This window comes from Pseudopedobacter beijingensis (assembly GCF_042678145.1).
In the GTDB taxonomy this organism is placed as follows: domain Bacteria; phylum Bacteroidota; class Bacteroidia; order Sphingobacteriales; family Sphingobacteriaceae; genus Pseudopedobacter; species Pseudopedobacter beijingensis.
In genome coordinates this window covers 1-230,686 of record NZ_JBHUDG010000051.1, presented here as the reverse complement: position 1 = coordinate 230,686, position 230,686 = coordinate 1, and the positions used below count along the sequence as shown (strand labels likewise).

General features: G+C 34.5%; 223 protein-coding genes, 2 tRNA genes, 2 pseudogenes and 3 riboswitches. Of the genes and pseudogenes, 106 read left to right on the top strand and 121 right to left on the bottom strand.

All coding sequences use genetic code 11. From position 1 onward, the window contains the following. The first annotated feature begins 492 nt into the window (after positions 1-492). The 5 genes from ACFSAH_RS19660 (at position 493) to ACFSAH_RS19640 (ending at position 7,679) form a co-directional block, all read left to right on the top strand. A complete protein-coding gene (locus ACFSAH_RS19660) occupies positions 493-2,460 on the top strand; it encodes an FG-GAP repeat domain-containing protein (protein WP_379664416.1) in 1,968 nt (655 codons plus the stop codon). A gap of 209 nt (positions 2,461-2,669) precedes the next feature. After that, on the top strand, positions 2,670-4,643 hold the full coding sequence (locus ACFSAH_RS19655) for an FG-GAP repeat domain-containing protein (protein WP_379664415.1): 1,974 nt from the start codon (positions 2,670-2,672) through the stop codon (positions 4,641-4,643). 153 nt (positions 4,644-4,796) lie between these two features. After that, a complete protein-coding gene (locus ACFSAH_RS19650; RefSeq protein WP_379664414.1) occupies positions 4,797-7,181 on the top strand; it encodes a heavy metal translocating P-type ATPase in 2,385 nt (794 codons plus the stop codon). Continuing rightward, entirely contained in the window at positions 7,178-7,339 is a 162-nt protein-coding gene (gene ccoS, locus ACFSAH_RS19645) for a cbb3-type cytochrome oxidase assembly protein CcoS (RefSeq protein WP_379664413.1), read from the top strand. The genes ACFSAH_RS19650 and ccoS overlap by 4 nt, the downstream gene beginning before the upstream one ends. A 163-nt stretch (positions 7,340-7,502) precedes the next feature. Beyond that, positions 7,503-7,679, top strand: a complete 177-nt coding sequence (locus tag ACFSAH_RS19640; RefSeq protein ID WP_379664412.1) for a histone H1 — start codon at positions 7,503-7,505, stop codon at positions 7,677-7,679. A gap of 358 nt (positions 7,680-8,037) precedes the next feature. Here the strand turns inward: ACFSAH_RS19640 and ACFSAH_RS19635 are convergent. After that, a pseudogene (locus ACFSAH_RS19635) lies at positions 8,038-8,175 on the bottom strand (tyrosine-protein phosphatase); the annotation flags it as partial. Positions 8,176-8,809: 634 nt separating this feature from the next. Between ACFSAH_RS19635 and ACFSAH_RS19630 the strand changes: the two are divergent. Together ACFSAH_RS19630 and ACFSAH_RS19625 are read left to right on the top strand one after the other, a co-directional pair. After that, on the top strand, positions 8,810-11,014 hold the full coding sequence (locus ACFSAH_RS19630) for an alpha-galactosidase (RefSeq protein ID WP_379664411.1): 2,205 nt from the start codon (positions 8,810-8,812) through the stop codon (positions 11,012-11,014). Positions 11,015-11,080: 66 nt separating this feature from the next. After that, positions 11,081-12,292, top strand: coding sequence for a purple acid phosphatase family protein (locus ACFSAH_RS19625; protein ID WP_379664410.1), 1,212 nt, complete (start codon positions 11,081-11,083; stop codon positions 12,290-12,292). Positions 12,293-12,383: 91 nt separating this feature from the next. Here ACFSAH_RS19625 and ACFSAH_RS19620 read toward each other — a convergent pair whose 3' ends face one another. Both ACFSAH_RS19620 and ACFSAH_RS19615 read right to left on the bottom strand, forming a co-directional pair. Beyond that, positions 12,384-13,616 (bottom strand): MFS transporter, encoded by a 1,233-nt coding sequence (locus tag ACFSAH_RS19620; RefSeq protein WP_379664409.1) that lies wholly within the window; start codon positions 13,614-13,616, stop codon positions 12,384-12,386. Positions 13,617-13,643: 27 nt separating this feature from the next. After that, positions 13,644-14,294, bottom strand: coding sequence for a FadR/GntR family transcriptional regulator (locus ACFSAH_RS19615; RefSeq protein ID WP_379664408.1), 651 nt, complete (start codon positions 14,292-14,294; stop codon positions 13,644-13,646). Positions 14,295-14,393: 99 nt separating this feature from the next. Between ACFSAH_RS19615 and ACFSAH_RS19610 the strand changes: the two genes are divergently transcribed. Beyond that, positions 14,394-14,930 (top strand): NADPH-dependent FMN reductase, encoded by a 537-nt coding sequence (locus tag ACFSAH_RS19610; RefSeq protein WP_379664407.1) that lies wholly within the window; start codon positions 14,394-14,396, stop codon positions 14,928-14,930. Here ACFSAH_RS19610 and ACFSAH_RS19605 read toward each other — a convergent pair. Next, positions 14,927-16,051: an aminotransferase class I/II-fold pyridoxal phosphate-dependent enzyme gene (locus ACFSAH_RS19605; protein WP_379664406.1), complete on the bottom strand. Its 1,125-nt coding sequence runs from the start codon at positions 16,049-16,051 to the stop codon at positions 14,927-14,929. The genes ACFSAH_RS19610 and ACFSAH_RS19605 overlap by 4 nt on opposite strands. A 3-nt stretch (positions 16,052-16,054) precedes the next feature. Beyond that, positions 16,055-16,828: an XRE family transcriptional regulator gene (locus ACFSAH_RS19600; RefSeq protein ID WP_379664405.1), complete on the bottom strand. Its 774-nt coding sequence runs from the start codon at positions 16,826-16,828 to the stop codon at positions 16,055-16,057. A gap of 107 nt (positions 16,829-16,935) precedes the next feature. Between ACFSAH_RS19600 and ACFSAH_RS19595 the strand changes: the two genes are divergently transcribed. Continuing rightward, entirely contained in the window at positions 16,936-17,280 is a 345-nt protein-coding gene (locus tag ACFSAH_RS19595; RefSeq protein WP_379664404.1) for a GIY-YIG nuclease family protein, read from the top strand. Here the strand turns inward: ACFSAH_RS19595 and ACFSAH_RS19590 are convergent. The 3 genes from ACFSAH_RS19590 to ACFSAH_RS19580 all read right to left on the bottom strand — a co-directional run bounded on the left by ACFSAH_RS19590 (position 17,277) and on the right by ACFSAH_RS19580 (position 21,228). Then, positions 17,277-18,167: an EamA family transporter gene (locus ACFSAH_RS19590; protein WP_379664403.1), complete on the bottom strand. Its 891-nt coding sequence runs from the start codon at positions 18,165-18,167 to the stop codon at positions 17,277-17,279. The genes ACFSAH_RS19595 and ACFSAH_RS19590 overlap by 4 nt on opposite strands. 451 nt (positions 18,168-18,618) lie before the next feature. Beyond that, positions 18,619-20,148: an OmpP1/FadL family transporter gene (locus ACFSAH_RS19585; RefSeq protein ID WP_379664402.1), complete on the bottom strand. Its 1,530-nt coding sequence runs from the start codon at positions 20,146-20,148 to the stop codon at positions 18,619-18,621. Positions 20,149-20,226: 78 nt separating this feature from the next. Further along, positions 20,227-21,228 carry a hypothetical protein gene (locus ACFSAH_RS19580; protein ID WP_379664401.1) on the bottom strand — a complete coding sequence of 334 codons (1,002 nt, stop codon included), beginning with the start codon at positions 21,226-21,228 and terminating at the stop codon, positions 20,227-20,229. A 206-nt stretch (positions 21,229-21,434) separates the two neighbouring features. Between ACFSAH_RS19580 and proS the strand changes: the two genes are divergently transcribed. From proS to ACFSAH_RS19565, 3 genes are all read left to right on the top strand, one after another. Further along, positions 21,435-22,907, top strand: coding sequence for a proline--tRNA ligase (proS, locus tag ACFSAH_RS19575; RefSeq protein WP_379664400.1), 1,473 nt, complete (start codon positions 21,435-21,437; stop codon positions 22,905-22,907). A gap of 89 nt (positions 22,908-22,996) precedes the next feature. Beyond that, complete coding sequence (locus tag ACFSAH_RS19570) at positions 22,997-24,136, top strand: cystathionine gamma-synthase (protein ID WP_379664399.1); 1,140 nt, start codon at positions 22,997-22,999, stop codon at positions 24,134-24,136. 330 nt (positions 24,137-24,466) lie between these two features. Then, complete coding sequence (locus ACFSAH_RS19565; protein ID WP_379664398.1) at positions 24,467-24,964, top strand: hypothetical protein; 498 nt, start codon at positions 24,467-24,469, stop codon at positions 24,962-24,964. Positions 24,965-25,015: 51 nt separating this feature from the next. Here ACFSAH_RS19565 and ACFSAH_RS19560 read toward each other — a convergent pair whose 3' ends face one another. Further along, on the bottom strand, positions 25,016-26,098 hold the full coding sequence (locus ACFSAH_RS19560) for an acyl-CoA dehydrogenase family protein (protein WP_379664397.1): 1,083 nt from the start codon (positions 26,096-26,098) through the stop codon (positions 25,016-25,018). Positions 26,099-26,101: 3 nt separating this feature from the next. Continuing rightward, a complete protein-coding gene (gene pnuC / locus ACFSAH_RS19555) occupies positions 26,102-26,731 on the bottom strand; it encodes a nicotinamide riboside transporter PnuC (RefSeq protein WP_379664396.1) in 630 nt (209 codons plus the stop codon). A gap of 208 nt (positions 26,732-26,939) precedes the next feature. Here pnuC and ACFSAH_RS19550 point away from each other — a divergent pair, with 208 nt between their 5' ends. Continuing rightward, entirely contained in the window at positions 26,940-27,806 is an 867-nt protein-coding gene (locus ACFSAH_RS19550) for a TIGR02757 family protein (protein ID WP_379664395.1), read from the top strand. Between the two features lie 6 nt (positions 27,807-27,812). Here ACFSAH_RS19550 and ACFSAH_RS19545 read toward each other — a convergent pair whose 3' ends face one another. After that, positions 27,813-28,268, bottom strand: a complete 456-nt coding sequence (locus ACFSAH_RS19545) for a DUF1801 domain-containing protein (protein WP_379664394.1) — start codon at positions 28,266-28,268, stop codon at positions 27,813-27,815. An 85-nt stretch (positions 28,269-28,353) separates the two neighbouring features. Between ACFSAH_RS19545 and ACFSAH_RS19540 the strand changes: the two genes are divergently transcribed. Beyond that, a complete protein-coding gene (locus ACFSAH_RS19540; protein WP_379664393.1) occupies positions 28,354-29,667 on the top strand; it encodes an MFS transporter in 1,314 nt (437 codons plus the stop codon). 85 nt (positions 29,668-29,752) lie between these two features. Continuing rightward, positions 29,753-30,490: a (Fe-S)-binding protein gene (locus ACFSAH_RS19535; protein WP_379664392.1), complete on the top strand. Its 738-nt coding sequence runs from the start codon at positions 29,753-29,755 to the stop codon at positions 30,488-30,490. A gap of 49 nt (positions 30,491-30,539) precedes the next feature. On the opposite strand, the gene ACFSAH_RS19530 is transcribed toward ACFSAH_RS19535, so the two are convergent. Beyond that, positions 30,540-33,170, bottom strand: a complete 2,631-nt coding sequence (locus ACFSAH_RS19530; protein ID WP_379664391.1) for a CHAT domain-containing protein — start codon at positions 33,168-33,170, stop codon at positions 30,540-30,542. A 63-nt stretch (positions 33,171-33,233) separates the two neighbouring features. Next, entirely contained in the window at positions 33,234-35,246 is a 2,013-nt protein-coding gene (locus tag ACFSAH_RS19525) for a PKD domain-containing protein (protein ID WP_379664390.1), read from the bottom strand. A gap of 435 nt (positions 35,247-35,681) precedes the next feature. Between ACFSAH_RS19525 and ACFSAH_RS19520 the strand changes: the two genes are divergently transcribed. The 7 genes from ACFSAH_RS19520 (at position 35,682) to ACFSAH_RS19490 (ending at position 41,062) form a co-directional block, all read left to right on the top strand. Continuing rightward, complete coding sequence (locus tag ACFSAH_RS19520) at positions 35,682-36,254, top strand: RNA polymerase sigma factor (RefSeq protein WP_379664389.1); 573 nt, start codon at positions 35,682-35,684, stop codon at positions 36,252-36,254. Next, complete coding sequence (locus tag ACFSAH_RS19515) at positions 36,241-36,975, top strand: hypothetical protein (protein WP_379664388.1); 735 nt, start codon at positions 36,241-36,243, stop codon at positions 36,973-36,975. Before ACFSAH_RS19520 ends, ACFSAH_RS19515 begins: the two co-directional genes overlap by 14 nt. A gap of 148 nt (positions 36,976-37,123) precedes the next feature. Next, positions 37,124-39,052 carry a threonine--tRNA ligase gene (gene thrS, locus ACFSAH_RS19510; RefSeq protein WP_379664387.1) on the top strand — a complete coding sequence of 643 codons (1,929 nt, stop codon included), beginning with the start codon at positions 37,124-37,126 and terminating at the stop codon, positions 39,050-39,052. Positions 39,053-39,082: 30 nt separating this feature from the next. Then, positions 39,083-39,628, top strand: coding sequence for a translation initiation factor IF-3 (gene infC / locus ACFSAH_RS19505; RefSeq protein ID WP_379664386.1), 546 nt, complete (start codon positions 39,083-39,085; stop codon positions 39,626-39,628). A gap of 27 nt (positions 39,629-39,655) precedes the next feature. Next, positions 39,656-39,856, top strand: coding sequence for a 50S ribosomal protein L35 (gene rpmI, locus ACFSAH_RS19500; RefSeq protein ID WP_379664385.1), 201 nt, complete (start codon positions 39,656-39,658; stop codon positions 39,854-39,856). Between the two features lie 70 nt (positions 39,857-39,926). After that, complete coding sequence (rplT, locus tag ACFSAH_RS19495) at positions 39,927-40,271, top strand: 50S ribosomal protein L20 (RefSeq protein WP_379664384.1); 345 nt, start codon at positions 39,927-39,929, stop codon at positions 40,269-40,271. Positions 40,272-40,429: 158 nt separating this feature from the next. After that, on the top strand, positions 40,430-41,062 hold the full coding sequence (locus ACFSAH_RS19490; protein ID WP_379664383.1) for a peroxiredoxin: 633 nt from the start codon (positions 40,430-40,432) through the stop codon (positions 41,060-41,062). Positions 41,063-41,184: 122 nt separating this feature from the next. On the opposite strand, the gene ACFSAH_RS19485 is transcribed toward ACFSAH_RS19490, so the two are convergent. After that, on the bottom strand, positions 41,185-42,252 hold the full coding sequence (locus ACFSAH_RS19485; RefSeq protein ID WP_379664382.1) for an AI-2E family transporter: 1,068 nt from the start codon (positions 42,250-42,252) through the stop codon (positions 41,185-41,187). Positions 42,253-42,303: 51 nt separating this feature from the next. Beyond that, on the bottom strand, positions 42,304-45,846 hold the full coding sequence (locus ACFSAH_RS19480) for a metallophosphoesterase (RefSeq protein WP_379664381.1): 3,543 nt from the start codon (positions 45,844-45,846) through the stop codon (positions 42,304-42,306). Positions 45,847-46,044: 198 nt separating this feature from the next. Here ACFSAH_RS19480 and ACFSAH_RS19475 point away from each other — a divergent pair, with 198 nt between their 5' ends. Beyond that, complete coding sequence (locus ACFSAH_RS19475) at positions 46,045-46,479, top strand: DUF2147 domain-containing protein (RefSeq protein ID WP_379664380.1); 435 nt, start codon at positions 46,045-46,047, stop codon at positions 46,477-46,479. Between the two features lie 117 nt (positions 46,480-46,596). Here the strand turns inward: ACFSAH_RS19475 and ACFSAH_RS19470 are convergent, their stop codons facing one another. After that, complete coding sequence (locus tag ACFSAH_RS19470; protein ID WP_013631522.1) at positions 46,597-47,457, bottom strand: sigma-70 family RNA polymerase sigma factor; 861 nt, start codon at positions 47,455-47,457, stop codon at positions 46,597-46,599. A 284-nt stretch (positions 47,458-47,741) separates the two neighbouring features. Next, complete coding sequence (locus tag ACFSAH_RS19465; protein WP_379664452.1) at positions 47,742-48,581, bottom strand: MBL fold metallo-hydrolase; 840 nt, start codon at positions 48,579-48,581, stop codon at positions 47,742-47,744. A 239-nt stretch (positions 48,582-48,820) separates the two neighbouring features. Here ACFSAH_RS19465 and ACFSAH_RS19460 point away from each other — a divergent pair, with 239 nt between their 5' ends. The 7 genes from ACFSAH_RS19460 to ACFSAH_RS19430 all read left to right on the top strand — a co-directional run bounded on the left by ACFSAH_RS19460 (position 48,821) and on the right by ACFSAH_RS19430 (position 55,888). Beyond that, on the top strand, positions 48,821-50,977 hold the full coding sequence (locus ACFSAH_RS19460) for an ATP-binding protein (RefSeq protein ID WP_379664379.1): 2,157 nt from the start codon (positions 48,821-48,823) through the stop codon (positions 50,975-50,977). 102 nt (positions 50,978-51,079) lie between these two features. Next, positions 51,080-51,481, top strand: coding sequence for a cytochrome c maturation protein CcmE domain-containing protein (locus ACFSAH_RS19455; protein WP_379664378.1), 402 nt, complete (start codon positions 51,080-51,082; stop codon positions 51,479-51,481). Positions 51,482-51,494: 13 nt separating this feature from the next. Next, entirely contained in the window at positions 51,495-53,930 is a 2,436-nt protein-coding gene (locus ACFSAH_RS19450; protein ID WP_379664377.1) for a heme lyase CcmF/NrfE family subunit, read from the top strand. 2 nt (positions 53,931-53,932) lie between these two features. Further along, on the top strand, positions 53,933-54,721 hold the full coding sequence (locus tag ACFSAH_RS19445; RefSeq protein WP_379664376.1) for a Rossmann-like and DUF2520 domain-containing protein: 789 nt from the start codon (positions 53,933-53,935) through the stop codon (positions 54,719-54,721). A gap of 24 nt (positions 54,722-54,745) precedes the next feature. Then, entirely contained in the window at positions 54,746-55,078 is a 333-nt protein-coding gene (locus ACFSAH_RS19440) for a 2Fe-2S iron-sulfur cluster-binding protein (protein ID WP_379664375.1), read from the top strand. A 15-nt stretch (positions 55,079-55,093) separates the two neighbouring features. Beyond that, the gene (gene iscX / locus ACFSAH_RS19435) at positions 55,094-55,336 is read left to right on the top strand and encodes a Fe-S cluster assembly protein IscX (RefSeq protein ID WP_379664374.1); all 243 of its coding nucleotides are present in this window, start codon (positions 55,094-55,096) and stop codon (positions 55,334-55,336) included. Between the two features lie 24 nt (positions 55,337-55,360). Further along, a complete protein-coding gene (locus tag ACFSAH_RS19430; RefSeq protein WP_379664373.1) occupies positions 55,361-55,888 on the top strand; it encodes a KdsC family phosphatase in 528 nt (175 codons plus the stop codon). On the opposite strand, the gene ACFSAH_RS19425 is transcribed toward ACFSAH_RS19430, so the two are convergent. Further along, positions 55,881-56,303: a cupin domain-containing protein gene (locus tag ACFSAH_RS19425; protein WP_379664372.1), complete on the bottom strand. Its 423-nt coding sequence runs from the start codon at positions 56,301-56,303 to the stop codon at positions 55,881-55,883. The two genes, ACFSAH_RS19430 and ACFSAH_RS19425, sit on opposite strands and share 8 nt — an antisense overlap. Before the next feature lie 5 nt (positions 56,304-56,308). Then, complete coding sequence (locus ACFSAH_RS19420; RefSeq protein ID WP_379664371.1) at positions 56,309-56,956, bottom strand: ankyrin repeat domain-containing protein; 648 nt, start codon at positions 56,954-56,956, stop codon at positions 56,309-56,311. 170 nt (positions 56,957-57,126) lie between these two features. On the opposite strand from ACFSAH_RS19420, the gene ACFSAH_RS19415 reads away from it, so the two are divergent. The 6 genes from ACFSAH_RS19415 (at position 57,127) to ACFSAH_RS19390 (ending at position 62,880) form a co-directional block, all read left to right on the top strand. Next, the gene (locus ACFSAH_RS19415; RefSeq protein ID WP_379664370.1) at positions 57,127-59,766 is read left to right on the top strand and encodes an FtsK/SpoIIIE family DNA translocase; all 2,640 of its coding nucleotides are present in this window, start codon (positions 57,127-57,129) and stop codon (positions 59,764-59,766) included. Positions 59,767-59,790: 24 nt separating this feature from the next. Next, positions 59,791-60,426: an outer membrane lipoprotein periplasmic chaperone LolA1 gene (gene lolA1 / locus ACFSAH_RS19410; protein WP_379664369.1), complete on the top strand. Its 636-nt coding sequence runs from the start codon at positions 59,791-59,793 to the stop codon at positions 60,424-60,426. 5 nt (positions 60,427-60,431) lie between these two features. Next, positions 60,432-60,710: a hypothetical protein gene (locus ACFSAH_RS19405; RefSeq protein WP_379664368.1), complete on the top strand. Its 279-nt coding sequence runs from the start codon at positions 60,432-60,434 to the stop codon at positions 60,708-60,710. Continuing rightward, positions 60,707-61,471, top strand: a complete 765-nt coding sequence (locus ACFSAH_RS19400) for an MBL fold metallo-hydrolase (protein WP_379664367.1) — start codon at positions 60,707-60,709, stop codon at positions 61,469-61,471. Before ACFSAH_RS19405 ends, ACFSAH_RS19400 begins: the two co-directional genes overlap by 4 nt. Positions 61,472-61,504: 33 nt before the next feature. Further along, positions 61,505-61,587, top strand: a tRNA-Leu gene (locus ACFSAH_RS19395). A 123-nt stretch (positions 61,588-61,710) separates the two neighbouring features. Beyond that, on the top strand, positions 61,711-62,880 hold the full coding sequence (locus ACFSAH_RS19390; RefSeq protein ID WP_379664366.1) for a tyrosine-type recombinase/integrase: 1,170 nt from the start codon (positions 61,711-61,713) through the stop codon (positions 62,878-62,880). A 136-nt stretch (positions 62,881-63,016) separates the two neighbouring features. Here ACFSAH_RS19390 and ACFSAH_RS19385 read toward each other — a convergent pair whose 3' ends face one another. The 26 genes from ACFSAH_RS19385 to ACFSAH_RS19260 all read right to left on the bottom strand — a co-directional run bounded on the left by ACFSAH_RS19385 (position 63,017) and on the right by ACFSAH_RS19260 (position 75,162). After that, positions 63,017-63,184 carry a hypothetical protein gene (locus tag ACFSAH_RS19385; RefSeq protein ID WP_379664365.1) on the bottom strand — a complete coding sequence of 56 codons (168 nt, stop codon included), beginning with the start codon at positions 63,182-63,184 and terminating at the stop codon, positions 63,017-63,019. A gap of 1 nt (position 63,185) precedes the next feature. Further along, positions 63,186-64,136, bottom strand: a complete 951-nt coding sequence (locus tag ACFSAH_RS19380) for an LPD1 domain-containing protein (protein ID WP_379664364.1) — start codon at positions 64,134-64,136, stop codon at positions 63,186-63,188. 56 nt (positions 64,137-64,192) lie between these two features. Next, positions 64,193-64,435 (bottom strand): hypothetical protein, encoded by a 243-nt coding sequence (locus tag ACFSAH_RS19375; protein WP_379664363.1) that lies wholly within the window; start codon positions 64,433-64,435, stop codon positions 64,193-64,195. Position 64,436: 1 nt separating this feature from the next. Beyond that, a complete protein-coding gene (locus tag ACFSAH_RS19370; RefSeq protein ID WP_379664362.1) occupies positions 64,437-66,272 on the bottom strand; it encodes a glycosyl hydrolase family 28-related protein in 1,836 nt (611 codons plus the stop codon). 32 nt (positions 66,273-66,304) lie between these two features. Continuing rightward, positions 66,305-66,544: a hypothetical protein gene (locus ACFSAH_RS19365; RefSeq protein ID WP_379664361.1), complete on the bottom strand. Its 240-nt coding sequence runs from the start codon at positions 66,542-66,544 to the stop codon at positions 66,305-66,307. Then, positions 66,544-66,927: a hypothetical protein gene (locus ACFSAH_RS19360; protein WP_379664360.1), complete on the bottom strand. Its 384-nt coding sequence runs from the start codon at positions 66,925-66,927 to the stop codon at positions 66,544-66,546. Before ACFSAH_RS19360 ends, ACFSAH_RS19365 begins: the two co-directional genes overlap by 1 nt. Before the next feature lie 5 nt (positions 66,928-66,932). Beyond that, complete coding sequence (locus tag ACFSAH_RS19355) at positions 66,933-67,517, bottom strand: glycoside hydrolase family 73 protein (RefSeq protein ID WP_379664359.1); 585 nt, start codon at positions 67,515-67,517, stop codon at positions 66,933-66,935. A gap of 6 nt (positions 67,518-67,523) precedes the next feature. Further along, positions 67,524-68,129, bottom strand: coding sequence for a hypothetical protein (locus ACFSAH_RS19350; protein WP_379664358.1), 606 nt, complete (start codon positions 68,127-68,129; stop codon positions 67,524-67,526). A gap of 5 nt (positions 68,130-68,134) precedes the next feature. Next, positions 68,135-68,302: a hypothetical protein gene (locus tag ACFSAH_RS19345; RefSeq protein ID WP_379664357.1), complete on the bottom strand. Its 168-nt coding sequence runs from the start codon at positions 68,300-68,302 to the stop codon at positions 68,135-68,137. 4 nt (positions 68,303-68,306) lie between these two features. After that, positions 68,307-68,762 carry a hypothetical protein gene (locus tag ACFSAH_RS19340; protein ID WP_379664356.1) on the bottom strand — a complete coding sequence of 152 codons (456 nt, stop codon included), beginning with the start codon at positions 68,760-68,762 and terminating at the stop codon, positions 68,307-68,309. A 1-nt stretch (position 68,763) separates the two neighbouring features. After that, the gene (locus tag ACFSAH_RS19335) at positions 68,764-68,862 is read right to left on the bottom strand and encodes an LPXTG cell wall anchor domain-containing protein (protein WP_379664355.1); all 99 of its coding nucleotides are present in this window, start codon (positions 68,860-68,862) and stop codon (positions 68,764-68,766) included. 12 nt (positions 68,863-68,874) lie between these two features. Next, complete coding sequence (locus tag ACFSAH_RS19330; protein ID WP_379664354.1) at positions 68,875-69,300, bottom strand: hypothetical protein; 426 nt, start codon at positions 69,298-69,300, stop codon at positions 68,875-68,877. Beyond that, the gene (locus ACFSAH_RS19325) at positions 69,300-70,418 is read right to left on the bottom strand and encodes a hypothetical protein (RefSeq protein WP_379664353.1); all 1,119 of its coding nucleotides are present in this window, start codon (positions 70,416-70,418) and stop codon (positions 69,300-69,302) included. The genes ACFSAH_RS19330 and ACFSAH_RS19325 overlap by 1 nt, the downstream gene beginning before the upstream one ends. Beyond that, the gene (locus tag ACFSAH_RS19320) at positions 70,415-70,795 is read right to left on the bottom strand and encodes a hypothetical protein (protein ID WP_379664352.1); all 381 of its coding nucleotides are present in this window, start codon (positions 70,793-70,795) and stop codon (positions 70,415-70,417) included. Before ACFSAH_RS19320 ends, ACFSAH_RS19325 begins: the two co-directional genes overlap by 4 nt. Next, positions 70,795-71,205: a hypothetical protein gene (locus tag ACFSAH_RS19315; RefSeq protein ID WP_379664351.1), complete on the bottom strand. Its 411-nt coding sequence runs from the start codon at positions 71,203-71,205 to the stop codon at positions 70,795-70,797. Before ACFSAH_RS19315 ends, ACFSAH_RS19320 begins: the two co-directional genes overlap by 1 nt. 17 nt (positions 71,206-71,222) lie before the next feature. Further along, positions 71,223-71,984 carry a hypothetical protein gene (locus ACFSAH_RS19310; RefSeq protein ID WP_379664350.1) on the bottom strand — a complete coding sequence of 254 codons (762 nt, stop codon included), beginning with the start codon at positions 71,982-71,984 and terminating at the stop codon, positions 71,223-71,225. Positions 71,985-72,023: 39 nt separating this feature from the next. Beyond that, a complete protein-coding gene (locus tag ACFSAH_RS19305) occupies positions 72,024-72,176 on the bottom strand; it encodes a hypothetical protein (RefSeq protein WP_379664349.1) in 153 nt (50 codons plus the stop codon). Positions 72,177-72,357: 181 nt separating this feature from the next. Then, the gene (locus ACFSAH_RS19300) at positions 72,358-72,537 is read right to left on the bottom strand and encodes a hypothetical protein (protein WP_379664348.1); all 180 of its coding nucleotides are present in this window, start codon (positions 72,535-72,537) and stop codon (positions 72,358-72,360) included. Beyond that, positions 72,534-72,719, bottom strand: a complete 186-nt coding sequence (locus tag ACFSAH_RS19295) for a hypothetical protein (protein ID WP_379664347.1) — start codon at positions 72,717-72,719, stop codon at positions 72,534-72,536. The genes ACFSAH_RS19300 and ACFSAH_RS19295 overlap by 4 nt, the downstream gene beginning before the upstream one ends. Positions 72,720-72,725: 6 nt before the next feature. Continuing rightward, entirely contained in the window at positions 72,726-73,298 is a 573-nt protein-coding gene (locus tag ACFSAH_RS19290; protein ID WP_379664346.1) for a hypothetical protein, read from the bottom strand. 2 nt (positions 73,299-73,300) lie between these two features. After that, positions 73,301-73,501 (bottom strand): hypothetical protein, encoded by a 201-nt coding sequence (locus tag ACFSAH_RS19285; protein WP_379664345.1) that lies wholly within the window; start codon positions 73,499-73,501, stop codon positions 73,301-73,303. Next, the gene (locus tag ACFSAH_RS19280) at positions 73,486-73,650 is read right to left on the bottom strand and encodes a hypothetical protein (protein WP_379664344.1); all 165 of its coding nucleotides are present in this window, start codon (positions 73,648-73,650) and stop codon (positions 73,486-73,488) included. Before ACFSAH_RS19280 ends, ACFSAH_RS19285 begins: the two co-directional genes overlap by 16 nt. 73 nt (positions 73,651-73,723) lie before the next feature. Further along, positions 73,724-74,320 (bottom strand): hypothetical protein, encoded by a 597-nt coding sequence (locus ACFSAH_RS19275; protein WP_379664343.1) that lies wholly within the window; start codon positions 74,318-74,320, stop codon positions 73,724-73,726. Beyond that, positions 74,295-74,663 carry a hypothetical protein gene (locus ACFSAH_RS19270; RefSeq protein WP_379664342.1) on the bottom strand — a complete coding sequence of 123 codons (369 nt, stop codon included), beginning with the start codon at positions 74,661-74,663 and terminating at the stop codon, positions 74,295-74,297. The genes ACFSAH_RS19275 and ACFSAH_RS19270 overlap by 26 nt, the downstream gene beginning before the upstream one ends. Positions 74,664-74,679: 16 nt before the next feature. Then, entirely contained in the window at positions 74,680-74,883 is a 204-nt protein-coding gene (locus tag ACFSAH_RS19265; protein ID WP_379664341.1) for a hypothetical protein, read from the bottom strand. Next, complete coding sequence (locus ACFSAH_RS19260) at positions 74,884-75,162, bottom strand: hypothetical protein (RefSeq protein ID WP_379664340.1); 279 nt, start codon at positions 75,160-75,162, stop codon at positions 74,884-74,886. It lies immediately after the preceding gene. A gap of 652 nt (positions 75,163-75,814) precedes the next feature. On the opposite strand from ACFSAH_RS19260, the gene ACFSAH_RS19255 reads away from it, so the two are divergent. Beyond that, positions 75,815-76,024, top strand: a complete 210-nt coding sequence (locus tag ACFSAH_RS19255; protein WP_379664339.1) for a YodC family protein — start codon at positions 75,815-75,817, stop codon at positions 76,022-76,024. Positions 76,025-76,035: 11 nt separating this feature from the next. Here ACFSAH_RS19255 and ACFSAH_RS19250 read toward each other — a convergent pair whose 3' ends face one another. From ACFSAH_RS19250 to ACFSAH_RS19210, 9 genes are read right to left on the bottom strand one after another with little or no spacing between them, the layout of a single operon-like run. Beyond that, positions 76,036-76,953 (bottom strand): phosphoadenosine phosphosulfate reductase domain-containing protein, encoded by a 918-nt coding sequence (locus ACFSAH_RS19250; RefSeq protein ID WP_379664338.1) that lies wholly within the window; start codon positions 76,951-76,953, stop codon positions 76,036-76,038. 2 nt (positions 76,954-76,955) lie between these two features. Continuing rightward, positions 76,956-79,310: a primase-helicase family protein gene (locus ACFSAH_RS19245; RefSeq protein WP_379664337.1), complete on the bottom strand. Its 2,355-nt coding sequence runs from the start codon at positions 79,308-79,310 to the stop codon at positions 76,956-76,958. Continuing rightward, the gene (locus ACFSAH_RS19240) at positions 79,303-79,509 is read right to left on the bottom strand and encodes a helix-turn-helix domain-containing protein (protein ID WP_379664336.1); all 207 of its coding nucleotides are present in this window, start codon (positions 79,507-79,509) and stop codon (positions 79,303-79,305) included. The genes ACFSAH_RS19245 and ACFSAH_RS19240 overlap by 8 nt, the downstream gene beginning before the upstream one ends. A gap of 41 nt (positions 79,510-79,550) precedes the next feature. Beyond that, entirely contained in the window at positions 79,551-80,525 is a 975-nt protein-coding gene (locus ACFSAH_RS19235) for a DUF6371 domain-containing protein (RefSeq protein WP_379664335.1), read from the bottom strand. Then, positions 80,526-80,723 (bottom strand): hypothetical protein, encoded by a 198-nt coding sequence (locus tag ACFSAH_RS19230; protein WP_379664334.1) that lies wholly within the window; start codon positions 80,721-80,723, stop codon positions 80,526-80,528. A gap of 2 nt (positions 80,724-80,725) precedes the next feature. Continuing rightward, positions 80,726-81,133, bottom strand: coding sequence for a hypothetical protein (locus tag ACFSAH_RS19225; RefSeq protein WP_379664333.1), 408 nt, complete (start codon positions 81,131-81,133; stop codon positions 80,726-80,728). Between the two features lie 19 nt (positions 81,134-81,152). Further along, positions 81,153-81,347 carry a hypothetical protein gene (locus tag ACFSAH_RS19220; protein WP_379664332.1) on the bottom strand — a complete coding sequence of 65 codons (195 nt, stop codon included), beginning with the start codon at positions 81,345-81,347 and terminating at the stop codon, positions 81,153-81,155. Then, positions 81,328-81,582 (bottom strand): hypothetical protein, encoded by a 255-nt coding sequence (locus ACFSAH_RS19215; protein WP_379664331.1) that lies wholly within the window; start codon positions 81,580-81,582, stop codon positions 81,328-81,330. The genes ACFSAH_RS19220 and ACFSAH_RS19215 overlap by 20 nt, the downstream gene beginning before the upstream one ends. Before the next feature lie 39 nt (positions 81,583-81,621). Continuing rightward, positions 81,622-81,858: a hypothetical protein gene (locus tag ACFSAH_RS19210; protein WP_379664330.1), complete on the bottom strand. Its 237-nt coding sequence runs from the start codon at positions 81,856-81,858 to the stop codon at positions 81,622-81,624. 119 nt (positions 81,859-81,977) lie between these two features. Between ACFSAH_RS19210 and ACFSAH_RS19205 the strand changes: the two genes are divergently transcribed. The 3 genes from ACFSAH_RS19205 to ACFSAH_RS19195 are packed head-to-tail and all read left to right on the top strand — an operon-like array spanning position 81,978 to position 83,168. Further along, positions 81,978-82,313 carry a helix-turn-helix domain-containing protein gene (locus ACFSAH_RS19205; RefSeq protein WP_379664329.1) on the top strand — a complete coding sequence of 112 codons (336 nt, stop codon included), beginning with the start codon at positions 81,978-81,980 and terminating at the stop codon, positions 82,311-82,313. Positions 82,314-82,316: 3 nt separating this feature from the next. Then, positions 82,317-82,751, top strand: a complete 435-nt coding sequence (locus ACFSAH_RS19200; protein ID WP_379664328.1) for a hypothetical protein — start codon at positions 82,317-82,319, stop codon at positions 82,749-82,751. A 15-nt stretch (positions 82,752-82,766) separates the two neighbouring features. Further along, the gene (locus tag ACFSAH_RS19195; protein WP_379664327.1) at positions 82,767-83,168 is read left to right on the top strand and encodes a PEGA domain-containing protein; all 402 of its coding nucleotides are present in this window, start codon (positions 82,767-82,769) and stop codon (positions 83,166-83,168) included. A 154-nt stretch (positions 83,169-83,322) separates the two neighbouring features. Here the strand turns inward: ACFSAH_RS19195 and ACFSAH_RS19190 are convergent, their stop codons facing one another. The 5 genes from ACFSAH_RS19190 to galK form a co-directional block, all read right to left on the bottom strand. Continuing rightward, a complete protein-coding gene (locus ACFSAH_RS19190) occupies positions 83,323-84,624 on the bottom strand; it encodes a PepSY-associated TM helix domain-containing protein (RefSeq protein WP_379664326.1) in 1,302 nt (433 codons plus the stop codon). A gap of 197 nt (positions 84,625-84,821) precedes the next feature. Next, positions 84,822-85,208 (bottom strand): OsmC family protein, encoded by a 387-nt coding sequence (locus ACFSAH_RS19185; RefSeq protein ID WP_379664325.1) that lies wholly within the window; start codon positions 85,206-85,208, stop codon positions 84,822-84,824. Between the two features lies 1 nt (position 85,209). Further along, positions 85,210-85,599 (bottom strand): SMU1112c/YaeR family gloxylase I-like metalloprotein, encoded by a 390-nt coding sequence (gene gloA2 / locus ACFSAH_RS19180; RefSeq protein WP_379664324.1) that lies wholly within the window; start codon positions 85,597-85,599, stop codon positions 85,210-85,212. A gap of 82 nt (positions 85,600-85,681) precedes the next feature. Beyond that, positions 85,682-86,722, bottom strand: a complete 1,041-nt coding sequence (locus ACFSAH_RS19175; protein ID WP_379664323.1) for a UDP-glucose--hexose-1-phosphate uridylyltransferase — start codon at positions 86,720-86,722, stop codon at positions 85,682-85,684. A gap of 2 nt (positions 86,723-86,724) precedes the next feature. After that, a complete protein-coding gene (galK, locus tag ACFSAH_RS19170) occupies positions 86,725-87,879 on the bottom strand; it encodes a galactokinase (protein ID WP_379664322.1) in 1,155 nt (384 codons plus the stop codon). A 149-nt stretch (positions 87,880-88,028) separates the two neighbouring features. Here galK and ACFSAH_RS19165 point away from each other — a divergent pair, with 149 nt between their 5' ends. Both ACFSAH_RS19165 and ACFSAH_RS19160 read left to right on the top strand, forming a co-directional pair. Continuing rightward, on the top strand, positions 88,029-88,913 hold the full coding sequence (locus ACFSAH_RS19165) for an AraC family transcriptional regulator (RefSeq protein ID WP_379664321.1): 885 nt from the start codon (positions 88,029-88,031) through the stop codon (positions 88,911-88,913). 291 nt (positions 88,914-89,204) lie between these two features. Next, positions 89,205-90,494: a citrate synthase gene (locus ACFSAH_RS19160; RefSeq protein WP_379664320.1), complete on the top strand. Its 1,290-nt coding sequence runs from the start codon at positions 89,205-89,207 to the stop codon at positions 90,492-90,494. A gap of 456 nt (positions 90,495-90,950) precedes the next feature. Here the strand turns inward: ACFSAH_RS19160 and ACFSAH_RS19155 are convergent, their stop codons facing one another. Next, positions 90,951-92,129 (bottom strand): AIR synthase related protein, encoded by a 1,179-nt coding sequence (locus ACFSAH_RS19155; RefSeq protein ID WP_379664319.1) that lies wholly within the window; start codon positions 92,127-92,129, stop codon positions 90,951-90,953. Positions 92,130-92,247: 118 nt separating this feature from the next. After that, the gene (locus ACFSAH_RS19150) at positions 92,248-94,425 is read right to left on the bottom strand and encodes a glutamine synthetase III family protein (RefSeq protein ID WP_379664318.1); all 2,178 of its coding nucleotides are present in this window, start codon (positions 94,423-94,425) and stop codon (positions 92,248-92,250) included. 528 nt (positions 94,426-94,953) lie between these two features. Here ACFSAH_RS19150 and ACFSAH_RS19145 point away from each other — a divergent pair. Further along, complete coding sequence (locus ACFSAH_RS19145) at positions 94,954-95,910, top strand: hypothetical protein (protein WP_379664317.1); 957 nt, start codon at positions 94,954-94,956, stop codon at positions 95,908-95,910. Between the two features lie 299 nt (positions 95,911-96,209). Here the strand turns inward: ACFSAH_RS19145 and porU2 are convergent, their stop codons facing one another. Next, positions 96,210-101,105, bottom strand: coding sequence for a putative type IX secretion system sortase PorU2 (porU2, locus tag ACFSAH_RS19140; RefSeq protein WP_379664316.1), 4,896 nt, complete (start codon positions 101,103-101,105; stop codon positions 96,210-96,212). 18 nt (positions 101,106-101,123) lie between these two features. On the opposite strand from porU2, the gene ACFSAH_RS19135 reads away from it, so the two are divergent. From ACFSAH_RS19135 to ACFSAH_RS19105, 7 genes are all read left to right on the top strand, one after another. Continuing rightward, positions 101,124-102,311, top strand: a complete 1,188-nt coding sequence (locus tag ACFSAH_RS19135; RefSeq protein WP_379664315.1) for a glycosyltransferase — start codon at positions 101,124-101,126, stop codon at positions 102,309-102,311. A 5-nt stretch (positions 102,312-102,316) separates the two neighbouring features. Beyond that, positions 102,317-103,492, top strand: a complete 1,176-nt coding sequence (locus ACFSAH_RS19130) for a lipopolysaccharide biosynthesis protein (protein ID WP_379664314.1) — start codon at positions 102,317-102,319, stop codon at positions 103,490-103,492. 13 nt (positions 103,493-103,505) lie between these two features. After that, positions 103,506-104,015, top strand: coding sequence for a C40 family peptidase (locus tag ACFSAH_RS19125; RefSeq protein ID WP_379664313.1), 510 nt, complete (start codon positions 103,506-103,508; stop codon positions 104,013-104,015). 2 nt (positions 104,016-104,017) lie between these two features. Continuing rightward, positions 104,018-104,497 (top strand): TlpA disulfide reductase family protein, encoded by a 480-nt coding sequence (locus tag ACFSAH_RS19120; RefSeq protein ID WP_379664312.1) that lies wholly within the window; start codon positions 104,018-104,020, stop codon positions 104,495-104,497. Between the two features lie 65 nt (positions 104,498-104,562). Further along, the gene (locus ACFSAH_RS19115) at positions 104,563-104,946 is read left to right on the top strand and encodes a redoxin domain-containing protein (RefSeq protein ID WP_379664311.1); all 384 of its coding nucleotides are present in this window, start codon (positions 104,563-104,565) and stop codon (positions 104,944-104,946) included. Positions 104,947-105,351: 405 nt separating this feature from the next. Further along, the gene (locus ACFSAH_RS19110; protein ID WP_379664310.1) at positions 105,352-106,290 is read left to right on the top strand and encodes an exonuclease domain-containing protein; all 939 of its coding nucleotides are present in this window, start codon (positions 105,352-105,354) and stop codon (positions 106,288-106,290) included. A 17-nt stretch (positions 106,291-106,307) separates the two neighbouring features. Further along, positions 106,308-107,177, top strand: a complete 870-nt coding sequence (locus tag ACFSAH_RS19105; protein WP_379664309.1) for an aldose 1-epimerase family protein — start codon at positions 106,308-106,310, stop codon at positions 107,175-107,177. 53 nt (positions 107,178-107,230) lie between these two features. On the opposite strand, the gene queG is transcribed toward ACFSAH_RS19105, so the two are convergent. The 8 genes from queG to ACFSAH_RS19065 form a co-directional block, all read right to left on the bottom strand. Beyond that, positions 107,231-108,145 carry a tRNA epoxyqueuosine(34) reductase QueG gene (gene queG / locus ACFSAH_RS19100; RefSeq protein ID WP_379664308.1) on the bottom strand — a complete coding sequence of 305 codons (915 nt, stop codon included), beginning with the start codon at positions 108,143-108,145 and terminating at the stop codon, positions 107,231-107,233. Positions 108,146-108,181: 36 nt separating this feature from the next. Then, positions 108,182-108,919 carry a DUF3307 domain-containing protein gene (locus tag ACFSAH_RS19095; protein ID WP_379664307.1) on the bottom strand — a complete coding sequence of 246 codons (738 nt, stop codon included), beginning with the start codon at positions 108,917-108,919 and terminating at the stop codon, positions 108,182-108,184. Beyond that, complete coding sequence (locus tag ACFSAH_RS19090; protein WP_379664306.1) at positions 108,913-109,512, bottom strand: SatD family protein; 600 nt, start codon at positions 109,510-109,512, stop codon at positions 108,913-108,915. Before ACFSAH_RS19090 ends, ACFSAH_RS19095 begins: the two co-directional genes overlap by 7 nt. Positions 109,513-109,629: 117 nt before the next feature. Then, positions 109,630-109,773 carry a hypothetical protein gene (locus ACFSAH_RS19085; RefSeq protein WP_379664305.1) on the bottom strand — a complete coding sequence of 48 codons (144 nt, stop codon included), beginning with the start codon at positions 109,771-109,773 and terminating at the stop codon, positions 109,630-109,632. A gap of 205 nt (positions 109,774-109,978) precedes the next feature. Then, the gene (locus ACFSAH_RS19080) at positions 109,979-111,382 is read right to left on the bottom strand and encodes an MBL fold metallo-hydrolase (protein WP_379664304.1); all 1,404 of its coding nucleotides are present in this window, start codon (positions 111,380-111,382) and stop codon (positions 109,979-109,981) included. Between the two features lie 102 nt (positions 111,383-111,484). After that, on the bottom strand, positions 111,485-113,311 hold the full coding sequence (locus ACFSAH_RS19075) for an ABC transporter ATP-binding protein (protein ID WP_379664303.1): 1,827 nt from the start codon (positions 113,309-113,311) through the stop codon (positions 111,485-111,487). A 58-nt stretch (positions 113,312-113,369) separates the two neighbouring features. Next, positions 113,370-113,891, bottom strand: coding sequence for a hypothetical protein (locus ACFSAH_RS19070; protein WP_379664302.1), 522 nt, complete (start codon positions 113,889-113,891; stop codon positions 113,370-113,372). Between the two features lie 674 nt (positions 113,892-114,565). Then, the gene (locus ACFSAH_RS19065) at positions 114,566-115,762 is read right to left on the bottom strand and encodes a pyridoxal phosphate-dependent aminotransferase (protein ID WP_379664301.1); all 1,197 of its coding nucleotides are present in this window, start codon (positions 115,760-115,762) and stop codon (positions 114,566-114,568) included. A gap of 89 nt (positions 115,763-115,851) precedes the next feature. Between ACFSAH_RS19065 and ACFSAH_RS19060 the strand changes: the two genes are divergently transcribed. From ACFSAH_RS19060 to ACFSAH_RS19040, 5 genes are all read left to right on the top strand, one after another. Continuing rightward, complete coding sequence (locus ACFSAH_RS19060; RefSeq protein WP_379664300.1) at positions 115,852-116,829, top strand: cation diffusion facilitator family transporter; 978 nt, start codon at positions 115,852-115,854, stop codon at positions 116,827-116,829. Positions 116,830-116,834: 5 nt separating this feature from the next. Further along, positions 116,835-117,281 carry an NUDIX domain-containing protein gene (locus tag ACFSAH_RS19055; protein WP_379664299.1) on the top strand — a complete coding sequence of 149 codons (447 nt, stop codon included), beginning with the start codon at positions 116,835-116,837 and terminating at the stop codon, positions 117,279-117,281. A gap of 65 nt (positions 117,282-117,346) precedes the next feature. After that, the gene (locus ACFSAH_RS19050) at positions 117,347-118,363 is read left to right on the top strand and encodes a bile acid:sodium symporter family protein (RefSeq protein ID WP_379664298.1); all 1,017 of its coding nucleotides are present in this window, start codon (positions 117,347-117,349) and stop codon (positions 118,361-118,363) included. 116 nt (positions 118,364-118,479) lie between these two features. Next, positions 118,480-119,511 carry a glutamate 5-kinase gene (gene proB, locus ACFSAH_RS19045; protein ID WP_379664297.1) on the top strand — a complete coding sequence of 344 codons (1,032 nt, stop codon included), beginning with the start codon at positions 118,480-118,482 and terminating at the stop codon, positions 119,509-119,511. A 9-nt stretch (positions 119,512-119,520) separates the two neighbouring features. Beyond that, complete coding sequence (locus ACFSAH_RS19040; RefSeq protein WP_379664296.1) at positions 119,521-120,768, top strand: glutamate-5-semialdehyde dehydrogenase; 1,248 nt, start codon at positions 119,521-119,523, stop codon at positions 120,766-120,768. A 78-nt stretch (positions 120,769-120,846) separates the two neighbouring features. On the opposite strand, the gene ACFSAH_RS19035 is transcribed toward ACFSAH_RS19040, so the two are convergent. The 9 genes from ACFSAH_RS19035 to ACFSAH_RS18995 all read right to left on the bottom strand — a co-directional run bounded on the left by ACFSAH_RS19035 (position 120,847) and on the right by ACFSAH_RS18995 (position 136,243). Next, positions 120,847-122,772 carry an ABC-F family ATP-binding cassette domain-containing protein gene (locus tag ACFSAH_RS19035; RefSeq protein ID WP_379664295.1) on the bottom strand — a complete coding sequence of 642 codons (1,926 nt, stop codon included), beginning with the start codon at positions 122,770-122,772 and terminating at the stop codon, positions 120,847-120,849. Between the two features lie 126 nt (positions 122,773-122,898). Beyond that, positions 122,899-125,205, bottom strand: coding sequence for a 5-methyltetrahydropteroyltriglutamate--homocysteine S-methyltransferase (gene metE, locus ACFSAH_RS19030; RefSeq protein ID WP_379664294.1), 2,307 nt, complete (start codon positions 125,203-125,205; stop codon positions 122,899-122,901). A 157-nt stretch (positions 125,206-125,362) separates the two neighbouring features. Further along, positions 125,363-125,552: riboswitch (cobalamin riboswitch) on the bottom strand. A 106-nt stretch (positions 125,553-125,658) separates the two neighbouring features. Next, a complete protein-coding gene (trpB, locus tag ACFSAH_RS19025) occupies positions 125,659-126,846 on the bottom strand; it encodes a tryptophan synthase subunit beta (protein WP_379664293.1) in 1,188 nt (395 codons plus the stop codon). Between the two features lie 237 nt (positions 126,847-127,083). Continuing rightward, the gene (locus ACFSAH_RS19020) at positions 127,084-128,058 is read right to left on the bottom strand and encodes a polyprenyl synthetase family protein (protein WP_379664292.1); all 975 of its coding nucleotides are present in this window, start codon (positions 128,056-128,058) and stop codon (positions 127,084-127,086) included. 42 nt (positions 128,059-128,100) lie between these two features. Further along, positions 128,101-130,221 carry a ribonuclease R gene (rnr, locus tag ACFSAH_RS19015; protein WP_379664291.1) on the bottom strand — a complete coding sequence of 707 codons (2,121 nt, stop codon included), beginning with the start codon at positions 130,219-130,221 and terminating at the stop codon, positions 128,101-128,103. Positions 130,222-130,322: 101 nt separating this feature from the next. Further along, the gene (gene murA / locus ACFSAH_RS19010; RefSeq protein WP_379664290.1) at positions 130,323-131,627 is read right to left on the bottom strand and encodes a UDP-N-acetylglucosamine 1-carboxyvinyltransferase; all 1,305 of its coding nucleotides are present in this window, start codon (positions 131,625-131,627) and stop codon (positions 130,323-130,325) included. A gap of 3 nt (positions 131,628-131,630) precedes the next feature. After that, positions 131,631-132,326: a DUF4290 domain-containing protein gene (locus tag ACFSAH_RS19005; RefSeq protein WP_379664289.1), complete on the bottom strand. Its 696-nt coding sequence runs from the start codon at positions 132,324-132,326 to the stop codon at positions 131,631-131,633. Positions 132,327-132,472: 146 nt separating this feature from the next. Next, entirely contained in the window at positions 132,473-134,779 is a 2,307-nt protein-coding gene (locus ACFSAH_RS19000) for an ATP-dependent helicase (RefSeq protein WP_379664288.1), read from the bottom strand. Positions 134,780-134,845: 66 nt separating this feature from the next. Beyond that, complete coding sequence (locus tag ACFSAH_RS18995) at positions 134,846-136,243, bottom strand: tetratricopeptide repeat protein (protein ID WP_379664287.1); 1,398 nt, start codon at positions 136,241-136,243, stop codon at positions 134,846-134,848. Positions 136,244-136,499: 256 nt separating this feature from the next. Between ACFSAH_RS18995 and ACFSAH_RS18990 the strand changes: the two genes are divergently transcribed. The 5 genes from ACFSAH_RS18990 (at position 136,500) to ACFSAH_RS18970 (ending at position 141,671) form a co-directional block, all read left to right on the top strand. After that, positions 136,500-136,640, top strand: a complete 141-nt coding sequence (locus ACFSAH_RS18990; protein WP_379664286.1) for a hypothetical protein — start codon at positions 136,500-136,502, stop codon at positions 136,638-136,640. 102 nt (positions 136,641-136,742) lie between these two features. Continuing rightward, complete coding sequence (locus tag ACFSAH_RS18985; RefSeq protein WP_379664285.1) at positions 136,743-138,113, top strand: dipeptidase; 1,371 nt, start codon at positions 136,743-136,745, stop codon at positions 138,111-138,113. A gap of 102 nt (positions 138,114-138,215) precedes the next feature. After that, positions 138,216-139,112, top strand: coding sequence for a glycoside hydrolase family 25 protein (locus tag ACFSAH_RS18980; RefSeq protein ID WP_379664284.1), 897 nt, complete (start codon positions 138,216-138,218; stop codon positions 139,110-139,112). Between the two features lie 16 nt (positions 139,113-139,128). Next, the gene (locus ACFSAH_RS18975; RefSeq protein ID WP_379664283.1) at positions 139,129-141,138 is read left to right on the top strand and encodes a thioredoxin domain-containing protein; all 2,010 of its coding nucleotides are present in this window, start codon (positions 139,129-139,131) and stop codon (positions 141,136-141,138) included. Positions 141,139-141,173: 35 nt separating this feature from the next. Further along, positions 141,174-141,671 (top strand): FKBP-type peptidyl-prolyl cis-trans isomerase, encoded by a 498-nt coding sequence (locus ACFSAH_RS18970; RefSeq protein WP_379664282.1) that lies wholly within the window; start codon positions 141,174-141,176, stop codon positions 141,669-141,671. Positions 141,672-141,738: 67 nt separating this feature from the next. Here the strand turns inward: ACFSAH_RS18970 and ACFSAH_RS18965 are convergent, their stop codons facing one another. From ACFSAH_RS18965 to ACFSAH_RS18955, 3 genes are all read right to left on the bottom strand, one after another. Further along, a complete protein-coding gene (locus tag ACFSAH_RS18965; protein ID WP_379664281.1) occupies positions 141,739-142,332 on the bottom strand; it encodes a hypothetical protein in 594 nt (197 codons plus the stop codon). After that, complete coding sequence (locus ACFSAH_RS18960; RefSeq protein WP_379664280.1) at positions 142,319-142,816, bottom strand: RNA polymerase sigma factor; 498 nt, start codon at positions 142,814-142,816, stop codon at positions 142,319-142,321. Before ACFSAH_RS18960 ends, ACFSAH_RS18965 begins: the two co-directional genes overlap by 14 nt. 61 nt (positions 142,817-142,877) lie before the next feature. Continuing rightward, positions 142,878-143,378: a hypothetical protein gene (locus ACFSAH_RS18955; RefSeq protein ID WP_379664279.1), complete on the bottom strand. Its 501-nt coding sequence runs from the start codon at positions 143,376-143,378 to the stop codon at positions 142,878-142,880. Positions 143,379-143,434: 56 nt separating this feature from the next. Here ACFSAH_RS18955 and ACFSAH_RS18950 point away from each other — a divergent pair, with 56 nt between their 5' ends. The 5 genes from ACFSAH_RS18950 to ACFSAH_RS18930 all read left to right on the top strand — a co-directional run bounded on the left by ACFSAH_RS18950 (position 143,435) and on the right by ACFSAH_RS18930 (position 146,985). Next, positions 143,435-144,811, top strand: a complete 1,377-nt coding sequence (locus tag ACFSAH_RS18950) for a dicarboxylate/amino acid:cation symporter (RefSeq protein WP_379664278.1) — start codon at positions 143,435-143,437, stop codon at positions 144,809-144,811. 80 nt (positions 144,812-144,891) lie between these two features. Beyond that, entirely contained in the window at positions 144,892-145,317 is a 426-nt protein-coding gene (locus tag ACFSAH_RS18945; protein WP_379664277.1) for a hypothetical protein, read from the top strand. 117 nt (positions 145,318-145,434) lie between these two features. Further along, the gene (rplU, locus tag ACFSAH_RS18940; protein ID WP_379664276.1) at positions 145,435-145,746 is read left to right on the top strand and encodes a 50S ribosomal protein L21; all 312 of its coding nucleotides are present in this window, start codon (positions 145,435-145,437) and stop codon (positions 145,744-145,746) included. 54 nt (positions 145,747-145,800) lie between these two features. Continuing rightward, complete coding sequence (gene rpmA / locus ACFSAH_RS18935; RefSeq protein WP_379664275.1) at positions 145,801-146,070, top strand: 50S ribosomal protein L27; 270 nt, start codon at positions 145,801-145,803, stop codon at positions 146,068-146,070. A 171-nt stretch (positions 146,071-146,241) separates the two neighbouring features. Further along, complete coding sequence (locus ACFSAH_RS18930; RefSeq protein ID WP_379664274.1) at positions 146,242-146,985, top strand: response regulator transcription factor; 744 nt, start codon at positions 146,242-146,244, stop codon at positions 146,983-146,985. A gap of 96 nt (positions 146,986-147,081) precedes the next feature. On the opposite strand, the gene ACFSAH_RS18925 is transcribed toward ACFSAH_RS18930, so the two are convergent. The 3 genes from ACFSAH_RS18925 to ACFSAH_RS18915 form a co-directional block, all read right to left on the bottom strand. Further along, positions 147,082-147,243 (bottom strand): spore protein, encoded by a 162-nt coding sequence (locus tag ACFSAH_RS18925; protein WP_379664273.1) that lies wholly within the window; start codon positions 147,241-147,243, stop codon positions 147,082-147,084. Between the two features lie 27 nt (positions 147,244-147,270). Further along, positions 147,271-147,341 (bottom strand) — tRNA-Cys (locus ACFSAH_RS18920). A gap of 53 nt (positions 147,342-147,394) precedes the next feature. After that, the gene (locus ACFSAH_RS18915; protein ID WP_379664272.1) at positions 147,395-148,138 is read right to left on the bottom strand and encodes a TrmH family RNA methyltransferase; all 744 of its coding nucleotides are present in this window, start codon (positions 148,136-148,138) and stop codon (positions 147,395-147,397) included. Between ACFSAH_RS18915 and tamL the strand changes: the two genes are divergently transcribed. Next, positions 148,129-150,462: a translocation and assembly module lipoprotein TamL gene (gene tamL / locus ACFSAH_RS18910; protein WP_465269675.1), complete on the top strand. Its 2,334-nt coding sequence runs from the start codon at positions 148,129-148,131 to the stop codon at positions 150,460-150,462. The genes ACFSAH_RS18915 and tamL overlap by 10 nt on opposite strands. On the opposite strand, the gene ACFSAH_RS18905 is transcribed toward tamL, so the two are convergent. The 5 genes from ACFSAH_RS18905 to ACFSAH_RS18885 form a co-directional block, all read right to left on the bottom strand. Beyond that, positions 150,459-150,986, bottom strand: a complete 528-nt coding sequence (locus ACFSAH_RS18905; protein WP_379664270.1) for a hypothetical protein — start codon at positions 150,984-150,986, stop codon at positions 150,459-150,461. The two genes, tamL and ACFSAH_RS18905, sit on opposite strands and share 4 nt — an antisense overlap. Continuing rightward, positions 150,983-153,298 (bottom strand): patatin-like phospholipase family protein, encoded by a 2,316-nt coding sequence (locus ACFSAH_RS18900; RefSeq protein WP_379664269.1) that lies wholly within the window; start codon positions 153,296-153,298, stop codon positions 150,983-150,985. The genes ACFSAH_RS18905 and ACFSAH_RS18900 overlap by 4 nt, the downstream gene beginning before the upstream one ends. Before the next feature lie 320 nt (positions 153,299-153,618). Beyond that, positions 153,619-153,945, bottom strand: a complete 327-nt coding sequence (locus tag ACFSAH_RS18895; RefSeq protein ID WP_379664268.1) for a HesB/IscA family protein — start codon at positions 153,943-153,945, stop codon at positions 153,619-153,621. 65 nt (positions 153,946-154,010) lie between these two features. Then, entirely contained in the window at positions 154,011-154,424 is a 414-nt protein-coding gene (gene iscU, locus ACFSAH_RS18890) for a Fe-S cluster assembly scaffold IscU (protein ID WP_379664267.1), read from the bottom strand. 115 nt (positions 154,425-154,539) lie between these two features. Then, complete coding sequence (locus tag ACFSAH_RS18885; RefSeq protein WP_379664266.1) at positions 154,540-155,754, bottom strand: IscS subfamily cysteine desulfurase; 1,215 nt, start codon at positions 155,752-155,754, stop codon at positions 154,540-154,542. Between the two features lie 261 nt (positions 155,755-156,015). Here ACFSAH_RS18885 and ACFSAH_RS18880 point away from each other — a divergent pair, with 261 nt between their 5' ends. From ACFSAH_RS18880 to ACFSAH_RS18855, 6 genes are all read left to right on the top strand, one after another. Next, on the top strand, positions 156,016-156,264 hold the full coding sequence (locus ACFSAH_RS18880) for a type B 50S ribosomal protein L31 (RefSeq protein WP_379664265.1): 249 nt from the start codon (positions 156,016-156,018) through the stop codon (positions 156,262-156,264). Positions 156,265-156,332: 68 nt separating this feature from the next. Continuing rightward, on the top strand, positions 156,333-157,517 hold the full coding sequence (locus ACFSAH_RS18875; protein ID WP_379664264.1) for a GlmU family protein: 1,185 nt from the start codon (positions 156,333-156,335) through the stop codon (positions 157,515-157,517). 1 nt (position 157,518) lies between these two features. After that, the gene (gene tpiA / locus ACFSAH_RS18870; protein WP_379664263.1) at positions 157,519-158,286 is read left to right on the top strand and encodes a triose-phosphate isomerase; all 768 of its coding nucleotides are present in this window, start codon (positions 157,519-157,521) and stop codon (positions 158,284-158,286) included. Between the two features lie 83 nt (positions 158,287-158,369). After that, positions 158,370-159,206: a 50S ribosomal protein L11 methyltransferase gene (prmA, locus tag ACFSAH_RS18865; RefSeq protein ID WP_379664262.1), complete on the top strand. Its 837-nt coding sequence runs from the start codon at positions 158,370-158,372 to the stop codon at positions 159,204-159,206. A 1-nt stretch (position 159,207) separates the two neighbouring features. Beyond that, entirely contained in the window at positions 159,208-160,584 is a 1,377-nt protein-coding gene (locus ACFSAH_RS18860; RefSeq protein WP_379664261.1) for a UDP-N-acetylmuramate--L-alanine ligase, read from the top strand. A 61-nt stretch (positions 160,585-160,645) separates the two neighbouring features. Next, the gene (locus ACFSAH_RS18855; RefSeq protein ID WP_379664260.1) at positions 160,646-160,987 is read left to right on the top strand and encodes a helix-turn-helix domain-containing protein; all 342 of its coding nucleotides are present in this window, start codon (positions 160,646-160,648) and stop codon (positions 160,985-160,987) included. 66 nt (positions 160,988-161,053) lie between these two features. On the opposite strand, the gene ACFSAH_RS18850 is transcribed toward ACFSAH_RS18855, so the two are convergent. The 3 genes from ACFSAH_RS18850 to pdxH are packed head-to-tail and all read right to left on the bottom strand — an operon-like array spanning position 161,054 to position 163,396. Continuing rightward, on the bottom strand, positions 161,054-162,238 hold the full coding sequence (locus ACFSAH_RS18850; RefSeq protein ID WP_379664259.1) for an NADH-quinone oxidoreductase subunit D: 1,185 nt from the start codon (positions 162,236-162,238) through the stop codon (positions 161,054-161,056). A gap of 7 nt (positions 162,239-162,245) precedes the next feature. Then, positions 162,246-162,746: an NADH-quinone oxidoreductase subunit C gene (locus tag ACFSAH_RS18845; protein WP_379664258.1), complete on the bottom strand. Its 501-nt coding sequence runs from the start codon at positions 162,744-162,746 to the stop codon at positions 162,246-162,248. Continuing rightward, complete coding sequence (gene pdxH / locus ACFSAH_RS18840; protein ID WP_379664257.1) at positions 162,743-163,396, bottom strand: pyridoxamine 5'-phosphate oxidase; 654 nt, start codon at positions 163,394-163,396, stop codon at positions 162,743-162,745. Before pdxH ends, ACFSAH_RS18845 begins: the two co-directional genes overlap by 4 nt. A 112-nt stretch (positions 163,397-163,508) precedes the next feature. Between pdxH and ACFSAH_RS18835 the strand changes: the two genes are divergently transcribed. Beyond that, positions 163,509-164,072: a YqgE/AlgH family protein gene (locus ACFSAH_RS18835; RefSeq protein ID WP_379664256.1), complete on the top strand. Its 564-nt coding sequence runs from the start codon at positions 163,509-163,511 to the stop codon at positions 164,070-164,072. A 152-nt stretch (positions 164,073-164,224) separates the two neighbouring features. Here ACFSAH_RS18835 and purE read toward each other — a convergent pair whose 3' ends face one another. The 4 genes from purE to ACFSAH_RS18815 form a co-directional block, all read right to left on the bottom strand. Then, positions 164,225-164,737 carry a 5-(carboxyamino)imidazole ribonucleotide mutase gene (gene purE / locus ACFSAH_RS18830; RefSeq protein WP_379664255.1) on the bottom strand — a complete coding sequence of 171 codons (513 nt, stop codon included), beginning with the start codon at positions 164,735-164,737 and terminating at the stop codon, positions 164,225-164,227. After that, positions 164,737-165,876: a 5-(carboxyamino)imidazole ribonucleotide synthase gene (locus ACFSAH_RS18825; RefSeq protein WP_379664254.1), complete on the bottom strand. Its 1,140-nt coding sequence runs from the start codon at positions 165,874-165,876 to the stop codon at positions 164,737-164,739. Before ACFSAH_RS18825 ends, purE begins: the two co-directional genes overlap by 1 nt. A gap of 81 nt (positions 165,877-165,957) precedes the next feature. Then, positions 165,958-166,443 (bottom strand): NADH-quinone oxidoreductase subunit B, encoded by a 486-nt coding sequence (locus ACFSAH_RS18820; protein ID WP_379664253.1) that lies wholly within the window; start codon positions 166,441-166,443, stop codon positions 165,958-165,960. Then, the gene (locus tag ACFSAH_RS18815) at positions 166,440-167,021 is read right to left on the bottom strand and encodes an NADH-quinone oxidoreductase subunit A (protein ID WP_379664252.1); all 582 of its coding nucleotides are present in this window, start codon (positions 167,019-167,021) and stop codon (positions 166,440-166,442) included. The genes ACFSAH_RS18820 and ACFSAH_RS18815 overlap by 4 nt, the downstream gene beginning before the upstream one ends. A gap of 607 nt (positions 167,022-167,628) precedes the next feature. Here ACFSAH_RS18815 and ACFSAH_RS18810 point away from each other — a divergent pair. Beyond that, on the top strand, positions 167,629-168,825 hold the full coding sequence (locus ACFSAH_RS18810; protein WP_379664251.1) for a BaiN/RdsA family NAD(P)/FAD-dependent oxidoreductase: 1,197 nt from the start codon (positions 167,629-167,631) through the stop codon (positions 168,823-168,825). 5 nt (positions 168,826-168,830) lie between these two features. Beyond that, positions 168,831-169,319 carry a TlpA family protein disulfide reductase gene (locus tag ACFSAH_RS18805; protein ID WP_379664250.1) on the top strand — a complete coding sequence of 163 codons (489 nt, stop codon included), beginning with the start codon at positions 168,831-168,833 and terminating at the stop codon, positions 169,317-169,319. Here ACFSAH_RS18805 and ACFSAH_RS18800 read toward each other — a convergent pair. Continuing rightward, the gene (locus ACFSAH_RS18800; RefSeq protein WP_379664249.1) at positions 169,310-169,678 is read right to left on the bottom strand and encodes a YchJ family protein; all 369 of its coding nucleotides are present in this window, start codon (positions 169,676-169,678) and stop codon (positions 169,310-169,312) included. The genes ACFSAH_RS18805 and ACFSAH_RS18800 overlap by 10 nt on opposite strands. Positions 169,679-169,724: 46 nt before the next feature. After that, positions 169,725-169,997: a hypothetical protein gene (locus ACFSAH_RS18795; protein WP_379664248.1), complete on the bottom strand. Its 273-nt coding sequence runs from the start codon at positions 169,995-169,997 to the stop codon at positions 169,725-169,727. A 113-nt stretch (positions 169,998-170,110) separates the two neighbouring features. After that, positions 170,111-170,316, top strand: a riboswitch (cobalamin riboswitch). A 106-nt stretch (positions 170,317-170,422) separates the two neighbouring features. On the opposite strand from ACFSAH_RS18795, the gene ACFSAH_RS18790 reads away from it, so the two are divergent. The 6 genes from ACFSAH_RS18790 to ACFSAH_RS18765 all read left to right on the top strand — a co-directional run bounded on the left by ACFSAH_RS18790 (position 170,423) and on the right by ACFSAH_RS18765 (position 177,350). Beyond that, the gene (locus ACFSAH_RS18790) at positions 170,423-172,483 is read left to right on the top strand and encodes a TonB-dependent receptor plug domain-containing protein (RefSeq protein WP_379664247.1); all 2,061 of its coding nucleotides are present in this window, start codon (positions 170,423-170,425) and stop codon (positions 172,481-172,483) included. Further along, positions 172,480-173,631 (top strand): YncE family protein, encoded by a 1,152-nt coding sequence (locus ACFSAH_RS18785; RefSeq protein ID WP_379664246.1) that lies wholly within the window; start codon positions 172,480-172,482, stop codon positions 173,629-173,631. The genes ACFSAH_RS18790 and ACFSAH_RS18785 overlap by 4 nt, the downstream gene beginning before the upstream one ends. A gap of 37 nt (positions 173,632-173,668) precedes the next feature. After that, positions 173,669-174,808, top strand: a complete 1,140-nt coding sequence (locus ACFSAH_RS18780; RefSeq protein ID WP_379664245.1) for a YncE family protein — start codon at positions 173,669-173,671, stop codon at positions 174,806-174,808. Between the two features lie 6 nt (positions 174,809-174,814). Next, on the top strand, positions 174,815-175,903 hold the full coding sequence (locus ACFSAH_RS18775) for a cell surface protein (RefSeq protein WP_379664244.1): 1,089 nt from the start codon (positions 174,815-174,817) through the stop codon (positions 175,901-175,903). Positions 175,904-176,001: 98 nt separating this feature from the next. After that, positions 176,002-176,568 carry a DUF6580 family putative transport protein gene (locus ACFSAH_RS18770; RefSeq protein WP_379664243.1) on the top strand — a complete coding sequence of 189 codons (567 nt, stop codon included), beginning with the start codon at positions 176,002-176,004 and terminating at the stop codon, positions 176,566-176,568. Between the two features lie 98 nt (positions 176,569-176,666). Then, positions 176,667-177,350, top strand: coding sequence for an SIR2 family NAD-dependent protein deacylase (locus ACFSAH_RS18765; RefSeq protein ID WP_379664242.1), 684 nt, complete (start codon positions 176,667-176,669; stop codon positions 177,348-177,350). An 81-nt stretch (positions 177,351-177,431) separates the two neighbouring features. Here the strand turns inward: ACFSAH_RS18765 and ACFSAH_RS18760 are convergent, their stop codons facing one another. The 4 genes from ACFSAH_RS18760 to ACFSAH_RS18745 form a co-directional block, all read right to left on the bottom strand. Next, the gene (locus ACFSAH_RS18760; protein ID WP_379664241.1) at positions 177,432-178,625 is read right to left on the bottom strand and encodes a homoserine dehydrogenase; all 1,194 of its coding nucleotides are present in this window, start codon (positions 178,623-178,625) and stop codon (positions 177,432-177,434) included. 4 nt (positions 178,626-178,629) lie between these two features. Beyond that, positions 178,630-179,685, bottom strand: a complete 1,056-nt coding sequence (locus ACFSAH_RS18755) for a homoserine O-acetyltransferase family protein (RefSeq protein WP_379664240.1) — start codon at positions 179,683-179,685, stop codon at positions 178,630-178,632. A 178-nt stretch (positions 179,686-179,863) separates the two neighbouring features. Then, on the bottom strand, positions 179,864-181,165 hold the full coding sequence (locus tag ACFSAH_RS18750; RefSeq protein WP_379664239.1) for an O-acetylhomoserine aminocarboxypropyltransferase/cysteine synthase family protein: 1,302 nt from the start codon (positions 181,163-181,165) through the stop codon (positions 179,864-179,866). A gap of 242 nt (positions 181,166-181,407) precedes the next feature. Next, a riboswitch (SAM riboswitch) is annotated at positions 181,408-181,511 on the bottom strand. A gap of 137 nt (positions 181,512-181,648) precedes the next feature. Further along, positions 181,649-182,761, bottom strand: coding sequence for a trans-sulfuration enzyme family protein (locus ACFSAH_RS18745; protein ID WP_379664238.1), 1,113 nt, complete (start codon positions 182,759-182,761; stop codon positions 181,649-181,651). Between the two features lie 106 nt (positions 182,762-182,867). On the opposite strand from ACFSAH_RS18745, the gene mqnE reads away from it, so the two are divergent. The 3 genes from mqnE to ACFSAH_RS18730 are packed head-to-tail and all read left to right on the top strand — an operon-like array spanning position 182,868 to position 185,470. After that, entirely contained in the window at positions 182,868-184,061 is a 1,194-nt protein-coding gene (gene mqnE, locus ACFSAH_RS18740) for an aminofutalosine synthase MqnE (protein ID WP_379664237.1), read from the top strand. A 2-nt stretch (positions 184,062-184,063) separates the two neighbouring features. After that, positions 184,064-184,699 (top strand): histidine phosphatase family protein, encoded by a 636-nt coding sequence (locus ACFSAH_RS18735; RefSeq protein WP_379664236.1) that lies wholly within the window; start codon positions 184,064-184,066, stop codon positions 184,697-184,699. A 33-nt stretch (positions 184,700-184,732) separates the two neighbouring features. Next, positions 184,733-185,470 carry a menaquinone biosynthetic enzyme MqnA/MqnD family protein gene (locus ACFSAH_RS18730; protein ID WP_379664235.1) on the top strand — a complete coding sequence of 246 codons (738 nt, stop codon included), beginning with the start codon at positions 184,733-184,735 and terminating at the stop codon, positions 185,468-185,470. Positions 185,471-185,555: 85 nt separating this feature from the next. Here the strand turns inward: ACFSAH_RS18730 and ACFSAH_RS18725 are convergent, their stop codons facing one another. From ACFSAH_RS18725 to ribD, 4 genes are read right to left on the bottom strand one after another with little or no spacing between them, the layout of a single operon-like run. Next, positions 185,556-186,416 carry a nucleoside phosphorylase gene (locus tag ACFSAH_RS18725; RefSeq protein ID WP_379664234.1) on the bottom strand — a complete coding sequence of 287 codons (861 nt, stop codon included), beginning with the start codon at positions 186,414-186,416 and terminating at the stop codon, positions 185,556-185,558. Between the two features lie 9 nt (positions 186,417-186,425). Further along, entirely contained in the window at positions 186,426-187,040 is a 615-nt protein-coding gene (locus tag ACFSAH_RS18720) for an IMPACT family protein (RefSeq protein ID WP_379664233.1), read from the bottom strand. Then, on the bottom strand, positions 187,040-187,888 hold the full coding sequence (locus ACFSAH_RS18715) for an EamA/RhaT family transporter (protein WP_379664232.1): 849 nt from the start codon (positions 187,886-187,888) through the stop codon (positions 187,040-187,042). The genes ACFSAH_RS18720 and ACFSAH_RS18715 overlap by 1 nt, the downstream gene beginning before the upstream one ends. Beyond that, positions 187,885-188,919, bottom strand: a complete 1,035-nt coding sequence (ribD, locus tag ACFSAH_RS18710) for a bifunctional diaminohydroxyphosphoribosylaminopyrimidine deaminase/5-amino-6-(5-phosphoribosylamino)uracil reductase RibD (RefSeq protein ID WP_379664231.1) — start codon at positions 188,917-188,919, stop codon at positions 187,885-187,887. Before ribD ends, ACFSAH_RS18715 begins: the two co-directional genes overlap by 4 nt. Positions 188,920-189,010: 91 nt before the next feature. On the opposite strand from ribD, the gene prmC reads away from it, so the two are divergent. Further along, entirely contained in the window at positions 189,011-189,853 is an 843-nt protein-coding gene (prmC, locus tag ACFSAH_RS18705; RefSeq protein ID WP_379664230.1) for a peptide chain release factor N(5)-glutamine methyltransferase, read from the top strand. Here prmC and xerD read toward each other — a convergent pair. Next, the gene (xerD, locus tag ACFSAH_RS18700; protein WP_379664229.1) at positions 189,838-190,737 is read right to left on the bottom strand and encodes a site-specific tyrosine recombinase XerD; all 900 of its coding nucleotides are present in this window, start codon (positions 190,735-190,737) and stop codon (positions 189,838-189,840) included. The two genes, prmC and xerD, sit on opposite strands and share 16 nt — an antisense overlap. A 38-nt stretch (positions 190,738-190,775) precedes the next feature. Here xerD and aroQ point away from each other — a divergent pair, with 38 nt between their 5' ends. Continuing rightward, positions 190,776-191,189 carry a type II 3-dehydroquinate dehydratase gene (aroQ, locus tag ACFSAH_RS18695; RefSeq protein WP_379664228.1) on the top strand — a complete coding sequence of 138 codons (414 nt, stop codon included), beginning with the start codon at positions 190,776-190,778 and terminating at the stop codon, positions 191,187-191,189. Positions 191,190-191,263: 74 nt separating this feature from the next. On the opposite strand, the gene ACFSAH_RS18690 is transcribed toward aroQ, so the two are convergent. Genes ACFSAH_RS18690 through ACFSAH_RS18680 form a run of 3 tightly spaced genes read right to left on the bottom strand, consistent with a single transcriptional unit; the run spans position 191,264 to position 194,374 of the window. Next, positions 191,264-192,457, bottom strand: a complete 1,194-nt coding sequence (locus ACFSAH_RS18690) for an MFS transporter (protein WP_379664227.1) — start codon at positions 192,455-192,457, stop codon at positions 191,264-191,266. 15 nt (positions 192,458-192,472) lie between these two features. Further along, positions 192,473-193,495, bottom strand: coding sequence for a glycosyltransferase family 2 protein (locus tag ACFSAH_RS18685; RefSeq protein ID WP_379664226.1), 1,023 nt, complete (start codon positions 193,493-193,495; stop codon positions 192,473-192,475). Continuing rightward, complete coding sequence (locus tag ACFSAH_RS18680) at positions 193,496-194,374, bottom strand: lysophospholipid acyltransferase family protein (RefSeq protein ID WP_379664225.1); 879 nt, start codon at positions 194,372-194,374, stop codon at positions 193,496-193,498. 38 nt (positions 194,375-194,412) lie between these two features. Between ACFSAH_RS18680 and ACFSAH_RS18675 the strand changes: the two genes are divergently transcribed. Together ACFSAH_RS18675 and corA are read left to right on the top strand one after the other, a co-directional pair. Continuing rightward, entirely contained in the window at positions 194,413-195,018 is a 606-nt protein-coding gene (locus ACFSAH_RS18675) for a WbqC family protein (protein ID WP_379664224.1), read from the top strand. Positions 195,019-195,020: 2 nt separating this feature from the next. Beyond that, the gene (corA, locus tag ACFSAH_RS18670) at positions 195,021-196,151 is read left to right on the top strand and encodes a magnesium/cobalt transporter CorA (protein ID WP_379664223.1); all 1,131 of its coding nucleotides are present in this window, start codon (positions 195,021-195,023) and stop codon (positions 196,149-196,151) included. Here the strand turns inward: corA and ACFSAH_RS18665 are convergent, their stop codons facing one another. The 4 genes from ACFSAH_RS18665 to nagB form a co-directional block, all read right to left on the bottom strand. After that, entirely contained in the window at positions 196,152-196,676 is a 525-nt protein-coding gene (locus ACFSAH_RS18665) for a DUF1648 domain-containing protein (protein ID WP_379664222.1), read from the bottom strand. A gap of 2 nt (positions 196,677-196,678) precedes the next feature. Beyond that, positions 196,679-197,260, bottom strand: coding sequence for a pentapeptide repeat-containing protein (locus ACFSAH_RS18660; RefSeq protein WP_379664221.1), 582 nt, complete (start codon positions 197,258-197,260; stop codon positions 196,679-196,681). Between the two features lie 152 nt (positions 197,261-197,412). Further along, complete coding sequence (locus tag ACFSAH_RS18655) at positions 197,413-198,684, bottom strand: sugar MFS transporter (RefSeq protein ID WP_379664220.1); 1,272 nt, start codon at positions 198,682-198,684, stop codon at positions 197,413-197,415. A 39-nt stretch (positions 198,685-198,723) separates the two neighbouring features. Further along, positions 198,724-200,661, bottom strand: coding sequence for a glucosamine-6-phosphate deaminase (gene nagB / locus ACFSAH_RS18650; protein ID WP_379664219.1), 1,938 nt, complete (start codon positions 200,659-200,661; stop codon positions 198,724-198,726). Positions 200,662-200,890: 229 nt separating this feature from the next. Between nagB and ACFSAH_RS18645 the strand changes: the two genes are divergently transcribed. Next, positions 200,891-202,030 (top strand): acyltransferase family protein, encoded by a 1,140-nt coding sequence (locus ACFSAH_RS18645; protein ID WP_379664218.1) that lies wholly within the window; start codon positions 200,891-200,893, stop codon positions 202,028-202,030. Between the two features lie 176 nt (positions 202,031-202,206). Here the strand turns inward: ACFSAH_RS18645 and ACFSAH_RS18640 are convergent, their stop codons facing one another. Then, complete coding sequence (locus ACFSAH_RS18640; protein ID WP_379664217.1) at positions 202,207-203,400, bottom strand: ROK family protein; 1,194 nt, start codon at positions 203,398-203,400, stop codon at positions 202,207-202,209. A 229-nt stretch (positions 203,401-203,629) separates the two neighbouring features. Between ACFSAH_RS18640 and ACFSAH_RS18635 the strand changes: the two genes are divergently transcribed. From ACFSAH_RS18635 to ACFSAH_RS18570, 14 genes are all read left to right on the top strand, one after another. After that, positions 203,630-204,478, top strand: a complete 849-nt coding sequence (locus ACFSAH_RS18635; protein ID WP_379664216.1) for an N-acetylglucosamine kinase — start codon at positions 203,630-203,632, stop codon at positions 204,476-204,478. A gap of 129 nt (positions 204,479-204,607) precedes the next feature. Next, entirely contained in the window at positions 204,608-205,183 is a 576-nt protein-coding gene (locus tag ACFSAH_RS18630) for an RNA polymerase sigma factor (RefSeq protein WP_379664215.1), read from the top strand. Between the two features lie 690 nt (positions 205,184-205,873). After that, the gene (locus ACFSAH_RS18625) at positions 205,874-206,941 is read left to right on the top strand and encodes a FecR family protein (RefSeq protein ID WP_379664214.1); all 1,068 of its coding nucleotides are present in this window, start codon (positions 205,874-205,876) and stop codon (positions 206,939-206,941) included. Between the two features lie 23 nt (positions 206,942-206,964). Then, complete coding sequence (locus ACFSAH_RS18620; RefSeq protein WP_379664213.1) at positions 206,965-210,453, top strand: SusC/RagA family TonB-linked outer membrane protein; 3,489 nt, start codon at positions 206,965-206,967, stop codon at positions 210,451-210,453. A 24-nt stretch (positions 210,454-210,477) separates the two neighbouring features. Then, positions 210,478-212,073: a SusD/RagB family nutrient-binding outer membrane lipoprotein gene (locus ACFSAH_RS18615; protein WP_379664212.1), complete on the top strand. Its 1,596-nt coding sequence runs from the start codon at positions 210,478-210,480 to the stop codon at positions 212,071-212,073. Positions 212,074-212,083: 10 nt separating this feature from the next. Beyond that, positions 212,084-213,079 (top strand): glycosyl hydrolase family 18 protein, encoded by a 996-nt coding sequence (locus ACFSAH_RS18610; protein WP_379664211.1) that lies wholly within the window; start codon positions 212,084-212,086, stop codon positions 213,077-213,079. Positions 213,080-213,114: 35 nt separating this feature from the next. Beyond that, a complete protein-coding gene (locus tag ACFSAH_RS18605; RefSeq protein ID WP_379664210.1) occupies positions 213,115-214,452 on the top strand; it encodes a glycosyl hydrolase family 18 protein in 1,338 nt (445 codons plus the stop codon). A gap of 91 nt (positions 214,453-214,543) precedes the next feature. Next, positions 214,544-215,338, top strand: a complete 795-nt coding sequence (locus tag ACFSAH_RS18600) for a glycoside hydrolase family 16 protein (RefSeq protein ID WP_379664209.1) — start codon at positions 214,544-214,546, stop codon at positions 215,336-215,338. Between the two features lie 53 nt (positions 215,339-215,391). Further along, positions 215,392-216,168, top strand: a complete 777-nt coding sequence (locus ACFSAH_RS18595; RefSeq protein ID WP_379664208.1) for a glycoside hydrolase family 16 protein — start codon at positions 215,392-215,394, stop codon at positions 216,166-216,168. A 46-nt stretch (positions 216,169-216,214) separates the two neighbouring features. Then, positions 216,215-217,174 (top strand): hypothetical protein, encoded by a 960-nt coding sequence (locus ACFSAH_RS18590; RefSeq protein WP_379664207.1) that lies wholly within the window; start codon positions 216,215-216,217, stop codon positions 217,172-217,174. A gap of 34 nt (positions 217,175-217,208) precedes the next feature. After that, positions 217,209-218,723, top strand: a complete 1,515-nt coding sequence (locus ACFSAH_RS18585) for a T9SS type A sorting domain-containing protein (protein ID WP_379664206.1) — start codon at positions 217,209-217,211, stop codon at positions 218,721-218,723. Positions 218,724-218,868: 145 nt separating this feature from the next. Next, entirely contained in the window at positions 218,869-220,062 is a 1,194-nt protein-coding gene (locus ACFSAH_RS18580) for a DUF5009 domain-containing protein (protein ID WP_379664205.1), read from the top strand. A gap of 16 nt (positions 220,063-220,078) precedes the next feature. Then, entirely contained in the window at positions 220,079-222,601 is a 2,523-nt protein-coding gene (locus ACFSAH_RS18575) for a family 20 glycosylhydrolase (protein ID WP_379664204.1), read from the top strand. Positions 222,602-222,703: 102 nt separating this feature from the next. After that, the gene (locus tag ACFSAH_RS18570) at positions 222,704-223,528 is read left to right on the top strand and encodes a glycoside hydrolase family 16 protein (protein WP_379664203.1); all 825 of its coding nucleotides are present in this window, start codon (positions 222,704-222,706) and stop codon (positions 223,526-223,528) included. Positions 223,529-223,557: 29 nt separating this feature from the next. Here the strand turns inward: ACFSAH_RS18570 and ACFSAH_RS18565 are convergent, their stop codons facing one another. From ACFSAH_RS18565 to ACFSAH_RS18545, 5 genes and pseudogenes are all read right to left on the bottom strand, one after another. Further along, the gene (locus ACFSAH_RS18565) at positions 223,558-224,133 is read right to left on the bottom strand and encodes a histidine phosphatase family protein (protein ID WP_379664202.1); all 576 of its coding nucleotides are present in this window, start codon (positions 224,131-224,133) and stop codon (positions 223,558-223,560) included. Between the two features lie 243 nt (positions 224,134-224,376). Further along, positions 224,377-224,562 (bottom strand): hypothetical protein, encoded by a 186-nt coding sequence (locus ACFSAH_RS18560; protein WP_379664201.1) that lies wholly within the window; start codon positions 224,560-224,562, stop codon positions 224,377-224,379. Between the two features lie 151 nt (positions 224,563-224,713). Beyond that, on the bottom strand, positions 224,714-226,885 hold the full coding sequence (locus tag ACFSAH_RS18555; RefSeq protein WP_379664200.1) for a S46 family peptidase: 2,172 nt from the start codon (positions 226,883-226,885) through the stop codon (positions 224,714-224,716). Positions 226,886-227,136: 251 nt separating this feature from the next. Next, positions 227,137-227,253: pseudogene (locus ACFSAH_RS18550) on the bottom strand (type II toxin-antitoxin system YoeB family toxin); the annotation flags it as partial. A gap of 143 nt (positions 227,254-227,396) precedes the next feature. Beyond that, the gene (locus ACFSAH_RS18545; RefSeq protein WP_379664199.1) at positions 227,397-227,612 is read right to left on the bottom strand and encodes a DUF2683 family protein; all 216 of its coding nucleotides are present in this window, start codon (positions 227,610-227,612) and stop codon (positions 227,397-227,399) included. 130 nt (positions 227,613-227,742) lie between these two features. On the opposite strand from ACFSAH_RS18545, the gene ACFSAH_RS18540 reads away from it, so the two are divergent. The 3 genes from ACFSAH_RS18540 to ACFSAH_RS18530 are packed head-to-tail and all read left to right on the top strand — an operon-like array spanning position 227,743 to position 230,236. After that, positions 227,743-228,210: a GAF domain-containing protein gene (locus ACFSAH_RS18540; RefSeq protein WP_379664198.1), complete on the top strand. Its 468-nt coding sequence runs from the start codon at positions 227,743-227,745 to the stop codon at positions 228,208-228,210. Positions 228,211-228,265: 55 nt separating this feature from the next. Further along, positions 228,266-229,171 carry a histone deacetylase family protein gene (locus tag ACFSAH_RS18535; RefSeq protein WP_379664197.1) on the top strand — a complete coding sequence of 302 codons (906 nt, stop codon included), beginning with the start codon at positions 228,266-228,268 and terminating at the stop codon, positions 229,169-229,171. A 3-nt stretch (positions 229,172-229,174) separates the two neighbouring features. Continuing rightward, positions 229,175-230,236 (top strand): nucleoid-associated protein, encoded by a 1,062-nt coding sequence (locus ACFSAH_RS18530; RefSeq protein WP_379664196.1) that lies wholly within the window; start codon positions 229,175-229,177, stop codon positions 230,234-230,236. The last annotated feature ends 450 nt before the right edge of the window (positions 230,237-230,686 follow it).

Here is a 230,686-nt window from a genome sequence, read left to right as displayed (position 1 = left end):
AGATAATTTAACTATAGTACTAGAGGTTTTTTCTTTTTTACACTTCATAAATAATATCAGTTTGGGATAACAGGTACTGATTTTAGCCCAATAAGCCTCTCAACTCATTCAGAAATATTTTAAGTCTATTTTATAATATAACCATTCCAATATCAAAGTTGTATAATTCATTTAGAATGAGTAAACTTGAATGTATAGCCATTTCGAAATTAATCCTTTAACCAGTATAGCTATAATAGGATAAGACACCTGATTTTATAACTCCACCTATTATCCACGTATAGTCCACCTTTACTCCACGTATTCTCCACTGTATCTGGCTTATACCCGGTGCTATTCTATAGTCATCTCCGTACTTACTCTATCTTATACAAACTTTAAAAACAATCAAACTGTTCGCTTTAGGTAATATAATACATAAGGAAGTGAATAGTAGTCAGATTTTGTTTTATCTGTTTTACTATTTTTAAATACTGAACTAATCTGGATAATATGAATCTGAATAGACATTTATTGTTTTTGATAGCTACATTGTTTAGCCTAAGCTTACATGCGCAGCATGAAACAGCACTAAAAAGCGGAGAACCCATTTTAAATGGAAACCCAAATGGAATAGGACGTTTATCTCCGGCTTTTTATAATGGTTATATCATGGGCATTATAGATATACCAGGTAAAGGAAAAAACAATCTGTTTTTACAAGGTACTGATGGGCATGGTAGAGGTACTTATTGGTACCCATTTAGGAAGCTGTCACCAGAAGGAATTCCTGTTTATAAAAAGCCGATACAGTTGACATTACCTTTTGAAGATAAAGGAAATAACAGAGGTGTGGTCATTAATGGTAACAACAATGAAATCATATTTGTATGGGGTTTTGGGAAAACATTGAAGTGGGCGTATTTTAATCTGCAGACACTAACTTTTTCTGCACTGAAAACAATTAAAATAGAAGGTTTACCACGAGGCTTTTCTGAGTTTGGTGTAAGTCAACAGAAAAATGGAAAATATACTTTGTTCTTTTCTATCAGAGAAGAAGGTGTATTTGGCAGTGGTCGACCATTTCCTCAAAAAATTACTTATACACCAGAAGGTTTCTGGCCTTACGATATTGCCAGATTAGGAATTTATGGTGCAACGATAGACGATTTGGAGGTAACACAAGCCAGTGCCAAACAGTTGACTCCTACAGACCAGGTTTATTACGCTTTTGACGGCTTTACTGTCTACAGAGAAGGCGCAAAGTCTACATTATTAGCAGGTACCAGATTAGGTAATATAGCCGCTTATACTTTAAATGAATCCAATCTGGAACTTGGACCAAAGAAATTTGCAACAGGGACAGATGGAATTATCCTTAGAAATCCAAATGTACACGCTTATGTAGCTTATTTTAATGATTCTGTCGAAAATCAAGGCGTAGTAACTATTGGTGAAGGAGGAATTTATTATTATCGTAACACCAGAAAATTTGATAAAAAAGGAAACCTTATACTCGAAAAACCACAGCATCTATTACAGGAAGAACCTAATTTATACGGTGGATCATTAGTGGTTCCCTGTGTGGTAGATTGGGATGGGGACGGTAAATTAGACATCATTTCAGGTACTTCTCCTGGATATATTTATTTTTTCAAGAATATAGGAACAAATCAACAACCCCAATATATAGATCCTGTTCCTTTAAAAGCTGCGGATGAGATTATTCAGGTACAACCAGGTTATAAAGAAGACATTCAGGGACCTGGAGAAGCCCGTTGGGGATATACCTGCCCAACAGTTATAGATTGGGATGGAGATGGTTTGCCGGATATATTAACAGGCGACAGCAGAGGGAAATTTATGGTTTACTTAAACAAAGGTACCAAAACCAATCCCGTATTGGAACGTGAACATACTTTATACCTGAATGGCATGGATATGTTTGGAACCTGGAGAGTTAAGCCCGGTGTAAGTAAAATTGGTGATAAAATGGCTTATATAACCACAGATAAGGATGATGAGTTTCATCTTTATTGGCAACTGGATAAGTATAACCTTACAGATGGTGGTAAGTTGAAAATAGGAGATACCCTGGCTATCAGAGGAAACAGATATGGAGGAGGGACAGTAGGGAGAAGTAAAATTGAAATTGTAGATTGGGATGAAGATGGTAAAAAAGATCTTTTGATAGGAACTTATGGCAAACAATCTATTCCGGATACAGTGTCAGGATTACCGCTGAATATGAAGCCTAAAAGAGGTTCTACAGTGCTGTTTATGAAAAACATAGGTACAGACGAAAAACCAGTTTATCAATACCCACGAGTTTTAAAATTTAAAGGAAAAAATATCAGTTTAGGTGGACACTCCTGCGCACCATCAACAGCAAGAATTGGAGAAGGCGGAAGGTTGAATTTAGTTGTAGGGATAGAAACTGGCATTTTTATGTTCTATGACCGAAAAGATTTAAGCTGGTAAGCTACGTTATACTTTGATACGAAATGATAATATAGTACATAAGGACGAAAAAAATAGTAATATAGACTTTCATAAGAAAGTCTATATTCGTTTTATAGAATAAAGCAGAGAATGGTGATAATCCACGTTCTTAAAAACTTAAATTAAAACAATAAGAATCTGTTTAATTTTTATTTTAAACCGGCTCTGAAATCTAAATATAAATAGCAATGAAGAAAACCGCTTTATGCCTGTGGGGGGCGTTAAGTTTATCCAGTATTACGTTTGCGCAGGCGTCTAAGGATAAAGATTTTAAGATCTTGAAATACAACAATCCCGGATTAAATGTTGATTTAGGTGTTGGGTTATGGGCCTGGCCGCTGCCAATGGATTATGACGATGATGGCGATATGGATTTGTTGGTTTCCAGTCAGGGAAAACCTTTTAATGGACTTTATCTGTACGAAAATAAAAGTGGAGCAAAAGTACCCGTATTCGAAAAGCAAAAAAGACTGTATAAATCAATCAAAGATATACAGGTTTCTTATATAGGCGGGCAACCAAGATTTACGATTCCGGGATTTGAGCTAACCGACTTCAAGAACAGCTACGACAAAGTAAAAACCCCGTTATTCCCTGTAGATTCTATCAAAAAGGATATGAAAGGCAGAATCAGGTTTAACCAATGGAAGTTGGTAGACTATGATAATGATGGCGATGTGGATATTGTTGTAGGTATAGACGATTGGGGGGATTACGGATGGGATAATGCTTATGACGCTAAAGGAAACTGGACAAATGGTCCATTACATGGTTATGTTTATCTGATAGAGAATGTAAATGGTAAATATGTAAATAGAGGTAAAATTAAGGCGGCAGGCAAAGATATAGACGTATTTGGAGCACCTACACCTAATTTTGCTGATTTTGATGGTGACGGAGACTTAGATCTGATTTGTGGAGAGTTTTTGGATAAGATGACTTATTTCGAAAACATAGGTACCCGTGAAAAACCGGTTTATGCCGAAGGAAGGCTTTTAGCTAACGAAAAAGGCATCATTAAAATGGATCTGGAAATGATTATTCCGGTAGCCGTAGACTGGAATAAGGATGGCCATGTAGATTTAATTGTAGGAGATGAAGATGGTAGAGTAGCTTTTATAGAAAATACGGGTAAAGTTAAAAACGGAATACCACAATTTAAAGATCCCGTTTATTTACAGCAAAAAGCAGATAATGTTAAGTTTGGAGCTTTGGCAACTCCTTATAGTGTAGACTGGGATAACGATGGCGATGAAGATATTATTGTTGGAAACTCTGCCGGATATATTGCACTTATAGAAAATTTGGGAGATCGTAATGGGATGCCGAAATGGGCAGCGCCAAAATTATTGGAAAGCGAAGGCAAGCCTATCAGAATAATGGCAGAAAGCAATGGATCAATCCAAGGGCCTGCAGAAGCAAAATGGGGATATACCACACTTTCTGTAGCAGATTGGGACGGAGACGGTTTAAAAGACATTATTGTTAACAGTATTTTTGGAAAAGTAATCTGGTATAAAAATATAGGTACAAAACAAGCTCCCAAGTTAGCCAAGCCACAATCAGTAAAAGTAGACTGGCAGACAAAAGAGATACCTAAACCATCGTGGAACTGGTGGAACCCAAAACCAAATGAATTGGTAACGCAATGGAGAACAACTCCTTTTGCCATGGATTGGAATAAGGATGGTTTAACAGACTTGATTATGCTGGATACAGGTGGATATTTGTCTTTGTATGAGAGAGTAAAAAAAGGAAACGATTTGCTGCTTAAGCAACCGAAAAGAATATTTTACGGAACAGATTTTTCTGGTTACAGACAAAATCATGCAGTAACAGATAGTGTGCCCGGATTTTTACAATTAAATTCAGGTAAATTCGGGCAAAGTGGAAGACGGAAATTCACCATAGCAGATTGGGATGGAGATGGCAAACCAGATGTTCTGGTAAATAGTTTAAATGTCACGGTGATGAAAAACCTGGGTGAGAAAAAAGGTATAATCCAGATTCAAAATCAAAAGCCAGTGGCTAAATTAGTTCTGGCAGGGCATGATACGAGTCCAACCATTGTAGATTGGAATAAAGATGGAATTCCGGATCTGTTGGTTGGGGCCGAAGATGGTCACTTCTACTATCTCGAAAATCCGAGAAGTAGCAAATAAGCTTTTATAAAGTGTTTTAGTATATAGGAGGTCCGTATGCCGAGAGGCTGCGGACTTTTTTCTTTACATAAATCCTATCATTATGATCTTGCTCACTTTTTAGTACCATTGACTGTCATTTGCATTATCGGCAGCGTTAAACATATTTGTGCTATGGCTACGATAACTAAAACAACCTGTTACCATTGCGGGAACGATTGTTATACCGACGAATTTCATCAGGAAAATAAAAACTTTTGTTGTAGCGGTTGTTTAAGTGTATATCAGATACTTACTAAAAGTAACCTGAATAATTACTATAAACTAAATCGGCATCCCGGCGAAACCAGGGCCTTGGTAGAAGATAAATATCTTTATTTAGATGAAGACGAATTTATCAACAAGCTAGTTGATTATAAAGACACCGAAAAGACTATTTTAACCTTCTATATTCCATCTATACATTGTAGCTCATGTATTTGGTTGTTGGAAAGATTAAATACCTTAAATGAAGGGATAATTGAAAATAGAGTAGATTTTCTGAAAAAACAGGTACATATCCAATTTAACCATCATAAAATTACCTTAAGGCAATTGGTAGAATTGCTGTCCAGTATAGGTTACGAACCTTTAATAAGCTTAAATGATGTAGTTAAAGAAAACAAAAGAATTAAGGACAATACCCCTACAAAAATTGCAGTAGCGGGCTTTTGTTTCGGAAATATCATGATGCTGAGCTTTCCATCTTATTTTGGCCTAAGTGCGGCCGAAGCTAAATATGGTCAGTTTTTTGGATTGGTTAATGTATTACTTTGTTTTCCCGTCTTTTTCTACTCAGGTAGAGACTATTTTATTAATGCTTATCATAACCTTAAAAATGGAGTTATAGATATTAATTTTCCTTTGGCATTAGGAATCCTGGTCATGTTTGTGAGGACATTGGCCGAATGGGGATTTGGTATAGGTGAGGGCTATGCAGATAGTTTGGCAGGTCTGGTGTTTTTCCTCAACGTAGGAAAATATATGCAAAACAAAACCTATTATCACCTCTCTTTCGAAAGAGATTACAGGTCGTTCTTTCCAGTGGCAGTACAAGTTATCAACGAAGATGGAAACGAAAAATCGACACCTTTAGAAGATCTTAAGAAAGGAGATAGGATAAGAGTTAAAAATCAGGAGATTATACCTGCGGATGCTATATTACTTAGAGGCGATGCTTTAATAGATTTTAGCTTTGTAACAGGCGAATCACGTCCTATAAGTAAAGTATTAGGTGAGATAATTTATGCAGGAGGCAGACAAACAGGGAGATCCTTAGAATTGGAAGTAGTAAAACCCGTTTCTCAAAGTTATCTGACAAGTTTATGGAACAATGAAGTATTTAACAAAGAGAACGAGAAAAAGATAAAAACATTTATCAGCGTTGTCAGTCATTATTTTAGTATTGTTCTGTTAATTATAGCTTTTGGGGCTTTACTATTTTGGTTACCCACAGATTGGAAAACAGCCGTATCGGCATTTACCGCAGTACTAATTATAGCTTGTCCTTGCGCATTAGCCTTAAGTACACCATTTACAATGTCTACAGCATTAAGCATTTTGGACAGGAATAAATTTTATCTTAAAAATACAGAAGTCGTAGAACAACTGGCAGCTATAGATACCGTTGTCTTCGATAAAACAGGGACGGTGAGTGTTGCAGATGTACAGGGGGTGGTATTTAAAGGGATTATGGACGAGAAGCAGCAGGAACTGATCTATAATGTTTGTAAGAACTCATCACATCCTCATAGCGTACGTATCGCATCTTTTTTAGGTAAAAGAAAAGAACAGGAAATAGAAAGCTACGAAGAAATACCCGGAAAAGGAATAAAAGCTATTATTGGAGGAGAGCAGGTGAAAATAGGAAGCAATTCTTTTGTTACCGGAATAGCACATGCCATCATAAATGTACCCGAAGTTCATATACAAATTGGGAAAAGTTATATAGGCTGCTTTCAGATTAAACAGCGGTTTAGAGAAGGTTTGGATAGCCTGTTACATCAGATGAGCGAAAGTTATGATACCTATCTGCTTTCCGGAGATACCAAACAGGATGCTGTTATTTTAAATAAATTCTTTAAGACCAAAGGCCATCTCAAATTTCAGCAGTCACCGCAGGATAAATTGAACTTTATAAAAGAAAAACAAGATCAGGGTGCCAGGGTGATGATGGTTGGCGATGGATTGAATGATTCAGGGGCGTTGAAACAGAGCGATGCAGGAATTGCAGTAACAGATAACATCAATAACTTTACGCCGGGGAGTGATGCTGTGCTGGATGGAAAGATGTTAGGTAAGCTTCCTGTGTTTATGAAATTTTCAAAAGCATCCGTAAAAGTAATACATAAATCTTTTTGTATATCTTTAGTATATAATATCTTCGGATTAAGCTTTGCAGTAGCAGGAAAATTATCTCCCTTGTTTGCTGCCATCTTGATGCCGTTGAGTACAATAACCATTATTTCATTTACAACTTTAGCTGTAAGGTATGCAGCTAAGAAACACAGATTGTTATGACAGCGATATTCTTTTTAATAGGTTGCAGCGTATTAGTCGCATTAATGTTTCTGATAGCTTTTCTTTGGGCACAAAAGAATGGACAGCATGATGATTTATATACTCCCTCCGTTAGAATGCTTTTTGACGATGAAATAGACGAAGAAAAAAAAGACTAAATAATTTTTCATAAAATTTGTGATTTTATGAAAAATAAATGTTTATTTGTCTAGGGAACTAGTGAAACGATCAAAAATCTACCTATTTATGGGTATATTCATTATTACCTATAGGTTTTAACAAAAATAAATTTTAATTTCAACAAAAAAACATTTGTTTATTATGGAAAAATTCGCAAAAGTAAAAGAACTAATCGCTTCTGCAGAAGTTGATGCAGAAAAATTCTACAGCAATGGTAATGGTGCAGCTGGTACTCGTTTGAGAAAAGCTTTACAAGAAATCAAAGGCTTAGCTCAAGAAATCCGTAACGAAGTTACAGAGATCAAAAATAAGGCATAGTAATAAGTTTTCAGAAAATAGGGGAAAAGGGCGATTTTATATAATCGCCCTTTTTTTGTTTAAGAAAATTCTTTTTATCTATAAAAAAAATCATGTAGTAACCATTGAGTACTTTTTTTAAAAACTTCATATATCTAATTTTAAGCGTCTACCAATATGGTTTCTGTATATATAATATATTTAAAAGCCTTGTTCGGGTGTGCTATATTTTAGATTAAGTCGGTTCAAGTTCGTATTACTAATATAGACTTCAAAGTTATTCTATTTCTGTTAAGAGAGTTTTTTAGAATTTTTCAAATTTTCCTTTTTGGGAGATAAGTAACTGCTTTAAAATATAAAGAAGATGTAACTACAATATCTATTTCTCCAGATATAGCTCTTTCATTTTATCTATATCCACATCCAGTTCATTCGTTAGAAAATGATGTATATTACCATAGTTTTTATTGATTTCATCAAATGCAGCATTCAAATATTCAGTTTTAACTCCCGTTACGTTTTTTAAATCCGAAGAGGTTAAATAGTGTGTAGGTTACATACATAGCTTATGAAAAATGTTTAGCTATTATTAACATAAATAAGGTTGTAACTTTTTTGATAATCGCTGAATATCCTGGGATTATTATACGGATTTTCTATAAATAGCAAAGGATATTTCCTTTTCTATAGCCTTCTGTAAGAAATTTCTTTCCAATTTATACTTGAACAAATTACTACACTCATCGTTGAAATAACAGTTCTTTTAGACCTTGTCCTGTATATGTTTTTTATAAAACTGCTGTCTTGTTTTTATAGGGACAGCAGAGTATTTAAGCATAGCTAATCGAAAGTGTTATTTGTATTGATATCACTATAAATATCGATATGGGTACTCTTGTTAAATTATTTGTTTTTGTTTATTTCTTTTGCTTTTTATTTTTTGTTTCTTTTTGTTTTTAAAAGTGATTAATATTGCAAGGCAGTATTGGAGTCAGAGGTGCTTAAGATAAAGACAGGGGAAGTAAATGGATGGGAATTGAAGAAAGTGTCTGTAGGTAATATCGGGTAATCTTATATGAAATGCTGTTTGAAATAGTTGGTATTAGTCAAAACCCATTATAATTTATTCGTTTAATAACCTAACCTATAATATGAAAAGAACGCTTATATCCATTGCGCTGTTGTTTGCATGTTTACCTCTTTTTAGTCAATCTAAAGGTATCCATATCGAAACCCGGAATCAATCTCTGATTATGACTGTAAGTCCTGAGGGTGAATTGTTGTTTCAGCATTTCGGAAAAAAAATAACAGATGTTTCACCTTTTTTAAAGAAACAATCTTACCGCCGGGCTGACCTGGGGACAGATCCACAGGTTTATTCAACAGCCGGAGGTCGTAATTTCAGGGAGCCTGCATTAAGGGTAACCCATTCGGATGGCGATTTAAATACGGAGCTTGTATATGTTTCTCACCATCAATCTGTATTGAAAGATGGTAATGTGCAGCAAACCATTATAACATTGAAAGATAAAAAACTTCCTTTGTTTGTAAACCTTGTTTTTAAAGCATTCCGCAAAGAAAATGTCATTACCCAAAGTGTGGAGATTAAAAACGAGGAGAAAAAAGATATTGTATTGCATAACTACTATTCCATGTATCTGCCACTGAAAGCAAATAGCTATTACCTCAATAGTTTTAACGGTGCATGGGCAAGAGAAATGCAACTGGAAGAAAGCCGGTTAACACATGGTATCAAATCTATAGAAAGCAGGAAGAACGTAAGGGCTACCCATACAGAAAACCCTTCTTTTTTATTATCGTTGAATGCACCTATGAACGAAAATTATGGGGAAGTAATAGCAGGGGCATTGGCATGGAGCGGTAACTATAAACTTAATTTTGAACTGGATGAGTTTAATGTGCTTAACATCTCTGCAGGTATAAACCCTTATGCATCAGAATATCATCTGAAATCGGGTAGCACTTTTTTTACGCCCGAGATGGTGTTAACCTATAGTGCCAGTGGTGCGGGCGGAGCCAGCCGTAACCTGCATGATTGGGCAAGAAATTACCAGGTGTACGATCCGGTTACTATAAGGCCTACTTTGCTGAATAGCTGGGAAGGTGCTTATTTTAAGTTTAATGAAAAGACCCTGACCGATATGATGGATGATGCTGCGGATATGGGACTGGAAATGTTTGTACTGGACGACGGCTGGTTTGGTAACAATTACCCAAGGAATAATGCAAATGCCGGCTTAGGCGACTGGCAGGTAAATAAAACGAAGCTGCCCAAGGGGATAGCCTACCTTGCAGATTATGCCGTAAACAAAGGGTTAAAGTTTGGTATCTGGATAGAACCCGAGATGGTAAACCCGGAAAGTGATTTAGCCAAAAAACATCCAGACTGGATAGTGAAAAGTAATGGGCGTGAAGCTACCACTATGCGGCAGCAATGGCTGCTGGATTTGTCTAATCCCAAAGTTCAGGATTTTGTGTTCAGCGTATTTGACGAGACCATGAAACTGTCACCGAATATTAGCTATATAAAATGGGATGCCAACCGGCATGTAGAGTCCGCCGGTTCAGCTTTTTTACCAGCGGATAAGCAATCTCATTTCTGGATAGATTATGTGCAGGGATTGTATAAGGTTTATGAGCGTATCAGGAAAAAATATCCGAAAGTTATTATTCAGGCCTGTGCCTCAGGAGGAGGAAGGGTAGAGTATGGCGCATTAAAATACCATCAGGAAGTATGGACGAGTGATAATACAGACGCCTTAAGCAGGGTGTTTATCCAATACGGTACTAATCTGATTTATCCGGCACTGGTTACAGGTTCGCATGTTTCTGCAGTGCCCAATCACCAGACCAATCTGACGGTTCCGTTAAAATTCCGTTTTGATATGGCCATGACAGGGCGTTTGGGAATGGAATTGCAGCCTAAAGCTATGCCTGAAAAGGATAAAGAATTTGCCAAAGGAGCGATAGCAACCTATAAACAAATAAGAGATCTTGTTATGTTTGGAGATCTTTACCGGATCAATTCGCCATACGATGGAACAGGATATTATTCTTTAATGTATGCCAGCAAGGATAAAAGCAGGGCCGTGGTGTTTGGCTTCTGTATAGATTATCAGGGAAGAACCTTGACACCGAAGTTTAGGATGAATGGTCTTGACCCTCATAAGAAATACAGGTTGAAGGAATTGAATGTAACAAAATCTAAATTCTGGGGTGATGGAGAAGTGTTTTCTGGAGAGTACCTGATGAATGAGGGAATAAATCCGCAGTTGCAAAAAGTATTTGATAGTGGTGTATACAGTCTGGAAGAGGTGAAAGATGGAAGTGGGTAAACAAATAAAGATGATGTTTGTGATGCAGCGAGTGATATTTGAATTTTCTTAGGATAAAAAAATACAATGGAAAACCTGAAACTTAAAAGACGTGGATTTATAGGAGGGCTTGCCGGAATAGCGGGTACTCTGGGTTTGGCGCATATTCCTTTGCAAGGGGAAGCTTATCAACAGGATGAACATACAGTTGCAGAACATAAATTTCTGACTAAACCTTATTTACAAAATCCATTACCGGGAGAGATTACAATCCGGTTTATTACCAATAAACCTACTTACAGCTGGGTCGAGTACGGAACGGATGAGCAGTTGGGACATAAAGCTGAAGCATTTAAATTAGGGTTAGTTGAAGCAAATAGCCGTATATATAGTATTGCTTTAAAAAATCTTGAACCCGGGAAGCGATACTATTATAAAGTGTTTTCGAAAGATTTTAAAAAATACGATCCCTATAAAATAGTTTATGGTGAAACGATAGAAACCGATATCTATAATTTTACTGCTCCTGATATAGAGAAGGATGACTTTTCTATGCTAGTTATGAATGATATTCATGACAGGCCAAAATCTATAGGACATTTGATAAAGCTAAATGGAAGCCGTCCATATGATCTGGTGTTTTTTAATGGAGATATGTTTAATTATCAGACAGATGAGACTCAGATTTTAAAAAACATGATTGAACCTTGTACAGAAGCTTTTGCAAGCAGAATTCCTTTTATGTACGTGAGGGGAAATCATGAAACCAGAGGGAAATTTGCAAGAAATCTGGCTGATTATTTTGAAAACAAGGAAAAGAGACAATATTTTTCTTTTAGAAGAGGGCAGGCCTTTTTTATTTGTTTAGATACGGGCGAAGATAAGATAGATGACCATAAAGAGTATTCTGGCTTAGCTGCTTTTGATGCTTATAGGGAGGAGCAGGCTGTTTGGTTAACGAATGAATTAAAGAGCAAGGCTTTTAAAAAAGCGAAATATAAGATTGTGTTGATGCATATTCCGCATTATAATTCTAAAGAGGCTCATGGAATGTTGCACTGCCGCAAATTGTTTGGAGAACTGCTGAATAAGCATAAGATTGATCTGATGTTGTGCGGGCATACCCATAGACACGGCTTGTATACTGCCAAAAAAGGTCAGCATGATTACCCGATGATCATAGGGGGAGGGCCCAAAGAGGGAGAGCGTACCCTGATTCGGTTGGAGGTAAACAGTACAAAACTAATGGTTCAGGTATTGGATGATAAAGGAACCCAACTGTATAATTTGAATGTGTAGGCTATAAAAAAAGAGGTTGTATCTGTGATGACTTTGTTTTTAGTTATCTGATACAACCTCTTTCCTTAATCAGGACATTGACTGATTGGTTTTATTTTTTCTCTTTTTTAGGTTCTATATTAGGTAAAAAACCTGTAACAATACCTAGTAGTGGTAAGAAAGAACATATTGTAAAGACATAAAATATGTCTGTTTCATCTGCTAACCAACCTAACAAGGCAGAGCCAATTCCGCCCATGCCAAAAGCGAAACCAAAGAATAATCCTGCAATCATTCCAACTTTTCCGGGTAAAAGATCAGTGGCGTATACCAGTATTGCCGAAAAAGCGGAAGCTATAATAACGCCGATGATTACGGATAGGGTAGCTGTCCAGAATAAATCTACATGGGGTAATAAAAGTGTAAATGGTGCTGCTCCCAATATAGATATCCATATAATGTATTTTCTTCCGAAACGATCTCCTAAAGGTCCACCAATAATGGTCCCCACTGCAATGGCTGCTAAGAACAGGAATAAATACATTTGTGACTGCTGAACAGTTACATGGAACTTTTCTATCAAAAAGAAAGTTAAATAGCTTGTTAAGCTGGCCATGTAAAAATACTTGGAGAAAATTAGTATCAATAGTATGGCTAAAGCAGATATAATTCTTCCTTTAGATAGTTTAACTGCACTGTGATGAGTAGCTGTGGAAGATTGTTTCTTCAGATAAAGATGATTTCCGTACCATTTACCTACTTTACCGAGAATAAGTAATCCCATCACCCCTAAAATGGTGAACCATAATATGTTAACCTGCCCGTAAGGGATAACTATGATAGCGGCTAGTAAAGGGCCTATGGCACTACCTGCATTTCCTCCTAATTGAAATATAGATTGTGCTAAACCTTTTTTACCTCCTGATGCCATGTGTGCCACTCTGGACGATTCGGGGTGAAATATGGACGAACCTATACCCACTAAGCTTACAGAAAGCAGAAGCTGTATGAAGGTAGATGAAAAAGCCAATGATATTAAGCCTATTGTAGTACAAAACATACCAATAACTAAAGAAAATGGTTTTGGCTTTTTGTCGGTATAACTTCCTACAAAGGGTTGTAATATAGAGGCTGTTAGTTGATAGGTTAAGGTTATTAGACCTATCTGAGCATAGGTAAGGTGAAAGTTCTCCTTAATTAACGGATAAAGGGATGGTATAACGGATTGAATTAAATCGTTAAGGAGATGAGTGAAACTAATGGTAAATAGAATAGTATAGACGGTTTTTTGCGCTATCTGACTAGCGTCTGCTTCTTGTTGGAGGTATTGTTCCTGAGCTTCCATAAAAAATATAATTGTTGTGTTTTGTGTTTAATGCCATTTAATAATTGCCTCGGCTATTGACCAGGCTTTTTCCGGGTTTTTAGCTATAATAGCTTTGAGTAAGTTTTCATGTAATTCATGGGTTTCTTCAAAAGATGAAGTGTCTGAATAGTAATGCGAAAACCATTTTTTTAAGTGCTTAGAGGCAATACTGTATAATTCTATTAGAATTTCGTTTTTAGAGGCTATAGCTATAGATATATGAAAATCTATATCGGCTATAATACAGTTTTCAAGATTTTTTTCTTTGATAAACTTTTTTCTCTTTTCCAGATTTTGCCTGATGATATTGATGTCTTTTTCTGTTCTGTTCAAGGCTGCCTTTTCAGCAATTTTCATTTCCATGAGTTTGCGTACTTCGTCTAAATCTTCCAGATTGGCTTTACTGAATTTGTTGTCCAGCGGATTTTCTGTTTTGTTAATGTCTTTAACAAAAGTACCCAAACCTTGTTGCACTCTTAAATATCCAGAATTATCCAATATTTTCACGGCTTCTCTTACGGTAGATCTTCCAACACCAAAATCTTTCATCAACTCTGGTTCTATGGGTAATTTATCGTCCGTTTGATAAAAACCGGAGATAATCTGGTGTTTAATTTTTTCGGCAACAGTTTCTGCCAGTGATTTTTTTATTATCATTTCTTATACATCATATCATCTGATGATTGCAAAAATAGATTATTATTTTAAAACTTAATAAAATCGATCAAAAAAAATTAAATTAGGGAAAAAACTATCATGAAAGGATTAGCGTTTGCAGGTAGCAATAGTATCGAGTCTATCAATAAACAATTGGTGAAATATACTTTGAGTTATTTTACAGGACATCAGGTAAATTTAATAGACCTGAATGATTACGAAATGCCATTATTTTCCGTTGATAGGGAAAGGGCAACTGGCCATCCGCAACTGGCTTATGACTTTGTATTTAATATAGAAATTGCCGATTTTTTGGTAATATCATTAGCAGAGCATAACAGATCTTATACTACTGCTTTTAAAAATTTATACGATTGGATTTCGAGGGTTGACAAAAAGTTTTTCAGAGAGAAGCCTATGCTGCTGATGTCTACTTCGCCGGGTGCTTACGGGGGTGGAAACGTGATGCATACTGCAAAAACCTTTTTTCCACAATTTGGGGCTAATATCATAGAGACGTTTTCTTTACCCTCATTTCATACTCACTTTAATCCTGAACAGGGTATTATTGAACCTGAGTTGAAAAAACAGCATGAAGAAACGGTAATAAGATTCCTTAATCAGCTAAAACCCTAATTTTGGGAAGCGATTGCAGTAGTTAGTGCAGTTATAAGTTGATCTATTTGCTCTGGTGTATTGTGAAGATGCAGACATATTCTGATACGTTCTTTTGAAACGGGGACTGTTGGGCTTAATATGGCCTTAACGGCAAATCCTGCATGTTGAATTTGGCTTGCTGTTTCGATACAATTCTGGTTGCCGGGGATAATTATGGATTGTATGCAGCTGTGACTTTCGATTAGCTTCTCTTCGAGGTGTTGGGCTGATTTTTTGAAATATTTGATGATGTGGCTGATAGCTGAGGGAAAGTCTTGTGAAGCAAGTTCTGCATAAGCAGCATTGATATGGGCGATGCTATGGGAGGGCAGCGCAGTAGAGTAAACAAAGGATCTGGCAAAATTGATAAGGTATGACTTTAATTTTTTGGAGCTTAGAATTGCTGCTCCATGGGCTCCCATAGCTTTTCCGTAGGTAACAATACGAGCAAATATTTCATGCTCAATACCTAGTTTATTGGCTATTCCTGAACCGTTTTTTCCATAAATCCCCAATGCATGGGCCTCGTCAACAATAAGGTGAGCTCCGTATTTTTTACTGAGTTTCAGAATGTCTTTTAAAGGGGTAGCATCGCCATCCATAGAAAAAATACTTTCTGTAACTATAAAGATGTTACCTTTTGCGTTTTTTAATTTTGACTCCAGGTTATTCAGGTCGTTATGCAGGTAGTTAAATTTATTAGCGAAACTTAGTTTAATGCCATCTATTAGGCTAGCATGTATAAGGCTGTCGCAAATAACGGTATCGCCTTTTTGGGGGACAGAAGAAAGTAAACCAATATTAGCATCATATCCTGAGTTAAACAGGAGGGCACTCTCCACATGGTGAAATTCAGCAATTTTATCTTCTGTCTGCTCTAATAGCAAGGAATTTCCGCTGATTAACCTGCTGCCGGTAGCCCCTAATGCATACTGTTGAGTTTCTAAATCATGAATGATTTTTTTTCTGATTTTTTCTGATCTGGCTAGACTTAAATAATCATTGGAATAGAAATCAATTAAATGATTCAAATTCCCTAATGATCTGAGGTTACCTTTGTGATCTCTTTCCTTAAGTTTTTTGTCCAGAAAATCGCTCACCTTTTACTTACCTTGTTGTAGTTGAACAATAGATTTTTGCATTTGCGTCATCATAGTTGTCAGACTTTCCATAGTTGGTTCAGGTGTAGGCTGAGGTAATTCGGTAGAAATAAATGCTTTTGCCTGCCATATTTCTAAAATATCCTCACTTTCTATACTGTAAGGTTCGTAAGCAGGATTATCGGAAGAAAGTTTTAGGCCTTTATCTAATCTGAATTTGCTGGAAATTCTTTTATAAACTACTCCGTCATTTTTACTAATAATAATTGCTGTCTCACCAATTTTCAGGTTGTTCCAGTTTTCTACATATTCTGCTATGATGATAGATCCGCTAGGCAAGGGGAGCATAGAGTCTCCTTTGATTTCAAATGCCCGGTAGGTGCCCTGATTAAACATAGGTAAGGAAAACTTAGGTAATTCTGCTACATATTCAGGGTCTCCATAACCGTTCATATAGCCTGCACTTGCCTTTACGTTTACAAATTCTATGTTCTCTTTGTCGTTATTATCTACCGTTATACTCAATACTCTCAGGTTGGCAGGATCTCCTTTAGGTTTGGGTGCCCATTTGTCATTTATTTTTTCATTAATAAAGTCATCAATGCTTAATTCAAAAAACTCTGCTATTTTTTTTAGTAAATCGTACTTTGGTTCTGCTCTGTCTTCTTCGTAAGCTCCAACCAGAGATCTTTTGATCTCCATAACATCAGCAAATTGCTGTTGTGTAAGCCCTTTTTTCTTTCTTAAATATTTTAAGTTGTCAGATATCTTTCCCATTGTTAAAAATAAATTTGTTATTACTAAAATTGTTAGTATTATTGTGCCAATAAAATTAGTAATAAAAATTGGTTTACTAAAAATAATATTAAAATAAACCCATAGACATGAAAAATATCGTTTTTATAATTACAGATGCGAACAGACAGACTTTACATGTTGGAATGAGCTCGGACTTGATTAAGACTATGAATTTTTACCGTCAGATGCCTAGTTTGTTATTTGATAATGGGAAAAAGTTAAGTAATCTGGTATATTTTGAGGAGTTTAGTTCTGAGGTTACTGCACAGAGAAGGTTTAAGGAGTTGAATGTTTTTACACGCCCTCAAAAGGAAAAATTAATACGCGAAGTCAATAACAACTGGCTTGATTTAACAATGGCTCTGACTTATGAACGTACTATGCAGCAAAACTTTAAAAGCATAGCACCTATTTTTACTTATGCAAGTTAATTTGTGCTTGTTTTAAGGCTTTTTGAATTGATAATAACTACTGATATCAATATAATTAAAACACCTATCCATTGAATAATATCTATTCTTTCGCCTAAGATAATATTTGCTGACAAGATAGATACGGGTATTTCTACTGCACCAAGTATACTACCTAAACCTACTCCGGTAATTGGCATTCCTTTGGTGAATAAAAGAGGAGGGATGATGGTTCCGAATAACGCGAGGAAAGTTCCCCATTTAAGCATGATGGCGAGGTCGAAATGCTGTATAATCTGAATGTTCCAGAATAGGATAATAGTTATTAATCCACCCAATACAAGATATTTGCTGCGCTGAATTGATGATAATTCTAAACTAACGCTGTTAGAGGCATACATAGATATGGTATAGCATATTGCGGCTAGTATTCCAAAACTTACTCCTTTTACATCAAGACTTATTTGGCTTTTGAAAATATTGGTTGCAAGGAGGGTCCCGGCTATTACTACAAATCCGCCAATAAGTTTGGTACGTTCTATTTTTGTTTTTCCAAGGATAGCCTCTAGTATAACGCCCATCCATATAGTTTGCATAAGTAGAATAATTCCGACTGATACAGGTATATATTGTATGGATATATAATAAAATATGCTGGTGAGCCCTAATGAGCTACCATAGATAATTAATCTCGATATACTTTTTTTAGCAAATGAAACTTGTTTTTGTTCAGATTTTTTCTCTTTTAGGCTTAATAAACTGAGGATAATGAAACCAATAAGAAACTGCGAAAAATTAAGTATGCTGGTATGAGTGCCAAAACCATAAACATATTTTACTATGGTGGCCAGTACTCCATAGCTACAAGCTCCGGCTCCGACTAAAAGTATCCCTGTTATCTTTCTCACTTATTATTTGTTATAAAATTGCTAGAATTTGTATGCGTAAAAATATCCCGTTTTCCTTCTTTACTGAGTATTTAAGGGGTAAGGTGAAAATAAAAAAACTCTGTTATTTCGACAAGCTAAGGGGATAACTCTATATGATTGTGTTTTCCTAATCTTCTGGAGGTTACAGGATTGAGCAGCGTATCTCTAAAATAGATTACTTATTCCTTTCACTAGTTTTGTATGAGAGGTTCAAGTCTATGCCAAAACATTCGGTAATCAGGAGGATAAACACTTTTGAACAGCCCCTTTAAATTTTAAGGGAGCTGTATCAATAAAAGAATCTTGTCATCCCAAGTTAAGGTGAGGGGTCTGTCTCAGGAGTGCTGAGGAAGAAGATTTCTCAGTACTATACCCATCCGAATGACTTTTGATACAGCTCCTTTTAAATATCTTTTCTAATGTTTCTTATCTAAAACCGAGCTCCAAAAGTAATAGAGAATCTAGTCGTTGTTTTAGATATATCTGCATAGGGCTGGTCTCCGGTAGAGAGCGTGTAGTTATTATAACCATCTTTAGAGTCGTAAACCATTACAGCAGCATCTATAGAGTAGGTCCCAACTTTGTAACCAAAACCACCAGAATATCTGTTTATAGCATTGTCATTGTTGCTGATTTTGGTGTTGTAAGGATCAGCTAAATATCTGTAACCTGCTCTTACTGCAAATTCGTTGCTTACTTTAAATTCTCCGCCTACTCCAAAGTTTACTACATCTTTATAGCTTTGTTGGATACCGTCGTTTACATTTCTGTCTGTTCCTTTTAAATTGGAAGAGAATTTTGCGGTTGAATAATCGCTGTAATTAATGTCGGCGCTTAAAAAGCCTTTATTTCCTATGATATAAGAAATACCACCGTTCAATTTTAGAGGGGTACGTAAGTTATAGGTCATCGGGAAGTTTTCTTCACGGTATATTCTTTCATTGTAAGGACTTACGTAAGAAAGGCTTTCGTAATAATTATCGGTTAAATCGTAATAGGTAGGAGATTCAAAAGAAAAGCCTATTCTAAACTCGTCTACTGGTTTTATAATAGCTCCTAATTTGAAATTAACTCCAGCACCTTCCGTGTCGTAATTTCTGTAAAAATTAGCATTATAGCTTCTTCTAGGGTTAAACTCGGGGTATTGCGGTTGACCTGCAGGTGGTGCAGGAGTGATGGGATTATCAATGTCGTATAAAAAATCTCCGTTATCCAGGAGTGTTTCTCTTGATTTATAGTTTACAGACGCTATACCTAATCCGGCCCCTATATATACCTGATTACTGAAGTTAAGACCAAAAGATAAATCTATATTGGATTGCCCGCCTTTGCGCATTACGTTAATAGATTGATCGCTATCTGTATAAGTATTGGGAACGTATGAATTGCCACTGCGGTCTATAAGAAAACCATGATATGCACCAAAAATAGTCTCAGAGCCTAACTTTGTGGGGTCTATAGCGCCATCCAGATTAGCCTGATCTGCAAAAAAATCACTTAAGCCATTGTTATCTGTTCTTCCTGCAAGATTCAGTTCATTTTTGAAGTAATTGTTTTTTTGATAACCAATACCGTAACTAACGGCTACCAAACCTTTTTTTGTATCGCCACTGTATTTGGAAACCGGTGAATGTAAAACAATTCCTATATTATTTATCGTTGGATTGAATACATTGTCTGTTCCGGTGTTGCCAAGAAAGGTATGGTTATTTTTATAGCTATTAAGACCAATAGAAAAACCAAATTCGGAACGGCTGAACATACCTAACCCAGCCGGATTTCCATAAATAGAGCTTAAATCTCCACCCATAGATGTTTGTTGCCCACCTAAGGCACTAAACCTTGCTGTAGTGCTAGTTTCTGTCCGGGAAAAATTGAAAGCATCCTCGGTGTATTGTGCAAATGCATGTTGGGTTAACCCTCCTATAAGGGCTATACTCAGTATTTTTTTGATATCCATAATATTTTCAATAGATGGTTGAGTAGAATGATCACCATTCCCTGTTTAACTCAAAATAAGGAATGGTGATATTATATTTTATCTTGATGGTCTTCCGCCACCACCACCGCTAGGGGTGCTGCTTCTTCCACCGCCGCCGTATCCGCCACCAGAAGATGGAGATGTGGAAGGAGGAGAGTATCTTTCCGGTCTGCTTTGAGGTTGTGGTCTTTGCGACTCCGTAGCAGGTCTTTCTGTTCTTTGTGGCGGAGCTTCATTTCTTGATGGTCTTGAAGCAGGCTCATTAGTTCTGGAAGGCCTTCCTTCGTAAGATGGTCTGCCAGATGTACCACCTGTAGGTCTGTCTATAGAAGGTCTGGTTCCCTGACTCACATCACCCCGACTAGGTCTGGTTGTAGGCATAGGAATACGACCATTGGAGGTGCTTCCGGTATTGTTTCTGTCAGGTCTGACGGTAGCCGCAGGACCTCTTGATGGTCTAGGTTTGTTCTGAACCACATTTCCAGACCATATACCACCGTAGTATCCTCCACCATAATATCCACCTCCCCAATAAACGGGGTTATATATAGAGTACATTCCCCAATAATTATATCGGTATGGTCTGTACCATGGATCATACATCCAGGGATTGTAGTAAGGGCTATTCCATCCGTAATAATAAGGATCGTACCAACCATTATTCCATCCAAAATGCCAACTGCTTCCGCCCCAACTATTCCACCCCAGGCCTACAGAAAATCCGGGACTGTACCAGTTATTGAAATAAGGGTTATAGTATGGATCGTATCGTAAATAGTTGTCATAGTAAGAGTCGCGCCAAGTGTAGGAATCTCTTCTATCTATGTCGATTCTGGAATCGTATCCTTCATTATATGTATTGTCGTCTCTGTTATAGGAATTGTTGGTAGAGTAATCTTCTACTTTTCTGGGAGTATACTCTATCTTTTTTGCTTCTACCCGAGAGGTGTAAACATCGTCATTAGAGGCATTTTGCAGAGTAGTTTTGCCGGTGCTGCAACTACCCAGCAATAAAGCTGCTCCTCCAACAATTATACCGTATATGTTTTTTGTTTTCATCGCCTTAAAAATTTAATCCCATTTAAATATAAACAACCTCTGTAGCTTAACCATACGTTTTACGTAAATATTACGCTACACAGATATTGACAACTTATATCTGAAAAGGTTTAAAATATTAACATCTTTATAAGTCTAATATTTATAACTTTGACATTCGTCAACAATATTAGAAATATACAATAAAAATTACGCCAACTTTTAATATGAGCAAAGGGTTAACAAGCAGATCAGAGGATTATTCTCAATGGTATAACGAATTAGTGGCAAAAGCCGATCTGGCCGAGCATTCGGCGGTAAGGGGCTGCATGGTAATTAAACCTTATGGTTACTCCATATGGGAAAAAATGCAGTCTGTTTTAGATCAGAAATTTAAAGATACTGGACACTCAAATGCTTATTTTCCATTGTTTATTCCAAAATCTTTCTTTTCTAAAGAGGCTTCCCATGTTGATGGTTTTGCTACTGAATGTGCAGTTGTTACTCATTACCGCCTTAAGAATGATGGTTCTGGAAACATTATTGTGGATGAGGAGGCTAAACTAGAGGAAGAACTGATTGTAAGACCTACTTCTGAAACTATTATATGGAATACGTATAAAGGGTGGATTCAATCTTACAGAGATTTACCTATTTTGGTTAATCAATGGGCCAATGTGGTACGTTGGGAAATGCGTACGCGTTTGTTTTTAAGGACAGCAGAATTTTTATGGCAGGAGGGGCATACGGCCCATGCGACCAGGGAAGAGGCTATAGAGGAAACAGAACGTATGCTGGAAGTGTATGCTGATTTTGCAGAAAACTGGCTTGCATTACCTGTACTGAGAGGAAAGAAAACAGAGAATGAACGTTTTGCAGGTGCACTGGATACTTATTGTATTGAGGCATTGATGCAGGATGGTAAAGCTTTGCAGGCAGGAACTTCGCATTTTTTAGGTCAAAACTTTGCCAAAGCCTTTGACGTTAAATTCACCAGTAAAGAGGGCAAACAGGAGTTTGTTTGGGCAACCTCTTGGGGTGTTTCTACCCGTTTAATGGGAGCCTTGATTATGGCGCATTCTGATGATGCGGGTCTGGTACTTCCTCCTAAATTAGCACCAATACAAGTGGTAATTGTACCTATCCATAAAGGAGATGAGGAACTGGCTAAAATATCTGAAGTGGCGGATGATATTATTTCTAAGCTGAAAGCAAAGGGTATTTCTGTGAAATATGATGACAGAGATACGCAACGTCCGGGATTTAAATTTGCAGAGTATGAAATGAAAGGAGTGCCTGTACGTCTGGCTTTAGGAGGCAGAGACTTGGATAACAACACTATTGAGGTTGCGAGAAGGGATACACGTACTAAAGAAACTCTTTCCAGAGATAATATTGCAGATGTAGTGGAGCAACTTTTAGAGGAGATTCAATCTAATATATACCAAAAAGCATTGGATTTTAGAACAGAAAATACGGTGAAAGCAGATACTTACGAAGATTTTAAACGTATACTGGACGAAAAACCTGGTTTTGTAATGGCACATTGGGATGGTACATCAGAAACTGAACAGAGAATTAAAGAGGAAACCAAAGCAACCATTCGTTGTATCCCTTTGAATAATGAACAAGAGGAAGGCATTTGTATTGTAACAGGAAAACCATCTAAACAAAGGGTTGCATTTGCAAGGGCATATTAAAAAGGTTTAGATTTACAATTTAGGATTTTAGATTTTATAAAAACGGACGCTAATTTTAGCGAATGTAAACAATCAATATTTGAGATAACATGAAATTCGGAACTAAAGCTATACATGCAGGTCAGCAACCTGACCCTACAACGGGAGCGGTAATGACCCCTATTTATCAGACATCTACTTATGCTCAGGCATCGCCGGGAGACCATAAAGGATATGAGTATTCGAGAGGTACCAATCCTACGAGAAAGGCATTGGAAGATTGTATTGCCGCGTTAGAGAACGGCCGTTTCGGATTGGCATTTTCAAGTGGTATGGGTGCTACAGATGCGATTATGAAATTGTTAAAACCGGGCGATGAAGTAATCACAGGAAATGATTTGTATGGAGGATCTTACAGAATCTTTACAAAGATTTTTTCTAACTATGGTATCAAGTTTCATTTTATAGATTTTAGTAATCCAGAGAATGTTCTTTCTTATATAAATGAGAATACGAAGCAGATCTGGATAGAAACACCTACCAATCCAACGATGCAGATTATTGATATTAAAGCAGTTTCTGCAATTGCTGAAAAACATAATTTGTTATTGACGGTGGATAACACATTTGCTTCTCCTTATCTGCAAAATCCTCTGGATTTAGGTGCCGATATTGTAATGCATTCTGTTACAAAATATATTGCTGGGCATTCGGACGTAGTGATGGGTGCTATTGTAGTGAATGATGAGGAATTATACAAAAAACTTTGGTTTATTTATAATGCATGCGGAGCTACTCCGGGGCCACAAGATGCTTTTTTGGCTTTAAGAGGAATTAAAACTTTGCATCTAAGAATGAAAGCGCATTGTGAAAACGGTGAAAAGATTGCTGCGTTCTTAAAAAATCATCCTAAGATTGATAAAATATATTGGCCAGGATTTACAGATCATCCTAACCATCAGGTAGCCAAAGAACAGATGAATGGTTTTGGCGGGATGATTTCTATTGTGTTGAAAGGTGCCGATTTGAAAGAGACATTTAAGGTAGCTTCTTCTTTTAAGGTATTTACTCTTGCAGAATCTTTAGGTGGTGTGGAGTCTTTAATTAATCATCCGGCTACAATGACGCATGGTTCTATTCCAAAGGAGGAGAGGGAGAAAGTAGGCGTTACGGATAACTTATTACGTTTAAGCGTAGGAGTCGAGGATATTGAGGATCTGTTGGTAGATTTGGAGCAGGCTTTAAAATAGTTTTTACAGCTTAGAAATAAATTATTTAAAGCGAATAACTGTTAAGTTATTCGCTTTTTTAGTTTTACAGATAATTATTCTGAGCGGAGTATGCGCCTTGTTTTTTAAAATATCAATACTGGAAAAGCAAGCTAAGCATTTTGGGAGCACTGATTGATTGTTCATGTTTCCAGATGCAATAGGGTGTGTTATTATCTCGTTTATTCCACCTTATAGATGTAGATTGATATTGGTATAGGTTTTGCTTTAATACCAAAAAAAATTAAGTTATTCAAACATTAATGTTTATTTGATGTTTAAAAGTTTAATAAAAATTAAAGACAAACTGTTATGAAAAAATTAGCTTTTTTAGCTGTAATAGCTGGAACATTAACCCTTGTATCTTGTGGTAATAATGGTAATAATGAAACTGCAGGTGAACAGGTAGACAATGCCATTGATTCTCTTGACCATAGTGCGGATAAAGCAGAGGTAGAGTTGAAGGAAAAAATGGATAAGGCCCAGAAAGATTTGGATGATGCAGTAGCACGTGGTGATAAAAATGCTGAAGAGGAGGCTCGTAAAGCATTAGATGATGCCAAATCTGCATGGGAACATACCAAAGAAGCTGTAAATAATGCAGCCGAAGATGTTAAAGAAGGTGTGAACAATACGGTGAGTGATGCCAAATCTGCAGCGGAAAATATAGCTGATAAAACTAAAGAAGCTACCAATAAGGCTGGAGAAGATATTAAATCTGCAGCTCAAGAGACAAAACAAGATATAAAAGATGCTGCTGATAAAGCAGATAAAAAAATAGAAAATGTAAAAGATGCTTTAAAAAAATAAGCTTTCAGACAGTTTCAAAGCTTTTTATAGGGTTTTGAAACTGTTTTTATTCTAAAACTCAAAAGTCAATAACGAATGCTGACTTGCCGTATGTAAATCCCGCCAAACTCTGTTTAATTCTGATTCTTTTTTTGCTGCTTCCAATCCACAATATGGGTATAAGGCATCCACAGTTTTTCTTGCCCTATGAGCTAAGGATCTGCTTTTTTTACTAACTTGTTTTAATAGATCATCATTAACTATTCCTGTTTCTTTGAACTGTTTCCATGAAGAATCGAAAGTATTATAGAAAGCTTTGCGTACTGCCTTAAAATTAGCTTTCAAATTATGGAGATCCTTTTCAAAGTAGGAGACCTGTTCTGGGGTATATCTTTTTAAACCTGAACGTTGATAAAAATACTCTTCAACCAATTCTATAAAATGTAATGCCATTCCTGAGTGATTTACCGCAAGCGTTGTTTCGGCTAAAGCCATAAAAGGGTAGTTGAGTAACGGACACTCTACATTTAGAGCACTGTTGATTTCAAATAGCCGATTTTTGCCAACGACGAGATCTTTAGTTTTGAAGGCATGACTGCCGGTAGCAGCTAATCCAATATACGACCACTCTGGAATAATTTCAACTTCTTCTCTTTTTAAAATGAAAGATTTAACTATTTCTTTCTCATCATTGTTGAGTAGCGGATTGCCATTTTTATCACAAAGGGTACAATTGGCTGTGAATATGGTAGCATGCAAGGCTCCACTAGCATATTTCCAAAAGCCATTGATAAGGTAGCCATTATCGGTTTCTATCGCTGTGCCTCCTGTGGCTCCGCTACCTGCAAAACAAACTTTTGAATCACTGAAAATATCTATAGCCAGTTGCGGGTCTAAAAAACCAGCAAACCAGGCAGCTCCACTACATAGTGTTACTGTCCACGCCAGACTGCCATCGGCTTTGGCTAAATTTTCTTCTAGTCTTAATATTTCAGAAAGTGGTTTTTCTAATCCTCCATATATTTTTGGGACGTACAGATTAAACCAATTCTGTTCATAAATTAAATTAAGTATTTCCGGATGTAATTTTCCTAAAGTTTCTGATTCGGCAGCGTATTTTCTAATCTTGGTAGTCCACGATTGTTCAAAAGACATATTTTACGGTTGAAGTTTGTTTTCTTTTTGGTATGCTTTTTTCCAGTCAAAAAAGCCAAATACAGCTACAGTAAACAGAAATAATGTTAAAAGTGCCATTAATGGCAGTTTTTTATGGATAAGTAAAGGGATAGCTATGATGTTGGAAATATTCAAAAATATCCAGTTTTCTATTTTTCTTTTGGCCAGTAACCACATTCCTGCCCAGGCCAGAGATGCAACAATTGCATCTTCTACAGGAACATCTGACCTCGTGAAACGACTTAGTATAAAATATAGAAAAAAGAAACCAATAATAGAGATAGCTATGGCTATGTTGAGTTCTTTCTCAGTTGTCCAGCTTATTTTTACGGTAGGTTTAGATTTTTTATTTACCCATAGATACCACCCGTAAATACTCATAAGTAAATAGTACAGATTGAGAAGAGCTTCTGCGTATAAATGAACATGAAAGAATAAATACATGGATAGCATAATAGAAACTATGCCTGTAGGATAAAGCCATATATTATTTCTTTTTGCCAGCAGTACTTCTGCTATGCCAAATAATACAGCAAACCACTCCACAATTCCGGTTTCTTTAAGTTGAGTTAAGAATAATACGAACCAATCTTTAATATCTACAAAAGCCACAGTTGTGAAATTTAAAATATAAAGGAGGAAAAAGAGATCGTGTGCCATTTTTACTACGCCAGTATTACCTGGTTCAGTTGTTTGTAAACTGTCTGAGAACAGTTTTTTGATGGGTATCATCTCAGCTGAACCTCTTAGCACCCCTTATATCGGACAAATATAATCTTTTTGGTGGATTTTAGTAATGACTAATAATTACCTTTGAACGATGAAAAATGGTTTCAATAGCGAAGAGGAGCTAAAAGAATTTTTAGATAAAAAAGTTATTCAATATAATCAACCTGGTTTTATAGAAAACGATCCTATTTGTATCCCTCATCTTTTTACTAAAAAACAGGATATCGAGATTATGGGATTTTGGTCTTCTATTCTGGCATGGGGACAAAGGGGTACCATTATCAAAAAATCTAAAGAGTTAATAGAATTAATGGACGGGGCTCCTCATGATTTTATAGTCAATCATGAAGAAGTGGATTTAAAACGTCTTGAAAATTTCAAACACCGTACTTTTAATTATACGGATACTTTATATTTTATTCAGTTTTTTAAACAGCACTATCAGCAGTTTGATAGCCTGGAAGATGCTTTTTTGCCTTTTAAACAATCAGAAATGAGAGAAGAGTATCTTTCAGATCAGTTTGCAGAGAACGAAGATATAGGAAATGTTTGTTATAACAGTCTACTCAATTTACCTCATATAGAGGGACATTTAAACTACTTCAGATCTTATTTCTTTTCATTGGAGGATTTTCCGAAGAGAACGGTTAAACATATTTCCTCACCTATGAAAAATGCGACTTGTAAACGGATTAATATGTTTTTGCGTTGGATGGTGAGAAAAGACCATTGTGGAGTGGATTTTGGGATCTGGAATCGCATTAAACCAGCACAGTTAATTTGCCCTTGTGATGTCCATGTAGATAGGGTTGCCAGGAAACTTGGAATGATTGACCGTAAGCAAACGGACTGGAAAACAGCTTTGGAGTTAACTGAAAACCTGAGGAAATTTGATGCTGAAGATCCGGTGAAGTATGATTTTGCATTGTTTGGTCTGGGAGTAGAGGAGAAGTTTTGATATTACTTATTTCTTAATCTTGGTTTTATATAGTTGTACCCATTGTTGAATATCTATTTGCTGAACCAGTTCACCTATTAATGAAAATGGAATCTGTTCTGGTTTTTTAAACCTGATACAGCTTTTTCCGATATCGGGCTTTGTATTGGTCTGTTTAGCATATTCTTCTTTAAACCAGTTTAGCAAATTTTCATCAGCATATAAAGCCATGTGGTATAAAGCAATATGGCTTTTTTGTGAGGCAATATTTATGAAAGGTAAAGGCAATTGAGGTGTTACATGATAACCATCAGGATAAATGCTGTGAGGTACAACATAACCAATCATTCCATAGCTTAATGTTTCTTCAAAACCTTCTGGCAGATTTTCTGTGATGATTTTTCTTAATTTTTGGAGAACCTCCTTTCTTTCGGCAGGAAGCTGCTCCATATACTCAGTAACTGTTTTTACCTCTTTTTCCATGAATGCATAAATTTCCGGGGAAATATAAGATAAAAAATATTTTTATGGTCTATAATTGTAAGTTTAGCTACTTTTACGCTGCATTATGATAGAAAAAGACAATAAAAAAGTAGTGAAGTCATGGGCTATGTTCGACTGGGCAAACTCGGCATATAATCTTGTCATTACTTCCACCATATTTCCGGCATATTATACAGCAATAACAACTACAGAGGAATTTAAAGATCGGGTTAGTTTCTTTGGATACGAATTTGTAAATACTGCTTTATCTAATTATACGCTGGCAGCTGCATATCTTATTATTGCATTAATGACTCCATTTCTGACATCTACAGCAGATTACCACGGTAATAAAAGATTTTTTCTGAAACTATTTACCTGGTTGGGGGCAATTTCCTGTATGGGACTTTACTTTTTTACAGGGGATACGCTGGAGATAAGCCTAATCTTTTTTGGCTTAGCGGCCATAGGCTATTGTGGGGGAGTTGTATTTATTAATTCTTATCTGCCCGAAATTTCATCTAAAGAACATCAGGATTCCGTAAGTGCCAAAGGTTTTGCTTATGGCTACGTAGGAAGTGTAATACTGCAATTGATATGTTTTGTTTTTGTGCTTAAACCGGAGTTGTTTGGTATTACGGATGCGACTTTTCCAGCCAGACTTTCTTTTCTGTTGGTAGGGGTATGGTGGATTGCTTTTGCTCAGATTCCGTTTAAGGTACTACCTAAAGGGAACCCTAATTTTGATAAAAAAGAGAAAAACAAGCTAACCAGTGGGTTTAACAATCTGGTGAAGGTATGGAAGGAAGTAGCTCAAATGAAATTGCTGAAAAAATATCTTATTTCTTTTTTCTTTAGCGCTATGGGAGTGCAAACTATTATGTTGGTGGCTGCCAGTTTTGGAGAGAAAATCCTGCATCTCGGCACTTCTAAGTTAATTATTACCATATTAATTATTCAGCTTGTAGCCATAGGTGGAGCAATTTTGATGTCGCGTTTATCTGAGAAGTACGGAAATATTAGAGTACTTATTTTTGTTATACTCATATGGATATGTGTGTGTTTGGGGGCTTACTTTATAGCTAACGAATACCAGTTTTATGTGTTGGCTGCTGTGGTTGGAACCATAATGGGAGGTATACAATCTCTTTCCAGATCTACTTTCTCCAAACTGATTCCTGAAAAAACAGCTGATACGGCATCTTACTTTAGTTTTTATGATGTCACTGAAAAATTAGCTATAGTCGCCGGATTATTCAGTTTTGGGATTATTGAAGAGAGTACTGGAAATATGCGTAATTCAGCGGCATTTTTAGCCATTTTCTTTTCGGTGGCTGTACTGGTATTGTTTTATGTGTTTGTAAAGCACCGTAAAGAATTAAAAAATTATCAGATATAGAACAGTGTAAGGAGATAATTTAAGGTATTTCTGATGATATACTTACTATAAATCTTAATTTTACGCTTTTAATCAGGTTTATTCAATGAATGTAGAACTATTTATTCCTTGCTTTATAGATCAGCTGTATGTTGAAACGGCTAAGAATACGGTGAAAATTTTGGAAAAAGCAGGATGTAAAGTCATCTATAATCCTGAACAAACTTGTTGTGGACAACCGGCATATAATGCAGGCTATTGGGATAAAGCCAAGCAGGTTGGGAATAAGTTTTTAAATGATTTTTCAGATCAGCATTATATCGTATCTCCATCAGCATCTTGTACTGGAATGGTTAAAAACTCTTATAACGACTTGTTCTTTAATACAGCTATACATAATAAGTGCCGGAGTATTCAAAATAATATTCATGAACTTTCTGATTTTCTGATTAACGTATTGAAGAAAGATTATTTTGGTGCCGAACTGGAAGGTGTTGCTGTTTATCACGACTCTTGCAGTGCATTAAGGGAATGTAAAATAAAAGAAGAACCGAGAAGATTATTAGAAAAGGTACATGGGCTGGAGCTGGTTGAAATGAAAGATCAGGAAGTGTGTTGTGGTTTTGGAGGTACTTTCTCTGTTAAATTTGAAGGTATTTCGGCCGCCATGGCCGAACAGAAAGTGCAAAATGCTTTAAATGCCGGTGCCGAATTTATTATTTCTACAGATGTTTCTTGTTTGATGCAATTACAGGGTTATATATATGCGCATCAGATACCTCTAAAAACCATGCATATTGCGGATGTATTAACTTCTGGCTGGATTGAGGAGCCTATTTTATAGTATGATTCTTTTTATCAAAATTCTATAGCTTTTCTGCCGCATCTGAAATTTAGATGGATTTATTGGTGGTATTGTTTGGTTGATTGTGGTTTTTAATTTTTTGTTTTATCAGGTTTCTTCTTAACAAATAACTGATTATTATGACAGTCACACAAGCCAGGATTAAAGTGTAAGGCATCCATCCGAAAGCTCTGTTTAAATTAACCTGTAGGTCTGAACCGGTATAAACCAGGCTGTCCCAATAATAAGGTAATGCCATTATTTTAGGGTTTTCCAGATTGTTTATCCATTCTAATTTTGCCAATCTTAATGATTGCTGTGGACTATTGTTTGTTTCTAAATGCTGATAAAAAGAGATCAGTACATTTGCTCCGGATTCATCATTTACGGGCCATAAACTGGAGATTACACCATGGGATCCGGTTGCAAGAAACGACCTTCCGAGACTTTCTACGCCTTCGCCATTGATATATTTACCATCAGCAGTTTGACAGGCATTCAGAATTACTAACGAAGGTATATGTGCAGATAAACCCGTTTCGAACATATAGAATTTGTCTTTAAACAACTCTAATACCGGTTCGTCTTTGTTTTCTCCAACATAAGCATGACTGCTGATATGGATAATATCACTCTCATTTAATGATTCTTTAAAATTTGTTAAGGTAGCCCGTTCATTTTTATAGAAATTTCCAGATATAATTTGTTTTAGTTTAGTGTATTCCAAATTAACTGAAGGAATTTCGATAGAACCGTTTTCTGTATTACTGAGAAAAAAACCTGAAAAACTTTTTACGGTTTTGTCCTGTGCCTCTGCAAACTGGAATAAAGAATATTTATAGGTGATGGATTTTTGTTTTATCAGAAATGGCCAGTTCCTTATTTGGTTGTTAAACTCTCCGGACATAATTAAACCATCAAAAGAGATGAAGTTTAAGATGCCATCTTTTACAATCCATAGCTGATGGTTATTATTTAGATTAAGGTCTTTAAAGATGGTTTGAGATAGTCTCTGGGATGCTGAATAGAAAGATTTTGGTGAATTAATCATGTTCTGTGGGCCATGAAAATAAAAGGAATCCAGAAAACCCAATGTTTCACTTTCAAATTGCGATGCGTTTGTTATAGTTTTTATCTGCTGTATTCCCTTGTTGGTAACATAACAGCAATAGATTTTCTTTTTTCCAACAAAAAAGATTATAACGTCAGTCTGATCCGGGATTTTGGAGATCATCTCCTGAGCCGAAATATCTAAACTATAGTTTGAAATGTTTTTATTCTTTTTTAAGGAAGATATCTGGAAGCGTAGGTCTTCTATTTTAGATTCTATTTCCTTATTGCTTTTTACTCTTTTTTGTTTTTCCAGATACGCCAGGTTTTTTTCCAGGTTAATGATATCGGCATATGTTTTATTGGAGGATGCTATTTTCTCCTGTCTGGCCATCAGATCATCTAACAATATTCTTCCTTTCGTTTTTTCTGATATTTCCAGAATAGTTTCGGAGTATATTTTTTTATTTGTTCTTTGCCAAAGAAGGTAGGAAGTCTCTATTATTTTTTCTGCAATATCTTTAGCTTCATCCTGTAGTTTTTTCTTGGAGGAGTTGTAGGTATAATCTGATCTGAGTTGTTCTGATGTTTCGAAAGCGAGTTTGTAGCCATTGAGTGCTTCTCCGTACCTTCCTAAATCGCTTAATACTGTCGCTTTTTGGTATAATGCCAATTGGAGTCTATTTTCCGGGTATAATTGTTGTTTTGTAGGGAAAGTGTTCGTGACTTTATATTCTTCTATAAGCAGAGAAAGTGCCTGGTCTACATCGTTTAAAGCAGATTTCGGATCATTTTTTAAGTTGTTGAGAATACTTTTTTGAGTATAGATGTAAGCCAATTCTCTTTTTCTGGAACTATGAATGTCTTTTTTTAATAAAACTACCGCTTTATCATAAAAAATGGACGCTTCCTTAAGCTTTTTTTGATGCAGATAAATGTTGGCCATGATGGTTTTAGCACTTGCCAGCCAATGTAATGTGTTCTGTTTTTTTTCAAGGGTATGAATAGCGACTTTAGCTGTTTTTAAGGCTTCATCTTCTTGCTGTAAATCAAAGAGGATATCTGTATAGGTAGCGTATAAAATTCCGTAAATACGGTTGTTAGGCTTACAATAGTTTAACCCTTGTTTTACACTAAAAAGAGCTTTATCCAGATTCTGTTGGGTTCTATATGAGATAGCCAGGTTATTGTAAATAGAAGCAGTAATGGTATCTCTTTTTTCATTCTTAGCCAATGCTAAGCTTTTATTCAGTATGAAAACAGCTCGTTCATAATCGCCAATGCGGGTGTAGTTATTACCTAAAGGTTTTAGAATAAATTCTTCAACATCTATATTTAGCTGATGTTTTAGAAAGTAATCGTAAGCTTCCTCGTATTTATTAATAGATTGCGTGATATTACTACTGTTTAGAAGATAATAAGCTTCATTTATTAGCAAATAAAGCCAGGCAGTTTGTTCTTCTGCGTTTTGGGGTTTTCGCCATAGCTGTTTCTCAGAATCCAGAAGAAAGTCAAGGTTTTTCTGAGGGTCTTTTATAGCATAAGTTATCCGTAAATCTATCCAGTCAATTAAATTGTCCTTTTTACGAAGCTTTTCGAGATCTTCATTAACAGAAGCTTTGCAAAACAAGCTTGCAAAAAGTAATAAAATTATAAAACAAGTATATGTATGTTTTCTGATAGCCAAACCAACTTATAGTTTGAAGCTAAGATAAGTAAATATACGTTGGTCTTTATGGGTTATGCCTTGCAAATATCTTATTCCAATAGCAGGACCTTTTCTTACTAAGCCAAATTGTAAATCAATAAACCCACTGGCGCTTAATAGAGAAAAACCTTTGGACTCTTCTCCAATATATCTTTCGTCAACAAAAATGGGAGATTCCTTTGCTTCCACAATGTTCATATAAGTACGTTGTATTTTTTTAGATTTTTCGTATAATGTGATAGAAGTAAAAGCTCCGGCTCCAATTCCTATATAATTATTGAAGTTATAACGTAGATGAACAGGAACTAAATCCATATTGAATTTTTTTGTTTCCTGATAATAGTCTCTATGTGTAATAGAAGCGTATCTGCCATTGTCGGTAAGTGCAGTGTCACGGGAGATTTTACCGGTAGTACTTAAAAAATCGTTACTATAATTATAATTATTCAGGAAAACTTCCGCTTGAAGATACTTTCTGAAAGGGGAATAGGGCGAAATACTGAAACCAATGGTGTAGTTTTTATCACCGTAGCCTTTGGCAGCTTGTGATGAACCTGCTTCAAAACCGTATCCAACTATTATTCCGGGAGAAATACCAGGTCTGAAAGTTCCTTTAGCCTTATTGGTATATATAGGCTCGTTTTTATCAAAAATAATGGCAGCAGAGCTACTGAAAGGTAGTTTTTTAGGTTTTTCTTTAAACCTGATCTGATATTCAATAAAGCCTTTTGTGGAATCTTTATCATTAACGCCTTGCTGTTGTACACCGGGTAAATAAATATTTCTGAATACGAAATTAATGCTGTCTTTCTTTTTAACGGTATCTAAACAGCTCTGACCTGAGTAGGCCGAGTCGCATAAGATAACTTTAGGACTTGAGTCAATAATTTTTAAAGTAGATAAATCCAGTGCATCAGGAATGTCTACACCAATATTTACCAATTTGGCGGGCCCTTTTCCTGTATTTTGGAATTTAACTTTATAAGTAAGTACTTTTTGTTTGCTCAAAAAACGGTAGTTCATCCATTTGTTCTTAACAATCATTTTATTGGGGTCATGAGAAGCAACAATCTGTAATTCTAATTTGAAAATATCAATATCAGCCAATGGATCGTCGGGAATAAGCATTGCAGATAGATTGACTACAGCATTGGTATCCTTAATCATTTCGGGTGTGGTTTGCAGACTAATAAATAGGAAACGTTCTTCATCGGTACTTAAATTATTGTATTTCCATGCTTCGGAATTCCTGAACAAGGCTTTTTGTTCCTGTATTAGTTTTGATGCAGTAGAGGAAGAAACTGAATTGTTATTTGGACCCCTATCAGCATAGTAATTATAGTTTTTGTTGTTGAGTGCGCCAATTTGTAATAATTGATCGATGTTTGTTTTTGTTTCGTTATGGTGCAGTCTGATATCTGCAACTTTGAAATTATCTTTTTCAAACTCCTTATCATTATAAAACAAGGCTATAGTACCACTTTTTGCTAAGGGCGAATTTCCTATATTGTTTTTATAACCTACAATTACCACCATTTCTTCCTGCGGCCTGGGCATACGGTTTGGTTTTAGGGATATACTATGTTTGTCTTTAAAAAAATCTGGATGATTTTGCTGAGCAATTAAAGTTCTTACGGTAGGTTTTGATTTGATTTTTAAGCTTCCCGGACGAGTAGGAGGAGGATTACCATCATCGTAATTATTTGTTGCGTATAATCTTGGACGGTATAAGCCGCTGTCAGTATAGGTATGCGTGGGTTTTTGCAGGAAGGAGAAGTTGCCATCTCCAAATTCCCAATAATAAGAATAAAAAGGAGTGGGTGCACCTGCAACCTGACGCAGTTCCCGTAATTCTGAATCGAATTTAACAGTGCCTCCTTCACTAATAAAATAGTTTAATCGGGCTGGTATCGTATCAGAAGCAAGTATTTGCTGTGCATTGGCTTCGTTTCCTAAAAGAGACCAAAGGCTTATAAGCAGAAGTAATGTTGTTCTCATCAGTGTTAAATCAGTCGTACTAAAAATAGACAAATACTTTTAAAACCATGAAAAACTGTAAGCTGTTTAATGAAGAATCAACAACTTACAGTTATCTACTTAAAAAAAACGGATCTATATTGGAAAAAATGCATTTCTTATTTATGTGGTCATTGACTGTATCAATAAAAACAGAGACAGTATCATCACTATGTTGATAAGCCATTTCATAACTATTTCTTGTGTTGTGTTCATGGTTATTCAATTTTGTTATTATACTGTATATATCAATGCATTGAAAAAAATGTTACCCCGGTTTGAAAAACTTTTGTCCTGAAAAGCGAATTTGGATAATATTTGTTTGAAACTTTAAAGTTGATTTGTCGTTTATAAGTAGAACTTAAATATGAGTTTATAAACGCTTTTTTTTACCTTCGGATTTTAAACAAATTGGTAGTGCAACACGAAGATCAATATTATATCATTGGGCTATTGGAGAATGACCATAAGGTTATCCAGAAAATATACTCTCGTTTTTCTGCCAAAGTAAAGAGATATGTGCTTAACAATAGCGGTACGGAAGATGATGCAGGAGATATATTTCAGGAGTCTTTAATAGATGTTTATAATCAGGCTAAATATAAAAATCTAGTTCTCACTTGTCCGTTCGAACCTTTTTTTCTGTTGATATGCAAGCGTAAGTGGTTAAACCATTTAAAGAAAAAATCAACTGTGCAGGTAACAAATAATGAAGAAGATTTATTATCAATTGGTGAGGATGTTTTCCAGTTGGCAGACAAGCTTTTAGAGGAAGAGGCCCAAAGTAAGCTTTATCTAAGCGTGTTTGAAAAGTTGTCGGAAAGATGTAAAGAGATTATTAATCTTGCATTGACCAATGAACATCAGGAAAAAATAGCTCAGCAATTAGGTGTCACTTATGGCTATCTCAGAAAGAAAAAATCTGAATGTATTGCCGGGTTGATACAAATGGTAAAATCTGAAATTAAAAAGAACGATGAACAGGTTTAGCATGGAAGACATCATCCGTTATGTTGAGAATGAAATGGATGATCAGGAAAAAAAAGATTTTGAATTGGCATTAGAAACTGATGCACAACTTTATGCTGATATGGAGCTCTACCAGAAAATAGGAAGCTCTTTAAAAGCTGAACTTAATCAGAATAGTGCTGCTGATACGGCTTTTAGAAATACCTTGAAAAGTTATAATCAGGAATATTTTTCTAAAAAAGCAGAAACACCTGTGTATAAAATCAGTTTCAGGAAATATTATTATGCTGCTGCGGTGGTTTTATTAGCACTATTTATTTGGGCACCATGGAATCAGTTTAATAATTATGATAAATATTTTGATGCTAAGATGGTTTCTGTAGAAGTGAGGGGAGAAGCTCAGGATAAATTATTGCTGGAGGCGACTAATGCCTTTAATGCCAAAGATTATGGAGTAGCCAAGTCAAAATTGCATAAATTATTGAATGAAGATGGTCAGAATGATATGCTGAAATTTTATTATGGTGTCTCATTAATTAATACCGGAGAGTTAAATGATGCTAAAAAAGCTTTGAATGAAGTATATGAAGGAGAGTCCTTATTTAAAGAAGAAGCGGCTTACTACATGGCATTGGTTTATATCAAAGAGAAAAATAAAGAGGAAGCTAAAAACTGGTTAAATAAAATAGGCCAGGAGTCGGATTTGTATTTAAAATCGCAAGAATTGATGAGGAAATTATAAAAAGCCTGATGATATCGTCAAGCTTTTTATAAATATTAGATTTACTTAACATGAAGTCTCGTTAAAACTGTTATTTTTGCGCAAAAGCACTTACTTGTATAAGTGTATCAAAAGCAAATAATATTTTTAAACTAAAATCATGTTGTAAATGATTAAAATTACACTTCCCGATGGTTCTGTAAGGGAATATGAAAAAGGAACCAACGCATATCAAATAGCCCTTTCCATATCGGAAGGTTTAGCCAGAAACGTATTAGCAGCAGAAGTTGACGGAGAAATATGGGATTCGTCAAGACCAATAGAGAAAGATGCTTCGGTTAAATTGTTGACCTGGAATGATGATAACGGAAAATCAACCTTCTGGCATTCATCAGCACACTTACTGGCGGAAGCCTTAGAAATACTTTATCCGAGAACCAAATTTGGTATTGGACCTGCTATTGAAACAGGATTTTACTACGATGTAGATTTTGGTGATCGTGAATTTTCATCTGATGATTTTAAGAAAATAGAGGATAAAATGCTTGAACTGGCGAAAACAAAAGAAGTTTTCGAAAGAAAAGCAGTTTCTAAATCAGATGCACTATCTTATTTTACAGATAAAGGCGACGAATATAAGCTGGATTTGATTAAAGATCTGGAGGATGGCAAAATTACCTTTTATACACAAGGTAGTTTTACCGATTTATGTCGTGGACCGCACATTCCGCATACAGGTTTTATAAAAGCTGTGAAATTGACTAATGTTGCTGGTGCCTATTGGAGAGGTGATGAGTCAAGAAAACAGCTGACACGTATTTATGGTGTAACTTACCCTAAGCAAAGTGAGCTTACAGAGTATCTTCAACGTATTGAAGAAGCTAAAAAGCGTGATCATAGGAAATTAGGGAAAGAGCTGGAATTGTTTACTTTTTCTGAGCGTGTAGGTTTAGGTTTACCACTTTGGTTACCTAAAGGAACCGCTTTGAGAGAGCGTTTGGTTAATTTTTTGCAAAAAGCACAACAGAAGGCTGGTTACGATCAGGTAATCACTCCACACATTGGCCATAAAAATTTATATATCACTTCAGGACATTACGATAAATACGGAGCAGATTCTTTTCAACCGATAAGAACTCCCCAAGAAGGTGAAGAGTTTTTCCTGAAACCGATGAACTGTCCGCACCATTGCGAAATCTATAAATCAAAACCAAGATCGTACAAAGATTTACCGGTAAGATTGGCAGAATTTGGTACCGTTTACCGCTATGAGCAAAGTGGAGAATTACATGGATTAACTCGTGTAAGAGGATTCACTCAGGACGATGCCCACTTGTTTTGTCGCCCTGATCAGGTGAAAGAAGAGTTTAAGAAAGTTATAGACCTAGTGTTATACGTATTTAAAGCTTTAGGTTTTGATGATTATATAGCGCAGGTATCATTAAGAGATCCGGAAAACAAAACAAAATATATTGGGTCTGATGAAAATTGGGCGTTAGCGGAGGCTGCTATAGTTGAAGCTGCTGCAGAAAAAGGCTTGCCGACTGTAGTAGAAACAGGCGAAGCCGCATTCTACGGGCCTAAATTAGACTTTATGGTGAAAGATGCCTTGGGACGTAAATGGCAATTGGGAACTATACAGGTAGATTACAATTTGCCGGAACGTTTTGAGTTGGAATATACAGGCAGTGACAACCAAAAACACAGGCCTGTAATGATACACAGAGCACCTTTTGGCTCATTAGAAAGGTTTGTTGCTGTATTGATAGAGCACTGTGGTGGTAACTTTCCGTTATGGCTTACACCAGAGCAATTTACGATCCTTCCTATTTCTGAAAAATTCGAGGAATATGGGAAAAAAGTTTTGGATTCGCTAAATAATTCCGATATTCGCGGCTTGATTGACTTACGTGACGAGAAAATCGGAAGAAAGATACGTGATGCCGAAATGAAAAAAATCCCTTATATGTTAATTATTGGGGAGAAAGAAATGCAAGATGGCATGGTTTCTGTACGTAAGCACGGCGAAGGAGATAAAGGTAGCATGACAATAGAAGAATTTAATGAATTTCTTCTAAACGAAATAAAGATTAAATAACAAGACTGGAGGAATATTATAAAACCAAAGTTGAATCCGAACAATAATAAAAGAAGAAGTACAGAGCCTGCTCATAATATCAACAGGAGAATTAGAGCTAAGGAAGTAAGGGTTGTAGGAGATGGAATAGAACAGGGTGTTTACCCTATCGAACAAGCGTTAGCTATGGCTGAAGAACAAGAATTGGATCTTGTAGAAATCTCTCCCAATGCTAATCCGCCTGTATGTAGGATTATTGATTATAACAAGTTTATTTACGAGCAGAAAAAGAAGCTTAAAGAAATTAAAGCGAATGCTAAACAAACTGTTATTAAGGAAATACGTTTTGGTCCAAATACCAGTGATCATGATTATCAGTTTAAGCTGAAACATGCGATAAGCTTTTTGGAAGCAGGTGAAAAGGTGAGAGCCTATGTGCATTTCAAAGGTAGAGCTATCGTATACAAAGAACAAGGTGAGATCTTGTTGTTGAAGTTTGCCCAAGCTTTGGAAGACTACGGTAAAGTAGAACTTTTACCAAAGTTAGAGGGAAAGAGAATGTTCTTAACAGTAGCTCCTAAAACAGTAAAAAAATAAATTCAGGTTAAATTAAAAAGCATAGTTATGCCAAAAATGAAAACCAATTCCAGTGCTAAAAAGCGTTTCTCGCTTACTGGAACAGGTAAAGTCAAAAGAAAAAGTGCTTACAAAAGCCACATTCTTACTAAGAAAACTACGAAACAAAAACGTAACTTAACTCATACTACTTACGTTCACGAAGCAGATATGGGTAACGTTAAGTTTATGCTTTGTTTAGGAAAGTAATCTATTAATTAACCAAGTACTCGGTTTAAAGAATCTGAAAAGGATCACCGCTTACTAAAAATTCAAAATTATGCCACGTTCGGTTAACGCAGTTGCGTCAAGAAGAAGAAGAAAAAAAATCCTTGATTTAGCTAAAGGCTACTGGGGATCAAGAAGCAAGGTTTATACTATTGCTAAAAATACTGTCGAAAAAGGTTTGCAATATGCATACAGAGACAGAAAAGTTAAGAAAAGAGAGTTTAGAGCATTATGGATACAACGTATCAATGCTGGTGCTCGTGAACATGGAATTTCTTATTCTCAGTTAATGGGTAAATTAGCTGCTAAAAACATTGATTTGAACAGAAAAGTATTGGCTGATTTAGCAATGAATCATCCAGAAGCTTTCAAAGCAATTGTTGATACAGTTAAATAAGATAAATTAACAATTTCCGTTTTAGGAGAAAAAAGGTCTGGTGAATTCCAGACCTTTTTGTTTTAATCTTGTCAAAACAAGATTTTTATTTTGAATTTAAGATAATGTCTACTAATTTAGTAGATAAACAATATTGTTTTACTTTAAATCATAAAACTATGTTAAGATTAGGTGATATAGCTCCAAATTTTAAAGCTCAGACTTCAGAAGGAGAAGTAGATTTCTACGAGTTTTTGGGAGATAGTTGGGGCGTTTTGTTTTCGCATCCAGCAGATTACACTCCAGTTTGTACTACAGAATTAGGTAGAACGGCTGCTTTGAGTGACGAGTTTAAAAAGAGAAACGTTAAAGTTTTAGCATTAAGTGTTGATTCTGCGGAATCTCATAGAGGTTGGATAAAAGATATTAATGAAACACAAAATGTAGAAGTGGACTTTCCTATTATTGCAGATGAGGACAAAAAAATCTCTGAAGCTTATGATATGATTCACCCTAATGCTTCTGCTACTTTCACTGTAAGATCTTTATTTATTATTGCGCCAGACAAAACTGTAAAATTGATTATTACTTATCCGGCTTCAACAGGAAGAAACTTTCAGGAAATCTTAAGAGTTATTGATTCTCTACAATTAACAGCAGAATATAGTGTAGCAACTCCGGTAGATTGGAAAGAGGGAGAGGATGTTGTTGTTGCTCCTGCGATTAAAACTGAGGATATTCCAGCAAAATTCCCTAAAGGTTTTAAAGAGATAAAACCATATTTAAGAATGACGCCTCAGCCTAATAAATAATAATATCTATTTAGTTAGATAAAAGTTATTTACTTGAGGTAAAGAGGAGGGAACCCGAAGGACTTTTATTGTTTGCTTAGAAAGCTGATAATATTGTAGCCTAATCGGATTCCCTCTTTTATTTATATCATATTTTCTCCGTCCTTTGGTCTTTCGTCTGCCAGTAATACACCCCAATGTTTTAATGTTTCTGTGCGATCAAAAATTATTTTAAAAACAGCTATCATGGGCAAAGCCAGAAACATTCCGGATATCCCGGCCACACTTCCGCCTATAACCACTCCAATAATTGCAGCAAAAGCGTTTATTTTTACTTTAGAACCTACAATTCTGGGCATGAGTATGTTATTATCCAAAAATTGAACGATGGCAATTACAATAAGTACCGTAAATACGGAAGATAATTCTTGAGAAGATGAGAGTGTAAGTAAAACACCAATGATATTTCCAAAGAGAGCCCCTATATAAGGGATTAAATTAAGTATTGCAAATATAACTCCAATAAGTAAAGCGTGTTTAATGCCTAAAATAAGTAGCAAACCACCCAGTAAGATAGTCATGTAGGTAATTTGTATGAGTAAACCTAATAGGTAACTTTTAATGATTTCTTCAGATTCCTTTAATCCTTCTTTTACCTTTTCGTGATCTTCTTTTCTAAACCAGGTGAAAATAAATTTTAGAAAAAGATTTTTGTAAAACAACATCAGGAAAATATAAATAGGTAATAAGCCAAAGAAAATGATAAAGTTAGAGAAAGACCCCATAGCACCTCCAAGAATATTTCCTAAAGAATTAAGTATGTTGTTACTTTGTTCGTTAATAAATTTGGTTTGTTCTGTTGCAGAGTAATTGAAACTACTTTCTATCCACTTACTCAATTTTTCTAAATGCATACCCACATTTTTTTTAATCTGATCAAATTCACTGATAAGTACACTTATCTGGGAAGAGAAAAACCAAACTAAAACTGCCAAAAACAAAGCTAAAAGCAATATAGGTAGTATAATGGACATGATTTCGGGTATTTTCCTTTTCCTGAAAAACCTATAAACAGGTAAAAGCATAATGCTTATAAAAAAGGAAAGAAGCACAGGCATAATAATACTGCTGCCTACATATAAAACTGTAATTAATAAAACCAGTCCTAGCAGTTCAATAGATCGGATAACGGTAATAGGTAGTGCTTTCATAAATATTTCAAGGTGTTTATATATTTAAATATAAAATTTTCTCAATTTGTTTTAAAATCTGAATTTTGTATCAAAAGAAAATACTTTATCATCTTTAGAGATACCGTAACCCAAAGTAAGGATGAGATTATCGAATAAGTTTACCCATATTCCAGGGCCATAAGCTTTATGCCAGGTGTTGTTTTCTGATTTTTGGTAGAATACTCTTCCCACATCATAAAAACTATAGAAACCCATATCACCAGCAATTAATCTGCTTCTCAATTTGGTAAGTTTAGACCTTAACTCTGCATTACTATACAGGGCAGCATCTCCTGAAAATCTTTCGGAGCGATATCCCCTGAGATAGGATATACTGCCCAGTGAATTTGCATGATAAAAATTATAATTTCCGAAATTTTTTGCCCCCCCTAACCTTATAGCTAATGTGACGGGAAGTTGTTCTAAAGGTGTTAAATAAGCCCTGAAATCTGATTTTATATTAACATGATTAGCTTGGTTTTGCCATGATTTAAAATAACTAATGCCGTTGCTCCAGATCCAACCATTTTTTGGAGAAAGATTATCGTCACTATAATCAAAATTAAAGTAAGAATCTAGCTTTAGAAACCAATCGTAAGATGGAGAACGCTGTACAGAAGAGTTAAGGTAATGTAGCGAATCTTGTTTAAGTATATTAAAATACTCGAAACCTGGACCAATACCAATAGATATATGATTATTTACCCTCTTTTGAAAGTAAGTATTAAAGAACGCTGTTTTTGATCTTATCTGGTAATATTTCATGTTTCCAGTGTTTTCTGTGTCATTACCTAAACCATAGAAATTAAAATCGTAGGCAGGACCCATATACCGACCGGCAAGTATGAGGTCGTAGTTATAGGAAAATAACGAATAGAATGAGGTTAAGTATTTTACTTCTAAGGCACCGCTTACTGGAGCGAGTAAAACACTTACAGTTTGGGCAAAAGCATATGGATATTTTCTAAAACCATGAAGTTTAATGTTGTGGGTAAAACCTGCGCTGGCAAAATCTCTCATATTATAGATCATGGCATTGGGTGAAAAACCCACTTTATTGTAAATGAAATCGTTTCTATTAAAATCATTTATCCAGGGCTGATTATTGAATATGAGTTTTGAATTTTTGTTGTTGGGAGAACGTGTTTTATCATCATCATAAAAAAGTACCCGTTTTTGATTACTGGAGTTTTCCAAATAATCATTTCCATTACCACCAACAAATCTTATTTTGATTGGTCTTGACTTTGTGTTTCCATTTATAAATAACGAATCGTTGCCGTCAAGTCCGTATAATGTTAAGCTTTTGGTTTCTTTATTTAAGAAGATTCTGTTAAAACTCTTGGTTTCTTTCTGAGTATCGATTAAATTTAGTTCGGTTCCTTTTGGAGTTCTAAAAGCCAGAAAAATGTCATCGTTTTTTGTTCCAATAACTCTTACATTTCTAGATAATATACGGTAATATTTGCGAGCAACCTGAGTTAAGCTATTTTTACGAATGATGAGTTTTTGGATAAGTTCTTCTCCGTCTATATCATAAGAGTTTTTAGGGACATTAGTTACCGCTTGTCTAATAATATCGTCTGTGAGGAGATTCTTTAAAGAGTCCGCAGTAGCAATCCATATTTCTTCCGAAAGCTGATTTAACAAGTTTCTGTCAAGGTTTCTGGCCATAATGGATAGATTTTTAGGCTTTTTTATTTTATTTCCAAAATGCCTGATTTCAGGAGCCAGATTTTTAAGCGCTAAAGGAATATAGCCATCTATTTTTGTGAAAAACTGCTTTCTGTATTTATTAACGGGATGATATATTGTTTTCTTTCCTTGTTTTTCAGCTTCCCATAACCATTCGTCTTCTCCGCGATTAAAATCACCTATTAAAAGATCGAATAAACGATGTTTTAGAAAAAGCTGTTGGTTAACGACGTTCTCCTGTGAGCTTTCGAGTTCGGTGTAAAGTTGGTGTGTACTTAAAAGTTTTGTGGAATCTATTTCATGCTGAAGGATACCTACTTTACCTCCAAAGTCAGATAAATATTCTCCTAAGATTTTGCTGGGTGGAAGATAAAAAACATGACTATCTAAAGAGTCTATTTTTGCTTTTTTGGAAAGATAGTCGACAATAATACTCCCAAAAGGGTAAGAAGTTGAAGCCTGGTCGTCCATAAGTTCTTTGACTATGGTAGCATCAAATCCAGAAGGAAGTAAATCATAAGGATTATTGTTGATAATACTAAATCTGAAGTTTTTTCCTTTTTCGTTTTGAAGTGTAAGCGTATTTTCTGAACGGTTTAGGGGTTTTAATCCGCCTTGTGCTCTGGTTAAATCTAAAAACGGAACTTCTACTGGAGTTACCCAGCTTTTTCTGTAATGTTTTCCCAAAAATTTGGCTTTGGATTTTGAGGCTTTGTATTTTTTACCAACGGCAATGATTTTTGTAGAATCGGCATAGTTGAATGCTTTTTCAATTTTTAGATCTACATTGTTTGTAGGGAGAGCATATAAGGCCTTTCTGTAGACCAACTCTGCCTTGTTTGTTTCTTTGGTAACAGTATAAAATTCGACCCAGCACTGTCCGTTTTCGTAATAATTTAACCTGGCATACCCATTAGCACCTATACCAAATAGGATATTTTTAGATGGGAATATTTTGCTTGTGTAAATACTACTTCCACTAACCACCTGATTTATTTTTCCTTTTTTTAAAAGCTGCAAAGCATGTTCGTGGCCACTGGTTACAACAATGTTTTGGTATTGTTTAATTTCGTTAATCAACGTTTTAGCAAAACCAGTATACTTAGGGTTATTTAAGTCCTGTGTAGATAAACCTTGTTGACGCAGTATGGGGTAAAACGAACCTAATAAAGGAAGTGGAATATAAAGATTTTTATAAATAGCTGTTAGCGGGAATATATGATCTTTTAAAGTGAAATATCCACCATGTGGTCCATTCGAATATAAAGGATGGTGTTGAGCAATAAGAATATGATGGTGTTTATATTGTTTAAATGTTTTCTGGAGCTCGGATGTTACGGTGTCAACTTTTTCTTTGGAGATTAAGGATTCGGAATCTAAAAAAAGAAGAAGCATGGTGTTGTCAATCTCTAACTGAGTAAAGTAAGTTTGAGGTTCAGGAAGAAAAGCTCCGTTGTTTAAATGATCGTTTATATAATCTCTTTGTAAATCAATGGATTTAAGGCCTTGTTTCCAGTCGTGATTACCTGGGATAAAAAATATTTTTCCTTTAAATTTTTCCTGAATTTGTATCTGAAAATCCATAACAGCTTCTTTTTCTTTTCTTTGTCTGCTATTTTGGTCAGGCATTCCCTTGGGATAGATATTGTCTCCCAGAAAAATTAAAATATCCTGTTTGTTACTGTTTATTAATAGCTTTTTTTTTAACGCAGTTAAAGTAGGGGAGGCATTATTTTCGTCCAGTTTTCCAGCATCTCCAATAAGGTATATACTTCGTAATATTTTTACACTATCGGGAATATTGTTGCTCGTCCATTCTTGTTCATTAGCTGCAAATACGGCTCTTTGCGAAAAGACTGCAGTAAATTGGGTAAGCAATATTGTACAGAGAGTAAAAAATCTATAAAAAAACATTCAAACTTATAAATGTAAAATGGCTATAACGGAAACAAAGATATCAGTATCTGCATCCAATTTTAAACAAGTCTGGCGTTTTTATGTTTTATAAAATATTTGTTGGAAATAATATTTTATGCAAGCATAATACTTATATTTATAATACATAAAAAATACGTTATGAAAAAGATAGCAATTTTATTGGTTTTTGTTTTCGTTAGTTGTTTGGCGTTTGCTCAAAAGGCTGACGATGCTGTTGGCATTTGGTATAACGCACAAAAAGATGCCAAAATTGAGATATTTAAGAAAGGTTCTAATTATTTCGGTAAGATTGTTTGGTTACAAAATCCAAGCGAAGATGGGAAACCCAAAAAAGATACGAAAAATCCATCTGAAAGCCTGAGAAATAGAGAAATTATAGGGCTCGAAATTTTAAATAATTTTAACGCTACAGGTAAAAATGTATTGGAAAACGGTACTATTTATGATCCCAAAAGTGGAAAAACCTATAGCTGTAAGATAACAGTAGAAACTGTAAATAAGCTAAATGTAAGAGGCTTTATAGGGGTGTCGCTGATAGGTAGAACAGATGTTTGGACCAGAGTATCAAAGTGATTTTCTACACTGATATCATTAACACTTCTTAAGTTATATACCATAATGATAAATATAAAAGTAAACAAAAAAGCCTGTTCCAAAAGAGCAGGCTTTTTTATTCTTTATTTTGAAGTTTTACCCTAAATAAGATTTTAAGATTTTACTTCTGGATGTGTGACGAAGTCTTTGTAAGGCTTTATCTTTAATCTGACGTACACGTTCTCTGGTTAAATTAAACTTTTCTCCAATTTCTTCTAAAGAAAGAGGATGATTAGAACCTAAACCGAAGAATAATACAATAATTTCTCTTTCTCTTTCTGTCAATGTAGACAATGAGCGTTTAATTTCTTCAGATAAAGATTCGTCAATCAACATACTATCAGTATTTGGATTATCATTTTCCAAAACATCTAACAGCGTGTTTTCTTCCCCTTGAACGAAAGGAGCGTCCATAGACACATGACGGCCTGAATTACTTAAGGTGTCAGAAATTTTATCAACTGTAGTCTCTAAAATATCTGCCAGCTCTTCAGGTGATGGCTCTCTTTCATATTCTTGCTCTAGTTTAGAGAACGCCTTACTAATCTTACTTAATGAACCTACTTGGTTTAATGGCAAACGTACGATACGAGATTGCTCTGCTATGGCTTGTAAGATAGATTGGCGTATCCACCAAACAGCATAAGAAATGAATTTGAAACCTTTAGTTTCATCAAATCTTTTTGCGGCTTTGATGAGGCCTAGATTACCTTCGTTGATTAAATCTCCTAAGGTTAATCCTTGATTTTGGTATTGTTTTGCTACGGAAACAACGAAACGTAAATTTGTTTTTGTTAAGCGTTCAAGGGCTGCTTGATCGCCTTCTCTGATTTTTTGTGCGAGGATAACTTCCTCTTCTGCTGTAATTAGATCAACTTTACCAATTTCGTGAAGATACTTATCTAACGATTGTGATTCACGGTTGGTGATTGATTGCGTAATCTTGAGTTGTCTCATCTATTTATAAAATATACTCCTGACGTATAAAGTTTGCAAAGCTAACTATTTTTAATGTATATAACGTTGAAAGATTGAAAATGTTGGCTTTTTTCTATAAAAATTTAAATTTAATTTTATTATATTGCAACAATAATCGTTCCATTGCAGAACTGTCAGTTTGTAGATAATTGTGGTTTTTGTCTATAATCTATTGTAGGATAGGTTTATAGTGTTTTTTGTATTGATTGTTAAAAAACGTTAATTGCATTGTAATTAAAAAAGCTGACTTTGTGTCGGTCTTGTCAGATTTCACTTAGTCTGAAAGTTTTATCCAATCTGATTCCTTTTTCGGTATTTTTTAATGTGCAGCATTCATTTTTTGGATCGTGTTCTAAGAAAAGCACATATTCGTTTTTTGTTGCTTCTTCTAAGATGCGTGTTTTTTCGTCCATTGTTTTCATAGGAAACACGTCGTAAGACATTACGTAGGGAATAGGAATATGACCTATAGAAGGAATAAGATCAGCCATATATAAAATTGTTTTTTCATTGAAAGTAATCTGAGGAAGCATCATAGCTTCCGTGTGTCCATATGCAAACCTGATTTTGATGTTTTCAGAAAAAGAGATTCCATCCTTTTCTTCTATAAATTTTAATTGTCCATTTTCTGTTAAGGGTAATATGTTCTCTTTCAAAAAAGAGGCTTTTTCTCTGGCGTTAGGTTTAATGGCCCAATTCCAATGTTTTTTATTACTCCAATAAATTGCGTTTTTAAAAGTAGGTTCTAGTTTGTTGCCGTTACGGATTACGGAGCCACCAACGTGATCAAAGTGCAAATGTGTAAGTATAACGTCAGTAATATCTTTTTCATGAAAACCAATTTTCCTTAAAGAAGAGGATAAACTATCGCTCCCATTTCTGTAGTAATGTTTAAAGAAGTTTTCGTCCTGTTTATCACCCAATCCTGTATCAATTAATATTAATCGGTTTTGTTCTTCAACTAACAGGCATCTTGTAGCCCAGTTGCAAAGATTGTTTTCATCGGCAGGATTGTTTTTGTTCCATATGGATTTTGGAACTACGCCAAACATAGCGCCGCCATCGAGTTTGAAATATCCAGCTTCAATTGCGTGTAATTTTATCATTTTCTAAAAGTAATAAATATCATCTTAAATTCTAATTCGGTAATTATTTAGGTATAAATGTTGCATGTTTTAGCATAAAAACATAAAACTTCTAAGAAACAGAGTTGAGATTTTGCTTCTATGGTGGTTTTATTAATTGTGGTGGTTTGCCTTTTGGGTTTTATTTTCCTCATTCATGTAGAAAATAGGGGAATAAATTCACGTTTTTGGTGATAATATTTGTAGGTTAAAAATATATGAAAAAACTTTCTTCTGTATATAGGTGGTTGCTTGTGATGATATTAACATTGATTCTGATATTCTTATTGGTGAGTTTGGCCAAGCGGAAAAATGCAGCTGCTAAGATTGAAGAGAATTTTGTAGAGTTGAAAAAAAACAATTCTTATGTTTCTTTAATAGACAGCAGTATATATAAGTTGTTAAGTATAGAGAATAACTTACAATTATATGCTGTAACTAGGGCAGATGTATATTATGAGAATTATCTCTTATCGTTAAATGAGCTTTCAGCTTTAATAGATTCTTTAGAAACTCATTTAAACTTAACAGAACAAAAGGATGGTGTAGGATTAGATCAGCTAGTGAAACAAAAGGTAGACAGGTCTAAGGTTTTTCTTTACTTAAGAACTGTAAATGATTCATTGATAGTATTCTCTTCCAGATTAAATGAGAATGTAAATCTCAGAGATATTAAATTGAGACTTTTGCCTGTAGAGATAAACAGGCTTGAATCTGTATATGTTACAACAAATACCAATTTTGTTCCAGTAAAAGAAAATAAAAAGCTTTTTGGCCGCCTTAAAGATGCTATTGTAAACAAAGATTTAACGTTTGATACGTTAAAAACTGTGGATAGTAAAAAAGAAAGTACTTCTACAGATAATATGGATGAGGTGAAGGAGAATAGATTGAAGAATGCAGAAAGGATAAAGCAATATAATGCAGTATTGAAAAGTGCTATCAGCAGATTGGTAAATATACACGAGGATTTAAAGAAGAAAGAAACAGAGCTATTTTTAACTAATAATACTTTATTAACGAAGCTAAAAGATGCATTTCAAGAGCTAAAAACATTAGAAGACCCGAATGTACAGACTACCAAGTTACATCAGGAAACTAAGAAGAGCTTATCAGTGATAGAAACTTTTTACGAATATGTTCTTATTATAAGTATTTTATTGGTGTTGATTATTTTTCTGAACATATGGTCGTTATTTAAAAATGAAAAGAAATTAAAGCAGGCAAAGGAATTTGCAGTAAGACAAACGAAGATAAAAACAGATTTTCTGGCGCAGATGAGTCACGAAATCAGGACGCCGTTAAATTCAATTCTGGGTTTTTCAGAACAATTAGAGAATAGCGAACTTTCTACCAATCAAAAAGACCATTTAGATTCAGTAAAGAAAGCTTCTCAGATATTGCTTTCTATTGTAAATGATATTTTGGATTTATCAAAAATAGAAACAGGTAAACTAAGTATCCAGTCGTTTCCATTTTTTCCCAGAAAAACAATAGACGATATTGTAGCCACGCTCAAAATTCACGCAGATAATAAAAAACTGGATTTGATTGTGAATTGTGATTTTGAAGAGGACGTAGAGTTAGAGGGAGATGAATACAGACTGAAACAGGTTATTATTAATCTGGTGAACAATGCAATCAAATTTACCAAAAAAGGATCTGTTACTTTAAATGTAGAATTAACAAAAGACTGCGTGTTAAAAGCAGAAGTGATAGATACCGGAATAGGCATTGATAAGCAGAATTTTGATATGGTGTTTAATGAGTTTACTCAAATTCTTAATAAGAACGACTTAAATCGACACAATGGAACAGGATTAGGTTTAGCAATATGTAAGAAAATTATAGAGTCTCAGAAAGGATTTATAGGTGTTGAGAGTGAAGTGGGTAAAGGATCGAGATTCTTTTTTGAAATACCCTATACGAATTGTATTAGAAAAGTAAGTCCAAAAGTTGTTAAAAAAAGTAAGAAATTGGATGCTATTGATGTTTCTTTATTGGCTGGAAAACGCTTGCTCGTTGCTGATGATAACAAGATGAACATTATGTTGCTGAAAGTTATTTTTGATAAATGGTCTGTATATTTTGATGAGGCGAAAGATGGATTAGAGGCATTAGAGCTGTTTAAAAACAATGACTATGATGTGCTTTTAACAGATATCCAGATGCCAAATTTGGACGGATTAGGTTTAACTGCCGAAATCAGGGCAATGGAAGACAGAAAGAAATCCCGAATTCCTATTATAGCTATAACAGCTAATGCAATGGAATCTAATGAGTTTTTATATCAAAAAGCTGGTATAGATGATTATATAGTGAAACCATTTAAAGAAGAAACACTTTATTATAAAATATTGAAGCATACGGTTTAGGTTATTTGGAATAATTCTAATTAACCTAACATTCTTGATATAATTACTCCATAGGCTTATCGTTTTGTATTTTTGTGAGAATTAAACTTTTAATACATAGATATGAAAAGGAGTTCGATTATTCTGATGGTTGTGATAGCCGTAGCTATGGGTGTAATAATAAGCACTTATGCAGATAGCAGTACGTACGGCACTTTCTCAGATGCTATTGAAACAAAAAAAGAATTACATGTTGTAGGTAAACTGCAACTGGATAAAGAAATGGTCTACAACCCAGAAGTAGACGCAAATTATTTTTCCTTTTTTCTGAAAGACAACGATGGGAAAGAATGTAAAGTTGTTTTTGCAGGAAGCAAACCACAAGATTTCGAACGTTCAGAACAGATTGTACTGACAGGACAAATGGTAGGCAATAGTTTCCAAGCAAACAAAATTCTAATGAAATGTCCTTCTAAATATACGGAGGATAAGATTGAGATAAAAGAGGTTAAAGCAACAAGTTAATTCTAAATTTTAAATGGATATACAATACGCAGGTGAACACCTGTTACCTGGAAAGTTAGGACAATTCTTTATAATACTTTCTTTCGGAGCATCTTTACTGGCTTTTTTAAGTTATTATTTTGCTACGGTAAATAAAGACGATTCATGGGCTAAAATAGGCCGTATAAGTTTCTTTGTTAATTTCGCAGCAATTATAGGTATAGGTTCATGTCTTTTTTATATTATTTATAATCACTATTTCGAATATCATTATGCCTGGGCGCATTCTTCTACGCAGCTTCCAGTGTATTATATTATATCAAGTTTTTGGGAAGGACAGGAAGGAAGTTTCTGGTTATGGACTTTTTGGCAGGCTTTATTAGGAATAGTTTTAATCTTTAGATCTAAAACCTGGGAACCATCTGTAATGACAGTTATTTCATTGTCTCAGGTTTTTATATGCTCAATGCTTTTGGGTGTAGAAATTTTTGGCGCCAAAATAGGATCATCTCCGTTTATTCTATTAAGAAATGCGATAGAAGCACCCATTTTTTCAAGACCAGATTATTTATCGCTAATAGCAGATGGCAATGGCTTAAATCCGCTTTTACAAAACTATTGGATGGTAATACATCCACCCACCTTGTTTTTAGGGTTTGCTGCAATGATAGTTCCTTTTGCTTATGCGATAGCAGGAGTTTGGCAAAAGCGTTACCAGAAATTAGTATCTTATGCATTACCTTGGGCTTTATTTGCGGTAGTTGTTTTAGGGGCGGGTATTATTATGGGCTCATTCTGGGCCTATGAAGCGCTTAATTTTGGTGGTTTCTGGGCGTGGGATCCTGTAGAAAATGCTTCAGTGATTCCGTGGCTGACTTTAATTGCTGGTGTTCACGTTTTAATCGCGTATAAAAATACAGGACATAGTTATTTTACTTCGTTATTTCTGATTGTTATCAGTTTTATTTTGGTGTTATATGCATCGTTCCTTACCAGAAGTGGGATCTTAGGAGAAACATCTGTACATGCATTTACATCTTTAGGGATGGATACACAACTGTTGATCTTTATGGCTGTGTTTACTCTTGTTCCAGTTTATCTTATTGTGAAAAATTGGAAAAACTTCCCAATCACTAAAAAAGATGAAGATACCTATTCTAGAGAGTTTTGGTTATTTATAGGAGCAATTGTACTTTCTGTATCCTGTATCCAAATTATAGCAACAACATCTATACCTGTTTTTAATAAAATATTTGGTACAGATATAGCTCCGCCCACAGATGTTATCCAGCATTATAATAAATGGCAATTGGCATTTTTTGTGGTAGTGGCTATTCTTTCTGCGTTTACGCAGTTTATGAAATATAAGAAAACAGACTCAAAGAAATTTTTTATTAGTATTACTGTTTCGTTGGTAATGTCTCTGTTGCTATCGGCCATTATCGTTTATTTTACCGATGTATATCATAACCTTGGATATATTTTATTGGTTTGGGCTGCTATGTTTTCTATATTGTGCAACGCTAAAGTGTTGGGCGAGGCTGTTAAAGGAAAGTGGAAACTGGCAGGGTCTTCAATAGCACATATAGGTTTTGGATTATTGTTGATAGGAGCTTTAATTGCAGCAGCAACTAACAATGTTATATCTGTGAATAATACGGGTATAGGCTTTGGAGATGAATTTGCAAAGAATAATAACCCCAGAGAAAATATTATCTTATATAAGAACGACCCTATAAAAATGGATAAGTATACAGTTACTTATTTGGGAGATTCGACATCAGGTGTAAATACATACTATAAGGTTAACTATAAGGTTTTTGATAAGGATGGTAAGGTAAAAGAGAATTTCAACCTTTACCCTAATGCGCAGCAAAATGCTAAAATGAGACAGATTATTGCTTCGCCAGATACCAGACATTATCTTTTTCATGATGTATATACACATGTAAGCAGTGTGCCGTTAAAAGAAGAAGAGCATGTTCATGACGAGCATAGCGACCATTCTGAAGATGATCACTATGAACAGCCTGTAGCTCATGAAGTTTCTGTGGGAGATACCATAAAATTGAGAGAATCCAGGGTTATTGTAAAAGCAATTAACAGAAATGCTACTATCCAAAACATCCCTTTAAATAAAGAAGATGTAGCGATTGGTATGAAGCTGGAAGTTGTTACAGGCTCTGAAACAATAGAAACCGAACCTATTTTCTTAATTAAAGGAAATTCGAAACTTGATTTTGGAAAAAGGGTTGACGAAGCTGGATTGAAGTTGAGATTTACTAATGTAATTCCTAAAAAAGACAAATTAGAATTAACCATTTATCAAAAACCAAAAGAGGATAAAAAAGATTGGATTGTTTTGAAAGCAGTTGTTTTTCCTTATATCAATTTGTTTTGGGGCGGTACTATCATTATGGTAATTGGATTCATAATTTCTATCTTTAGAAGGTCTAAAGAGCTCAAATAATTATGAATGTTGCAATATTAGGAGCGGGAAATGTAGCTTGGCACCTTTCTCGAGCATTTATTATGTCAGGTTATCCTGTAAGGCAAATTTGGAACAGAACGCCGGATAAAGCTGCTGATTTGTCTTTTGAAATAGGAGGAAACTCCATAAGTGATTTGTCTCAGATTAAAGATGAGATAGATTTAGTGGTAATAACGGTGAGCGACTCAGCTATAGAAAAGGTAGCCTCATTATTAAAGCTGAAAGAACACCAGATTCTGGTGCATACATCAGGATCAACTTCAATAGATATATTAAAACCCTACGCAAAAGACGTAGGTGTAATTTACCCATTACAAACTTTTACAAAAGGAATTGCTTTAGATTTTTCTACTATTCCTTTTTTTATAGAAGGAGTAGACAGTAGGCTAGAAGATAAGTTGCTGAGATTTATGGGAACAGTAGTACCCAAAGTAATAGCTGCAAATTCAGATCAGAGAATGAAATTACATATCTCGGCTGTATTTGCATGCAACTTTACCAATCACTTTTATAGTATAGCCGAAGAGGTTTTAAAAGAAGCTGGGCTGGAGTTTGAGCACCTTAAGCCTCTGATACTGGAAACGGCAAACAAGATATTAAAGACATATCCTAAAAATGCCCAGACGGGGCCTGCCAGACGTAATGATGTAAATACTATGGATAAGCATCTAGAGGTTCTTTCAACTCACCCTGATAAGGAAGAAATTTATGCTTCAATAAGTCAGCACATTGTTAAAATGTATCAGAAAAAGGCAGAGGACCTTAAATAAATTACTACTTTTGCCTCTGTAATTATGGATATCTACAAAGTAAAAATAAATTTCGAAGAAAAAGGTTTAGAACCTGTAGAACTTGATATAGCAGAAGGCGAATCTGTACTTGACGTTTGTTTAGAGAACGGTATAGAGCTTCAACATAATTGTGGAGGTGTTTGCGGATGCAGTACTTGTCACGTTTATGTGAATAAAGGTGAAGATAATGTACAGGAAATATCAGATAAAGAAGAAGATTTTATTGATAGAGCTGTAAATCCTAGAATCAATTCAAGATTAGGCTGTCAATGTGTAATGATTGATGGTAATATTGAAATTACTATTCCAGATCAGTCTCAGTTTTTGGGACATTAATTTAGATTAAACCAGATGAACGAAGAAAAGTTTGCATTGCCAATTCATTGGAATGACTATGAGGATATTGCAATGGGATTGTATGAGAAATTCGGTGATGATTTCAACGAATCAAAAATATACCGTATTAGATTTACAGATTTGATGAACTGGGTTCTTGAGATTCCATATTTTCAAGGAACTAAAGAAGAGTGTAACGAAGGGCATTTAGAGCAAATTCAATCTGCCTGGGTTTACGAGTGGAGAGATAATCAATAATCCATTAAAAAAATAAAGAATAATATGCTCCATCAACTGGCAAATATCAATACATTTATTTTCGATGTTGATGGAGTATTAACCAATGGCGAGGTTTTAGTAACCGAAAACGGAGAGCAATTACGTCAGTTTAATATTAAAGACGGTTATGCACTCCAATTAGCTGTCAAAAAAGGCTATCATGTAGCTGTCATTTCTGGTGCAAAATCTGCCGGAGTAGAGAAGCGTTTAATAGGATTAGGCATTAAGGATATCTTTTTAGGTGTTTCCGATAAAATTTCTGTATTCAGAAAGTTAATGCAACAATATAAACTCATTCCCGAATCTTTGGTTTATGTAGGTGATGATATACCGGATTTACAAGTAATGAAATTAGTAGCATTACCTGTGTGTCCCAAAGATGCTGTTGATGAAATTAAAGAGGTAAGTTTATATATATCTCCTAAAAAGGGAGGAGAAGGCGTTGCTCGTGATATTATTGAAAAAGTGATGAAAGTACAGGATAAATGGTTTGACGAAAGTCCAAGTGCCCATGACGGGACTTCTATTTAACCATTTTCTCGTAAACAATAATTAAAACCAAATCTTCTTTTCCAATATTTTTTATTCCATGAGAACTACCTGTTCTGGTTAAAATAGCATCACCGGATTTTACATTATAAAGTTTACCATTTAAGGTCATTTGCCCATTCCCGCTAACAACATAATACACCTCATCTTCTTTTTGTGTATGATAACCAATTGCTGAGTTGGATTTTAAAATACGCTTTCTGAATACATTGTTGAAATCTTTAACATTATTGAAAAAGCTATATCCAATAGATTCGCCTCCTCCATTATGCGGTCCGGATTGTGTCTTTCCGATATCTTTTTCACTTTCAATGATGTACTTGTTAGGATCAAATTCCTGAGCACTGAGTTTATATCCTAAGAAGAGTATCCCTGTAATAATAAGCAGTTTTTTCATTACAACTAAGATAGAATTTCTGCGATTTCAAGATGTCCATTTTCCTGAGCCATTGTAGAAGGCGTTTTCCCTTCTTCCGTTTTAGCCTCAACACTGGCACCATTCTCAAGCAAAGTGATGATCAATTCTATATTTCCGTTTTTGGCAGCTATATGTAAGGGTGTAATACCTCCCGCTTGCTGGATATTAGCATTTGCACCCTCTTTTAATAGCGTAGCAGTCAATGAGGTAAAGTTGCCTATAACCGCAGAGTATAAAGGGAAAGTCCGATATTCATTATCTGAAGGTATATTTACGTTAGCCCCTTTAAGAATAAGATATTTTGCAATTTCTTCATGTCCAAAATAACAGGCCAATCCTAGTCCTGTATAACCATTATCATAAAAAACGTTTACAATATCATGATTTTGGTAAATATGATGAGCCACAATATCAAATTTGTTAGCAGCACAGGCTTCAAAAAAGTCTATCTTTTCATCCAGACTGAATAATAGTTCAGTAATTCTGTTCTTTTGATAAAAGCAACTTAATACAATAGGAGAAACATTAAAACTTGTTTTTGATTTTAATGATCCCGGATGAGATAAAACGTATTCTCTTATCATGTTCTCATCGGCTTGGGCTATGAGTTCCTCTAAGTTGTCGTTTCGCATTTTTTTGAATTAAAAAATAATATTAAGGCATTAATTGTTAACTTCCAACAAATAAATGAGAATTGGCTATTATAATATGCGGTTTAACAAATTTAAATGGTGAATAAAGTAGAAATGCTGCGTTAGAAATAGCCAAATATGATAAATTTGCGGAGGGAAAAATTCATTATATGCTCATAAGAGGAAATCAGATAAAGACAAATACATTTAGGGAGCCCACGAAGGCAGAAAAAGCTGCTCCAGTAAAGAATGAAGGGAAGAAGGAGAGGAGAGAACTTTTTCCTAAACTCAATTTTAGTAATGACAAAGCTGTAAAAATAATAGGGCTGTTTTTGCTATTATTGGCCATTTATTTTTTTGTAGCCTTTACTTCTTACCTGTTTACATGGGAAGAGGATCAAAGTTATGTGATAGATGCCAATGGCGGATGGAGTAACTTATTTAAAACCTCAGAAGAACTGAAATCGAATGGTGTATTAAATCCTGATATACAAAACTGGGCAGGAAAGCTTGGTGCGTTATTTTCTCATCAGTTTATTTATAAATGGTTTGGTATTTCGTCCTTTGTTTTTGTATTTATATTTACTGTTTTAGGATATCGTCTGTTATTTAAGGTTAAGTTATTTCCTGTAGTAAAAACATTATCATACAGTTTCTTTCTATTGATATTTGGATCGCTATTTATAGCTTATTTTCATAGTTTTATAGGAGAATATCCTCATTTTTTAGAAGGCGAGTTTGGGTTTTACTTAAACAGGTTACTGGTAGCGCAGATAGGATCTGCAGGAGTTGCTGGTATATTGGCGTTTTCTGCATTAACCACTTTAGTTATAGCTTACAATATTGATTTTAAGCTCCCGGAAAGAAAAAGAAAACAGGATAGCATTAATCATATAGACGATGATGAAGATATTGAAGTAGAAGAACCTGTTTATCAAAGAAATCCTATACGAAGAACAGAATCTGTTGTAGAGGATGAACTGGGAAGTGAGGAAATATCTATAGCCCAGATAGAAAGAACGCCGTTTCAGGAAGTCGTTCCTCAATCACAAAATATCCCTGTAGAGGAAATAATTAAAGAGCAAGAGAATCCCATAGTAGAAACCGAATTTGAGATTCCGATTAATCGACCTCCTGCTAATAAGCAGAATAGACAAAGAGAGGATTTACCGTTGGAAACAATTGTTCCAGATCCTGAACCAGAACAAAATAGTGCCCAAGAGGCAGCAGAGCCTGAGTTTACTGTACAGCTTTCAGAAGAAGAAGCTAAAGCTAAAGAGTTAGTAGACCAGTTTGGGACGTATGATCCTAAGTTAGATTTATCGTCTTATACATCGCCAACAATAGATTTATTGCAAAATTATGGTGTAAATAAAATTGCAGTAGATGCTGACGAATTGGAGGCAAATAAGAACAAGATTGTAGAAACGCTGAATAATTATAATATAGAGATTGATAAAATAAAAGCAACCATAGGGCCTACGGTAACTCTTTATGAAATTATTCCTGCGCCTGGTGTCCGAATCTCGAAGATTAAAAACCTGGAAGATGATATTGCCTTAAGTTTAGCTGCTTTAGGGATACGTATTATTGCACCTATGCCGGGAAAAGGAACTATTGGTATAGAAGTTCCAAACCGACATCCAGAAATGGTGCCTATGCGTTCTATTATTACTACAGAAAAATTCCAGAAAACAGAGATGGATTTACCTATTGCGTTAGGAAAAACCATTTCTAATGAGGTTTTTATAGCCGATTTGGCAAAAATGCCCCACATGTTGGTTGCAGGAGCAACCGGACAAGGAAAGTCTGTAGGTATTAATACTATTCTGGTATCGCTACTTTACAAAAAACATCCATCACAATTAAAGTTTGTACTGGTAGATCCTAAAAAGGTAGAACTTACTTTATTTAAGAAAATAGAGAGGCACTTTTTAGCTAAGCTTCCGGGAGAAGAAGATGCAATTATAACAGATACAAAGAAAGTAATCAATACTTTAAACTCTTTGTGTATAGAAATGGATCAACGTTATGATCTGTTAAAGGATGCAGGAGTAAGGAATTTGAAAGAATATAACGAGAAATTTGTTAATAGAAAACTTAATCCAAACAATGGACATCGTTATTTGCCGTTTATAGTATTGGTGGTAGACGAATTTGCAGATTTAATGATGACGGCGGGTAAAGAGGTAGAAACTCCAATTGCCAGATTAGCACAATTAGCCAGAGCAATTGGAATACATTTGATTATTGCTACTCAACGTCCATCTGTTAACATCATTACAGGTACAATTAAAGCGAATTTCCCAGCCCGTTTAGCGTTCCGGGTTACTTCTAAAATTGACTCAAGAACAATTTTAGATACAGGAGGAGCAGATCAGCTGATAGGTAAAGGGGATATGCTACTTTCTACAGGTAGTGATCTGATACGTTTACAATGCGCATTTGTTGATACCCCGGAAGTAGATCAGGTATGTGAATTTATAGGAGGGCAACGTGGTTATCCATCTGCATTTATGTTGCCTGAATATGTTGGAGATGAAGGTGAAGGCGGGGGTTCCAAAGATTTTGATCCGGATGACAGAGATTCATTATTTGAGGATGCTGCAAGATTAATAGTCATGCATCAGCAAGGATCAACATCTTTAATACAACGAAAATTGAAATTGGGATATAATAGAGCTGGGCGGATAATAGACCAGTTGGAAGCAGCCGGAGTAGTGGGGCCATTTGAAGGTAGCAAAGCAAGAGAGGTATTGATACCTGATGATTATGCTTTGGAACAGTTTTTGGAAAATTTAGGGAAATAGTAAGATATGTTGAGAGTTTATAAAATGTTGACCCTGCTTTTATTGATGGTGGGAGCATTAAATACAAGTGCCCAAAATGATCCTAAGGCAAAACCTATTTTAGCAGATGTAAGTAAAAAGTTTAGAAGTTATGATATTGTTAAATGCGATTTCTCTTTCACTTTTACAAACAGGCAGGCTAATGAACAGCAAAGTTATTCGGGAGTATTATATGTTCAGTCCAAATTAAATAAATATAAAGTTACATTACCTAATCAAGAAATAATTTCTGATGGTAAAAGTCAATGGACTTATCTGAAAGAAGACAATGAAGTACAAATTAGTGAAATAGATAACAGTGCCGATGCTATTAACCCTGCTCAAATTTTTACGCTTTACGAGAAAGGTTTTAAATATTTATATGTAGGTGATAGTAAATCAAACGGGAAAAATTATCATAACCTGGAACTGGTGCCATTAACAAGTAAATCTTTTTCTAAGATTAAACTGGTGGTAGATAAGTCTACAAAGCTTATTAGTTCTTTTTCTGTTTATGATAAGAATGGAAATATCTACACCTACATTATCAAAAACTTTGTGCCTAATGTTAAAGTAGCTCCTTCTATATTTACTTTTGATAAATCGAAATATCCGGGGGTAGAAATTGTTGATTTACGTTAATAATCATGTCTTTACCTATAACAAATCATACATTAGATAAATTAGAGAACCTTTTAAAAGAACTGGGGTATAAGGTTAGATATGAAAAGGGAAATTTTAAAACAGGTTCATGTGTTTTAGAAACGAGTAAAATGGTAATTGTTAATAAGTTTTCTAATTTGGAGAGCAAAATATCGTCTTTGGTTGAAATGGTAAAAAGTTTAGATATTGATGATGATAGTAGGCTTCCTGATAAGCAAAAGCAATTCTATTACTCACTTAAACAAACAACCTTACGCTTTTGAGAGTAACATTTTTAGGAACGGGAACCTCGCAGGGTGTGCCGGTAATAGCCTGCAATTGCTCAGTTTGTCTTTCGGATAATAAAAAAGACAAAAGATTGAGGAGTAGCATTCTTATAGAATCTGAAACTACTACTGTTATTATTGATACGGGGCCAGATTTTAGGTATCAGATGCTACGGGCTAATGTACAGAATTTAGATGCCGTTGTTTTTACGCATGAACATAAAGACCATATAGCAGGGTTAGATGATGTAAGAGCATTTAATTACAAACAGCAATCGGCAATGGAGATTTATGCTAATGAAAGCGTTCAAACAGCACTAAAGCGAGAATTTTTTTATGTTTTTTTGGACTTTAAATATCCGGGAATTCCTTTGTTGAATTTGCATACAATAGATAAAAATCAACCTTTTACCATAGGAGATATAACTTTTACTCCTATAGAAGCTCTGCATTATAAACTACCTATACTCGGATTTAGAATTAATGATTTTGTGTATTTGACTGATGTTAAAACCATAGCTGAGGAGGAATTAGTAAAGCTTTCAGGAGCAAAATATTTAGTTTTGAATGCATTACAAAAAGAAAACCATCTTTCGCATTTGACTTTTCAGGAAGCTATAGACTTAGCTGAGGAAGTTGGGGCCGAGCATACCTTTTTTACACATATAAGCCATAGATTAGGAAAATATATAGATGTGACCAAAGAACTTCCCTCTGATATTTCCTTAGCTTACGACGGATTGCAAATAAATATTTAATTTATCCAGATAAAATATATATTTGCCCAAAATACCCGGGTGGCGAAATTGGTAGACGCACCATCTTGAGGGGGTGGCGCCTTACGGGCGTGGCAGTTCGAATCTGCTCTCGGGTACATTACATATAAAAAACCGTCTTTACGTTAAGTTTAGACGGTTTTTTGTTTTCAAATTGTTTTCAAGTTCATTTTTTTATCATTTTTTGAGCGGTTTGTTTTCAAATCGCTGGAGGATTTATTATGCAAAGAATTTCGTATGCCATCAGATTTTTTGAACATGTTAAGAAAAATGGAAAAGCCGGTCTTTATCTACAATTAACAATAGACCGTATACCCAGGAGGATTTCTTTAGAACTCGAGTTTTATCCTCAACTTTTTGATAAGGATAAGGAACAGTTTAAATACGATGGGGTGAATGATGAAGAAATAACAGATCTCAATCTCCTAATTAACAAGGAGAAAGGGAAAGCTAATGAATTATTGAGGCGTTATCGTTTAGCAGATAGAGAAGTAACACATCAAAGTTTTAAGCTTGATTTTCTTAACTATGCTTCCCGTGATAATTTTGTCAGTTGGGCTAAAGCAAAATTAGAAGCAGCTAATATGGCAGATACTATAAAGCTACAGACCTATAAGAATAAAAAGAATCGGTTAAAACATTTTGAAACCTTTACTAAAGGAAACGTATTGTTTAGCGAAATAGATCCCGAATTGATAGCGAAATTTGATAAGTATCTGAGAAGTAATATTAAATTAAGACACAATTCTATACAGGCAGTACACGTAACTATCAATTCTTTTTTGAAAGAAGCCATCAGAAATAAAATAAATGTAGAAAACCCATACGAACAGTTTAAAATAAAAGCGTTTAAAAAAGGCAAAAGAGATCCTTTGGAAATTGGAGATCTTAAAAAGCTGAAACAATTGTATAGATCTAAAAGACTGGAGAGCTTTCCACAGGAAATTTTAAGGAAATTTTTGTTTAGTTGCGAAACTGGTTTGAGAATATCTGATAATAATGCCTTGGATTACGAAGATATAGAAAATAGGGTTTTGACAGTCAGTACAATTAAAGGAGAAAGATTTGGAGTTGTGGTTTCTGTGCCGTTAACTAAATACGCACTAACATTAATAGATCCGACAAAAAGGAGAGGGGCTATATTTAAAAATATATGTGACCAGGTTGTAAATAGAAATTTAAAAGTTATTGCCGCCAAAGCGGAAATAAATAGAAGTCTTACATTCCATTGCTCCAGAGATACTTTTGCTACCAACTTTATAGATGCCGGGGGAAATGCAGAAACGTTAATGAGCTTATTAGGTCATGCTGAGATTAAAACCACTATGATTTATATAAAGATTAGTGAAGCCAGGAAGAAAAAATTAATCATGAACCTAGACAGCCTTTAAGAAGAAAATAAAACACAACCTATGTTTTTTTAAATTTCTGAAAATATTCTGTGACAGCGTAATTCTGTGACAAACCTGTTTTAAAAGCAATTGACATTGTTTTTTGTGTTACAGAATGCCACATATTTTAATTTTGTCACAAAAATAGAACTAATTGAGAGTTTTTGCCTTTACCAAAAGCATATACTATTTTAGTGCCTTTAGTAGTTTTTTTACTCTTTACAGATCCGCCACGTTTACGGATACGGGCAACGTGGTTTGTTAATGCTTTTTTATTGCTGTGGGTTCTGGTGTAAGTTTTCATATTACTTCATTTTAGCATACTTAGCCATTGCCTTAATAAGGGTATCCATAGGTTTGACAATGGCTTTTAATTCTGTTGGAGACATATAAACAGCCGTGTCGTATTTAACCTGAGAAAGAAACGGATCTTTCAAGCGTTTTTGTTTGAGTTTGTACAAAATATATTGCTCGAAAGCCCTGGCGAAAATCTCGTTATTACGCAACCAGTATTCGTCCAATGCAAAAAGGGTACGCAGCTTTTTGTAATACAGCGTCATGGAGTTACGTTCGTAAATTACACCGTTTTTTTCCAGTTTGGGTTTGCCTGGCTTCCACATAATAGTATCCATTACGTTAAACATTAAATAGCGTAATGATCCGGATTTATAATTGTTCTCTATAACCGGCCGCACAGATCTACCATTGCTTAAAGATGGTGAACTTTTATCCTGGTGTATATACTTTCCAAAGAAGTAGTCTAAGAAGTGGCCGTATTCATGTGCGTAGGAACCAAAGCCGCCGGATAGCGTAAACATGACTTCTTTTAAAGCATCTGGAGTACCTTTTTTATACCGTGTCAAATTGATAACATCTGTATGAGGCTCGTAATGTGCCAAAGCCTGACCTTTTCCTCTGGCACCAAAAGAAACTGTTAAGGTGTTTTGCAGACCAATATTATTACCAAAATCTAAAACTTTGTTGAGGTTATTGAGACTGATAGAAAGTTGCTTGAGATAATTCCAACGATCCTCAATGGTTACCCAATTACCAAACTCAATACCTTTTAATTTGAATTTAGACAGCACAGCTGTACCAGGATTGAAATTGGTTTTTACCGGAGCATTGATAAAAGTACGGATCCCTTTTTGACTCCAGTACCTTTCTGCCATGCTACCCGCAGGAGTAAACGCTCCCTGATCTCCTATTTTTTTGTTTTGGATTGGTTTTTTGGTTGCTTTCTTACTGGCCGCCATACTAAAGTTTTTTCTTTACTGCTAAGTTTAGCAATTGGTTTTTTTATATTCATAGGTCACGCTTTTGCAGCTTCTTTAGCCGCTTTTTTCTCTTTGCGTTTTTCGCTCCACTTATCTATCAGCTTAAGAGCAATCTGTAATAATGCAGATACTATTGCGCCTTTAAGGTAAGTGTTGGGATCTTGCAAAGCAGGCTGTACGTGTTGTACGGCTTCCGCTGCGATATTAGCTGTTGATTCGGCTACCGTACCAACAAAACCGGTTGTACCGGCTAATATTGAAAATAGTGTTTTGTGCATGTTAAACGATAAATATGTTGGAATTTAAAAACTCCTTAGCTTCCGACTCTGTCCCAAATTTTACGGCTTGAAAATTTGACAACCTGAAAATATTTTCAGACGGACTTGAAAAATCCATATAAATATCACCATTCTCTGTAACCTTACCTAAAAAACCAACTGTAAACCATTTATTGAATGTTTTTGGCATCTCTATTTCAGCAGCTTTTAAACTACTTCGGTTCCAAAATTTTATATTGAGAGATCCTGATATCAGTTTCACTCCGCATGTCATAACAATCCATTCATTTACATTAACTGTAATTTCAGATCCTAATAGTCTTAGTAATTGAGATGAATTGGAAAAATCTACCAAATACTCATTACATAAATCATTTAATATTCCGTCTGAAACAAGCGTACCGTTGGAATTAAAAGAACCAGCACCTAAATTCGTTACAACATTTAGAGGTTTAGATATTTTAGGATAATTTAACGATTGCGAAATAAGTCTGTTCTTTATCACTAACCCTCGAGCTATTGAGGAGCGTACATTCCCATTAATATCTTTTAAACTGGTATTAGGATTTATTAATGTAATGTTATTACCTATAGGGAACCCTGCATAGGATACACAGTTTTCGAATATTATCTCAGAAGTAATATCAACATCTGAAGGAGCAGCACCGACTCCGGAATATCTTTCTGCTTGAGAACCATTAATTAAAACCTGGCTATTTAGTGCTGTAACTAAGATATCTGAAATTGTTCCTCCGTAAAAAGTATAGTTTGAGTTGTATCCTTCAAACATAAACGACCTCGGCAAAACATTTACTTGTGTTCTTAGGTTACCGTCCCAGTTATCAATACTGACTGGATCAGTAAAAGCAACAGATCCGCTACCCTCATTCCAAATATTCATAAATGATACAGGCCCAGCATAGGTATTCGTTGAGTAACAATAAAAATTAATCTTATTGTATTCTAAAATAGTATCTGTAATAGAAAAACCACCGAATCCAATTGCTGTGTTATGAATATAGACACCTACATCACAACTATCTATTTGACCACCATAAAAATATTTATTACCGGCATGCATTATTGCACCAAATTTATTACTGACACAATACACACCATATTTACAAAGAGTCCACCCACAACTATAGAATTCAGTCCCAATGTTTCCGTATGTAAATTGCACTCCTTTTTCTAATCCAAGAAACCTACATCCATAAAATTTAACATTATTAGAATATTCATCTCCTATCTCGTAATCGGAAAAATTGGTTTTTGAAAACGCAAATCCAACCCCAGTTTTATTTTCTGATGCAAAGGAAACATTTCTAATTTCAGAATGGTAAGTCCAATAAGGACCTTTCGATGTGTAGGTAATTATAGCTTTAGTAATATCAAAAGGTTTTAATATAGTTCTTTCGCTCCCTTCGCCACAGATGACTATTTTTTGATTAAAAGATGCATTAAATACGTAAGTCCCCGCAGTAAAATATAGTTCGCCCCCATATTTAGATGCATTTTGAACAGCAAGACTATCATCCGTGACCCCATCCCCCTTAGCACCAAACCACTTAACATTTACCGGCCCTGTAAAATTCCTTTTAAAATACTCACTCCCTAATTTCCTATAAATGACACCATCACATTTGGCATCATTCATAGCGGAGCCATCAGCGTATTTTGTAACCTTTGAAAAAGTTACATATTCGTTGGTGTGGCTGTCCAGTAGTTCTATTAAAGTATCGTTAACCCTTTTCATATATTTGATTTCTGGTTCTTGTTTTTTTGGCGGATTAAAAAATCCTAAGACTGTAGAAGCTAAAAACTGTAATCTGTTCATTATTTAAGGGTTTTATATACCCAAAAATAACGTTATATATCAAAACTATCGTCTGTAAAAGTTGGATCTGGTACTACAGCTTCGCTAACATCATTCTTTTTAAAATACTCGTAGCCAACCTTTATATAAATATCTCCATCTACTTTGCTGTCGTTCATGGGAGTACCGTCTAAATGGTTAGCGCATTGAGTATAAAGCGCAATATTACCATCGGCTCCCCTGGCTTCAACGGTGCGTACACCTATGCGGTTAAATTCTGTAAATGTTGCCATTAGGAGAAGTATTGGATCTGTAAAGTATGTGCCAGACTATTAACACTTATCAGTCGTAAATTGACAATGTTAGCATAACCTTTGATTTCAAAAAACTGGTTAGCCTTTAAAGGGAAGCCCTCATCTGTAGTTGGCGCAGAGCCATCCTGCCAATATCTGGCTATTACGGTGTTTTCGGCAGATCCCGGAGCGGCTTCAATAAATATTAAAGCGGTAACGGTATTACCTGTAACATTTGGCAATGCACCTGCACCAGAGGTAGTCAGGTCAATGGTTAAATGGCCAATAGCTCGGCTTTGTATACCACTTTGTATACTTCCTGTTGGCGGCACATAAGGCGGTGTAGGCGGTACAGGCTTTAATTCTGGTCTCTCTCCTGGCATAATAATTAAGCAAAAATGTTATGTAAAGCTTTGGTTATTCCGTCCTGTTCGTGGAAAGCCAAATTGTTATCGTTAATATTTCTTTCGTAAGCGATTAACTCACGATCGTATTTTTCTAAGCCTAAATTGTTTATCATAGCTGCAATTTTTCCGGCATAGACATTTTTGTCCGGTCCCACGTTATAGCCTGCGTCTTGCAAAGCATTCAATTGCGCTAAAGGCGTTTTCTTTAAAGCGACACCTTTTATTTTGTATTTACCTTGCTGCAAGTTGGCTATATGGGCTTTTATGCCATCGTAAAGGGTAGGGTAAACACGCCAGTAAGCTGCACCTTTTTTGGTGCTTAAACGTACACCGTCACCGCTCCAGTTAGATAAAGCCATGTGACCAAAAGGATTATTATAAACAAAGGCTTTATAATCGTTACCCGCTCCACTTTCTTTAATAGCCTGCCCAATTACTACAGACGGCAAAATACCGGTATTGGCACATGCCCGGATAACTGCACTCGCAATTTTAGCGGTGTAGCTTTGAGGTGTGTTTTTTCCCGGAGTTTGAACTCCTGTATATTGAAATCTTTTACCTGCCATTATTTTCTAATTAGAAAGTACCAAATCAATAGCGCAGCCACAATTAGGGCAATTACAATGGGTAGATTTTTTTTTAGTCCCTAATGCTATTAGAGTGTTTATAGGGAGTTTAGACATAGCAAACTTTCTAAATTCACCTTTAGATACAATGCCATCTTTATTCCCGAAATAAGTATCGATACCGATATTTGCTTTTGAAGCCGAAATAGTCATTTGCGCTGTATCTGCCATCTTTAACCAAGTCGGATAGAACACCAGAGTATACACGTCAAAAAAATCTTTAGGTTTGCCAAATGCATTTATTTGATTCTTAAAGTATTTCTCTACGTAGGTCAACTGCTCTATATTAGACATTGCCCGCAATTGTGTCGTTGTGGTACCTAAACCTTTTGCAGTAGCTTCCATAAATTGGATTAAACCGCTTGCAGAAGAATTTGGATTTTTGATTTTAGGATCAAAGGTTTTTCCAGTTTCAATCCACATCACGGATGCAACATCATCGATAGTCACACCTAAACGGTTACACATTTCTGAGAGTTTTTGGAAGAAAAGATCCGCATTTCCAGATACTTTCTGAACGGCATCGTAATAGCTTTGTCTTACTTGTAACATTTGCTTTAAATTTTAGATAGGATATACTTATTCAGGAAAGCCAATAAGACAGCAACTATAATAGCGGCAAAAGCCAGGTCTATAATAGTTTCTTTAGTTAGTCCTATTTCTACATTAACAGTTGGCAATTCGCCATCGTTAAAAAGTGTTTTTAAAACATTCGGAGGCTCCATAATTTTAATATCCTAAATCCCTTAATTTTCTTAATAACATGGGCAGTATCTCTGTAGTGTCAACCATCATTGTTGAGAATATAGACGAACGGGTAACTTTTTGTTTAGTGGCGTTTTGCCAGTATTCGACTACATTTCTTAATAAGGCATCCGGAAGGTGTTGTAACGTAATAGCATTGTCTAACATGGTTCCTGTAGGTTCCTTGGCATTCATTGCTTTTAATACATTAGCTTCACTTTCTAACAGATCAAACTTGGTTGCCAGGTTCTTTACTTCAGAATCTGTGAGTTTGCCCAAAGAATTGCTATAACCCTCCTGGATCTTTTGCCCTACAGTAGGAGCGGAGCTTTTTTGTACGGGATCTCCTTGCTTGTTCTGTTTAGATTTTTTGACCAGAAACCAAACCAGTACAGCTAAAGCGATTACAATACCTATGAGTGCAATTCTTTCTGTTTTCATTTTAAGCTACCTTTTTTACCAGTTTATACTTTTTCCAAAGAAAAAATCCTATCCCTGCAACTGCCAGGGCAATAAGGATGTATTTTGTGTTGTTTGTCATGATGTAATTGATTTATGTTAGTCTTAATGATTTCAATCGTTGTAATACCTTTGTTTTTATGCCGCTTGCAAAGTCGTAGTAGTATTCATCGTTAATCCAATTGGTTAATGACCCTTTGCCCAAGCTTCCATATTTAGAATTAAAAGTATTATAGACGGCCACTACCATATCATTAGTGGGCAGGTCTAATAGTTTTCGCCAGGTTTTATCTTTAGTACCCGATAAAGTAAATAGCCCACTCATAACGCTATGCAGCTCATCGGCTAAAACATTAGGGTTAAATCCGGCAGGTATTCCTTGAGTGCCGTCTGGATAAGGTGCATCTGGAATATTAATTGCTCCCGACTTTTTACCCTTGTAATAAATAAACATCATTACCCCAATGGTTAAAATGGCAATGATTAAAAGGGCTTTATATTCTTTTAAAAACTTTTCCATTACTTTTTAAATTTTAGGATAAAAAGCCCTCCAATAACCAATACAGCTATGGCAATTGCTATAATTAAATTGGTGTTTGATTTTGCTTGAGTTATAGGGGTTCCTTCTGGAGCATTAGCATAAACAATTTGCCCGTTTTCGTCTTGGTAGTAATCTCCATTTTCATAAGGCATAAAACCAGGAGCTGACTGGGTATCTATGGCTGCTGTTTGTTGAGACCAATCTAAAGGACTTTCATAAGGACTAGCTTCTTGCTGTCCATTACCAAAGTTTTTAGCGTACCAGTCTGCACCTTTTTCAATGGTTTTACCAACAGCCTTAACCGCATTACCAACCCCTTTAATTGCCCCCTTTACACCTTTAGCCACCCCTTTACCAACAGCTTTACCTGCTTTTCCGACCGCTTGAGTAGCTTTTTTAACTCCTTTACCAACAGCTTGTACCGCCTTTTTAACGCCTTTACCAATCGCTTTGAAAGCTTTTCCTATAAATTCGGCTTCCATTGGATCTGATCCAATAAAATACTCTACCTCATCATAACCATCAAAGGAAGCAGAACCTTTTATTCTTTTTCTGAATAGCCCAAATTTGCCTGGTAGATTTTTAGCAATGTTTTTTAGATTTTTAGTGAAGTTTTTAAATGCTTTACCAAAAAATTCTGAATATTCTCCATTTCCATAGGCTTGAAAGCTTGCTAGTTCTTCTGGTTCAAGCTCAATATTATCTCCCAGATAACCCAAAAATTCGTACTCTTCGCCTTTATGGAAAATAATATCTCCAAACTTTGGAATGTAAGCTATCGGGCGAACTTTATTCGGTGTCATAATACCGGACTTCCGTCTTTTAAAAAGGTTAGGATCTGATTTATTCAGCCCTCCGGTTTCAAAAATATTATTGTCGTTATATAAGAAACCATGAGTATCGGGATCGTCCCTGCCTTCCAGTTCATCAATATCATTAACTATTTGTAAAGTAGCTGCTATTGACGATGCAGGAAGTGCCACACCGCCTGGATTTACCGCAGGCAAATTCATAGGGCTTTGGTCTGGACCAGCTGCTATGGTTTGGGATACAGTTCCGGGCGTTGCACCTCTTGATGGTCTGGGTGTATTACTCATCTTGCAAATTTTAAATTCCCGTTAAACTCCAAGTCGTATTGTTCAGCTCTTTTAAGAGATAAATACATTCTCCAGTTATGTTCCGGGTTTTTGTCGTTTAAAACTTTTGTTAGTGCTTTTACAGATTCTTTTAACGAATAACCCATATCAGCATATTTTTTAAATGCGTAGGCATCGGCTTTGACCTCGTCTGTTGTTTGTAGTTCTACGTGTGCCTGCTCGTGGAGCATTACGAAGAGCCGATGCGCTACAGGCATATTTCTCATGTGCCTGACACTTATTTCCATGACACCGGTACGGCGGTTAACCCTTGCTGGTGTCATGCCAAGATCAGGCACCTTTATTATTTTTGTAATCCCTTTAGCCCAAATTTCCATTAGCTTTTTTTAAACAGGATAATACCTACTGCTAAAACCGTTAATCCAGCAAGTACCAAGAAAATAGTTCGGTTAATTCCGAATATTCGAGGCGTAGCCAAAGGATCTTGAGTATTGCTTGTATTGGTGCCTACTGCTAATGTACCGGGAACCGAAACCGCACTTTTTTTTAAACTTTTGGAAACATTGTTTAGCCCGTTTGCGATATTTAAAATTTTGTCGAAAAGGGTGGGTTTTGGTTGTCCTGAGTCGTTACCAGTAACATTATTGTAAGGCAAAGGAGCGTTACCATAAACTTTGACCAAGTTGTTTAAATTTCTTTCGTTTGGTTCTGCCTTTACGCCATAGGCTTCCAATAATTCAGCAACGGCATCTGGCCGCTGCTGAACAATTTGTCTAATAGCATCCATTTGCCAGATGCTATGGGTTATCCTATATATTGACTACGAACGGCAGCAGCTCCAACCTGAGCAATAGTTTGTTTTGCTCTTTGTGTTTTTTCTCGCAAAGCTTTAGCAACGTTCAAGCTTGTGCCTACCATTAGGGTTACAGTCACCGAAGTAGACGGCAATACCGTGTATTCTATAACTGTTTGTGCATCCATAAAGAACGGACGGGGAACAGTTAATATTTTGGTATTGAAGTTTCCCTCGCTGGCATAGGTACCGGTAGCAATTACCAAAGAACTATGCTGCTTAAATGGAGATTGTTTAACAATAGTAAACGATTGATCCATTTGCGCAACGCTATCCGATGCAATTTTGAAACCGCTTATTAGGGATGGGAACTCACGAATAAAGGCATTAAACATCTCAATTGAACCAGGAGACCCGGAAGACCCAGATAGACCCGCCTGATTTGATTTGTCGTTGAAAGCACCTGTTTTCATTAGCCCGATGGCGTTGACAATTAAACCCGGACACATTAGTGCTGTTCTGGCTTCGGTAGCCGATGTGTTGGTTAAGGTAATAATGAACGGTTTAGCTTCGCTTTGCGCATCTGCAAATGATGCGGCATTGCCCGAAAACTCTAAAAAGTCATCGCCATGTCCTACATAGCCCAATCCTCCACCGAAATTGCTTAATTCGTTTGCTTCGTTTTCAAGCTCTTCAGCTGTTAAATAACGCTTACTTACAAACTTCGGAGATAATGCTCTGTTGAAAGAGCGTCCTAAAAATACTTTTTTCATCTGTTTGTTGATTAAATGAGATAATTACGGTTTGGTAGATTAAGCGAAACCAACGGATTCGTGACCTACATAATTGGACTCTGTACCGTCTGCTTTCTTGACTCTTTTAGTAAACCACTTTCTAAGGAAGAAAGCAGCAACCAATATCAAAACTCCGGTAACAAATACTTTTTTGTCGAAGAGATTATTCATTGCTTTTCTTTTGGATTATTGAAAACCCAAACATGCAAGCCTTTAGGGAAAGAAGTACGATATAGGGAAATGAAAGACAATGAAAGGCGTTCAAAGGCAATGATATTAAACGAAAGCATATAAAAAAAGCCTGGCGTTTCACAACGGCAGGCTGAGTGGATGGTAACAAATGGATAATGTTTTATTTTATTGCTTTTAAATATTTAAGTGGAACCGGTATAATTTCATCACCTATAACGACAAGACCGCAGATACCTACAAATTCATTGTGAATGTAACCATCTATGTAACCTTTTTTGCCTATAAACTCTTCCAGTCTGTCTAATTTACCGCCACGGACGATTTCTACCAGTGTTTTCATGGTTTCCCTAAATGATCTACTATTTTTTGTACCTGGTTAGGCGTAAATTTCTTACCGGTGTATTCGCCCAGATCTGGAATTTTGGCAATCCAGTTTTTAAATGTTTTCCATGACACGCCATAATGAGCTATAATCTCTTTAAAGCTGTATGCCTGAATAATAAATGCTTTCGTTTCACTCATAATGGTTTAAATCATGGTTTCAACTGTAATTTTATGCCTTTGATCTGCATGCGCATTTACTTTTTTGTATGCCTTAAGCATGTTTTCAAAGTTTGGGATACGGTTTCGGTTTGCTCCGGTATCAAAGGTCTCTAATGTTTTAAAAAGTGTCACATAAGCTGTCATTTCCCAGAAGAAAGGCGGGACACGCTTTAGCGAATGGAAAGTAAATATCAAATCACATCCGTACATCCGGTGATCCACCAAAAAAGTTTTAATTTCCGGCCGAGGATTGCCCTCAATGTATTTGGTACAATCTTCGAAAACGATTAATCCATTTCTAAAATCCTGTGAAATCTTTATCAAAGTATCTTTATCCGGTGTACCTATCAGTTTAACTATGCCACTTTTTAGATTACGGATCTGATCTACTGTAATTTGCTGAAAACAATTGTAGGCCGGGGATCCGTTAACGTCAATAATTAATACCTTACTGCCTTTTGGGTATTTTTTAGCTACAGATGCCAGATAGGTACTTTTGCCAACACCTTTACGGCCAACGACTAAAGAACTGTAATGTAAATCACGCGTTTTCGCCATTATCAGAAAGATCTTGTTTTAAATCTGGAAGCATATAAATGAATAGTGTCTCCAGTTTTTTTAAACTTAAACCTAGCTGTCTGATGACCTGCTTTTTTCCAATTTTCGGCAGTCGCATTTATTGCAACTACGTTTTCGCATGATAATGCCAAAATGTACTCTTTGCCAAATATTGTTCTACTGTTTGCTATTGTTGCTGACATGACCTTTGTTTTTGATATTTCGATCCTTTGGCTTCTCCAAACTCTTTGGGTGGAAATGACTGATCTAACTTTGTTTTCGCAGTACCATTAGTATAGCTGTTATATGGTCTATGCTCTTCGCCCAGATCGGCAGATTGTTCTTTCTTCATTAACATTTTAAGAGAAAGAACCGCTATAACCACGAAACCAAGCAATACCAGGCAATTGATAAATATTTCCATATTATTCAGTAAATAGTTTGACACGATTGATAACCACCTCGCTATAGGCCATAATTAGTCCCTGAAATGGTGTAACCTGCATATTTGTTGTAGCAGCATATCTTGCAGTAGCTTGTTTTAGCCTCCGGGATTCGCCATCGCTAAACGGAACTTCTTTTATTACGTCTAAATGGCGTTTCCATTTTTGCAGGACATAAAATTCCCGTGAATTGGCATCATATACGGCACTATGATCTATCTTTTGCAAAAGCTCCAGTTCCTTTTCGGTAAATAGGTTTTTTTTGCGCAGGTAGGGTATGGCACTACTTTGCAAACCATCTAACAGGTTAACTATGTTTTCAGCAATATCCGTAGGAGACATAAATATTTCTCCCGGTTCCTGATAGCCTGGATCTGCATCCTGGTATTGATGTTGTGAATTGTTTTCATCATCATCAATAATGGTTTCCGTTTCAATCTCTTCAAATATGGCTTCTTGTACGGGTTCGTCATGGGTAATTACAACGGGTGGAACATCTACCTTAACTTCCCGACTTAGAACATCGGTTAAGTCTACCACAGTAGCATCCTGATTAACTGTTTTCGTTTTCTTTGCCATATTTTTCTAGGATTGGAGCCAAGGTTTTGAACTGGTCTATGATTTTGGGATCGTTGATGAGTTTGGGGATTTGAGCCGCTATAGAAAGCAAATTGGTTTTACCAGAAAACAGACCTGAAAACTGTAGTAATACCGAAACCATAGTTACGAGATCACTTTCATAAGTTCGCAGCTTTTCAATTAATTGGTTTAATTGCTCTTTTGGCAATTTTATCATTTCTATTTCGACACCTTCAATAGGTTTTTCTATAGTAGGAAATTCAATTTCTTTACCGTTTTCGGTATTATTATTGCTATTTTGTTCCATATTTTGAATTAATTCACCGGGGGGTGTGTTATTCATTTTATACTAAGCCTGGTTACCGCCGGGCTTTTTTATTTGGTTTCTTAGTTAAAACGAACATTCTTTTTTCAAGTAAAGCAAAAGGATCTTTTATTCTATTTTGACCTACGCAATCGGCACAACCTGGGCACTTTTTTCCGTCTGGAAATACCTTGTACCCACTACATAATGAGCGCCTTTTACCTGGTTTCTTGGTTTTATAGACAATCTTCTTTGCCATCTACTTTACTTTAAAGCTTGAAAAAATATCATTATTGATATGCTTAATCATATCCAGAGCTAAGCGAACTATATCATAACCACCGTTTTCGATTAATCCCAACTGTTTTTTTCTAGCAGCAATGGTCCGGTTTATTGTCTCGGCTTCGCTCTCTGTAGCCCGACCGGTAAACTGATGTTTTTTAGGATCGGCAGATTTTAAATGTTGGTTTCGGGGTTTAAGTGCTGTTTTCGGTTCGTTTTCTTCGGGAACCGGATTTTCTTCAATCTCTGTACTCATGTGAAAACATATATATCACATACAAAGTAGATTAATTGAAAACAGATAAGCTTTAGCTTTTACCGTAACTTTTTACCGTAATTTTTTACCGAAAGAATAGGAGGGGGATTGTGGAAGTGTCACACCCCGTCACAACAAAAAATATTTTGTGACAACTTTTGTGACAGCATATAAAATGCGTAACTCTCTCTTTTATATCTTTTTATATTTCTTAAATATTAAAAAAATAAAGAAAGTCACAAAGTCACAAAATATATTAAGTTTATTGCTTTTAAGTTAGGTTTTGGGTTTTTCGCCTTATTCCTAAAGGCTTAAAAAAATTAAAAAGCCGCCCTCTCCGGCAAGGGCAAAAGGCGTTTTAAAATTGAAAATATTTTGCTGTTTGGGCTGTAAGAGCCGTTTTTGTGGTAAATTAGTGTTGTAATTGGCGGTGTTGTTTGCCGTAGAAAAAACAGCAAATAGGCAAAGAGTTACCACCAAAACGGGCTAGAAAAGGCATTCATTGCGCTACGCTCCATTCATTTTATCATTCACCGCTATAACCAAATAAAGCCCTTGTTTCGGGCTTTATTTGTTTTGCGTTGCCTGGTAGGCGAGCCGTTAGGGATAAAGGGAGAATAATCTTATATTCGAGAAACTAAATTATAAATGTATGGCACAAAAATTTAAAATCGGAGATGTTGTGACTTTAAAATCTGGAGGACCATCAATGACAGTAGATGGTTATGAAAGTTATATTGAATCTTTAGAGGGATCTATCAGAGAAAGTGAAATACAGGTTTTAACTTCGTGGTTCAAAGACAAAGAACGTATAAATGGTTCATTCCATCAAGATACATTAGAACTTGATGACGAAGATTAAAAAAAACCGGTTTAAATCGGCTTTTTTAGATCAAGTGAAAGTTGTCTTGATTTACAACCCACACACATTGGCATAAATTCATTCAGTTTTGAAGCTTCTGCCTTTATTCTCAACAAAGTTTCCTTTTTGGGATTCTGATTAATATCCCATCCAAATGTTTTAATACAATATCTTCTAATATCCAACAACCATTTACCCCAAATAGGATCAAAATCGGATGCTGCTTGTCTATCAGTATCGCTCTGCATTGTCCCGCAGTTACATTCGCCAGAACGACCTAATGATACAGATACAGGATTTCTTTCAAAATTATTGCTTTCTAGAAGCTGTAAACATTGTCTTTTTGTCCACCAGTGAATAATATTTACCCAAATATCTGAACCGTATATCCTATACGGATTGTCTCCAAAATTATCCGCTCTATTTTCACTTTCTTCGACTCTAACTCCATTTAGCAGTAAAATTTTTCTTCCTGAAATACCTTTTCTAATATATTTTGAAATGACACGATTAAAGGGATTTACTTTCAATAAGTGATAACTAAATGTGTGTGCATCTTTTCCCTTACCAAAAAATCCCTTCCTTTTCACATAATCTTCAAATGTTGTGCCTGCATCCGCTTCGATAATTTTAATCTTCAACAATTCCGCAACTTTATGTACATATTTTCTTACTGCGGGCAAGCCAGTTCCGGTTACACCATGAATAATAAAATCAATTCTTACACCTAACATAATAGCTACATGTAAAGCTGTGATTGAATCATCTCCACCCGATAACATTAAAACACACGAATATGGATTATAATCTATAATAGCCTTTTGTACAATTTCGCCACTTTCTTTAATCATGTCCTCCAAACCATGGGTAACACATGGTATTTTTAAAATATGAGGTTCTCTAAAAAAGTCAAGTTGTATTCCTTTCATAATTAAAATGGTATATCATCATTACCTAAATGCCTATAATCAGGCTGTAAATCCAAAGCCCCTTGTGAAGGGAATGGATTATCACTTTCTTCTTTTAAAGGTTCGTAAACCTTTGGTGAGCCATATTCCCTGAACTCATTTATTTGTTCGATGCTGAAATAGGTAAACTCGTTTTCCAGTTTTTCGGGGCTTAAAAAGTCTTCTACCCGAAACTCGAAACAACGGCCTTTCTTTTCCGATGTTTTTAACTGGTAAACATCACCTGGTTTATTAGGTTGCTGAAAACGCCCGTTTTTACTTTCTAAGCCAAATTTATCCTCCAGTTGCTTTTTAATATCCGCTTTTCTAAACTTCACGGCACTTTCTCCACCGTTTACCATGTGGCTCAATTCGCTAATGGTAAAATAAAGGGTGTGGTATTCGTACGTAAAAAACAGATCTTCCATAATGGCAATGAGTTCTTTCTCAAACCATCCCCGGGAGCTTTCTTTCAGTTTGGTTAAAGCATCATTATGTAGTAAGGAATGTTCGAACCAATGGCGTGATACACGTGGGTGCAATATCTCCCGGTTACGCAGAAAGTGTAGAAATGCAGGGATCTCTTTAGCCATTTTCTCTACCAACAAAGGATCGTCTTTTTTAATAACCGGTACTTTGTTTACCCAGAAACGAGTTTCGTCTTTATCAATGGAGATAAAATTGTCTTCATCATTGGAAGTGATGACGAATTTACCAAAGAAGCCAATTTCGCTGCGGCCTTTGTACATGCCACGCAGTTTAATAAACTTACTGGTAGACATAGATTTCAGGCGTTCTATTACCGTTTTCTTATCAATAAAACCCTCGTCTACGCCTATAACCAAACGAGCTGCCCAGTCATCATTTAAGTGATCTTTTAGTTCTTCGTTACCAATAAAAGTACAGTTCTCTCTAAAAATCTCTTTCATCAGCCAAAGCATCGTACTTTTTCCGGTGTTCTTTTCCCGGTTAACTAAACACATAATAGGTAAAGCCTGCGTAGGCGTAGTGTAGAGCAGGGTGAAGTAATCTAAAGCCAGATCGTAATTGGTGTGGCCGCTTGCAAGTTCTTTATCTCCGAAAACATGCTTCAGGTACATTTCTATAGATGTCCATTCGCCAGATATAATTTCATGGTCAAGCTCAAAATAAAGATTAAGACAGTTGCCAATGGTTGGTTGGTACTCTTCTGTATTGTCTGGGATATTACAAAAATCATCGTATTTGGGTATTTCGTCAAAGAAATTTTTAAAACCTTTGTCTACATAATCCCGTTTGAGTTCTACGGTACTCCATTCGGTCATTTTCTTATCGAAAACACCCTTTTTATGAGCGTTTGGTACTTCTATGTTTTTGTAATACTTGCAGCCTACACGCACAAACAAATCGTTATCCTTATGTTTCAGGATCTTTAAACCGTCCTGGGCATCTACTACGTATTGTACACCCTGAAAATAGAATGGATAATCTTTAATGATATGCGCAAACTTGCTTTGGAATGCCCCGGGTTTGTTTTGATACTTATTTAAGTAAAAGAAACTATTTATTTTGCTTGGAGTTTCGGCAGTTAAGTTTATCCCACTAAAATAATTTTTAGCCACGTGTAAACGGTTCAAATCGTTGCATATATAATCGCCTTCGCCTTTACGGTAAAAAAGCAGATCGTCTAATCCTTTAATGGTTTCGCTTAAAAACTCGGGTTGCAAATGCATAAAGTAAACCGACTTTATGTGTTGTATGGCCTGTGCTTTGTAGTTTTTTACAGAACGGGCAAAGGCGAAAAAACGTAAGCTTAAATCCTTTTCGGTTTCGGTTTCGGGGTTCCAGTCCAAAACCATAGTATCAGCCCCTAAGAGTAAAACAATACTTTTGATATTACAGGTATGTACCAGGCGTACTATATCCGGGTGTAAAGTAGCTTCCGAATCATTAAAAACATCTTTGCTGTACACCGAAATCATATCAAAACCGGCATTGGTTCCGGCAATGGCTTTAAATTCGCCATCTACCAAATAAAGCGTTTCTATTTCTTCTTTTTCTTGAAACTTTTTAATGAGCTGTAAGGGGAAAAATATACGGTTTCCGGCTTTTTCGTCCCGGTAATATTTATAGTCTTTTTCCTGATCTGGATTTACCCGGACACGGAAAAATGTTTTTATAGCATTACCCTCGCTGTAGCATTCGGCACCGCCATACAGGGATGGGTAGTTTATTTGGATAGCCCCGTCTTTAATCTCCTTAAAAACCGGAATTATTTTGCTATCGTGTTCGAAAGAATAAGCTTTGGGATCTGTAAAGATCTGGCTTAACCTGGTAGTAAAATAATTTTGTTTAGCCATCGTATCTGTTTATTAATTCGTCTGGTGTACAGTTAAAAAATTCAGCGATTTTGTAGGCCTTGTCTATGGGGATGGATGATTTACATTCTATGGTGTATTTCATCCAGTTGTCCAATGTGCGGACAGAAATGTCTACATGTACGCAAAGCAAATAATAATTGTCACGATAGACACCTGGCATTTGCTTAAGTTTTTGCATAATGCTGTATTTTTTCGGGGGGTCTGTTAATACTTTTTGCATTATTTGAAATGGTTTAGGTCGTCAATAATATAATCGCAGAGATCATAGCCTTTTTGAGTATAACCGGAAAGGGTTTTGTCAACAGCAAAATGAGTATCGGGCATAACCTGGTTAAGATATTCCGCTTTTTCTTCCCAGGCAGGAAATGCACCGACATCAGGGAAAAGAATTATTTCACGGCCTTTTAAAACTTCGCAACGTTCGGCAGTAAGATTTACCAGAGATCCCGAAGCCAACCAAACCTGATCAGGATAAACAATACTTGCTACAATGGCGGTTTTTTCGCTTTCTACAATGCAGACACGTTTTTTATTGCCGTTTAGCAGATGTTCGCCAAAGAAGCATTGTTTAAGGTTGAAATTCACAAGGTCTAAAACTTTGTGTACCCAATTAATGTGATTGTAAGGTTCTTTTACACGTTTGCCGGTTTCTGGATCGTAAAGCATGATTTTGCCGGAACGGACATTGCTTTCAGTATCTACTTGCCAAAAAACTACAGCTCCCGGCCAATGTTTGGAAGTACCTACATTGTAGGTAGCTAACGCCATAGCTGCTTTACGGTCTCCAAAATGTTTGCGTAACCAAGTTGAGAAATTGTTAATGTTGGACTTTTCTCTACAGGCTATCATTAATTCTGATTTTATATAACTCACCGGCAATTCCTTTACCGGCTCCGGTACAAAATCTTTGGCCTGATCTTTAAAATCTCCGATACGGCAAAAATCTGCGATCCAGTTAAAAGCTTCTTTGTAAGTGATGTTTTTGTACCTCATAACAAAGTCTATAACATCGCCAGAGGCACCACAACCAAAGCATTTGAAAATCTGTTTTTTACCGTCTACTTTCAGCGAACCCGATTTTTCTGTATGAAACGGGCATTGTGCATATCCTTTAGCCGTTAAGGGAATAAGCGATTTTACTACCTGAAGTATATCTGCTTTTTCTTTGATGTATTTGAGTTGGGAGGATTGCATTTAGAAGACTTGAAAGGGTACAATCTCAAATTGGTTCGGACTAAGATTTTTTTCCTGCATCCAACGGCCTGCGAATTTAGCAGCGATGAAATAATTAGCGGTACTTGGTTTAACACAGTAGGTAATAGTGCCCTTACCATTTACCCAACTTATATATTTTCCGGTATCAATATTTTTAATTATATATCTAATTTCCATGACTAAGCTTGTTTAGAAGTTGATGCCTTGTAAGTAATCGTCTTAGGTGCATTTGCAATACTTTTATCAACCTGTATGCGCCTAAATAGTAAAAGAGAAAGCTGCTGTGTATTCCAATCAGTAACTATGTTTTTGTACATGGTTTGTAGCATTTTAACGGTTTCTTCCCGGTTATAGCCGGTGTCTATCATAGCCATGAAATCGTTAATTTGGTGTATGTACAAATGCCTGACATCGCATAGAATAGCTTCGCCTGCATTAAATGGATTTTTTCCGGGCTTGTTTAAGATGATTTGAAAAGTAGTGCCGTTTTGGTACTTCTTATCATTGCGCAGGCGCAGGGAGGTAAAACAGGTACAGAACAGTTTACCATTCCAATTATGGTTAAATGTAATCCGGGGGGTGGACATAGTTTTTATTTTTTAGTTGTCAGTTTTTAGTGGTTGCCGCTATCAATTTTTCGTATATCACCGTTTTTTCGTGATGGAAAGCCCGGTAATCTAACCTTAACAGTTTTACCGCTTCCGGATCGTTGCAGGTTTTTATCTGACAGGCAAGCGTATCGCATTTGTCTGTTAGTTCGTTGTACTTATCTGCAAGTAGTTTATATTCTGGTTTTTTCATGACTTTGTGTGTTTTGCGGTTTGGTAATAAATAATGCAAACTCCAAGCTTTCTTCTAACTGATCGCACAGTTTAGAAATAGCGGTAAAGTGTTTTACCAGTAGTTTTTGATACCGGACTTTTTTATCGGTATCGCTTTCGGGAATGTTCCTGTAGTTATTTATCAGGAAATCGCCTGTCATGATTTTGCCGTCCAGATCATGTTCCAGAGCGGCAATTGTTTTTTTTGTTTCCATAATTCCGGGGGGTGTGATTTATGATTAAAAAATTTTGAGTTATTTGTCTTTTGGATCTATCAAACCATCTATAGGAATGTTTAACCAATTGGAAAAACCAATCAATTCACCGGCCGTAACATCGACCTTATTATCAGCTATTTTATTGAAGCGATGTAGTGTAATGCCTATGCTGTTTAATACGGCTTCTGTAGGCGTAACAGTTTTGAAGCCTTTAGAATTAAGAACCTCCTTAATCCTGTTTTTAACCGTTAATTTTGATGCTTTAGTGTTCATATTTTGAATTTTAATTGTTAAATGTATTTGAATATAGAATAAAATATATTGTTATATCAAATAAATTATTCGATTAAAGTATAAGTAATTGCAAATCAACGACATATTTTTATTCTGTTATGGATATATCTATTCGATTAAAGAATATAAGGGAAAATAAGAACTTAAGTCAAGAATACGTGGGGAATGCGTTAGGTATCGGCCAATCTGGTTATAATAAAATAGAGAATCAGAAACGGGAAGTTACTGTTAAGGAGCTTATGAAACTTGCTGAAATATTCGATATAAGCATAGATAGTATTCTTAAAGATAATCCTTATGATTTTAAGTTAGAAGATAATTCAGCCGAATATAGAACTAGAAAAGATAAGGGTTACGAAATATCTATAACCATCAAGATTACAGATCCGGCAAAGGAAGGGGAGATCCTGGAGTTAATTAAAAACCTAAAATAAAAAATGGTTAAAAACCTACCTAATGAAGATATAGTAAACTCTATAGATTCAAACAGACTTATTTTGACAAACAAAAGGTTGATGTATTATGATAATATCAACTATCAGTCGATAAGAGTTAAGGACGTTCGCTTTATTTCTTATGGAGTTAAGAGATTCCCTAAAATTATATACTATACATTTATTATTTGTTCTCTTTTACTGCTTTTTATTGGCTTAGATAATTCTACCAAGGGATATAGCAATGATGATGACTTATTTTTTGTTGTGGTAGTTTTTATAGTAGGCCTTTTCATCTATTTATTTTATACCAGAAAAACTTTAAAGGTTGGTACAGCTGGAGGTTTTATTAACGTAAATTTACAGGGAATAGGAAGAGGATACGTAGAGGAATTTATTGGACAAATTGAAAATGAAATTGATAAACATAATTACTAGACTAAATATAATTGTATGAACAAACCTTTACTAGCAATCGCAATTTGCGGTATATTTTTATTACAAAGCTGCGCTACTATATTAAGTGGATCTGGAGATAGGGTAGAGGTAAAGAGCGGAAACCCGGCTGGAGCCAAAGTTTACCTAGATGGTAATTTCGTTGGAAATGCACCCAATAAAATTAAAGTGTCTAAAAACTCGCTGAGAGACGGAGCAATAATATCCATAAATGCTCCAGGACATCAGGACAGACAAATAAAAGTAACACGTAAGGTAATGGTAGGTTATGTGTTACTGGATCTTTGTTTAGGGCTTGTACCTTTAGGTGTAGATTTCCTTACAGGCGCTATATATAAAGCTAATCCGAAAGAGATTAATTATGATTTAAATTCAGGTAATTTATCTGCAAATCTATAATGTTTGTTTTCAAATTTCATAGAGGGTGTTTTTGTAATTTGTTGTTTATCAGTGTGATATATGCTTTGGTTTCATTATGCTCTCGGGTACTAAAAAAGCTCTTAATGATAAATTAAGAGCTTTTTTGTTTAGAGGTAAAGGATAGTAGCAATTACTAAATAGTTGAAGAAGCTACTTCTTTCTGTTCTTTCTTTTTTCCTTTGGGTTTTTTCTTTATTTTATTAATCCAGATTAATACTCCTGTAACAGGTAAACTAGTTGCAATTAAACAGGCAATAAAGTATAGGATTTTAGAAAAAGTACCATAAATATCTCCCAGATGCAGTGCTTTAATAGAAAGAGAAACTCTTTCATTAAAAGGTTTTTGTTTAAATATATCTTTTTCCAAAACCTGACCTGAATATTGATCTAATGTGAGTTTATCTCCAGCGGCAGGAGCGAAAAAGCCTATTTTTGTTTTAGTTATCTGCACCACATCAACAGAATCATTAGGGAAAGTTAGATTGTAGTCTCCCTTATAATTAAGTTCTTTATCTGCTATAGCCAGAAAATCTTCGTAATTTAGAGTTTTAGCATCTATAGTATAAACAGATTTCAAGGGAGTTGGTTTTGGAGTATCCGGAGCTTCGTATGTTCCCAGAAATTTACGAAGGCCATTTCTGTACCACTCAAAAGACCATTGCGGACCTGTTATACCCATAAAAAATAATAGTATGCAAGAATAAAAACCAAGAGTATTGTGTAAATCGTGATTAGTTCTTTTCCAGTTACCAGAAAATTTGATTCTCAAGCCTTGTTTCCAGCTTTTTATACGAGCAGGCACCCAGATAATAATTCCTGAAATTACACCTAGTGTAAATAATATGGTAGCAGTTCCAGTAATATAGCTACCTAATTTTCTGTTTTCAAGGTTTTCGAAAATAGGTTCTTCAATTTTATCCAATAAAAGCCATCTATGCAAACTGAACATCTTTTGCATAAACTCAGTCGTAGTCGTTTTAGTTCCTTGTAAGTCTCCTAAAACCTCGCCATTATAGGGGTTTATAAAGTACGGATTACCTCTTTGTGGACCTTTAGGCGGTCCTTCGCCAGCCTTTTCTTTTTTACCAGAAGCTTTTTGATGTTTTTTGTCTGCTTCTTTAGCTTTTTCTTCTTTCTTTTTAACGATAAAAGAATAACTTTTTCCAGTGTCGTATGGAACTTTTACACTACTGATATTGCCATTACTTTTTTCTTGTACAATATTGTACATCTCTGTAATGCTCTTTTTTTCATTTCCTATACTAACCTTATATAGATTTGGAGTAGATGATTCCCTTATTTCCTGATTGAACACATAAACTGTCCCTGTAAAGCAGACTATTAGAACAATAATACCACTTATAAGTCCTGCCCAAAGATGGATGTCGTTTAAAAATTTCCTGATCTTAGGCCATACAGAACTTTGCTTTTTCATACCTGTATTTATATTTAGATTGATTCGCAAAAGAACGAAAAATATTTAGATAAAGTCTAAATAAAGGGAAAATAGATTAAGGATATATGTAAGAGATTATTTTTTTTAGAGTCTGCGAAAAATCAGATTATGAAAAAAGTAAACTAAATATATAGCTCGTATTGAGTTATCATTAGTTGCTATTAATAGTCAACTGTTTATATAGAAACTATTTCTATCTGATTAGACAAAATTTGATTAACAGGGCATTTTTCGGCAATTTCTCGTAGTCTTGACAATTGACTTTCATCAAGATCACCAATAAAATCCATTGTTTTTTCAAATCTTGTAGTTTGCTTTTGTTCATCTCTCTCAAAAGAAACGGTTACTATAAACTCATTCAGCGGCCACTTCTTTCTATCAGCGTACATTCTAACAGTTATACAAGTACAGCTTGCCAAAGAAGAAGCTAATAATTCTGTTGGAGATAATCCCTGTTCCGTTCCTCCAACTGTTTTGGGTTCATCAGCAATAATTTGGTTGCTATTTCCAATGATAGTTGTTTTGTAATGATCCTGAGCTATATATGCAGTTATTTTCGACATATTAAATTTGGTATATTTCTAAAGGTAAATGATCTGGATCGTTAAAGAAAACGAATTTTTTATTTGTTAACTTGTCAGTACGTATTTCTTCTGTTTGTATACCTTGTTTGTCTAAGTATTCTACAGCTTCATAAATATCTTGCACAGCAAAAGCCAGGTGTCTTAATCCGCAAGCTTCAGGGAATGATAGGCGTTTTGGAGAGTTTGGAAATGAAAATAATTCAATAGCATATTCTCCATTAACAGAGAGGTCTAATTTATAAGATTGTCTATGCTCACGGTAAGTTTCTGCAATAATATCAAATCCTAAAATTTTTGTGTAAAAATGTTTTGATTTTTGGTAATCTGAGCAAATAATAGCTATATGATGAATTTTTTTAAGCTTTAACATATCTATAAAACTAAAACTTTAACCCAATGTTTTCGGGTTAAAGTTATTAGTTTTAAAAAATGGTTTGGCTATTCTTTTTAATCTATTTTTCTAAATAATGTATTTCGCTAAGTTCTCTAAGCATTTTGGCAGCTTGTTCAGCGGTAATGTCTCTTTGTGGATTTGCCAACATCTCGTATCCTACCATAAACTTCTTAACCGTTGCAGATCTTAAAAGCGGGGGATAAAAATGCATATGCCAATGCCATTCAGGATGATCTCCTGAATTTACAGGAGCCTGGTGCATACCAGCTGAGTAGGGGAAAGAGGTTTCAAATAAGTTATCGTATTTGGTAGTTAACTTCTTTAGAATATCGGCCAAAGCATTTTTCTCGTCTTCAGAAAAATCCAGAATATTGGTTACATGTCTTTTGTTTACTAACAAAATTTCGTAAGGCCAAACAGCCCAGAAAGGTACCAATGCTATAAAATGTTCGTTTTCTACAACTATTCTTTCTTTTCTTTCTATTTCTTGCGTTAAATACGCACTGAGTAAGCTTTGTCCGTTTTTTTTATAATAATCTAAAAACTGTTTACCTTCCTTTTCCGGTTCTACCGGAACAGTGCTTTGCGCCCATATTTGACCATGAGGATGCGGATTGCTGCAACCCATAATTTCTCCTTTGTTTTCAAAAATCTGGATGTACTTGATCCATTCATTTTTAGACAATTCAGAAAATTCATCTTGCCAGAGAGAAATAACATCAACAATCTCCTCATTGCTCATTTGTGGTAGTGTAAGATCGTGACGTGGAGAGAAACAAATTACCCTACAAATACCTTTCTCACTTTTAGCTTGCAATAAATTGTCATCCAGATTTCCTTTAGGAGTGTCATCCAGTAAAGCCGAAAAATCATTGGTAAATGCAAATGGTTTTGTGTATACCGGATTTACGGCACCTTCAGATCTTTTATTTCCAGGACATAAATAACATTTTTCATCATAAGAAGGTCTTATGGCATTCGGTAAGTCTTCAACTTTTCCCTGCCAGGGGCGTTTTGTACGGTGTGGAGAAACCAAAACCCATTCCCCCGTTAATATGTTCAGTCGCTTATGCGGATGCTCTTCAAAATTAAAACTCATAATTACAATATTCTGGTACCATCCTCAATTTGTGTGATATACACGTTCATACCTTTATTCAATTTTTGAAAGTAATGGTCTTTCATTCTTTTAATTACCGAGTCAATTTCAGACTCTTTGACTAAAGCAATTACACAACCTCCAAAACCACCACCCATCATTCTGGCACCTAAAATAGCTTCTTCTTTTTTTGCGGCAGCGGCAATAAAGTCAAGTTCAGGACAGCTTACTTCATAAAGTTGGCTAAGTCCATCATGTGTTTCATACATTTTTTGTCCAAAACTCTCAATATCTCCTTTTTTCAGATCCTCACAGGCATTTATGAGTCTGTCATTTTCTTCTACCACATATTTGCAACGGTTGTAGATATCAACACTTGAATTAGAAAGACATTCTTCAACGATTTCTATAGTAGCATCTCTTAACGTTTTTACTTCAGGATATTTGTTTTGAATAATAGAAATACCTTCCTCGCACTGGCTTCTTCTTACATTATATTCAGAAGAAGCTAAGGAATGTTTAACCATAGAATCAAACAAAACTATTTTTATACCTTCAAGATTGAAAGGGACGTATTCATAATCTAACGACCGACAATCCAATTTAATAACATGATCTTTTTTGCCAAATACACTGGCAAATTGATCCATGATTCCACATTGCAGTCCTACAAACTGATTTTCTGCATTTTGCGCAATTTTAACAAGAGTAAGTTTATCTAATCCCAGATTAAATAAATGATTTAATGAATAGGTCACAGCGCATTCCATTGCTGCAGAAGACGACATTCCGGCGCCTAAAGGTACATCGCCAGATATAACAGCATTAAACCCTCCAATTTCATTCCCTGATTTAATCAATTGGTCAACAACACCCAATACAAAATTAGGCCAGTTATCATCAGAGTACTTGTAGCTATCTATATCTGTTTCATGTTTTTTGTTTAAATCTTCGGCAATTAAAGATATTTTATTATCGTTACGCTTATTAATGGCGATATATATGGCTTTATTAATAGCTGCAGGCAATACAAAGCCCATATTATAGTCCGTATGTTCACCAATCAGATTAACCCGTCCAGGCGAACATATTATAACAGGCTCCTCCTCAAAATTCTCTTTATACCTTTTTATAATATTTTGCTTTATATTCTTCATTTTATTCAACTTGCTGATAAATAATTTGTTATGATATCTTTTCTGAGAATGATAACTCTATAAAAATACTCATTTAATTTTTTCTGAAATTATATGAAACAAAAAGTATATAATTGGATTATATTGTCTATTTATTGGATTATATTATTATGAAAAAGAAAAGAAAGGGATTTTCAGGAGAACGTATTATAGATTTATTGAAAAACAGTTTTGCAAAAGATAAAAGAGAATTAGGAATGCCACTTTCTTTTTCGAAAATTGGTTTTTTTCCTGATGCAAAGTTCCAGTACAATGATGAAAATAATGACGAAGATTATATTTTGATTTATTGTGTAGACGGCAGGGGATACTCGGAAATAAATAATAAGGTTTATGATTTAGGAGCAGGCGAATTTGTTATAATACCCAAAGGATTAAATACAAAATATTATGCAGATGGAGATAATCCTTGGAGTTTTTATTGGTTTTATTTTAAGGATAATGATGAGATTATAAAACAGATACTTGCTTTCTTTTATAAATTTAATAAGAATTACAAAGGTTTTTTAGAATACGGAACCGAAAGAATGGCCTTGTTTAATACTGTCTTCGATAGATTAAATAAAGGTTATAGTGATGATAATTTGATAATGCTGAATATATGCCTGATGAATTTTCTGACGTCGCTTTCTTTCATAATAACAGAGGGTGAGACATCTTTCCATAAAGGTCAGGGAAGGATATCCCAATCTATAGAAAAGATGAACAAGCATTTAGAAACATCTATTTCTCTGGAAACTTTAGCCAAAGACATCAATCTTTCGGTATCACAATTTTCGCTTTTGTTCAAGAATAGGACAGGAGTGTCTCCTATAGATTATTTTAATCAACTAAAAATCCAAAATGCGTGTAAATACCTCGATAATACAAGCATGCAGATAAAGGAAATAGCCTATAAAATAGGCATACATGATGCGGCTTATTTTTCCCGACTTTTTAAAAAAATAAAGGGTGTTTCGCCAGCAGATTACCGTAAAAGATTACCTTATACTTAGAGCTATTATCTATAAGGAAATAGCTTTGATTGATTCTTTTTTAGAAGTATAGAATATAAGAGTGTTTTTTGTGAATTTATCCCGTGTTTTGTGTTAATTTTGTGTTTTTTGTAAAAAAGTGGTTTTTATGAGATTAATTTTTATTAAAATGTGATTTTTAGTGAATTAAGTCTTATACTTGGCGCTTGTTAATAAAAGTGGAATAATTTTTACATTTTGCAGATATTAAAAGCAATATATAATTGAGTTTAATTATAATGATTTTTAAATTTGTTGCACAATCCAATTTATATGTCAGAAACAGCAGAAATTAGATTAGGTGGAAACACCTACCAGTTGCCAGTAATTGAAGGAACGGAAAACGAAAAGGCTATAGATATATCTAAACTTAGAGATCAGAGTGGTTATATAACATTAGATAGTGGTTTTAAGAATACCGGTGCTACAAAAAGTGCAATAACTTTTTTAGATGGTGAGAGAGGTATTTTAAAATACAGAGGTTATCCGATTGAAGAGCTGGCAGAAAAGGCTTCTTTTTTGGAAGTAGCCTACCTACTTATTTATGGAGAGTTACCTACGCAGGAGCAAGTAGATAAATTTCAGTATCAAATAAGCAGACATACGTTGGTACATGAAGATATGAAGAAGTTTTTTGATGGTTTTCCATCTAAATCTCATCCAATGGGACAACTTTCTTCTTTAGTATGTTCTTTGTCTGCATTTTATCCGGAATCTTTAGACCCAAATCCAAGTAAAGAAGATCAGGAGTTAACAATTATTAAGTTGTTGGCTAAGATGACTACAATAGTTTCCTGGATTTATAAAAAGTCTTTAGGGCATCCGGTAAATTATCCTCAAAATAAATTGGATTATGTAACCAACTTTATGTCTATGACATTTAGTTATATTACAGAAGATTATGAGGTAGATCCAATTGTAATTGATGCAATGAATAAATTGTTGATTTTACACGCAGATCACGAACAAAACTGTTCTACTTCCACAGTTAGAATAGTAGGTTCTTCTGATTGTAATTTATATGCATCTATTTCTGCGGGAATTTCGGCACTTTGGGGACCTCTGCATGGAGGTGCGAACCAAGCAGTGATTGAAATGCTGGAAAAAATAAAAAATGATGGTGGTGATGTTGATAAGTGGGTTGCAAAAGCAAAAGATAAAAATGATCCTTTCCGTTTGATGGGATTTGGACACAGGGTATATAAAAATTTCGATCCAAGAGCGAAAATCATTAAAAAAGCTTGTGATGATATATTAGCGAAACTGGGCATTGATGATCCTGTTTTAGAGATAGCTAAGAAATTAGAGGAAGTAGCTTTGAATGATCCTTATTTTATCGAAAGAAAGCTTTATCCTAACGTGGATTTTTACTCAGGAATTATCTACAGAGCTTTAGGTTTCCCTACAGAAATGTTTACTGTTTTATTTGCATTGGGACGTTTGCCGGGATGGGTTGCTCAGTGGAAAGAGATGAAAGAAAATAAAGAACCTATTGGAAGACCTCGTCAGGTTTATACAGGTGAAACAAACAGGTCTTTTGTTGCTCTAAAAGATAGAAAATAACGAGAAAAAAATCGATATAAAACAAAAGAGGCTCTAAATATTTAGAGCCTCTTTTGTTTTAATCAATACTCTACTTTACTATTGTTATTGATGTTGTTCTTACTTGCTATAACAAGTGTTAAAGAAGTGTTGGAGAAGTACTAAAGAAGTGTTAGAGGTCTGTTAGAGATCTTCTCTTCTACGCATAGAAGTTAGGTTTGATTTTGAAGTAGTTTTATTAATTGTCGGGAATTAGATCTATTTAACTTTTTGTTAGTAGATATTCCGAAAAATTATATATAAGAGCTTTGTTTTGCTCTTAATGCAGGTGGAGTAAAAAAGGTTGTATCGTGAGAGTTTTTTCAGTATGCCCGTAGCGGACTAAAAAGACTTTGACTCACATTTTGTACCGAATTTGCCGAAATACTAATTCTGGCAAGGGTACCACTTTTTGATACAACCCTTTTTAAAATTTATTTAGTGGTATTCGAAAGTACCGTGTTGACTTTTTATGGTTACTTTTTTTACCTCACTATCTTCAACTCTTCCAACAATTTTTGCATCTATACCAAAAGATTGTGAAATGTTAATAATGTCTTGTGCAATCTCAGGATTTACATAAAGTTCCATTCTATGTCCCATATTAAAAACTTTGTACATTTCTTTCCAATCAGTTTGGGATTGTTCTTGTATAAGTTTAAATAAAACCGGAGTTTCAAATAAGTTGTCTTTAATGATGTGTAAATTGTCTATAAAATGAAGTACTTTGGTTTGGGCTCCGCCACTACAATGTACCATTCCATCAATTTGAGCCCTATATTTATCTAATATTGACTTAATTACCGGAGCGTAAGTTCTGGTAGGAGATAATACCAGTTTTCCGGCGTCTATTGCATTACCATTATCAAGTGTGATTTTGTCTGTAAGGTGTTTTTGACCAGAAAATATCAATTCATATGGAACTGCCGGGTCATAGCTTTCAGGATATTTTTCTGCAATATATTTATGAAAAACGTCATGTCTGGCAGAAGTTAAACCATTAGAGCCCATACCTCCGTTGTAAAAACTCTCATAGTTAGCCTGTCCATCAGAAGCTAAAGCAACAATAACATTTCCGGCTTTAATATTGTGATTAGAGATTATATCAGACCTTTTCATTCTACAAGTTACAGTAGAATCTACAATAATTGTTCTGACAATATCGCCAACATCGGCAGTTTCGCCTCCAGTAGAATAAATGTTTATTCCCATAGATCTCAGATCTGCAAGAATTTCTTCCGTTCCATTTATAATTTCAGCGATTACTTCTCCCGGAATCAAATTCTTGTTTCTGCCAATGGTAGAAGATAATAATATTTTATCAGTAGCTCCTACGCAAAGCAGATCATCCAGATTCATGATGATGGCATCCTGCGCAATTCCTTTCCATACAGAAATATCTCCTGTTTCTTTCCAGTAAACATAAGCAAGAGAAGATTTTGTTCCGGCACCGTCGGCATGCATAATATTACAAAAAGTATCATCGCCACCTAAAATATCGGGGATAATCTTACAGAATGCTTTTGGGAAAATCCCTTTGTCAATATTCTTTATGGCATTATGGACATCTTCTTTACCTGCAGAAACGCCTCTTTGATTGTATCTGTTATCACTCATGGTGTGCAAAGATATTAAAAACCTTATTCTTTAAATATGAAAAGCTTATAAAAAAGGATAAATAGCAGAGGCTGCCAGTATAAAACCAACAGCCTCTTTAATATGATAATTTGTTATGTTATTTAACAAACAGTAATTCTCTGAATTTTGGTAAAGGCCAAATCTGATCGTCAACCAATAATTCCAGTTTGTCAACATGGTATCTGATGGGTTCGAAGAAAGATTTTACCGTTTCATCGTAAGCGATAGACTTTTCTCTTATATCTTGTAATTTATTAGCTACTTTTCTGGCTTCGACCATTTCGTGAACGTTGGTTTTGATGAAGTTTAAATGAGTAGCTAATTCTTCAAGAATATAAGTTTGCGCCTGAAACATATCAGAGCCATAACCTAAATCTTTTAATAACTTAATGTTCTCGGCAACTTGAGTTTGGTATTTAATAGCAGCAGGGATTACAAGATTAGTTACCAAATCACCGATAACTCTGGCCTCTATCTGAAGTTTTTTGAAATATTCTTCCAGTAAAATTTCATGTCTGGCATGAGTTTCACGCTTGGTAAACACTCCATTTGTTTCAAAAAGAGTTTCCGATTTCTCAGAAGCTAGTGCATCTAAAGCTTTAGGCGTTGTTTTAATATTGCTTAATCCACGTTTAGCTGCTTCTTCTGCCCATTCATCGCTATATCCATTTCCTTCGAAACGGATATCTTTAGACTCCTTTATGTATTTTTTAATAACTGTTAAAATAGCAACATCCTTTTTGTCACCTTTTTTGATCAGTTTATCAACCTCAATTTTGAACTTATTCAGCTGGTCTGCAACAATGGTATTTAAAACGGTCATTGCGTTGGCAGAGTTTGCTGATGAACCTACCGCCCGTAACTCGAATTTATTTCCAGTAAATGCAAAAGGAGAGGTTCTGTTTCTGTCTGTGTTGTCTAAAAGGATTTGGGGAATTTTAGGTATTCCAAACCAAAGATTTGGATCTTCTTTTACCTTTTTGAATATCGCTTTTGATGACTCAATTTCGTCTAAAACATCGTTGAGTTGAGTCCCCAGGAAAATTGATATTATTGCCGGAGGTGCTTCGTTGGCTCCTAAGCGATGATCGTTGCTTACAGAAGCAATAGATGCTCTCAGTAAATCTGCATGTTCATGTACGGCTTTAATCGTATTAACGAAGAAAGTTAAGAACATGAGATTGTTTTTTGGCGTTTTGCCCGGAGAAAGTAAGTTTTTTCCGGTATTGGTAATTAAAGACCAATTGTTGTGTTTTCCAGAACCGTTGATTCCAGCGTAAGGCTTTTCGTGTAGTAATACCTTAAAATTATGTCTTTTAGCTACTTTGTCCATTAAGTCCATCAACAATTGGTTGTGGTCTATGGCTAAGTTCATCTCTTCGTAAAGAGGCGCACACTCAAATTGAGAGGGTGCAACTTCATTATGACGGGTTTTTAGAGGTATACCTAATAATAATGCTTCGGTTTCAAAGTCACGCATGTAGGCGTATACTCTTTCCGGAATTGAACCAAAATAATGGTCTTCTAATTGTTGACCTTTTGCAGAAGCATGACCAAAAAGAGTTCTTCCGGTTATAGAAAGATCTGGTCTGGCGTTAAACAATGCAAGGTCTACTAAAAAATATTCTTGTTCTATTCCAAGAGAAGGAATTACTTTCTCAATTCCTTTATCAAAGTATTGACAAACCTCTGTTGCTGCTTTGTCAATGGCAGCTATAGCTTTTAATAAAGGTGCTTTATAATCCAGAGATTCTCCTGTATAAGAAACAAATACAGTAGGGATACAAAGCGTTTTGTTGAAGATAAATGCAGGTGAAGAAGGATCCCAAGCAGTATAACCACGAGCTTCAAATGTACTTCTAATGCCTCCATTAGGGAAACTTGAAGCATCTGGCTCTTGTTGTACTAAAGCACTTCCTGAAAATTTTTCAATTGCTTTTCCATCAGAATCTGGTTCAAAAAACGAGTCGTGTTTTTCTGCAGTTGTACCGGTTAAAGGCTGAAACCAATGGGTGTAATGTGTTACATCATTGCTCATTGCCCAAGCTTTCATCGCAGATGAAACTTGTTCTGCAATTTCTCTGTCAATAGTGGAGCCGCTTTCAATAGAATTTAATACTGCTTTAAAAGTGTCTTTTGGAAGATACTCTTGCATTTTGTGTTTATCAAAAACATTTTCTCCGAAATAATCAGAAATTTTACTCGATGGTCTTTTAACTTCAGGCGTTGTCCTGGTAAGAACTGTTTCTAAAGCTTTAAATCTTAAAGTTGACATATTTTTTAGATTTTTAATGCTTTTTTTGAAATTTTATGTAAAAATAACTGATGTTTTTTAGAAAACATAGAAAATAAATGTGTGATATGTGATTTTTTTAATGTTTTTATTGAATAATGTGTGATTTTTTGTTTTTTGTAAAATAGAGTTACAAAATTTAGTGGTTTTTATGAGATTTTTAATGTTGGTTTTTAGGAAATTTGTTTTGTCTTTTATGTCTTATAATTTTTTTGGATAATAAGTCTTTTATAACAAAAGAAAATGATACTATAAAAAATAATATATTAGACCTATTATTTTTATAGATGATAAAATCCATAAAGTCAAATTTTATAGAGACTGTACTTGATGTACTTCCGGATTCTTTTTATGTTAGACTAAAGAAAAAGCATCCGATAGTTTCCTTTTTATACCATACTGTTTCTAATGAAGAGTTACCTCATATAAAAAACTTATATAGGTATAAAAATGAAAGGGAATTTGAGAATGATTATTAAATCTGAATGTTTATAACCTAAGGCTATTGGTGTGTTAAAAGAAGTTACAAAATTTGAATGGAATGAGATTGTAAAAAATCAAGTAGTTTCTATTTTTAATGATTCAGAGTATTTAGAACTAATTTCCAGAATGCATAAAACCGAACTTAAATTTTGGGTCATATACAATCAGAAAAATAAGCCTATTATTGGTTTTGCGACACATATTAGACGCAGGTCTATTATTGTTCCAGATCATTTTGGTTATTCAAGCTTTTGGAAAGACACTAATTTAGGAGGTTTTAGTTTTTTTGATTATTTAGACAAAGCTTTGAATGATCTAAAGAAAATGTTTAATCTGATTGAATTTAGATTACCACCTGATATTATGGATATTAGGGCATTCAATCATAATGGATTTACTTGCAGTACAAATTTCACCTATTTAAACCAAACCGCTGAAGCTGGTAATTATAGAAATGATATTTTAAAAAAACTTAAGTCTTCATATAAAGAAAGTTTTACTTTTTTGTATAACGAAAATTATGAAGAAGTACTTAGACAACAACTAAATGATTTTAAATACTTTGGATACAGTAAATCGAAGATAGATTTTTATAGAACCTATTTTCAAAAGTTGATAGATTATGATATAATGAAAAGCTTTTGTGTTTATAAGAATAATGAACTAATTGCTTCTGCCTTGGTGATTATTGATTTCGATATAAAAATAGCATATAATATTTTATTATCGAGTTCTAAAACTTATAGTAGTGGAGTAAGTGTTTTTTTATACGATAATATAATGAAAAAGTTAAAGGAGTTAAGTATTGAAACAATCGATTTATATGGGGCAAACATGAAGACAATTGCTAATTTTAAGTCAGGGTTTAATGGAGAACTTAAGCTCAGTTTTAAAACTTCGTATGATAAACTTTTAAATGGTAATAATAAAATACTTTCTATTATGTACCAAATTAGGCGTTATATCTTATATAACGTGTTATAAATTGGCGTTTTTTGAAAATATATTCATAGTAAGGAGAGAGGGGAGGTTGTTGATCTTATTAGTTAATGTGAGTTCTAGTTAAGAAAATATAGATGAAATTTTCGATAGCTTAGAATATTTGTAATATTCAAAATCTATAGTCTACCTCAAAATTGGATATATGGAGGGATAGATTATGAAATCCGAATTGTTGGAATTGTAAATAGTTGAATTATCCCGGACTTAGGTTCCTTATGCTTATAGGACATATAAGATTACAATGTCCCTAAAGAAAATATTACTTTAGATCTCATTGAGATTTATTTTAATAAATATATTTTGCCAATGTTGTTTTTAAAATTTGAGTCACCTTTAGTATACCGGTGTTTGAATTTTTCTGAACTATCTTCTATGAGTACCCTGTAAAAATATATACCATTGGCTAAACGGTCACCAAACTGATCTTTACAATCCCATACAAAATCAGAAATGTTATTTCCAATTTTTAAATTACCCAATTCTTCTTTTAATACTTCTCTTACAATTCTTCCAGTCTGGGTCATTATTTGAATTTTTATTTTATCTGGTACTTTTTCTCCGGTAAGAGTAAAAACAAATTTCATTTTGTCTATAACGGGATTAGGATAAGGGTAGAAATTGGTGAGAGTTGATTCGTTAATAACTTCAAAATCTAAAAGAAAGTCATTTGAAGACTTATTTCCTAAATAGTCTTTAGAAATAACTTTTAATGTATAATTACCATCAATTAATTTTTCAGGGGTAAACTGTATAATTAGATTATTGTTTTCAGCTGTTCCTGTTTGTTGTATTTTTAGCAGCCCTTGTGAGTAATAATACCTTTGATAAGTATTATTGGAGGAATGCTTTATGTAAACTTCTACTAGTGAAGTGTCTGATTGTAACAAGTGTTTATTATTGTCGGAAGAAGAAATAGTGAATATAGGGGCAGGGCTAACGATTTCTCCATTGATAATTCTTCTTCCGTCTACAAGTATATCAATATTTGGTGCAGAATTATCGGCTAGTATATTAGTATTATAAGTAATTCCGTTATTAAAACTATAATTATCTCCATAGTTTTTGTTTTTAAGAGATAATTGTAAATTGGTTTCGCCCTTAAGTGAATTAGTAGGGTAGCTGAATTGTAAAGTATCATTGCTAAATGGAGAAATTGGTTTTAAAGAAAACTCTTTGGTATACGAAGAATAAGTTGCGTCGGTCAGTTTGATGTTGATTTGTAAGGAATCGGATTTGAAAGGGCTAATATTGCTCAGTCCTAAACTTAATTTGAGAGAGTCTCCCTGAGACAATTTTTCCGCATTAAAATATTGTAAATAAGACGGGTTGAATGTGATTTCTGTTAAAGGTTCATAAAATATTTTCCAATGATTTAATTTAGGTAGTGTTCTATAGGTTTTATTCTCAATGTACACCTTAAATTTTAGATATGGTATATCTTTTGCCGAAATAAACGACAGGTCTATATTATTGGGAGATAAGTTAGAAGATAAGATATATTCTTGATTATTTTTGTCAACGGCATATATATCTATTTTTTGTACATCACCCTCCCTTTGTTGATACGAGAAATCTGCCGATTTCCATTTTTTAGCTGGGCCGAATTTATCTGTGATGAAATATCCACTAGATACTGAATATTCTAAATCATGTGAATAAGAAAAGTATTGTTCTCTGGCAGGGATACCAGAATCATAATCGGCAGTATATTCAATAGCTTCCCCACTAGCAGCTCCTTTGATTCCCCAAAACATATAAGGTTCTCCTAAACCTACCTTTTCAAATTCTTTCAGACCGATACTCCTAAAGGCCTGCTTCACGTATTCTGGCATATCTTTGAAGTTGCAGTTGTAATTGTTTACGCCTAGTACGTAAGATCCTTTCGGTAATTGATTGATGTAACTAACCAGAGAATCCAGAGCTACGGAATTGGTAGTATCCCAATAATACTGACCTGTATATCCATTGATTGGGAATGGGCCATCTATTGAATTGTAAGGACTGGGATAACTGATGATTTTGTTCTTGATTTCTTTGTCATAGCTAACCATAGTCATTCCGGGGTTTATTTCTACAGGACTATAAGAGATAGCATTTAAGGGGTTGCTTCTGATTCTTCTTTCTTGCTGAGATACCGGAATGTCGTCTCCTCTGCTTGAAATAGTTGTGCTAAATAAGTCTTTTTGAAATTTGAAACCATTTGATTCTTTATTCAAAACAATGTCATTTGTTGTATAGGCAGATGATATTATCTGATTGAAATGGCTTATATTTTGACCATAAATATTTTCATTCAGATATGTAAAAGAACCTGTGTCCCATCGTTTTTCTTGATCATCAATAGCAATTCTCCAAAAGTACACTACATTTTCTTTGAAATTTACTGAGGGAACCCAAGTAGGAAGTATGTCAGCTATAAGTGATCCTGAGGTAGCTTTTAAAGGACTGTCAAAGGTGTTTACTGTATCTATTTCAAAAATGTATTTTTCATTTTTAGTAAATAGGTTATCTGGTTGTCCCATTAAAGTTACTTCTCCAAAAACAATACTATTTTTTAATGGATATATGGCATGTACACCATTTCCAGGCAAAAAGAATGTTTGAGCAGCTTTGTTGTTAAGTTTGTTGATTTCATTAAATTTAGCATTTGGATCTAATTCAATAGTGATAAGATTTATTCCCGATACGTTTAAATCTGTATTGGGTAAGCTAAATGAGAATGTATCGGTATTTAAAATAGGTTTTATAGTTTGGAAATATGTTTTTTCAATGTTTTGTTCTTCTATTTTCCTGGTAATTTTTATGTTTAAACTGTCTTTTTGGACTTTTCCAATATTTTCAATAATAAAATTAAAGTTGAAATTATCTTGAGCGGCATTTTGGCTTCGGTCAGAAAGATATATTTTTTCTGCATTAATACGATAATCGGGTAATGAAGGGTTAAAAAAAGTGATATTGGGATCTCCAAAGAAAATGTATTGCCTCGAATGTGCCATATTAAGTCTATCACTAGAGTTTGTTTGGTCATTTATTCCTAATCTAAAACCTTCTGCAATAGACTTATCGTAACTATTAACGAACCAGTGATTATAAAATTTATTTGAAAAGCTCGATAAGTAAGAGCCTACACCTTCACTTGTTGTACCTATCCAGGAAATTGCTCCAGTTCTTGCCAAAATCATATTTTCAGCATAAGAAGAGGAGCCACTAAAGGCATTTCCTGTACTACAACCATTGATAAGATAATTAGTTGGTTTGTCTGAATTGTTTAGACTAGGAGGAGTACCCAACGATACAGCAGTAAGAGAAGCACTACCATGACCTAGAAAAGTAATTAGATTAGTGCCATTATTAGTTTGAGAGATAATACCCGAAGTAAGATTTTCGGTAACAGCTTCTGAAACTGTTTTGTCAAAGTTTACAGTATACGATCCTAAGTTTCCATTAAATGCAATATTACTTAAGTTTTTTAAGTATGATTTGAATTGTAAATATTCAGTTTCGGTTCTGCCTCCGGTTACATTCACTATTTTTTTTCTCCATATTTCATTTGGGAGATTTTCATATATCTTTAGTTTATTCAGATAAATATCGATATCATCATTTGTTTTGGCAGGAACTCTCCCTATTGCAATAGAAGAGGCTTTGGCATTATTGAAAATACCCAACATATTATCCGATGCAGGATAACCATAGGTAGGGACTAAATCTGCGGATAAGTTATTCTTTGGTGTGGTTAGACCTGCTCCTAATAATAAAAGTGATTGAGGTAGATTATTACTTTTATCTATACTCCATTTAATAAAATTATTTAGGGCTAATGGATGATGGAAACCATAATAAAACTCATTGTAAATATCATCTGTATATGTTAGTAATGTGGGGATATTCCGAATTTGTTGGTTATGATTCAGGTAGTTTTCAGCACCGATAGAAAGGTTTTTGTTTGATATAATGATAGCCTTTTTTATATCAGCAACATTAAAACCTTTAAATGTTATTTTTTGGTAAGTGGCAGATATGGAGTTGTTTAAATCGAAAATATAGAAGTCGGAATTGTTATTGTAAATATTTGGTATACTTAGAGTATTGTTATTATTTATTATATTATAAGTATAGTTGTTTTTGATATCGATAAGGATTGGATTTGAGCTAGAACCAGAAAAATTGAGATTGGCTGAAATATATTGAGAAGGTATGTTAAATCTCAATGCAGTATTGTTGGTTAATGTTAAGTTTCTTGGATATAAAATCTCTAAATAGCTTATTGCTTGATAATCAGTGTGTTGGGAATTAGGGTCGGAAGATAAATCATCAACAATATGAAAGTTTAGTGTAGTTATTTCTCCAGTTAAGTTTATGTTCTTTGTTTTACGTATTGTTTTATATCCATTAAATATGGTATCGCAGATTATTGTATTTTCATGACTGATCTGAAAATGATGGTTATTAGAAGAACCCGCAACAGTAGAGTTCGATCTCCCTGCCACATAAAAACTAAGCATTGGTGACACCCCTGGTGTATTTATAAATCCTGAAGTATTAATGTTATATGAGCTAGACTCTCTTCTACCAAGTAGGGGACTCATATATCCTTCTCCATTTATGTATTCAGATAAACTCATGGTTTCTAAAATATAATCGCCAGGATAATATGATGTTTTAAAATCTAATCTAGACTTTGTTAGTATGTAATTGATGTTTATTGGTGAAATAGTATTTGAAGGTGTGCTATATCTTAGTCCCTCTTTTTCGTTATTATAAGTTAAAAAATAATAATTGTCATCTTCAAACAAATTGATGTTTGTATTAGGAATATACTCTATATCGGAATACATCTTTTTGTCGAGATCGGCATTGTTAGGATACCCGTAGAAATAAATATTGTCTTGATGGTCAAAAGAATTGTCATCAGATCCTGAAATATACAGTGCAGCTTCTTTTCCTTTATTAAACATTTGAAAATATTTAGGATCGATTTGGGTCGACCCGTCTGTAATTCCTGAAGCTATGATATCACTAAAAGTCAGATGATAAATACTTTCTGCAGATACTTTTATTTTTATATACTTTTTTGAAAAATTTATCCATTCATTCCCATAATTTATTTGTGATAATGAAGTACTATAATTTATGATTAATAAAAATAGTATTAAAAGTAATCGTAATTTAGACATCTTTAATAGAAAAAAATAATGTTTAAAAATAAGAAATTAGATATTAAAAGTGATATTAAAAATTCATATATACTGGTTCTGCCTAGCTGGTACCCTTCTTCGGTAAATCAGTTTAATGGAGACTTTAATGAACGCTTTGTTGTGGCTACTTCAAAGTTTAATAAACAAATAGTTCTATATGTGGTAATTAATGAAAATATAAGGGAAAAGAGCGTTGAAACACAAGAAAATGATAATGTATTAACATATATGGCTTATTTACCATATTCTGACTCAGGAATTAAAAGAATATATACGTATTTTAAAATGTATGATTTTTTATTGAAAGAAATATTCCATAAATATGGGATACCTAAAATAGTACATACTTACGTTTTTTTTCCAGCAGGTATAGTTTCATATTATCTCAAATATCGATATGGTGTTAAAACATTATTAACAGAGAATTGGACTGTTTTTTATAAAGAAAGGTTAGATTATATAAAAAGACAATCTTTTTTTAAAAGGATTTTATATAAAAAAATATTAAATTCTTTTGATGTAGTTATTTCTGTAGCATATAGGTTACAGAGTGGTTTGAAAGATTGGATATCTCCTAATAGTAAGAAGATTGTTGTTCCTAATGTTGTTAATACAGATTTCTTTAATTTTGAAGGAATATGCTTAAAAAAGACAGAAACCTTTAATTTTTTTCATGCTTCTACTTTAGGTTACCAAAAGAATATTACTGGAATTTTAAACGTTTTTGAAAAGCTTTTGAGAAATAATGTTAAAATTACGTTAACAATAGCAGGGACAAGGAATAAAGAGTTTGAGGCAGTTATTCATCGATCAGATCTTTTAAAGAAACATATAAACTATATAGGAGAATTAACTAATAAAGATGTAGCTATGGAAATGAAAAAGGCTAATGCTTTTCTATTATTTAGTCGCTATGAAAATATGCCATGCGTCTTATTAGAATCTTTATGTTGTGGATTACCTGTTATATCCTCTAACGCAGGAGGGGTTTCAGAGATTATAAGTTCTGATAACGGGATTATAGTAGAAAATGAAAATGAACAACAATTAGAGGAGGCTATCTTGCATATGATCGATAATTACAACAATTACGATAGAGTTAAAATTTCTAACGAAGCAATATCTGAGTTTAGTTATGAGGTGATAGGGCAAAAAATTAGTAAGTTATACAAAGAATTAGAATAATTTGAATGTATAAGAATGCCCTACTCAATACTTTATCAGCAATAATTTCATTACTACTTAATCTATTGGTTCTATCGCTTACATCCAGAATATTAGGAGCTGAAGGGAGGGGTTTTTATACTTATTTTTTATCTTATTCGGCTTTAGTACAGTTGTTTACTGGTATTGTAGGGAATTCAGTAATGGTTTATATGCTCAATAGGATTGATGAAAAATCTGTATTAACTTTAACTTTTTTTTGGAGTATAGTCGTATCTTTATTTTCGACTGTATTATTACCTTGCATAGACACATTTTTTGAAGGTAAATTGTTGCTGTTTGCTTGTGTGACAATATTTCAAGTTTTACATATAAATTATATGAACTATTTGGCATATACACTTTGTTTTAGAAAGGTGTTGATTTTTAGATTAACTCAACCATTGATTCTTGTTTCTTTAGTGAGTTGTTTTAAATCAGTAAATGATCCAGAAATAGTGTTGTTTTTTTTAGGAATTTCTTACCTTCCAAGCTTTTTTTCGTATCTGAGGATTAATATAAGATCTGTATGTACTGTAGATTTATCAAGACTTAAATCAGATTTTATCTATTATTTTAAGTTGGGAGGATTAAATCAAATTAATAACATTATGCAATTTGCATGTTACAGACTAGTAATTTGGTTGTTGTTTTTTTACACGTCAATGGATAGTGTTGGGGTATTTGGGATATGGTTAAGTTTAGTTGAGGCATTGTGGTTGATACCTGTAAATATAGCATATGTAAATCACGCTTATATTGCTAAAGGAGAAAAGTCTTTTAATATATTATATGTTTCAATAATATCTTCATCCATAGTCATTTTTTGTATAATAATAGCATTAATAACTCCAGATAGTTTATATATAAATATTTTAGGAAAAGACTTTGGAGAAATTAAAAAATTAATTTTTGTTAGTTCTTCTGGAATTGTAATGTTTTCTTTTGGAAAGATACTATCTTCTTTTTTTTCAGCAAAAGGAGATATAAAATATAATACTATTGGATCAGCAGCGGGCTTATTTGTGACACTAATTTTTGGATTTTATTTTGTACGTATTTACGGACTAAAAGGAGCAGTGCTTACTAATACAATTTCATATATCGTTACTACATTAACTTTGGTGTATTTATATAACTTAAAATCCAGAACTCAAGATTAAATATTAATTTATTATGAAGGGATATAACTCATTCATGTTTTTTACTATCTTATTAATGGTATCGGTCTCCTGCTCTTCCCATAAAACACTTACAAAAGAAAATATCTCTGTAAAAAAGAAATATGCAAAAATAATGGAGGTATCTCCAAATAAGCTACATAATACAGCATTGTATAATTTTATTAACGAGTGGGAGGGGACAAGGTATAGATTAGGTGGATTAAACAAGAATGGAATAGATTGTTCAGGGTTAGTTTATTTGTTATATAAAGACGTGTATAATAAACAAATTCCCAGGAGCACATCACAACAGGTAACTGTAATTAAAAGAAAATATGAGAGAAATTTAAAAGAAGGAGATCTGGTTTTCTTTGATTACGATAATAAGAAGTATAGTCATGTTGGGGTGTTTTTACAAAATGGATATTATGTTCATGCCAGTACCAAAAGAGGAGTGATGGTACAAAAATTGAAAGATCCCTATAGCTATAAATACTTTTCGAGAGGAGGGAGTGTGAAATAATTATGTTGAAACGAGTTTTTTATGTGATCCTTTTTATCTTTTCCTGGTCAGGTATTTATGCACAGGATGTAAAAGTGACCAGGTTTGAAGAATTACAAAAACGTATTCAAACATCTTCAGATACGGTATATGTGGTTAATTTTTGGGCAACATGGTGTGTACCATGTGTAAAAGAGTTACCGTATTTTGAGAAGTTAGCAACAAAGTATAAAGATCAGCCTTTGAAAGTGATACTGTATAGTTTAGATTTTAAATCAAAAATACAGAAAGATGTTTTACCATTTCTAAGGAAATACAAAGTTGAATTAGAAGTTGTTGTAAATGAGTGTAATAACGAAAAATTTATTAATTTGGTAGATAAGAATTGGTCAGGGGCTATTCCGGCCACTTTAGTAGTGAATACTAAAAAAGGAATCCGGAAATTTTACGAACAGGAATTTACAGAAAAAGAATTGGAACAGGTTTATATAAGTTCCAGATAAAATGTGATATTGTGTTTACTATTGACCGTTGGAGTTTGAATATCTATAACTTTAAAAATAAGCCAATGAAAAAGAGAATTTGGTTACTATCTTTCTTCCTTTTGTTTTTAACAGTAGTAAAAGCACAGGGCTATAAACCAGGAGACGAAGCAATAGACTTTAAGCTTAAAAATGTTGATGGTAAATTGGTTTCCCTTTCAGATTATAAACAAGCAAAAGGCTTTATAGTGATTTTTATATGTAATCCTTGTCCGTATGTGAAATTATATGAACAGAGAATATTAGAGCTCAATAATAAATATGCTCCATTGGGTTATCCGGTTATTGCAATAAATCCAAACGATGCAGAATTATCAAAAGCAGATGCCTTTGATAAAATGCAGGAAAGAGCTAGAGAAAGAAAATATACCTTTCCATATTTGGTAGATGAAACGCAGGAAATAGCATAAGCCTATGGAGCCAAAGCTACTCCACATACTTATGTTCTTAAAAAACAGGACGGAAAATTAATAGTAGAGTATGTTGGGGCTATAGACAATGATACCGAAAACACAAATACAGCTAAAATAAAATATGTAGAAAACGCTGTATCAGCAATTCAAAAAGGGCAGAAACCTGATGTGACCATCACAAAAGCAATAGGTTGTGGTATTAAATGGAAAAAAGCTTAAACTGATATTGTCCTTAAAAGATAAAATTCACACTTTTGCCAGATACATATTTGAAATTCATGAAAAAAAAGGAAGAAGATTATTCATTTTGGTCAAAGTATAAACATTTTGCAAAAAACGAAATTATGCTTTACCTTATTATGGTAGTTGGTATTCTTTTAGGCATCCTTATCTTTAGTTAAAATGAAACTTAATCTCAAACGTCCCCTAGCTTTTTTTGATATAGAGGCTACAGGCGTTAACCTTGCTACAGATCGAATAGTAGAAATTTCTATCTTAAAAGTTCATCCTGACGGAACCGAACTAACCAAAACTTATAAGATAAACCCAACTATTCCCATTCCTTACGAAACATCTATCATTCATGGTATTTACGATAAGGATATAGAAAATGCACCTACTTTTGCTCAGGTAGCCAAAGAAATAGCAGATTTTATGGAAGATGCTGATTTAGCAGGTTATAATTCTAATAAATTTGATATTCCTATGCTCATGGAAGAGTTTTTGAGGGCAGGAGTTAGTTTTGATTTGGATAACAGGCATTTTGTAGATGTTCAGAATGTTTTCCACCAAATGGAACAAAGAACTTTAAAAGCAGCGTATAGGTTTTATTGTGGAAAAGAAATTCTGAATGCGCATACAGCAGAGGCAGATACAAGAGCTACTTATGAAGTTTTATTAGCCCAGGTAGAAAAATATAAAAATGTAGATTGGGAGGATAAAGAAGGTAATGTAAGTCAGCCTGTTGTTAATGATGTAGAAGGCTTGCATAACTTCACCAATTTGAATAAACCCGTAGATTTTGCGGGCCGTATGGTTTATAATAATGATAATATTCCGTGTTTTAACTTTGGAAAACATAAAGGAAAAACAGTTGTTCAGGTATTTGAAGAAGAACCTAGTTATTATGGATGGATGATGAATGGCGATTTTCCGTTGTATACCAAAAATAGATTGGAGAAAATATGGAACGAACATAGAGCACAAAAATATGAAGCCAGAAGACAGGCAAAACCAGCAGCTCCCAAATCAGAACCCGGTAGAAAGCCAACGGTAGATAATTCAAAGCCGGCAGATACAGATATGCTGAAAATGCTTGCTGATAAATTTAAAAAGCATTGATATAAAATAGATTAAGGATGGTAGTTTTAGAAAACGATAAGTTACAGGTTACGATAAAGTTGAAAGGTGCCGAACTGAGTTCTATAAAGGATAAAGTTTCTGGAAAAGAATATATATGGCAAGGAAACCCAGATGTTTGGGGATACCATGCTCCAAATCTGTTTCCGATAGTAGGTGGGCTAAAAGATAACAAGATTACTATTTCTGGTAATGATTACAATCTTAGCAGGCATGGTTTTGCAAGAACCAGTATGTTCAGAAGAATAGAATCAACACCTAATCATGCGGTTTTTTCTCTTTCTTACGATGATGAAACCTTAAAAATATATCCTTATAAGTTTGAATTTGAGGTTGCTTATAGTCTGTCAGGAAATTCGTTAACTATTTTATATAAAGTAATCAATAAAGACGATAAAAAGATATATTTTTCTGTAGGGGCGCATCCGGCTTTTAATATACCTTTAGAAGAGAGCGAAGTATATGAAGACTACTTTATTGAATTTGAAAAAGAAGAGACTTTGGTATCATCCAAGCTGTCAACCACAGGATTATTTAATGGACAATATAAAGAGTTTGGTCAGAATACAATTCTAGATCTAACTGCAGATTTATTTAATGAAGATGCATTGGTTTTTAAAAATCTGAATTCAAGAGTAGTTTATCTGAAAAACAGAAAAAACACACAATCCATAAAAGTTGATTTTAATCAATTTAATGAGTTAGGTATTTGGGCTAAACCTGGTGCACCGTTCGTTTGTATAGAGCCTTGGTTAGGTTATGCGGATAATGAGTTAGGACAAAAAGATATTTCTGAAAAACCAGGCATTCAGACATTAGATCATGGCCATGTTTTTGAATCAAATTATACCATCAGTATAGAAAAATAGTATAAACATTTAAGGCATTTTAGTGATTCTATCCGCTAAAATGCTTTGTTTTTTTATATGTTTTTGTCTATTTTAATAAAGCTTATATTCCTCTTTAATCCAGTTAATTTTGTTCTTTTAACAGCAGATTTTTTAAAAATCTTACCAAATACTTCTTCTGTTATTCCTTCCCAGTCTTTTTTATTCATTTCCAACAAATCCGGATGAGGGTTAAAAGCTTCTTCCTGATGGATTACAGAAAAACGATTCCATGGACACACATCCTGGCATACATCGCAACCAAACATCCAACCATCCATTTTATCTTTAAAACTTAGGGGAATTTCTTCTTTTAGTTCTATGGTAAGATAGGATATACATTTACTGCCATTTACAACGTAAGGAGAAATTATGGCTTCTGTAGGGCAGGCATCAATACATCTGGTGCAGGTGCCGCAATGGTCGGCGTTGAAAGGATTATCATATTCCAGCTCCAGATCAACAATTAATTCGCCTAAAAAGAAAAAGGAACCTGTTTTGTTGTTTATCAGATTGGAGTTTTTTCCAATCCACCCGAACCCACCCTTTTTAGCCCAAGCTTTATCTAAAACAGGAGCGGAGTCTACAAAAGCGCGCCCACTAACACTTCCTATATTTTCTTCTATAAATTGATGCAGAGCCTTTAATTTATCTTTAATAACGAAATGATAGTCTTTGCCATAAGCATATTTAGAAATCTTAGGAGCTTCTTTATCTTTTTGTTTTTCGTCGGTATAATAATTAAGGGCAATGGATATAACAGACTTTGCATCGTCTACTAATAATCTGGGATCAAGGCGTTTGTCGAAATGGTTATTCATATAGGCCATCTCTCCATTATAATTGTTGTTGAGCCACTTTTCTAACCTGGGAGCTTCATCTTCTAAAAACTCGGCTTTAGAGATACCGCAAAATAAGAACCCTAATTTTTGAGCTTCATCTTTAATCATTTTACTGTATTTCTGTTTCAGAAGCGAAGTCACTTTTTATATCAGTTTTAATAATTCTCTTAAACAAAGTCCCGTAATAATGGCTATGCAAAAGCTTATAAGAGTTCCTAAAAGAATATATTCTGTTAGCTTTTTATCTCTGGATCTTGTAAGGTCGCCAAATCTGAAAATAGATTTTGCGGCTAAAAGATAGCCAATACCCTCAAAAAATCCCATATTAATGAATATTACAATTAATACCCTTTCTAATATTCCAATATATTTTCCGGCATCTTTTAAAGAATCTGTATCCAGAGATTTATCGTTCTTTTTTAAGGAATCATACCATTTTGCAAAAAATAGTTTTAAAAAAATAGGGGAAACAGAGACTATTATTAAAAAAGCGATTAAGTAACAAAGGGTTGTTACTGAGAATAAGTAAGCTGTAATTATATGACTGAAATAGAGATCTGCGACAAAAATCAGAACAAATAAATGTAATAGCTGATCTGTAATAAACAGTTTTAATTGACTGGTTTTATAATAACGGTCTAAGTATACCTTCAATAGATCAATAATAAAATGAGATATTGTAATGGTTAATATACCTATCCAATAAGAGCTTAAGTCGTTATATAATAAAATAATAAGTAATAACAGATGAACAACTACATGGAAATATAAGGATACTGACTTGATTCCATGCTGTTTTCTGTTTGTGACCCATTTTTCTGGCTGAAGAAAAAAGTCGCCCAAGATATGTGCGAGCAATAGTTTGAGCGAAAATATCAACATTTTTCAGATAATGTTTTTTGGCAGTAGTTTATGGTTCGTAAAATATATTCGTACCCTGCCCGTTTCAGGTCTCTGCTAATTTGGCTTTGTTTTTTATTTAATTTTTCGGCCAGCTCTACCTGTGCAAGATCTTGATGAGTTAATGCCTGATTTATTAACCATGAAAGATTATGATTCCAATCATTCATAATAAAAGAGATTAACTCTAGTATAACATTAAGCTGTTCGTTTACTTCTTCCCAAGGTGTTTGTATGGCAAGGGTTTCCTTTTTGAGTGCATCAAAAACTTTTCCTGAAAACACCAGAGCTTGTCCATTTGATTTAGTAAGTGATTTATTGGTGTAATCTTTTTCTCCTACTCCAATGCCCATTCTTACATCTATAGGGGGAATACTTTTTATAGCTGTTTTAATACCAATAAGTGCATTAAATAAATTATTGACTGGGATTTCTGCTTGAAAACTATCGCCTCTGTATATTTCCCAGTTATCTTTTCCTGCATATTGATTTAAGGTAGATTCAAGTGCAATTACCCATTTTTCTGGTTTTGCTTTTTGGGAATTGACGATGTCGCCCGTAATAATAGCAATCATATAAACTTAGTTTATGAAATATTGAATATAACTAAATTCTGTTATAAATTGATATATAACTCAAATGTGTTATAATTTTGTGTATAATCTTATTTTGTTATAATGAGCCTGAGTTGTTTAATCCAAGCTTTTTAAAAGTACCCAATATCTATAACCGGTAATAGCTTGCTCTAGTTTAGTAAGCTTAGACGGATCTTTTTTGTATAAGCTAGGTAATACTTTCTTATTTACCGTATTTAAGAGTTTAAAAAAGCTTTTCATAAACTAAAAATATATAGCTAAATATACGAACTTAATTATAAGAGCTTGTTTAAAATTCGCCTAATAATTTTTTATGTCTCTTTTTAGATGTTCTTTCGTTATCTTTTTCAAGATATGTTTCCTGCTATCTCTTCAAAATTTACCTTTGTTACTTCAAAAATAGCTTACAAAGAATTTTACAATATAAATTTAAACGGACTCTAAATTATAGAATAAATACATTGCCTTTGTGAGCTATATTAACTTGACAACCAAAAGATTCTATGTCTTTTTTTAGAGCTTCCATACCAATAGGTTCTCCGTGTACAAGAAAAACTTGTTTTGGAAGACCATCAATAAGACGAATATATTCAAGTAATCCGTTATGGTCTGCATGGCCACTAAAAAGGTCTGTTTTGGTAATTTTAGCAAATACGGACATTTCTTTACCTTTTAATCTCACCGTATTATCGCCACGTAATAATCTGTGACCTAAAGTTCCCTCCGCACAGTAGCCAATAAATAAAATAGTAGCATAAACGTTCTGGATATTTCTATATAAATGATCCTGGATACGGCCGCCTTCCAACATGCCTGCAGAAGAGATAATAATGCAGGGCTCAAAATGGTTTGCTATTTCCTTACTTTCTTTTAATTGTTTTACGTATGAGAGGTTTTCAAACTCAAATTTGTCACCGTGTGTCCTGTAAAACTCCTGAACTTCATCATTCAGGATATGTTTGTATTTTCTATGGATGTCTGTAGCTAAATTAGCCAATGGACTATCTACAAAAACAGGAATTGGTTTTAAAAGCTTTTTACTGAATATTTTGTTCAGTATATAAACTAAAGATTGAGTTCTGCCAACCGAAAACGCAGGTATTATTAATCTGCCAGGTTGGTCTATACAGTTTTTTTGGATGCTGTCTATCAGAAAATCTTCTATATTTTGCTGATTAGTATGTAATTTGCCTCCATAAGTTGATTCGGATACCAGAAAGTCAGTTTTGGGTAAAGCTACCGGGTCTACAAGTATTGGTGTTTGTTTTCTGCCAATATCTCCTGTAAAAGCAATAGTTTTTGTGGCTCCGTTATCCTGTACTGTAAAATGTGCTGCTGCGGCACCCAGTAAATGTCCGGTAGGATAGAGCTCTAAGACAATATTACTGTTTATCTGAAAAGGTTTTTGGAATGGAATGGTTACAAACCGGTCTATTGTATCTAAAACATGTTTGTGAAGGTATAGAGGTGCTTTTTCGGTGGTTTCCTGAAACTGTTTTCCTTTGAACCTTTTTTTCTTTTTAACATTATTATTGTTTCCTAGAAACAGGTTTACTGAATCGCTGAGTAATATTTGAGCAAGTTCTGCTGTTGCTGCGGTACATAAAATTTGGCCTGTATAACCTTCTTTTATAAGTGTAGGGAGATTACCTGAATGATCTATATGAGCATGGGTTAACACAACCAGATCTATATCAGAAGGGGAGAAAGGGAACTGGCTGTTATGTGTAAGGTTTTTGCCTTTCTCATAATCTAAACCGCAGTCAATTAATATTTTATAATTATTTATTTCAAGAAGGTGCATGCTCCTAGTTACCTGTTTTGCTGCACCCCATATAGTTAAATTCATAAATACTTGTTTATCGGGTATATGCCGATTTTATAGATGAAAAACATTTAGGATTAATTTCCATGAATTAATCTTTCAAAAGCCTAAGAAAAATAGTGCTTTTTATTGTATTTCGAACTGTAATGAACTCAAATGTTTGTATATACCTTCTTCTTTTTGTATAAGCTGGGCGTGAGTCCCAACTTCAGCAATTTGCCCTTTATCCAGTACAATAATCTTATCAGCTTCTCTGATGGTTGAAAGTCTGTGAGCGATGATGATAGAGGTTCTACCTTTCATCAGGGTTTCCAGTGCTTCCTGAACAAGACGTTCTGACTCTGAGTCTAAAGAAGATGTGGCTTCGTCAAGAATAAGTATAGCCGGATCTTTTAATAAAGCTCTGGCAATAGCAATACGTTGTCTTTGTCCTCCAGATAATTTAACACCTCTTTCTCCAACAACAGTATCATAACCTTCTGGGAAGCTCATAATAAAATTGTGGGCATTTGCTTGTTGTGCGGCTTTAATAATTTCTTCTTTGTTAGCATCCAGCTTTCCGTAAGCGATATTTTCAAGAATGGTACCTCCAAAAAGTATCACATCCTGCGGAACTATAGCTATTTGGTTTCTGATATCTGTTAGAGCATAATCATCAGCAGACTTTCCATCGAACAGTATTTTCCCTTTTTGAATATCGTAGAACTTAAGAATTAAGCCGGCAATAGTTGATTTACCTGCGCCGGAAGAGCCTACAATAGCTACTTTTTCACCCGCATTGGCTTCAAAAGAAACATCATTTAAAACAATTATCTCTTTTCGGGAAGGGTAAGAGAATTCTACATGTTCAAAAGCGAGATTACCTTCAATTTTTTCTTTGATCTTGTTGTTTTCCGGATGGATGGATATGTTCTCGGTTTTCTCTTCTAAAATTTCCAATACTCTTTCTGAGGCACCTACAGCTTTTTGTACATTCGCATAAATCTCGGGGAAAGTTCCCATAGCTGCGCCCACAAAAACAGAATAAAGCATATAGGCCAGCAAATCAGAAACATTCAGCATTCCTTGTTCTACCAAATAAGATCCATACCACATTACGCCCATGATTGCACCAAACAGACAGAAAATAATAAATGAAGCAAAGCCGCCACGGTAAGTAGCGCCTTTTAAGGCTATTTGTACTACTTGTCTTAAGCTTTTATCATATCTGTTAGCTTCATAAGCTTCATTAACAAATGCTTTTACATTAGATATACCTTGTAATGTTTCTTCAACGATGGTATTAGAATCAGCCAGCTGATCTTGTGCTTTTCTGGATATATTTCTGATAGCTTTACCAAATACCACACCGGCAACAACAATAATAGGTAATATGGCCAGGTTAAATAAGGTGAGTTTTGTAGATATAATAATAAGAAATGTAACTCCACCTATAAGCATAATTATCTGTCTGATCATTTCTGCAATACTGGTGGTTAAGGTATCTTGTATTTGCGATAAATCTGCAGATAGCCTACTGTTCAATTCTCCCACACGTCTATTGGCGAAAAATCCCATAGGTAAGGTTATCATTTTGAAATAAGTATCTCGCCTGATATCTGCAAGGGCTTTTTCAGATACTTCTACAAATAACCTGATCCTGAAAAAAGAAACAAAGGCCTGTATGAAAAGAATAAAGAAAGCAATGCCTCCAATTCCTGAAACGGTACCGGGAAGTCCATATTCAGAAGGATTTCCCTGAGCAACCTCAACCATTACTTTTACCAGTGCGGGAAAAAGTAATCCTGTTAAACTGGAGAGGAGTAAAAATAAAAAACCTATAATAAACTTCCACTTGTAAGGCTGTAGATAGCTTAAAAGTGCTGATATTTTTTGTAAGCTCTGTTTGTTGATCTTCGCCTTGGGTAACTCGGCATCCTGTTTCGATCCGCTGTTAAATCTGTTTCTTGCCATTTATATGAAATGCCTTTTAAATCGGTCAAGAGGCAAAAATAAGCTAACAATTCTTTTTTTAGCTCTTTTTACTGTAAAAATTACGGAAGAAAAACAAAGCGGTGAATAAAACGGTGATAATCAGGAGTACAATAAATGTACTTATAGAACCTTTTGCTTTTCTTTTATTCTCGATATGTGTTTTAAGCTTATCGTTTTCCTGCTGCAATTTGTTGATGGTGTGCATATAGGAAAGATTTCTGTCTGTATTATCTTTTGAATCAGAGATGATTTTTTCATTTTCATCATTCTTATAATCCAAAAGTACCTTGGTTTCTTTCAGAATGGCGTTATCTGTACGTATAATCTCTAATAGTATATCTATACTTTTTTGCATGTCCTTTTTGGTTTTAAATCCAAATATTCCTGTTTTAGAATTTAAACTTTCGGAATATAAACCAAATTTGTTACTGCGCTCCGTTAGCATAGCGTTAATTTTACTCCTTTGAGCCTCGTAAGCTAAACTATCATTATTAACGGCAAAAGAGCTTCTTCCTAAAAAGAATACAAAAAAGATAAAAGCGGCTAGAGTCTTATTCATTAATGGTGTTTGTTAAAAAGAAACGATATTCGTTTCAGTTTAGTATAAAATAATACAAAGACAGACTCTGTTAGGTCCATATGGTTTAATCTAGTAGAAAATATTTTTGAAAAATATAAAGAGGAGAGGTGTAACGGGGTTAAATACAGGAAGATTAAAAAAAGTTATATCAAAACTATGTTTGTTCCGGGGTTTAAACGCTTTAAGAAAAGGGGGGGCTAGGATTAAAATTGTGGAACATGTATCTGATTATAGGATAACTTATTCCTATGCATTTATTCGTGAAAAGGGATGAGTTACCTGGTTTGAGTTTAGCGTAGCTTAGTGTATTTCTTTGGTGAAAAAGCTGTATTTGCCCCCCTGTTTAAACGCAGGAAATGCAGTTTTTAGATAAGGTTTTCTAGTGCATGGCTATAGTATAGCTCCATCATAGCTCCAATCAAACTATAAGTAAGAGGGCTTAGTGTATTTTTGAGATGAATGGTGTCGTGTGTTTTAGCTGTTGGTAGAGGTCTTAACTTAAAAGAGCTGTATCTAAAATAGAAACATTGTCCTTTCAATGAGCAATAAGGATAAATCTCCTTTTTAAGTACTCCTGAAACAAATCCTGAGCGAACTCGAAGGATGACAAGGTTCTCTGATACAGCTCCTTTTTTATAATAAAAAGCTTAGGGTTATTTTAATTGTCCTAAAGCTTCTTTTATTCTTCTTAATGCCTCTACTAAACTTTCATCAGAAGCAGCGTAAGATAAACGAATATAATTGTCGTTACCAAAGCTATCGCCACCTACGGTAGCAACATGTCCAACATTGAGTAAGTAAAGAGCAAGATCAGAAGAATTGCTGATTACGTTACCATTTTCATCTTTTTTACCGAAGAAAGAACTGATCTCAGGAAAAAAGTAAAACGCACCTTCTGGTAAATTCGTTTTAACTCCCGGAATGTCTTTTAATAAATCGTATACCAATTGACGACGACGGGCAAAAGCCTCTTTCATTTCATTAACAGAATCTAAGCCTTGTTCGTAAGCTACTATACCAGCTCTTTGAGCAATAGAGCAAGTGCCAGAAGTAGTTTGACCTTGTAATTTGTCGTTTGCAGCTGCAATTTCTTTGTTAGCCGCAAGGTATCCTAAACGCCAGCCAGTCATGGCAAATGCTTTAGAGAAACCGTTTATGATAATTACGCGATCTTTGATGCTTGGAAATTGAGCTATAGATTCGTGTTTGTCTACAAAGTTAATATGTTCGTAAATTTCATCTGAAAGGATGAAAATATTAGGGTGCTTTTCAAATACTTTTGCCAAAGCAGCTAATTCTTCTTTACTATAAACTGTACCTGTAGGGTTGTTAGGTGAAGAAAACATAAACAACTTACTTTTTGGAGTAATAGCTGCTTCTAGTTGTTCTGGCGTAATTTTGAAATCACTTTCTATAGTTGTATCAATGAAAACAGATTTACCCTCGGCAAGTGTTACCATTTCTGAGTATGAAACCCAATAAGGCGTAGGAATAATTACTTCGTCTCCTGGATTAATCAAAGTCAAAATTACGTTAGATAACGATTGTTTTGCTCCTGTAGAAACTACAATTTGCGATACATCGTAATCCAGATTATTCTCTGTCTTTAGTTTGTTTACAATAGCTTGACGAAGGTCAGGATATCCAGGTACCGGAGAGTAACGTGTGTAGTTATCATCCAATGCTTTTTTTGCAGCTTCTTTAACATGATTTGGTGTGTTAAAGTCTGGTTCTCCTACACTTAGACTAATTACATTAATGCCTTTTGATGCTAATTCTCGACCTAATTTGGTCATTTTTAGCGTGGCTGATTCTGATAGGTTATTTATTCTGTCTGATAAAATACTCATGATTTTAGCTTTGGGAGGCAAATATAATGAATAGTTTTTTGTCTGTAGTAATTTCTATTTTTAAGTTTGCATTCAAATTACAATAAAAAGTGAAGAAGAAAAAACAGATAGTTCTGGTATCATTAAGTGTAGGTGTTTTGCTGATGTTGGTGAAATTTACTGCGTTTTTCTTAACCAATTCAAATGCGATATTAACAGATGCGGCAGAAAGCATAGTTAATGTAATAGCTAGTTCTTTTGCTTTTTTTAGTATTTATTTTGCATCACTTCCTAAAGATCAAAACCACCCATACGGACATGGAAAGGTTGAATTTTTTTCAGCTTTTTTAGAAGGTGTACTTATAATTATTGCAGGTATTATTATTATATCTAAAACAACTTATAATGTTTTTTATCCCGAACCCATTAAAGAATTGCTGCAAGGTGCTTTTCTGATAGGGATAACCGGGATAGTTAACGGTGTTTTGAGCTGGTATATGGTTAAAGAAGGGAAGAAAATGAACTCTTTAACGATTGTTGCTGATGGTAAGCATTTAGGTACAGATGCGGTAAGCTCATTTGGATTAATTATTGGTTTAGTACTGATTTACTTAACTAATTTATCATGGATAGATAGTTTAATTTCCTTTGCTTTAGGTTTTTATATCATTTATAATGGGTATAAGCTTACACGTATTTCTATTGGAGGGTTAATGGATGAATCCGATATAGAGTTTGTGAAAAACCTTTTAAAGCATTTTAATACTTACAGACGTGATGAGTGGATTGATGTGCATAACCTAAGAGTGCAGAAATATGGAGAAACTTACCACATAGATTGTCACGTAACGCTTCCGTACTATTTTGATTTGGTGAAAGTGCATCAGGAGGTTTCTGATATTGATAAAGCAATGAATTCTGGAGATTATAAAGCAGAACTATTTGTACATGCAGATCCTTGTTTACCAGAATGTTGTCATTATTGTAATATGAAAGAGTGTCCTGTAAGAAAAGAGCCTCAAACTATAAATATAGAATGGCATATTGGTAATGTTACTAAAAATCAAAAGCATTTTGATAAAGATTAATAGTGATGGATAAATTTAACGTTAGGGTTTATGGTTTGTTGATTAATGAAGCCGGAGAGATTTTACTCACAGACGAAGAAATAAAAGGCTACAAATTTACAAAGTTTCCCGGAGGAGGATTAGAATTGGGAGAGGGAACTATTGACGGATTAAAAAGAGAGTTTTTAGAAGAATGTCAATTAAATATAGAAGTTATTGAGCATTATTATACGACAGATTTTTTTGTGAAATCTTTATTTTCTGATGAACAATTACTTTCTATTTACTATAAGGTTAAACCTGCAGAATCCTTAAATATAAAAATAGCTATCCAGCCTTTTGATTTTGAAGGCCAACAAACTGAAAATAAGCAAAGCTTTAGATGGTGTGGTGTAAATTCTTTAAGTACAAATGATTTAACCTTTCCGGTGGATAAATATGTATTGGAGTTACTGAAAGAAAGTGGAAGATAACTTTGCAGCAAAACTGCTTGAATGAATAATATAATTCCCAAATCAGAACATTATTTGTCGCTATTATGAGTGTACTTAGTAGATTAACAAAAAAAGCCTCATCTTACGGGTTTGACGGTTTTTTATTAGGAATAGCCATTGCTATTTTGTTAGCCTATATATTTCCATCAGTAGGGGCAAAAGAAAGTCCTATTCCATTAGCAGAAATAGCCAATTTTTGTGTGTCTCTTATTTTCTTTTTCTATGGATTGAAATTGAGTCCCAAAAAACTGAAAGAAGGATTAGCCAATTGGAAGTTGCATGTTTTGGTGCATGCATCAACCTTTATTCTTTTTCCGTTACTTGTTATTCTATTACATAAAATAATTCCATCATTTCAATCAGACGTTTTTTGGACAGGTTTATTTTATTTAGCTGCGCTTCCATCAACAGTTTCTTCGTCTGTAGTAATGGTTTCTATAGCAAGAGGAAATATGCCGGCAGCCATATTTAATGCCAGCATATCTAGTTTACTGGGAGTTTTTATAACACCAATATGGATGGAATTCTGGATGTCTGAAAAAGCAACAAATGATTTTGATCTGAGTAGTGTCATCATAAAATTACTCATCCAAGTAGTTGTTCCTGTTCTGTTGGGACTTCTATTGCATAGAAAATACGCATGGTTTGCAGAAAAATATAATAAAAGATTAAAGCAATTTGACCAGTCTATTATCCTTTTAATCATATTTACCGCATTTTGCGAATCGTTTAGCGAAAACGTGTTTGCATTAATAGGAGTGAAAGATTTACTGCAATTGTTACTATCAACAGTGGCATTATTCTTTTTAGTATTAGAACTTACTAACTTGTTGAGTAAACTATTAGGATTTAATAGCGAAGATAGGATAACCCTGATATTCTGCGGATCTAAAAAATCATTGGTGCATGGTACTGTCATGTCTAAAATACTTTTTCCAACATCAGATCAAATGGGGTTGATACTATTACCTTTAATGATTTATCATACTGCCCAGCTGATTATTGCAAGTATTATAGCTAATAAATTTGCAGGTGATTCTACGAAAAACATAGCCCCGTAAAAATTAAAAGAATACGGTTTAATAGTTTTTTTTAGCCTCGCAATTTTATAGCTTTACAAGCTTAAATAAAGAGAACCTGTAAAGCTGGTTTTTGTGTACTTTCAGCTTAAAAATATATGAAGAAGCCAATCGTTGTTATAAAATTTGGATCAGCGTCTATTACCACAAATGGAGAACTGGACGAGCAGGTGGTTAGCGAAATAGCCAGACAGGTTGCTGTTTTACATAACGATTATAACATTGTTTTAGTTTCGTCTGGAGCTGTTGCCGCAGGTAAAAAATATATTAAGGGTTATAAAGGAACCTTAATTCAACGAAAAGCAGCAGCAGCTATAGGAAATCCCTTATTGCTGCAGATATATTCGAAGTATTTTGAACCCTATAAATTAGCCATTGCACAGAGCTTATGCGAAAGAGGTCATTTTTCTAACCGCGATCAGTTTTTGCAGTTGAAAAAAACTTACGAAGAGCTTTGGAAAAGCGATATTATACCTGTTGCCAACGAAAATGATGTGGTGAGTAATCTGGAATTGAAATTTTCGGATAATGATGAGCTTGCTACATTAATAGCTGTTGGTTTTGGTGCCGAGCAAGTATTGTTTAGTACATCTGTTCCCGGAGTATTAGACGCAGAAGGAAATGTAGTGCCAGAATTAAAAGTTATTGATAAAGAAGCTTTATCTTTAGCTCGTACAGATAAATCTTCTGTAGGTTTAGGGGGAATGACATCTAAGCTTAATTTTGCCCGTTTGGCTACACAGATGGGAATAAAAGCGGTTATTTTTGGTGTAAGAACAGAAGATGGGATATTAAAAAGTATTAAGGGCGAAACCGGAACAGTTTGTCATCCGCAAGCGAAGAAAATATCGTCCAGAAATAAATGGCTAGCGAGTGGAAGCTTAATCAGCGGAGCGGTAACGGTTGATGAAGGGGCCGAAAAAGCTTTGGAAAAAAGGCGAAGCTTATTGGCGGTGGGAGTAAAGTCTGTTATCCGTGATTTTGAGCCCGGAGAAGTTTTTCAGATTTTAAATGAAAAAAATCTGGTTGTGGCGATAGCTAAAGCGAAAATAGATTCAAAAACGTTGAAACTTACAGAAAGTAAACAAAACCTGGAATTGGCACATGCCGATGATATTGTTTTGGTATAAATAATAAGAATGGAAACTATAAGTCATATATTAAAATCAGCATCTGAAGCTACCAGAGTAGTAAAGAATCTTTCTTCGGTGCAGAAGGAGGAGATATTGAAGGATTTGGCAGATGAACTAGTGAAAAACACCGACCTGATTATAGCAGAAAATGCTAAAGATTTGGTTAAGATGGATGATAGTGACCCTAAAAAAGACAGATTGTTACTGAATGCCGAACGTATTAACGGATTGGCAGAAAGTATCAGAGAAGTAGCTGTTTTGGAAGATCCGACTTTACAGGTGCTTTCTGAAAAAACGTTGAAAAATGGGTTAAAAGTGCAAAAGAAATCAGTTCCGTTAGGAGTGGTTGGTGTAATATATGAATCAAGACCTAATGTAACTATAGACGTAGCTTCTTTATGTATAAGGTCTGGGAATGTTTGTGTGCTTAGAGGTGGTTCTGATGCTTTTTATACTAATATTTGTTTGGTCAACATAATCAAGGAAGTGCTGAAAAAGCATGGAGTTAGCGAAGAAATTGTACAGTTATTACCTGTTGACAGAGCTTTCGTGGGTGAGCTGCTTACCGCTACCAAATATGTAGATATTATTATTCCAAGAGGTTCCCAGCAATTGATTGATTTTGTGCGAAGTAACGCTAAAGTTCCTGTTATTGAGACAGGAGCGGGGGTTTGCCATACTTATGTGGAGGAAACCGCAGATTTGGATAGTGCTGCAGATATTATTACTAATGCTAAAGTTACAAGACCATCAGTATGTAATTCGTTAGATACTATTTTGGTAGACAGAAAAGTAGCTGCAGATTTACTAAACAAAGTAGCTCCTAAATTAGCTGAATTTGAGGTAGAGATTTTTGCTGATGAAGAAGCTTATAAGATATTGAATAAAGAAGGGTATAAACTTTTGCAAAAAGCAGCAGAAGATGATTTTGGCCGTGAATTTTTGTCTTTAAAATGCTCGGTAAAGGTGGTTGATGGTGTGGATGAAGCTATAGAACATATTACGGAACATTCTTCAAAACATTCAGAAGCCATTATATCTAAAGATGCAGCCAAAATAGAGAAGTTTATGAATGATATTGATGCTGCTGCAGTTTATTCAAATGCTTCTACCAGATTTACTGATGGAGGAGAGTTTGGATTAGGTGCAGAGATAGGTATTTCTACACAGAAACTTCACGCCAGAGGTCCTTTTGCATTGGAAAAACTGGTTACCGAGAAATGGTTTGTTACTGGCGACGGGCAAATAAGATAAATAAAATAGGTTTTAATAAACCTTTTGATATATGACTCCGGAATACTGAATTTTTATAGTATTCCGGAGTTTTTTTTGTTAGAGGCTTTCTTCCAGAATTAAGATTTCTTCGGCCATTTTTTCCCATTTTTGCTGAAGTTTTTCCAAATCCATTTTTGCTATGCTATAATTGTCATTCACAGATTTTAGTTTTTCAGCATCGCTATATATTGCCTCGTTACCCAATTCGCTTTCCAATTTTTGGACAGATAAGTTTTGAGCTTCAATTTCCTCTTCCAGTTTCTGTAACTGATTATTTAGTTTTTTAAGCTGTTTGCTTGTATCATCGGAAACAGATTTAGTTACTTCCTCTTTTTTTGCTTTTTCTTTCTTAGGTTCTTTATTTACCTCAACAGGCTTGCTGTTTTTGTCACGGGTAACCTGCCACTCTTCATATTCTTCGTAAGTTCCCGGATATTCCTTGATTTTTTTATCTTCTATAAACCAAATTTTGTTGGCTACATTGTCCAGAAAATAACGATCGTGGGATACGGTAATAAAAGTACCTTCGTATTGTTGTAACGCTTGTATAAGGATATTTACGGATTGAATATCAAGGTGGTTGGTAGGCTCATCCAGAATAAGAAAGTTAGAATCGGTAGTTAACGATTTGGCAAGTGCAACTCTGGATTTTTCTCCCCCGGATAAAACCTTGATTTTCTTAAATACATCATCTCCGGTAAATAAAAAACAACCTAGTAAAGAACGTAGCTCCGTATCTGTGTGTTTTGGAGCAAAAGATTGTAATTCCTCTAATATGGAGTTTTCCAGATGTAATGATTCCAACTGATGCTGAGCAAAAAATGTTTCAGTAACATTATGTCCCGTTTCACATTTTCCCTCAAAAGGTTCAGTCCCTGCTATAATTCTGAGTAAAGTAGATTTACCTTTACCATTTGCCCCAATTAATGCAATTTTATCACCTTTTTCGATAATTGCATCAGCATTTTCCAGAATGTCTATAGCCGGATAACTTTTGTAGGCGTTCTCTATCCGGATAACATGTCGTCCCGAAGCTTTGGTGAATTTGAAACTGAAATTTACGGTAGGATTATCATCATCAACATCTTCTACACGTTCCATTTTTTCCAGCGCTTTCATTCTGGACTGAGCCATTTTTGCTTTAGAAGCCTTGGCTCTGAAACGTTCGATAAGACGTTCTTCCTGTTTTATTTTTGCTTGCTGATTTTTAAATTCCCCACGTTGTATTTCAGATCTTAACTCTTTCTCTTCCAGGTAATAAGTGTAATTACCTGAATAAGAAGTTAATTTCCCTTTTCGGGATTCCACAATTCTATTCACTATTTTATCCAGAAAATAACGGTCGTGAGATACAATTACAATGGCGCCTTCAAATCCCATAAGATAATTTTCTAACCATTTAATAGAAGGTAAGTCCATGTGGTTAGTGGGCTCATCCAGTAGTAATATATCCGGATCCTGCAAAAGAATTTTAGCTAGCATTACGCGCATACGCCAACCTCCTGAAAAGGTATTTAATGCCCTGTGCTGATCTTCTTCGCTAAAACCCAGACCCGCCAAAATTTGGTTAGCTCTGTATTCTATGTTATAGCCGTCTAAAGCCGCAAACTCTTCTTGTCTATTGCTCAGTTTACGAAGTGTATCTTCAGAGTAATCAGTTTCTATCTTTTTTAGCAGCTCTTCTATTTCATGGTGCAATTGGTTCTGGCGTTCAAAAGCTTCCATGGCTACATGCAAAATGCTATTGTGAGATTCATAAGATAATAAATCCTGATTAAGATAGCCTATCTTTAATTCTTTTGACATGGAAATACTACCTGATGTTGGAGTGTATTCTCCCACAATCAATTTTAGTAGAGTTGATTTTCCTGTTCCATTTGCACCAATTAATCCTACGCGGTCACCAGGTTTTATATGCCAGTTAGCCTCGTTATACAAAGCCCTGGATCCAATTAGAAATGTTAAGTCGTTAATCGCAATCATGAGGGCGCAAAGGTAAGTAAATTTGCTGTTTTATAAATGACTGAGTATTTGAATAAAGTAAAAATTCTTAGGAAGAAGGGAGAAACAAAAAGAGTGCAGTATATTACAATACCGCACTCTTAACTTTTAAGCTAAAGCAGATTCACTGATTTTAGCTCTCAGTTGTTCACCAGCTTTAACCATATTTTCCAAAGCTTGTTTTGTTTCAGGCCATTTTCTGGTTTTTAAACCACAATCTGGATTAATCCAGATATTTCTGGCAGGCAATAAAGCAATAGCTTTTTCTAAAAGTGATACCATTTCTTCTACAGACGGTATACGTGGAGAGTGGATATCATAAACCCCAGGACCAATTTCGTTTGGATATTTAAAGTCTGAGAAAGCAGACAATAATTCCATATCAGATCTGGACGTTTCAATGGTAATAACATCAGCGTCCATAGCCGCAATGTGACGTATAATGTCGTTGAATTCGCTATAACACATATGGGTATGTATTTGCGTTTCGTCATTTACTCCGCTGGCAGAAATTCTGAAAGCTTTAATAGCCCAGTCCAGATAAGCATCCCAATCTTTTTTACGTAGAGGTAAACCTTCGCGTATAGCCGGTTCGTCAATCTGGATAACTTTAATGTTTGCACTTTCTAGTGCAACTACTTCATCCCTAATAGCTAATGCTATTTGATTTGTAGTTTTGCTTCTAGGTTGGTCATCTCTTACAAAAGACCATTGTAAAATGGTCACCGGTCCGGTTAACATTCCCTTCATTAGCTTTTGGGTTTGTTGCTGAGCAAAAGCAGTCCATTTAACAGTCATGTCTGCAGGTCTGCTAACATCACCATAAATTACCGGAGGTTTTACACAACGGCTACCATAACTTTGTACCCATCCGTTTTTGGAGAATAAAAAACCATCTAAACGCTCTCCAAAATATTCAACCATGTCATTACGTTCAAACTCTCCATGTACCAAAACATCTATTCCGGTTGTTTCCTGCCATTTAATAGCTTCGATGGTTTCTGTAGCAATTTGTTGATCGTATTGTTCCTGAGTAATATTTCCTTTTTTAAGATCAGCTCTTAGTTTTCTAATTTCATCTGTTTGAGGAAAAGAACCTATGGTTGTGGTAGGGAATAAAGGTAAATTGAAAACTTCTTGTTGAATTTTTTGTCTGGTTGCGAAATTGCTTCTTCTTTGCGCATCATTTTCAGTAATGGCCTCTGTACGCTGTTTTATCACAGGTTTGTGTATTTTAGAAGATCTTTTTCTATTATTGATTGCTTCCTGGTTTTTTGCCAGGAAATCTGTGTTTCCATCTATTATTTCGGCTAACTCTGCTATTTCAACCAGTTTTTCCTGAGCATAAGCCATCCAGTTTTTAATTTCAGGATCTATTTCTGTTTCCTGACTCAAATCTATAGGCGTATGTAAAAGAGAGCTGGATGGAGCTATTAACACCATGTCTTTTCCTAGCTTGTCAATGGCTTGTTGAATAAGATTAATTGATTTTGAATAATCATTTTTCCAAATGTTTCTGCCATCCACAACACCTAAAGACAACAATTGGTGAGGTTTTAAGGATGCTAAAACAGTAGTAAGTTGTTGCGGAGCCCTAACCAGATCTATATGTAAGGCATCAACAGGTAAAGAAGTTGCCAATTCGGTATTATCTCCCAGTTCCCCAAAATAGGTAGTTAATAAAAATTTAATTCCTTTGGTTTTTCTTCTCAAATAATTATAAGCTTCCAGATAAGCTTGTTTTTGTTTTTCGTTAAGATCTAAAACCAAAAATGGTTCGTCAAACTGTATCCATTCTGCGCCTAAGGCAGATAATTTATTCAGTATTTCTTCATAAACGGGTAATAGTTTGGGTAATAAATCCAATTTGTCGAAACCTTCTTCTTTTTCTTTCCCTAAAAGCAGATAGGTTAAAGGTCCTATAAGAACTGTTTTCGGAGCTTTTTTTAAAAAACGATGTCCTTCTGTAAACTCATTGAATATTTTATCAGAGAACAATTGGAATTTTTGATCTTTATAAAACTCAGGTACAATGTAATGGTAGTTAGTATCAAACCATTTGGTCATTTCCATCGCTTTAATATCTAATCCATCCTTTTGGTGACCTCTGGCCATGGCAAAATAAAGATCCAGTTCTGTGTTGTTTTTGTTTTGAACAACTACCGGATTATACCTTGTAGGAATATTGCCTAATACTAAAGATAAGTCTAAAACCTGATCGTAAAAGCTAAAATCGTTTGCAGGGATTAAGTCTATTCCTGCTTTTTGTTGTTGCTCCCAGTTTTTTTCTTTTAGCGTTTTTGCGGTGTTAAACAACTCTTGTCTGGTTATTTTTCCGGACCAGTACTGTTCGTTCGCTTTTTTCAATTCTCTTTTGACACCAATTCGCGGGTATCCCAGATTGTTTTTTTGCATTTTTTTGAAATAATTAAATATTAAACAATTAATGTTCAGGTAGTTATTTAGGAAAGTGCAATCTTGAAAATGGGCAAAAAAAGGACATAACGAGGCGTAAATCATCCACCTGATTTTTTAAATAAACCCTGATCAATTACTTCTTATCGCGAAAGCACAAACCTTATCATAATCAGCAAGTCTCCTGGCTTATAACATTGTAACCGTCCTTCTCATTCTTTAATAGAACAATGGACAACAAGGGTTACAACTTTGATGTTATTTACAGTTGCGCGACAGCTCGTGATTTACACACGATTCCTTTTTAAGGGTAATCTTCATTACCCACTAATTATGAGGATGATAATACCTACAAGAACGTTTCAGGCAACGAAGGTAAGGAATCAAAAACAAATACTACTAATGTAGTAGTATTTGTTTTTGATTGGAAGGAACGAAAGTTTTTATAGAGAATTACATTTCTCTCTCTACATCTTTATCTCCTCGTCCAGAGACGTTTATTACTGCCAGTTCTCCTTTATCTTTAAGCAGTTTAATAGCTAATGCTACTGCATGTGATGATTCTATGGCGGGAGTAATACCTTCTAATTTGGATAAAAGCTTGTAAGCATCAACTGCTTCTTTATCTGTTATTGGATAATAATTTGCCCTTCCGGTGTCTTTTAATTGGGCATGCTGTGGAGATATTCCCGGGTAATCTAAACCTGCGGCAATAGATTTGGAAGGAATTGGATTTCCATCTTCGTCTACCAGGCAGTAGGACATGGTACCCTGGAAAACGGCAGGTTTACCAAAAGATAATGTAGCAGCTGTATTTGGATAAGTACCTTCTCCGCCACCTTCTGCGCCATGAATTTCTACTTCATTATCTGCTAAAAATCCTGAAAAAAGACCAATAGCATTAGATCCGCCGCCAACGGCAGCAAAAATATGTTTAGGTAATCTTCCTTCTTCAGCAAGAATTTGTTGTTTTGCTTCGTTTCCGATTACTGATTGAAAGTAACCTACCATTTTAGGGTATGGGTGTGGTCCTACGTGTGATCCTAAAAGGTAAAAAGACGAAGGATTTTCTATATAGTACCCCAAAGCGGCGTCAACTGCATCTTTTAATGTACGACTTCCCAGATTGGTGGTAACTACTTCTGCGCCCAATAAACGCATACGGCGTACATTTAATGCTTGACGTTCTGCATCAATTTCTCCCATAAATACTTTGCAAGGGATGCCTAATATTGCAGCGGCAGTAGCTGTTGCTACACCATGTTGTCCGGCACCGGTTTCTGCTATAACTTCTTGTGCGCCCATTTTTTTTGCCAACAAGATTTGTCCTATGCAGTTATTGATTTTATGAGATCCGGTATGGTTGAGGTCCTCTCTTTTAAGATATATTTTAGAACCTACGTAATCACTTAGGTTTTTTGCGTAGTATAAAGGTGAGGGGCGACCTACATATTGTTTCAATATGGTAATGAATTCTTTTCTAAAGTCGTCTTTTAATACTTCCTGATCGAAGAAATCTGCCAGTTTAGTTAATTGTCCCTCTAAAACTGGTGGAATATAAGCACCACCATAAGGTCCGTAAGTGCCGTTATGTGCTAACATGCTTTCTAAAGGACCTACTTTTATTGTTACCTCGTTCATAAATTATTGTTTAGGAATTTTGTTGTATATAAATAACTAATATATCATAAATATGCTTTATTTAATAGCATATCTATGAAATTTAGAGGTATTTTAAAATAAGTATTAGAATAGCTTTAAAAGTTTTCTGGGATGAGTTTGAGTGGATATCAAAAACACAAAATTATTATCGTGATACCTCGTTCAGTTCAATATAGACATTCAGCGATAATCCCTAAAGCATTTTAGGCTCAGTTTTTAATGTTCTCTCTGGATAAGTTGTGTGGCAAAATCTTTTAGAACAGATTTTTTATCTTCAGGAATTGCTATCGCATTTAAAGATTCTATAGCTCGGTTTGCAAAATCTAACATAGCCTCTTCTGCTATATTTTTTATAGAAAGTTTATCGTATAGATTTGTTACCTGTTCTACTTTGCTTTCTGCTTTAATAGACTTGTTTTCTAATAGACTAATTAACAGGTTTTGATCGGATCCTTTAGCCAGTTCCAAAGCTTTTATTAGCAAAAATGTTTTTTTGTTGGAAATAATATCACCGCCTATCTGTTTTCCAAACTTTTCGGGATCGCCATAAACATCTAATATATCGTCTTGTAATTGAAAAGCTATTCCCAGGTTGACACCAAAATTATAGATCAAATTTTGGTTTGATGTGCTTGCGTGTGCAATTAATGCTCCTGTTTTTAATGCTCCTCCTAGTAATACTGCAGTTTTAAGCCTTATCATATTCAGATAATTAGCAATACTGACACTAGCTTCTTTTTCAAAGTTCATATCAAATTGCTGTCCTTCGCAAACTTCTTGTGCAGTAGTGTTAAACAGACTTAAAACTTGGGGTAAGATAGACGCTTCAACTTGTGAAATTAGTTTATAAGCATCTATCAACATTATATCGCCGGATAAAATAGCTACAGCGTCATTCCATTTTGCATGTACGGTAGGTTTACCTCTTCTAAGAGGAGCTTTATCCATGATATCATCATGCATTAACGTGAAATTATGGAAAAACTCTATAGCTAAGGCAGGTTTGGTAGCCTGTAATACATTACCTCCAAATGCGTCTACAGCCATCAATAATAAAGCGGGTCTTAATCTTTTTCCGCCCAAGCCTAATAAGTATGATACAGGTTCATATAATTCCTGTGGTTGGTTTGGGTATTGATAGCTTGTAACTGCTTTATCTAAGATTTGCTGCAATTCTGGTATACTGTACATCTCGGGCTAAAAATAAAACGGCGAATTTATAAACAATAAAGCTTAATCAGTAATTAAAGTGAAATCAATCTGTCTTTTACTTAAATCTACTCGCTTTACTTTTATTTTTACTTCGTCACCCAGTTGGTATATCTTTTTCTTCCGTTGTCCAATAATACAATAGTTTTTCTCATCCAGTGTATAGAAATCATCAGCAATATCTCTTAGTCTTATCATTCCTTCGCATTTGTTTTCTTCAATTTCTACATACATTCCCCATTCTGTAACACCGGAAACAATACCAATATAAACCTGACCAATATTGTCCTGAAGGTATTCGGCTTGTTTATATTTAATGGAAGTTCGTTCAGCATCAGCAGCTTTTTTCTCCATTTGGGAGGCATGAACGGCCATTTTTTCGTAATGCTCTGCATTGGCATTGTCTCCGCCATGTATATAATGTTCAAGTAACCTGTGCACCATAACATCCGGATAACGACGGATAGGAGAGGTGAAGTGGGTGTAGAAATCAAATGCTAAACCATAATGGCTGCTGCTTTTAGTCGTGTAAATGGCTTTTGCCATTGATCTTATCGCTAATTGAGTAAGTACATTTTGTTCTTTTTTACCTTCAACCTCACTCATTAACTTATTCATGGAACGGGCAATGTCTCTATCGGATTTTGTTGATATTTTATAACCAAATCTGGATGCAAACTGAGAAAAAGCATTCAGGGTTTCTAGATTTGGAGAGTCGTGGGCGCGGTATATAAATGTTAATTTATGTTTTCCTTTTCCTTTTTTTGAAATAAACTCGGCAACTTTTCTGTTGGCCAGCAACATAAAGTCTTCAATAAGTTTATGTGCATCTTTTCTTTCTTTTACATAAACGCCAATAGGCTTTCCCGTTTCGTCTAGTTTAAATTTTACTTCTGTAGATTCGAAATTAATGGCACCCTGTTTAAACTTCCTGTCTCTTAGAATATATGCCAGATCGTTTATTTTAAGTATTTCATCTGCATATTCACCACTTTTTGCTTCTATAATTTCCTGTACCTCTTCATAGGCAAAACGTCGGTTAGATTCTATTACTGTTTTGCCAAACCATTCGGTTATAATTTGTGCATCGTCATTCATTTCAAAAACGGCTGAAAAACAAAGTTTTTCTTCGTTAGGACGTAACGAACATAAATTGTTAGATAATCGTTCGGGTAACATTGGAATTACCCTGTCTACTAAATAAACAGAAGTACCACGTTCGTAAGCTTCTTTATCCAGAGGTGTATCGGGAGTAACGTAATGGGATACATCTGCAATATGAACACCTATTTCGTAGTTGCCGTTTTCCAGTTTTCTAAAAGAAATAGCATCATCAAAATCTTTTGCATCAAAAGGGTCTATGGTGAAGGTTAAAATATCCCTGAAATCTCGTCTTTTTTTGATTTCTTCGGCGGGTATTTTGTCGGAAATAGCATTTGCTTCTTCTTCTACTTCATCAGGAAATTTTAATGGGAAACCATATTCAGCCAATATGGCGTTCATTTCTGTATCATTTTCTCCTTCTTTACCCAGAACGCTTTTAATAATACCTACCGGGTTTTTAGCTCCTTCGGGCCAATCTGTTATTCTTGCTAATGCTTTTACACCGTTTTTTGCACCATTAAGATCTTCCAGTGGAATAAAAATATCGTAAAGCATTTTCCGGTCATCCGGTATAAAAAAAGCGTAATGCTGAGATACTTTTACAATACCGGTAAATTCGTATTTGGCTCTTTTAAGGATTTCGACAACTTCTCCTTCTTTTCTTTTACCTTTTTTACTGGCGTAAACGTAAATTTTGACATGGTCTCCATGTAATGCTCTGCGTAGTTTTCTCGGAGCTATATAAATATCTTTTTCTTCAGTTTCATCATCAGCCACCAAATAAGCGGATCCGTCATTTGCCAGATCTATGATACCGGTCTGGAATGTTTTGACTTCTTTTAGCTGATATTTGCCCTGTTCAGATTCTTTAAATATTCCTGTTTTTGAGTCTTCTTTTAAAATGGCAAGTATTGTTTTCTTAGACTCAGGGTCGATAATATTCAGTTTTGCTGATACTTGCTTGTAATTTAGAGACTTATTACCATTGTTCTCAAATATGTTAATGATAAGATCTCTTAGTATATGCTTGATGTTTGACATAAATACGTTTTTAAGGTTAAACTGAAAATCTAAATTTAGGTTTTCTAATGAAGATAAATGTGACAATAAACAAAAAACTCTCCGGGTAGGAGAGTTTCTTGTTATATTCTTCTGATATCTGCACCCAGCGCTTTTAAACGGGTGTCTATATCCTGATATCCTCTTTCTATTTGTTCTATATTGTAAATGGTTGATTTTCCGGTTGCTGATAATGCAGCGATGAGGAGAGAAACTCCTGCTCTGATATCAGGAGAGGTCATCTCTATACCTTTTAATTTATATTTTTTATCTAAGCCAATTACTGTTGCTCTATGCGGATCGCAAAGGATAATCTGCGCGCCCATGTCTATCAGTTTATCCACAAAGAAAAGTCGGCTTTCGAACATTTTCTGATGAATAAGTACCGACCCTTTTGCTTGTGTAGCAACTACCAGTACAATAGAAAGTAAGTCAGGTGTAAAACCGGGCCACGGAGCATCTGCTACGGTAAGGATAGATCCGTCAATAAAAGTATCTATTTCGTAATGTTCTTGAGCAGGTATATAGATATCATCTCCTTTTAATTCCATTTTAATCCCCAGACGACTAAAAACAGAAGGGATAATGCCTAACTCTTTGTAACAAACATCTTTAATGGTGATTTCAGATCCGGTCATGGCAGCTAAACCAATAAAAGATCCTATTTCTATCATATCTGGCAATAGACGGTGTTCTGTACCGCGTAAATAATCTACCCCTTCAATGGTTAATAGGTTAGAACCAATACCGCTGATTTTGGCTCCCATTCTATTCAGCATTTTGCAAAGCTGTTGTAGATAAGGTTCGCAGGCCGCGTTATAAATAGTTGTGGTACCTTTGGCTAAAACTGCAGCCATCACAATATTTGCAGTTCCTGTAACCGAAGCTTCGTCTAAAAGAATATAAGTTCCTTTAAGGCCGGTAGCATCTACATTAAAGAAATTGGTTTCCGGATTGTATACAAATTTGGCACCTAATTTTTCAAAACCAAGAAAATGGGTGTCTAAACGTCTTCTTCCGATTTTATCGCCACCTGGTTTAGGGATGGCTGCTTTACCAAAACGGGCAAGTAACGGACCAACAATCATGATAGAGCCTCTGAGACTTCCTCCTTTTGCTTTGAACGTTTGCGATTGAAAGAATTCGAGATTGATATTTGCTGCCGTAAATTCGTACGTATCTTTGTTTAACCTGTTTACTTCTACACCTAAATCGCCAAGAAGCTCTATTAATTTGTTGACATCTTTGATGTCTGGAATATTACTTATCGTAACCTTTTCAGGGGTAAGTAAAACCGCAGAAAGTATTTGTAATGCTTCGTTTTTGGCTCCTTGTGGGATAATTTCTCCTTTTAAAGGTTTCCCTCCACGAATTTCAAATGCGTTCATATATTAATTTCTTTTCCCTCCGTTCTGATTTTTTTGACGGTTCTTGTTATGGTTATTATTATTGTTGTTGTTTTGTCTGAAGTTTTTTACAGACTTCTTCATTCCACCATTACTTGACGGATTGTTGGCAGGCTTTAAATCTACTTTTTGTAAAGTAACATTGGATAAATCAAGTTCATTATTAGAAAGATGTCTTAGGTCGGAAAGAATCTGTTCGTCATTTACATAATCTTTATTCCATAGTACGTAAGCTACTTTCATGAAGTTAGCAATGGAGCTTACCATAGCCTGTTTTTTCTCAGGATCGTTTACTTCTTTTGCTTTTTTGATCATCATTTCTACGGTATGACCGTAATGTTTATACCTGATTCTGCTTTGTGGATATTCTAAGCGTTCTGGTTTAAAGTTGATGTTTTCCTTTGCAGTAATAGGGTAGGGTGAGTCTACGTCTATTTTAAATCCTGAAATAATATGCAGGTGATCCCAAAGTTTATGTTTAAAATCAGGTACATCACGTAAATGAGGATTTAGAAAACCCATCATATCTATAACTACCTGAGCGTATTTGTTTCTTTCTTCTTTTGTAGGAAGCGTACAGATATATTCTACCATATTTTGTACGTTTCTACCATATTCAGCAAGAATTAATTTTTTTCTTGAAGTATTGTAATCAAAAACTTCGGCGTTTGTATTATTCATTTTAAACTGCTTAAAAGCAAAGGTTTTACGCTTTTTTATAAATATTTTCCTGTTGGTGATACCACCACGTTTTTCAAAGGTTCAACAAAAATAAGCAAAGCAACTATAAATCTACTATCCGTTACCTTTTTTTTACTAAATAATCTTTATCTCACTATGCGCAATTTAGCAAATTTTAATAATAGTTGTTTTTGACCTATATCTTTAAAGAAAATGGTTGCTTTAATATCTGGTTTATTTCCTTCCAGGTTTAATACTTTACCAAAACCAAATCTTTCATGTTCTACCTGTTGCCCTACCTGTAAAGAAGAGGTGTCTTCTGGTTTGAAATCAGGAGAGGGAACATGCGCTTTTGAAAGTAAAGCTGTGGTTTTTACCTTTTGAGCAGATGCTGGTTTGGGTTTTGAAAAAACATCATTTGTTTTGCTTTCTCCTCCTGTAGTGCTTTTCCATAATGTTCGTTCGTTATCGAAGGATGATTTTTCGTTACTTACGAAGGCAGACTTTTTAGGAAGATCTATTTCTAGATATTTAGGATCTATTTCATCTAAAAATCTAGAAGGTTCGCAATTAACCAGAGTACCAAATTTAAACCTGGATGTGGCGTAACTTAAATGCAGTTTATTTTCTGCGCGGGTAACCGCTACATAAAAAAGTCTTCTTTCTTCTTCTAAATCGGCTCTTGAATTTAAAGACATTTGACTTGGGAAAAGATTTTCTTCTAAACCAACAACATACACCTGGTTAAATTCCAGACCTTTAGAAGAGTGTATGGTCATTAAAGAAACAGTGTCTTTATCTTCTGCTTTTTCGTTGTCATCGTTGGTCAGTAACGCTACATCTTCCATAAAAACGCTCAGGTTTCTATCTTCTATATCCTCTCTTTCAGAAAACTCTTTGATACCGTTTAATAGTTCCTGTATGTTTTCATATCTGGCCAAACCTTCTACGGACTTATCGTCGTAAAGGTCTTTTAACAAGGTAGAATGTTGGGCAATATGAAGTGCTGCATCGTAAGCTGTACTGGTTTTAGCTACGGCAGCAAAGCTTTGTATCATGGTTGCAAAGTTGCCTACAGCGGTAGCAGCTCTGTTATCCAGAAACTGAGGGGCATTTAATGCAATTTCAAATAATGATTTACCGTATTGATCGGCAGCAACGATCATTCGGTCTATTGTGGTTTTGCCGATACCTCTTGCCGGATAATTGATAACTCTCTTAAAGGCTTCTTCATCATTGTTATTAAAAGTGAGACGAAAATAGGCAATCAGATCCTTGATTTCCTTTCTTTGGTAGAACGACATACCTCCATGTATTTTATAAGGTACACCAAGTTTTCTAAGGCCTTCCTCCATAGAACGGGATTGGGCATTGGTTCTGTATAATACAGCAAATTCGTTCCAATCCAGAGATTTAGTACTTCTCTCCTGAATAATAGACTCGGCAACACTTTTGCCTTCTTCGTTATCCGAGTAAGATCTGGTTATTCTTACTTTATCGCCCTCATCGTTATCCGAGAAAACATTTTTCTCCAATTGATTCTCATTGTTTTTAATGATGCTGTTGGCAACATTCACAATATTTTGGGTAGAACGGTAGTTTTGTTCCAGTTTAAATACTTTTACATCCGGATAATCTTTTTGGAAATTAAGAATGTTTTGAATGTTAGCTCCCCTAAATCCGTAAATACTCTGCGCATCGTCTCCAACCACGCAAAGATTGTAATTTACAGCAGCTAGTTTTTTAACTATCAGGTATTGAGAAAAGTTAGTATCCTGATACTCATCTACCATCAAATACTTGAATTTATGTTGGTATTTATGCAATACTTCTGGATGGTCTCTTAATAAAACGTTGGTTTTAAAAAGTAAATCATCAAAATCCATAGCGCCGGCTTTAAAGCAGCGGGCGGTGTAAGTGGCGTAAACTTGTCCCAGTTGCCCTCTTCCTGTAGAAAAATCGTCAGCTTGTATCTGATCATTTTTTAGATATTCGGCGGCAGAAATCAGGTTGTTTTTTGCCATGGAGATACGACCGTATACAAAGTTTGGATTGTATAGCTTATCATCCAAGCTCATTTCTTTTAAAATGGCTTTTAATAAGCTTTTACTGTCATCAGTATCGTATATGGTAAAGTTATTTGGATAACCTATTTTTTCGGCTTCAACTCTTAGTATTTTAGCAAATACGGAGTGGAATGTTCCCATCCAGATATTTTTAGCTTCGGAACCAACTACTTTCATAATACGCTCACGCATTTCCTTTGCTGCTTTGTTGGTAAAAGTCAAAACTAATATGTTAAAAGGATCTATTCCTTTTTGTATTAAATGCGCTACTCTATATGTAATTACCCTGGTTTTTCCAGAGCCTGCACCAGCAACTATCATTACCGGGCCTTCGGTTTGTTCTACGGCTTGTCTTTGAGATGGGTTTAACCCTTTTAAATAATCCAAATCAGTTTGTTTTTTTAAAATGCAAAATTAAGAATGATTCAGCAATATTCTAAAGTTATGTGTGCATTACTTTTTACTTAGACCTTTTCGGGTAGGATCGTGTAGTGCAATGTTTATATCCATAATTTGTTCGTCAATATCTTCAACACATTTTTTCATTTGCTGGATACATTCTTTTTCCCCCATTAAATCATCTTCCGAAAGCATAATTAATCCTTTAAGCGTAGCTATTGGACCTCTTATTTGATGTGAGAGATGGGAGGAATATTCTGAAAGTTTTTGGTTTTTATTAATTAAATCCTTGGTTCTTTCAGCTATAATATCTTCCAATTTCTGATTCATCACATTTAAATTCTCTTTTTGAATAGAGATCTCTTCATTTAGTTTTTTTAACCGGATATTGCTTTTTTCTGCCTTTTTCTTGTTTTTATGGAGGATTAATATAAGGATTAATGAAAGGATAGATACAATAATTGCAGCAACCATGATAATCCAGTTTTTTTCCTGTTTAGCAAGGGCTATTTCGTATTCTTTTTGTTTTTGTAATGTTTGTTGCTGTTCTTCATGTAAGTTAAGGATGTTTGAAACATTCTCTGTATGATTTATACTATCCTTTGAATGGATTTTTTCTAGATTTTCTAAAGCAGCTTTATAGTTTCCTTGTTTTTTTTCTAACTCATATGCTGCAATAGTAAAGTCGTAAATTAATTTTTCATCATAAAGTTCTTTAGCAAGATTTAAGCCTTCGTTTATATGTTCTTTTGCTTTATCGTATTGATGTGTAGCAATATTGATGTCAGATAAAGTCAGATTTATACCAGATAGAGAGTTTTTAAAATTTAGTTCTTTTGCTAATTTATATGCTTTGTTTAGGTTTAGTTTTGCATCATCGAACTGGTTTAAGTAGAATTGGTTTGTTCCTATGTTTTGAAAACTAATTAATTCTCCTTTTTTATCTTTTATGTTTTTAAAGATTGATAAGGCTTTATAATATTCATGAGAGGCTATCTCATAGGTTTTATTATAAGTGTATATTGTTCCTATGCTTAAATGAGCAGATGCTATTAAATTATATAGTGATTCATCTTCAGCTAATTTTATTGTTTTTCTAAAGTAGGCGAATGCTTTTTCATTATTAAAGTATTTATAAGAATTTCCGAGATTATTGTAAACCTTGGCAATGCCCTTCTTGTCTTTAGTTTTAGTATAGATAGTTAATGATTTTAAGTAGTAATTTATGGCACTATCTCTTTTGTTAACATTATGGTAATTAACTCCTAATATTCTTAAGCTTTCAGCTATATAACGTTGGTCTTTGTTTTTTGTAGATAAAGTGAGGGCTAAATTTCCTGCCTCAATTCCCTCAATGAAATTAACTCTTGACAAAGCAAGGCTTTTATCAAGGAGTGAGTCTATCTTTTTTTGATCCTTATCAGCTTCAGCGTATGAAGATGATAACATCATAAGCGGTAATAACGTAATATAAATTACTAGTTGTTTGAAGTGTATCATTACTTCTACTAAAGTACCTTTATATGTGTTAAAAAAACACATAAATTTAATTTAATGATTAATTAATTTTAAGTTAAGATTATTGTTTTTATTTGTGTTTATATTTATTTTATTATTTAAAATAATTTCTTTTTTGTTTTTATGTTTAATATACTTGTGTTGTGATATTTAAAAATAAATAACCATAAAAATCAAAAATATGAAAAAAATGTTACTAGGTTTAATCGTATTGGGTACGGTTTTATCCACATCATGTTCTAAAGAATCAGAAGTTACACCTGAGAAAAAAGAAGTATTGCCACATACTATACAGTATGGGCCAAAGAAAAATTTGGGTGATTACGATTAATCATAAAAAATAAAAAACAGCGAATGTAACAATTCGCTGTTTTTTTTATGAAAAAATATTCCTCCTCGTATAAATACTATATTTGTGTAAATACAGAAAACTATGCAATCCATCAAAAATTATATCGAGGAAAATAAAACCAGATTTTTAGACGAGCTGATTGAACTTTTAAAATACCCATCTGTTAGTGCAGACCCTGTGCATGAAAATGATGTTTTAGCTACAGCAGAATTTGTAGCTCAAAAGCTGAAGGACGCCGGAGCGGATAAAGTAGAAGTTTGTCCTACAGCTGGGTATCCAATCGTGTACGGAGAGAAAATTATTGATCCCGCCTTACCTACAGTTTTAGTTTATGGACATTATGATGTACAACCCGCAGATCCATTAGAGCTTTGGAAAACCCCACCTTTTGAACCAACCATAAAAGATGGTAAAATTTATGCAAGAGGAGCCTGTGATGATAAAGGACAGTTTTACATGCATGTAAAAGCTTTTGAGCTGATGATGCAAAACAATTTATTGTTATGCAATATCAAATTCATGATTGAAGGTGAAGAAGAAGTAGGTTCAGATAATTTAGGGAAGTTTGTAGCATCTAATAAAGAACGACTAAAAGCAGATGTGGTCTTAATATCAGACACTTCTATGATTAGTATGGAAACACCTTCTTTAGAAACAGGTCTAAGAGGTTTGTCTTACATGGAAGTAGAGGTTGTGGGGCCAAACAGAGATTTACATTCGGGAGTGTACGGTGGGGCTGTAGCTAATCCGGTGAATATTTTGTGTCAGATGATAGCTTCGTTGCATGACGAAAATAACCATATCACCATTCCCGGTTTTTATGATGGGGTATTGGAACTTTCTGAGGAAGAGCAAAAAGAATTGAATTCTGCACCTTTTGATCTGGAAGAGTATAAGAAAGATTTGGACGTAGAAGAGGTCTGGGGAGAAAAAGGATATTCTACCATAGAAAGAACAGGAACAAGACCAACTTTAGATGTCAATGGAATTTGGGGCGGATACACAGGGGTTGGAGCAAAAACCGTTTTACCGTCTAAAGCAAATGCAAAAATATCAATGAGATTGGTTCCCGGACAAGATTGGGAGAAAATTTCAGATTTGTTTACAAAACATTTTGAAAGTATAGCTCCAAAATCAGTAAAAGTAAAAGTAACAAAACACCACGGTGGTGCACCTTATGTTACGCCGACAGATTCAGTAGCTTACCAGGCCGCATATAAAGCGATAGAAGAATCCTTCGGAAAAGCACCTGTACCAACCAGAGGCGGTGGTTCAATTCCTATTGTAGCATTGTTTGAAGAAGAATTAGAAGTAAAAACCGTTTTAATGGGCTTTGGATTAGATAGTGACAATCTTCACTCGCCTAATGAAAAATATGATTTGTATAACTATTATAAAGGCATAGAAACCATTCCTTTGTTTTATAAATACTTTGCACAACTTAATAAATAACAAAAGGAGCGGTTTTCAAACCGCTCCTTTTGTTATTTCATTCAACAGATCTACTTCCGGGCAGTAAAAGTTTTGTTAATTTTGTCTGTTCAAAAGCTAATAATGTCCGTATCCTCAAAGCAATCCAGATCAGTTAAGAAAAAAGTAGTAAGTAAGCAGGTTCGAAAGGTATCTCCGAAGCGAAAAAAAAAGACATTTACTGAAAAATATAAGTATAAATTTATTCTTCTGATACTTGTATTGCTTATTCTTTCGCCATTTTATTATGGTAAAATAATCAGGACAACAGTTTCTACTACAAGGTGGATAAAAGATCTGTTTATATTTAATGAATATCCGCATTACGAAAAATTTAATGTGAAAATCCCCAGAAGATATTATGTGCATGGAATAGACGTATCCTCATACCAGCAAAAAATAAAGTGGAACCTGGTAGACTCAATGAGTGATGAAGGTGTTAAAATAAACTTTGCTTTTATAAAAGCAACAGAGGGAGTAACGTTGGTAGATCCATATTTTCAGAGAAATTGGCGAGAGAGTAAAGAAAATGGAATTATAAGAGGCGCTTATCATTATTTTAAACCCAAAAAATCAGGACAGTGGCAAGCCCATTTTTTCCTGCAAACAGCTAAATTTGAAATGGGCGATTTACCTCCGGTTTTAGATATTGAGGAGATAGGTAATCTTTCTAAAAAAGAACTGCAGGAAAATGTTCAGGCATTCTTAGATGAAGTTGAACGGAAAGTAAGGGTGAAACCAATAATTTACACGGGATATAAGTTTTATGTAGATTATTTGAAAGGGAAATTTGATGATTATCCTTTATGGGTAGCACATTATTACCAACCCAAATTGAAGTTGGATAATACGCAATGGAAATTCTGGCAGCATGCAGATAATGCTACAGTAGATGGCATAAGAGGTAAAACAGATCTGAATGTTTTCAATGGAGATGAGGAAGATTTAAGCGCTTTATTGATACAACATCATTTGTACTAATCATAAAAAAAGAGAAATGGCAAATAGATTAATAAATTCATCGTCACCTTATTTGTTGCAACATGCTAACAATCCGGTAGACTGGTATCCGTGGGGAGAAGAGGCTTTAAATAAAGCCAGAGAAGAAAATAAATTGATTTTGGTGAGTATAGGATATTCAGCATGCCATTGGTGTCATGTAATGGAGCATGAAAGTTTTGAGGATGAAGACATTGCCGTGATAATGAACAAGTTTTTTGTTTGTATAAAAGTAGACAGAGAAGAACGACCGGATATTGATCAGATTTATATGAATGCTGTTCAATTAATGACGGGAAGAGGGGGGTGGCCTTTAAATTGTTTCTGTTTGCCGGATCAACGTCCTATTTATGGAGGAACTTATTTTCGCAAAGAAGATTGGAGGAATTTGTTATTGAATTTGGCTCAGTTCTATCAAAATACACCTAAAGAAGCAGAAGAATATGCAGTAAGGCTAACTGAAGGAATTAGACAGTCAGAAAAGCTGACTTTTGTAAATACAGAAAGAATCTATAAACCAAAAGATATTCAGGGAATTCTAAAACCCTGGAAAATGCTTTTTGATTTTTCGGAAGGTGGACACAATAAAGCACCTAAATTTCCCATGCCTGATAATTGGGCTTTTTTAATGAAAGTAGCACATCTGGAAAAAGACGATGCCGCCAGGGTAATTGTAAAGCTTACATTGGATAAAATGGCGGCAGGTGGAATATACGATCATTTGGGAGGAGGTTTTGCCAGATACTCTGTAGATCATCAGTGGCATATTCCTCACTTTGAAAAAATGCTGTATGATAACGGTCAATTGATGAGTTTATATGCTGATGCCTATAAGTTTTATAAAGATGAACATTATAAAGAAGTGGTTTACGAAACCTTTTCCTGGCTGTTAAGAGAAATGATCTCACCAGAAAGTGGCTTTTATTCAGCTTTAGATGCAGATAGTGAAGGTGTAGAAGGTAAATTTTATACTTGGGATAAAGCAGAAATAAATAAAGTTTTAGACAGTAAAACTGCCGAGATATTTAATGACTACTATGAGATTACCGAAGACGGAAATTGGGAAGAAGAGCAAATCAATAATCCATGGATAAGAAAAACTAAAGAAGAGGTAGCAAATAAATTCAGTATATCAGAAGAGAAACTCAATAATCTATTATCTGAAGCAAAAGAGAAATTGCTGGAGCATAGAAACAAAAGGGTACATCCGGGCCTGGATGATAAAATATTGACCTCATGGAATGCATTAATGCTCAAAGGGCTTTGCGATGCTTACAAAGCTTTCAACGATAATCAGTTTCTGGAATTAGCTAATAAAAATGCAGTATTTATTTTGAATAATATGCTGGCTGAAAACGGAAAACTTTTTAGAAACTATAAAGGGAGTAAAGCGTCTATATCCGCTTTTTTAGACGATTATGCTTTGTTAATTCAAGCGTTCATAAGTCTGTACGAGGTGACTTTTGACGAAAAATGGATATTTAGCGCAGATAAATTAACCGAATTTGTTTTAACGCATTTTAAAGATTCAGAATCAGGATTGTTCTTTTATACATCAGATTTAGACAAGGAGCTGATAGCCCGTAAATGCGAAGTTATGGATAATGTAATACCCTCTTCAAATTCAGTAATGGCTCATAACCTGAAAAAATTAGGATTGTTGCTGGATAAAGAATCTTATCTGGATTATTACCAGGGAATGTTGCGTACAGTAGCGCCGCATATTGCATCATACGGATCTGCCTATTCTAATTGGGCCTCATTATTGCTTGATGAAGTGTACGGACTTTATGAAATTGCAATAACGGGTGAAAATGTAGAGGAAAAAAGAATAGCACTCGAAAAATTTTATATTCCCAACAAGATTATTTTGGGTGGTAAATCAGGAACATTACCTTTGTTGGCAGACAAGTTTATTGGTGAAACTAAAATTTTTGTTTGTGAAAACAAAACTTGCCAGTTGCCGGTGAGCGAAGTAAAGCAAGCAATAGAACAAATATATAATTAACAGAAATACCGGCGGTGTTTCATAAACAACAAATAATGAAGATTGACAACAAACATGTAGTCTCCGTAACTTACGACTTGTATATTAGCGAAGATGGCGAAAAAAAACACGTAGAAAGTGCAACTATCGAGCAACCATTGGTTTTTTTATACGGTGTAGGTATGATGCTTCCTAAATTTGAGGAGCATTTAAAAGGTTTGACTATCGGAGATAATTATTCATTTTCTCTTCCTGCAGCTGATGCTTATGGAGAGTTTGATGAAGCAGCAGTAGTAAACTTGCCAAAATCTATGTTCGAAAGTCAAGGAGGTTTACCAGAGGCAGGAACTGTTCTTCCATTGCAAGATAATCAAGGAAATCAGTTCCAGGGAAGAGTAGTTTCTATAGTAGAAGATGCAGTATTGGTAGACTTAAATCATCCAATGGCGGGGCATGAGCTTCACTTCAATGGAACAATACAAGATGTTAGAGAAGCAACAGCTGAAGAATTAGATCATGGTCACGTACATGGACCAGGTGGACATCACCACTAAATAAAAATAGAAAAACCGGAGTAAAATTGATTCCGGTTTTTTGTTTTAATAGTGAATTGGTCAATAACTAATCTAAAAGTTGTTGTTTTAATCTTTCCAATTCAGTAATCATATCGTTAAACTTCTTTTCCTCTTTTCTGATGTATACATTCCTCCAGAATACACTGGTAAGTATAAACCAGGCAGCAACACATATCATGATGACAATACTTAAAATAATATCCAGATAATCAAAAAACTCTATAAAATAGAGCATTAAAGCGATACTTATTCCTGTGAAATATAAAAAGTAATGAACAGTATGCTGTTTGTATCTTTCTTTTTGGAAACGTTTTACAAACTCAATATGTAGTTCCGGTTTATCCAGAATGGCATCCTCTTTTAGGTACTTCAGATTTTTGATCTGTCTGGTAATATAAAATATACAACATAGTTCAATTATAAAGAAAGAAAGGTGAGTGGTAAGGTAATCAAAACTAGTTATGTACCAAACGATCGAAACAAACACAGTTGCTAAGCACATCAGCGTTAGCTCTAGAATAATTTTTGTCTTAAAAGTATGAGTAGATTTTTTATAATTAGCAATCACCTCCTTATAATCTACACTTGGTTCAGAGCTTTGTCCGCTCCATATATCCAATAATGAATCAAAGTCTTTCATATCTATTATATAATTCGGTCAGCTTATTTTTAATTCTGTGAATTTTAACTCTAAGGTTTCCTTCAGAGATACCAGAAATTTCTGCAATTTCATTGTAAGGGAGTTCATCTAAAACCATGGTTATAATTAATCGGTCCGTTTCTTCCAATTGAGCAATACATTTATACAAGGTTTTAATCTGTTCCTGTTTTTCAGAAATTTCTTCTTTATGTTCGGCTATAATACTTGGAGTTAATTCGTCTTTTGCTTGCCTGTTTTCTTTTCTGAGATGAGTAAGGCAAGTGTTTACTGCAATACGATATATCCAGGTAGAAATCATAGCCTGGTTTCTGAACTTATCAAGATTTTGCCAAACTTTGATAAATGTTTCCTGCAAAAGATCGTTTGCACTTTCTTCGTCGTTAGTGTATCCGTAACATAAATGATAGATTTTCTTAGAATTTTTCTGGAAAATCTCTTTAAATACATGTTCTTGATCCGTCATTATAAACTAAATACTGACTTTGTTATTAAGACAATCAAAAATGTTTTTTGTTACAATGGCTTTATAGGAAAATACTCTCTTTTTGGGCATGAGTTAATAGTAATTCTATTTCAATGTTATAATCGAATTTAAGATCTTCATCTAACTTTTCTGTTAGTTTTTGAGCTTTTATGATTTGACGTAAAAATATATTCTGGAGTGCTTTAAGCCTAGTTTTTAATAATTTATTCTCTATAAATAAATTGCAGAAAAAAATACTCATTTCAACATCATATCTTTTAATGGCAACAAATTTTAAATGCTTGTTTAATAGCCTTACGACTTTCCGTAATTTTTTTAATTTTTGATAGTCTGCACCATTTAAATCATTAAAAGAATCGGTGATAAGAGTTTTTAGTTCTTCAATATAAACTTCCGGTTGATCTTGATAAAATAAAAGGTAGTTAAGAAACTCTTTATTTTCTGTTTTAAATTTAGATATTTTTAATATAATCTCACTTAATTCATTGTATTCTAAATGAATGAGTTCTTTTTTGATTATAGAGAGCTTGGGAGTTTCCATAAAGTGATTTTGACAACAGCTTAAAATAATTAATTTTGCGGACCAACTATATCTAAATGAAACAAAACAAAGGTACAATTTTTACCATAGCAACGGTAACGTTAGCGGCTGCCATTTCTTTTTTAAATCATTATAACTGGGTTAATATACCAGATTATATTGCTATAGCAACCCGTTGGCTAGCCATTATAGGATTAATACTGTATGGCCTTAAGAAAAAAACACTTACCGCATGGATTTTAATATCTATGGTGATAGGTATCGAATTAGGGCATGATTATCCGGATATAGCCGTTCAGTTACAGGTTTTAAGTAAGATTTTCTTAAAGATGATAAAAACCGTAGTGGCACCATTACTTTTTGGTACGTTAGTCTATGGTATTGCAGGGCATTCAGATATTAAGCAGGTAGGACGCATGGGATGGAAGTCATTGGTGTATTTTGAAATAGTAACTACAATGGCATTATTTGTTGGATTGGCGGCTATAAATATTACAAAAGCAGGCGAAGGAATGAAACAGCCCCCTGTAGTAGAAAAGCTACCGGAAGTTCCGGCTCAATCGGTATCGGATGTTATTTTACATGCTTTTCCAGAAAATATAGCAAAATCTGTTGCAGATGGAGAAGTATTGCAAATCGTGATTTTTAGTATCATTTTTGGAGTAGCTCTGGTTCTGGTTCCAGAAAACAAGCGTATGCCAATGGTTAAATTTACAGAAAGCCTGTCAGAGGTTATGTTTAAGTTTACCAATATTATCATGTATTTTGCACCTATTGGTGTTGGTGCGGCCATAGCTTATACGGTGGGACATATGGGAGTAGGTGTACTGGTTAATTTATTTCACTTATTAATTACATTATATTTTGCGCTCATTGCATTTATTCTTCTAATTTTGCTGCCGATTGCATTATTTGTAGGGGTGCCTATAAAGAAGTTTATGAAAGCAGTGGCAGAGCCTATATCGATAGCCTTTGCTACAACGAGTTCGGAAGCCGCTTTACCCAGAGCTATGGAGGCTATGGAAAGTATAGGGGTGCCTAGAAAAATTGTAGCTTTTGTTATCCCAACAGGATATAGTTTCAATTTAGATGGAACGACTTTATATCTTTCATTAGCAGCTATCTTTGTTTCGCAAGCGGCAGGGATGAATTTAAGCTTTTGGCATCAGGTGTTAATTGTTTTTACTCTGATGTTAACCAGTAAAGGTGTGGCGGGGATACCTCGAGCATCATTGGTGATACTATTAGGAACGGCAGCTTCGTTTAATATGCCGGTGTGGCCCATATTAATTATAGTTGGTATTGATGAGTTAATGGATATGGCAAGAACAGCAGTAAACGTATTAGGAAATTGCTTAGCAACGGTGGTAATTGCAAAATGGGAAGGCGAATTTGATCCTAATGCAGGGAATACTGAAATAGAAAAAATATGAGTAATAGAGGTAAGAAAATTTTTTTAGCAACTACGATTATTATCCCGTTTTTGTTGTACTGTTTTTATTATTATGGCAAAATGATAAAAAATGCGCCATATAAATTTGTGGAATTTGAGTACATCGTATTAAAATCAGGTGAAAATGGGAGGTATACCCAAACATACAATTCAAAAACTCAGGATTACGAATACCTCGATGCTCAAGACTCCCTCGTTCACAAGAAAGTGAAGTTAGGTAAAGATGATTTATTATTTCTACATAGAAAGGCCGCAGAATTAGGTTTTTGGGATTGGCCAACAAATATGGTGAGTGATAAGACTGGAAAGGCTCCTAAATATTATTTGGAATATGTTTATGAGCGTAAAACAAAAGTTATTGAATTAGATGCTGCTTATAACGAAAATCCAAAATTAAAAGATGCTGCAATTCAATTAATTAAAACAGTAGAGAAAACTATAACAGAATCAGAAGCAAGGTATCGGATAGGTGAAAAATCAAAATAGCCGAAACAAATAAATTAAGTGCATTTCCAAAAGAATGTTTTTGAGCTTTAATTTTGGATTTTTATATTATATACATATATTTGCACCTCAAATTTTAATTAAATAAATTTATTAACAATGTACGCAATAGTAAATATAGCAGGACAGCAATTTAAAGTTGCTAAAGACCAACATCTTTTTGTACACAGATTACAAGGTGATGAAGGCGCTACTGTTGAATTTGACAATGTATTGTTAGTTGAGAATGAAGGTAAATTTACAGTAGGTGCTCCTGCGGTAAACGGTGCTAAAGTTTCTGCTAAAATCGTGTCTCATTTAAAAGGTGATAAAGTAATCGTTTTTCACAAGAAAAGAAGAAAAGGTTACAAAAAGAAAAATGGTCACCGTCAATGTTTTACAAAAATTCAGATTGAGAATATCTCAATATAATTAATCTAAAATTGTTCACTCATTAAACTTTTGTTTAATAAAAAGATATAAACAATGGCACATAAGAAAGGGGCGGGTAGCTCTAACAACGGTAGAGAATCACATAGCAAACGTTTAGGCGTTAAAATTTTTGGTGGTCAATCTGCAATAGCAGGAAATATCATTGTACGTCAAAGAGGTACTTTGCATCATCCAGATAAAAACGTAGGTATTGGTAAAGACCATACTTTATTTGCTCTTGTAGACGGTAAAGTTGTTTTTAAGAAAAAAGCAGATAACAAATCTTATGTTTCTGTAGTTCCTGCTGAGGAAGCAAAAGCATAACTTTTTAGTTATATAAGATTAATAAAAGCCACCTTGAATAGGGTGGCTTTTTTGTTTACTTATTTTAAAATACTCTATTTAAAGAAACTGATTTGTCTGTTTTAACCTCTTTTTTGTTTATCCTGTTTTTTAATGCATATATTTGGGGTACCATTTGTAAATTCACACCCTATGAAGAATTCTCAAATTAGTAAACTTTCAGATAAAGAGCTGGTGGATATTCATGATCAACATCTTTATCAAATAGATAAATCTATTTTTGGAAATAAATATACAATAGAAGAAATAGGTGATATTATTCCAGGAGTGGTTATGTTGCATAATGTGTCATTAGAAACACAATCACTAGCTTATATGAATAGTGCAGGAAGGGAAAACCTAGGGTATACCATGCAGGAATTAAGAGATATGGGGCAGGATTATTATTTTAATTTTTTTCCGTCTGGACAGGCTGATATTCTTTTGGAAGGATTAAGTAGTATTCTTGTTAATAATGCTTACCAAAGTAGTTATTCTTTCTATCAGCAAGTTAAAACGGGAAATGAAGATAGTTATGAATGGTATTACACAAACTGTAAATTACTAAAAAAAACAGATTGTAATAGTGAAGGCAATCTATTGATGATTTCCAATGCAGTGAAAGGAATGGGGTATTTAGTAGGTAAAGTTAATAAAGCCTTAGAGCAGAATAGCTATATTCTGAGAAACTACAAGAAATTTGCCTCACTTACCAAAAGAGAATTAGAGATTATACAGTTGTTAGTTGATGGGAAATCTTCGGCAGAAATTGCTGATGAGCTCTTTATTTCAAAGCATACGGTAAACACCCATCGTAAAAATATTGTACAAAAGCTGGAAGTGAAATCTTTTGCAGAGTTGTTGCAATTTGCTTTGGCCTTTGATCTGACGACCTGACTTGTCTAGAGTAGATAAGAAAAGGTGGGAATAAAAAAAGCTTCACTTACCGGCCGATAAATGAAGCTTTAAATATTTTTATAAAAACCTAAATTTTTATAGAGAAGCTAAAACTTCGTTGTTTTTAACAACTTGGCTTTTTCCTTCTTGAGAACGACTTCCGTTTTCAATATTTCTTCCTAACTTCAAGAATTGAACCTCTAAGCGGGAAGTAGTTTTGTTTCTTCTGTCTTTTCTTTTTAAACGCGTTACTGCCATGACAATATATATTTATAAATATTTAAGAGGTCGAGAGCGGATTCGAACCGCTGTACAAGGTTTTGCAGACCTCTGCCTAGCCACTCGGCCACCCGACCTTATTTCCCGTTTAAGGGAATGCAAAAATAGCAAAAAATTAATATATGTCAACTTATTTTAAAGAATTTCTTCGAATTTCTGAACAACAAATAGCTGCTGCTATGCCTACATTTAAAGATTCTGATAAGCCAAGTTTTGGGATGGTTATAGAATGATCTAATAATGAGATGATTTCGTCCGAAATGCCATTGCCTTCACTGCCTAAAACTAGAAAACCTGCCCCTGGCCATTCTTGTGCATAAATGTTATTTCCGTTCAATAAAGTTCCAAACTTGGGAAGTTTATGATCTTTAAGGAAATCAAATAGGTCAACATAAAACAAAGAAACACGGGATAAGGCTCCCATGGTTGCCTGAACAACTTTGGGATTATAGGCATCAACAGTATTTTTAGAACAGACGATTTTCTCAAAACCAAACCAATCTGCCGTTCTAATAATAGTGCCAAGGTTTCCCGGATCTTGAATACCGTCCAAAACCAAAACTATTTCATCTGTTATTTGTAAGTTATTTAATGAATACGGAATTTCTATTATAGCTAAAGCTTGTTGGGGAGCCTGTAATGAACTTATTTTACCTAATTCTGCTTCACTAATCTCAAAAATCTTTATTTTTTCAGATAAATTAGGCAACTTTGAAAGTTCTGTATCCAGGCAATATATTGAATGAACTTTATACTTTGAAGCTAAAAATTCAGTTATAGATTTTAACCCTTCAACAATAAAAAGGTTATGTTCTTTGCGGAATTTTTTTTGCTGGAGAGATTTTATGAAACTTATTTGAGACTTTGAAAGCATATATTAAACAATCATTTATCATATTGCTACTTTTTACCTTGGTGTTGACAGCATGTCGATCAACAAAAAGGTTAAAAGAAAACGAATCTTTGGTTACAAAGTTAGAAATAAAAGGTATTGATAATACTTTTTCTGATCAAGCATATTCTTACGTCTCTTTAGATATAAGACCTAATGCCCCCATAAACTTATGGATATATAATACTTTTAATAAAAAAGGTAATAAAAATTTGGGTGAAGCACCCCGTCTTTTAGATAGTTCGTTAATAGATGTATCCCGTTTGCAATTACAAAAGTTTTTGAAAACAAAAGGTTTTTTAAATGCAACGGTAACCAATGAGGTAGAAATTGTAAACAAGAAAGCTAAAATAATTTTTAACGCCAAGCAGGGAGAAGAGTTTGTAATAAGAAATATTGAATTTGCTATTAAAGACCCTCAGATTTCAAATCTATACCTCAGTAACAGGGATAAATTTACGAAATTAAAGCCAGGACATAGATTGGATGAAGATAGTATATCTTATGAGCGGGATCAGATTTATGGGGTGATGAAGAAAAATGGCTATTACGATTTTGTGAGACAATATGTAAGGGCCAAAATAGATACCAATCTGAATAGTAATAGGGCAGATATAGAGTTGGAGATTTTAAATCCAGGAGATAGTACACATCAGAAGTATAAGCTAGATAATACTTATATTCGGATTCAGCCCACTAACGCTATTCTAACGGGATTAAAGCCAGATACATTAAGGATAGACAGTCAGTATAAGTTTTTTGATTACTCCAGATTCTTTAAACCCCAAAAGATATCTAATTATATATTCCTAAAGAATGGAAGTCTTTATAATCTGGAAGATGTAGAGTTAACCACTCAACGACTTTTTGATTTAAACGTTTTTAAAAGTGTAACGGTTGATTTTGCTAAAAAAAAGGATGAACCTAATACATTGATAGGTTTAGTAGATATGATTCCGCTCAAGAGGAAATCCAATCGTTTAGATGGCGAATACAACTTTAATTCGAGTATTTCGGGAGTAAATGCTGGTTTAACATATCAAAATAAAAATATGTTTGGCGGAGCCGAAATATTTGAGGTGAAATTAAGAGGCGGTTTTCAATTTGATAAAAATATAAAAGGAAGTATTAGTGAAAGATTGCTAAGCAGTGATTATCAGATAGGAGCCAGTCTTAACTTTCCAAGATTAATTACGCCATTTAGAACGTCTTTTGTGGGTCGAAGTGGTATTCCTAGAACTCGTATAGGTGTAAATTATCAGATTTATAATCTTAAAGAGTCATATTTAAGACGTGTACTAGGAACTAATTTAACATACGATTGGACGGAAACGAAATATAAAATACATTCGTTTACACCGCTTAATATACAATATGTACAGGGAAGGATTAGTAAAGAATTACAAGATTATCTGGAGGGGCAAGGGAATAGCTTTTTTCTGTCAACCCTTAGGTCTCAGCTAGTATCCAGTATGATTTATAACTATACTTATAACCTAACAAGACTCAATACGTTAAGTAACTTTACTTTCTTTAATGGTATTTTGGAAGTAGGCGGAAATGCAGCTGCTTTAGCTTCTAACCTTTTTGATAGAAGTAATCCGGATAAAACAAACAGAACAATTTTAGGTGTGCCATATTATCAGTTTGTTAGGGTAGAAACTGATGCACGCTTTTATAAAAGCTTAGGCGGAGATCAGCAACTAATAGCGCGGTTAAACCCAGGCATGGGGTATTATTATGGTAATGTAGCAGCTTTGCCTTTTGATAAGCAGTTTTTTGCTGGTGGATCTAGCGGTATAAGAGCCTGGCAAGCCCGTACTCTGGGACCAGGAAATTACAATAGAGCTTCTTTACCCGATTCAGCAGCCAGGTTAAAATTAAGAAACCTTGACCAGTTGGGAGATGTAAAATTAGAAGGAAATTTAGAATATAGATTTAAGATATTAGACGATTTTTTTGGTTCTAAATTAAAAGGAGCTACATTTGTTGATTTCGGAAATACCTGGCGTATAAAGGAAGATCCACAGTTTCCAGGCTCACAGTTTCAACTAAAAAAACTTTGGGATCAAGTAGCTATAGGAACGGGAGTGGGTTTAAGATTTGATGTTTCTTTCTTTGTATTTAGGTTAGATGCAGGTATAAAAGTTAAAGACCCACAATTTAACGGGAAAAACCAATGGATTACCAGGTACTATTTTAATGATAATTTGAAAAAGCAATTCAAGGCTAATTATGCAGAAACCAATAAGCCAGACGTATATTCTATAACTCAAATACAGTTTGGTATAGGGATGCCATTTTAGAATAAATTTCTTAAACCATCAAAGGCAGATTCTAAAAAGGTACCCAAAGATAGGCCTTTGCTGTAAGTGAAGTAAAAGTAACCGATGAGAACAACAATAATTAATTTGATTATACGTCTGAACATATACCCGATAAAAATAAGAAAGGCGGGAATTGCCAACAGAATATACCAGCTTATAGATATTGGATTTAGCCTTTGTCCGGTTTTTAATACATAATATAATTTAGACGGAGAGGTTTCGTTAAGATGTTTGATATACAAAAAGATAGATTTATCTATAATCAAGCTACTTTCAGCTATACCATTTCTAAAATGAAGTACTTCGTTAAAGCCATTTACAGAAAATTTGTAAGTACCATTAATGTCATCATTCACATTTTCTAAACTATCTTTAGCAATGATCATAAATTTTTCTGTTCTTCCAACAGATTGAGAAATATCAAAATCTTTAATTTCTAAAGCAGCTAAAGAGGTATTAATAAAAAGAAAAAATATAATAAATCCTGTAAAAAACAACTTCATAGTTCTATTGCCCGTTTATTGTATAATAGATAACCAATATGGAACAAAAATCCGAATTTTTTAGGAGTATTATCATAATAATTTAGGTTAAAGGCAATAGGTCCAATTGGAGAATGATAAACCAAACTGGAGCCAGCTATAAACGTTCTGTCAGAAAATAAATCTCCAAATTTGGTGTGCTGGAGGTCTTTGAGTTCTATGTCTTGTAGTGGTTGGAAAAGATATCCTTCTAAGCGTATATCTGCTTTTTTCATAACAGAGTAAACAATTTTTCCCCCAGCGGCAAGATAGCTGTCTGCTCTCAGTTTAGGATTAAATTGTGAGCGGGAATCCTGAAGTGGGTAAAAAGCTGTAGACGTTAAAAGATTGTTTGTGTAAGTAAGAAAGCTTGGTCTGTTACTAAAAGAAGCATCAGCCATATAACCAAACTTATATTTTTTGGATGAGGGGATGTATTCCTCTAAAGTCGCTTTTGCCCGTATCCACCATTTGTCTTTCTGACCGGTAGCAATAGATAAATAAGACGGAGAGTTCATTAAAATATTGCCGGGTTGGTACTTTTCTATACCTTGTGTATAGCTAACACTAATATCAAATAGTTTGCCTGCTGAGGCATACTGTTTTCTATTTAAGCTGTTTTTATTGTAATTAATGCCTGTTATATAGCCTTCAAATGTTGCTAAATCCAATATGTCTCCAGTTTTAAAAGTATTGTTAGGGCTATAGTTGTCTCTATTTTTAAAAGTGAAAAAGAATGTATTCAATACTGCATTTTTTCCGCCATAAAAACCAGCCTTAACTCCTAGTCTTTTATCTGATTGATCTATATAGTCGGGGTCGCTATTCTTAGACAAAAGCTCCCCGGGATTGTAGTAATTCCATCGGTTATAAACAAATTGGGTCTCAATAAAAAAGGGTTTTTTAAAAGGAAAATCCATTCTAAAAGCTCCTAATCCAGACTCATAGAACCTTCCTGTATATATATTGGCGTTAAAGGTGTATACAAACCTATCCAAAAAACTATACTGTAAACCAAAATAAGCGTTACTGATAGGACGACTGGATATATTGCCACCAAAATCAAATTTGAAGTTAGCATCAGAATGTATGTTAATTCCAAAATTGTATTTGTCATCCACAGGGTTATAAGTTAACCCCGGATAAATTGTCTCAAAATTATCGTCTCCCAATAATTTATAATATCCTTTTTTGATATCCTTCATGCTTAAACTCCTGTTTTCATAATTGAAGATGTTTTTTACATAAAGTGTTTTTTTAGAGTTTAAGCCAGTAACGTTGATTCCGTCAAAAGTTAGTTCTGGATTTTTATTTAAAAATAATGCTCTGCGTTCATCAACTTTTTCTATGGATACCCGCGAGCTAATTGTTTTTAGTATTTTAGGCATATCAGCAAGGGTAGCCCGGTATCCAATATCTATGAGCTCTTGTACCGGATTAAAATTAGTAGAAGAGTAATTTTTAAGATTAGGTTCTATGTATACACCGTTTTTACCAATTTGTGTAGAATCAGAATTACTCAGAAACATATAAAGTAAAAAGCGGTTTATCAATTTGTCGTCTTTTTCGCTAGGGTAGGAGATAAAGTTCTTAGAGGAAACATTTACTCCGATCAAAAAATCAGGAGAAAATTCCTCTTTCATGACATCAACCGGAAAGTTATTGTATAGACCTCCATCAAAAACGAACTTATTATCTACTTTTATTGGTCGATAAACTAAGGGAACGCTCATACTACCTCTCACAGCCTCGGCTAAACTACCTCCCTTTACAATAATTATTTTTTCAGATAGTACATCAGAAACTACACACCTGAAGGGGATAAATAAATTATCGAAGTTATCTTTTGCATGAGCAGAGGCTTTGGAAAGTAATTCTAATAAAGCGTAGTTAAGAGGGACATCATTAATAATGTTAGATCTGAATTTGAAGGAGAAGCTAGTATCTATTTGTGCTTTTGCACTAAAAAAAGAAGGGTTTATGGGTTTTTTATCGTAAAATTTGCCGAAATCACTTTCATACCTGCCAGATACCCAGTTTTGAAAATCGTTACTTAAGGCAATTTTTTCTATTTCTTGTGGCGAATAGCCAGCCGAATACATGGCTCCAACAATAGCCCCCATGGAGGTTCCGGAGATATAGTCTATAGGGATATTGTTTTCTTCTAAAGCTTTGAGTACTCCAATATGAGCTAGTCCTTTTGCTCCACCGCCACTAAATACCAAACCAACTTTTTGCCCTAAAGTTGTGAAACTGTAGAGTATTAGTACCAAACCTGCTAAAAAGAACCTCATAAAGTGAAAATACTTAATTTACTTTCAATATGCTAAATTATTGAAAGTGTTTTGTTTATTAAGATTAACGATTATAAGGTGTGGTTTGTTACGAGTTAATTATCTAAATAACAATTTTAAAAATCTAAGTTTGGAATTTTATTTGTTATTGCCCGTATACAATCCGTAATTTCTGATTAGAGTTGTATCAAAATTACCTTTCCTTTGTTTGGTGAGAAAATATCCTGTAATTAACAAGAAGTGTGTAGGGGCCAAGTAAATAAAAAGGGGAATTTTGTTTTTTAACAAAATTCCCCTTTTTATATCATCTTCAGTGGTGTTTATACAGAGAAACTCTCACCACATCCGCAAGTTCTGCTTGCATTAGGATTGATGAAATTAAAACCTTTTCCATTTAGTCCGTCAGAATAATCCAATTCTGTTCCGGCCAAATAAAGAAAAGATTTCATGTCAAGGACAATCTTTATTCCATTATCCTCAAAATTTTGATCACCTGTATGGGGTTCGTTGTCAAAATCCATGTTATAGGATAGTCCGGAACAACCACCACCTTTTACAGATACCCTTAAAAAGTATGAATTATCAAGATTTGCATCTTTCATTAATTCACCTATTTTTGTTTTTGCTTTCTCTGTAATTGTAACCATTTTTTTAGATTTTAATACCTAGATATTATTAGATACGATTTTGTTTATCCTATCTGAAAAATATACTAGTGATGTGATTTTTCCAACTCTAAAGCTGGTAATCCATTTTTTACGCGAAAATCGTTAATTGCAGATTTAATAGCATCTTCTGCTAAAACCGAGCAGTGGATTTTTACAGGTGGTAAAGCTAATTCTTCTACAATATCCATATTGTCAATTGAAACAGCTTCATCTATGGTTTTTCCTTTTAACCATTCTGTAGCTAAAGAAGAAGAAGCGATTGCAGAGCCACAGCCAAAAGTTTTAAATTTAGCATCTGTAATAACGTTGTTGTCGTCAACTTCAATTTGTAAACGCATAACGTCACCACACTCTGGTGCACCTACCAGTCCGGTACCTACATTTTTTTTGCTTTTATCTAAAGTACCCACATTTCTTGGGTTGCTGTAATGATCGATTACTTTATCTGAATAAGCCATTTTGTTCTGAATTTAGATTTTAGACTTACGATTTTCTAAAATCGGTTATCAAATTATTTTTACGATAGTGAGCTTCCTAATCGTAATTTGTAAACTCACTATTTCTAATTTTATCTTAGTGTTCTGCCCACTCTATAGAATCAAGATCTATGCCTTCTTTAAACATTTCCCACAAAGGTGACAATTCTCTGAGGTGATTTACTGCCTTTTTAGTGTTTTCGATAGCAAAATCAACTTCTTCTGCTGTGGTAAATCTGCCTAAGCCAAAACGAATAGAAGAATGTGCTAAATCGTCAGACAACCCTAGGTTCTTTAGTACATAAGAAGGCTCTAAAGAAGCAGAAGTACAAGCAGATCCTGAAGAAACAGCCATATCTTTCATCGCCATCATTAAACCTTCACCTTCAACATATTTAAAGGAAATATTTGTTACATGCGGAAGTCTGTGTTCTGTACTTCCATTAACATAAGACTCTTCTAGTTCTAAAAGACTTTTTTCTAACTTATCACGTAAAGCAGATAGTCTGATCGCTTCAGATTCCATTTCTAAACGGCATAGTTCGCAAGCTTTTCCTAAACCTACAATACTTGGTACATTTAATGTTCCAGAGCGCATGCCTCTTTCGTGACCACCGCCATCCATTTGTGACGTAACTTTCACTCTTGGACCTTTTCTCCTTACATATAAAGCACCCACACCTTTAGGACCGTACATTTTATGTGCAGAAAGCGCTAATAAATCTATACCATCTTTATTTACATCAACAGGGATTTTACCTACAGCCTGAGTAGCATCTGTAAAGAATAAAGCTCCATGTTTATGTGCTATAGCAGATATTTCTTTGATAGGTTGGATTACACCTATTTCATTGTTTCCGTACATTACAGCAACTAAAATTGTTTTTGGTGTCATTGCTGCTTCAAGTTTTTGCAGATCTAAAAGACCATTGCTTTCTACTTCAAGATAGGTAACTTCTGCACCAAATTTCTCTAGATGTTTACAAGGATCCAGAACAGCTTTGTGCTCTGTGTTTACTGTAATAATATGGTTTCCCTTTTCTTTATACATCTCAAAAACACCTTTTAGTGCAAGGTTGTCTGATTCTGTAGCACCAGAGGTAAAGATAATTTCTTTTTCACTAGCACCAATAAGTAGGGCAACTTGTTCTCTGGCATAATCCACAGCTTCTTCTGCAGCCCAGCCAAATGCATGGTTTCTACTTGCTGCATTACCAAATTTGTCGGTAAAATAAGGTAACATAGCCTCCAATACTCTCGGGTCCATTGGAGTTGTAGCGTTATTGTCTAAATATATCGGGGTTTTTAACATCTTAATATTAACTAATAATCTTTACAAAGATAAGAAAAATAGTATTGAAAGGATATATATATAATCTATATAGATATAGGTTTACCGTCATTCTAAAGCAATTTTACTGTGTTTTAGATAGGTGTTTTTATGCTGTCTGGATAGTGAATTATTAAGTATTTGAGTTTATTGCATAAAATAATTTTAGATTTTTGGAAAGAAAGATAAATATTTGATATATTTGCGCCTCTAAAAACAGAGATTGAAAGTAACAGGAATATAATGAAAAAAGATTTGCACCCATCAAACTATAGACTAGTTGTTTTTAAAGACTTATCAAACGAGTATGCTTTTATAACAAAGTCTTGTATTGAAACAAAAGAAACAATTAAATGGGAGGATGGCAACGAGTATCCTCTGGTTAAGTTAGAGATTTCTCATACTTCACACCCATTTTACACTGGTAAGATGAAATTGGTTGATACTGCAGGACGTATTGACAAATTCAGAAACCGTTACGCAAAAAAATAAGTATAATAAAGAAAGATATTTTTTAAGTCCCGACTTGCAAGTCGGGACTTTTTTTGTTTTTTTGCACTATGAATGTCATTCTTTTTGATGATGAATCCCGTTATACCTTATTTCCGCTGACTTTAACCAGGCCAACGGCTGACATTAGAATAGGTATATTAAAAATATCTGAAAAATGGGAAGCCTATTTTGAAGGAAATACAGGTTTTAAGACTGAGTCTTATTTGCAGAAAAAATATCCATATACAATAGCAGAACAGAATTTGTTTATTAATGGTAGTCTTTTGCCTAACGAGCAATTGCTTGCTGTAATAAATAGTTTGGAAGATGGTGATTTTTTAACCAAAGAAGGGGTGTTACTGGCTGCAAAGTTAAGCCAGGCCAATGCGGCATTATTTAATGGAGAAATTTTGAAAGATGCTAAAACGGTTGATTATACAGGAGAACTTAATAAACTTACTTTTCCGGAGGATATATTTTCGAAAAACCATCAACAAATAGAAACCGATTTTGAATTGTTGACGAAAGGCAGGCAATCGGCTAAGTTAAGTAATACTAATACGCTTATTGGTGACCGTATTTTTATTGAAGAAGGGGTGGAGGCGGAATGCTCTAACTTTAATACTAAAAACGGACCTATTTATTTAGGCAAAAACGCTCAGGTATGGGAGGGGAGTAATCTGCGTGGAGGAATAGCCCTGTGTCATGATTCTCAGGTGAAAATGGGGACTCGCGTATATGGAGGAACAACCATAGGACCTATGTCAAGAGTTGGAGGAGAGATTAACAATGCGGTTATTTTTGGATATTCTTCTAAAGGGCATGATGGATATTTGGGAAATGCGGTGGTGGGAGAGTGGTGTAATTTTGGTGCAGATTCCAATAATTCAAATATGAAGAACAATTATGCCGAAGTGAAAATTTGGGATTACACTAAAGAAAGATTCAGAAAAACGGGACTTCAATTTTGTGGACTTATTATGGGGGACCATTCTAAGTGTGGAATTAATACTATGTTTAATACAGGTACTGTGGTGGGTGTAAGTGCTAATATTTTTGGAGCTGGTTTCCCCAGAGTGTTTATACCTGATTTTGCCTGGGGAGGTGCACACGGATTTGAACATTATGCGTTAAATAAAGCTATAGAAACAGCAAAATTAGCGTATGAAAGAAAAGGAAGGCTGTTTGATGACGTAGAAAAAGATATATTTGCTTATATATATAATTATACAGAAAAATTAAGAAGGTTTTAAAATGAGAAAAAAAATCGTAGCAGGAAACTGGAAAATGAATAAAAACTATAACGATGGTTTAAGTTTGTTTTCTGAAGTATTAAATATGGTTAAAGATGAAGTTAGAGGCGAACAAATTGTTGTAGTTTGTGCTCCGTACATTCATCTCAACAGTTTATCTGCTTTAGCTAAAGACGCTAAGCAAGTTTTTGTAGGTGCACAAAATGCACACCAGGAAGCTGCAGGAGCGTATACAGGCGAAATATCTTCTGAAATGTTGAGCTCGGTAGGTGTTAGGTATGTTATTCTTGGACATTCTGAAAGACGTCAGTATTTTGGAGAAAATAATGCTTTATTAGCTAAAAAAACAGATGCTGTTCTTCAGAATAATTTAAAGCCTATTTTTTGTATTGGAGAAACTTTAGAAGAAAGAGAGTCTGGAAAATATTTTGAAGTTATTAAATCTCAGATAGAAGAAGGTGTTTTTCATTTGTCAGCGGATGATTTTTCTAAATTAGTGTTAGCTTATGAACCAGTTTGGGCTATTGGTACAGGTGTTACTGCATCCTCAGAGCAGGCTCAGGAAATTCACGCATTTATAAGAACCGAAATAGCAAAAAAATATGGATCCGATGTAGCTGAAAACACAACTATACTTTACGGTGGTAGCTGTAATCCTAAAAATGCAGCAGAGTTATTTGCTCAGAAAGATATTGATGGTGGGCTTATTGGAGGTGCATCGTTAAAATCAAGAGATTTTGTAGATATTGTTAAAACATTCAATAATTAATTATTATATTTATTATAAAATCAAAAACTTACGATTGGTTAGATACTGATCGTAAGTTTTTTTTTGCTTTCGTTTTTTAAACCATGAACTATTACGAGTTAAAATTTCGGCTAAATACAACAGAAGATTTTCATCAGGATTTATTAATAAATGCACTGGCAGAAATTGGATTTGATACATTTGAGGAAACACAGGGTGGATTTAATGCATTCATATCAGAACAGGTATATAAGCCCAATGAAATAGAAGAAGGTGTTGCTGTATTTAGAGAGATGTTCGAGTTTGTTTATGAGGAAGAATTTATTCCTCAAAAGAACTGGAATGAGGTGTGGGAAAGTAATTTTGATCCATTAGATATTAAAGGAAAAGTATATATAAGAGCCACTTTTCATCCCCATAAATCTGGCTACCAACATGAAATAGTGATTGATCCGAAAATGGCATTTGGTACGGGTCATCATCAGACAACAACCTTAATGTTAGAATGGCTTCTGGAAACAGAAGTTAACCAAAAGGAAGTTTTAGATATGGGCTGTGGTACCGCTATATTAGGAATTCTGGCTTCTAAATTAGGTGCAAAAGAAGTTGATGCTATAGATTATGATGATGTTTGCTACTTGAGTGCAAAGGAAAATGCCTTACTAAATAATATTAGTAATTTAAATGCTTTTTGTGGGTCAAAAGAAGCAATACCAGAAAAGCTGTATGATATTATTTTAGCCAACATTAATAGAAATATACTTTTAGATCAGATAGATAGGTATGCAGAAGTATTAAAAAAAGGAGGACAACTGTTTTTAAGTGGTTTTTATGAGGCTGATCTGGATATTTTAATTGCCGGGGCAGAAAAGTATGGGCTATCTTATATAAGTCATAAGCAACTAAATGATGATTGGGTATCTGCTAAATTTATAAAATAAGATGAGAGTACATTTTATTGCTATTGGAGGTGCAGCAATGCATAATCTGGCTATTGCACTAAAATTAAAAGGTTTTAAGGTGTCAGGGTCTGATGACGGGATATATGAACCTTCCCGGTCCCGGTTGCAGGCGCAGGGTTTACTTCCTGATGATGAAGGATGGTTTCCAGAAAAAATAACCCAAGAGCTGGATGCTATTATTTTAGGTATGCATGCTAAAGCAGATAATCCAGAGCTTTTAAAAGCGCAAGAACTTGGTATACCTGTTTTTTCTTACCCGGAATATGTTTATCAACAATCCAAAAATAAAAAGAGGGTAGTTGTTGGCGGAAGTCATGGGAAAACTAGTATTACCTCTATGATAATGCATGTACTTAATTATCACCAGTTGGATTTCGATTATTTGGTAGGTGCCCAGTTAGAAGGTTTTTCCAATATGGTGAAGCTATCAGAGGCACCTGTAATTATTATAGAAGGAGATGAGTATTTAGCTTCGCCCATTGATAGAAGACCAAAGTTTCATTTATACAAAGCAAATATAGGTGTCATCAGTGGTGTGGCTTGGGATCATATTAATGTGTTTCCAACATTTGATATTTATAAAGAGCAATTCTCTAAGTTTATAGATACTATTGAGGAAGATGGAACGTTGATTTTTTGTGCTGAAGATAATACGTTGACAGAAATAATAAAAAGTCAAAAAAATCGCAACAAAATTAAAATTTTGCCGTATAAAGCTTTAAGCTCTGAGGTAATTGCCGGAGTCACCTATTTAAATTATAATAGTGAAAATCTAAAAATAAATGTTTTTGGACATCATAATTTAATGAATCTTAATGCTGCGAGGTTAGTATGTTTGGAGCTTGGTTTATCTGATACTCAGTTTTACGAAGCTATAGGGATCTTTAAAGGAGCAGCAAAAAGATTGGAGAAGCTGGCGGAGAATGATTGTAGTATTGTCTTTAAAGACTTTGCGCACTCTCCCTCTAAACTTAAGGCTACTATAGATGCAGTAAAGAGCCAATATGCAGACAGAAAATTGGTAGCATGTTTGGAACTGCATACGTACAGTAGTGTAAATAAAGCATTTTTGAAAGAATATAAAGATAGCATGAGTAATTGCGATGTTCCAATAGTGTTTGTTGATGAAAGTAATTTAGTTAAAAAGAAAGTTGAGCGTATTTCTGAAAATGAGATTAAGGAGGCTTTTAATAATAATGATATAATTTTCTTTAACGATGCAACGAAGTTGGAGCGATATTTGTTAACAAATAATAAGCTTTGCAATAATGTATTATTAATGAGTTCTGGAAATTTTGGTGGTATCGATTTGGTTACATTATCAAAAAAAATATTAAATAATGAAATAAATCGTTAATTTTATAAAACGTTAACTGTTGACGTAAAAAAACACATTGAAAATTTAGTATTGGTTAAAAATGAAATTACTAGGTAAAAAAATTAGATTATTGAGGCATCAGAGAGGATGGAGCCAAGAAGATGTGTCTAAACAACTTGACATTTCTATTCCTGCTTTTTCAAAAATTGAAACAGGAATTACAGATGTGAACCTTTCGAGATTGGAACAAATCTCCGCTTTGTTTGACATGTCTGTAGTTGAGCTTTTGACTTACAATGATCCCGAGCAAGAAGTGAAATATGCTTCTGATTTGGAAGTTGCTACTAAAAAGCTCCAAGAAAGAGATTCAGAAGTAATTGACCTTCAAAAGAAAGTTATTGAACTTTACGAAGAAATCAGGAGTATGAAAACCTACGTATAGGTTTCTAAATATAAAAGCCGGTCTTTTTTAGATCGGCTTTTGTATTTTTCTGTTCGTCTTTTTAAATTATCTGTCAACTTCGCCTAAAACGATGTCGATAGAGCCTATGATTGCGACTAAGTCAGCGATCATAATGCCCTTTGATATTTCGGGAAGTACAGATAAGTTATTAAAGCTTGGACCTCTGGATTTAATTCTAAAAGGTTTGTCAGATCTGCCATCTGCAATAAAGTAAAAACCTAATTCACCTTTTGGGTTTTCTGCTCTAATGTAGAAGTCTTGTGCTTTAGGCGTTGTTTTCTTTGGAGCTTTAGCGCGTGGATCAAAGTCAGCACTTCTCTTATATTCTTTTGTTAACTTTTCAAGACATTGCTCTACAATTTTTAATGATTCGGCAATTTCATCAACCCTTACTTTGTATCTATTCCAGCAATCTCCAATAGTTCCAATTTCCCCTTTAGAATAAGGAATATCAAAATCAATCTCCGGGTATACAGAATACTCATCTTCACGTCTCAAATCGTATTTTAGCCCCGAACCTCTTAATACCGGACCAGAACAGCCAAAGTTAATAGCAACATCTAGCGGTAGTACACCAACATTAGTGGTTCTGGCAATAAATATTTCATTGTGCGTTAATAATTCATTTAGCTCCTTCATTTTAGGTTTAAAGTGGGTTACAAATTCTTTGCATCTTTCTTCAAAACCTACAGGCAAATCATAGAATAATCCCCCAACCCAAATATAATTATATAACATTCGCGCTCCAGAAGCCCATTCTAACATATTCATAATATGTTCTCTGTCTCTAAAACACCAAAGAAAAGGAGTAAATGCACCAATGTCTATACCATAAGTGCCAATAGCAATCAGGTGAGACGCTATTCTGTTTAATTCACAAACCAGAACTCTGATATATTCAACTCGTTTAGGAATATCATTTTCTATACCCAGCATCTTTTCAACTCCCATTACAAAAGCATGGTTGTTATTCATAGACGCCAGATAATCCAGTCGGTCCGTATATGGAATTATTTGGTTATAGCTTAAAGCTTCACCATGTTTTTCAAAACAACGATGGAGATATCCTAAATGAGGGATAACTTCTTTAACAATTTCTCCGTCTGTAATTAGTTCCAGGCGGAGAACTCCGTGGGTACTGGGATGTTGAGGACCCAGATTAAGAACCATTTCTTCGGAAGAAACCGATTTTATTTTGTGCTGATACCTTTCTAATGCTTCTGTATACATATTTGCCTTAAAAATCGATTTTAATGTTATGGTAGGTTTCGGCATTTTTATAATCCTTTCTTAATGGATAGCCTTCCCAATCATCAGGTAATAAGATACGCCTTAAATCGGGGTGTCCTTCAAAATATATTCCAAGAAGATCAAAAGCTTCACGCTCATGCCAATCAGCAGTTTTCCATACAGAACTCACGCTCTTAAAAACAGGAAGGTTTTGTTCGTCTCGGTTATTCTGTTGTTGTACTTTTAAGACAATGGTATGCTTTTTTATAATGGAAGAAAGGTGATAAACTACCCCAAATTTCTGTTCTTCTACACCGTAATCTATACCACTAAGGCACGATAAAAAATCAAACCAGGTATCGGGATTATCTCGTAGTTCGAGACAAATATCAATTATTTTATCCGGCGATATAATTAAAGCGGGTTGCAAACCTTGGTTTTCCTCGCCAATTATAACCTCGTTACCAAATTTATCCGCAATTACTTTTTTTATTTCTTCAAAAATCATGGAGCCAGTCTTTCTATTTTCCAACTTGCGTCAGCATTTTTTGTATATAAAATCCGATCGTGTAAACGATTCGATCTTCCCTGCCAGAATTCTATTTTAACAGGTTTTACTAAATATCCTCCCCAATGCAAAGGTTTAGGGATTTCTTTCTGATTATATTCTAGTTCTAAATTTTTTAATTCTTTTTCCAGAAATTCTCTGTTAGGAATGACCTGACTCTGAGGAGATGCATGGGCACCTAATTGGCTGCCATGAGGTCTGGAATGAAAATAATCTTCAGAATCTTTTTCGGTCAGTTTTTCTGCAGTTCCGTATATTCTTACCTGTCGTTCCAGTTCAACCCAAAAAAACAGCAAGCTAACATTGGGGTTAAAGGATATATTTTGTCCTTTAGCACTATTATAGTTCGTGAAAAAAACGAAACCATTTTGGTTAAATTCTTTAAGAAGCACAATTCTGGCATTTGGAAAACCAGAGCTATCTACCGTAGCTAAAGTCATGGCATTTGGTTCCAGTATTTTTACATCTAAAGCATGTTTGAACCATTTGTCGAACTGTTTTATCGGATCAGTTTCTATAGCTGTTTCCAATAAAAATGATGATTTGTAATCTTGACGCAGATTTCTGATATTAATGTTTTCATCGCTCATAGCATTACAAACTTACAAAATGATCAAGAATAAAAATCAAAACTCAAAGTTTATTTATGTTATTTTAGCATCATAAAAATGGTTATCTTGAAACTAACTTAGAAGAGAAGATATGTTGAGTCAAATTACACCCGAGAACGGAAATATTCTGATAGCAGAGCCTTTTATGTTAGATGATAATTTTAAACGCTCTGTAGTGTTGTTGGTTGCTAATGATGAAGGGGGACGAGTAGGGTATATTTTAAATCAGAAAAGTGGTTTATTGGTTAAAGACTTAATGCCTAATTGTCCCGATTGTGATTTTCAGATTTATGTTGGCGGTCCGGTATCTCCGGATACTTTACACTTTTTACATAGCTGCCCCGAAAAAATAACGGGAGGAGAAGAGGTTAGGGAAAATATTTATTGGGGCGGAAGTTTCGAAATGTTGGTTGATCACCTGGTAAAAGGTGATTTAAGTGAAAACGAAATAAAATTGTTTATGGGCTATTCGGGATGGAATAACGAACAATTACAAGATGAATTGGAAATTAATAGCTGGATTGTCTCCGACAAGATAGATGCCGATATGGTATTTGATTCTTTGGATATAGATATTTGGAAAGAATCTATTATTGGTTTGGGACAAAAATTTGCGCATGTGGCTAATTTCCCTCAAAGGCCTGAGTGGAATTAAAAAGGGGGGTGTCAAAAATAAAAACGTTGTCATTGGGATGAGTACAGCGAAGAGAAATCTCTTTCCCTAAGTACTTCTGAAAGAGATCCCTCGACTGCGCTCGGGATGACAAGATCCTTTTAATAAACCCCTTCTTATAAAGTTTTTATTATTTAAAAACTACAGGGAAAACCTTCACTTTTTAAGCTTTCAGCAGCTTCTTCAACTTTTGATTTTAACTCTTTCTTAAAAGCTTCAACTCTGGTAAATACTTCTTTATCTGCAGATCCTATAATTTGCGCAGCAAGTATACCTGCATTTTTTGCAGCATTTAAAGCTACCGTTGCAACGGGAATACCATTAGGCATTTGAAGAATTGAAAGTACAGAGTCCCAACCGTCAATAGAATTACTTGATTTTACGGGAACTCCAATAACAGGTAAAGAGGTTAATGAAGCTACCATGCCGGGTAAATGGGCAGCTCCGCCAGCTCCGGCAATAATTACCTTAAGTCCACGTTCTGCTGCACTGGTTGCATATTCAAACATTCTTTCTGGTGTGCGATGAGCTGACACAACAGTAAGTTCAAAATCTATATTTAATTCTTCTAAAAAATCAGAGGCATCTTTCATGATGGGTAAATCAGATTTGCTGCCCATGATTATACCTACTAAAGGCTTGTTCATTATGCTATTACTTTTAAAGTTTCTTTTACAAATTTTGCTTTTTCAATGGCTTTGTCCCTATCGTTATCTATGATAGTAACATGTCCCATTTTTCTAAAAGGCTTGGTGAATTTTTTACCATATAAATGGATATAAACTCCTTCTTTTTTCAATACTTCTTTCAGGCCTTTATATAAAGCGGGGCCATCATAGTCTTTTTCTCCTAATAAATTAATCATTATGGCATTAGAAACAGCATCTGTATTGCCTAAAGGGAGGTTTAGTATCGCTCTGATGTGCTGCATAAACTGTGAAGTCATGTTGCCTTCAATTGTTTGATGTCCGCTGTTATGAGGACGTGGAGCTACTTCATTAACCAGTATCTTTCCATCGGTAGTCAAAAACATTTCTACTGCTAGTAACCCTACTATATTAAGGTTTACAGCAACGTTTTTTGCAATTTCTTCTGCCTGTTGTTGTATTTCAAAAGGGTAAGTTGAAGGACTAATGAGGTATTCCACCAGGTTGGCTTCGGGATTGAAGTCCATTTCTACCATAGGGAATGTCTTAATCTGACCTTTTTCGTTTCTGGCTACAATAACAGATATTTCTTTTTCAAAGTCTACCAGTTTTTCAACTATAGAAGGTTCATCAAAAGCTTTTTCGTAATCTTCTTCGGATGAAATTTTCACAACGCCTTTGCCATCGTATCCATCTCTTCTGAGTTTTTGGATAAACGGCATAGCAATTTTTTCATTTTTTAATTGATCTTTATCTGCAATGAGCTGAAAATCTGCGGTAGGAATATCATTTTCTTTAAAAAAATGCTTTTGCAACCCTTTGTCCTGAATTAGTCTTATAATCCTTGATTGAGGATAAACAATTACTCCTTCTTTTTCCAGGGCTTCTAAAGCATCTACATTGACTTTTTCAATCTCAATGGTCAGCAGGTCTACTTTTTTTCCAAAGTTATAGACAGTTTCATAATCAGATAAAGCACCTACTTCAAAATAATCGCATATTTTTTTACATGGTGCATCTGTGTCAGGATCTAATATAGATACCGATAGATTAAAATTAATAGCTTCCTGGATAAGCATTCTACCCAGTTGCCCTCCACCTAAAATCCCTAATCTTGTTTGTGTGATATTGGTTTTCATTTTTGTTTTTTTACAATCGACCTTTGTAATACAGGTTTTGTTGTAAAGAGTTATAAAAAATTTGAATGTGTATGATTGAGTTTATACTGTAGTGAGTAATGATTCGCCTTCTACCTTTTTTTGAAGCTCCAGAACCGCACCTATCAAAGCTTCTGGGCGAGGTGGACACCCCTGAACATAAACATCTACAGGAATAATTCTGTCGACGCCTTTTACTACGTGATAACCGTGTTCCCAGTATGGGCCACCACAATTAGAGCATGAGCCCATAGAAATTACGTATTTTGGTTCAGGCATTTGTTCATAAAGGCGTTTAATCCTTTCTGCCATTTTAAAAGTTACCGTTCCGGCAATAATAATAACGTCAGCCTGTCTGGGGCTGGGTCTTGGAAAAACTCCTAATCTGTCGAAATCGAAATTTGCAGAATAAGATCCCATCATTTCTATGGCACAACAAGCTAAACCAAAACTTAATGGCCATAAAGACGAAAGTCGGGCCCAATTTAATAAATCATCGAGTTTGGTTACGATCAGGCCATTGTTCTCTAATTGTTTCTCTAAACTCATGGTGATGTTTTCTTGAATCTTGGGACAAATTTGGGTTTATCTGTGGTATTATTTGTCTTTATTATATCATTTGTTATGTCTGAAGTCTCTTTTTTGCCTGGAGTGTATATGCTATTATTAATGGCAGAATAGGCATCCAAAGGTATGGCAGTAGCAACAGTGGGAGTGGGTACAGACGGTCTTATCCAGCGTAAATCTTTCTTACGCCAAACATAAACAAGCCCAATTAGTAATATACCTATAAAAATAAGCATTTCTATAAAGGCGAGCCAGCCCCATCTGTTATCAATAGAAATAAGTTCCTGATTGCTAAATACTGTAGCCCAGGGAAAAACAAATATCATTTCTACATCAAACAATAAAAAAACTAATGCTATCACATAAAATCTGCTGTTAAACTGAATCCACGAGCTTCCGGTTACTTCTTCGCCACATTCATAAGAACTGTTTTTGATAGGATTAGGTCTTTTTACGGAAACAATTTTGTTAAGAAAAATTGTGGCACATACGAAAAGAGTTCCTAAAACAAGGAAAATTAATACTTTGCCAAATTCTGATATTTGTGAATATTCATCCATTTTATGCACTACAAAATTAGTATAAATTTATTAAATTAACGTGAGTTTGGGGTAAAAGGTTTTTGATTTATGGTTAGGTACTTTCTTAAAACTCATTCTGGAATTCTTCAAAACCATTTTATAGGTATTAAGCTTATGTATCGAAATATAAAAACAGCTTGTTCCGGACTTCCCGAATTGAGTTTAGAAAAGTTTGATTGGAAAATATAGCTATTAAAAGCTATTCCATCTTTTTTAAGACTGCTTTTAAGGCTGTTCTTAGCCATATTAACAGACTTGGGAGCAATTCTAACGAAACTACTTCCTTTTCTGTAGATGCCAATTTCCAGAATAAGAATTAAATTCGGTTTGATCAGCTATTCTTTTAAAGAATTATTATATTTATGGATATACAAAAAAGCAATCCAATAATTTCTGACTCTATAACTTCACCTATTCTCCACCTATAGTCCACCTTTTATCCACCTATTCTCCACTATATCTGGTATCTTCCTGTAGTTATTCCCGTACCACTCCGGTTTTCTACAGGTTATTCACTACTAAGTACTTTCTCTGCTATCATTACTTTGTATTTCCGAATTTTTAGATAAAAGCCCATTTTTGCAGAATGTTATTTGAGTTTGATGCAGTTATAGTAGGTGGTGGTGCCTGTGGTTTAATGTGCGCCGTTCAGGCTGGTTTTTTTGGAAAGAAAGTTTTAGTGTTGGAGCGAAATGATAAAGTAGGTGCCAAAATATTAATTTCGGGAGGTGGACGTTGTAATTATACTAATATATATACCAGTGAAGAAAATTTTGTTACAGAAAACTCCCATTTTCTTAAATCAGCTTTAGCACAATGGACGGTTGATGATACAATTTCTTTTTTTGAAACTTATGGTATAGTAGGAAAAGAAAAAACATTAGGTCAACTGTTTCCCGAAAGTGATAAAGCAAAAGATATTGTGAGATTATTTGAAACACTTTGTGAGGAATTGGGACAAGAGATCTGGTTAAAAGCTAATGTTGTATCTGTAAGTAAGCAAACTGATTTTTTTGAATTGATTTATGAACGAGAGGGAAAGGTAGGTAAGATAAAATCGCCAAAAGTGGTGATTACAAGTGGTGGTTTACCTGTTGCTAAATTAGGGGCTTCTGATTTTGCGCTTAAACTGGCTGCCGGATTTGGGTTGAAAATAGAGGAAACAGCTCCGGCATTGGTACCTTTGACTATAACCGGTAAATTACAACCTTGGTTTGCAAACCTATCAGGCAATTCGATTTTTGCAGAAGTAAGCAATGATCAAATCAGTTTTAGGGAAAATATCTTATTTACCCATTGGGGGTTAAGTGGACCTGCTATACTACAAATATCTTCTTATTGGCGTAAAGGTAAATGTATTTGGATAAATCTTCTGCCGGATTTTAACATTCTGGATTTAATAGAGGAGGAACGGGCTGTAAATGGAAAAAAACATTTATCTAATTTTTTATTGCGTTTTTATACTCGAAAGTTTGTAGATGCGTTAAAAGATATATTGCCTATAGATAAGAATTTGGCATCCCTGAATAAAGCGGATTATACAAAGATATATGATTTTATTCATAGATTTGAAGTAAAGCCTGCTGGCGATAAAGGTTATGATAAGGCTGAAGTTATGAGGGGAGGAGTGAGTACGAATGAACTTTCTTCTAAAACACTGGAGTCTAAAAAAATACAAGGATTATATTTTGGTGGTGAATGTGTAGATATTACTGGATGGTTGGGAGGATATAATTTTCAATGGGCATGGGCTAGTGGATTTGTTATGGCACAAAATATTTAGTTTTTATGAGATCATTATCCGTTTTTTTATTTGTATTATTTCTGAATGTTCCACTTTTTGGACAAGAACCTCCAACTAAGCTGCCCGATTTTGAGTTTATGAAATACGATTCATCTACTTTTAGCCAGAAGCAGTTAAATCCTAAAAAACAGACGTTAATTATATTTTTTGATGCTACATGCGGACACTGTCAGGAAGCTATGAAAAAGGTTAATGCCCGATACGACGAGCTGAAACAACTCAACCTGCTTTTAATTTCTATGGATGTAGAGAAATCTGTAAAAATGTTTCTTACAGCATATGGGCCTAAAATGCTTAATAACGATAAAGTAACTGTTTTAATGGATTCTAAATATGAGTTTGTTCCTCTGTTTCATCCTAAACAATACCCTTCGTTGTACCTTTACGGGAAGAATAAAGACTTGTTAATGTATGCCAATAACGACGAGAAAATTAACGATTTATTTAATCTGATAGCAAAGAATCAAAAATAGATGGCATCTAGATAATACCACTTATTGTTAAGTTGCTCAAATCTGGATCTTTCGTGATGTACCTCTAATTGCATTTTATTGTTAAAATAATAAGCCTTAAATTCCACAGTATTAATATTATGGGATATTATTTCCAGCTTTAACCACTTATTAGCTTTAGCCCAGTTCAATATGTCCTTTTTATGATGCAAGTGTACTTTATTTGGATGAGTGGTATTTAGAATATAATCAGCATTAGCGTATACGTATGCAGAATATCTGGATTTCATTAAGGTTAATGCATCTGTAATAGGTAATTGATGTTTATGGAAAAGTTCGCAGCAACGACTATATTCTATTTGATTTCCGCAAGGACACATGGATCAGTAATATTAAAAAACTAATCCAAAAATATAAATATCTGATTTAAATTTTAGTGTATTTAAAAATCAGGACATTTACTGATAAAACCATAGCGCCAAACAGAAATTGCAGAGTATCTCCAAAAGGGAGCATTTTAAGAGAAATCATCCATAAAACAATACTTGTGATTGAAAAGAAGTAAAGCAGATTAGTTTTTATTCTGTTTTTGTCTATTCTTTTGCTAACTCTATTTTTTACCTCTTCAATTTCTCTGTTTAATTTAGCACCGCTACCTTTTCCAGCGCCAGCTAATCCCGTTCTTTGTAGTGTTTTCATATCGACAAATATTTACGTCCTACATTTCAGTTAGAATACATCCTATAATTATGCCAGAATATAAAATAGTTTGTCATAAAAGAATATTTTTTGAAATGCTTAGCTTAAAACTATACATTTGCACTTTCTAAGGTTTTAAAAGCTTTTATAAAAGTTTTTAGATTAAAAGGGAATTTGGTGAAAATCCAAAACTGTCCCGCAGCTGTAAGTTCTTTTAAACTTTTTTCTATTCTTTAAAGTCACTGTTCCTCTGTTTTGGGATGGGAAGGCGAGAAAAAAGGGAATGAGTCAGAATACCTGCCTTAGTATAATATTCATAGCTTTCGTGGATTGAAGCTTTTGAATGAAAGTACTCTTGTCTTTTAGGCGTATTTCCATTTATTAAGTAATTCCGCTGTTGCTATTTTGCAATTTTTGCTATTGTTATGTTATTTGAAAAACAAAACAGACGGTTTACCATAAAAGATTCGAAAGCATCTCTGCTGTTTTTGACTATTTCTTTTTTGTATAAACCTGTTATCGCACAAACATCAGCAAACACAGTATTCCGTACTGATACATTAAAATCACAATTTCTTAAAGAGGTTATTGTAAATACCAGTAAACATTTGCAGCTTTTGTCGCCAGCACCTGTTCAGATCTTAAAAGGAGAAGAGTTAGAAAGGTTAAACAGTATTTCGGTAGCTGATGCGATAAAGCATTTTTCAGGAGTGCAGCTGAAAGATTACGGTGGTATAGGTGGGTTGAAAACCATCAATGTCAGAAGTATGGGAACACAGCACACTGCCGTTTTTTACGATGGTGTACAGCTGGGAAATGCACAAAACGGACAGGTTGATTTGGGAAGATTTTCTTTGGAGAATCTGGAAGAAATAGCTTTATATAATGGACAAAAGAGTGAGATTTTGCAGTCGGCAGGAAGCTTTGCATCTGCCAGTTCAATATTCTTAAAAAGTAAGACCCCTCAGTTTATAGAAGGAAAAAAACTGAATACACAATTTAATGTAAAAGCAGGTTCTTTTGGATTGATAAATCCGTCGCTGTTACTGCAATATAAATTGAGTGATAATATTGCAATGCATTTGAATACCTCTTTCTCAAGTGCAAATGGGAAATATAAATTCCGGTATACTAACGGGACTTATGATACAACAGCTGTTAGAAGCAATGGAGATATTAATAGTTTGCGCATAGAGACCGGATTGCATGGTCGTTTCAAAAACGAGGGGGAATGGAATGTGAAACTTTATGCTTACGATTCGGAAAGGGGGCTTCCAGGGGCCGTAGTGAGTAATAAATTTGATTATTCTCAACGTTTATGGGATAAAAACCTGTTTGTACAATCGGCACTTACTTATCATATCAATAAAAGATACAGCATTTTGTTAAATGCAAAATATGCTGACGATTATATGAGGTACCTTGATCCGGAGATAACCAAAGATGATGGTTTTTTGCAAAATGTTTATAAAGAAAAGGAGGCATACCTTTCATTCGCCAATCGTTATAGGCTTCGTCCTTTTTGGGATATAGCCTTTTCTATGGACTATAGATACAATACCATGAATGCTAATTTGGTGAATTTTCCCTACCCGGATAGGTATAGTATATTAGCAGCTGTTGCTACCCAATTTAAATTTAGTCAATTAGATATCCAGTTAAATGCATTGAATACGTGGATAAAAGACGAAGTAGAAACAGGAGCAAAACCAGGGGAAAAACAGAAAATTACACCTGCTTTAATGTTTTCGTGGCAACCGTTCCAACAAATAGATTTTCGATTAAGAAGTTTTTATAAATCTATCTTCAGACTGCCAACTTTTAATGATTTATATTTTACGCAAATAGGTTATAGGCTACTAAAACCGGAATATACCGAGCAGTATGATATGGGATTTGCATTTTTTAAAAATTATTTCGAAAGCAGTTTATCTGGTATAGAAATACAGACAGATGCCTATTACAATAAAGTGAAAAATAAAATAATTGCCCAACCCAGAAATAGTAGTGGTTTATGGAGTATGAGAAACTTAGGTCTGGTAGATATAAGAGGATTGGAAGTTAATCTTAAAACCTACTGGAAATTAAATCCAAAACTGTCTTTAACAAATGGTTTGGCTTATACTTACCAGAAAGCTACAGATATCACAGATAAGAGCAGTAAGTATTATGACAATCAGATTCCGTATATACCACTACATAGTGGAACATGTACAATAGGGATAGATTATCTTAAATCTGGTGGTATAAATTACAGTTTTATATATACAGGAGAGCGTTATAATCAGGAAGCATCTATACCTGTAAATTATGTAGAACCCTGGTATACCCATGATTTTTCTGCTTTTTATAAAATGAGGTTATCAAATAAAGAACTGAAATTAACGGCCGAACTGAATAATTTGTTTAACCAGTATTATGATGTTGTAGCTAATTTTCCAATGCCAGGAAGAAACTATCGATTCACACTAAGTTGTAAGTTATGAGAAATTATTTTAGATATCTGTGTTTTTTTAGTGCCATAGCAACTGTATTATCAGTAGCATCTTGTAGAAAAGATCCAAAAATATTACCCTCAGAAGAAGAGCAGGTAACACCGGAAGATCCTTCCTCTTCTTTAATAGGCTTTTACCTTTTAAATGAAGGAAACATGTACATGAATAAAGCTTCGCTGGATTATTTTGATTTTACAACGGGGAAATACAGCAGGAATATTTACGAAGAAGCAAATCCTACCATAACTAAAGGATTGGGAGATGTGGGTAATGATATTGGTATTTATGGTTCTAAATTATATGTAGTAGTAAATAACTCTAATAAGGTAGAAGTATTGGATGCTAAAACAAGAAAAAGCCTGGCGCAAATAGAATTGGTAAATTGTAGATATATAACCTTCTATAAAGGTAAAGCTTATGCGAGTGCTTATCTGGCTGAAATAGGGAACCCAAATGCTTCGGAGGGTAGTGTTTCTGAAATAGACACTACTACTTTAAAAATTTCAAGAAAAGTTACTGTAGGAAGACAGCCAGAAGAACTGACTGTAGTAAATAATCTTTTATATGTAGCTAATTCAGGTGGGTATAGTCCTGAAAATTACGAAACAACCGTTTCTGTGGTAGATTTGACTTCATTTAAAGAAATTAAAAGAATAGAGGTTGCACCTAATCTTCATCGCTTAAAAAAAGATAAATATGGAGATATTTACGTCACTTCGAGAGGAGATTATGATGCTATTCCTTCTAAATTATTCGTAATAGATACCCAAACCGATCAGGTTAAAAAAACATTTGATATAGGCGTCAGTAACCTTTGGATAGACAATGATTCTGATGTTGCTTATCTATATGCTTCAGAGTTTAATTATAACACACACGAAACAGTAATGAGTTATAAAACTTTAAATGTTAAAACAGAGGAACTAAATCAAAAATCTTTTATTACAGACGGAACAGATGCAGAAATAAAGATTCCATACGGAATATCGATTAATCCGTTTACGAAAGAAGTTTATCTTACCGATGCAGGTAATTATACTACTCCGGGTACTTTATACTGTTTCAACAAAGAAGGAAAAAAGAAATGGACTGTAACCACCGGAGACATTCCGGCACATATGGCTTTTGTATATAAATAATAATATTACACACATCAATTAATTTAATAAATAAGTTATGGAAACTAGATTTCTACGTATAAGAAAAATAACCTCATATACGTTTTTAAGTATTGCATTATTTTTTAGTTCATGTAAAAAGGATAATGAAGAACCAGTAATACAGATACAGCCTCTTACAGAACATGAAGCTATAGGTGTTTATGTTTTAAACGAAGGTGTATATAGTTCAGAGATTGGTGCTTCTGAAAGCAGTATCACTTTTTATAGTATTAAAGATAATTTAACAGAGCAAGACTATTATAAAAAAGTTAATGGACAATCCTTGGGTGTAAATGCCAATTATCTTAAATCTTATGGAAGTAAGTTGTATTGTGTGGTAACAGGAACAGAAGGAGACCAAAATTCTTATGTAGATGTAATGGATTTGAATACAGGTAAATCTATCAAAAGAATAGTTTTTTATGTAGCATCGAGTTCTAAAATGCCAAGATATATAACCTTTGATAAAGGGAAAGCTTATGTTTCTGCTTATGATGGTTCGGTAAGTAAAATAGATACTTCTTCTCTTAATATAGAAGCTTCTGTTCAGTTAAGCAAAGGATTAGAGCAATTGGTTATTGCTAAAAATAAATTATATGTAGCGAATTCCAAACATCCATTTTATGAAGGAAAAGCAAATGTGGTTTCAGTGGTTGATTTGAATACATTCACAAAAGTTAGAGACATAGAAGTAGATACAAACCCAACTGGTTTAACGTTAAGCTCTACAGGTGATTTGTTTGTTTCTAGTCAGGGAACTTATTCAGATACCTGGGAGTTTCAAAATAATGCATCCGTAACCCGTATAGATGTAAATACAGATACAAAAAAAGATATCTATAAATACAATTCAGGAAAACAAGCTGTTTCTTTGACTTCTCATAATGGTTTAACTTATGCTTATGGAGAGGGTGTGTTAAAAGTATTCTCAGTATTTGATGGATCTTTAGGAGTCGATTTTGTTAAAGATAATACCTCAATAGGTTATACCAATGAGTTAACTATAGAAGCATTAAGTAACAATGTTTACATTTCTGATAGTGGGGACTTTTCTGCAGGTAAAGTAATCTGTTTTGAAAAAAATGGTAAGAAAAAATTCGATTTTATAGCTCAGGCTTTTCCTAAATCAGTTGCATTTAAATATTTATACAAATAAACTATTATGAATATCAAGAATATAATTTGTCTATTATCTATAGTATCTCTATTGTGGGCATGTGATAAAAATGAAACGGATATGGTTCAATTACCATTAAAGGTACAGATGTCTGTAAATGAAGATCGTATTGTGATAAATTCAGGTGATACTTTAACCATCACCGCTGTAACACAAAATGAAGGAGAGTTTAAAAGTGAATGGAAATTAAACGATAAAGTAGTAAGCGAGGAAAGAAGTTATTCTTTTAGTTCTAAAGATAAAGGACCTCATACTTTAGAGTATAGAGCCTACACTACAAAAGAAGAGTTTAAAACAGTGTATATTATAACTGTTTCTTATGATTTTAATAATCCTTATGTAACTCAATTATTTGAATACAGACCGGCTCCAGGTCAGTTTATCAATAAATCTCCAGGTAATTTGGCTAGTGCGCAAGGTATTTTAGGGCAAAAAGGAATGGTTACTTTAGGAGCTTATGGAGGCTATATTGTATTGGGGTTTGATCATACTGTGAAAAATGGAGAAGGCAATGATATCATTATCTATAATAATGCCTCGAATGTTTTCTCTGAACCAGGGGTTATCTGGGTAATGAGTGATGATAATGGAAATGGTTTACCAGATGATACCTGGTATGAGCTGGCAGGAAGTGAGTTTAATAAAACGGGGTATGAGAGAAATTATAGTGTTACCTATTATAAACCTAATTCCGTTACAGATAAGGTAAGGTGGACAGATAGTAAGGATAGGGAAGGGTATGTAGAAAGAAATACCTTTCATACGCAATCTTATTATCCGGAATGGGAAGGTGATACTTATACACTTACCGGTTCTGTTTTACCTTCAACAAATATTGATTATACGATACCTACTAATATAAAAAGTTATCCTTTTGATTTTGGATATGCAGATAATACGTCTGGTGGAGATAAAATAGATATCGGTAATGCAGTAGATAAAGATGGTAAAAAAGTAATCCTGAAAGGAATAAACTTTATAAAAGTACAGACAGCGGTACAGGCGAATATGGGGTGGTTAGGTGAGCTTTCTACAGAAGTATTAGGGATTGCTGATTTGAGTTTGGTGAAATAATCCGGTTGTAGATAATTTAGCTATAGAAATAAATTTAGATTTTCCAGTCAAATAATAAAATTTGTACCTTTATAGCCAGATAAAAAAATAGAATAATCATGTCAATTAATAAAATACAAGTTCAGAATGGCTTATTGTTGCTTATTATCTTGATAGCTGTATCTTTCAGGTTTGTGGATATGGGAGAGAATTATGCATGGGCAAATTTCACTCCGGTAGGAGCTATAGCTTTATTTGCAGGTACCTATTTTAAAGATAAGCGTAAGAGTTTTATAGTACCCTTAGCAGTTCTGTTATTAAGTGATGTTTTATTAATGCACAAGTATACAGGTTCTTTTAATCCATATTATTCAGGAATAGAATTGGTTTATTTGAGCTTTGCAGTGATGGTATATCTAGGTAGCCGTATAAAAAAGGTTAATGTATTAAATGTGTTCCTGGTGTCGGTTCTGAGTGTGTTGGTACACTGGTTACTGACGGATATTCATCCATGGTTGAGTGGACCTTATACAAAAGATTTTTCAGGTTATATCGCTGCACTTGTGGCAGCAATACCATTTGAGAAAAATCTTCTATTTGGTAATCTTGTATTCTCATTGTTAATGTATGGAGGGTATGAGGTGGTGAAACATAAGTTTATAGCTTCAAAAGAAGTTTATGCCTAATAGTACAGGCATCTAACATAATGGTAAAACACAAAACGCTGGTATAATTATCAGCGTTTTGTGTTTTTAATAAAATCTGACATACACAGCTTATTTTTATGAAAAAGATAATTGTATTAACAGGTGCGGGAATTAGTGCAGAGAGTGGGCTAAAAACTTTCAGAGGAAACGATGGCTTGTGGGAGGGATATGATATTTATGAGGTAGCAACGCCAGAGGCCTGGCATAAGAATTCGGAACTGGTTCAGCAATTTTATAATGACAGACGGAAAAGTGTTATTGAAGCATTGCCCAATGCAGCGCATTTAGCGTTGAAACAGCTTGAAGAAAAATTTAATGTGTTGATTATTACGCAAAATATAGACGATTTACATGAACGGGCCGGAAGTACAGATGTGATGCATTTGCATGGTGAGATAAGATATGCTCAATCGTCTAAAAATCCTGCATTATTATATCCTATAGACGGATATGAAATTAAGATGGGCGAAAAATGCCGATTGGGAAGTCAGTTGAGACCACATGTGGTTTGGTTTGGAGAAGCGGTTCCTATGATGACCAAAGCTATTCATGAAATGCCAACAGCAGATATTGTTATTCTTGTAGGAAGTTCTTTGGCTGTGTATCCTGCAAATACCTTGTTTGATTATTTAAATCCTTTAGCCGAAGTGTATATTGTAGATCCCGAAAGGCCAGATGTCCGGATAAATAATAAAGTTACTTTTTTACAAGGCACAGCTGCGGAGAATGTACCTCAGTTAGTAGGAAAATTGTTAAGATAAGTTAATAGAATAAGGGAAATAACGCAGTTTTTTATTGAAGCTGCGTTATTTTTATATAATTAAAATGCAGGAACGATAATCCTATTTTAATTCAGTATTGGTTTCGGCAATAAAGGCACCATCTTCTAAAATCAGGTCTTTCTTTTTAAATATCTCATCAACAGTAATGGTACCTACAACATAACGGTAATTTTTAGAGATATAATTTTCAGAAATATCTACAAAATTAATTTTATCTAATAATTCAGGCGAGTTAAACCGTAAATAAACCTCTATAACTTTGTTATTGTTTAGGGTTAAGTTTAACCTTTGTTTCGCTTTTTTGTATTCATATCTGTAATCATACCTTAAGGCAGATATATCTGAAAAAACAGCAGCTCCGGTAGGATGGCCACCAGCACCTTTACCAAAAAAGAATTGTTGATCTGCAAATGCAGCTTGTACACTAACGCCATTATACTCATTCTCTACATTGAAAAGAAAATTGTCTTTGGAAATTAGTTTAGGCAGAACATAAATACCAATATGTTCATCATTTATCTTTTTAGCAATAGGAACCAATTTAATCTTTTGTCCTTTTTCTTTGGCATACTTTAAATCCATATCGTTCAGATTCTGGATTCCAATATTCAATACTTCATCAGGATTTACAAAAACACCGTAAGCATGTGCAGCCGCAATAACGACTTTGTATTTAGCATCATATCCGCCTACATCAAGAATAGGGTTGGTTTCTGCGAAACCCAGTTCCTGGGCTTTTTTTAGAGCAGCATCGTACGATTGATTTTCATTAAATACTTTAGAAAGTATATAATTTGATGATCCATTGAAAATACCACTGATAGCAAATAACAGCTCGTTATCGTAATATTCTTCCAGATTACGGATAATAGGAATACTGCCGCATACAGAGCCTTCATAAAGTAAGGAAGCACCGTATGTATGCTGAAGCTCTACCAACTCATTAAGATGGATGGCAATCATTTTTTTGTTTGCTGAGACTACATTTTTCCCTCTTTTAAGTGCTTCGGTAACAATTTCATAAGCTGCATCGGCATCGTTTATTAACTCAACTATTGTGTTTATATCCGGATCATTCAGAATTTCCCACCTGTCGGTAGTGAAAAGACTTTCAGCTAATGTTCTTTTTTTTGAAGAATCTTTTATTGCAATTTTTTTGAATTCGAAATTTAGATTCTTAGATATAGAAATGTCGTACAAACCTTGTCCTACAACACCAAAACCAAAAAGGCCTATATTTAATTTATTTGCCATTTGTTTATGCTATTTGTAAATTTTTATGATCAGTTTCCAATGTAGTCGCTTTTATGAAATTGGAGATAATACTGTTCAGTTGTTTTATTTCTAACAGGAAACCATCATGTCCATACAGAGACTCAATTTCATGGTATTCGGCATTATGGATATATTTTGCGATATACTGTTGTTCATCGGGCGGAAAAAGTATATCAGATGCAATACCAATTACTAAAGTATTCGCTTTTATTGTATTTAATGCATCTGTTATGCTATCCCGATTTCGGCCCAAATTATGACTGTCCATGGCTTTGGTAAGATAATAATAGCTGTAAGCATTAAATCTTTTAACTAGTTTATCGCCTTGATAATTTTGATAGGAAGATGCTCTGAAATTATCTACTTTATTTAAATCTTGTTCAGATTGTGTTTTGTTATAGCTGGATGCCGTTCTATAAGAAAGAAGAGCTATGCTTCTGGCTGTTTTAAGTCCTTTAAGCCCACCATTAATTTGATTAGAGAAAAAGGAGGGATCGGTTTCAATGGCTAATCTTTGCGATTCGTTAAAAGCTATTCCCCACGGAGAATGAACCGCATTGGTAGCCATAACAATCAGGTTTTTTATCTTCTGAGGTTCCATAACTGCCCATTCCAGAGCTTGTTGTCCACCTAACGAACCGCCAATCAAGATATCTATATTATGAATACCCAGTTGCTGGGCTAAAATTTGATGTGCATTTACCATATCTCTTATAGAAAACTGAGGAAATACTAAAAAGTAAGGCAGATCGGTATTTTTGCTAATGCTTAGCGGATTGCTGCTGCCGTAAGGAGAGCCAATAATATTGGCACAAACTATAAAAAAATCTTTGGGATTGAAAAAATCTGTTTGTCCAAAAAGTCCTTTCCACCAATCAAAAACATCTGAGTTGGCAGTAAGCGCATGACATACCCAAACAACGTTGTTTTTTTCTTTATTTAACTCCCCGTAAGTGTGGTATGCTATTTCAAGGTCGGCGATACCTTTCCCATTCTCCAGTTCAAATACTCCTTTATGTTGATATGTCTTAAAATTCATCGTCCAAAAAATGCGTTTTCAAAAGTATAGAAGAGAAAAAGTAGCTAAAAAATCTAAAAATGCCGATTTATAAGTAAACAGTATCTTTAGAAGGATATCCATATTCCGAAAACTTTCGGAATATGGATAATGGTGACTTTTTTCAAAGACCTTCCTTTTTTATATAGAAAATTTAGTTTTAGATAGCAGCCAAAGCTTGTTCAAAATCAGCTTTGATATCGTCAATATGCTCAATTCCAACAGAAACCCTTAAAGCAGCCGGTTGTACACCTGCAGCTATTTGTGCTTCTTCACTTAATTGCTGGTGCGTAGTTGCAGAAGGTTGAATGATTAAAGTTTTAGCATCACCAACATTGGCCAGGTTACTGGTTAATTTTAGCGAGTTAATTACTTTAGTTGCATTTTCTTTATCGCCAATTACTTCAAAAGATAATACACCACCAAATCCGTTTTTCAGATATTTTTTAGCCAGTGTATGGTATGGAGAAGATTCCAATCCAGGGTAATTTACAGATTTTACTTTTGGATGTGACTCTAACCATTTAGCTAATGCCAAAGTGTTATCTACGTGTCTTTGAACTCTTAAAGAAAGAGTTTCTAAACCTTGTATTAATAAGAAAGAGTTGAAAGGAGATTGAGAGCAACCGTAATCTCTAAGACCTTCTACTCTTGCTCTTATAATAAACTGGATATTTCCAAAAGGACCATTAACACCAAAAACATCAGAGAAAACCAAGCCATGGTAACCTTCTGAAGGTTCAGAAAATTGAGGGAATTTTCCGTTACCCCAGTTATAGTTTCCAGCGTCTACAATTACCCCACCAATACTGGTACCATGACCGCCTATCCATTTTGTTGCAGCTTCAACTACAATATTTGCACCGTGGTCTATAGGTCTGAAAAGGTAACCACCAGCACCAAATGTATTATCTACTATAAAAGGTATATCGTGTTTTTTGGATACAGCAGCAATAGCATCAAAATCAGGAATGTTTAATTCCGGGTTTCCAATGGTTTCAACATATAAAGCTTTTGTATTTTCGTCAATTAATTCTTCGTAAGATTGCGGATTATCATTTTTAGCAAACCTGGCTTCTATGCCTAAACGTTTGAATTGTACTTTAAATTGGTTATAAGTACCTCCGTATAAACGACCTGTGGTTACGAAATTATCACCTGCCTGAAGAATGTTGGTGATGGCAAGAAATTGTGCAGCCTGACCAGAAGATGTAGCTAAGGCACCAACACCACCTTCTAAAGCAGCAACCCTTTTTTCAAATACATCAGTTGTAGGGTTCATGATGCGGGTATATATATTACCGAATTCTTTTAAAGCAAAAAGATTGGCTCCGTGTTCGTTGTTTTTAAACACGTATGATGTTGTTTGATATAAAGGAACAGCTCTTGAACCTGTTGTAGGATCTACTTCTTGTCCCGCATGAACTTGTAAAGTTTCGAATTTTAAATTTTGAGTTGACATTTTTTATGGATTTTTAAGTTATTATAAATAAATTTTGATTTAAAAAATTTTAAGAGATTCACTAAACCGTTGGCTAAAATAGTAAAGTGATAGGGTAGTGCAAAATGGGAAAATTAGCACATACACATACAACAACATATACAGTAATCAGAAATGTAATTACCAATATTTATATGTTGGGATTTCCCTTGTTGTAGTTTTTTGAAATTTTCTAATGTAGTAGCTTTTTTCATGTCTTTTAAAATTTATATTTCCCTCTCGGGTCAGGATTTGGCACCTTTTCCTTTTTTAAGGGAGGTTGCCAGTGGGTCTTAGAGCCTGTTCTCTTACCACTTCTTTATAAATCAAGACCTTTTCTAGGAATTGATCTTGGTATTTCAACCAATGTTGCTGCAAATATAAGGAAATAAAATACAATTAACCAAATTTTATTTGGAATTATTGGGTTTTTGTTTTTTTATTTTAGATGAAAATCGAAAAAACTTAAAGGTTCAAGTTGATATCATTTATTAAATCTTCAATATTTTCTAATCCAACAGAAATTCTGACCAGGTTTTTAGGTGTTGTAGAATCTGGTCCTTCAGTGGAATAGCGGTGTTCTACCAAACTTTCTACGCCTCCCAGACTTGTAGCTTGAGTAAATACTTTAACTCCATTTACAAATTTATGAGCAGCAGATTCTCCGTTTTTGAGACAAAAAGATAACATCCCTCCAAAAGAGTTCATTTGTTCTTTAGCTAATTGATGCTGCGGATGAGAAGGCAATCCAGGATAATAAACAGACTCTACAGCAGGGTGGGCTTCCAGAAAACCAGCCAGTTTCATAGCGTTTTCTGCATGACCTTTCATTCTATAAGCCAATGTTTTTATACCGCGAGTTACCAGATAGCAATCGAATGGGGAAGGAACGGCACCACCTACAACCTGTACGGTTTTTAATTGTTCGTAAAAATCATCCTCTTCCTTTAAAATAATAATACCACCACAAACATCTCCATGCCCGTTTAAAAATTTAGTTGTAGAATGCATTACAATATCGGCACCCAGACTAATAGGGAGCTGTCCGTAAGGTGTAGCAAAGGTATTGTCAACAGCTAGTTTGATTTCATTATTTTTGGAAATAGCGGCTAATTTTTTGATGTCAACTAATTTTAATAAGGGATTAGAAGGGCTTTCTACCCAAATTAATCGGGTGTTTTTTTTGATTGTTTTCTGTAGCAGATCCAAATCAGAAAGATCTATGAAATCAACTTCAAGTATATCTTTAAAAAGAGTTTTTAATTGACTACGTATGCCGTAATACATATCATCAGGGCATATTATATGGCTTCCTGCGGGTAAACATTGAAAAACAGACATGGCAGCGGTATTTCCGGTAGCAAATGCACAGGAAACTTTGCCTCCTTCTAATTTTGCCATTACATTTTCTAACGACTTTCTGTTGGGGTTATCCTTTCTGATGTACATATAGCCAGATGGGTAACCGCCGTCTTCGGCTCGTTCAAAAGTGGTAGAAAGTACGATGGGTTGAACAACAGCTTTACTGTCTTCGTCTTTTTTGTTACCCTCGTGGATAGAGATGGTTTCAAATTTCATGATATAATTGTTTATAGTAAGGGATGTTACGTTAAAGCAGCCTATCTTTTACAATTAAGTAACCAAATACCGGGCTTTAATTACTATTTTTGAAAAAAAACGTCCGATGAATTTCAACAATCAAATTGAAATAATTCTTACAGATACTACTTTAGATCCAAATCTAAAAAGCATTGCGCAAAAAGTAAAAAATAATCAAAGAATAAATTTTGATGAGGGAGTTTATTTGTACGAACATGGCAGTTTATCTTATCTGGGAGTTCTTGCAAATTACATCCGAAATAAAAAACATGGAGATTTAACTTATTTTAATAGAAATTTCCATATAGAACCTACCAATGTATGTGTGTACGATTGTAAGTTTTGTTCTTATTCAAGACTGATTAAAGAACGTGAGCAGGGATGGGAAATGGATGTAGACGGGATGATGGAGATTGTTAAGAAATATGACGATGAACCTGTTACCGAAGTACATATTACGGGAGGTGTGGTACCTAAACAGAATCTGGATTTTTATGCGGATTTTTTTAGAAAATGTAAAGCTCACCGACCAGATTTACATATTAAAGGACTAACTCCTGTAGAATACTATTATATTTTTAAGAAAGCGAAACTTTCTCATTATGATGGGCTTAAGTTTTTACAGGAATGTGGATTGGATTCTATGCCAGGTGGTGGGGCAGAAATATTCCACCCGGAGGTAAGAGAAAAGATTGCACATGATAAATGTACGGCAGAACAATGGCTGGATATACATGAACAAGCGCACAAGCTGGGAATGCGTACCAATGCTACTATGTTATACGGACATATTGAAGAGTTTAGGCATAGGGTAGACCACATGGAAAGATTGAGATTGCTACAAGATAAAACCTTTGGTTTCCAGACATTTATTCCATTGAAGTTTAGAAATAAGGAAAATCAAATGTCTGATGTTCCGGAAGTGAGTGTGATAGAAGACTTAAGAAATTATGCAGTTGCCCGTATATATCTGGATAACTTTGACCATATCAAAGCATATTGGGCCATGATTAGCAGGAATACGGCACAACTTTCTTTAAACTTTGGTGTTGATGATATAGATGGTACACTGGATGATACCACAAAAATATATTCGATGGCGGGTGCCGAAGAGCAAAATCCAGCTATGAGTACCAAAGAACTAGTGAAATTGATTAAAGAAGTTGGAAGAAAACCTATAGAAAGAGATACTTTGTATAATGTAATAAATGATTATACAGATTTTGTTTTTGAAGAAGACGAGAAGCCTAAGTTTTATAATTTACCAGTAATTAATTAATAATGAGCGATTCAGTAGCAAAGAAAATTTATATTATACGTCACGGAGAAACCGATTATAACAAAGCAGGAGTTGTACAGGGAAGAGGGATTAATGCAGATTTAAATGAAACTGGAAAAGCACAGGGTATCGCTTTTTACGAGATGTATAAAGATGTACCTTTTGATAAATTATATACTTCTACATTAAAGAGAACACACCAAACTACCCAAAAATTTATTGATGCCGGATTACCATGGGAGCAATTATCTGGTTTGGATGAGATGGCGTGGGGTAAACAGGAAGGGAAAATTATTTCTACTGAAGTTAGGGCTGAATTTAAGCATTTGATTGACGCGTGGAATAATGGGGAGTATGATGAAAAACCCGATGGTGGAGAAAGTCCTAACGAAGTTTGTGCGAGACAAAAAGAAGCCATGGACTATATTGTATCTAAATCTAACGAGCAAACAATTTTGATTTGTATGCATGGGAGAGCAATGCGGTTATTACTTTCGCAATTAACCGGAAGGCCTTTAAGTGATATGGATCATTTTCCGCATCAAAATACATCTTTATATATTTTAGAATATGCTGACGGAAAGTTTGAAATTGATACTTTTAATAGTTTAGAGCATCTGGAAAACCTTAAAAAATAATTATTAGCTGCTTATTTTCTTTCGTTGTTGTTTATGATTCGCATTTCGGCGGTTAGTTATACTAATACCAAACCATTCCTTTTTGGTTTAGAACATTCTCAGTTTAAAAATCAGATAGATTTAACAATAGATTATCCGGCTTTATGTGCGCAAAAGTTGATAGAAGATAAAGTTGATATCGGTTTGGTGCCTGTTGCCGCAATTCTAAAACTAAAAGAATATCATATTCTATCAGATTATTGTATTGGCGCTTCCGGTAAGGTAAATTCTGTTTTTATTTTCAGTAATTGCCCTATAGAAGAAGCAGATTATATTCAATTAGACCCTCAGTCCCGCTCTTCAAATAATTTAGCACTGGTATTATTGAAGAATTTCTGGAAGGTTAACCCTATAAAGATACTGGAGGCTGATGATTATGGACAGTCTACTGATTCTAAAACAGCTTTTGTACAAATTGGAGACAGAACTTTTGGCAAAAAAAATGACTACCCTTATGTTTACGATCTGGCAGAAGAGTGGTATAAATTTACCGGCTTACCTTTCGTTTTTGCAGCCTGGGTAAGTAATAAAAAACTCTCGGAAGAGTTTGTAGAAGAGTTGAACGCAGCTTTAAAGTTAGGTTTGGACAGTAGGGAAGAGGTATTGAAAATACTACCTCAGTATGCCAACTTTGATCTGAGAAATTATTTATATTCCGATCTGGATTTTGTGCTCAACGATTCTAAAAAAGAAGCTTTGGAGCTTTTTCTTCAATATATAAAGGAGCTATAAATCAATTTAAGGATAAATTTTAATCCATCAAACAAGAAGGAATATCTCTTTATAATTAAAGTTGATCAATAATTATTCCTTGTATTTACAGCCTTTCTAAAACGCTAGTTATCATCTTTTGAATGACTGCATCCGGATCCTTTGCAAACTCAAATTTTAGCCTGTTAGCTACAATTGCATTAATGGATACCGCTTTATGTCCAAAAACATTTGCCAGGGCGTATATTCCCGCTGTTTCCATTTCAAGGTTAGTAATAATGTGTCCTTCGAAGCTATATTTGCTTAATTTATCTATTAAGTTTGGAAGGCTGCCTTTGGCTCTTACATTTCTTCCTTGTGGGGCATAAAATCCTGGAGCAGTAACTGTAATTCCTCTCTCAAAACCCGCACTTATTTTATCCAGTAACTTGCCATTAGCGGCTGTAATATAAGGGACAAGATCATCATGCTCAAAGTAACAGTTTAAGTTGTTTTCTAATAAAAGCTCATCGCCTGTTAGCTTTCTATTGTAGAAATTCATTAAGGAATCTAGCCCCAGTCCGTGTGTAGAGGCAAGAATAGATCCGGTAGGAATATCTTCTCTAATAGTTCCTGAGGTGCCCAGCCTGATGATCTCGAGCTGCTTAATTTCATCCTTTACTATACGGTTTTCAAAATCAATATTTACAAGCGCATCCAGCTCATTGAGTACAATGTCAATATTATCTGTTCCTATACCTGTAGAAACTACGCTAATTCTTTTGCTGTTCAGATAACCAGTATGTGTAACAAATTCTCTTTTAGATTTTCTGACCTCAACGTTATCAAAATGTTTACTTACTTCTGCAACACGCTCAGGATCTCCAACTGTAATAATGGTATCGGCAATATCTTCTGGTAATAAATTTAAATGGTAAACGCTTCCGTCTGGATTAATTATTAAATCGGATTCGGCTATTTTGCTCATTGTTTTGCGTTAAATGGTTTTTAGGTATTTGGCTTTTACACCATCTATTTTTTCAATTTTTCCGATTACTTTATCCAGCTCCGATTTTCTTACTGAAATATCTAAGCTGCATTGTAAATCAAAAAGCTGGTTTTCGGGTATTAGTTCCTCTTCTTTAATTACTTTCATAACATCATTCATCTGTAAATAATCAAAAGAGAGCCTGTATATATCGTTTACGGTTTTTTCTATAATTTCTGCATGTGTCAATGCTTCTTCCGTAGCTGTTTTATAGGCATTAATTAAACCGGGAACGCCTAATAATGTACCACCAAAGTATCTTACCACAACAACTAATATATTGGTTACGTCATGTGACAATAAGGTGTTAAGAATAGGACGACCAGCGGTTCCCGATGGTTCACCATCGTCGTTTATCCTGAATACACTTCGGTCTGTAGTTAAACGCCAGGCGTAACAATGGTGTCTGGCTTTGGGATGTTCCTTTTTAACCTCTGTGATGATGTCTTTCAGTGTGTTTTCATCCGTAAACGGATAAGCATAGGCAATAAATTTACTGCCTTTGTCTCTAAAAATACCTTCAGAATTACGTTGGATAGTTTTATAAGTATCTTCAAATAACATCAGGCAAATGTAAGAATACAAATAGCTATAATGGCTAAAAACAGCCCCACTTTATTTATTTTACTCAGTTTTTCTTTAAACAGCATAAAACCAACAACGGAGCCTAATGCAATTACTCCTATATCCATAGCCGAGAAAACAACAGAAGGTTTGTCGTGTTCTATTTTTAATGCTTTGATGTAAAAATAAATAGATCCGAAATTAAACACTCCGAGTAAAAGTCCTGCAAATACGGCTCTCCATTGAAAACCCAGTCTGTTGGTGATTTTTAGATAAATCAAACTTAAAAATCCTAATATAGCAGCGATTGAAAATATATAAAACAAGCAATCTGTAAAGCTGAGATTGGAAAATTTGGTAATATGGTTGAAAAAAATATCCAGAATACCGGTTCCTGAAAAAACGATAACGGGATACCAAAAATTAATGTTTTTACTGCCGAATTTTCCGCTTGGTACAGAAAAGTAAATTGCTAGAAATCCAATAATAAGACCAATAAATTTTAATAAGGTGAATGTTTCATCGAACAGAAGAAAAGCGGCTATAACCGGAATAATTAACGAAAGTCTTTGACTGATAGCGGTAATAACAATGCCAGATGTTTGTATACTTTTACTTATAAAATAGAAAATAGAAAGCATCATTAACGCTGTTACAAAAAACAAAGTCCATTGATTGGTTGCGGGTATTGCTTGTAAATTAGGTCTGAAAAAGAAATAAGATAACGCTAATGCCGATGGGTAATTGAAGACAATAGCCTGATAAGAATCTGTATAATATCTTCTTAAAAGTTTAAGGTTAACACTTACAGTAACACTAAGGATAATAGCTATAATCAGATAAATCATAAAGAGTTAATGTTTTTTAAAATGTGTAAAGTATCGTTACCCAGATTTTGTGTACTGATGGTTTTACCATCTATTTTGGGTGCAGGTATACCGTTTTCCCACTCATTTGAAGAAGTAAACACTCTGGCTTCGTCCCACAAATTATTATCTATAAACATAGCCAATGTTTTTGCTCCGCCCTCTATAATTACCGACTGGATGTCTTGTAAATGCAATTGTAATAAAATGTATTGTGGTAAGAAATAGTCGAAATCTTCAATAGCTATGTATTTTGTGTTGTGCTCTATAGCTGTTTTAAATTTATTGAAAACAAATGTCTCCGTACTATTATCAAATAAATGCAGGTTCTGAGGTAAATCAAGATTACGGTCTATAACTGCTCTTTTGGGGTTTCTTCCTTTAACTAATCTTACATTAAGTTGCGGATTATCTGCTAAGGCGGTGTTTTTACCAACAAGCACACAATCTTCTTCTGTTCTCCATTGATGTACTAATAATTTAGCCTCTTTACCTGTAATCCAAAGCTGCTGATTGTTTACAGGTGCAAAAAAATGATTTTTAGTTTGTGCCCACTTTAAAATTACATAAGGTCGTTGGTGTTTAACCCTTGTAAAAAAACGCTTGTTTAATTCCTGACATTCTTTTTCCAATACTCCACTTATAACCTCTATGCCTGCATTTTTTAGTTTTTCTATTCCTTTCCCGTTTACGGACTCAAAGGGGTCAACACTACCTATTACTACTTTTGGGATTTTATGCCGGATAATAAGATCGGAACATGGAGGCGTTTTTCCATGATGGGAGCAGGGTTCTAACGTAACATATAGAGTCGATTTACGCAATAATTCGCTTCCATTTTTATGGTTTTCTAATACAGATTGAATAGCATTAACTTCGGCATGGGCTTCTCCATATTTTTGGTGGTACCCTTCTCCAATTATTTTATTGTCAAAAACAATAACACTTCCAACCATAGGGTTCGGACTTACGCTGCCAATTCCCAATAAAGCGAGATCGACAGCCCTTTTCATATATATATCTTCGGCTAGCACAAGCCAAATTTAACTATTTGCCCTTATTGTATTTATTAAAATAATTACTTTAGCGATTTATTAGATTTTGATGATGAAACAATTGTCTGCCATTAAAAACGATTTTTTATCCAGATTACAGTTTTTGTATGACGAAAGTGAAATAACAGCGATCTTGAAATTGCTGATAGATGATCTGAGTACGGCAAATATGTTATCTGTCAGAGAGTTTTCTGATGAGGATGCAGAGATACTTTATAGCCAGTTAATTAAACTGGAAACAGGTATGCCGGTACAGTATGTGTTAGGAAAAGCTCATTTTTATCATTTAGAATTTAAGGTAAATGAGCATGTGCTGATTCCTCGTCCCGAAACTGAAGAATTAGTTTACCATATTGTACAAAAATATTTGGGTAACAGTAAACTAAAGGTGATAGATATTGGGACAGGAAGTGGCTGTATTGCAATTGCACTGAAGAAAAATTTAGATACCGCAGAGGTAACTGCAATGGATATTTCTGAAGAAGCTTTGTTGATAGCGAAGGAAAATGCTGATGATAATGAGGTGGAGATTGAGTTTATAAAGGCAGATGCGTTATCATTAAATAGTACACACTACCCAAAGTTTGATGTGATAGTGAGTAATCCTCCATATATTAAGATGGATGAGAAAGAAAATATGCATCAAAATGTACTGGCTTTTGAACCGCATAGAGCTTTATTTGTGGAAAATGACAGAGCTTTAATTTTTTACGAGAAAATAAGTGATTTTGCTCTTTCTAATCTAAAGGAGAAAGGGGTTTTGTTTTTTGAGATTAACCAAAATCTGTCATCAGAAACTAAGGATATGTTGGAAAATAAAGGTTTTGAAGCTGTTTTGATAAAAGATCTTAATGATAATTTTAGGTTTATTGAGGCTCAACTCCGTGGGTGAAATTGAGTAATAGTTTGCTTGAGGAAATCCCGGTCTAAATGGGTGTATATTTCTGTAGTGGTAATGCTTTCATGTCCCAGCATTTCCTGTATAGCCCTTAAGTCTGCACCGCCCTCTATCAAATGCGTAGCAAAAGAATGTCTGAATGTATGCGGACTGATGTTTTTATGTATACCTACGGAAATAGCTAAATCTTTAATAATCATAAAAATCATTACCCTTGACAGCTTAGCACCGCGTTTGTTTAAAAAAATAAAATCTTCGTGGCCTTTCTGAATATTGATATGGTTACGTATGGTATCTAAATAAATGTTCAGATGTTTTAATGCAGAGGAGCCTACCGGAACCAATCGTTCTTTATTCCCTTTTCCTTTGACTTTTATAAATTCCAGTTCGGGATACAAATCAGATAATTTTAAATCTGTTAATTCACTAACCCTTAATCCAGAACTGTACATTATTTCAAGCATAGCTTTATTTCGTATGTTTTCTGGTTTAGATAAATCAAATCCATCTAAAAGTTTATTTACTTCTTCTATAGATAGTACTTCGGGTAGCTTTCTGCGTATTCTGGGAGTTTCTATTAATTCTGCGGGATCTTTAATGATAATATCTTCTAAAATAAGGTATTTATAAAATGCTTTGATACCACTGATAATCCTGCTTTGTGTGGATGCTACCAATCCAAACTCGTTTATCCATTTCAAAAAATCGCGTATATCTTGTGTGTTAACCAGGGTTAAAGGTTTATTTGGAGATGATATTTCCAAAAATTGTGCTAGTTTGTCTACGTCAGCTAAATAAGCCTGAATAGAATGTTTTGATAGCGAACGTTCTAATTTTAAATAGGCTTCAAATCCTTTTCTTTCCCTTGACCAATTCACACTTTAACTTTTGAAATATTTGTAATAAGTTTGAGGTGATGAATATACAAATAATCAACGGACCAAATTTAAATTTACTTGGCAAACGTGAACCCGGGATTTACGGAAGCGAAGGTTTTGATAGTTTTTTAGAAATATTGAAGACTAAGTATCCATCGGTTAACTTTCATTATTACCAAAGTAATATAGAAGGCGAGTTGATTGATAAGATTCATGAAGTGGGTTTTGATTTCGATGCTATTATATTAAATGCAGGAGCTTATACGCATACTTCTATAGCTATTGCTGATGCAATTGCTGCAGTAACAACTCCTGTTGTTGAGGTACATATTTCCAATGTACATGCAAGGGAAACTTTTAGACATCATAGTATGATTGCCAGCAACTGTAAAGGAGTAATTGCAGGGTTTGGGTTAAAGTCTTATGAACTGGCAGTTCAAGTGTTTTTATAAAACCATGTTTTCTCTATTTCAGTAGGTTATTCTTTCTAGAAAGTTTTCTGATATTATTAGAAAGGCGAGCATATTTAAAAAGTGTGTTCGCCTTTTTTTATTTTATCTATATTTTTAGTGTTTAGCTTATAAAAAATAAGTGCTAATACTAAAATTACAATGGTACCCATGCATGCAAACTTCCATCCACCTAAAGTCCATAAATAAATTCCAAGTGCAGAACCGCCGGCGGTACCAATAAAACTGGCTGTCATAAAAACTGTGTTTAAACGATTTCTGGAGTATGCATCCAATGCGTAAATTCTGGTTTGATTGCTTACATGTACAGATTGGTGCCCTAGTTCAAGAATGATGATGCCCAGTATAAATAGGTATAGGTTGTTCCCGAATAAATAGAAAGTAACCTGACTGATTAATAGAATAATCAGTCCGTAGCCCACTACAGCTCTGGAGTCTGTTTTATCGCTTAGTTTTCCTACAATAGGGGCAAGGAGTGCTCCTGTGGCTCCTACTAAACCAAATAAGCCTATCTGGTCACTTTTGTATTGATAAATATCTGATCCTAAAAATAAAACCATTGTGGTCCAGAAAGTTCCAAAAACACTAAAAACAATAAAATTAAGAAAAGACGCTTCTCTTAGAATGGAATATTTGGCTGTTAACTCTTTCAGTGATTTTAATAAATCAAAGTAACTGCCCCGGTAACTGGCTTCACTTTTAGGCAATTTTAAGTACATGATAAATGTAAGTACAAAACAGATAGCACTCGCTATCCAAAACATGCTGCGCCACCCCAGGTATTCACCAATAAAACCACTTAAAGTTCTGGATAAAAGTATGCCTACCAACAAACCGCTCATTACTATTCCAACTAATTTTCCCCGCTCTTCTGGTTTTGAAAGGTTAGCAACCATTGGTAAGATTAATTGAGGGGTGATAGAACTAAAACCTATACCAAAGCAAGCAATCTGTAGGATTAAAAAGTTTTTGCTTACAGCTGCAATAATAAGGAATATACAAGAGGTAAAAGTAACAATGCTAATTTGTTTCTTACGCTCGTATTTGTCGCCTAGAGGGACTAAAAACAACAAACCAAGGGCGTATCCCAACTGTGTAAGGTAAATGGTTCTGCCGGCAATACTTTCTTCAATTCCAAAATCTTCTCCAATAAGGTGTATTAAAGGCTGGCAGTAATATAAATTAGCCACAATAAGCCCCGTGGCACATGCCATAATAGCAATGTCCGATTTCTTTAAATATTCATGCATGTAGATAATATACTTTTAGATATCCAGATCGTTGAAATGTTTTTTACCCGAAATGAAATAGTCCCAGACTATACTTTTTTTGTACAAACCAGTTTTATTAGGAGTACTGATAACATCTTTATTATACTTGATTTTGCCCGAAAATAATGCAACGCATATGGCTCGGTGAGCTCTGGAAATGGCAGCAGCATTTTTGAATTTCCTTTGAAAAGCAAAACGTAAGAGTGCTAAAAAGTCAAGACAAAATCTTAATGGAATTAAAAATGAAGATCTTGAAGGTTTTATGTTCTTTTTTAGCAGGTAACAATTATTTCTAAAGTTAAGATAGGTTTTGTAAGGACTTTCTATATCTAAGGTACCGCCACCAACATGGTAAACTTCAGATTTACCGCAGTACATTACTTTATATCCCAGGTTTTTAGCCCGCCAACATAGGTCTATTTCTTCCATGTGCGCAAAAAAATCAGCATCAAATCCTCCTAGTCTTTTCCAGGCCGCACTTTTAATAAATAAGGCACAACCACTTGCCCAAAAAATTTCTTTGGTATCGTTATACTGACCTTTGTCTTTTTCTAAGGTATCAAATATACGTCCCCTACAAAATGGATAGCCATATTTATCTATAAATCCGCCGGCTGCACCTGCATATTCGAATTGATCTCTGCAGAAGTAAGACTTTACTTTTGGTTGTGCAATGGCTATGTTTTTATCACTTTCCATCATATTAATGACGGGAGTTATCCAATATGGCGTTACTTCTACATCAGAGTTTAATAAAATGAAATAGTCTGCATCTACCTGTTTCAATATTTCATTGTAACCACCGGCAAAACCCAGGTTTTCTGAGTTTTGAATAATTTTGATACAAGGGAAATTGGTTTTTACAAAAGCAATGGAATCATCTGTAGAAGCGTTATCTCCTACAACTATTTCCAAATTCTCGTACTGGCTATTGTAAACAGATGGCAGAAATGTTTCGAGGTGCTGTTTACCGTTCCAATTTAATATAACTACAGAGACTTTTGGAAGATGATTCATTTATATTTCTCCTGGTTTAATTTTCCATCTTTTATGAGACCACAACCAGTATTCCGGTGTTTGAGTGATTTTTTCTTCTAGTAAGCGAATATAACTATTTGTAATCTCTAAATCTTCGGTAGCTTGTGGATTATCGGTTATTAAACGAAATTCTGCTTGGTAATAACCTCTTTTGGGTACCGATACATCACAATAAACAACCGGATAATTGGTCGATTTAGCTATTTTTTCTATTCCTGTAAAAACAGGTGTAGGTTGATTTAGAAATGGCATCCACACATAAGAACCGCGGGCTGTTGGGCGTTGGTCTCCTGCAAAAACAGTGAAATTTAGCTCGTTTTTGTAGGCAACTATTTTTCTGTAGGTATTAGCCATTTCAACCATTTCAGATCCCGATTTTTCTCTGGTTTTTTTGAAAATGGCATCAAATGTTTTGTTTTGTAACGATTTATAGATTATTAATGGTTTTGCTGTGGTAATCATACCTGTAACAATAGCACACCATTCCCAATTGCCATAATGGCCTACAGCTACCAAAAAGTTTTGGTTTTTTTGCTCAAATTCTCTGAATAATTCAAGGTTTATAAATTTAAATCGTTTATAGATGTATTTGGGTGATGCTGATAACATTTTAATTGTTTCAAATACCAAATCGGTTAGGTATTGATAAAATTTCTTTTCAACAGCTCTAAGTTCTTCTTCAGATTTATCCGGAAAAGAATTTTTAATATTTAAAAACACTACATGTCTGCGGTATTTAAATACATGGAAAACTAAAAAATAGGCGGCATCCGAAAAGAGATACAATACGCTTAACGGTAATAAAGAAATAAGGTATAAAAAAAATGCTGCAGCATTAGAAAGCCACTTATTTATCATTATTTTCGCTTGTTTAATGCAAACATAAAAAAATAGAAATGGAAAATGATGTAATATTTCCTTTGTTTTACTTACCGCCGACAGAGTTTTTTAAACAATTGGTTGATAATAAGGGAGAAAGGGTGTGGATAGAAAAAAATGAACATTTCCCAAAACAGACTTTTAGAAACAGAACCAGCATTTACGGGCCAAATGGGAAGCTTAATTTGATTATACCTGTGGTAAAAGGAGCAAAGGCACATACAAAGGTGAAGGATGTAAAGATAAGTTATGAGGAAGATTGGCAAAGATTGCATTGGCTAAGTATGCAAACTTCTTACCGTAGCTCGGCATATTTTGAGTTTTACGAGGACGATTATGCTCCTTTTTATGAAAAGCGCCATACCTTCCTATTCGACTTTAATCAGGAGCTTTTAGAAATACTTTTTAAGCAACTAAAGCTTAAGGTAAACATCAAGTATACAGAATCGTATAAAACGGATTACAGTTTAGATTTCAGAGAAAATATTCATCCCAAAAAGGAAAACGGTTACATAGCCAAGCCATATTATCAGGTTTTTGAAGATAAATACGGATTTCTTCCTAACTTAAGCATCATAGATTTGTTATTTAATCAAGGTCCGCAAGCATTAAAGCATTTATAGATATGAAGAAAGCAAATGTTCCCACCTATAAAAATTTACGTAAGCGTAAAAAAAGGATACCAGGAGAAAGTCCGGGAACATTTGTAGTATTGGATAATGCATTACCCTCAAAACTGCGTATCTATGCCTATGACGAGGAAAATATTGCTGAACTAGAAACTAGTTCCATAGAAAAAGCACTTGCCTTTGTTAATTCTCATCCTGAAAAATTTTATTGGTTAGATATACAGGGGCTAGGTAGTCAGGAGGTATTAAATAGCGTTCAGCAAAAATTCAATATCAATGCTTTGGTGATGGAAGATATTGTTAATAACCACCAGAGACCGAAATATGAGGAGTTTAGTAATTGTATTTTTGTGGTTTCCAGAGTCTTGGAACTGGACGAAAATATAAACCTGAAGAATGAGCAGCTTTCGTTAATAGTCAATCACAACTTTCTGATTACTTTTCAGGAAGATTATGAAGACATTTTAAACCCTATAAGACAAAGACTTGTTCATAAAAAATTGGGTAATATAAGAACTTTAGGACCTTCTTACCTTTTATATGCCATTATGGATGTGGCAACAGACCATAATTTTAACCTTATTAACAGGTTGGGGGACGAGTTGGAAATAATAGAAGGTATTTTATATGATAAGCCACAGAAGTCTATTATGTATCGGATACAGGGTGTTAAAAAGATAATGCTGACTATGCGTAGAATAGCATGGCCCGAACGGGATAAATTAAACGATTTGTATAAAAGCAGTTCGATATTTATCCATCCGGATGTAAAAGTGTTTTTAAGGGATGTTGCAGACCATAATGTTCAGATTATTGATTTACTGGAAACTTATAGGGAGACTTCTACGACAATGATGGATATCTATTTGTCTATGATAAATAACAGAATGAATGAGGTTATGAAAATCCTGACTGTTATTTCAGCTATTTTTATCCCACTTACTTTTATTGCCGGAGTGTATGGGATGAATTTTGCGGTTGAGGATCCCGTCTCTGGTAAGATTATGAAAAATAATATGCCCGAATTATATTGGGAAAATGGTTATTTTTTTGTTTGGGTATTGATGATTGTGATTACTGTTTTACAAATCATTTATTTTATTAAAAAAGGTTGGTTTAGAGATTAATTAGTTGTTTGCAGACAGGATTTTCTTAGATTTCATCACAAATATACCTACTACAAAAGCTAAAATTAACAATACAACGGGAAGAAACCATCTACCGATACTGTCAGTTTGATGCCCACTTTCTGTGGTCAGTAAGGTCGTTTTATAAGCTATAACAGCGAAAAGAGTCAATAATATGAGTTTAACATAACTAAGCATACGAACAGCTATAGTGTATTGTGTTTTTGCATTTTCCTTAGTTATTTTTACGGGGTAGTTGAATTTGTGAGGAAAATGGTTTAATATAGAAATCCCAACATACAATAGGGTACCTAAGACAGGAATTAAAAATACAGCATTTTTTGAACTGTATAAATCTGCTTTCCCTTGATAATTATAATGAACAGGTACGTTATCAGGAATGGTCTTTAAATTGACTAAGATGATGATCCACATAAATAATACTAATAGCAGACATAATAGTCCAATAACTTTGTCTTTACCATTTCTAGCTATTATTATTTTAGGCTGGTCTATCTTTTTCATCCTTATTGTACAATTTTTATTTGATACTTATGAAGTAACCCAGGCAAGCCATGTAATGAAAACTTAGCTTGTTTAATACTATTTTTATCCGGGTCGATAGCATAATTGATAGATGAGCTTAAATCCGCTTTTTCTAAGATGGTATTATCAAATACAGCCGAATCTAAATCACAATTTAAGAATAGGGAAGAAGTAAGATCTGATTGAACAAAATCTACACCTTTTAACTGGCAATTTTTAAATTCTGTCTTTTTTAGTTTCAACTGAAAAAAAGAGGAGTCATTTAAAATACAATGTTCAAAACCAACTTCCAGTGCAAATAGGTTACATTCATCAAAACGTACTCCCAATATTTTACAGTTAGTAAATTTTATATTTCTGAAAGCGGTATCTCTTGTTTTGCAAAGACTAAGGTTACAATCTTTAAAATGACAATCTAAAAATGTAGCATTTGAAATGTTTACAGATGAAAAATCGCAAGCTAAAAATGTACAGTTTTCAAATTGACATTCATTAATAAATAGCCTGGTGTCAAAATTATTATTGTCTATTGTTTTGTCTTCTATGTATTGTTTTGCAGCCATTCTAATTAAAAAATAAATATAGACAAAATTAGTAGATTATGGCTTATTTGCAGCTATGCATAAAAAATAGAGCCCTTAAAATTTTAAGGGCTCTATTTCTTTTTCGTAGATAGATAAGATATCTATATATCTACCAATACTGTGCCAAAATATTATTTCTTTAATCCAATTTTATGTCCCGGACCTGCATAGTATAAAATAAACAGGTAGCAAGGTAAACATATCCAGTAGGCCATGTGCGGACTTGTATGATGTGCGATTTGGCCGTAAAGCAAAGGTATAACCGCACCACCCGCAATACCCATAACCAATAGACCTGAAGCAGCACTTGTAAATTTACCTACTCCTTTTAGAGCAAGAGGCCATATTGCCGGCCATATTAATGAGTTTGCCAAGCCTAAAAGTGCTACGAAATACAAAGATGTCATTCCATTAGTAAACACGATACCAAAAGTGAAAAGGATTCCCAATATGGCACATAGCTTTAATGCATTGTGTTGTTGTATATAATTAGGAATAGAAATAATGCCAATAATGTATCCTACAACCATGGCAACCATGGTTAAGCCGGTGAAAAACTTAGCATCATCAAGGGCAATACCTTGAGAAACGCCGTAAGCAATAATGGTATCTCCTGCAATAACCTCAACACCTACATATAAAAATAAGGTAACAAAGCCTAAAATTACATGAGGAAAATTCCATACACTTTTTTTGTCTTCAGACACATTGTGATGATCAGCAGTTTCTTCTTCATCTCCCTGTACTTCGGGAAGGTTAGCTCTGGAGATCCATACAGACAATAAGAGTAAAACTACAACAATTCCAATATATGGGTTAACAACCTGTAATGCAATTTTATCCAGTGCCGCAGAATATTCATCTGGCGACATAGAGCTCATTTGTTGCTTTATTTTATCTGCTTCGCTCAGGTTTAAAAACATGCCCAGAATAATAGGGGCGGCAGCACCTGCGAATTTGTTACAGATACCCATAATACTAATACGACGCGCAGCAGTTTCTACAGGGCCAATAATAGTAATGTACGGATTAGATGCAGTTTGTAGAATTGCCAAACCACCACCCATCACAAATAAACCTAAAAGGAAAAGTACATAGGTTCTGGTTAATGCAGCAGGAATAAACAATAAAGCACCAATAGCCATTATGCCCAAAGAAATGGACATCCCTTTTTTAAAGCCATATTTGTTTAAAACCCAGGTAGAAACCGGAGCCATAACCAAATAAGCAATATAAAAGGCAAAAGTTACAAAATAGGATTGTACTTCTGTAAGCTCACATGCAATTCTTAAATAAGGAATTAGTAATGAGTTTAACCAGGTTGCAAAACCAAAGATAAAAAAGAGAGCCCCAATGATAATCATTGGCCCTACAGTTGATTGATTTGAAGTTTTATTCTCCATAAATTGGTTATGTTTAAGTTTAGATTCTTTTATTCTAATTTAGAAATCCCATCTTATAAAAGCTTCGATAGCTTCGTAGTTTGCCAACCCTAAAGCATCATAGGCTCTTGCCGTTTCACTAGTTCTTTCTTCTGCTCTTACCCAGAATTCCCTTGCATCGTCCCCCGGGAATACAGGAAGATCTTTTTGCGATTGATGTTTAAAGATAGCCAAACGTTTTCTGGTTACCTCTTGTGGAGATAGAGGAACAGCCATTTCTATTTCATGAATCTCAAACTCATGCCATGCACCTCTGTACAACCATAACCAACAATCTTTAATCCACTCATCACCTTCAGCTTTAATTCTTTTCAAAGCCTGATAAATAATATCAAAACAAACTTTGTGGGTACCATGCGGATCAGCAAAATCACCGGCAGCAAAAACCTGATGCGGCTTTACTTTACGCAATAATTCCATGGTTTCTTTGATATCATCCTCGAAAGATACGTTTTTTGAGAATTTAGTCCTATCGTAGAATGGTAAATTTTGGAAATGGATATTCTCATCAGGTAAGCCTGCGAAACGCGCTCCTGCAATAGCTTCTCCTTTACGAATAAGGCCTTTAATAGTTCTTACTTCTTCAATATCTACCTGATTAGGTTTTTTTGTACTGAAGATATTTCTAGCATCGTGGTATAAATTTTCAAATTTAGATGCATCTAAACCTAAAGCTTTGGCATAATCAGAAGCAAATTCCATAAACCTCAACACCTCTTCGTCCCATACTGCAGTATTACCAGAAGTTTGGTAGGCAACATGTACGTTATGTCCCTGATCTGCTAAACGAATAAAAGTACCTCCCATAGAGATAACATCATCATCTGGGTGAGGAGAGAAGACAATCACGTTTTTCTTTGCCGGATTAGCTCTTTCTGGTCTTTGAGAATCATCAGCATTGGGTTTACCACCCGGCCACCCGGTAATAGTGTGTTGTATTTTATTGAAAATATCAATATTGATATTGTAAACCGGACCTTTTTCGGTAGCCAGTTGCGCCATACCATTATTGTTGTAATCTTCTTCTGTAAGTTTTAAGATAGGTTTTTTTACCTCTTTAGCTAACCATACTACCGCTTTTTTAATCATTTGCGGAGTCCAGTCGCAATCTTGAACTAACCAAGGTGTATCAAAACGAGTTAATAATGAAGCAGCTTCTTTGTCCAATACAAACTCAACATTGTTTGATAATTGAAGATATGTTGCTGGAACATCTGAAGAAATTTCACCTTCTACAGCTTTCTTAACAATACTTGCTTTTTTCTCGTTCCAAGCCATCAATACAATTTCTTTGGCTTTAAAAATAGAGCCAACACCCATTGTAATAGCTTTGGTAGGTACATTTTCTTTACCTCCAAAATCTTTAGATGCATCTCTTCTGGTAAGGTCGTTTAAAGTAACCATACGTGTACCAGAGTTAGGTGCAGATCCGGGTTCGTTAAAACCGATGTGGCCCGTTCTACCAATACCTAAAATCTGAAAATCCAAACCACCCAAAGAGTTTATTTTAGCCTCGTATTCCATACAATACTTAGCAACATCTTCCTCTTTCAAAGTTCCGTCAGGGATATTGATGTTTTTAGGATCTATATCGATATGGTTGAACAGTTTCTCGTTCATGAAAGTCACGTAGCTTTGTTCAGCATCAGGCTTCATTGGATAGTACTCATCCAGGTTGAAGGTCACCACATCTTTAAAAGAAAGCCCCTCTTCTTTGTGTAAGCGGATTAATTCTTTGTAAACATTTACAGGAGTAGCACCTGTAGCAAGACCCAACACCGTTGTTTCTCCACTTTTTTGTTTGTTTCTGATGATTTCAGCGATACGAGCTGCAACGGCTTTAGAAGCTATAAACTGATCGTCGTAAACGCTCACCGCAACTTTTTCAAATCTTGTTTCTTCAAGAAGATTTAACCGAGTGGTTTTAAAGGATACCATATTTTTACCTAACAAGTTATTTATATTTTATCTTAAACAAATATAAGAGAAATTATCTATGTGTCCGAACACAGTGCAATAATATTTCTAACATTTTGTCAATCTATTATTGTAGATTTATGCTTTCGGATACAATTTATAACCAAACTTACTAAAAAATTAAACATAACAAATAATCTTATTAAAAAAATTATTAAGTTTAAGTCTTGAAAACTTATAAACTCTAAATATGACAGCAAATACTACCTTAACCTCAAAAACACGGTATCTTTCTTTGGATGTACTCCGGGGACTTACCGTAGCCTTAATGATTGTAGTCAATACTCCAGGTAGTTGGAGTTATGTTTACCCACCATTAAAGCATGCTGCATGGCATGGATTTACAGTTACAGATCTCGTTTTTCCTACCTTTTTATTTGTTGTAGGAAATGCTATGAGCTTTGGGATGACTAAGCTTAAACAAGGAAGCCAACAGGAGTTTTTGAAAAAAGTTTTTAGTCGTACCCTTAAAATATTCCTCATAGGTTTATTCCTTAATATTTTTCCGTTTGTGAAATGGGAAAATGATGTGCTGGTATTTAAAAATATCATGGATATTAGAATTTGGGGTGTATTACAACGTATAGCCGTTTGTTATATGATGGCTAGTTTACTGGTATTTTATTTTAAACCTAAAACAGTTTTAGGTATAAGCGGAGTAATATTATTAGGTTATTGGGGTATTATGCATGCTTTTGGTACAGGTGCAGATCCGTATTCTTTAGAGGGGAATGCTTCTGGTAAATTAGATGCGTTGATTCTGAATGCCAGAAATCTATACAAAGGATTTGGTATTCCATTTGACCCCGAAGGACTATTAAGTACTTTTCCGGCAACTATAAATGTAATATTAGGCTATTTTACCGGAGTTTTTATCCAGAAGAACGGAAACAATGTTAAAACTGTTCAAAAGCTAGTAGGTATTGGTGCTGGTTTGTTGATTTTAGGTTTGGTTTTGGATACCGTTTTCCCAATTAATAAACCCATTTGGACAAGCTCTTTTGTATTGTATACTGTTGGGTGGGATTTTATACTGATAGCAGTATTGATGTTGTTAATAGAAGTATGGCAATTGAAAAAGTGGACTTACTTCTTTGAAGTATTTGGTAAAAACCCATTATTTATTTACGCATTGTCTGGCATGTTGGTAAGGCTTTTTCATCTGATTTATATCAATGGAGAAAATATCCATTCAGGTGTTTTTAATGGCTTTTTTATGAAAATGTTTGAGCCAATGAATGCTTCATTGTTTTACGCTATTTCTTATATGCTAATATTATGGTTGGTAGGAGTAGTGTTAGATAAGAAAAAGATCTATATAAAAGTATAATCAGCTATTGTGTTCGTATAACAAAAAGGGGGTGTGTCAAAAGAACCTTGTCATCCTGAACGCAGTTGAGGGCTCTCTTTCAGAAGTACTTAGAAAAGAGATTTTTCTTCACTGTGCTTATCGAAATGACAACGTTTTTATTTTTGATACAGTCCCTTTTCTATATAGTGTTGTATTTATTTTTTAGAAGCTGCATTATAGCTTTCCATTACCAATATAGCTGCGCCAATAAGTTCAGAATCAAAACCTAATTCCGAAATCAGGATATCTGTATCTGCCGACAGCCTTGAAATACAATTTTGATTCATAGCTTGTTGGATAGATGGAATTAGTAATTTCCCCACTTTTACCGCTTTACCGCTTATCACAATCGCTTTTGGATTTAAAATATGAATAAGTATAGATATACCTTTACCGACTTTAAAGGCAGCCTCTGAAAGTAGTTCGATGGCAAATTTATCACCTTTTAATGCCGCGGACATAATCTCTTCACTGAAAGTCATTTTTGAAATTTCGGGATTATAAACGAGACTACTTTTTTTGCCTTGTTGTAGGCCACTAATGGCGTTATCTGCAATAGCTAATAAAGAAGCTTCGGCCTCCAGGCAACCTTGTTTGCCACAAGTACACAAAGGACCTTCTTCTGAAACGGATAAATGGCTAAACTCACCTGCAAAACCATTGTTGCCTCTGTAAATTTGACCATTTATGATTAGCCCGAGTCCAATTCCCCAGCTGAAATTAATAACCAGTATATCTTTTATAGGTTTTGCCAAACCAAATTTAAGTTCGGACAGAGCAATTACACTAGAGTCGTTATCTATAAATACAGGTAATCCCGTTTTTTTACTTATATATTTTGGAATGTTTTGCTCTTTTTCACTAAGATAGGTATAGTTTACACCGGTTACTGTATTTACGAAACCCGGCATACCTATTCCAATGCCTATGATTTTTTGCTTATCAATACCCGAATTATCTATATATTCCTGTATAAGATTAGCCAAAGTAGCTAATGAAGTTGGATTGTCTTTCAGTTTTAACGACGAAACAGCTATAGGATGTACATATTCGTTTTCAAGGTTAACAATAGCTATTCTTGTATTAAGTTGGTCTACCGCAACTGTAAGTATATATAGTTTGTTTTTTACAAGGCTGTAAACTAACGGACGACGACCTCCACTGGAAGGAGCATATCCACTTTCTTCAACATAACCTTGTTCTATAAGGTAATTGATGGATTTTGTAACTAAAGGAATACTCTTATTTATAAGTGTACTGAGTTCAACACAAGACAACTTTTGGTTGTAGTAGAGTTGTTGGATGATATCGAAATAAAGCCTAGCATTTTTTTTTGACGTATTGAACATGCTCAGTTTTGCTGTTTGATTAAATTAATGGACAAAAATAGCAATGATATTGTATTTATTACGGAAAGAATATTAAAAAACAGCCTATTATATAAAAGTTGTAAAAACAATAACTAAAATAATCTTTTTAATTTTTTTTTAAAGTTTACAATTCTTTTTTTAAATTTGAGATAGTAATGATATATTTGACTTGTTATTACTACTGTTTAACTGATCCTAAATTTAAAAGATGATATTAATTGCTGATAGCGGATCCACTAAGACTAGCTGGAGTTTAGTAAATAGAGAAAAAGAAGTTTTTAACTTTAATACAGAAGGTTATAATCCGTATTATGTAGGTGTTGATTATATTACTAATTCGATAGCTGGTAATCTTCCTCAAGAAGTAAACGCATCAGAAGTATCAGAAATTTATTTTTATGGTGCAGGGTGTAGTGCAGACAAAAGCCCAATTGTTGCCGAAGCATTAAAAAACGTTTTTAAAGAAGCTCGTATTATACAGGTAGAGTCTGATTTATTAGCTGCAGCCCGTTCTGTTCTAGGGAAAAACAAAGGTTTTGTAGCCATTTTAGGAACAGGTACTAATAGCTGCATTTATGATGGTGAAAAAATAACCCATCAGGTAGATTCATTGGGTTTTATATTAGGAGATGAAGGAAGTGGGGCATATTTAGGGAAAAGTATCTTAATAGCTTATAACAGAGGTTACTTACCAGAAGATTTAAGACAGAAGTTTATAAATATTTATCAGCTTACTCCAGATGAGATCATCAATAAAATTTACACACAACCACTACCTAACAGATTCAGCGCAACTTTTAGTCAGTTTGTAGGTGAAAATATAGATCATCCTTTTGTGCAAGAAGTAGTCAGAAAGTCATTTAGAGACTTCTTTACAAATATTATATCTTATTATCCGGATTTCAGTCAGTATTCATTGAATTGTATAGGATCCGTAGCACATAATTATCTTCCATATTTAAAGGAAGTTGCACAAGAATTTAATATGCCGGTAGGCAATATTGTAAGAAATCCACTAAGTGGTTTGGTTGAGTATCACGATTATCAGTACAGTTAGTACTGGTAATCTGGTACTTTTTTCTTGTTATTGATTTTTTTACGTTTACATTTTTGTGTACAGGGATTTTTTTGTAACTTAAAGCTATACTACTGAAAAGATGATCTAACTATTAAAAACTTAAGCGATATGCACTCAAAAGAGCCAATAAAAAATTGGAATTTATTGTTGGAGGGTGATAAGCAGGGATTGTATGAATGTTTCGATTTTTTTTATGACGATTTATACCGGTTTGGTTTTTCGTTATATAGAGACCACGATCTTATAAGAGATAGTATACAGAATCTTTTTATTGAACTTTGGGAAATGCGGGATAAACTGCAAAATGTTAAAAACATTAAGCAATACGTATTTACTATTTATAAACGTATTATCTATAAAACCAATAAAAATCTGGATAATCAAAGTATTGGATTTGAAGATATACTCGAAGAAATCAATAATAACTTTCTTATAGAACAATCTTATGAAACTATATTGATTGAAAGTCAGGTTGATGAGATGAAGAGAAAACAGCTAAAAGATGCTTTGGATACTTTAAGTCCGAGACAGCTGCAAATTATTCAACTCAAATTTTTTGATAGAAAAACTTACGAAGAAATTGTAGCTATCACTAACTTAACCGAAAGAACTATTTATAATACCCTGCATAATGCCTTGAAAGTTCTCAGGGAAAACCCATTCTTTGTGTTCAAAAAACAGTAAGAATCTGTTTGAAAATGAATAGTTTAAAATTCAGTGACTTAGAGACGACTTTGTGTTTTTCAATAATAGCTTTATAAATTATGCCGTTATATCGACCACAGCAGAGATGTCTAAAAGCTATATCTTTAGACTTATTCTACTTCACTACGTTTTGCTGCTATTAATGTTTTAATTTCTTTTTAGTAGATGAATCCGTCGTCTGCCCATACCGTTCTAGTGCATAAGCAAGAGGTGGAGAGTTTCCTGTAGTATTCGTGAAATATTTTAATCCATATAATCTGTGGTTTAGACCAAAGACGAAATACTTGTCGTTTGTTCGAAGCATTTCTAAAGGAGCTTTAAAGCGTCTCTAAACGAAGGATGCGTTAGAGTAATACACTTGCCTATTGTAAATAACCTGAGTTCTACTATTATTCGTCATATTTTCCAGCTATTTAGGTCGGAGATATCTCAAAACTAAGAGATGCCGCATTGAGGGATAATACATAGTAATATAAATCAATATAGATTCAAAATATCGACCAGACATTAATAAATAAAGTAGAACCTAAGAAAAATATAATGTTTTTTCCTTATTTCTGAGATAACAAGAAGCTTTTTGTGAAGTTTTTTAAAATAATTTGTTTTTCATTGGTAAAAAAAGAAGTTATTTTACACTAATAGGTAAATAACCAGTTTTCTATTTAAAGAATGGATTTTTTGAAGTATACAGTTGAAGATTTATTAGCAGATGAGACATTTCTGAATTACTTAAATAAAAGTAATCCGGAAGATGTTTATAAATGGGAAAGTATACTGGTAGATTATCCACTTTTAAAAGAAAGAGTTTCAGAAGCTGCATTTTTACATAGTATGCTCGTTGCTCAGGGTAAACCAGATAAAGAAAGAGACCTGCAAAAATTAATGCAGGTTATAGAGCATAAAGAAATGGTAGAGTCTGAGATACATGAAGATACTACCCTTAGCGATTATAAATTCTTTAAAAGGAGACTTGTGCTAATGGTTGCTGTACTGACGGCGATTCTGGTAGCTATATTATGGTGGGATGGTAATAACATGCCCAGAGAAGTTGCGGCTTATTCAAGTTCTTATGATAGTTACATGTTAATGGCAGAAACTAAATTAGGAGAGAGAAAAGAAGTTAACCTTCCTGATGGAAGTACAGTAGTCTTAAACGGGTCAAGTGTTTTGAATATCCATAGAGACTTTAATAAACAACAACGCATTGTGAAAATCATAGGAGAAGGCTTTTTTGAAGTTGCAAAAAATAAAGCAAAACCCTTTATGGTTGTAGCAGGCAATACGGTAACAACAGCTTTAGGTACCTCTTTTAAAGTGAATTCTTCTAAGAAAGACGAAATATCCGTTATGTTGGCTACTGGAAAAGTAAGTGTAAAAGAAATTAAAGAATCGAAAATTAATCAGGAAGAGATACTGGAACCGGGAGAACAGGTGAAGGTATACAGCTATAGAAATTTAAACAAAAGCCAATTTGATATAAACGAAATTACCAACTGGAAAACAAGAAACATAAAATTTTCATCGGCCAATTTAAATGAAATAAAAGACAAACTGTTAGAAGTATATGGAATTTCAATTGTAGCGTTAAACGAACCTAGGAAGAGTTTAGCTTTTACAGGAGAAATGCATGACATGGATGTAAATGAAGTTTTAGATATTATAGGTACCATAAATCGCTTCACTTATGAGACAAAGAATGATAAAGTATACATAACATTTAAAAACAAGACCAATTAATTAAATTTTAAACTGAACAAAGTATGAGAAAAAATCTTTACTGTTACCCGTTATACGGGGTAGCGGCAAGACTTCTATTGTCCGTATTTTTTCTGCTTATTGCAACTTTTGTATATTCTAAGCAAAGTATATATTCCTTTAACTGGGACAAAATACCTGCAAAAAATGTATTTAAGCAAATAGAGACAAAGGCTAATGTGAAATTTGCCTATAATCCCCTAGAACTAGATATTGACAAGCAATTAACTTTAAATTTGAAAGATAAAAGCTTAGATCAAATTATTGATGCGATAGCAGATCAGCTTAAAGCAAAATATGAGATCAAAGGTTCCGTAATTATTATTCAGCCTAATAATATAATTCTTAATGATAAGAAAAAGCAGTTAGAAAGTGGGACTCTTAGAGGTAAAGTGACTGATAAAGAGGGAGTGCCTCTTGTCGGTGTAATGATTGTTAACAGTACAACCAATAAGGCTGCTATAACCGATAGAAATGGGATGTTTAATATGACTGCGGTTATTGGTGATATTCTTAAATTCAAATTAATAGGGTTTGAGGAAAAAGAATATAAGGTTGGAAATCTTTCTATGTTGGTTGATATAAAGTTAAATGAAGCAACCATACAGTTGGAGACAACTGTAGTAACAGCTTTAGGAATTACACGTGAAGAAAGATCTTTAGGATATGCGGTTTCAGAAGTTGACGGAGAAGGATTAAAAAAAGCAAGAGAAACTAATGTAATAAACTCTTTAGCTGGTCAAGTAGCTGGTTTGGTTATTAATAGTACAGCAGGGGGCCCCGCAGGTTCTTCACGGGTAATTATTCGTGGTAATACAACAATAACAGGTAATAATCAACCACTTTATGTAATAGATGGTATCCCAATGGATAACTCTAATTATGGAGGAACCGGTACAGGGCAATATGCAGAAGGTTATGACATGGGAGATGCAATTTCTGCCATAAATCCCGATGATATTGATAAGATAAGTGTTTTAAAAGGTCCTTCCGCTTCTGCATTATACGGAACAAGAGCTGCTAATGGGGTTATCTTGATTACAACTAAAAAAGGAAAAGGTAGTAAGACCTTAGGAATAGAGATAAATAGTACAAGTTCTTTTGAAGACCAACTTACAAAATTTGATGGATACCAGTATTTGTACGGGCAAGGTACAGCACAAAGTATAAATACAGCAGCTACTCAAGCAAGGACCACCCTATTTCGTAATTTTGGGGCAAGATTAGATCCTGATTTACAGGTAATAGGTTACGATGGCGTATACAGACCTTATGCATTAGTTAAAGATAATATAAGTGGTTTTTTCAGAGTAGGTTCTACTTATACCAATACTATTGCACTAACCAATTCCAATGATGCTTCTTCATTCCGTTTTTCAGCTACCGATATGAGGAACAGAGATATTGTACCCGGAAGTGGTATGAGAAGAAATTCATTCTCTTTTAATGGTACTTCTAAATTTGGATCTAAGTTAACTATGGAAGCCAGAGCCTTCTATATGAATGAAAATGTAGATAATCGTCCTGCCCTTGCAGATGATCCTGGAAATATAGGAAATGCTTTTGTTGGCTTGGCAAATAATGTAAATCAAGAGCAGTTTAAAGATAGCTATAAAAATCCTGACGGTTCTTATATTGAATGGGGTGGGGGGCAATATCGTTTAAACCCATACTGGGTAATTAACGAAATGAGGAATGAAACTCTGAAAAACAGACTTATGGGTTCCTTTCAATTGAATTATACTGTAAACAGTTGGTTAAGTTTACAGGGGAGAGCCTCTACGGATTTGACTTTTCTCGATTTTGAAAAATATAGTCCCAGAACAACACCAGGTTTTATATCAGGAGCCTTAAGTACAAGAGATAGAAAACATGTAACCACAGAAGCAGACTTTTTGATGACATTACAAAAACAGATAAGTCCTTCATGGCATTTATCTGCCCGATTGGGAAGCAGTATTTCAAGAGTACATAATAAGGGAAATACTATGCTGTTTACAAATTTGTTTGTTGATGACGCCATTGCACCTACTAGTTTCGCAGACAAAAGTATTGTAAAGGACTTATATAGAAGACATCTTAATTCTGTATATGGATTGTTTAGTGCTGGATTTAAGGGGTATTTATATATAGATGCTACAGTCCGTCAAGATGCTTCATCTACTTTACCGGAAGATAATAATAGTTACACTTATCCATCTCTTTCGACCAGTTTTGTTTTTTCCGATGCTTTTAAAATAGGAAGAAAGATTTTATCTTTTGGTAAATTAAGAGTTTCTGCAGCAGAAGTAGCTGGAGATACTGATCCTTTTCTATTAGATCTTTATTACAACGTTAATCCGCTAACTTTTAATAGTACTTACTTATACGGAGGAGCAAGTACAGACGTGATGCCAAACCGTAATCTTAAACCAACAAGAACCCGTTCTTTTGAAGTAGGTACAGAGCTTAAATTTTTAGATGGACGTTTAGGTATAGATGCAACTTATTATACACAAAAGTCACGTGATCAGATTAACAGAGTTCCATTGCCATCTTCTTCGGGTTTTTTATCACAGAATATTAATGCGGGTGTAGTAAGCAATAAGGGTGTAGAGTTAATGATTAAGGGTAGCCCTGTAACTGGGAGAAATTTCAATTGGGATGCCAATATAAATTTTGCAAGAAATATTAATACTGTAGAGTCTCTGGCGGAAGGAGTCCCTTTTTTAGCTTTATCTGAAGCAAGGTGGATGGGGGTGTCTGTAGTAGCGCAGCCCGGTGCTGCGTATGGTTCTATTCTGGCATTTGATTACCAGAAAGATCCTGATGGTAATATTATTCTTGATCCTGTAACACTTTTGCCTATGCAAAGTGAAGAAAGGCAGATTGTAGGAAAGGGAATATTCTCATGGACTGGTGGCATTACCAATAACTTTACTTACAAAAACTTTAGCCTAAGAGCTATTATAGATATTAAACAGGGAGCAGACCTTTTTTCTATGACCAATCTTTTTGCCGCAAGTCGCGGAAGTTTAACCACAACTTTAGAAGGGAGGGAAGAATGGATAAAATCTGAAGAAGCCCGTCAGGCAGCGGGTTTAACTTTTGAAGAATGGAATGCAACTGGAAATGTAAGAGGATTAGTTCCAAAAGGTGTGATAAAAAATGAAGATGGTACATATTCGCCTAATACAAGAGCTGTAGACCCGTCCATTTATTGGGCACAGATTGTTCAGGACGGAGGTGTTGCCCGTCCTTATATCTATGATGGTTCTTATGTGAAGATGCGTGAGATTACATTAGGTTACCGTATTCCGACATCCATAACTTCAAAATGGCATGTTAAAGATGTTCAGATAGCTTTGGTAAGCAGAAATCCGTTCATTATATATAAAGATGTTCCTAATGTAGATCCGGATTCTAATTACAATAACGGAAATGGACAAGGTCTTGAATATGGCTCTTTACCTACACGTAGAAGCTGGGGCTTTAACCTTAATTTCAGATTTTAAGCAGGCTCTTTAAATTTAGAAAAAATGAAAAAATTATCATATATATTATCGTTTGTCTTTATCCTTACAGTATTGGTAATGATAAGCTCCTGTAAAAAATTTGATGATACCAATAAAGACCCTAACAGGTCTAATGATATGGATGCATCATTGTTGCTTTCTAATGTACAGCTTCGTTTTTCAGGTGATTTAGAGATTAATGAAAAATTAAATATGTGCCTAACTATGCCTATGGTACAACATATTGGAGGTATCTGGGCAAACAGATATGGTCAGTTTTATATTTATTATCGTCTGTATCTTTCTTCATTATGGGAATACACTTACCGTAATGATGTAGTAAACATTGTAGACGCAGTAAGAAAAACAACAAATGATCCATTAAAAACAAATCTGAATGCGGTATGTAGAATCATGAAGGTTTATGAATTTGCCCGCTTAACAGATGTATATGGTGATATTCCCTATAGTCAGGCAGGTAAAGCATATTCAGATGGAATTGTAAGACCAAGTTTTGATAGACAGGAAGATATTTACAACGATTTCTTTAAGGAGTTAAGTGAGGCTGCGGCGCAATTAGATGCATCAAAAGATGTTGTAAGTGGAGATTTGTTTTACAATGGGAACGTAGAATCCTGGAGGAAATTTGCTAATTCACTTCGTTTAAGATTGGCTATGCGTTTAGTAAAAGTAAATCCTAATAAAGCAAGGGAAGAAGCAGAAGCCGCATATAATGCAGGTGTTTTTACAAGTAATGCAGATATCTGTAGGATGAATCATCAGGATGTACAAAATATCTATGACACAGACATGAGAGGAAACGGTATCTCATCTGCGTTTACACAATCGGAAGTTTTACCACGTGTAACAAACACATTCATAGATCAGTTGAACAATACAAACGACCCTCGTCTACCACACATTGTAAGATATTATATAGATATTATTAACAGACCTTTTGACCGTTTAGATATCACAGATCAGTTAAAACCCATTATAGGTTATAACGGTGTAGAATCAACGGAATATGTTTGGGATGGATGGATGAATCCGATAGACATTCAAGTACCCGGACAAGGTACAATTACAGCCGTAAACAATGATCAGAAAGCACAGCTTGCTAATTTCTTAATCAGAAGAAACGCACCATTTTTACATCTTACGTATGCAGAAGTAGAGTTTTTACTGGCAGAAGCAACCGTAAGGTGGGGTTTAAACCTTGGTGGTACAACTGCAGAACATTATGCCAAAGGTATTGAAGCCGCATGCCAGCAGTTAAGTCTCTATCCGGGCGGACCATCTATTAGTTCTGCTGAAATTAATACGTTTATACAAGGAAATTTATTGATTCCGGGAAGAGAGGTGGAAATGATTAATACTCAATTATGGGTAGCGTTATTACTAAATGGTTCAGAAGCCTATGCAAACTGGAGAAGAACAGGTTTTCCGGTTTTAACTCCTGCCTTAACACAAGAATCTACAACAACAGTAATTCCAAGAAGATTTGAATATCCTATTCTGGAAGTAGAACAAAATGCAGCAAACGTAGCTACGGCGATAGCAGATTTAGGAGCGGGTGGAAATACTTGGATAAACAGAGTATGGTGGGATAAACCTTAACTGATAGATTATGAAAAAGATACATTTAATATCTAGATTATATCTTTTACTGTTTTTATTGTTCAGTTGCAGTAAGAATAAGGTAGATGCACATGAAAAAGAAATCAGAAAGAAAGCTGTAGAAAAAGGATTTCATATTGTTGGCTACATGTTTAGCAGTGGTAACCTTGATATAGAATCTGCAAAGCTGAATTTTGATAAGATTACACATTTGAATGTAGCATTTATAAACCCAGAAGCAAACGGGGCGTTCGCACCGGTAACAGGTTTAACCGAAGCAGTAAAAAGAGCGCATGATAATGGTGTAAAAGTATATTCTTCATTTGCCGGCGGAAATCCACCAGGACATTTAAAAGAATTGCTTAAAGCAGATAAACGAGGAGATTTGGTAAATGCATTGGTAAATCTTACAACAACCTATAACTTGGATGGAATAGACGTAGATCTGGAAGGAGATTATATTGATGATAATTATGAACCATTTATCACAGAACTTCATGCAGCTTTAGAACAAAAAGGTAAGGAAATTACAGCAGCTGTTGCTACATGGAATGGTAATACCATTTCAGATAAGGCACTTTCTCTGTTTGATATGGTGCATATTATGTCTTATGACCAAACAGGGCCATGGAATTTAGAACGTCCCGGTCCACATTCAACATACGAAGCGGCAGTTGCAGACTTTACCTATTGGAATGTAACCCGCTCTGTACCTGCTTCTAAATTAACATTAGGAGTTCCTTTTTATGGCTATGGATTTGGTAACGATATTCGTTCTGATATGTCTTTTGGTGATATTGTAAGTACCTACCCCAATTCAGAAAATACAGACTCGGTAACCGTTTCGGAGAAGGGGGTAATATACTATAACGGTATTCCAACTATAAAAAGAAAAGTAGAGCTGGCAATTGATAAAAAAGCCGCAGGTATAATGATATGGCAGTTGTTGGGTGATGCAACTGAAGATAAATCATTGCTTTCTGTAATTAATAACACCATACCATAAATAACTCAATTGGTTATAACAAAATCTTTAAAAAAATGGAAAAAGCAAAATATTTATTATTATCTGTTTTTCTGATTACCCTTTTGGGTTGTGAAAAAGACAATAAATATTCCGACGATGATTTTCATCCAAGGATATTTGGCAGCGCTTTCAATTCAAATACAAGAGTAATTAATGAAGGGCAATCAACAACCTTTAACGGTTTAACATTTTCTCCAAGCCCTGCTGGAAAAACCAGTATCACTTGGAAAGTTAACGGAGAAGTAGTTTCTACAGATACTGTTTTTACCTTTGAACCAGAATCGCCGGATGTATACGAAATTAAACTGGAAGCCACATTTAATGGTCAAACAGCAACTCGTAAAGCAAATGTTATTGTTAATCCGTTGACTTATACCTTCAAGCCATATACAAATGTAATTATGCCATATATTTCATCAGGAGGTATAGTTAAATACATAGATTGGAGTGCTATTACACATATAGCTTATAATGGGGCAAGAGTTATCCCAGATGGTACTGTTGACTTTTCTGCAGGTAACGTCGGACAATTGGCAGATGAAATTGTAGCAAAAGCTCATATTAATGGTCTTCCCGCATTGTTAGGTGTATCTGGAAGACTATCTGGCCTAGATGGATGGTCGGTTTATAACAGTAGTGATTTTGGTAATGTAATCAGCGATCCGGCACTTAGGGCAATTCTTGTTCAACAACTGGTTGACTATGTTTCTGTCAGAAGATTTGACGGAATTGATATTATGATGACCGATGTTGGCAATGACGACGCTACAATTGTGGATAGGAACATGAAGGCCATCACAACCTTAATACAAGATTTAAAATCTGTTTTACCTGCAGAAGCAATAATTACTGTAACAGTTGCTGCAAATTGGTTACACTGGAATTACAATGATCTTTCGGCAGCAAATTGGTTAAATGTTCATGCTTTCGAGAACGGTGTACATGTTGGTCCCGGAGTGCCTTTAGGACAGCCATCTCCCTTAAGTTTTATGCAAGAATGTGCAAATATCTGGAAAGATACAAAAGGTTACCCGGCAGATAAGTTGGTCATAGGTGTCCCTGCGTTTGGATTACAATATAATGAATTGGATACGGACGGAAATAATTTAGGGTGGAGTTCTTACAGCTATATTGCATATAAAGATATTATAGCTGCAGATCCTACAGCTCCGCAAAATGAGTTTACAGATAAAATAGGACAAGGAGTTTACTACAATGGTGTTCCTTTGGTGAGCCAGAAAGCACAATACATCAAGGATAATGGTTTTAAAGGAGCTTATATATGGGCGGGAGATTATGATACAACAGGAAGCAACTCTTTAACAACTATTTTGAGCCAGATTTTAAAATAAAATACATAAATACATACATAAATTATTTAACAGATAGCATGAGCTACCTGAATGAGAATGTTGTTTTTTTAAATAAAAAAATATTGCCGTTATGAAAAGAAAGAATTTATTAATCCTAATGAGCATTTTGATTTTTGGATCCTGTTCAAAAGATATGAAAGACGTCCAGGGAAAAAACGTGTTACAATACAAACAAAAACAAAATTTGTATAATGCAATAACAAAATCTACCATTTATTTTAGTGGTTACACGTGGGAAATTAAAGAACCATCCACTCCCGTTGGACCAGGACCAAATTATTGGAGTGGAGATAATGTATGGGTAGATGAAAATGGGTGGTTGCATTTAAGAATAAGAAAAAATCCAGTAACTAATATTTGGGAATGTGCCGAAGTTTCTGCAACAACCAATTTTGGTTATGGGACTTTTCAATGGAAAATAGACGGACCGCTTAGTACACTTGATAAAAATGTAGTCTTAGGCTTGTTCAATTATTCCGGTAACGATAGGTATGATGAAATGGATATTGAGTTTGCTCGGTGGGGAAATGATGCTTGGGATATTTTGAATTATACCGTATGGCCTGCAACAGGAAGTTTAGACACAATTCCTGGGGTTCATACAGCAAATTTTACTATGTCAGGTACTTACAGTACACACAGATTCAAGAGAACTGCAGATAGTGTTGTATTTAAAAGTATGCACGGTTTTCAGGATGATGATACCTATATGTTCGAAAACAAAACCTTTACATCTCCTTCAACATCAATAAGTACATTAAGCATGCCTATATTAATGAATTTATGGCTTTATGAAGGAAATGCTCCGTCAGATGGTCAATCTGTAGAGATTGTTATTCACGAATTTAAGTATACACCACTTTGATAAGCGGTAACGAGAAAACCTATATATAAATAAAAAGATAATATCAACTGATTTTGAATAAGTATTATATTTTTCTGTTAGCTGTACTGTTGTCTTCTTCGTGTTCTAAACATGTGAGCCCTAAGTCCGATACCGAAAAAAAAGCAGAGCCACAATATGGTCATTTAACCAACACCATCACTTTTAGTGGTTACGAATGGAGAGTTAAAAAAACTATTGAAACACAGGGACCCGGACCAAATTACTGGAGCGGAGAAAATGTATGGGTTGATGAAAACGGCTGGCTGCATTTAAGAATAAAAAAGAACGATAAAACCGGAATATGGGAGTGCGGAGAAGTGGCCTCAACACAAAAATTCGGCTATGGAACCTATCAATGGAAGATAGAAGGTGATATTTCCAGATTTGACAAAAACATTGTATTAGGGCTGTTTAACTATTCGGGTAACAATATGTATGATGAAATGGATATTGAAATTGCCAGATGGGGGAATGACGCGTGGCCAAATCTAAATTTCACGGTATATTCAGCCACCGGAAGAACAGATGCCAGACATAAAAGCCATACTAAGTTTTTTACAATGGAAGGTACAAAAAGTACTCACCGTTTTACATGGAAAGAAGGAGAACTTACGCTTAAAAGTATGGTAGGTTTCCATGACGATGATACAGGTCTGATAGAATCCAAAACATTTACCAATGCAGATGTTCCTATAAGTACATTGACGATGCCTGCTTACATGAACCTTTGGTTGTTTGAAGGTAAAGCACCATCTGATAATAAAAGTGTAGAAATAATAATTAAGGAATTCAGGTTTATACCATTGTAAATGGTTAATAAATAGATGATTATATAAAATTAAATCAATGAGAATTATGAATAAAAAATTAATCACACTATTACTTTCAATTTTTGCATTCGGCACATCGGCAGTATTGGCACAGGGAAAGTGGAACGGAGAAAGCAACACATCTTTTAAATACATTTTTTTAGAAAGTTTGTTAAACAAAAAAGATAAGTTTAAGGGAGGTTCAGAACTTAGCCAGTATGTTGCCTCTGCCGAAAGTAAATCGGGTTTTCTTCCTGCGCCATCATCAGGTTCTGCAAAAGTATCCATAGAACCAAATACAGGAGCCTCATTTGCTTATACAGGTAAAGGCGACGATTTAAAGCTTAGGGCTATTGCTTCTTCGTCAAAAGCCACACATGAAGAACCTGCCTCTGTAAGTAAGTTTTCCATTTACGGTATCAAATCTTCTGCTGTAACCAGTTTTTTCTTCACATTAGATATAAACGCGTTTGCACAGAACGGCGAGATCATCATTCCTTTTGGAAATACTCCGGATAATGCTCCTGATAACGGTGTAACTTTTAATAATTCTAAACAAATGTCTGAATGGTGGGATAATGAACACCTTTTTGGAAGCATAAAATTAGATGTTTACGATGGTGTTTGGATAGCATACAGCTATCGAAGACCAAGAATAGGTAAATTAGATACACAAGCTCCACGTTTTGTAGAATTAAAGGGACCTACACCTTTTATTAAAGGGAAATCGCATCAGGTAGAAATATATTGTAATAATTCAGAAACAGAGCAAATCTATACACGAAACGGGAAATCATATATCGTATTGCCACAAACTTATCAGTGGTGGGTTAACGATAGGAAAATTGTTTTGGATGGGGATAATTATAATTTTCCTGCAACAGATGAAACGCCAAAAGGAGCTGCAATTAATAGTTTCTCAATCAATACATCTGGAAGTTCAAAACCAGTAGCAAATGCTCTAGAAGTTACCATAAGCAATATTTCTGCGCATTATGTAGAATAATTGAAATCATAAATCTATCAAACAGTAGAATAATATGAAAAGAAAACTACTTTTATTAATAGCTCTGGCTACAGGACTTAAGATGGTTCATGCACAAGGTGTATGGGTAAACCAGAATCCAACTACATTTAATTACAATTTTGAACGTACCGAAGCAAATCCGGGAAATGGATTAACCGAACTAGCAAGTGGAATTGATCGTGTTCAATCTGTCTCAACAAAAGGTGGTCCGGCGGGTTTATTACCGTTTCCATCTTCGGGCTATTCAAAAATAAACTTTCCTGAAAACAGTAATGCCTCTGCAACATTTGATGGTACAGATGCAGATAGTAAATTGGTTTATAAAATAGCTTCATCAAATGGAAGCTCAGCGCCTTATACCGGATATAGTAAGTTCTCATTATATGAAAACACAGAAACTTCTGCGGTAACCAGCATATTTTTTACCTTAAAACCTAATGCCACTACCGCTTCAGGAAGACTTTTTCTGGTTTTCGGTAATACGCCTGATGGAACGGCAGATAATTCCAATGTTTACAATGGAGGTGAATTTCTGGAGTATTGGACCAACGGCCAAAGTATTTTTGGTGGGCTTAAGTTTGATTTGTATTCGGGAGATTATGCTGCTTGGGGCTATAGAAAATCAGGAATTACAGATTATGGATTTCAGGAGGTTGCATATGACGGAGATTTTAACTCTCAAACAGGAACACCATTAACCAAAAATTTTGATAATACTTTTGAAATATATTGTAATAACTATTCTGCCCCGGCAGATTATGAGAGAAATAGTACAACATATACTGTTGCTTCTGGATCATATCATATTTGGGTAAACGGAAGTCAGAAAGCAATTATCAATGCCGGTGTTCCAAATTATAACTTTCCTGCCGCTTCTGGTGAAAGTACTGCAAATACAGCAATCAATAGTATTGGTATTTTTGGAGATCAGAATTCCGGAGACCTTAATGTATCTGTAAGCAAGATTGAAATGGCCTATGTTGCTACAAGTACTCTTCCTGTTACATTCACATCTTTTACCGGACTGAAGAAGGGAACAGGCGTTCAATTAAATTTCTCAATATCCTCAGAACAAAATAATTCGCATTTTGAAATACTGCGTTCTGCAGATGGTGTAGATTTTGAAACAATAGGAAGGGTAGAAGGAAACGGAATTGCATCCAAATATTCATTCTATGATACAAATCCGCTTGCCGGAGAGAATTATTACCAATTAAAACAAGTAGATAAAGATGAGAAATGGACAATATTCAATAAAACTGTAGCTATAAATGCAGATATAATTGAAAAAAACTTAGTAATAACGGAAATAACAGACAGTAAGTTGGGTATTTCCATTTTTGCTGCAAAAGCAGAGCAAGCCATTCTAAAGATTGCAGATGTATCTGGCAGAACGCTTGTAAACAATAGAATAAATTTAGAGAAAGGTTATAATATAAAAGATATTGCTGTTTCGGGATTGAAAGGAATATATGTACTTACAATAGTTTCCGACAGCTTTAACCAAAGTATTAAGTTCTCTAAATAAGCACTTTTATAAATGGGGGATATCCTAAAAAACTAAGTTGTCACATTGAGCGGAGTCGAAATGTGTTTCGAAAAGCACTAAAATAGGCTTCGACTCCACTCAGCCTGACAAAAACAATATTTTTTAGACAGCCTCAGATTACTATATGTCCGATATTAAAAAAAATAATACATCCAGACGACTGATTGCCATTGATGCTTTCAGGGCAATAATCATGATACTGATGATATTTGTTAATGACCTTTGGACCTTAACAGATATACCTGCTTGGTTAGGTCATGTCTCTGCCGAAACAGACGGAATGGGACTGGCAGATTTTGTGTTCCCTGCATTTTTGTTCATTGTAGGTTTATCTGTGCCTTTTGCCATAGCCAACAGAAAAAGCAAAGGCGATTCTGATTTAAAGATATTTTACCATGTCATTATGCGTACCCTCGCTTTATTGGTTATGGGCGTTTTTCTGGTAAATTCAGAAACCTATCCTCAGGAGGAAGTTATATTGTCTAAATCTATATGGATGATTCTGTTGGTTATAGCATTTTTTCTGATATGGCTCAATTATCCAAAACCGGAAACAAAATATGTAGGAATTTTAAAAATTATCGGAGTAAATATGCTGATAATATTAGGCTTTATTTTTCAAACAGAAGATTCATTGGTTACAGGAATGGAATTACACTGGTGGGGAATTTTAGGCTTAATTGGCTGGGCATATTTTACAGCTTCCGGTATTTACCTTTTCTCAAAAGGAAACATCAAGGTTCAATACATCGCATTATTTTGTTTGCTGCTTTTTAGTTGCGCATCATTTTTAGGATGGTTATCGCCAATAGAAGGTATTAAAGATTATATTTGGTTGGTAGGAGAAGGTTCTCTGGCTACCTTCAGCATGGCAGGCGTAATTGCAGCATTGGTTTATAAAAACCTCGGTACACATAACCAGAAGTTTTGGATATTATTAATTGTTATTGCCTTATTATTCATTGTTTTTGGATTATTGACACGTCCAATATGGGGAATTTCAAAAATAAAGGCAACACCATCGTGGACAACTATTTGTACAGGGTTAAGCATTATCACTTTTTTGATTATTGTATATATTACCGATGTACTTCAATTCAGAAAATGGTATAGTTATATAAAACCAGCCGGTACAAGTACACTAACTGCCTATCTTATTCCTTACATCCATTATGCAATTTTAGGGTTGATTTCCATTCGCTTACCTGAAATATTAAGAACAGGAGATATCGGTCTGATAAAATCTTTTTTATATGCACTATTTATAGTTGGCATAACAGGTTATCTCGAACACAAAAAAATACATCTAAAAATTTAATCTTATTGAAATAATAATGAAACATACAATCCGATCTTTTATGTATTTAATGTTAACTACTGTTTTTTGCCATGCACAACCATTTGTTGCGAGTGATATCAGGCTAAGTTGGACTATAACAGAAAACAATTATAAAAATAGTGGCGAAACCTTATCCCGAATTACATTATATAATCAAGGCAAAACGAATATCCCCGCAAAAGGATGGGCAATTTATTTTAATGGCAGTAACCCAAGATTACAGGATATTGAAGCTTCTCCAATAAGAATACATCATATCAATGGTGATTATTTTAAGCTATTGCCTAATGCTGCTTCTGAAGGAATAACACCGGGAGGGCAGATTCAAACATATGTATTGTCCAGAGAACTTAAAAATTACACAGACCACGCTAAAGGATTTTATATAGTTTTTGATAAAAATCCTTCTGTTGGAATACCTATAAAAGCAGAAACAGGTTCTTTGATAGATTATTCTAGCAGGGAAAAAGAGCTTGCCTCAAAAATTTATAAAGAAAACATCTTGATAAAGCAATTATCTTTGGAACAACTGCCCCCTGTTTTTCCTACACCTAACAGTTACCAGTTTTTGAAAGGGGGGGATTTCATACTTAGTTCTGCAATAAAAATAGCAACAGAAGAACAGTTTGATAATGAAGCAAAATATTTATCCAAAGAATTGGAGACCCTATTTGGAAAATCTCCGGTTATAAAAAAATCGGCTAAAAACAGTATTATCTTGCAAACTGATAAAAATCTGGCAACTGAGGCTTATCAACTCAAAATAACACCAGAAAATATAGTAATAACAGCATCTTCTAATGCGGGGATATTTTACGGAATACAGAGTTTGAAAACTATGTTTCCCCCTAAAACATGGGCGGCTAAACAAGATTCAATATCGTTAAAATCTGTATTGATAAAAGATGCGCCGAGGTTTGTCCACAGGGCGTTTATGATGGATGTGTCTAGAAATTTCCAACCTAAGGAAGAAGTCATAAAGTTGATAGACCTTTTGTCATTATACAAGATAAATGTGCTTCACATACACTTTAATGATGATGAAGGCTGGAGGATAGAAATCCCCGGATTGCCGGAATTAACTGCTGTTGGAGGAAGAAGAGGCCATACGCTTACAGAAGAGGACAGGATATTTCCTGCTTATGGATCTGGCCCTGATGTAAACAATACAACAGGAACAGGCTTCTTTTCACGCAACGATTACATAGAAATTCTGAAATATGCCGCCCAAAGGCATATACAGGTAATACCAGAGTTTGAAACACCCGGACACGCAAGGGCGGCTATTAAGGCAATGGATGCCAGATATGCTAGGTTTATGAAAGAAGGAAATGAAGTTGAAGCTAAAAAATATCTTCTGAGGGATTTGAACGACCAATCAGAATATCGTTCAGTACAGGGATGGAACGATAATGTCATCAATCCTGCCTTACCTTCTGTTTACACTTTTTTGGAGAAAATAACCGATGAAACCATTAAGATGTACAAAGAAGCAGGAGCACCACTAAAAACTGTTCATTTTGGGGGAGACGAAGTACCCGAAGGAGTTTGGCAAAAATCTCCTGTAGTAAAACAATTGATTGCTCAGGATAAATCTATCGAAAATATAGATGAACTATGGTATTATTATTTTAAAAAAGTAAACAAAATCCTTAGATCTCGCAATCTGTATCTTTCTGGGTGGGAAGAGATCGGGCTAAAGAAAATATTGGTAAACGGAAAAAAACAAATGGTTATAGATAATCGCTTTACTAACGAAAATTTTCATACCGATGTTTGGAACAATCTTCATGGAAATGAAGATTTAGCTTATAAAATGGCTAATGTAGGCTACAAAGTAGTATTGACCAATGTAACCAATATGTATCTCGACCTAGCTTATAACGAAAGTTATTACGAACCCGGACAATATTGGGGAGGTTATGTAGATGTAAACAAACCCCATAGTTTTATCCCATATAATTATTACAAAAATCAAAAAGAAGATTTTAGAGGAGAATCTCTAAAACCTGGCTATTTTGACGGAAAGGACAGGCTTAGTGCAGAGGGAAAGAAAAATATTGTAGGTATTCAGGCCCCACTTTGGAGTGAAATAATTAAAACAACAGATGATTTTGAATACTTATTATTACCAAAAATTTTTGGATTGGCAGAGCGAAGCTGGGCTAAAGAAGCTGAATGGGAAATCAATCAGGACTCCTTGAAAAGTGAGCAACTGTACCAAAATGATTGGTCGGTTTTTGTAAATACCATAGCAAAAAAAGAATTACCGCGTTTAGACTACTATTCTGGAGGATTCAATTACCGAATACCAACAGCAGGTTATACTTCAGATAATGGTGTTGTAAATGCCAATACCCAGTTCCATAATTTTATAATACGTTATACATTGGACGGTACAGAACCTAATGGTAACAGCAAAATATATAATAACCAAATAGAAGATTCTGCCAATCTGAAACTTAGGGTGTTTAACGAAAAAGGAAGGGGAGGAAGGACAATAACATACTATAAATAAGTTCAAGTCAAATATTTTAACTATTCACTTTTAAATGAAATAAATTTTAGAGCCATGAGATGTTATGTAATATTTTTATTTACAGTTGTTTATTGTCTTGTTATGCTATCAGTAGCATGTTCCAGTCAGCCCAAGCAAGCGGAAAAGAAAAAAGAGTATAAAGAGCCGTTGGAGAAAAATCCAGAAGGAAGATCTTTTGCAAAAGAACCCGATTGGTCAGACGAATTTGATTATACAGGAAAACCTGATAATACAAAATGGTCTTACGATATTGGTGGTGACGGTTGGTACAATAACGAAAAACAATATTATACCAATTTAGAAGAAAATGTAAAAGTAGAAGATGGAAAACTAAAAATCACTGCTCTACATAAAAGCTTTGGAGGAGAAAGCTACACATCAGGAAAGCTCATAACTAAAAACAAATACGATTTTCTTTATGGAAGAGTAGAAGTAAGATTGAAGGTTCCTGTTGGAAGAGGTACATGGCCGGCAGTCTGGATGTTACCAACAGATAATTTCTATGGTTACTGGCCTAATTCAGGGGAAATTGATATTATGGAACATGTAGGCTATCAGCCAAATAATATACATATAACTATACATAATAAAGCCGCTAATGCAAAAGAAAATTTGGGGCAGGTAGTAAATAAATATAAGTTAATACCAACAGCCATATCCGATTTTCATGTTTATCATGTAGATTGGACTCCTGAAGCTATCCGCGGTTATATAGATAACGAGCTCTTGCTTGAATATAGAAACGATGGCAAAGGGTTTGAAACATGGCCTTTTGATAAACCTTTCTATTTACTAATGAATCTTGCGATAGGAGGAGATTGGGGGGGAATTGAAGGGATTGATAATACTGTTTTTCCTTCAGTTTATGAAATAGATTATGTAAGAGTTTATAAAATGGTAAATTAATCAAGTATTTAAAATTACAGAAGTAGGAATTATATTCTGTTTCTTAAATTACAATATTTGAGGGTTAAGCTTTTAGATTCCGCTATATAAGCCAGGCAACTAACAGACCCGTAGTCTACCTCAATATGTTTTAAAGATTTAAATCCTGCTTTTATGACATCAGCTATAATTACCTTAATAATTAGGGGGGTGGTAACCAGTACTATATTGTCAGCTTTCTTTTTGATGAGACTTTTTAAACCCAGTCCGACTCTTTTTTTTACCTGATCTATATTTTCACCATTGCTAAATCCCGTTTTTAGTAAATCATAAAACCTATCAGGGGTTATGTTAGATTGTTCTGCATATTCCCACTCTCCCATATTTATTTGTATAAAATTATCATCTATATAAGTAGAGTTATTACTTAAGTAATGGGCGAGTTTTAGGCAATGTCTTTGAGGGGAGGAGCTATAGTAAGTATTGGAGTTTCCCGTTCCATTCAGTAAATCTTCAACACAGGAAAATGCCGTTGTAAAATTCTCCACCAAAGGAAAATCATTTTTTCCCAGAAGTATATTATTCGGATTATAAACTTCTGTATGGGCAACAAGATAAATATTCATTTTGTCTGAATAAAAGGGTTACTTACTATAAATTTGGTTGTTTTTGATCACGGAATTATATTTTGTTAAAATTGTAACTGTCTTATAATTAGTGTTAAATTGTTTTTATATAAAGTTTTAGTTTGTTGTTGATGTTTGTTTTGATGAGGGATTATATGTTTTTTGTGAAATATAATTCTGTTTTATGTGTTTATTGTATGTATCTATCTTGTTTATAGGTTTTTATGTTTTTTATCTAATGTGTTAGTTATGCTTCTTGTAAGTTTCAATAAAATCAGTTCTCATATCGTTAAATCTGCTGGCAACTTTGTTTATAAACTCTTCGTCCAGAATTTCAAATACGCTATCTATTCCGTTGATAAGATCTATTTCCGCTAGCTTATAAGATTGCTCCAGACTTCCCTGTTCAAACTTTATAATGTATTTCATGTTCATTGAAAATATGGAAATCTTACATTTTGGGTGGGGTAATTCAGCTACTACTCTCATGATAATTTAGTATATTTTTAAGGATGGTAACTGGATGAAATCATATCATTAAAAACACCCAGCTACCTGTATTAGATAAAAAACAGTTTGATTAATTTACGCCAAGTTCCGTTAAGATGGCATTGGCCGAGTCAACCTTTTGAGCAACCCAAAGTACGTATCGGATGTCCACTCCGATAGATCTGCTGTAGTCCTTGTTCCACGCAAAGTCGTTTATGGTAGCTTCATAGGTTCTGTCAAAATTGACACCAATCAATTCTCCTTTATCGTTAAGGATAGGAGAGCCGGAATTACCTCCGGTGGTATCCATGTTGTAAAGGAAGCAAACAGGAACATCGTCCAGTTCTTCCATTTTAAAAGAACCGAAATCTTTATTGTTCCATAGCTCTTTAATTTTTGCATTGTATTGGAAATCGGGATTGTCTGATCTGCCCTTTTCCAGAATCCCTTTTATGGTTGTAAACGGACGCATATAGGAAGCATCTACAGGAGAATAACCCATTATATGACCATAAGTGAGTCTTAAGGTGCTATTGGCATCGGGAATAAAGTTTTTATTCAGAAATTGCTCCTTAACCGTAACATAGTCGGCCATTAATTTATTTAGCAAGGCATCTCTTTTGTTGTTTACCTCATCATTTACCCTTTTAGATTCCCTTATTTCCTTTTCAAGCGTAAGCAGGTCATCGTTATAGTTTAATGTGGTGTTAACATTGCTTAGAACAGAACCGTACAGGGCATCTTTGCTTTTTAACCGGGTATATTGGAAAAGGTTGTTTCTTAATTTATCTATATCTTCTTGCTTGTTAAAACCTGTAAGTTTGCTTTCTACAAACTTAAATTTCTGGTTAGCCGGTAAATTTACCGCTCGGGTAAGCATGTCTTTAAAAAGCTCCCGATCAACATCAATATCATAAGAAGCATAAATTTCATTAAGTCTTTTCTTCAAAATCGGTAAGTTGCTTTCAAAATACTCACTTCTTTTATCGTTCGACAGATTTTCCAGTTCGCTTTTAAACTTGTTCAGGTTAGCGGCAACCCTTAGCAGATTACTTGAATTGTAAATCTGTACATACCATAAATCTTTAAACGCATTGCTATTTATATCGTTGTAAAGATTGGCAATGTCCTTCATTAAATTCCCATACTGACTTTTAAGCTTTTTGTTTCCGTTAATATATTGCACAAGTGCCAGGTCTTCCTGTTTTTTTTGCTCCAGCAGATCAATGTTTTGTAAACCCTTAATTTTTCCCTGATAATTCTTAAGAACATTGGCATTTCTTTTTATACGGGTAGAAAGAGAAAGCTCAGTTTCTCTTCCTTTTTCTTTCCCTGCCAATAGCATTTGTTTGTTCTGGAAACTGTAAAGTTCAGAGGTGTAAGGTAGCAGGTATTGCTGCTGGTAATTTACATATTCTGCAGGTCGGTGTCTGAAAGTTTTTCCCGGATATCCAAGCATAAAAGTAAAGTCACCTTCCTTAACGCCGTTCTGATTTATTTTTAAGAACTTTTTAGGCTGGTAGGGAACGTTTTCCTTGGAGTATGATGCAGAAGCTCCATCTGGAGCTACGTAAGCTCTCATGAAAGAAAAATCGCCTGTATGCCTTGGCCAGATCCAGTTGTCGCTTTCGCCTCCAAACTCACCGATATTCTGTTGTGGAACATATACCAATCTTACATCATTAATAATCTTGTATTTAAAAAGCACATACGTTTTGCCAATAAACATTTCGGAAACCTCTGCACTAATGGTAGAATCTGCAGCCATCGCTCTGTTCTGTATCTCTATAATCTTGTTTTTTATAACATTAAGGCGTTGGTTATAATCTTTTACGCTTGTAGTTGCATTCAGAATTTCTTCAGACACATCTTCATAAGATTGTGTAATTCTGGCAGTAAGGCCTTTTGCCTGTATTTCTTCTTCCTGTGTATGGGCAACAAAACCATTTTTTAAGTAGTCGTTTTCTTTAGTACTCGCCAATTGTACAGCAGAAAAGGCGCAATGGTGATTGGTTATAATCAATCCTTTGTCCGATACAAAAGATCCGGTACAGCCACCTACATTAACCAACGCATCTATAAGACTAATGCCATTGGGATTGTAGATGTCTTGTTGAGGGATTTGAAGACCGGCAGTAGCAAGATCCAGTTTTGATATTTCGCTTAGCGGGAACATACCTTCTTCGAACTTTGTAGAACTGATGTTACCAAAAGCGATGGCTGAAATGCCCGTTGTTAACGCTAGTTTCTTGATAAATCTCATAAAGTGAAAATTTAAAGCCGGAAAATTACGTAAAATAAGATAAATAGAGTGTGTTACCCTGTTTTGTTTACTTCTGAATGGTAATTATTGATATAAGGTATTTACAATCCTTATAAAGAGTAATCATTATTCTGTTCTATACACGATGAATAAATGAGAAAGATTAATTGTCAAAATTAAACTAATAAGAGAGCGATTGTTTATAAGTGATTATAACTTTTAAAGGGGAAATGGAGAGATAAACAACATGTTTACTTGTCTTCGTAATGATCTTTTGCAGAAACTACAGTGACCGTTACAATATGGTCTTCTACAAAATAAATCATCCTGTCTTTTTGATTAATACGTCTTGACCAAAAGCCTGAAAGTTCATGCTTTAATTATTCGGGGTTACCTATTCCTGTGTATGGGTGTAATTCTAGTTCTGAGATTATTTGTTGTATTCTTTTTATAGTAGCTTTATTACCAGAGTAATAATGGTGTTTGATATGCTTTTCTGCAAGTTTTCTGATTATAACCCTAAATCTTGCCATAATGTTTCTGCTTTTATTGTTTTGCCACCTTTTTCTTTAGCGGATTTTTTTACCATAGCTACAAATTGAGGATTGTAATACTTTCCTTCCGAGACAATTTCCACTCCTTTATTCTCTTTAGAAAATAATTCAATTAAATTTTTTAGAGTCTTACCCGCTTTGGTACGTTCATTTATCCTGATTGTAATTTCCATAATAAGATATAACCGTTTGTAACAAATATACAAAAACAATCTCGGATAAGATTTATCTCAAGCACTAGAGCTGAATAGGGTGTTGACAAATTAAACATCCAATAACCTGTATATTTTCTAATTTTGTATAATGAGTCACGATTTAAAAGTTATTCAGACAGATAAGCAAGGGCAATACCAATCCCTGTTTCCGCAAATACAATCCCTTTTAAAAGCAGAAACAGATGAAATAGCCAATATGGCAAATTTAGTTGCAGCATTAAAAACACAATTTAATTGGCATTGGGTAGGCTTTTATCTGGTTAAAAATGACGAATTGGTATTAGGTCCATTTCAGGGGCCAATAGCTTGCACCAGAATAGCGTTTGGAAAGGGTGTGTGTGGACAAGCATGGCAACAACAGCAAACGCTACGGGTTGCAGATGTTAATCAGTTTCCCGGCCATATAGCTTGTAGTAGCCTGTCTCAATCAGAAATAGTGGTTCCCATATTTAATGATGGTAAAATATGTGCGGTATTAGATGTTGATAGCGAGTATCTTAACCATTTCGATAGCATAGACGAGTTTTGGTTGAATAAAATTGCAGGATTACTGTAATTTCAAAATTGTATCATGTCGTTCCCTGTAGTGAATATTCTATTTAGTTTATATCATGCTTAAAATTGCCCATCACCCTATGTATTCCCATCCTTTACCGGCAGGACATCGTTTTCCTATGTTAAAGTATGAGCTGATACCGGCGCAATTGAAATATGAAGGAGTGGTAAATGAAGCTAATTTTTTTGAACCGCAGATTTTGACAGATGAAGAAACCATTCTGTTAACCCATGATTCGCAGTATTGGAAGCGTTTAAAAACCTTAACGCTAAGCTATCACGAAGAAAGAAGAATAGGATTTCCATTATCAGAACAACTGGTAGAGCGCGAACTCAGAATTTGTCAGGGAACAATAGATTCAGCATTATACGCCATGCAGTTTGGTGTATCGTTCAATTCAGCAGGCGGAACCCACCATGCAGGATCAGATTGGGGCGAGGGATTTTGTTTGTTAAACGATCAGGCGGTAGCTGCTAACTATCTTGTATATAATAAAATAGCTAGCTCTGTTTTAATTATTGATTTAGATGTGCATCAGGGAAATGGTACTGCAGAAATTTTTGACGGACATAAGGCCGTTTTTACCTTTTCTATGCATGGTGAGAAAAACTTCCCGTTTCGAAAAGAAAATTCAGATCTGGATATTGGATTAAAAGACCATATTGGAGACGAAGAATACTTGACTATATTAGCAGAAAATTTGCAAAAGGCAATAGAGCTATCTGCACCAGATATGATATTTTATCAGGCGGGGGTAGATGTTTTAAGCACCGATAAGTTGGGAAAGCTGTCTTTAAGTAAAGAAGCATGCAAACAACGCGATTTTTTAGTTTTAGAAAAATGTAAGAACTTGGGGCTTCCCGTTCAGGTAAGTATGGGCGGCGGATATTCACCAGATATCAGAGATATTGTGGATGCCCATTGTAATACTTACAAAGTAGCAAACGAACTTTATTTTTAAAAGATGATTACTTATTTCGAATCCCTATTAGAACAAATATCTGTACATAGAGTAGGCAATAAATTACAGGACGAATACTTTACATTATCAGATAGCCCGCTGAAGATTAATGACGAGCTTTTACAAAACCTGTTGATGCAGTATTTTCTGAAACCATTTGAGAAAGTAAATGAAGTTTACAGGTTAATCCATTCCACCGATGATTTGGAATTGAATGAAGTATATCATTTTGTAAAACAGCTTTTTGCCCAACCTGATAAATTCCATGAAATCAGTCAGCAAATTACCCGTCATTTATTCGATGTTTCAAGTCATCCAAAAATTAAAGGAGGCGAAGTGTACATTACCCTATTCAGAGATGTACAAATAGAAGGCGAGGTTTTTCAGGCTTTGGGTATTTTTAAATCAGAAACCAAAGAAACCTATCTTAGAGTTTATCCCGATGGAGATGGTTTTACTGTAGCTTATGAGCAAGAAGCTATTAACATTCAAAAATTAGATAAGGGTTGCTTAATATTTGATACAGAAGAAGATAAAGGTTATAAAGTAGTGGTAATAGATCAGACCAATAAATCTGCCGGAGAAGCTGCGGTATATTGGAAAGATGATTTCCTGAAATTAAAAATAAGGAACGATGACTTTAACCAGACCACTAATTACCTGAATTTGTATAAAGACTTCGTAAGCGAAAAGATTGACGATGATTTCGAGATTTCCAAACCAGACAAAATAGATTTGTTGAACCGCTCCATGAAATACTTCAAAGAAAAAGACACTTTTGATTTTGAAGAATTTTCAGAAGAAGTTATAGGGAACGAAACAGCAGCAACCTCTTTCAAGGAAATGATACAAAATTATGAAACAGAGTTTGATGTAGAGATAGGAGATTCTTTTGAAATATCTGCACCTGCAGTAAAAAAACAAAATTCGAATTATAAAAGCGTGTTGAAGCTGGATAAAAACTTCAGTGTATACATTCATGGTGATAGAAAATTACTGGAAAACGATTTTGATGAAGACAAAGGAATGAATTACTACAAGCTCTACTATAAAGAAGAGAAATAGTGATTCAATAATCTTAGCATTCATATATGGTAAATATCCTGGGCGAGTCCCGGGATTTTTGATTTATAAACCAATGTGAAATGTGTTTATTCTGGTCTAATGATGATGATTTGATGAGTTTGTAGCCTGTTTTTTATTAAGATAGGCAATCTGCTTTATTAATAATGCTGGTATATTTTTACTTAGGATAAAACACTTGAACTTCTTTGTCTTTACTCCATCATACAAGACATCCTATTAATAAAAGCACAATAATTACCTAAGAGCGCCTTCAATCCCAGGTGCCGGATAAATCAAAAAACTGTACCTTAAACAATCAATACACTACTGTCAAGCCTATAACGCAAGTGGTTTTATGTCCGGCTTTGCATAAGCGTTCAGATCAGTACTTGCGAATAAAAATAAGCGCCAATAGTTTTTTGAAGAGCAAAGGGCAAGAGGGTAAAGGCA

Coding starts and splice junctions, on each gene's coding strand:
- ACFSAH_RS19660 (WP_379664416.1), top strand. CDS start 493: ATGAATCTGAATAGACATTTATTGTTTTTGATAGCTACATTGTTTAGC.
- ACFSAH_RS19655 (WP_379664415.1), top strand. CDS start 2,670: ATGAAGAAAACCGCTTTATGCCTGTGGGGGGCGTTAAGTTTATCCAGT.
- ACFSAH_RS19650 (WP_379664414.1), top strand. CDS start 4,797: ATGGCTACGATAACTAAAACAACCTGTTACCATTGCGGGAACGATTGT.
- ccoS (WP_379664413.1), top strand. CDS start 7,178: ATGACAGCGATATTCTTTTTAATAGGTTGCAGCGTATTAGTCGCATTA.
- ACFSAH_RS19640 (WP_379664412.1), top strand. CDS start 7,503: ATGGAAAAATTCGCAAAAGTAAAAGAACTAATCGCTTCTGCAGAAGTT.
- ACFSAH_RS19630 (WP_379664411.1), top strand. CDS start 8,810: ATGAAAAGAACGCTTATATCCATTGCGCTGTTGTTTGCATGTTTACCT.
- ACFSAH_RS19625 (WP_379664410.1), top strand. CDS start 11,081: ATGGAAAACCTGAAACTTAAAAGACGTGGATTTATAGGAGGGCTTGCC.
- ACFSAH_RS19620 (WP_379664409.1), bottom strand. CDS start 13,616: ATGGAAGCTCAGGAACAATACCTCCAACAAGAAGCAGACGCTAGTCAG.
- ACFSAH_RS19615 (WP_379664408.1), bottom strand. CDS start 14,294: ATGATAATAAAAAAATCACTGGCAGAAACTGTTGCCGAAAAAATTAAA.
- ACFSAH_RS19610 (WP_379664407.1), top strand. CDS start 14,394: ATGAAAGGATTAGCGTTTGCAGGTAGCAATAGTATCGAGTCTATCAAT.
- ACFSAH_RS19600 (WP_379664405.1), bottom strand. CDS start 16,828: ATGGGAAAGATATCTGACAACTTAAAATATTTAAGAAAGAAAAAAGGG.
- ACFSAH_RS19595 (WP_379664404.1), top strand. CDS start 16,936: ATGAAAAATATCGTTTTTATAATTACAGATGCGAACAGACAGACTTTA.
- ACFSAH_RS19585 (WP_379664402.1), bottom strand. CDS start 20,148: ATGGATATCAAAAAAATACTGAGTATAGCCCTTATAGGAGGGTTAACC.
- ACFSAH_RS19580 (WP_379664401.1), bottom strand. CDS start 21,228: ATGAAAACAAAAAACATATACGGTATAATTGTTGGAGGAGCAGCTTTA.
- proS (WP_379664400.1), top strand. CDS start 21,435: ATGAGCAAAGGGTTAACAAGCAGATCAGAGGATTATTCTCAATGGTAT.
- ACFSAH_RS19570 (WP_379664399.1), top strand. CDS start 22,997: ATGAAATTCGGAACTAAAGCTATACATGCAGGTCAGCAACCTGACCCT.
- ACFSAH_RS19565 (WP_379664398.1), top strand. CDS start 24,467: ATGAAAAAATTAGCTTTTTTAGCTGTAATAGCTGGAACATTAACCCTT.
- ACFSAH_RS19560 (WP_379664397.1), bottom strand. CDS start 26,098: ATGTCTTTTGAACAATCGTGGACTACCAAGATTAGAAAATACGCTGCC.
- ACFSAH_RS19550 (WP_379664395.1), top strand. CDS start 26,940: ATGAAAAATGGTTTCAATAGCGAAGAGGAGCTAAAAGAATTTTTAGAT.
- ACFSAH_RS19545 (WP_379664394.1), bottom strand. CDS start 28,268: ATGGAAAAAGAGGTAAAAACAGTTACTGAGTATATGGAGCAGCTTCCT.
- ACFSAH_RS19540 (WP_379664393.1), top strand. CDS start 28,354: ATGATAGAAAAAGACAATAAAAAAGTAGTGAAGTCATGGGCTATGTTC.
- ACFSAH_RS19535 (WP_379664392.1), top strand. CDS start 29,753: ATGAATGTAGAACTATTTATTCCTTGCTTTATAGATCAGCTGTATGTT.
- ACFSAH_RS19525 (WP_379664390.1), bottom strand. CDS start 35,246: ATGAGAACAACATTACTTCTGCTTATAAGCCTTTGGTCTCTTTTAGGA.
- ACFSAH_RS19515 (WP_379664388.1), top strand. CDS start 36,241: ATGAACAGGTTTAGCATGGAAGACATCATCCGTTATGTTGAGAATGAA.
- thrS (WP_379664387.1), top strand. CDS start 37,124: ATGATTAAAATTACACTTCCCGATGGTTCTGTAAGGGAATATGAAAAA.
- rpmI (WP_379664385.1), top strand. CDS start 39,656: ATGCCAAAAATGAAAACCAATTCCAGTGCTAAAAAGCGTTTCTCGCTT.
- rplT (WP_379664384.1), top strand. CDS start 39,927: ATGCCACGTTCGGTTAACGCAGTTGCGTCAAGAAGAAGAAGAAAAAAA.
- ACFSAH_RS19490 (WP_379664383.1), top strand. CDS start 40,430: ATGTTAAGATTAGGTGATATAGCTCCAAATTTTAAAGCTCAGACTTCA.
- ACFSAH_RS19485 (WP_379664382.1), bottom strand. CDS start 42,252: ATGAAAGCACTACCTATTACCGTTATCCGATCTATTGAACTGCTAGGA.
- ACFSAH_RS19475 (WP_379664380.1), top strand. CDS start 46,045: ATGAAAAAGATAGCAATTTTATTGGTTTTTGTTTTCGTTAGTTGTTTG.
- ACFSAH_RS19470 (WP_013631522.1), bottom strand. CDS start 47,457: ATGAGACAACTCAAGATTACGCAATCAATCACCAACCGTGAATCACAA.
- ACFSAH_RS19460 (WP_379664379.1), top strand. CDS start 48,821: ATGAAAAAACTTTCTTCTGTATATAGGTGGTTGCTTGTGATGATATTA.
- ACFSAH_RS19455 (WP_379664378.1), top strand. CDS start 51,080: ATGAAAAGGAGTTCGATTATTCTGATGGTTGTGATAGCCGTAGCTATG.
- ACFSAH_RS19450 (WP_379664377.1), top strand. CDS start 51,495: ATGGATATACAATACGCAGGTGAACACCTGTTACCTGGAAAGTTAGGA.
- ACFSAH_RS19445 (WP_379664376.1), top strand. CDS start 53,933: ATGAATGTTGCAATATTAGGAGCGGGAAATGTAGCTTGGCACCTTTCT.
- ACFSAH_RS19440 (WP_379664375.1), top strand. CDS start 54,746: ATGGATATCTACAAAGTAAAAATAAATTTCGAAGAAAAAGGTTTAGAA.
- iscX (WP_379664374.1), top strand. CDS start 55,094: ATGAACGAAGAAAAGTTTGCATTGCCAATTCATTGGAATGACTATGAG.
- ACFSAH_RS19430 (WP_379664373.1), top strand. CDS start 55,361: ATGCTCCATCAACTGGCAAATATCAATACATTTATTTTCGATGTTGAT.
- ACFSAH_RS19425 (WP_379664372.1), bottom strand. CDS start 56,303: ATGAAAAAACTGCTTATTATTACAGGGATACTCTTCTTAGGATATAAA.
- ACFSAH_RS19420 (WP_379664371.1), bottom strand. CDS start 56,956: ATGCGAAACGACAACTTAGAGGAACTCATAGCCCAAGCCGATGAGAAC.
- ACFSAH_RS19415 (WP_379664370.1), top strand. CDS start 57,127: ATGCTCATAAGAGGAAATCAGATAAAGACAAATACATTTAGGGAGCCC.
- lolA1 (WP_379664369.1), top strand. CDS start 59,791: ATGTTGACCCTGCTTTTATTGATGGTGGGAGCATTAAATACAAGTGCC.
- ACFSAH_RS19405 (WP_379664368.1), top strand. CDS start 60,432: ATGTCTTTACCTATAACAAATCATACATTAGATAAATTAGAGAACCTT.
- ACFSAH_RS19390 (WP_379664366.1), top strand. CDS start 61,711: ATGCAAAGAATTTCGTATGCCATCAGATTTTTTGAACATGTTAAGAAA.
- ACFSAH_RS19385 (WP_379664365.1), bottom strand. CDS start 63,184: ATGAAAACTTACACCAGAACCCACAGCAATAAAAAAGCATTAACAAAC.
- ACFSAH_RS19380 (WP_379664364.1), bottom strand. CDS start 64,136: ATGGCGGCCAGTAAGAAAGCAACCAAAAAACCAATCCAAAACAAAAAA.
- ACFSAH_RS19375 (WP_379664363.1), bottom strand. CDS start 64,435: ATGCACAAAACACTATTTTCAATATTAGCCGGTACAACCGGTTTTGTT.
- ACFSAH_RS19370 (WP_379664362.1), bottom strand. CDS start 66,272: ATGAACAGATTACAGTTTTTAGCTTCTACAGTCTTAGGATTTTTTAAT.
- ACFSAH_RS19365 (WP_379664361.1), bottom strand. CDS start 66,544: ATGGCAACATTTACAGAATTTAACCGCATAGGTGTACGCACCGTTGAA.
- ACFSAH_RS19360 (WP_379664360.1), bottom strand. CDS start 66,927: ATGCCAGGAGAGAGACCAGAATTAAAGCCTGTACCGCCTACACCGCCT.
- ACFSAH_RS19355 (WP_379664359.1), bottom strand. CDS start 67,517: ATGGCAGGTAAAAGATTTCAATATACAGGAGTTCAAACTCCGGGAAAA.
- ACFSAH_RS19350 (WP_379664358.1), bottom strand. CDS start 68,129: ATGTTACAAGTAAGACAAAGCTATTACGATGCCGTTCAGAAAGTATCT.
- ACFSAH_RS19345 (WP_379664357.1), bottom strand. CDS start 68,302: ATGGAGCCTCCGAATGTTTTAAAAACACTTTTTAACGATGGCGAATTG.
- ACFSAH_RS19340 (WP_379664356.1), bottom strand. CDS start 68,762: ATGAAAACAGAAAGAATTGCACTCATAGGTATTGTAATCGCTTTAGCT.
- ACFSAH_RS19335 (WP_379664355.1), bottom strand. CDS start 68,862: ATGACAAACAACACAAAATACATCCTTATTGCCCTGGCAGTTGCAGGG.
- ACFSAH_RS19330 (WP_379664354.1), bottom strand. CDS start 69,300: ATGGAAAAGTTTTTAAAAGAATATAAAGCCCTTTTAATCATTGCCATT.
- ACFSAH_RS19325 (WP_379664353.1), bottom strand. CDS start 70,418: ATGAGTAATACACCCAGACCATCAAGAGGTGCAACGCCCGGAACTGTA.
- ACFSAH_RS19320 (WP_379664352.1), bottom strand. CDS start 70,795: ATGGAAATTTGGGCTAAAGGGATTACAAAAATAATAAAGGTGCCTGAT.
- ACFSAH_RS19315 (WP_379664351.1), bottom strand. CDS start 71,205: ATGGATGCTATTAGACAAATTGTTCAGCAGCGGCCAGATGCCGTTGCT.
- ACFSAH_RS19310 (WP_379664350.1), bottom strand. CDS start 71,984: ATGAAAAAAGTATTTTTAGGACGCTCTTTCAACAGAGCATTATCTCCG.
- ACFSAH_RS19305 (WP_379664349.1), bottom strand. CDS start 72,176: ATGAATAATCTCTTCGACAAAAAAGTATTTGTTACCGGAGTTTTGATA.
- ACFSAH_RS19300 (WP_379664348.1), bottom strand. CDS start 72,537: ATGAAAACACTGGTAGAAATCGTCCGTGGCGGTAAATTAGACAGACTG.
- ACFSAH_RS19295 (WP_379664347.1), bottom strand. CDS start 72,719: ATGAGTGAAACGAAAGCATTTATTATTCAGGCATACAGCTTTAAAGAG.
- ACFSAH_RS19290 (WP_379664346.1), bottom strand. CDS start 73,298: ATGGCGAAAACGCGTGATTTACATTACAGTTCTTTAGTCGTTGGCCGT.
- ACFSAH_RS19285 (WP_379664345.1), bottom strand. CDS start 73,501: ATGTCAGCAACAATAGCAAACAGTAGAACAATATTTGGCAAAGAGTAC.
- ACFSAH_RS19280 (WP_379664344.1), bottom strand. CDS start 73,650: ATGAAGAAAGAACAATCTGCCGATCTGGGCGAAGAGCATAGACCATAT.
- ACFSAH_RS19275 (WP_379664343.1), bottom strand. CDS start 74,320: ATGGCAAAGAAAACGAAAACAGTTAATCAGGATGCTACTGTGGTAGAC.
- ACFSAH_RS19270 (WP_379664342.1), bottom strand. CDS start 74,663: ATGAATAACACACCCCCCGGTGAATTAATTCAAAATATGGAACAAAAT.
- ACFSAH_RS19265 (WP_379664341.1), bottom strand. CDS start 74,883: ATGGCAAAGAAGATTGTCTATAAAACCAAGAAACCAGGTAAAAGGCGC.
- ACFSAH_RS19260 (WP_379664340.1), bottom strand. CDS start 75,162: ATGAGTACAGAGATTGAAGAAAATCCGGTTCCCGAAGAAAACGAACCG.
- ACFSAH_RS19255 (WP_379664339.1), top strand. CDS start 75,815: ATGGCACAAAAATTTAAAATCGGAGATGTTGTGACTTTAAAATCTGGA.
- ACFSAH_RS19250 (WP_379664338.1), bottom strand. CDS start 76,953: ATGAAAGGAATACAACTTGACTTTTTTAGAGAACCTCATATTTTAAAA.
- ACFSAH_RS19245 (WP_379664337.1), bottom strand. CDS start 79,310: ATGGCTAAACAAAATTATTTTACTACCAGGTTAAGCCAGATCTTTACA.
- ACFSAH_RS19240 (WP_379664336.1), bottom strand. CDS start 79,509: ATGCAAAAACTTAAGCAAATGCCAGGTGTCTATCGTGACAATTATTAT.
- ACFSAH_RS19235 (WP_379664335.1), bottom strand. CDS start 80,525: ATGCAATCCTCCCAACTCAAATACATCAAAGAAAAAGCAGATATACTT.
- ACFSAH_RS19230 (WP_379664334.1), bottom strand. CDS start 80,723: ATGGAAATTAGATATATAATTAAAAATATTGATACCGGAAAATATATA.
- ACFSAH_RS19225 (WP_379664333.1), bottom strand. CDS start 81,133: ATGTCCACCCCCCGGATTACATTTAACCATAATTGGAATGGTAAACTG.
- ACFSAH_RS19220 (WP_379664332.1), bottom strand. CDS start 81,347: ATGAAAAAACCAGAATATAAACTACTTGCAGATAAGTACAACGAACTA.
- ACFSAH_RS19215 (WP_379664331.1), bottom strand. CDS start 81,582: ATGGAAACAAAAAAAACAATTGCCGCTCTGGAACATGATCTGGACGGC.
- ACFSAH_RS19210 (WP_379664330.1), bottom strand. CDS start 81,858: ATGAACACTAAAGCATCAAAATTAACGGTTAAAAACAGGATTAAGGAG.
- ACFSAH_RS19205 (WP_379664329.1), top strand. CDS start 81,978: ATGGATATATCTATTCGATTAAAGAATATAAGGGAAAATAAGAACTTA.
- ACFSAH_RS19200 (WP_379664328.1), top strand. CDS start 82,317: ATGGTTAAAAACCTACCTAATGAAGATATAGTAAACTCTATAGATTCA.
- ACFSAH_RS19195 (WP_379664327.1), top strand. CDS start 82,767: ATGAACAAACCTTTACTAGCAATCGCAATTTGCGGTATATTTTTATTA.
- ACFSAH_RS19190 (WP_379664326.1), bottom strand. CDS start 84,624: ATGAAAAAGCAAAGTTCTGTATGGCCTAAGATCAGGAAATTTTTAAAC.
- ACFSAH_RS19185 (WP_379664325.1), bottom strand. CDS start 85,208: ATGTCGAAAATAACTGCATATATAGCTCAGGATCATTACAAAACAACT.
- gloA2 (WP_379664324.1), bottom strand. CDS start 85,599: ATGTTAAAGCTTAAAAAAATTCATCATATAGCTATTATTTGCTCAGAT.
- ACFSAH_RS19175 (WP_379664323.1), bottom strand. CDS start 86,722: ATGAGTTTTAATTTTGAAGAGCATCCGCATAAGCGACTGAACATATTA.
- galK (WP_379664322.1), bottom strand. CDS start 87,879: ATGAAGAATATAAAGCAAAATATTATAAAAAGGTATAAAGAGAATTTT.
- ACFSAH_RS19165 (WP_379664321.1), top strand. CDS start 88,029: ATGAAAAAGAAAAGAAAGGGATTTTCAGGAGAACGTATTATAGATTTA.
- ACFSAH_RS19160 (WP_379664320.1), top strand. CDS start 89,205: ATGTCAGAAACAGCAGAAATTAGATTAGGTGGAAACACCTACCAGTTG.
- ACFSAH_RS19155 (WP_379664319.1), bottom strand. CDS start 92,129: ATGAGTGATAACAGATACAATCAAAGAGGCGTTTCTGCAGGTAAAGAA.
- ACFSAH_RS19150 (WP_379664318.1), bottom strand. CDS start 94,425: ATGTCAACTTTAAGATTTAAAGCTTTAGAAACAGTTCTTACCAGGACA.
- porU2 (WP_379664316.1), bottom strand. CDS start 101,105: ATGTCTAAATTACGATTACTTTTAATACTATTTTTATTAATCATAAAT.
- ACFSAH_RS19135 (WP_379664315.1), top strand. CDS start 101,124: ATGTTTAAAAATAAGAAATTAGATATTAAAAGTGATATTAAAAATTCA.
- ACFSAH_RS19130 (WP_379664314.1), top strand. CDS start 102,317: ATGTATAAGAATGCCCTACTCAATACTTTATCAGCAATAATTTCATTA.
- ACFSAH_RS19125 (WP_379664313.1), top strand. CDS start 103,506: ATGAAGGGATATAACTCATTCATGTTTTTTACTATCTTATTAATGGTA.
- ACFSAH_RS19120 (WP_379664312.1), top strand. CDS start 104,018: ATGTTGAAACGAGTTTTTTATGTGATCCTTTTTATCTTTTCCTGGTCA.
- ACFSAH_RS19115 (WP_379664311.1), top strand. CDS start 104,563: ATGAAAAAGAGAATTTGGTTACTATCTTTCTTCCTTTTGTTTTTAACA.
- ACFSAH_RS19110 (WP_379664310.1), top strand. CDS start 105,352: ATGAAACTTAATCTCAAACGTCCCCTAGCTTTTTTTGATATAGAGGCT.
- ACFSAH_RS19105 (WP_379664309.1), top strand. CDS start 106,308: ATGGTAGTTTTAGAAAACGATAAGTTACAGGTTACGATAAAGTTGAAA.
- queG (WP_379664308.1), bottom strand. CDS start 108,145: ATGATTAAAGATGAAGCTCAAAAATTAGGGTTCTTATTTTGCGGTATC.
- ACFSAH_RS19095 (WP_379664307.1), bottom strand. CDS start 108,919: ATGTTGATATTTTCGCTCAAACTATTGCTCGCACATATCTTGGGCGAC.
- ACFSAH_RS19090 (WP_379664306.1), bottom strand. CDS start 109,512: ATGATTGCTATTATTACGGGCGACATCGTCAATTCCCAAAAAGCAAAA.
- ACFSAH_RS19085 (WP_379664305.1), bottom strand. CDS start 109,773: ATGAAAAGCTTTTTTAAACTCTTAAATACGGTAAATAAGAAAGTATTA.
- ACFSAH_RS19080 (WP_379664304.1), bottom strand. CDS start 111,382: ATGAATTTAACTATATGGGGTGCAGCAAAACAGGTAACTAGGAGCATG.
- ACFSAH_RS19075 (WP_379664303.1), bottom strand. CDS start 113,311: ATGGCAAGAAACAGATTTAACAGCGGATCGAAACAGGATGCCGAGTTA.
- ACFSAH_RS19070 (WP_379664302.1), bottom strand. CDS start 113,891: ATGAATAAGACTCTAGCCGCTTTTATCTTTTTTGTATTCTTTTTAGGA.
- ACFSAH_RS19065 (WP_379664301.1), bottom strand. CDS start 115,762: ATGAGTATTTTATCAGACAGAATAAATAACCTATCAGAATCAGCCACG.
- ACFSAH_RS19055 (WP_379664299.1), top strand. CDS start 116,835: ATGGATAAATTTAACGTTAGGGTTTATGGTTTGTTGATTAATGAAGCC.
- ACFSAH_RS19050 (WP_379664298.1), top strand. CDS start 117,347: ATGAGTGTACTTAGTAGATTAACAAAAAAAGCCTCATCTTACGGGTTT.
- proB (WP_379664297.1), top strand. CDS start 118,480: ATGAAGAAGCCAATCGTTGTTATAAAATTTGGATCAGCGTCTATTACC.
- ACFSAH_RS19040 (WP_379664296.1), top strand. CDS start 119,521: ATGGAAACTATAAGTCATATATTAAAATCAGCATCTGAAGCTACCAGA.
- ACFSAH_RS19035 (WP_379664295.1), bottom strand. CDS start 122,772: ATGATTGCGATTAACGACTTAACATTTCTAATTGGATCCAGGGCTTTG.
- metE (WP_379664294.1), bottom strand. CDS start 125,205: ATGCAAAAAAACAATCTGGGATACCCGCGAATTGGTGTCAAAAGAGAA.
- trpB (WP_379664293.1), bottom strand. CDS start 126,846: ATGAACGAGGTAACAATAAAAGTAGGTCCTTTAGAAAGCATGTTAGCA.
- ACFSAH_RS19020 (WP_379664292.1), bottom strand. CDS start 128,058: ATGTACAGTATACCAGAATTGCAGCAAATCTTAGATAAAGCAGTTACA.
- rnr (WP_379664291.1), bottom strand. CDS start 130,221: ATGTCAAACATCAAGCATATACTAAGAGATCTTATCATTAACATATTT.
- murA (WP_379664290.1), bottom strand. CDS start 131,627: ATGAACGCATTTGAAATTCGTGGAGGGAAACCTTTAAAAGGAGAAATT.
- ACFSAH_RS19005 (WP_379664289.1), bottom strand. CDS start 132,326: ATGAATAATACAAACGCCGAAGTTTTTGATTACAATACTTCAAGAAAA.
- ACFSAH_RS18995 (WP_379664287.1), bottom strand. CDS start 136,243: ATGATGTTATCATCTTCATACGCTGAAGCTGATAAGGATCAAAAAAAG.
- ACFSAH_RS18990 (WP_379664286.1), top strand. CDS start 136,500: ATGTTACTAGGTTTAATCGTATTGGGTACGGTTTTATCCACATCATGT.
- ACFSAH_RS18985 (WP_379664285.1), top strand. CDS start 136,743: ATGCAATCCATCAAAAATTATATCGAGGAAAATAAAACCAGATTTTTA.
- ACFSAH_RS18980 (WP_379664284.1), top strand. CDS start 138,216: ATGTCCGTATCCTCAAAGCAATCCAGATCAGTTAAGAAAAAAGTAGTA.
- ACFSAH_RS18975 (WP_379664283.1), top strand. CDS start 139,129: ATGGCAAATAGATTAATAAATTCATCGTCACCTTATTTGTTGCAACAT.
- ACFSAH_RS18970 (WP_379664282.1), top strand. CDS start 141,174: ATGAAGATTGACAACAAACATGTAGTCTCCGTAACTTACGACTTGTAT.
- ACFSAH_RS18965 (WP_379664281.1), bottom strand. CDS start 142,332: ATGAAAGACTTTGATTCATTATTGGATATATGGAGCGGACAAAGCTCT.
- ACFSAH_RS18960 (WP_379664280.1), bottom strand. CDS start 142,816: ATGACGGATCAAGAACATGTATTTAAAGAGATTTTCCAGAAAAATTCT.
- ACFSAH_RS18955 (WP_379664279.1), bottom strand. CDS start 143,378: ATGGAAACTCCCAAGCTCTCTATAATCAAAAAAGAACTCATTCATTTA.
- ACFSAH_RS18950 (WP_379664278.1), top strand. CDS start 143,435: ATGAAACAAAACAAAGGTACAATTTTTACCATAGCAACGGTAACGTTA.
- ACFSAH_RS18945 (WP_379664277.1), top strand. CDS start 144,892: ATGATAAAAAATGCGCCATATAAATTTGTGGAATTTGAGTACATCGTA.
- rplU (WP_379664276.1), top strand. CDS start 145,435: ATGTACGCAATAGTAAATATAGCAGGACAGCAATTTAAAGTTGCTAAA.
- rpmA (WP_379664275.1), top strand. CDS start 145,801: ATGGCACATAAGAAAGGGGCGGGTAGCTCTAACAACGGTAGAGAATCA.
- ACFSAH_RS18930 (WP_379664274.1), top strand. CDS start 146,242: ATGAAGAATTCTCAAATTAGTAAACTTTCAGATAAAGAGCTGGTGGAT.
- ACFSAH_RS18925 (WP_379664273.1), bottom strand. CDS start 147,243: ATGGCAGTAACGCGTTTAAAAAGAAAAGACAGAAGAAACAAAACTACT.
- ACFSAH_RS18915 (WP_379664272.1), bottom strand. CDS start 148,138: ATGCTTTCAAAGTCTCAAATAAGTTTCATAAAATCTCTCCAGCAAAAA.
- ACFSAH_RS18905 (WP_379664270.1), bottom strand. CDS start 150,986: ATGAAGTTGTTTTTTACAGGATTTATTATATTTTTTCTTTTTATTAAT.
- ACFSAH_RS18900 (WP_379664269.1), bottom strand. CDS start 153,298: ATGAGGTTCTTTTTAGCAGGTTTGGTACTAATACTCTACAGTTTCACA.
- ACFSAH_RS18895 (WP_379664268.1), bottom strand. CDS start 153,945: ATGGTTACAATTACAGAGAAAGCAAAAACAAAAATAGGTGAATTAATG.
- iscU (WP_379664267.1), bottom strand. CDS start 154,424: ATGGCTTATTCAGATAAAGTAATCGATCATTACAGCAACCCAAGAAAT.
- ACFSAH_RS18885 (WP_379664266.1), bottom strand. CDS start 155,754: ATGTTAAAAACCCCGATATATTTAGACAATAACGCTACAACTCCAATG.
- ACFSAH_RS18880 (WP_379664265.1), top strand. CDS start 156,016: ATGAAAAAAGATTTGCACCCATCAAACTATAGACTAGTTGTTTTTAAA.
- ACFSAH_RS18875 (WP_379664264.1), top strand. CDS start 156,333: ATGAATGTCATTCTTTTTGATGATGAATCCCGTTATACCTTATTTCCG.
- tpiA (WP_379664263.1), top strand. CDS start 157,519: ATGAGAAAAAAAATCGTAGCAGGAAACTGGAAAATGAATAAAAACTAT.
- prmA (WP_379664262.1), top strand. CDS start 158,370: ATGAACTATTACGAGTTAAAATTTCGGCTAAATACAACAGAAGATTTT.
- ACFSAH_RS18860 (WP_379664261.1), top strand. CDS start 159,208: ATGAGAGTACATTTTATTGCTATTGGAGGTGCAGCAATGCATAATCTG.
- ACFSAH_RS18855 (WP_379664260.1), top strand. CDS start 160,646: ATGAAATTACTAGGTAAAAAAATTAGATTATTGAGGCATCAGAGAGGA.
- ACFSAH_RS18850 (WP_379664259.1), bottom strand. CDS start 162,238: ATGTATACAGAAGCATTAGAAAGGTATCAGCACAAAATAAAATCGGTT.
- ACFSAH_RS18845 (WP_379664258.1), bottom strand. CDS start 162,746: ATGATTTTTGAAGAAATAAAAAAAGTAATTGCGGATAAATTTGGTAAC.
- pdxH (WP_379664257.1), bottom strand. CDS start 163,396: ATGAGCGATGAAAACATTAATATCAGAAATCTGCGTCAAGATTACAAA.
- ACFSAH_RS18835 (WP_379664256.1), top strand. CDS start 163,509: ATGTTGAGTCAAATTACACCCGAGAACGGAAATATTCTGATAGCAGAG.
- purE (WP_379664255.1), bottom strand. CDS start 164,737: ATGAACAAGCCTTTAGTAGGTATAATCATGGGCAGCAAATCTGATTTA.
- ACFSAH_RS18825 (WP_379664254.1), bottom strand. CDS start 165,876: ATGAAAACCAATATCACACAAACAAGATTAGGGATTTTAGGTGGAGGG.
- ACFSAH_RS18820 (WP_379664253.1), bottom strand. CDS start 166,443: ATGAGTTTAGAGAAACAATTAGAGAACAATGGCCTGATCGTAACCAAA.
- ACFSAH_RS18815 (WP_379664252.1), bottom strand. CDS start 167,021: ATGGATGAATATTCACAAATATCAGAATTTGGCAAAGTATTAATTTTC.
- ACFSAH_RS18810 (WP_379664251.1), top strand. CDS start 167,629: ATGTTATTTGAGTTTGATGCAGTTATAGTAGGTGGTGGTGCCTGTGGT.
- ACFSAH_RS18805 (WP_379664250.1), top strand. CDS start 168,831: ATGAGATCATTATCCGTTTTTTTATTTGTATTATTTCTGAATGTTCCA.
- ACFSAH_RS18800 (WP_379664249.1), bottom strand. CDS start 169,678: ATGTGTCCTTGCGGAAATCAAATAGAATATAGTCGTTGCTGCGAACTT.
- ACFSAH_RS18795 (WP_379664248.1), bottom strand. CDS start 169,997: ATGAAAACACTACAAAGAACGGGATTAGCTGGCGCTGGAAAAGGTAGC.
- ACFSAH_RS18790 (WP_379664247.1), top strand. CDS start 170,423: ATGTTATTTGAAAAACAAAACAGACGGTTTACCATAAAAGATTCGAAA.
- ACFSAH_RS18785 (WP_379664246.1), top strand. CDS start 172,480: ATGAGAAATTATTTTAGATATCTGTGTTTTTTTAGTGCCATAGCAACT.
- ACFSAH_RS18780 (WP_379664245.1), top strand. CDS start 173,669: ATGGAAACTAGATTTCTACGTATAAGAAAAATAACCTCATATACGTTT.
- ACFSAH_RS18775 (WP_379664244.1), top strand. CDS start 174,815: ATGAATATCAAGAATATAATTTGTCTATTATCTATAGTATCTCTATTG.
- ACFSAH_RS18770 (WP_379664243.1), top strand. CDS start 176,002: ATGTCAATTAATAAAATACAAGTTCAGAATGGCTTATTGTTGCTTATT.
- ACFSAH_RS18765 (WP_379664242.1), top strand. CDS start 176,667: ATGAAAAAGATAATTGTATTAACAGGTGCGGGAATTAGTGCAGAGAGT.
- ACFSAH_RS18760 (WP_379664241.1), bottom strand. CDS start 178,625: ATGGCAAATAAATTAAATATAGGCCTTTTTGGTTTTGGTGTTGTAGGA.
- ACFSAH_RS18755 (WP_379664240.1), bottom strand. CDS start 179,685: ATGAATTTTAAGACATATCAACATAAAGGAGTATTTGAACTGGAGAAT.
- ACFSAH_RS18750 (WP_379664239.1), bottom strand. CDS start 181,165: ATGTCAACTCAAAATTTAAAATTCGAAACTTTACAAGTTCATGCGGGA.
- ACFSAH_RS18745 (WP_379664238.1), bottom strand. CDS start 182,761: ATGAAATTTGAAACCATCTCTATCCACGAGGGTAACAAAAAAGACGAA.
- mqnE (WP_379664237.1), top strand. CDS start 182,868: ATGAATTTCAACAATCAAATTGAAATAATTCTTACAGATACTACTTTA.
- ACFSAH_RS18735 (WP_379664236.1), top strand. CDS start 184,064: ATGAGCGATTCAGTAGCAAAGAAAATTTATATTATACGTCACGGAGAA.
- ACFSAH_RS18730 (WP_379664235.1), top strand. CDS start 184,733: ATGATTCGCATTTCGGCGGTTAGTTATACTAATACCAAACCATTCCTT.
- ACFSAH_RS18725 (WP_379664234.1), bottom strand. CDS start 186,416: ATGAGCAAAATAGCCGAATCCGATTTAATAATTAATCCAGACGGAAGC.
- ACFSAH_RS18720 (WP_379664233.1), bottom strand. CDS start 187,040: ATGTTATTTGAAGATACTTATAAAACTATCCAACGTAATTCTGAAGGT.
- ACFSAH_RS18715 (WP_379664232.1), bottom strand. CDS start 187,888: ATGATTTATCTGATTATAGCTATTATCCTTAGTGTTACTGTAAGTGTT.
- ribD (WP_379664231.1), bottom strand. CDS start 188,919: ATGAAAAGGGCTGTCGATCTCGCTTTATTGGGAATTGGCAGCGTAAGT.
- prmC (WP_379664230.1), top strand. CDS start 189,011: ATGATGAAACAATTGTCTGCCATTAAAAACGATTTTTTATCCAGATTA.
- aroQ (WP_379664228.1), top strand. CDS start 190,776: ATGAATATACAAATAATCAACGGACCAAATTTAAATTTACTTGGCAAA.
- ACFSAH_RS18690 (WP_379664227.1), bottom strand. CDS start 192,457: ATGCATGAATATTTAAAGAAATCGGACATTGCTATTATGGCATGTGCC.
- ACFSAH_RS18685 (WP_379664226.1), bottom strand. CDS start 193,495: ATGAATCATCTTCCAAAAGTCTCTGTAGTTATATTAAATTGGAACGGT.
- ACFSAH_RS18680 (WP_379664225.1), bottom strand. CDS start 194,374: ATGATAAATAAGTGGCTTTCTAATGCTGCAGCATTTTTTTTATACCTT.
- ACFSAH_RS18675 (WP_379664224.1), top strand. CDS start 194,413: ATGGAAAATGATGTAATATTTCCTTTGTTTTACTTACCGCCGACAGAG.
- corA (WP_379664223.1), top strand. CDS start 195,021: ATGAAGAAAGCAAATGTTCCCACCTATAAAAATTTACGTAAGCGTAAA.
- ACFSAH_RS18665 (WP_379664222.1), bottom strand. CDS start 196,676: ATGAAAAAGATAGACCAGCCTAAAATAATAATAGCTAGAAATGGTAAA.
- ACFSAH_RS18660 (WP_379664221.1), bottom strand. CDS start 197,260: ATGGCTGCAAAACAATACATAGAAGACAAAACAATAGACAATAATAAT.
- ACFSAH_RS18655 (WP_379664220.1), bottom strand. CDS start 198,684: ATGGAGAATAAAACTTCAAATCAATCAACTGTAGGGCCAATGATTATC.
- nagB (WP_379664219.1), bottom strand. CDS start 200,661: ATGGTATCCTTTAAAACCACTCGGTTAAATCTTCTTGAAGAAACAAGA.
- ACFSAH_RS18645 (WP_379664218.1), top strand. CDS start 200,891: ATGACAGCAAATACTACCTTAACCTCAAAAACACGGTATCTTTCTTTG.
- ACFSAH_RS18640 (WP_379664217.1), bottom strand. CDS start 203,400: ATGTTCAATACGTCAAAAAAAAATGCTAGGCTTTATTTCGATATCATC.
- ACFSAH_RS18635 (WP_379664216.1), top strand. CDS start 203,630: ATGATATTAATTGCTGATAGCGGATCCACTAAGACTAGCTGGAGTTTA.
- ACFSAH_RS18630 (WP_379664215.1), top strand. CDS start 204,608: ATGCACTCAAAAGAGCCAATAAAAAATTGGAATTTATTGTTGGAGGGT.
- ACFSAH_RS18625 (WP_379664214.1), top strand. CDS start 205,874: ATGGATTTTTTGAAGTATACAGTTGAAGATTTATTAGCAGATGAGACA.
- ACFSAH_RS18620 (WP_379664213.1), top strand. CDS start 206,965: ATGAGAAAAAATCTTTACTGTTACCCGTTATACGGGGTAGCGGCAAGA.
- ACFSAH_RS18615 (WP_379664212.1), top strand. CDS start 210,478: ATGAAAAAATTATCATATATATTATCGTTTGTCTTTATCCTTACAGTA.
- ACFSAH_RS18610 (WP_379664211.1), top strand. CDS start 212,084: ATGAAAAAGATACATTTAATATCTAGATTATATCTTTTACTGTTTTTA.
- ACFSAH_RS18605 (WP_379664210.1), top strand. CDS start 213,115: ATGGAAAAAGCAAAATATTTATTATTATCTGTTTTTCTGATTACCCTT.
- ACFSAH_RS18600 (WP_379664209.1), top strand. CDS start 214,544: ATGAAAAGAAAGAATTTATTAATCCTAATGAGCATTTTGATTTTTGGA.
- ACFSAH_RS18590 (WP_379664207.1), top strand. CDS start 216,215: ATGAATAAAAAATTAATCACACTATTACTTTCAATTTTTGCATTCGGC.
- ACFSAH_RS18585 (WP_379664206.1), top strand. CDS start 217,209: ATGAAAAGAAAACTACTTTTATTAATAGCTCTGGCTACAGGACTTAAG.
- ACFSAH_RS18580 (WP_379664205.1), top strand. CDS start 218,869: ATGTCCGATATTAAAAAAAATAATACATCCAGACGACTGATTGCCATT.
- ACFSAH_RS18575 (WP_379664204.1), top strand. CDS start 220,079: ATGAAACATACAATCCGATCTTTTATGTATTTAATGTTAACTACTGTT.
- ACFSAH_RS18570 (WP_379664203.1), top strand. CDS start 222,704: ATGCTATCAGTAGCATGTTCCAGTCAGCCCAAGCAAGCGGAAAAGAAA.
- ACFSAH_RS18565 (WP_379664202.1), bottom strand. CDS start 224,133: ATGAATATTTATCTTGTTGCCCATACAGAAGTTTATAATCCGAATAAT.
- ACFSAH_RS18560 (WP_379664201.1), bottom strand. CDS start 224,562: ATGAAATACATTATAAAGTTTGAACAGGGAAGTCTGGAGCAATCTTAT.
- ACFSAH_RS18555 (WP_379664200.1), bottom strand. CDS start 226,885: ATGAGATTTATCAAGAAACTAGCGTTAACAACGGGCATTTCAGCCATC.
- ACFSAH_RS18545 (WP_379664199.1), bottom strand. CDS start 227,612: ATGGAAATTACAATCAGGATAAATGAACGTACCAAAGCGGGTAAGACT.
- ACFSAH_RS18540 (WP_379664198.1), top strand. CDS start 227,743: ATGAGTCACGATTTAAAAGTTATTCAGACAGATAAGCAAGGGCAATAC.
- ACFSAH_RS18535 (WP_379664197.1), top strand. CDS start 228,266: ATGCTTAAAATTGCCCATCACCCTATGTATTCCCATCCTTTACCGGCA.
- ACFSAH_RS18530 (WP_379664196.1), top strand. CDS start 229,175: ATGATTACTTATTTCGAATCCCTATTAGAACAAATATCTGTACATAGA.